Genomic DNA, 224,223 nt, shown 5'->3' with positions numbered 1-224,223 from the left:
CGTCGGGCGTGCTCGGGGTCAGGTTGGGGGAGTCCGGGCCGTCGACGACGACGGGGAGGATGCCCTTGCCGTCCTTGCCGGTGGACTCCGCCACCAGCTGCTCGGCCCAGTCCCCCAGGCCGGGGTACGCCGAGCCCGCGTCGGCCAGGACGAGCTTGTCGACGCCGGCGAGGTTGGCGGCTCCGAGCAGGGCGCCGAGCCGCAGCCCGGGGTTGTCCGCCGAGTCCGCCTCGAGCGCGGGGCGCAGTGCCTGCGCCGCGGCCAGCAGCCCGGCGATGTCGGCGCCGGCGAGGCCGCTCGGGACCAGGCCGAAGGCGGTGAGCGCGGAGTAGCGGCCGCCGACCTCGGGGTCGGCCAGGAAGACCCGGTAGCCGGCCTCCCGGCCCAGCTGCTCCAGCGGGGACCCGGGATCGGTGACGACGACGATCCGCTCCGCCGGGTTGATGCCGGCGTCGGTGAACGCCTTCTCGAAGGCGCGGCGCTGGCTGTCGGTCTCCACGGTGCCGCCGGACTTGGACGAGACCACGACCACTGTCTCCTCCAGCCGGTCCTCGAGCGCGCGGCGCACGAAGTCGGGGTCGGAGGAGTCCAGCACGTCGAGCCGAACGCCCGCGGCGGCGCAGATGACCTCCGGAGCCAGCGAGGAGCCGCCCATGCCGCACAGGACGACGCGGACCAGGCCGCGCGAGCGCATCTCGACCTCGAGGGCCGCGACGTCGCTGACCAGGTCACGCGACGCCGCGGGCAGATCGACCCAGGCCAGCCGCTTGGCCGCCTCGTCCGCCGCTTCCGGGCCCCACACCGTGGCGTCGCGGGCCGCGATCCGGCTGGCGACGCGATCGCCGACCAGGCGGTCCAGGATCGCGGCGTACGCCGACTCGTCAGGACAGCCGAAGGTGAGCGCGAAACCGCCCCCGGAGCCCGTGCCCCCGCCGGTGTCGGTCATGCGGTGGCTTGGTCCATCTGGCCCTGGACGGTCTCGACGAGCTCGACCCAGGACTTCTTGAACTTGTCCACGCCGTCGGTCTCGAGGACCAGCAACGCGTCGTCGAAGTCGACACCGACCTCGTTGATCCGGTCCAGGATCGCACGGCCCTCGGCCGCCCGGCCGGTCACGACGTCGCCGTGCACCTCACCGTGGTCGGCGAACGCCTCCAGCGTCTTCTCCGGCATCGTGTTGACGGTCCCGGGGACCACCAGCTCGGTGACGTACATCGTGTCGGAGTAGTCGGGGTTCTTGACGCCGGTCGAGGCCCACAGCGGCCGCTGCGGGTGGGCGCCGGCCTCGGCCAGCGAACGCCACCGGTCGGAGGCCGTGACCTCCTCGAAGGCGCCGTAGGCGAGCAGCGCGTTGGCGACCGCGGCCTTGCCGCGCAGCGCCAGCGCCTCGTCGGTGCCGACCTCCTCGAGACGCTTGTCGACCTCGGTGTCGACCCGCGAGACGAAGAACGACGCGACCGAGCGGATCGTGGACAGGTCACGGCCGGCCTCGCGGGCCTGCTCCAGACCGGTGAGGTAGGCATCCAGGACGGCCCGGTAGCGCTCCTCGCTGAAGATCAGCGTCACGTTGACGCTGATCCCCTCGGCGATCGCGGTCGTGATCGCCGGAAGGCCCTCGCTGGTCGCGGGGATCTTGATCAGCGCGTTCGGGCGCTCCACCGCCGCCCACAGGGCGCGGGCCGAGGCGATGGTGCCCTCGGTGTCGTTCGCGAGGTCCGGTTCCACCTCGATCGAGACGCGGCCGTCGTGGGCGGTGCGCTCCGCGACCGGGGCGAGCACGTCGCAGGCGTTGCGCACGTCCTCGGTGGTCAGCTCGAAGACGACCTTGGTGACGTCGGCTCCGGAGGCGACCAGCTTGCGGACCTGCTCGTCGTACCGCTCGCCGTTGGCGATGGCGCTGGCGAAGATCGTCGGGTTCGTCGTCACCCCGACCACCGACCGGTCGGTCACCAGCTCGGCGAGGTTGCCGGTCTCGATCCGCTCCCGTGAGAGGTCGTCGAGCCAGATCGAGACGCCGGCGTCGGCCAGTGCCTTCAAGCGGTCACTCATGGTTCCTCCTGGGTGTGGTGCTGGGTGTGGGGTACCCGTCGCGACCCGCGCGTAGTCCGCGCGCGTCAGTCGGTGGACACCCGGATGCTGTCGCGAGCGGCGTCGGCCACCGCCTGCGCGGTGATGCCGTACTCGGTGTAGATGCGGGCGTAGTCGGCCGACTGGCCGAACTGCTCGATGGAGATCATGCGGCCGTGGTCGCCGACGTACTCGCGCCAGCCCTGCTTGACGCCGGCCTCGACCGAGACCCGCGCCTTGACCGTCGGGGGGATGACCGTCTCGCGGTAGGCGATGGTCTGGGCCTCGAACCACTCGAGGCAGGGCATCGAGACCACGCGGGCGGAGATGCCGTCGGCAGCGAGGAGCTTGCGCGCCTCCACGGCCAGCTGCACCTCGGAGCCGGTGGCCATCAGGACCACGTCCGGGGTGCCGCCCTCGGCGTCGAGGAGGACGTAGCCGCCCTTGGCGACGTCGTCGGTGCCGGCCCACTCCTCTCCGGTCTCGGCGTCCTTCCCGCGCGGGAAGACCGGCACGTTCTGGCGGGTCAGCGCCAGGGCGGCCGGGCGATCGGTGTGGTTGAGGATGGCCAGCCAGGCGGCGGCGGTCTCGTTGGCGTCGGCGGGACGCACGACGTCGAGGCCGGGCATCGCCCGCAGCGCGGCCAGGTGCTCGATCGGCTGGTGGGTCGGGCCGTCCTCCCCGAGGCCGATCGAGTCGTGGGTCCACACGTAGGTGACCGGCAGCTTGCTCAGCGCCGCCACCCGGACCGCGCCGCGCATGTAGTCGGAGAACGTGAGGAAGGTGCCGCCGAAGACGCGGGTGATCGTGTCGGCCGCGATGCCGTTCATGATCGCGCCCATGCCGTGCTCGCGGATGCCGAAGTGCAGCACTCGGCCCTGGAACGGGTCGGCGGTCCACTGATCGGTGGTCCGGCTCGCGGGAGCGAACGACGGGACGTCCTTGATCGTGGTGTTGTTGGAGCCGGCCAGGTCGGCGGACCCGCCCCACAGCTCGGGCAGCAGGGGCGCGAGCGCGTTGATGACCTTGCCGGAGGCGGACCGGGTCGCGACGCCCTTGGCATCGGCGTCGAAGACCGGCAGCGCCTCGGCCAGCCCCTCGGGCATGGTCCGGGCCTTCAGCCGGTGTAGGAGCTCGGCCCGCTCCGGGTTCGCCTCCGACCAGGTGGCGTACTGCTTGTCCCAGGCGGCGCCCCACTCCGAGCCCCGGTCGCGCAGCGCCCGGGTGTGCTCCAGGACCTCGGGCGGCACCTCGAAGTTCCGGGCGGGGTCCCACCCGAGGATCTCCTTGGTCGCCGCGACCTCGTCGGCGCCCAGCGCGCTGCCGTGGGAGGCGCCGGTGCCCTGGGCGTTGGGGGCGGGCCAGGCGATGATCGTGTCGAGAACGATCAGCGACGGCTGGTCGGTGACCTCGCGGGCGGCCGTGATCGCGTCGTACAGCGCCGGGACGTCCTCGCGGTAGTCGGTGCCTCCGTTGGTCCAGTCGACGGTCTGCACGTGCCAGCCGTAGGCCTCGTAGCGCGCCGCGACGTCCTCGGTGAAGGCGATGTCGGTGTCGCCCTCGATCGAGATCCGGTTGCGGTCGTAGATGACGGTGAGGTTGCCCAGCTCCTGGGTCCCGGCGATGGAGGAGGCCTCGCCGCTCACGCCCTCCTGGAGGTCGCCGTCGGAGCACAGGACGTAGACGTGGTGGTCGAAGAGGCTCTCGCCGTCCTTCGCCTCCGGGTCGAGGATGCCGTGGATGCGGCGCCCGGACATGGCCATGCCCACGGCGTTGGCGACGCCCTGGCCGAGCGGGCCCGTGGTGACCTCCACCCCCGCGGTGTGGCCGAGCTCGGGGTGGCCGGGCGTCTTGGAGCCCCACGTGCGCAGCGCCTTGAGGTCCTCCAGCTCCAGCCCGAAACCGCCCAGGTAGAGCTGGGTGTACAGGGTGATGGACGAGTGCCCGCAGGACAGCACGAACCGGTCCCGCGCGATCCAGCTCGGGTCGGCCGGGTCGTGCCGCATCACCTTCTGGAACAGCAGGTACGCCGCCGGCGCCAGGCTCATCGCGGTGCCCGGATGGCCGTTGCCGACCTTCTGGACGGCATCCATCGCCAGCACGCGGGCCGTGTCCACCGCCTTGGCGTCGAGATCGGTCCAGTCCAGGGCGGGGGAAGTGCTCACGGGGTTCCTCTCAGCGGGGTGACGGCGATACCGAGCCTACTCACTCCACGGGATAGACTCACACCCGCTACGAGCTTCCGAAACTCCCCGAGGACACCTGTGACCCACGTCGGCCAGTCGGCCGCTGCCGCCGAGCGGCAGGACTCTGACGGAGCGACCTCGAGGGCGTCGTTCCGCGACGTCGTGGCTGCCTACGTCGGCCTGACCAAGCCGCGGGTGATCGAGCTGCTCCTGCTCACCACCGTGCCGGTGATGTTCTTCGCCGAGCGCGGGATCCCTCCCCTGGGGCTGGTTGCGGCAACTGTCGTCGGCGGGGCGTTCTCGGCGGGCTCGGCGTCGGTGTTCAACTGCGTCTACGACCGCGACATCGACGAGCAGATGCGCCGCACCCGGCGTCGCGCGCTGCCCCGCCACATCGTCTCGGCCCGCGCCGCGCTGGTCTTCGGGTTCGCGCTCGCGATCGCGTCCACCGCGATCCTGCTGGCCTGGGTGAACCCGCTCTCGGCGGCCCTGTCCCTCGGGGCCAACGCGTTCTACGTCTTCGGCTACACGATGCTGCTCAAGCGGCGCACCACCCAGAACATCGTCTGGGGTGGCCTCGCCGGCTGCTTCCCGGCCCTGATCGGCTGGACGGCGGTGACCGGCGAGCTCTCGTGGGTTCCGGTGGTGCTGTTCATGGTGGTGTTCTTCTGGACTCCGCCGCACACCTGGGCGCTGGCGCTGCGCTACCGCGAGGACTACGCGAACGTCGACGTCCCGATGCTGCCGGTCGTCGCGCCGGCGCGGGAGGTCGGGCGCCAGATCGTGCTCTACAGCTGGGTCATGGTCGCCACCTCGCTGCTGCTGTGGCCGGTGGCCGACACCAGCCTGGTCTATCCGGTGATCGCGGCGGTCCTCGGCGCGGTGTTCCTCGTCCAGGCCCACCGCATGTGGGGCCGGACCAAGGTCAGCGACGATCTCGCCGCGATCCGCCCGATGGAGCTCTTCCACTCCTCGAACCTCTACCTGACGCTGCTCTTCGTCGCCGTCGCGCTCGACCCGGTCCTGGGTCTCTGAGCCACTCTCGGGGTCCGCGCGGTCCTTCTGGGGCCGGCCCGGGGCAGCGATCGCGCGGGCGAGCAGGGGAGCAGACGAGCGGTGAGCCTGCCACCGTCTGCTTGGCTGAATCGACCGCAGCGGTGAGCCTGCCACGGTTCGCGAGGCCAGGACGGTGGGTCACTCACCGCCAGGCCTGATGGTTCGGCCGGCCCGGACCCAGCGGTGAGCCAGCCACCGTTTGCCGGCCCGAAACCGTGGCAGGCTCACCGCTCACCCGACGGCGCCCGTTCACCCGCAGGCGCACGGAGCTCCCGCAGGCGCACGGAGCTCCCGCAGGCGCCCGGAGCTCCCGCAGGCGCCCGGAGCCGATCAGTCGACGGCGACCGGGGCGACCGGGCGGTCGAGCTCGCGCGGGTGGCGGACGCTCAGCAGCGCCCAGGTGACGGCGGCGGCCGTGAGGGCGGCGCCGAGCATGTGGAAGGCGACCAGCACGACAGGCAGGTCGGTGAAGTACTGCACGAAGCCGATCGCGCCCTGACCGATCTGGATCGCGAGCAGGGTCACGACGGCCCGGCGCGCCGAGCGCCCGGGACCCCAGGCGTGCACGGCGAAGAGCAGCCCGATCGTCAGGCCGATGAACAAGAAGACCGCGTCGGCGTGCAGCTGGCTCATCTGGGCCGGGTCGAGGCCGTTGCGGGGGGAGTCGGCGTCGCCGGCGTGCGGGCCCGAGCCGGTGACGACTGTGCCGATGTAGAGCACCGCCCAGCCGGCCACGAACATCGTCCAGGCGAGCCCGACCACCGGCCCGGTGGCGGTGACGGGGAGGCCGCCCCGGTCCACCAGCTGTAGGAAGCGGACCGAGAGGCAGACGATGGCGAGCGAGCAGAGCAGGTGCAGCGAGACGATCCACGGGTTCAGGTCGGTGAGGACTGTGATGCCACCGATCACGGCCTGGGCGGGCACGCCGAGGCCCATCAGCAGCGCGAGGCGCCACAGCTCGCGCCGGGCGGTCTGCCAGGCGGCGATGAAGGTGAGGATCGCGACCGCGGCGAGCGCGAAGGTGAGCATCCGGTTGCCGAACTCGATCACGCCGTGGATGCCGTACTCGCCGTGCGGGGTGTACGACGCGTCGGTGCAGCGCGGCCAGGTCGGGCAGCCGAGCCCCGATCCGGTCAGCCGTACGACGGCGCCGGTGACCACCAGGACCATGTTCGCGATCAGCGAGGCCCAGCCCAGCGGCCGGACCCACCCGCTCAGGTCCGTCCACCGCAGCGTGCGCACGGCCCGATCCTCGACGCGCTCGTTCACCTGTCCACTCACTCCCACGAGAAGGTCTTCGCCGTCAGGACGGTCCCGATGACCGTCCAGCCGAGCAGCACCAGCAGCGAGACGCCGGCGACGGTGCCGTCCAGCAGGGCGTCCCGCATCGCGCCGCCCAGGGCTCCGGAGGGGAGCCACTGGACGACATCACCGAACCTGCCGTACGCCGAGGCGGGCAGCACGACGGCGCCCGCCGCCATCAGCAGCAGGTAGACGAGGTTGGCGGCGGCCAGGGTCGCCTCGGCCCGCAGGGCGCCGGCGAGCAGCAGCCCGAGCGAGGCGAACGCGGCAGTTCCGAGCACCACGGCCAGCACGACGCCGAGCACCGCGACCACACCGCCGGTCGGGGACCAGCCGAGCAGCAGCGCCACGGCGCAGATCACCACGAGCTGGAGGGCCTCGACCAGCAGCAGGGCCAGCACCTTGCCGGCCAGCAGGCCGGAGCGCGGCAGCGGCGAGGAGCCGAGGCGCTTGATCACGCCGTAGCGACGCTCGAACCCGGTCGCGATGGCGAGCGCCGTGAAGCCGGTCGACATCACCGCCAGCGCCAGCACGCCCGGGGTCAGCACGTCGACGGCCGGGTCATCGAACTCCAGCCCGATCCGGTCGGCACCGGTGACGGCGCCGACGAGGACCAGGACCGGGATCACCACGGCGAGCAGCAGCTGCTCGCCGTTGCGGAGCATCAGCCGGGCCTCCATCGAGGCCTGTGCCAGCACCATCCGCCCGAACGGCGCGGCTCCGGGGCGGGGGGTGAACACGCCAGCACCGCCGGTCGACGGGGTCACGGGGCCAGCTCCCGACCGGTGAGCTGGAGGAAGACGTCCTCGAGGTTGCGGACTCCCAGCGAGAGGGACTCGGGCAGCACGGCGTTCTCCTCGCACCAGCGCGAGACCCGCGCCAGGGTCGATGCGTCGGCGGGGCCGGTGACGACCAGGCTCAGCTCGTCGAGCTGGACCACCTCGATCTCCTCGCCGAGCGCGCGCCGCAGCGAGGCCGGGGCACCGGGCGGGAACGGGCGGGTGACGACGAGCCGGATGGTGGCCCGCGAGCCGCCGCGGGTCAACTCCAGCGGCGTGCCGGAGGCGATCAGCCGACCGTGGTCGATGATGTGGATCTGGTCGGCCAGCCGCTCGGCCTCGTCCATGTAGTGGGTGGTGAGCACGACCGTGACGCCGTCGTCGCGCAGCTCGCCGAGGAGGTCCCAGATCGTGCGCCGCATCTGCGGGTCCACGCCCGCGGTCGGCTCGTCGACGAAGACGACCTCGGGCCGCCCGACCAGGGCCATGGCCAGCCCGACGCGCTGCTGCTGGCCCCCGGAGAGGCGGCGGTACGGCGTGCGGCCGCACTCGTCGAGTCCGAGCCGGTCGGCGAGCAGGTTCGGGTCGAGGGGGTGGGCGTGCAGGCGTGCGATGTGGCGCAGCATCTCCATGGCGCGCACGCCGCTCCACGCGCCGCCGTCCTGCAGCATCACGCCGATGCGCGGCAGCAGCTCGCGGCGCTGGCGCACCGGGTCCAGGCCGAGCACCCGCACGGAGCCGGACCGCGGTCGCCGGTAGCCCTCGCAGGTCTCGAGGGTCGTGGTCTTGCCGGCCCCGTTCGGGCCGAGGACCGCGGTGATGGTGTGACGCGCGACGGTCAGGGACAAGTCGTCGACCGCGACCTTGTCGCCGTACCTCATCACCAGTCCGTCGACGGCCACAGCGGGATCGTCGTCGGGCACGTCGACAGTCTAGGGACCGGTGCGCACGTGGCTGCCGAGGGGCCACCCCGAGGCGGGGCCTAGGGTTGCGGCCGTGAACGGTTGGATCATGGCTGTGGTGCTGGCGCTGACCGCGGTGGCCGCCGGGTCCGTGATCGTGCTCCTGATCCGGGACCGGACCGCGGGGGACCCCACCTTCGCGGTGCTGGCGCTGGCCGAGCTCGCGCTGCTGGTGCAGATGGTGGTCGGCCTCGTGGCCCTGGGCGGCACCGAGCGCGAGGTCCCGGGCGTCACGTTCGTGAGCTACTTGATCTCGATCGTGCTGGTGCTGCCGATCGGGGCCTTCTGGTCGCTGGCCGAGCGCACCCGTGCCGGGACGGCTGTGCTGCTCGTGGCGCTGCTCACCGTGGTCGCGCTCGAGGTGCGGCTGCACTCACTGTGGAGCGGCGGTGCGTGAGCTCTCGTCCGGCTGGGGTCGCGTGCTCGTCGCCGTGTACGCCGTCTTCGCGGTCGCCTCGACGGGCCGCTCCCTGGTCCAGCTCGGCCTCGACGCCGGGCGCGCGCCGCTGGCGTACTCGCTCTCGCTGCTCGCGGCCGTCGTCTACCTGGTGGCCACCACGTGCCTGCTGCTCGGCGGGCGCCGGGCCTGGCTGGTGGCGGTGGCGGCCTGCACGGTGGAGGCGCTCGGGGTGCTCACCGTCGGCACGCTCAGCTATGTGGCGACCGACCTGTTCCCGGATCGCACCGTGTGGTCGCACTTCGGCCAGGGCTACGGGTTCCTGCCACTGGTGCTGCCGTTCGCGGGACTGGCCTGGCTGCGCCACACCTCACCGCGCCGGTCGGCGGGCCCCGACGCGTGAGAGCGGGTAAGGCTTGCCTTCCTTGAACGGTTCCAACCATTAACGGCACACTGGTGTTGTGGAATTCGAGAGGGCGCGTCCGAAGGCGGACGACCAGCCCACGCGCCAGCGCGTGGCGCGGTCCATCCTCGACCACGGTCCCTCGACCGCGGCGGCCCTCGCCGAGCGGCTCGAGCTCACCCCCGCCGCCGTCCGCCGTCACCTCGACCAGCTGGTCGAGGACGGCGCCGTCGAGGCCCGCGAGCCCACCGTCCGCGGTGCCCGCGGCCGCGGCCGGCCGGCCAAGGTCTTCGCGCTGACCGAGACCGGGAGGGACCGCTTCGACCAGGCCTACGACGACCTGGCCGTGCAGGCGCTGCGGTACCTGTCCGAGACGGGTGGCGAGGACGCCGTGCGGGAATTCTCCCGCCGCCGGGTGGCGTTCATCGAGGAGAGGTTCGACGACGTCCGCCGTGCGGAGCCGTCGCTGAGCCCCGCGCAGGTGCTGGCCCGCGTCTTCACCGCCGCCGGGTACGTCGCCGGCGTCCGTGAGCTGCTGCCCATCAACGGGCAGAGCGTGGGGGAGCAGCTGTGCCAGCAGCACTGCCCGGTCGCCCACGTGGCCCACGAGTTCCCCCAGCTGTGCGAGGCCGAGACCGAGGCGATCAGCCGCGTCCTCGGCACCCACGTCCAGCGACTGGCCACGATCGCCCACGGCGACGGGGTCTGCACCACCTGCATCCCGGGTCAGGGCGCGAGCCCTCGGCCCGTCGGCCAGCAGTCCACCAGCCATACGAACGAGAAGGAGCGGGTCACCTCATGACCTCCATCGAAGAACTCAACCCCGAGCTCAAGGGGATCGGGCGCTACGAGTTCGGCTGGGCCGACCCGGACACCGCCGGCGCCACCGCGAAGCGCGGCCTCAACGAGGACGTCGTCCGCGACATCTCCGCGAAGAAGTCCGAGCCGCAGTGGATGCTCGACCTGCGCCTGAAGGGCCTCAAGCTCTTCCACCGCAAGCCGATGCCGACCTGGGGCTCCGACCTCGGCGGGATCGACTTCGACAACATCAAGTACTTCGTGCGCTCCTCGGAGAAGCAGGCGGCCACCTGGGACGACCTGCCCGCCGACATCAAGAACACCTACGACAAGCTCGGCATCCCCGAGGCGGAGAAGCAGCGCCTGGTCTCCGGCGTCGCGGCCCAGTACGAGTCCGAGGTCGTCTACCACTCGATCCGCGAGGACCTCGAGGCCCAGGGCGTGCTGTTCCTCGACACCGACACCGCGCTCAAGGAGCACCCGGAGCTCTTCCAGGAGTACTTCGGCACGGTGATCCCGGTCGGCGACAACAAGTTCGCCGCGCTGAACACCTCGGTCTGGTCGGGCGGCTCCTTCATCTACGTGCCCAAGGGCGTCCACGTCGACATCCCGCTGCAGGCCTACTTCCGGATCAACACCGAGAACATGGGCCAGTTCGAGCGGACGCTGATCATCGCCGACGAGGACTCCTACGTGCACTACGTCGAGGGCTGCACGGCGCCGATCTACTCCAGCGACTCGCTGCACTCCGCGGTCGTCGAGATCATCGTGAAGAAGGGCGCCCGGGTGCGCTACACGACGATCCAGAACTGGTCGAACAACGTCTACAACCTCGTCACCAAGCGCGCGGTCTGCGAGGCCGGCGCGACCATGGAGTGGGTCGACGGCAACATCGGCTCCAAGGTGACGATGAAGTACCCGGCCGTCTACCTGATGGGCGAGCACGCCAAGGGCGAGACGCTCTCGATCGCGTTCGCCGGGGAGGGCCAGCACCAGGACGCCGGCGCCAAGATGGTGCACGCCGCGCCGCACACCTCCAGCTCGATCCTGAGCAAGTCCGTCGCCCGCGGCGGTGGCCGGACGTCGTACCGCGGCCTGATCCAGGTCAACGAGGGCGCCCACGGCTCGAAGTCCAACGTGCTGTGCGACGCGCTCCTGGTCGACCAGATCAGCCGCTCCGACACCTACCCGTACGTCGACATCCGCGAGGACGACGTGTCGATGGGCCACGAGGCGAGCGTCTCGAAGGTCTCCGACGACCAGCTCTTCTACCTGATGTCGCGGGGCATGGAGGAGGACGAGGCCATGGCGATGATCGTGCGCGGCTTCGTCGAGCCGATCGCCAAGGAGCTGCCGATGGAGTACGCCCTCGAGCTCAACCGCCTCATCGAGCTGCAGATGGAGGGCGCGGTCGGCTGACCCCGCCCGGGCGCGCCACCGGCGTCGCCCCGCTGTCCGTATCCACGCAGGAACAGAAAGAGACCCAGCAGTGACCGTGACCGATGCCGCCCGCGAGAGCGTGGCGTCCTCCCTCGAGCAGGACCAGGTGGTCTCCCACCTGAACCCGCCCGCCTCCTACGACCTCGCCGCGCACCCGGTGCCGACGGGGCGCGAGGAGGTGTGGCGGTTCACCCCGCTCAAGCGACTGCTGGGGATGCTCGACGGCGAGCCGTCGCAGGCGTCCCTGGCTGCGGAGACCACCCTGCCCGATGGCGTGGCCATCTCGACCATCAGCGCCGAGCAGGCGCGCGACCTCGGTGAGCTGGCGCCCAACGAGCGGCCGGCCGCGCTGGCCGCCGCCAACGCGGGACGGGTCACGCTGGTCGACGTCCCCGCGGACCTGGTGGCCGCCGAGCCCCTGGTGGTCCGGCTCTCCGGTGCCTCGGTCGACGACCTGGTCTGGGGCCGGCAGGTCTTCCGGATCGGCGCCCACGCCGACGTCACCATCGTGCTGCTGCACACCGGCTCGGCGCGCTACCAGCGCCATCCAGTCGTTCCTGGTCGGCGACGGCGCCAACGTCAACATCCTGTCGGTCCAGGACTGGGACGACGACGCGGTGCACCTGGGCCGCGACTCGATCCGGGTGGGCCGCGACGCCAGCGTCAAGCACACCGCGATCTCCTTCGGCGGCGACGTCGTGCGCATGCACGCCAACGTCGAGTACGCCGGCCCCGGCGGGTCGGCCGAGCTGCTGGGTCTGTACTTCGCCGATGCCGGCCAGCACCTCGAGCACCGGCTCTTCGTCGACCACAACGCGCCGAAGACCAAGAGCAACGTGCTCTACAAGGGCGCGCTGCAGGGCAACGGCGCCCACACCGTGTGGATCGGGAACGTGCTGATCCGCAAGGTCGCCGAGGGCATCGAGACCTACGAGGAGAACCGCAACCTGGTGCTCACCGAGGGCGGTCAGGCCGACTCGGTGCCGAACCTGGAGATCGAGACCGGCGAGATCGAGGGTGCCGGGCACGCCTCGGCCACCGCCCGGTTCGACGACGAGCAGCTGTTCTACCTGCGCTCGCGCGGGGTCTCGGAGAAGGAGGCCCGGCGCCTGGTGGTGCACGGGTTCTTCAACGACCTGATCCGTCGCGTCGGGGTGCCCTCGATCGAGGAGCACCTGCTCCAGACGGTCGAGGCCGAGCTCGCCAAGAACGTGCTGCGCGAGGACCCGCCCGTCGGGGAGCTCGCCTGATGTCCTTCGAGCGCGCCTGCGGGCTGGCCGAGGTGCCGGACGACGAGGGCTTCGCGGTCACCGTCGGCGGCATCGACGTGGCCATCGCGCGCGACGGTGACGAGGCGTTCGCGGTGCAGGACCTGTGCACCCACGCCGCGGTCCCGCTCAGCGAGGGCGAGGTCGCCGACTGCCAGATCGAGTGCTGGCTGCACGGCTCCCGCTTCGACCTGCGCACCGGCAAGCCGACGGGCCCGCCCGCGGTCGACCCGGTCGCCACCTTCCCGGTGGAGATCCGCGCCGAGGACGACGGCCCCGCCGTGTACGTCGACGTCACCACGACTCTGAACGGCGTGCAGCCGGACTGACGTCCGCCCACGCACCCATCCCACACACGTCGCACCACTTCGCAACGAGGAAGAGATTCATACGATGAGCACGCTGGAGATCAAGGACCTGCACGTCACGGTCGACACCGAGGACGGCCCCAAGGAGATCCTCAAGGGCGTCACGCTGACCATCGGCGGTGGCGAGACCCACGCGATCATGGGGCCCAACGGCTCGGGCAAGTCGACGCTCGCCTACTCGATCGCGGGCCACCCGAAGTACACCGTCACCGGCGGCTCGGTGACCCTCGACGGCGACGACGTGCTGGCCATGTCGGTCGACGAGCGGGCCCGCGCCGGGCTGTTCCTGGCGATGCAGTACCCCGTCGAGGTGCCGGGTGTCTCGGTGTCGAACTTCCTGCGGACCGCCAAGACCGCGATCGACGGCGAGGCCCCGAAGCTGCGCACCTGGGTCAAGGACGTCAACGGCGTCCTCGAGCGGCTCAACCTGGACCCGACGTTCGGCACCCGCTCGGTCAACGAGGGCTTCTCCGGCGGCGAGAAGAAGCGCCACGAGATCGCGCAGCTCGAGCTGCTCGACCCGAAGGTCGCGATCCTCGACGAGACCGACTCCGGCCTCGACATCGACGCGCTGAAGATCGTCTCCGAGGGCGTCAACCGCTTCCGGGAGCAGGAGGGCAAGGGCGTCCTGCTGATCACGCACTACACGCGGATCCTGCGCTACATCAAGCCCGACCGCGTGCACGTCTTCGTCAACGGCCGGGTCGCCGAGCAGGGCGGGCCCGAGCTCGCCGACCAGCTCGAGGCCGAGGGCTACGACAAGTACCTCAAGGCCGGGGTCTGATCATGGCCTCGACGGACTCGGCCGGCGGGGGGCTTCCCGGCCTCCTGCCCGAGCTGGAGGTGATCCGCAAGGACTTCCCGATCCTCGAGCGCGAGCTCGCGGGCGGGCAGCCGCTGGTCTACCTCGACAGCGCGAACACTTCGCAGAAGCCGCAGTGCGTGATCGACGCGATGGTCGACCACCTCGAGCGGCACAACGCGAATGTCGCCCGGGCGATGCACCAGCTCGGCGCCGAGTCCTCCGAGGCCTTCGAGCACGCCCGCGACGTGGTGGCGGGGTTCCTCAACGCACCGAGCCGCGACGAGGTGATCTTCACCAAGAACGCCACCGAGGCGCTGAACCTGGTCGCGAACACACTTGCCTGGGCGACCGGCGACCTCGCGGTCGGTGCCGGCGACGAGGTCGTCATCACCGAGATGGAGCACCACTCCAACATCGTGCCCTGGCAGCTGCTCACCGAGCGCAAGGGCGCGACGCTGCGCTGGTTCGGGCTCACCGACGACGGCCGGCTCGACACGTCGAACATCGACGAGCTGATCAACGAGCGCACCAAGGTCGTCTCGCTGACCTGGGTGTCGAACATGCTCGGCACGATCAACCCGGTGGCCGAGATCGCGCGTCGCGCCCACGAGGTGGGCGCGATCGTCGTGGTCGACGCCTCCCAGGCCGCGCCGCAGCTGCCGGTCGACGTCGTCGCCTCGGGTGCCGACCTGATCGCGTTCACCGGCCACAAGGTCGTCGGGCCGACCGGGATCGGCGTCCTGTGGGGCCGCCGCGCGGTCCTGGAGCAGCTGCCGCCGTTCCACGGCGGCGGCGAGATGATCGAGACCGTCCGCATGGAGCGCTCGACGTACGCCGGGATCCCGCACAAGTTCGAGGCTGGCACCCCGCCGATCGTCGAGGCTGTAGGCCTCGGTGCCGCGCTGGCGTACCTCTCCGACATCGGCATGGACGCCATCCACGCCCACGAGCAGGCGCTCACCGGCTACGCGCTGGAGGGGCTCGCGACCATCCCCGGCCTCACGGTCCTCGGGCCGCTCGACGCCAGCCAGCGCGGCGGAGCGATCTCCTTCGAGATCGAGGGCGTGCACCCGCACGACATCGCCCAGGTGCTGGACTCGCGCGGGATCGCGGTCCGCGCCGGCCACCACTGTGCCAAGCCCGCCCACGCCCGTTTCGGGGTGCAGAGCTCGACGCGCATGTCGTCGTACCTCTACACGACGCCGGCGGAGATCGACGCGCTGGTCGACGGCCTGGAATACACCCGCTCCTACTTCAAGTTGGCCTGAGCGATGACTGCGAACCCGGAGCTGGACTCCCCTCTACCAGGAGATCATCCTGGACCACTACAAGAACCCGCACCACAAGGGCCTGCGCGAGCCGTACGGCGCCGAGGTGCACCACGTGAACCCGACCTGCGGTGACGAGATCACGCTGCGGGTGCAGGTCGCCGAGGGGGCCGACGGCCCCGTCGTCGAGGACCTGTCCTACGACTCGGTCGGCTGCTCGATCTCCCAGGCGTCGGCCTCCGTGCTGGCCGACCTCGTGATCGGCAAGCCGGTCGCGCAGGCGCTCGAGATCCACCAGAGCTTCCTGACCCTGATGCAGGGCAAGGGCACCGTCGAGCCGGACGAGGACGTCCTGGAGGACGGCATCGCGTTCGCCGGCGTCGCGAAGTTCCCGGCGCGCGTGAAGTGCGCACTACTGTCATGGATGGCCTGGAAGGACGCCACGGCCCAAGTCACCGAGGAGAGCAATGTCTGAGACCACTCACACACACCGAGGTCGACCACGGTGACCTGCCGGAGGTCCCCGCGGCGTCCGCGTCGGCCAGCTCGTCGGCCTCGCCGTCGGTCAGCATCGAGGACGTCACCGAGGCGATGAAGGACGTCGTCGACCCCGAGCTCGGCATCAACGTCGTCGACCTCGGTCTCGTCTACGGCGTGCACGTCGACGAGTCCGCCAACGCGGTCATCGACATGACCCTGACCTCGGCCGCGTGCCCGCTGACCGACGTGATCCAGGACCAGACCAACGGTGCCCTGGAGGGCCTCGTCAACGACGTCGCCATCAACTGGGTCTGGATGCCGCCGTGGGGCCCGGACAAGATCACCCCGGACGGTCGCGAGCAGCTGCGGGCCCTCGGCTTCAACGTCTGAGCCTGCGATGATCGACGAGCCGACCGCCGTCTCGGCGGAGGTCGAGGCCTTCTGGGTGCTCGCCCGCAGGCAGGCGAGGCTGGAGCGGCTGCCGGCGTACTTCGGGCCCTCGGGCCTGGTCTCGCTGCCGCCGCCGGCGTGGTCCTTCGGGGCCACGCCGGAGCAGGCGGACGAGCTCGCCGACCTCGTGGCGGCCGGCACGAAGACCGCGACTGCGAGCGCCGCGGACGACTACGCCGCCGAGGGCGTGCCGCTGCCCGAGCCGGGCACGCTCGGCATCGTCCTGGACGGGGGCGGCCACCCGCGCGCGCTCGTCACCACGACCGAGGTCACGGTCGTCGCGTTCGACGAGGTGGACGAGGAGCACGCCTACGCCGAAGGCGAGGGCGACCGGACCCTCGCCACCTGGCGGGAGCGGCACGAGGCGTTCTTCCGCGACCACGACCCGCACGGCCGGGGTTTCCGGGCGGACCTGCCGGTCGTGCTGGAGCGGTTCCGCGTCCTGCACCCCAAGCCGCCACGACGGTGACCGCCGCCCCGCGCCCGGTCCTGGTGCCGGCCGAGCGCTGGTCGCGCTGGGTGTCGAACTTCCGGGACCGGCACGGCCCGACGGCGCTGGTCGTCGACTCCGGTGCCCTCCGCGGCGCCGCCGAGGACGGCTCGACCTTCACCGCCCGGCTGCCGTTCGCGGAGCAGTACGCCGGCCCGCCGGACGCCGCGTCGTTCGGCGCGGCGGTGGTCGCGCCGGCGGACTGGGGGCTGCTGCTGGTGCGCAAGGGCGGGTTCGCGGTCGCCCGGCTCGCCGGTCCAGCCTTTGTCGCGAGCAAGGTGGGACAGCGGCACGTCCAAGGCCGTACCAAGGCCGGCGGCCAGAGCCAGCAGCGCTTCGCCCGCCGGCGCGACAACCAGGCTCGCCAGGCCTACGAGGCGGCCGCCGAGCACGCCGCCCGCATCCTGTCCGGCCTCGCCGGCCCGGTGGTGACCGGCGGCGACCGGGGCGCGGTCGAGGAGGTGCTCGCCGACCCCCGGCTGCGCAGCCTCGAGGTCGCCGAGCCCTGGCTGCCCGTCCCGGACCCGCGCCGCGCCGTCCTGGAGGAGGCCGCCCACGCGGCGTGCGCCGTCCGGGTCGACGTGGTCAACGCCGAGGTCGGCGCATGAGCGGGGTCCGCCTGCTGGTCATGGCCGACACCCACGTGCCGAAGCGGGCCCGGGACCTCCCGGTCGACCTGTGGGCGGAGGTCGACCGTGCCGACGTGGTGCTGCATGCCGGGGACTGGGTCGACGTGTCGCTGCTCGACGCCCTGGAGGCGCGCAGCCGCCGACTCGTCGGGTGCTACGGGAACAACGACGGCCCGGCGTTGCGGGCCCGGCTGCCCGAGGTGGCGCGCGTCGAGATCGGCGGGGTGCGGCTGGCAGTGGTCCACGAGACCGGTGACGCCCGCGGCCGCGAGGCGCGCTGCGCCGCGGCGTACCCGGACGTGGACGTGCTGGTCTTCGGGCACAGCCACATCCCCTGGGACTCGACCACGGGGACCGGGCTGCGGCTGCTCAACCCCGGCTCGCCCACCGATCGGCGGCGGCAGCCGTACGGCACCTACCTGACGGCGACGGCGCGCGACGGCGAGCTGCTCGACGTCGTCCTCCACCCGTTGGAGCGGGTCTTCCGCTAGCGTCCGTCGCATGTGGCAGCCCGAGCCTGGCTGGCATCCGCTCCCCGGTGGCACCGGCACGTCCACCCTCGGGGTGTGGCGCACGGTCCTGGGGGACCAGCCGGTCGTCGTGAAGCGGCTCGTCGCGCCCGGCCCGCAGGACCCGGCGGTGCTCAGCGACCCGGCCCACTTCGCCTACTGGCGCCGCGGCGCCGACGTCCTCACCGCGGCCCTGGTGGAGCGCACGCCCGGCCTGCGCGCCCTTCCCGCGGCCGTCGAGGAGGACGGCGAGGGCATCACGATCACCCAGGAGTGGGTCGAGGACGCCGCCAACAGTGGGCTGTTCTGCGCGCACGGGCTCGGTCGGTTCGCGGCCGCGGACCTCGGCGGGGTCCGGTGGCTGGCCCGCGACCAGCTGCGGGACCGGATGCGGCGGGTGGAGCGCAACGGCGGCTGGCGGACCCTGGCCCGGACGCCGGTGGCGGACGTGGCGGCCCACCTGTGGGACCGGCGCGAGTCCCTGCTGGCGGACCTGGACGCGATCACCCAGGTCACGCAGCACGGCGACCCCGTGCCCGGCAACCTGCCCGGGCGGCTCGGGAACGACGTCCTGGCCGTGGACTGGGGGACGCTCGGCCGGGGGCCGGTCGGCGCGGACCTGGGCTACTTCATGCTCACCGCCCGCGAGGAGTTCGAGCCGCTGCTGGAGGCCTATCTGCTCGGCCTGCCCGACGGGGTCGGCACTGCGGCGGAGGCCGCGCTGGGCGCCCGGGTGACCGCCGTCCTCACCGTCCTGAACCGGGCCGAGTGGGCGCTGGCCCGGGTGGCCGGGGGAGAGGGCGCCCTGGCGGGGAAGTTCCGCCACCCCGCGGTGGCGCCGCACCTGCGGGCGCTGCAACGCCAGTTCCCGGCGATGGAGGAGCTGCTCGGCCACCAGTCGTGAATTCTCGTGACCCTCGCCGCCCTGGCTGGTGGCCGAGCCCCCCGCTCGCTCAGGCCGGGGAGTGCTGCCCGGAGCCCGCCAGCCGATCGTCCGGGTCCGCCTCAGCCGCAGCCTCCGCCGACGGTGCCTCCGCCGCCGGTGCGGCCGGCAGGTCGACCCAGAACGACGAGCCCTCGCCCGGCACCGACTCCACCCCCATCAGCCCGCCGTCGCGCTCGGCGAGCGTGCGCGAGAGCGGGAGCCCCAGGCCGGTCCCCTTGATCTCCGGATCCGCGAACCGGACGAACGGCTTGAACACCTCACGCTGCTGCTTGGTGGTGAGACCGGGGCCGTCGTCCTGGACCCGGATCCGGATCCGCGGATCCCCGAACTCGTCGATCGCGCGGGAGGCGCTGACGTGCACGCTTCCGCCCGGCCGGTGGTAGGCGATGGCGTTCCCCACGAGGTTGGTGAGGATCTGGCGGAGGGCTGACGGCGTAGTGCTGGCGTGTAGGCCATCGGGCACGTGGGATCCCAGGTTGACATCCGCGGTCCTGGCAGTGGTGCGGAGCCAATGCAGAACGTCACCGACTGCGCTCTCGATGGCCACCGGTCCGCGTTCGGTCCGTGCACCGAGTTCCTGCCCTGTGCTGAGCAACTCCTCCACGATGGCGAGTAGTTGCTCGCCGGCGCTGATCACGACGGAGGCGTCGGACTGGACGGTTCGGGCGAACGTGCTGGCATCGACGGAGCCCGCGCCTTCCGCGAACTCGTGCGCGTCTGCGGCCATGATCTCGGCGGATCCTAGGATCGCTGCGATCGGCGTGCGGAGCTCGTGCCCGACCGCGGCGAAGAAATGGGTTTGAGCGTCTCGGGCTTGGTCGCCACGCTCGATGGCATCGGCGAGTGAGGTTCGCGCCCGGACCTCAGCCAATCGCGAGGCAAGCGCCGAAGTGAGAAGCCTTAGGTCTGCGATGACCGTGCGATCCCACTCCCCGGGGGTCTCGCGGGCGATGGCCAGGCTCCCATAGAGAACCCCCTCCCTGGCGATCGTTCGGGTCGCCGACGCGCGCACTCCGCAGGCCAACAGTTCGACACGATCCTGTTCCGCCTCGGGTGGGAGCAGCTCCGTGTCGATCACGGTCACGACATCGACCCGTGCCAGTGGGGACAGCCAGGGCAAGGTGAGCGCTCGCGGGGACCCGTCGCCGCCGGCCGGGACTACCGAGCATCCAACACCCGGTCGGTTCCACTCCCGCAGCCAGACTCGGTCGCGGAGGTTGACCCATCCCGCGGTGGATTCTGGTGCGACGACCGTGAGGGAGGCTGTGACGGCGTCCACTCCCGGATGGCTTTGCATCAGGTGCGACGCCTGCTCCACGGCGTCGGCGATTCCGCCATCGCCGACCAAGATGGTCTGCGTCAACTGCGCCGCCGCAGCGGAAGGCCCGGAGCTAGGGTCCAACGGCTGCAGAGCGGCGAACCTGCGTACGAACTCCGACATATCGACGTGAAGCCTAGGCGTCTGGGGCTGCACGGACATGGAAAGTTGATGGACTGGGGGTCAAGCCCCTGGTCGAGTCGACGTCCACCGAGCCGGACGGTCGCAGGGGGACGGTGCTGGCCCATGCCACGGTGGTGGTCAGTTGCGCGATGCCGAGGTTCTTCCCGGGGCAGGCGTGGGGACCGGCGCCGAAGGGGAGCCAAGCCCCAGGCCGCTGGGTGGACGAGACCCAGCGGCCTGGGTCCAGCTTCGCGAGCTCGCTCTCGCCCTGCTCGGGTCCCGGCGCCGAAGCGGCAAGTTGGCCGAGGGCGACGGGACTCACGAGGACCGGTGTGTAACGGTCCACCGTCGAGCGCCCAAGCCTCACGCGCCGCGTCGAAACCCGCGGCAGCACCCAGGTAGGCGGGACGAGGCGCAGCACCTCCCAGACGAACGCCGTGGCCCATTGGGGGTCACCGACAGCAGCATGCAGATCTGGACGCGATCCCAGCAGGGCCAAGCACCAGGCTCCGGCTGCGATCGGTACCTGGGTGCCTGCCGCGAGAGCGGTCGCCACTGCAGCCGGGTCTTCGCAACGCGCGCCCCGGAGCTTGTTGATCAGTTGCCGATGCGCGTGTTGCTCGGTGCGGCGAATCCTTGACCATGGTCGAGGTGGACTTGGTGCGGAGATGACCGGGCCGAGGGCGTCAATCCAGGCGAGGACGAGGTCACCGACCGCTTTGTGGGTCCGGGCGTCTACCTGAGGCAGAAGCGCCGCAGCGGTCGAACGGGCGACGGGTCGACGCAGGAGCACGAGGGCGTCGATCTCCCCCGACAGGCCGGATGTTGTGGCCGCGAGTTCTGATTCGAACACGGTGTGCCCCCTGCGCACCGCAGGCGCGGTGAGCACGGCCGTGGGCCTCTGCGAACCTGGAGAAGATATGCCACCCCGCCGGACGCGCTTTCGGCTCACATCAAACGGAACCGCGAAGTCCGTGGGTGACGTCAGGACCTGGCGTGAGTCTTCGAGTGTGGTCACCAGGACTGCGCCGTTCCCGAGGCTGACCGGGGTCGGGGACCCGGCAGCTCGCAGGACGGCGCCGTGAGGATCATCGGCCCTCACGGCGCCGTGATGCTCGTTGATCGCGTTCAGACCCGCGGGCCCGGGACCCAGCCGTAGTACGAGCTAAGGGCGCGGCCCGCACGGGCGACGGCACGACGCTCCATGAACTTCTTCAGCATGGGGGTTCCTTCCCTAGATGTGCTCCCTGACCTGCGCAATCTAACTGTCAGGCGAGTCCGCCGGGGAAGGTTTAGCCGACAGGTCCAGTCCTCCCGTCAGGACGTGGCGCGGATCCCCTCGAGCACGTCCGCGATCTGCTGCAGGCGGAAGGGCTTGGGCAGCACATGGGTCACGCCGAGCTCGTTGAGCACCGGGCGCTCCTCGTGGGCGGAGGCGCTGATGACGACGATGGTCAGGCCCTCCCGGCGGTCGGGGTGGGCGTTGAGCCAGCGCACGACCTCCTGCCCGGTGAGCCGCGGCATGGAGAGGTCGAGGAAGAGCACGTCGTACTTCTTCGCGGCCAGGGCGTCGACGGCTTGCTGGCCGTCCTCCGCCTCGTCGGCGTCCTCATGGCCGAGCTTGGCCAGCATCCGCACGGCGAGGGTGCGGACCGGCTCGAAGTCGTCAGCGACGAGCACGCGCAGGCTCGTGGTCTCGGGAGCGTGGTCGCTGGTCACGAGCGGAACGCTATCGGGTCCGTCACCCGCGGTGTGTCGCGACTCGGCCGCGGTGGCCGTTGTCTCGCGTGCAGCCGCGAGACTTTACAAAGCAGCCGCCGCGAAGGTGTCGCAGGACTCCAGCGACCCCTGCTCGAAGCCGGTGCGGAACCACGCCATCCGCTGCTTCGCCGACCCGTGCGTCCAGGTCTCGGGGGTGACCTGACCCCGGGCCCGCTGCTGGATCCGGTCGTCGCCGATCGCCTCGGCCGCGGCCAGCGCCTCGCTCACGTCCTGCTCGGTGAGGTCGACGATGAGGACCTCGCCGTCGGCGTCCTCGGTCGAGGTCGCGGCGTACGCCCACATGCCCGCGTAGCAGTCCGCCTGCAGCTCCAGGCGTACGGCGTCGCTGCGCGGGCCCTGCTGGGTGCGGACCTTGCCCATCGTGCCGAGGAGGTTCTGCACGTGGTGGCCGTACTCGTGCGCGAGCACGTAGGGCTCGACGAACCCGCCGCTGGGGCCGCCGAGCTGCCGGGCCAGGACGGCGTCGAAGAACGAGGTGTCGAGGTGGACGCTCTCGTCGACCGGGCAGTAGAACGGCCCGACCTCGGAGCCGGCCCGCCCGCAGCCGGTGGACACCTGGCCGGTGAAGGTGACCAGGCGGCTGATCGGACGGAAGTCGGCGCCGAGCTCGTCGCTCCAGAAGTCGTGCAGGGAGTTCTCGGTGCCGACCCGCCGGCAGTCGGGGTCCTCGTTGGCGTCCGCGCCCGTGTCGCACCCGGCGTACCGCTCGGAGTCGGCCATCCGGGCCGTGTCCGGCGCGGCGCCGAAGCCTCCACCGGAGCCGCTGGTGCCACCGCCGGCGAACTGGACGAGGAGGAAGATCGCGACGACCAGGACCACCCCGCCGACGCCCCCGCCCACCGGCAGCCCGCCCGGGATCCGCAGGCCCGCGCCGCCGCCGAGACCGCCGGACCCGCCACCGCGCCCCGCGTCGCGGACCCGCCCCGGGTCGAGCCGAGCCTTGGGGTTGAAACGCATGGTTCTCCTCACCGATGGCGCCGATCGTGGTCAGTCCCGTACCCACACCTAGACTGAGGTCCCTATGATCACCGCCTCCCAGATCGAAGTCCGTGTGGGCGCGCGCCTGCTCATGGAGAACGTCAGCTTCCGGGTCGCCGCCGGCGACAAGGTCGGCCTCGTCGGCCGCAACGGCGCCGGCAAGACCACGCTCACCAAGGTGCTGGCCGGTGAGGTCCTCCCGGCCTCCGGCAGCGTCCAGCGGGTCGGCGAGCTCGGCTACCTCCCGCAGGACCCCCGGACCGGCGACCCCGAGGTCCTCGCGCGCGACCGGATCCTCTCGGCCCGCGGCCTCGACGACGTCGTACGCCGCCTGCGGGACGCCGAGGAGGGGATGGGCAGCGACGACCACGCCGTGCGCGACCGGGCCATGCGCCGCTACTCCCGGGCCGACGACGAGATGCACGCCGGCGGCGGGTACGCCGCGGAGTCGGAGGCCGCCACGATCGCGGCGAGCCTCGGCATCCAGGACCGCATCCTGGGTCAGCCGTTGAAGACCCTCTCCGGCGGCCAGCGCCGGCGCGTGGAGCTGGCCCGGATCCTGTTCTCCGACGCCGAGGTGCTGATCCTCGACGAGCCCACCAACCACCTCGACGCCGACTCGATCGTGTGGTTGCGTGACTTCCTGAAGTCCTACAAGGGCGGCTTCATCGTGATCAGCCACGACAACGCGCTGCTGGAGCAGACCGTCAACAAGGTCATGCACCTGGACGCGAACCGCGCCACGATCGACGTCTACAACATGGGGTGGCGCCACTACCTCACCCAGCGCGAGACCGACGAGAAGCGTCGCAAGCGCGAGCGGATGAACGCCGAGAACAAGGCGAAGACGCTGACCGACCAGGCCAACAAGATGCGGGCCAAGGCGACCAAGGCCCAGGCGGCTCAGTCGATGCTGAAGCGGGCCGAGAAGATGATGGCCGGCATCGAGGGAGAGCGCGCGGTCGACAAGGTCGCCCGGATCAAGTTCCCCTCGCCCGCCCCGTGCGGGAAGACCCCGATCACCGCCGAGGGCCTCTCGCGCACCTACGGCTCCCTGGAGGTCTTCACCGACGTCGACCTGGCGATCGACCGCGGCTCCCGCGTGGTCATCCTGGGCCTCAACGGTGCTGGCAAGACCACCCTGCTGCGGATCCTGGCCGGCGTCGACGAGCCGGACACCGGCCGGGTGGTGCCCGGCCACGGCCTCAAGGTGGGCTACTACGCCCAGGAGCACGAGACGCTCGACACCAGCCGCACGGTGCTGGAGAACATGCAGAGCGCGGCGCCGCAGCTCACCGACACCGAGGCCCGTTCGGTGCTGGGCTCGTTCCTGTTCTCCGGCGACGACGCCAACAAGCCCGCCCAGGTGCTCTCCGGCGGCGAGAAGACCCGGCTGGCGCTGGCCTCCCTGGTGGTCTCCAGCGCGAACGTGCTGCTCCTCGACGAGCCCACCAACAACCTCGACCCGGCCTCGCGCGAGGAGGTGCTCGCGGCGATCCGTGCCTACGAGGGCGCCATCGTGCTGGTCACCCACGACGAGGGAGCCGTGCTCGCGCTCGAACCGGACCGGGTGCTGCTGCTGCCCGACGGCGACGAGGACCTCTGGAACCCCGAGTACGCCGACCTGGTGTCGCTGGCCTGAGGGGCGGGCCGTCGGCGCCGCTTCCTAGACTGCGGCCATGACTCCCGAGAAGCTCGCCGACGCCGGCCTCCGGCTCGCCCAGGACGGCCCGGTCGTGACGATCACGCTGGACCGTCCCGAGGTGCGCAACGCCCAGACCCCCGCCATGTGGCGTGCGCTCGCGGAGGTCGGGGCCGGCCTCGGCGACGAGGTGCGCGTGGTGGTGCTGCGCGGCGCCGGGCAGAGCTTCTCAGCGGGCCTGGATCGCTCCATGCTGGACCCGTCCGGCGGGGCCGGCGGCGCCGAGACCGTCGCGAGCCTGCTGGCCCTCTCCGACGAGGAGATGTCGGAGACCATCGACGCCTACCAGCGCGGCTTCACGTTCCTGCGCGACCCGCGGTTCGTCTCGGTCGCGGCCGTGCAGGGCTACGCCATCGGCGCCGGACTCCAGCTGGCGCTCTCGTGCGACCTGCGGATCGCGACCACCGACGCCCAGCTGTGCATGAAGGAGGCCGCCCTGGGCCTGGTTCCGGACCTGACGGGAACAAAGCCGCTCGTCGAGGCGGTTGGGTACGCACGGGCACTCGAGATCTGCGCCACCGCGCGGATGGTCGGGGCCGACGAGGCCGTCGCCATCGGCCTGGTGCAGGCCGCGGTCCCGGCAGGGCGGTTGGACGAGGCCGTCGCCGAGCTCGTGACCGCCCTGACCGCCCCGATGCCCGGAGCGGTGCGAGAGACCAAGGCGCTCCTCCAGGGGGCCGCAGACCGCAACCTGGACGAGCAGCGCCGCCTGGAGCGGGAGGCGCAGACCCGCCGGTTCCGCGAGGTCGCGGCCCTGGCCCGGCAGTAGCACCCGCAGGACGCGGGTCGAAGGAGGCAGCGTGTCAGGGATGTACGGCGCCGGCTCGGCGTGGCGACACCTGCGCTCGGATCGCAGCGCGGTGGGCAACCGGATCGAGCGAGGCACTGTCAAGCGGGTGCTCGGCTTCGCGCGCCCGCACCTGAAGCTGATCTCGGTCTTCATGGTGTTCACGGTCGTGGACGCCGCGACCGTGGTGGTGACCCCGCTGCTGGTGCAGAAGACCGTCGACGACGGCATCCTCGCCGGCGACGGGCGGCTGGTGACGATCCTGGCGCTGTCGATGGCGGGCTTCGCGCTGTTCAGCGCCGTGCTGGCGGTGCTCAACGGCTGGTTCTCCGCGCGGATCGGTGAGGGGCTGATCTTCGACCTGCGGACCCGCGTCTTCGCGCACGTCCAGCGGCAGTCGCTGGCCTTCTTCACCCGCACCCAGACCGGGGCTCTGGTCTCGCGGCTCAACAACGACGTCATCGGCGCCCAGCGCGCGTTCACCTCGACGCTGTCCAGCACGGTCTCCAACAGCATCGCGGTCGTGGTCGTGGGCATCACCATGCTCGCGCTGAGCTGGCAGGTCACGCTGCTGTGCCTGGCGCTGTTCCCGGTGCTGTTCCTGATCTCCCGCCTCGTCGGCGCCCAGCTGGCCGGGCTGACCCGCGACCAGATGGACGGCAACGCCGACCTCGGCAACGTGATGACCGAGCGGTTCCACGTCGGCGGGGCGATGCTGCTCAAGCTGTTCGGGCGCCGGGCCGAGGAGGACGTCCTCTTCGCGTCCAAGGCGGCCCGGGTGCGCGACCTCGGCGTGCGGATCACGCTGATCACCCGGATCTTCGGCGCCGCGATGATGACGGTGCCCGCCCTGGCGGCCGCGCTCGTGTACGGCGTCGGCGGCCACCTGGCGATCGACGGCACCCTGACCGTCGGGACCCTGCTGGCCCTGGCCACGCTGCTGCTGCGGCTGCTCGGCCCCCTCCAGGGACTCTCCAACGTCCGGATCGACGTGATGACGGCCCTGGTCAGCTTCGAGCGGGTCTTCGAGGTCCTCGACCTGCCCTCGCTGGTCCGCGAGAAGCCGGACGCGGTGGTGCTCCCCTCGAGCGCATCGCGCCTGGAGTTCGACCACGTGTCGTTCCGCTACCCCCAGGCCGACGAGGTCTCGCTGGCCTCCCTGGAGACCGTCGCCCGCGCCGAGTCGCGCCCCCACGAGCAGGTCCTCCACGACGTCTCGTTCTCCGCCGACACCGGGCAGATGGTCGCGCTGGTCGGCCCCTCCGGTGCCGGGAAGACGACGATCACGCACCTGGTCGCCCGGCTCTACGACGTCACCGGGGGAGCGGTGCGGGTCGGCGGGGTGGACGTCCGCGACGTGACCCTGCAGTCGCTGGAGGACGTGGTCGGCTACGTCACCCAGGACGCCCACATGTTCCACGACACCATCCGCGGGAACCTGCTCTACGCCCGCCCCGGCGCGTCCGAGGACCAGATCTGGTCGGCACTGGAGGACGCCCAGGTGGCCGCCCTGGTCCGGGCCCTGCCCGACGGCCTGGACACCGTGGTCGGCGACCGGGGCTACCGGCTCTCCGGTGGCGAGCGCCAGCGCCTGGCGATCGCGCGGCTGCTGCTGAAGGCACCCTCGATCGTCGTGCTCGACGAGGCGACCGCCCACCTGGACAGCGAGTCGGAGGCGGCTGTGCAGCGCGCGCTCGACGTCGCCCTGTCCGGACGCACCTCGCTGGTCATCGCGCACCGGCTGTCCACGGTCCGCAACGCCGACCTGATCCTGGTCCTCGACGGTGGCCGCATCGTGCAGTCCGGCACCCACGCCGAGCTGCTGGCCCAGGGCGGGCTGTACGCCGACCTGTACCGCACCCAGTTCCTCGAGGAGGCGACCGCGGCCTCGGTGCCGAGGTCCGACGCGGTCGGCTAGACCCCGGCGTTGTCGTCGCGCCGGGGGGCCTTCTCGGAGCCCGCGGCCCGCTTCGCCGCGGCCCGTCGGGCCTTGCGGATCTCCGCCTTCGTCGGGGGCCGGTCGGCCTTGGCGGCCTGCCGGCGCTCCGGCAGGTGGCGCCACTCGTCATAGGCCAGGTAGAGGAAGCCGGCCAGGGCCAGCAGCCCGAAGAACCACCACTGCAGGCCGTAGAAGAAGTGCGGGCCGTTGTCGAGCCCGGGCAGCTCGGCGGCCACCAGGCCCTCCGCGGGCTCGCCGTTCTCCTCGCGCAGCTCGACCCACCCGCCGTAGGTGTCGCGGCCGATCGCCTCGCCGATCTCGCTGCTGTCCACGGCCCGGGTGGACCCGTCGACCACCCGGGTGCTGGAGCCGCTGCCGTCGCCGCGGACGTAGCCGGTGACGGTCACCTCGCCGGTGGGGGGCGGCGGGATCTCCCCGATGTCGCCGCCCACGTCCTCGCGCATCATCCAGCCCCGGTTGACCAGCAGCGCGGTGCCGTCCGCGGTCACGAGGGGGACGATGACGTCCACGCCGCTGCCGTCCTCGTTCGGGCTGGTGGCGTAGCGGACCACCACGGTGTCCTCGGGCGCGTAGACGCCGGTGGCGCCGATGACCCGCCACTCGTCGCCGGAGTCGACGTCGCCGGCGGTCGCGAGGACCTCGTCGACGGGGGTCGGGTGCAGCGCCTCGTTGGCGCGCACGACCTCGTTGCGCTCCTTGCGCTCCTCCAGCCGGTCGAACTGCCATTCGCCGAGCCACCAGGTCCCGACCCCGACCAGGAGGACGGCCAGGAGGAAGAGGATCCAGCGGCGGCTGAGAAGGAAGCTGATCGACCGCACGTCACGAGGTTAACCGCCGGGGACCAAGTGCCTACACTGCAGGGGTGACGCGACTTCTCGAGGACCGCTTCGGGCGGGTGGCCACCGACCTGCGGGTGTCCCTCACCGACCGGTGCAACCTGCGGTGCTCGTACTGCATGCCCGAGGAGGGGCCGGACTGGCTCGCCAACGAGCGGCTGCTCAGCGACGACGAGGTGGTCCGGCTGGTCCGGGTCGGCGTCGAGCAGCTCGGAATCCGCGAGGTCCGCTTCACCGGCGGTGAGCCGCTGGTACGCCGCGGCATCGTCGACATCGTCCGGCGGTCCCGGGAGATCGACCCGGCCCTGGAGCTCTCGCTGACCAGCAACGCCCTGGGCTTGGCCCGGATGGCCCCGGCGCTGGCCGAGGCCGGGCTGAACCGGGTCAACATCAGCCTCGACACGATCCGTGCGGAGACCTTCCACACCATCACCCGGCGGGACCGGCTCCACGACGTCGTGGCCGGGCTCGAGGCCGCGCACGCCGCCGGGCTGGGTCCGGTCAAGATCAACGCCGTGCTGCTGCGCGGCGTCAACGACGACCAGGCCGCCGAGCTGCTGGGCTGGGCGATCGAGCACGGCTACCACCTGCGCTTCATCGAGCAGATGCCGCTGGACGCCCAGCACGGGTGGACCCGCGAGCAGATGGTCACCGCCGACGAGATCCTGGCCTCCCTGGAGGCGGTCTTCGACCTGTCCCCGGCCGTCGAGCCGCGCGGCAGCGCCCCGGCCGAGCTGTTCCTCGTCAACGGTGGCGCGGCCACGGTCGGCGTGATCGCGTCGGTGACCCGGCCCTTCTGCGGGGACTGCGACCGGGTCCGGCTGACCGCCGACGGCCAGGTCCGCAACTGCCTGTTCGCCCGGGAGGAGTCAGATCTGCGGGCCGCGCTGCGGGCCGGGGCCAGCGACGAGGAGCTCGCGGACCGGTGGGTGATCGCGATGCGCGGCAAGCGTGCCGGTCACGGCATCGACGACCCGACGTTCCTCCAGCCCGACCGGCCGATGTCGGCGATCGGCGGCTGACCGGCGCTCCGGGCAGCGGGCTGGCGGGTCAGCCGGCGGGCTGGTGCGCGACGACGTCCTGGAGGAAGCCGCGGGCGCTGAGGAAGTCCGAGAGCGACGTGCGGTGGTCCGCACAGGCCAGCCAGATCTTGCGCCGCTCCGGAGTGTGCAGCCGGGGGTTGTTCCAGAGCAGCTGCCAGGTCGCCGGCGCCGCGCACCCCTTGGCCGAGCAGACGTCGGGCTCCATCAGCGGGGTTCCTCCGGGTCGGTTCCAGTGTTGGTGCCGCCACGCAGCTCGCGGGTGTAGCCGGTGTCGGGCAGGTCGTAGGCGTCGGTGCGGGTGTCGGCGGTGTTCGCCTCGACCACCGCGAGGTAGGGCAGGACCACGGCGGCCGCGATCAGGATCGGCCACAGCCAGGTGATGCCGGCGGCGCCGGAGATCGCGGCGCCGATGAAGCAGACGGTGCGGATCAGCATCGAGACCAGGTAGCGCCGCTGCCGGGCCGCGAGCTCCTCGCTGCGGTTGGCCGCCGCCGTCGTGATGCGGACGGGCTCGGGGCGCGTCCGGTCCTTGGCCATGGGGTCCATCGTACGCCGCGGTGGGTGGCCTAGCATCGGCCTCCCAGGCCCCGGCGAAAGGCTCCTCATGACCAACCGCACCTACCGTGTCAGCGAGATCGTCGGCACCTCGCCCGACGGCATCGACGCCGCGATCCGCAACGGCGTCGAGCGGGCCGGAAAGACCCTGCGCCACCTCGACTGGTTCGAGGTCACCCAGGTGCGCGGCCAGGTCAAGGACGGCCGGGTCGAGCACTTCCAGGTCGGCATGAAGGTCGGCTTCCGCCTCGAGGACGACTGACCCGGCGTCCGATGGGCCGGCCCCGACTTCGCGTACCCCCCGGTAATCACTAGCGTCGCTGCCCGTGAGCGACGCAACAGGTGAGACCACCCCACGTTCGGTCCTGGTGACCGGCGGCAACCGCGGCATCGGCCGCGCGATCGCCGAGGCCTTCCTCGCCCAGGGCGACAAGGTCGCGGTCACGACGCGCTCCGGCGGCGCCCCCATGGGCGCCCTCGACGTGCGCTGCGACGTCACCGACCCGGTCGCGGTCGAGGCGGCCTTCGCGCAGGTGGAGGCCGCCCACGGGCCGGTCGAGGTGCTGGTCGCGAACGCGGGCATCACCGCCGACACGCTGCTGCTGCGGATGTCCGAGGACGACTGGGACAGCGTGCTGGCCACGAACCTGACCGGCTCCTTCCGGCTCGCCAAGCGCGCGTCCAAGGGGATGCTGCGCCTGCGGCGGGGCCGGATCATCTTCATCTCCTCGGTGGTCGGCCTGCTCGGCTCCGCCGGGCAGGTCAACTACGCCGCCTCCAAGGCCGGCCTGGTGGGCATGGCGCGCTCGATCGCCCGTGAGCTCGGCTCGCGCTCGATCACGGCGAACGTGGTCGCCCCGGGGTTCGTGGAGACCGACATGACCGGCGTGCTCACCGACGAGCAGCGCGCGGCGATCAAGACGCAGGTGCCGCTGGGCCGGTACGCCGAGCCCGCGGAGGTGGCCGCCGCGGTCACCTGGTTGGCCGGCGACGGAGCGGCGTACGTGACCGGGGCCGTGATCCCGGTCGACGGTGGACTGGGAATGGGGCACTGAACGATGGGCATTCTGGACGGCAAGCGGATCCTGGTCGCCGGGGTCACGATGGACAGCTCGATCGGCTTCGCGACCGCGAAGGTCGCGCAGGAGCAGGGCGCGACCGTGCTGATCTCGAACTTCGGCCGGGCGCTCGGCATCACCCGCCGGATCGCCAAGCGGCTGCCGGTCGAGCCACCGGTGCTCGAGCTCGACGTCACCGACGAGGAGCACCTGGCGCGCCTGCCCGAGCTGGTCCGCGAGCACGTGGACGGGCTCGACGGGGTCGTGCACTCGATCGCGTTCGGCAACCCCGAGACGCTGCTCGGCGGGAAGTTCATGACCGGTCCGTGGCCGGACGTCGCCCAGGCGATGCAGGTCTCGGCGTACTCGCTGGCGTCGCTGGCGCGGGCCTGCAAGCCGCTGATGGGCTCCGGCGGGTCGATCGTGGGCCTCACCTTCGACGCGACAGTCGCCTGGCCGGCGTACGACTGGATGGGTGTCGCCAAGGCCGGGCTGGAGTCCTGCTCGCGCTACGTGGCCCGTGACCTCGGCCCCGACGGCATCCGCTGCAACCTGGTCTCGGCCGGCCCCCTGAAGACCCTGGCCGCGAAGGCGATCCCGGGCTTCGAGGAGCTGGAGTCGATGTGGTCGACCCGCGCCCCGCTGGGCTGGGACGAGAAGGACCAGACCCCCACGGCGCGCGCGGTCTGCGCGCTGCTCTCGGACTTCTTCCCGGCCACCACCGGTGAGATCATTCACGTCGACGGTGGGTTCCACGCGATGGGCGCGTGAGCTCTGGGAACATGCTGGGGTGAGTGTGCGGTCTCGGCTCCTGATCCTGATGCGGCACGCGACGGCGCAGCCGTCGGGTGCCAGCGACCTCGAGCGTCGGCTGACGCCGGCCGGCACTGCCGACGCGGTGGCGACCGGCTCCTGGCTGGCCGAGCGGACCCCGGCGCCGGAGCGTGCGCTGGTCTCCGCCGCGGTGCGGACCAGGCAGACGTGGGAGGCGCTCGCGGAGGGCGCCGGCTGGGACGCCGACCTCGCGACGTACGACGAAGGCCTCTACACCGCGGGCGCGGAGACCGTCCTGGACCTGCTCCGGGGTCTTCACCCGGCGACCGGGACCGTGCTGGTGCTCGGCCACAACCCCACGATCGCCGAGCTCGCGCAGCGGCTCGACGACGGCGACGGGGACGACGAGGCCGCCAACGCGATGGCGCTGGGCTATCCGCCCGCTGCCACCACGGTCTTCGCGGTCAGCGGGGAGTGGGCCGACCTCGGGGACACCGGCGGCCGGGTCGTCGCCCACCACGCACCGGCACGCTGAGCGGATCGTGGTCGCGACGAGGACAGTCGAGGTCCACAGCGTGGTGGCCGCTCCCGCGGCCGCGGTGTGGGAGCGGGTGGTCCATCCCGACGGCATCAACCACGAGATGCGGCCCTGGATGACGATGACCATGCCGCGCCGGGCGGCGGGACTGACCGTGGCCACCGTCCCGCTCGGCCAGCCGCTCGGTCGCGCCTGGCTCCGGCTGTTCGGTCTGGTCCCGTTCGACTTCGACCAGCTGACGGTGGCCGAGGTCGAGGCGGGCACCCGCTTCCTCGAACGATCCACCATGGTGAGCATGCGGCGCTGGGAGCACGAGCGGCGGTTGACGCCGGTCCCCGGCGGCACCCGGGTCCAGGACCGGGTCACGCTCCAGCCCCGGCTGCCAGTCCCTGGTCTCGCCGCGGTCCTGGCGCTGGTGGTCGGCGCCTTCTTCAGGCATCGGCACCGACGCCTGGGGCGGTACTTCGCCTCCCGGTGAGGCGCCACCGCATGCGGTCCTCCCCGGTCAGACCGGCGGCGCGGGAGTGATGATCCCCGCCTCGGCGTCCGCGGCCTCGATCTCCTCGCGGCTGATGCCGAGCAGGTACATGATCGCGTCGAGGTAGGGCACGTTCACCGAGGTGTCGGCCTGGTCGCGGACCACGGGCTTGGCGTTGTACGCCACCCCCAGGCCGGCGGCGGCCAGCATGTCGAGGTCGTTGGCGCCGTCGCCGATCGCGACCACCGAGGCCAGCGAGACGCCGACCTCCGCGGCGAACTCCCGCAGGGCGCGAGCCTTTCCGGCGCGGTCCACCACGTCGCCGACGATGCCGCCGGTGAGGCGACCGTCGACGATCTCCAGCTCGTTGGCCCGCGAGTAGTGGATGCCGAGGTCGGCGGCGAGGCGGTCGGTGATCTGGCTGAAGCCGCCGGAGACGATCGCGAACCGGTAGCCCAGGCGGCGCAGGGTGCGGACCATCGTGCGCGCCCCCGGGGCCAGCACGATCGCGTCGTACACCTCGTCGAGCGCGGTCGCCGGGACGCCGGCGAGCAGCCGCACCCGCTGGCGCAGCGACTCCTCGAAGTCCAGGTCCCCGCGCATGGCGGCCTCGGTGACCTCGGCGACCTCCGCCTCGCAGCCGGCGTGGGCGGCGAGCATCTCGATGACCTCGCCCTGCACGAGCGTGGAGTCGACGTCCATGACGATCAGCCGCATGCCGTGGCGCAGCAGGTTCGCCGGCTGCACGGCGACGTCGATGCCCTGGCTGGCGGCCTCGCTGGCCAGCAGCGTGCGCAGCGCCTCGGGCTCGGCGCCCGACACGTGCAGATCGATGGCGGTGACGGGATAGCGCGCCATCCGCTCGATCCGGTCGATGTTGGCGCCGCACTCCGCCATCCGACCGGCCAGCGCGGCCATCGCGCTCGCGGTCAGCGGGTTCCCGATCACCGTGACGTGCAGGCGACCCTGCGGACGGGGCCGGTTGTCCCCGGTGCCGTGCTCGACCTCCACGCTCATGCCGAGCCGGGCGGCGGTGTCCTCGACGGCCGCCTCCAGCGGGCGCAGGTCGCTCGGCGAGGTGACCAGCACGCCGAGCACCAGCCGGCCGCGGAGCACGATCTGCTCCACGTCGAGGACGTCCACGCCGCTGTGCGAGAGCGTGTCGAAGATCGCCGAGGTGACGCCGGGCCGGTCCTTCCCGGTGAGCGTGATCAGCAGGGTGTCGGGCCGCGGGGCCTGGTCGTGGTGGCTCATCTCGGGGCCGAGGCTATCGCTGCGCCGGGGACTGTCGGTGTGCTGGTCCAGGGTGGTGCCATGAATCCCACCGCGACCATCACCCGGTTCGCCGACGCGATCGCCGGGCGGGACTGGGAGGCGCTGGCGGCGCTGCTGGCGCCGGACTTCAGCGCCCGCCTCGTGCACACGGGGGAGCGGTTCGACCGCGACGGGTTCGTCGCGTTCAACCGCGGCTACCCGGGTCCCTGGACCTTCACCCGCGAGGAGATCGTGGCCGGTGACTCGACCGGCGTGCTCCGGGCCCGGGTCGACTCGGGCCGGGCGACCTACTACGTCGCGTCGTTCATGACCCTCGACGACACCGGCACGATCGCGGACCTGGTGGAGGTCTGGACCGACGCGGTCGGCACCGACGGCGAGCCGGGGCGCGACCACCACGGCGTCGACTACGTCGAGATCGGCGTGCCCGACCTGGTCGCGGCGAAGGCCTTCTACGGCGCGGCCCTCGGCTGGGAGTTCACCGACTACGGGCCCGGGTACGCCGGCATCCGTGCCCCGTCCGGTCGCGGCGAGATCGGCGGGCTCAACCCCGCCCGGCCGCCCGGTTCCGGCGGGCCGCTGGTGCTGCTGTGGTCCGGCGACCTCGACGCCACCGCCGAGGCGGTGCGGGCCGCCGGCGGGACCGTCACCGACGGGCCCTACGAGTTCCCGGGCGGTCGCCGGTTCCACTTCACCGACCCCGGCGGCACCGAGCTGGGCGTCTGGGGCTCCTGAAGCGCCGCGGCGGGCTCAGCCCGGAGGCCAGCCCTCCGGCGAGCAGGCCGCGACCAGCGCCCGTCGGCCCGCTCGCTCCAGGGGGAGCAGCGCCTGGCGCCGGGCCGCCATCTCGTACGCCGTCACCGCCGCCCCGTCGTCCTCGAGCGCGAGAGCGGCGATCTCGCTGGCCTGGAGCCCGCGGGCGGCGAGGTCCACGCAGCGCGGCGGGACGCCCGCGGGCGCGGTGAGCGACGGCCGGTGCCGCAGGTTCATCAGCCGGTCGGCGACCTCGGGCCGCCAGCGGGCCACCTCGAGCCCGGCGAGGGCCTCGGCCGTCTGGACCAGCGCGAGCCGCAGGCCCCGGTCGGCCTCGCCGACGTCCGGCAGCTGCCGGCGCCCGGCCCGGTGCGCCACCCAGCTCACCGCGGCCCCGACCCGGACCGGCACCAGCCCGATGTCAGTGCCGCCGACCACGACGGCCTCGCCCGCCTCGATCGCCGTCGCGTTGAACGTCCGCGGCCCGCCCAGGCCCACCGGGTCGCCCTCGGCCGGGAACGCCGCGCCGAACCAGGTGGCGCCCTCCACCCGCAGCCGGGCCAGGCCGCCGACCAGGGTCTCCGAGGTGCCGTCGCCACCCAGCCCGAGGTCCGCGAGACCCGCCACGGCATGGGTGGCGTCCTCGCCCAGCACGGCGTCGACGACCAGGTCGGCGACCACGTGCCCGCGTAGCCAGGCGGTGCCCCACCAGGCCAGTCGGGCGGAGACGGGCAGCTCGATCGACACGGCCCGAGACTGTACGCCGGGGGCGGCGAGGGGCTCGATAGGGTTGCCGCATGAGCACAGTCCTGGACCTCGTCGACGTGACCGTCCGACGGGGGCAGGCGGTCCTCCTCGACGAGGTGAACTGGCGCGTCGACGAGGACCAGCGGTGGGTGATCCTCGGCCCGAACGGTGCCGGCAAGACCACGCTGCTCCAGGTCGCCTCGGCCCAGATCCACCCGACCAGCGGCGTCGCCGGCATCCTGGACGAGGTCCTCGGCCTGGTCGACGTCTTCGAGCTGCGCCCGCGCATCGGGCTGACCAGCGCCGCCATCGCGGACCGGATCCCGCGTGGCGAGCTGGTCCGCGACGTCGTCGTCTCCGCCTCGTACGGCGTGGTGGGCCGCTGGCGCGAGGAGTACGACGGCCTCGACCACGACCGGGCCGCCGAGCTGCTGGTCGAGCTCGGCGCCGGCCACCTGGCGGAGCGCACCTTCGGCACCCTGAGCGAGGGGGAGCGCAAGCGGGTGCAGATCGCCCGCGCACTGATGGTCGACCCCGAGCTGCTCCTGCTCGACGAGCCGGCCGCGGGCCTGGACCTCGGCGGCCGCGAGGACCTCGTCGCCACCCTGGCCACCCTGGCGATGGACCCGGCCTCGCCGGCGACGGTGCTGGTCTCCCACCACGTCGAGGAGATCCCGCCCGGCTTCACCCATGCGCTGCTGCTGCGACAGGGCCGGGTCACGGCCGCGGGGCCGATCGAGGAGGTGCTGACCGAGCGGGTGCTGTCCGCGACCTTCGGGATGCCGCTGACGATCCGGCACGAGGACGGCCGCTGGACGGCCCGCCGCCAGCCGCGCCACCGCTAGGCCGTGGGACCGCTCGAGGCCGCCGCGATCGCCCTCGCGGGGATGGCGGCCGGGACGATCAACACAGTCGTGGGCTCCGGGACCCTGATCACGTTCCCGACCCTGCTGGCCTTCGGCGTCCCGCCGGTCACCGCGAACGCCTCCAACACGATCGGGCTGGTCCCGGGCTCGATCTCCGGTGCCGTCGGCTACCGGCGCGAGCTCGTCGGTCAGCGCGGCCGCGTGCTCCGGCTCGGCGCCGCGTCCCTGCTCGGCGGCATCGTCGGCGCGGTGCTGCTGCTGGTGCTCCCGCCGGACGCGTTCGAGACGATCGTCCCGGTCCTGATCGGGGTCGGGGTCGTCCTGGTGGCGGCCGGCCCGCGGATCTCCCGGTGGGTCGCGTCGCGGCCCCGTGACCCCGACGCGGTCCGCCGCGACGCGTGGTGGGTGACTCCCGCCAGCGGCCTGAGCGGTGTGTACGGCGGCTACTTCGGCGCCGCGCAGGGGGTGATCCTGATGGGCATCCTCGGCATCGGGGTCGAGGAGTCGATGCAGCGCCTCAACGCGGTCAAGAACGTGCTCGCCGGGCTCGTGAACGCGGTGGCCGGCCTGATCTTCGCCGTGGTGGCGGACATCGACTGGTGGGTGGTGCTGCTGATCGGGCTCGGCGCGATCGTCGGCGGCCAGATCGGCGCCACCGTCGGCCGGCGACTGCCCCCGACGGTGCTGCGCGTGGTGATCATCGTCGTCGGCCTGGTCGCGCTGGCGTCGTTCCTGCGCTGAGTGGGGCGGCCCCGACGGCGGCGCCGAGCCGGGCGGCGACCCGCGACACGGCCTCCCGCAGCTCCGGTCCGCCCTCCACCGTGAACGGGAACGGCACGGCCGCCAGCCACTCCTGCGCGTACATCGCCGGGTTGCCGGTGCTGCCGACCAGCACGCAGCCGGACCCGGTCGCGCTCAGGCGGCCCATCGGCGGCCGGACCCACGGCGCCACCTCGGCGAGCGGGGCGTCGAAGACCACCCGGGTGTCGAACTCCCAGCCGAGGCCGAGGTGCTCCTCCAGGGTCGCCACCGGATCGAGGTCCGCGGGCGGGTCGAACGCCTGCCGGGTCCGCTCGACCGCACGGATCCGGTCCAGGCGGTAGGTGCGGACGGCGTCGGCCCGGTGCGAGCGGCACAGCAGGTACCACCGGCCGTGGCGGACGACGACCGCCCACGGGTCCACCTCGGCCTCCCACTCGGCGCCCGACCCGCTGCGATAGGCCAGCAGCACCCGGCGGTGGTCGGCGGTCGCCGCCACGAGCTCGCTGGCCAGGGCGGGGTCCGGGCGGGCGGACTGCCGGTCCGGCGCCGCCGACGCGTGCTCGCGCAGCGCCGCCGCCTCGCGGCCGACCGCCTCCGGCAGCGCCCGGACCACCTTTCCCAGCGCTGCCCCGACGATGTCACCAGCCCCGTCACCCGTCCCGTCACCCGCCCCGGTCGCGGCGGGGTGCCCGTCCAGCACGGCCATCACCAGCGCCAGCGCCTCCGCCTGCGTGAACACGACCGGAGGCAGTCGGGTTCCCCGTCCGAGCCGGTAGCCGCCGTACCGGCCGCGGGCGGACTCCACCGGGACCCCCGCCTCGCGCAGGATCGCGACGTACCGGCGCGCGGCGCGCTCGGTGACCCCCAGCCGCTCGGCGAGCTCCTCGGCCGTGGTGACCGGGCGGGTCCGGAGGATCTCCAGGGCCCGCAGGGCCCGGGCGGTCGGGCTAGGGGCGTCGGCCATCCTCCGACCGTAGGCACTCGATTCGGGAACCGGAAGCGGATCGTCCGGATCGGGTCCTAGCGTTCCGATCGGGGCCGCCGGCCCCGTCCGGGCGCCGACCGGGCCCACCAGGAGAGGAACACCCATGGACATGCTGCTGATCGCGGGTCTCTGGCTCGACGGGTCCGCCTGGGACCCGGTCGTCCCGGCGCTGAGGGAGCTCGGCCACCAGCCGGTGCCGCTCACGCTGCCGGGGCAGGGCGACGGCCGAGCCGGGGCCACCCTCGACGACCAGGTCGCGGCGGTCTTGGCCGCGGTGGCCGCCGCCCCGGAACCGCCGCTGGTGGTCGGCCACTCGGCCGCAGGCACCCTGGCCTGGCTCGCGGCCGACGCCGGCCCGGACGCCGTGGCGGGCGTCGTGCTCATCGGTGGGTTCCCGTCCGCGGACGGCGAGCGGTACGCCGACTTCTTCCCGACCGAGGGCGGCGTGATGCCCTTTCCCGGCTGGGAGCCGTTCGAGGGCCCCGACACCGCCGACCTCGACGAGGAGGCCCGGCGTGCGATGGCGGCCGCCGCCATCCCGGTCCCCGAGGGCGTCACCCGCGGGGCCGTGCGGCTCTCCGACCCGCGCCGCCACGACGTCCCGGTCGTCCTGGTCTGCCCGGAGTTCACGCCGGCCCAGGCGCGGGAGTGGATCGACGGCGGCGACCTCCCCGAGCTGGCCGCGGCGCGGCGCCTGGAGCTGGTCGACCTCGACTCCGGCCACTGGCCGATGTTCACGCGGCCCGTCGAGCTGGCCCGGGTGCTGTCCGAGGCGGCGTCCCGATCGATGTAACGCGACGTTCGCATCACTAGGCGCCTGCTGCAGCAGGCGCCTAGTGATGCGAACGTCGCGTTACAAGGGCCGCGCGCGCCCGCTTCAGGCGGCGTACGCCGCAGTGCTGATCAGGCGGCGTACGCCGCGGTGCCGACTCAGGCGGCGTACGCCGCAGTGCTGATCAGGCGGCGTACGCCGCCAGCCAGCGGTCCAGCTCGGCGTACGCCCGGGCCCGCGGCTCGGGCAGCGACAGGACCACGTCGTGGCGCGCGCCGTCGACCGCGACGTAGGTGACGTGCGGTCCCACGGCGGTCGACCAGCGCCGGATCTGGCGCACGTCCAGGACGATGTCGTGGCCGTGCACCTCGGGCCCCATCTCCATGGGCAGCGCGGAGGCGCCCGAGGAGAGCACCAGGACCGGGCAGGGCACCGCCAGCCCGCGCTGCAGGGCGGCGTGCCCGGTGCGGACCGCCCGCAGCCAGCCGGCCTTGACCGCGAACGACTCGATCGGCTTCCAGGCGAGGTCGAAGGACCACTCCCCGTCGTGCTCCTGGTGCAGGCTGCGGGCGTAGAGCCCGGAGACGTTGCGCTTGATCTCGCGCAGCGGCTCGCGGCGGCCGATCTGCTTGACCACCGCGGTGGCCACCGTGCGGACCAGGAAGCCGCCGTGCATGTCCAGCCACGGCGAGTTCAGCACCATGCCGGCCAGCTCCGCGGGGCGCCGCTCGTCGGCCCACAACGGCGTGGTCAGCCCGCCGGTGGAGTGCGCGGAGACGACGACGCGGTCGTGGCCGTCGCGCTCGGTGATCCGGCGCCAGGCCTCGTCGATCTCCGCGAAGTACTCGTGCAGGTCGGTCACGTAGTTCGGCGTCTGGTGCGGTCGCAGGGAGCGGCCGTACTTGCGCAGGTCGAGCGCGTAGAAGTCGTAGCCGCGCTCGGTCCACCACTCGGCGTACTCGGTCTGGAAGAAGTAGTCGGCGAACCCGTGCACGTGCAGCACCGCGCGGGTGGTCGTGGCGCCGGCAGCGCGGCGCACCAGGGTGGCGACCACGGCGCCCTCGTCGTCGGGCGGCAGCTCGATGGTCTCGGCCACGTACGGCTCGCCCAGGACGTCGACGACCACCTCGGCCCCCACGGGCGTCTCCTGCGTCATGGCTGCATCCTCCCAGTTCGCTCCGCCCGGACGGCCAGGCCCATCTCGGGGTGGTTGGTGGTCACCAGCCAGGCGCGGCCCGGCTTCATCCAGTACCTCATGGACCCCGGGGTGTCGATCGTCCAGACCACCAGGGGCAGGCCCCGGCGGCGCGCGAACCGGGCGATCCCGAACCGGGCGAGCGTGTGGTTGGCGACCATCAGGTTCGCCAGCGAGGCACGGTAGCGGCGGCGGGGGAGCAACTCGGAGAGCCGGATCCGGGCCGCGGCGCGGATCGGCAGGCCGCGGACCCGGCGGCCGAGGGAGAGGCCGGTGAGCAGCGGCAGGCCGCGCGCGTCCGACCACTCCCGCACCGCCCGCACCGAGCGGTCGTGCTGGGTGGTGACGATGATGTTCTCGGCGCCGAGGACCTCGACCGCGCGGGCCACGGCGGCGACCTCGTGCTCGCCGCGCGGGGAGGCGAACTTCAGGTCGATGTGGGCCCGGGCCCGGCCTCGGAGCGCCTCGAGCACCTCCTCGTAGCGCAGGAAGTGCACGGCGCGCGCCTGGAACTGCTCGAAGGTGACCTCGCGCAGCCAGCGCCTCTCCCCGTCGACCGGGACCCAGTCGTCGTGGAAGAGCACCAGGGTGCCGTCGGCGCACCGGTGCACGTCGAACTCGACGTACTCGACCCCGAGCGTGAGCGCCCGGTCCAGCGCGGTGCGGGTGTTCTCCAGCGCGCGGTCCCCGCCGGCGCCGCACCGGTGCGCGCTCAGCTGGACCGCGGGCGGCCGGTGCCCTCTCACCGGCCCCCTCACCGGGCCGAGTACGCCGCCGCGGCGCGCACCAGGCCGGCGAGCAGGCCGACGTCGGCCGCCGTCTCGGGGTGCCACTGGACCCCGACGCAGAAGCGTGCGCCGGGACTGTCGGGTTGCTCCAGCTCCATGGCCTCCAGCGTGCCATCGTCGGCGACGGCCGCGGGCAGGTATCCCGGGTGGGAGCGCACGGACTGGTGGTGGTGGCAGCGCACCGCGAGCCGCCCGCCGACGAGGCCGGCCACCCGGGTGCCGGGGACCGTCGTCACGTCGATGCTGCCGAAGGCGTCGCCCCCGGGGCCGTGCCCGTCGTGGCCGACCCGGTCCGGGGTGTGCTGGTCCAGGGCGCCGCCCGCGTGCACGGCCATCACCTGCATGCCCCGGCACACCCCGAGGACCGGCAGGCCGCGGGCCTCGGCGGCGTCCAGGAGGGCCAGCTCCCAGGCGTCCCGGTCCGGGCGCCACGCCGACGTCCGGGGGTGGGCGGGCGCGCCGTAGCGGGCCGGGTCGACGTCCGCTCCACCGCTGAGCACCAGCCCGTCGATGCGGTCCGCGACCGCCTCCGCGGCGCCGACGACGTCGACCGGCGCCAGCAGCACGGGTACGCCGCCGGTGGCGGTCACCGCGGCGGCGTACTGCGTGGGTAGCAGGTCGGCGCGCTGGTGCCACACGCCCCAGGCGGCGTCCTCGCGGTAGGTGGTCAGGCCGATGACCGGAACTGGCATCCGCACCCTCCTCACACGGGGGTGACGTAGGCGCCGGAGATGCCGCCGTCGACGAGGAAGGTGGTGGCGGTCATGAACGAGGAGTCGTCCGAGGCCAGGAACAGCACAGCTCCGGCCATCTCCTCCGGCTCCCCGAACCGGCCCATCGGGACGTGCACGAGCCGCCGGGCGGCCCGCTCGGGGTCGCTGGCGAAGAGCTCGCGCAGCAGCGGGGTGTTGACCGGCCCCGGGCACAGCGCGTTGACCCTGACCCCCTGGCGGGCGAACTGGACGCCGAGCTCGCGGGTCATCGAGAGCACGCCGCCCTTGGACGCCGAGTAGGAGATCTGCGAGGTCGCCGCCCCCATCACCGCCACGAACGAGGCGGTGTTGATGATCGAGCCCCGGCCCTGCTCGAGCATGTACGGCAGCGCCGCCTGGCAGCATAGGTAGACGCTGGTCAGGTTGACCTCCTGGACCCGCCGCCAGGTGTCCAGGTCGGTGGTCAGGATCGAGTCGTCCTCCGGCGGGCTGATGCCGGCGTTGTTGAACGCGATGTCGACCGAGCCGTAGGCCTCCTTCGCGGTCCGGAAGAGCGCCTGGACCTGCTCGGCGTCGGCGACGTCGACATGGACGTAGGCGGCCGTGTCGGGGCCGCCGAGCTCCTCGGCGAGCCGGTGACCGCGCTCGTCGTCGACGTCCCCGACCACGACCCGGGCTCCCTCGGAGACGAACCGCCGGGCCGTGGCCAGCCCGATGCCAGAGCAGCCGCCGGTGATGACCGCGACCCGGTCCTGGATCCGTCCTGACATGGGGTGCTGCTCCGATCTCGCCGTGCCGGCGGGGTCAGTGGGCGGGGTCAGTGAGCAATGAAGACGTTCTTCTCCTCGGTGAACGCCATCGGGGCGTCGGGACCCAGCTCGCGGCCCAGGCCGGAGGACTTGTAGCCGCCGAACGGGGTCCAGTAGCGCACCGAGGCATGGCTGTTCACCGACAGGTTGCCGGCCTCGACCGCGCGGGCGACGCGCAGCCCGCGGCCGAGGTCGGTGGTGTAGATGGAGCCGGACAGGCCGTACTCGGTGTCGTTGGCCAGCTCCACCGCGTGCGCCTCGTCGTCGAAGGGCAGCACCGCGGCGACCGGGCCGAAGACCTCCTCGCGCCAGATCCGCTCGCCCGGGTCGGTGACCGTCACGACGGTGGGCGGCACCCAGAAGCCGTCCCCGCCCGGGGTGGTGCCGGCGAACGCGACGCTGGCGCCGTCGAGGTAGCTCTGCACCCGGGCCTGCTGGGTGGCGGAGATGAGCGGCCCCATCTCGGAGGACTCCTCGGCGGGGTCGAGCACCCGGAAGCCGGTGACCGCCGGCTCCAGCAGGCCCAGGAACTCCTCGTACGCCGCGCGCTCGACGAGGATCCGGGAGCGCGCGCAGCAGTCCTGGCCGGCGTTGTCGAAGACGGCGTACGGCGCCGCCGCGGCCGCCGCTGCCAGGTCGGCGTCCGCGAAGACGATGTTCGAGCTCTTCCCGCCCAGCTCCAGCGTCACCCGCTTGACCTGCTCGGCGCAGCCGGCCATCACCCGCTTGCCGACCGCGGTGGAGCCGGTGAAGCAGACCTTGCGGACCAGCGGGTGGGTGACGAACCGCTCGCCGACGACCGCGCCGCGCCCGGGCAGCACTGTCAGCACGCGCGGCGGCAGGCCAGCCTCGAGGGCGAGCTCGCCGAGCCGGATCGCGGTGAGCGGGGTGAGCTCCGCCGGCTTGAGCACCACGGTGTTGCCGGCGGCCAGCGCCGGGGCGAGGCCCCACGCCGCGATCGGCATCGGGAAGTTCCAGGGCACGATGATCCCGACCACGCCGAGCGGCTCGTGGAAGGTGACGTCGGTGCCGCCGGCGACCGGGATCTGGCGCCCGAAGAGCCGCTCCGGGGCGCCGGCGTAGTAGTTCAGGCAGTCGCGGACGTTGCCGGCCTCCCAGCGGGCGTTCGCCCGGGTGTGGCCGGCGTTGCGGACCTCGAGCTCGGCGAGCTCCTCGACGTGGGCGTCGACGACAGCCGCGAACCGGCGCAGCAGCGCGGCCCGGTCGCCGGGCGCCAGGGCGCGCCAGGCGCCGAAGGCGTCGTGGGCGGCCTCGACGGCGGCATCGGTCTCGGCCTCGGTGGCGAGGTGCACCTCGGCCACGGGTCGCCCGGTGGCGGGGTCGAGGACGGTGTGGGTCTGGCTCATGGTTCCTTCCCGAGAGCTGGTCGGCTACAGGCGCTCGAAGCCGCGCCGCAGCTCCCAGTCGGTGACGGCCGCGTCGAACGCCGCGAGCTCCACGTCGGCCATGTTCACGTAGTGGTCGACGACGTCCTCGCCCAGCGCGGCGCGCGCGATCTGCGAGGCCGCGAACGCCTCCCGGGCGGCCCGCAGCGTCCGCGGGACCTGGGGGAGCCCGGAGGTGTAGGCGTTGCCGGTCAGCTCCTCGGGGAGCGGCAGCTCCTGCTCGATGCCGTGCAGCCCGCCGGCGATCATCGCGGCGAGCGCGAGGTAGGGGTTCACGTCGGCGCCCGGGAGCCGGTTCTCCATCCGGGCGCCCGCGCCGTGCCCGACCAGGCGGACCGCGCAGGTGCGGTTGTCGGTGCCCCAGCCGATCGTGGTCGGGGCGAAGGAGTCGTCGGCGAAGCGCTTGTAGGAGTTCACGTTGGGCGCGTAGAGCAGTGTGAAGTCCGCCATCGTCGCCAGCACGCCCGCGACGAAGTGGTCGTAGAGCGCGCTGCGGCCGCCGGTGTCCTCGTCCCAGAACACCAGCCCGCCGTCGGTGCCGCGCAGGGACAGGTGCACGTGGCAGGAGCTGCCCTCGCGCTCGTCGTACTTGGCCAGGAACGTGATCGACTTCCCCTGCTGCGCCGCGATCTCCTTCGCGGCGGTCTTGTAGACCGCGTGGTTGTCGGCGGTGGTCAGCGCGTCGGCGTACAGGAAGCCGATCTCGTGCTGGCCCAGGTTGCACTCGCCCTTGGCGCCCTCCACGTCGAGGCCGGCGGCGTACATGTGGTTGCGGATCGCGCGCAGCAGCGGCTCGACCCGGGAGGTCCCGAGCACCGAGTAGTCGACGTTGTACTGGTTGGCCGGGGTCAGCCCGCGGTAGCCGGCGTCGTGGGCTGCCTCGTAGGTGGTGTCGAAGACGATGAACTCCAGCTCGGTGCCGGCCAGCGCGGCCCAGCCCTGCTCCGCGCAGCGGTCGAGCTGGCGGCGCAGGATGGTCCGGGGCGACTGCACGACCCGGGCCCGTCCGGCCGTGCCGTTCCCGCCGTCCTTCGCTGGCCAGACCAGGTCGCACTGCACCATCGCGGTGGCCGGCAGGTGGGTCAGCAGTCGGATGGTGCGCTCGTCCAGGACGAACTCCATGTCGCCGTACCCGGTCTCCCAGGAGGAGATGGCGTAGCCGTCCACGGTGTTCATGTCGACGTCGACGGCGAGCAGGTAGTTGCAGCCCTCGACGCCCTGGGGCACTGCCACGTCGGCGAAGTAGCGCCCGTGCAGCCGCTTGCCCTGCAGCCGGCCCTGCATGTCGGTGAAGGCGACGACGACCGTGTCGACCTCCCCGGCGTCGATGCGGGAGAGCAGGTCGCCCATGCTCAGGTGGCGCTCGTTGCGCAGCTCGCTCACGACTCGTCCGGCACGATCTCGTCGAGGGCCCGGGTGGTGTGCTCGTCCTTCATGCCGTGCAGGAAGTGGGTCCGGCCGCCGGCGAACCAGGCGCCGGTCGCCACGACCAGCACCGCGAGCACCGCCACCGGGGCGTAGTTGAAGGTGTCCACGGTGATCGGCCGGGCCGGGGGCAGCACGAAGAGCACACAGATCACGCAGACCCAGGCGATCGCGACCCAGCCGATCACCGGGCTCCACCGGCCCAGGTGCCAGGGACCGGGGGTGAAGTCGGTGTTCAGCCGGCGCAGCAGCACCGGCACGACGTAGGCGATGTAGAGGCCGATGACGGCGATCGAGGTGACCGCGAGGTACGCCGTGGCGTTGAACAGCGCGGGGCTCGCCAGCAGGATCGAGAGCACGACGCAGAACCAGATCGAGTTCGTGGGCGTGCCGGTGCGCTGGTTCACCTTGGCCCAGATCCGGGAGCCGGGCAGGGCGTTGTCGCGGGAGAACGCGAACGACATCCGGGAGTTCGCGGTCACCGACGCCATCCCGCAGAAGAACTGGGCGACGCAGACGATGAACAGCAGCAGCTTGGCGGTGAACGGGCTGTCCAGGGCGTCGAGGAAGACCTGGGCCGGCGGCAGCCCGGTGTCGGTGGCCGACAGGGCGCTCAGCCCCTCCTGCGACCCGTCCGGGATCGAGGCGGTGATCGAGTAGAGCAGCAGGAACCCGCCGACGACCGAGACGACCACGCTCATCACGATGCCGCGCGGGGCGGCGATCTGGGCCTGCTTGGTCTCCTCGGCCACGTGGGCCGAGGCGTCGTACCCGGTGTAGGTGTACTGGGCCATCAACAGGCCCATCAGCATCACGTACGGCGCGAAGCCCCAGCCCGTCTCGTTGTGGTACTCGGTCAGCGTCCAGGACACCGACTGGTGGCTGTCGGGGAGGATCCACAGGGCGCCGACGATCACCAGCGTGCCCACGACGTGCCACCACGCGGAGACCATCGAGAGCAGGCTGACCAGGTTGACGCCGAAGGTGTTGAGCAGCGCGTGCGCGACGATGATCGCGACGAAGAGCGCGAAGACCCGCTCGGGGGTGACCTCGACGCCCCAGACCAGGTTCGAGAACGCCATCCACGTCGTGGCGCAGCCGAAGTCGATCGCAGCGGTCACCGCGATCTCGCCGAGGAAGTTGAACCATCCGACGTACCACGCCCAGACCCGGCGGTTGCTCTTCGCCAGCTTGGCGGCCCAGAAGTAGAGCCCGCCGGCGGTGGGGTAGCGCGAGCACACCTCGGCCATGGCCAGCGCCACGCAGGTGACGAAGAGGCCGACGACGACCCAGCCCACCGTCAGCGCGGCCGGCCCGCCGCTGCGCAGCGCGATGTTGTAGCTGGTGATGCAGCCGGCCAGGATCGAGATGATCGAGAACGACACCGCGAAGTTGGAGAACCCGGACATGCCGCGGTGCAGCTCCTGGGTGTAGCCCATCTCGGCGAGGACCCGGGAGTCCTCGTCCATGATCTCGTCGAGCGACTTCTCGGAGGCGGATTCCTGGCTCATCGCGGGCCCTCTCCCCCCGGAGGCCGGCGCTCCGGTGTGACGCGGAGTGTGACGCAGGCGACGAAATCGCGTCAATGGTCGATTCCGGGTAGGCGCAGGCCTCGCCGGAACGGCCGACGGCCCCTGCCGGGGAGGCAGGGGCCGTCGGAACGGGAGGGGTGGACCTCAGTCGGCGTCCACACCCATGCCGGGGACCGCGGTCTGGTCGCGACCGGAGCGCACCGTCTCCTCGATCCGCTTGCCGACCTCGGCGTCGACGCTCCTCCAGTACTCGAACGCCCGGCCCAGGACACCGTCGTGCTGGACGCCGCTCAGGGCGCCGGAGACGGTCGAGACGAAGCTCGCGCGCTGCTCGTCGTTCCAGACCTCGCGCACCATCGTGCCGGGCTGGTTGAAGTCGCCGTCCTCGGCGTGCAGCGAGTACGCCGCGCGCACCAGCTCGGCGTCGACCGCCCAGGTCTCCTCGGGCGCTGCGGCGTCGTCGCTCCAGCCGCGACCGAACGAGTTCGGCGCGTAGACCGGCTTGGCGCCGCTGTGGTCGAACTGCATCTGGCCGTCGACCTGGTAGGTGTCGACCGGGACCTTCGGGCGGTTCACCGGCAGCTGCATGAAGTTCGTGCCGATCCGGTTGCGCTGCGCGTCGTTGTAGGCGAACGAGCGGCCCAGCAGCATCTTGTCGGGGGAGAGACCGACACCGGGGACCATGTTGCCCGGCGAGAACGCCGCCTGCTCGATCTGGGCGAAGTGGTTCTCGGGGTTGCGGTTGAGGATCAGCTCGCCGACCGTGATCAGCGGGTAGTCCGCGTGCGACCAGACCTTGGTCAGGTCGAAGGGGTTGAAGCGGTACGACGCGGCGTCCTCGTAGGGCATCACCTGGACGCTGAACGTCCAGCGCGGGGCGTCGCCCTTGGCGATCGAGTCGAACAGGTCGCGACGGTGGAAGTCGGCGTCCGCGCCGGCCATCGCCTCGGCCTCGGCGTCGGAGAAGAACTCCATGCCCTGCTGGGTGTGGAAGTGGTACTTGACCCAGAACTTCTCGCCGGCGGCGTTGACCCACATGTAGGTGTGCGAGCCGTAGCCGTTCATGTGCCGCCAGGTGCGGGGCAGGCCCCGCTCGCCCATCAGGTAGGTGACCTGGTGGGCCGACTCCGGGTTGAGGGTCCAGAAGTCCCACTGCATCGTGGCGTCGCGCAGCCCGGTGTCGGGCAGGCGGCGCTGGCTGCGGATGAAGTGCGGGAACTTCATCGGGTCGCGCAGGAAGAACACCGGGGTGTTGTTGCCGACGATGTCGAGGTTGCCCTCGGAGGTGTAGAACTTCAGCGCGAAGCCGCGCACGTCGCGCCAGGTGTCGGGGGAGCCGAGCTCGCCGGCGACCGTGGAGAAGCGCAGCAGCGACTCGGTGTGGGCGCCCTTCTGGAAGACGGCGGCCTTGGTGAACTGCGAGACGTCCTCGGTGATGGTCAGCTCGCCGAACGCACCGGAGCCCTTCGCGTGCGGCAGCCGCTCGGGCACGTTCTGCCGGTTGAAGTGGGCCATCTGCTCCAGGAAGTGCACGTCGTGCAGCAGCAGCGGGCCGTTGCTGCCGACGGTGAGCGAGTTGCGGTCGCTCGGCGCCGGGGCACCCCAGGCGGTGGTGGAGCCGCCGTGCGGACGGGTCTCGGTCATGCGTTGTCTCCAGTCAGGTTGGGCGAGTGGGGAGGGTTCTGGCAGGTCGAGCAGAGCCCCCAGTACGTCACCTCGGCCTCGTCGAGCAGGAACCCGGGCGCGTGCGCGTCCAGGTCCGGCGGGACCAGGCAGGGTGCCGCGCCGGTGGCGCAGTCGATGTCGGTGACGTGGCCGCACGAGCGGCACACGAGGTGGTGGTGGTTGTCGTGGGTCCGCAGCTCGTAGCGGGCCACGGATCCGGCGGGCTGGATCCGGCGTACGACGCCGGTGTCGGTCAGCGTGTGCAGCACGTCGTAGACCGCCTGGGTGGAGACCGGCAGGTGCTCACGCACCGCCGCCAGCACCGCGTCGGCACCGGCGTGCGGGTGGTGCTCGAGCGCGCCGAGCACCGCCAGCCGGGGCTGGGTCACCCGCAGACCCGCCCGGCGCAGGACCTCGCCGCGGGCGGCGAGGTCGCTGGACGGGGAGGGCTGCGCGGGCATGCTCCGAACAATAGGGGTTTTCTGGAACCAGTCAAAACAAGCGGCAGGCTGGCGTGTCGCGCCGGCCGGGGGCGCGTGCGGCGCCGGATCGCTACGCTCCCCTGCGTGACGGGACCCCGCGGGCGCCTCGTGCCACGCGTGGCACGCTTCGCCCACGAGCGCGTTCTCGGTTGGCGCACCGGCAGTCGGCAGAGCCAGGTGCTGGTCTCCGCGCTGCTCCTGCTCGGGGTCGTCTCCTCGTTCGCGGTCTCGCTGCGGGTCTATGACCTGATGCCGGTCACTGCGTACTTCCTGTGGCTGCTGCTGGCGATGATGGTGCTGCGGTTCCGACCGCTGGTCGTGGTGGTGCTGGTGACCCTCGCCTGCGGGCTCGCGGCCGTGCTCGCGCAGGGCGAGGTCGCGCTGGCCCGCGTCTCCGGGACTGTCGCCTTCGTCGCCGCGGGGGCGCTGATCCTCTACCAGTCCAGCCGCCAGCGCAGCGGCCTGCCGAGCGCGCTGGGGGAGGCGTTCCTGGCCGACCTGCGCGACCGGCTCCAGGCTCAGGGGGTGGTGCCGCCGCTGCCGGCCGGCTGGACCTGCCAGTCGGCCGAGGTCGCCGCCCACGGGGTCGGGTACGCCGGGGACTTCCTGGTCGCGGATCTCAGCGAGGACAAGCGCCACCTCGAGCTGATCCTGGTCGACGTCTGCGGCCACGGGGTCGCGGCCGGGGCGCAGGCGCTCCAGTTCGCCGGCGCCCTCGGTGGGCTGATCGGCGCGCTGCCGCCGAAGGCGCTGTTCGCCGCGGCCAACGACTTCCTGCTGCGTCAGCAGGCCGACGAGAGCTTCTCCACGGCCGTGCACGTGCTCATCGACCTCACTGACGGCAGCTACGGCATCGTCAGCGCCGGTCACCCGCCGGCGCTGCGCTGGGACGCCCGTGCGGGCGAGTGGTGCGTGGACACCGCGCGCGGCACCGCGCTCGGCCTGGTCCGGCGCCCCGAGCTGCACGCCACCGAGGGCCGCCTGGAGCCCGGGGACGCGCTGATGTTCTACACCGACGGCGTCGTCGAGACCCGGACCGCCGACCTCGACGCCGGCATCACCTGGCTCCAGCGCACCGCGCGGGAGGCGGTGTCCGGCGGGTTCGACGGCGCGGCGCAGCGGATCATCGAGCGCGTCGCGCGGGGCGACGACGACCGGGCTGTGCTGATCCTGCACCGGCTGCCCGCTGCGGAATACGGGAGGGTCGCGCCTGGTTCGGCAAGGTAGTCGATCTTTCAACCAATTCGGAGGCAGTCATGCAGAACGGCATGCAGCTCGGGATCTTCACAGTCGGTGACGTCACGACCGACCCCACGACCGGGCGGACACCGACCGAGCACGAGCGGATCCGGGCGACCGTCGAGATCGCGAAGAAGGCCGAGGAGATCGGCCTGGACGTCTTCGCGACCGGTGAGCACCACAACCCGCCGTTCATCGCCTCCGCGCCGACCACGACGCTGGCCTGGATCGGCGCCCAGACCGAGCGGATCATCCTCTCCACCGCGACCACGCTGATCACCACCACGGACCCGGTGCTGATCGCGGAGAACTACGCCAAACTCCAGCACCTCACCGGCGGGCGCGTCGACCTGGTGATGGGCCGCGGCAACACCGGCCCCGTGTATCCCTGGTTCGGCAAGGACATCCGCCAGGGCATCAACCTGGCGGTCGAGAACTACGCGCTGCTGCGCCGGCTGTGGACCGAGGACGTCGTGAACTGGGAGGGCCGGTTCCGTACCCCGCTGCAGGGCTTCACCTCCACGCCGCGCCCGCTGGACGGCGTACCGCCGTTCGTGTGGCACGGGTCGATCCGCAGCCCCGAGATCGCCGAGCAGGCGGCCTACTACGGCGACGGGTTCTTCCACAACCACATCTTCTGGCCCGCCGCGCACACCCGGCAGATGGTCGAGCTCTACCGCCGCCGCTTCGAGCACCACGGGCACGGTCCCGCGGACACCGCGATCGTCGGCCTGGGCGGGCAGTTCTTCATGCGCCGCAGCTCCCAGGACGCGGTCAACGAGTTCCGCCCCTACTTCGACAACGCGCCGGTCTACGGCCACGGCCCGTCCCTGGAGGACTTCACCGAGGCCACGCCGCTGACCGTCGGCTCGCCGCAGCAGGTGCTGGAGCGGACCCTGTCCTTCCGGGAGTACGTCGGGCACTACCAGCGCCAGCTGTTCCTCGTCGACCACGCCGGGCTCCCGCTGAAGACGGTCCTGGAGCAGCTGGACCTCCTCGGGGAGATCCTGCCCGCGCTGCGGGCGGGCTTCGCCGAGGGCCGTCCCGCGCACATCCCGGACGCACCCACGCACGCCTCGTTGGTGGCCGCGAACGGCGGACCGACGGACTCGACGGTGTACGCCGGGGCGGACGCCGCCACGGGGCACCGCGCCGAGGACGGCGCCGAGGACACCGAGGTGCTCCGGTGACCCGCCTGGTCGTGGTCTCCGCGGGGCTCTCGACCCCGTCGTCCACCCAGCTGCTCGCGGACCGGCTGGCGGCGGCGGTCGGCGAGGCGCTCGAGGAGGTCGAGGTCACCCGGGTGGAGCTGCGCGCCCTGGCGCACGAGCTCACCGACCAGCTGCTGACCGGGTTCCCGGGCGCGGCGCTGTCCGCCGCCCAGGACGCCGTACGCGCGGCGGACGGCGTGGTGGCCGTGACGCCGATCTACTCGGCGTCCTACTCGGGGCTGTTCAAGACCTTCTTCGACGTGCTCGAGCCCGGGGCCCTGGACGGCACGCCGGTGCTGATCGCGGCCACCGGCGGCACCGGCCGGCACTCGCTGGCCCTCGAGCACGCGCTGCGGCCGCTCTTCGCCCACCTGCGCGCCGTGGTGGTCCCCACCGGGGTCTACGCGGCGACCGACGACTTCGCCGGCACCGACCTGGACGCTCGGATCTCCCGCGCCGCCGGCGAGCTGGCCCTGCTGGCCGGGAAGGTCAGCCGCACCGACGCGGCCGCCCCGGCGGCCCGAGGGCGCCGGACCGCGGCCGAGGAGCTCGCGGACCCGACGCCCTTCGAGCAGTTGCTGCGCGAGGCGTCCGGCGGCTAGCGCTGGTAGGTGCCCTGCAGGATCGCCCGGCCCAGGGTCTTGAAGGCGAGGTTGAACGAGACCACGGCCGGCGAGGTGTCGGCGTCGACGCCGAGGGTCTCCTCCTGCACCGCGTGGACCACGAAGAAGTAGCGGTGCACGTGGTCGCCGGGCGGCGGCGCCGCGCCGGCGTACGCCTGGGTGCCACCGTCGTTGCGGCACATGAACGCGTTGCCCGGGAGGCTCGCGCCCTCGGCGCCGGCGCCGGCCGGCAGCGAGGTGACGTCGGCCGGCAGGTCGACCAGCACCCAGTGCCAGTAGCCGCTGGGGGTGGGCGCGTCGGGGTCGAAGCAGGTGACGGTGAAGCTCTTGGTGCCCTCCGGGGCACCCTCCCAGGAGAGTTGGGGGGAGCTGTCGCCGCCCTCCGCGAGCTGGGCCTCGCCCAACGGCTGGCCGTCGGCGACGTCGGTGCTGGTCACCGTGAACGACGGGACGGCGGGCAGCAGGTCGTAGGGGTTCGGGGCCACCGGGCGGTCAAGGCTCATGGACGCTCCTGTTCTGGACGGGACTGGGGTCGTGGTGCGGCGGGGCGGGCTTGTAACGCACGTCTCGGCACGGGGCCGAACCTAGTCCGGTCCCTGAACCCGCCCCACGGGCGGAGTACCCCGCAGGACCAGAATGGGCACGTGGACGACCAGCACGGCGACGTTGCGCCGTACCCCTCGGGCCTGATCCTCACCGGACGACGGGTGCTCGTCGTCGGCGGCGGGCACGTCGCGCAGCGCCGGGTGCCGGGCCTGATCGCGGCCCGCGCCGACGTGCACGTCGTGTCCCCGGAGGTGACTCCGGCGATCGAGGGGCTGGCCGGCGCCGGCGAGGTGACCTGGCACCGGCGGGTGTTCGCGGAGGCGGACCTCGACGGGGCCTGGTACGCGCTGGCCACCACCGACGACCCCGAGGTCAACGCAGCCGTCTGCGCGGCCGCGGAGCAGCGGCGGCTCTTCTGCGTGCGCGCCGACGACGCCCGCGGCGGCAGCGCCTGGACGCCAGCGACCGGACGGCACGCCGGCGTCACGGTCGCCGTCCTCGGCCAGCGCGAACCGCGGCGCTCGGCGCTGGTGCGCGACGAGATCCTCGAGGGACTGCGCGAGGGCACGATCGCCGCTCCGCACCAGCGCGACCGGACGCCGGGCGTGGTGCTGGTGGGCGGCGGTCCCGGCGACCCGGAGCTGATGTCGGTGGCCGGGCGCAAGGCGCTGATGGAGGCCGACGTCGTCGTGGCCGACCGGCTGGCGCCGCGTGAGCTGCTCGGCGAGCTGCCCGCCGACGTCGAGCTGATCGACGTGGCCAAGCTGCCGCGCGGTCGCTCGGCCCAGCAGGAGGAGATCAACCGGGTCCTCGTCGAGCGGGCGCTAGCCGGCAAGCGGGTGGTCCGGTTCAAGGGCGGTGACAACTTCGTCTTCGGCCGCGGGTTCGAGGAGGTCCTGGCCTGCCGCGCCGCCGGCGTGCCGGTGACGGTGATCCCCGGCCTGACCAGCCCGGTCGCCGTACCGGCGGTCGCCGGGATCCCGGTCACCCACCGCGGGGTCGCCCACGACTTCACGGTCGTCTCCGGTCACCTGCCCCCGGGGGACCCCGAGTCGCTGACCGACTGGACGGCGGTCGCGGGCCTGCGCGGCACGCTGGTGCTGATGATGGCCGTGCAGAACGCGCCAGCGATCGCCGCCGCCCTGCTGGCCGGCGGCCGGTCCGCCGACACCCCGGTCGGGATCGTCTGCGACGGCACGATGCCGGGGGAGCGGACCGTGCTCGGCACCCTCGGCACGCTCGCGGAGGTCCTGGAGACCGAGGCCGTCAAGCCGCCGGCGATCATCGTCGTGGGCGAGGTCGTCGCGGTGGCGCACCCCGAGCACTTCGGGGAGCGCACCGAGGTGGCCGCACCCTGATGGCGACAGTGGTCGAGATCACCGATCCCGCCGACCCCCGGCTGGGCGACTACCGGGACCTGCGCGATGTCGAGCTGCGCAAGCACCTGGAGGCCGAGCACGGACTGTTCCTCGCCGAGGGCGAGAAGGTCGTACGCCGCGCCGTCGAGGGCGGCTTCACCCCGCGCTCCTTCCTGATGGCGCCGCGCTGGCTGGACGGGCTGGCCGACGTGCTCGCGACCAGCGACGCCCCCTGCTACGTCCTCTCCGAGGCCCTGGCCGAGGAGGTGACCGGCTTCCACGTCCACCGCGGCGCCCTGGCGTCCCTGGAGCGGCGGCCGCTGCCGCCGCTCGCCGAGGTGCTGGACGGGGCGCGGTCGGTGCTGGTGCTGGAGGACATCGTGGACCACACGAACGTCGGCGCGATCTTCCGCAGCGGGGCGGCGCTGGGCTTTGACGCCGTACTGCTCGCCCCCCGGTGCGCGGACCCGCTCTACCGGCGAGCGATCAAGGTCGCGATGGGCGCGGTCTTCACGGTGCCCTGGACCCGGCTCCCGGACTGGTACGACGCGCTGCCGACGCTCTCCGCGGCCGGCTTCACGACCGTCGCGCTCACGCTCGCCGAGGACGCGACCGAGATCGAGGCCGCCGTCGCCGGCGTGGACAAGGTGGCGCTGGTGCTCGGCTCCGAGGGTCACGGGCTCTCCAGCCGCTGGGAGCAGTCGGCCGACCGGCGCGCGATCATCCCGATGCGCGAGGGCATCGACTCGCTGAACGTCGCAGCCGCTACCGCCGTCGCCTGCTACGTGACCGCCCGGCGCTGAGCCCGCCCCACTGGTTGAGTCGGGAGTTCTGCGCGTCGAGTCGTGACTTCTGGGGTCAGACCTCCCGATTCGACCGTCACAACCCCCGATTCGACCGGAGGCGTGGAACCTGGCGTCGCGGGCACTGGGGGCCATGCGGATCGCGATCACCGGAGCGACTGGCAACATCGGCACTGCGCTGGTGCGCCGGCTCGTGTCCGAGCACGACCTCGTCGGGCTCGTCCGACGCCCGCCGGACGGCAGTGCGGCCGGGGTGGAGTCGAACGTCGAGTGGCACCCGGTCGACCTGACCACCGAGCAGGCGGTGGGCCGGCTGCGCACGGCGTTCGAGGGCGTCGACGCGGTCGTGCACCTCGCCTGGGGCTTCCAGCCGACGCACGCCCAGAACTACCTTGCCGAGCTCGACCTCGGCGGGACCCGCCGGGTCCTGGAGGCGGTGCGGTCCACCGGGGTGCCGCACCTGGTGCACATGTCCTCGCTGGGGGCGTACTCGCCGAAGGAGGACGACACCCCGGTGACCGAGGACTGGCCCACCGACGGGGTGCGCAGCTCCACCTACAGCCGACACAAGGCCGACGCCGAGACGATGCTCGACGACTTCGAGGCCACCGGGACGACGACGACAGTGACCCGGGTCCGTCCGGGCATCGTCGGCCAGCGCTCGGCCGGCAGCGCCCTGCTGCGCTACGCCCTCCCCGCGCTGGTGCCCGCCCGGGTCCTCGGCCACGTGCCGGTGCTGCCCGTCGACCGGCACCTGGTGATCCCGATCGTCCACGCCGACGACGTCGCCGAGGCGATCGCGCGGATGCTGGAGCGGCGGGCCGGGGGCGCGTTCAACCTCGCCGCGGACCCGCCGATGACCGCCGCCCGGATCGCCGACGTGCTGGGCGCCCGGCTCGTCCACGTCCCGGCGAAGCTGCTGCGCGGCGTGGTGGCCGGCAGCTGGTACGCCCGGCTCCAGCCGATCGACGCCGGCTGGCTCGACATGGGGATGGCGGTGCCGCTGCTCGACACCACCCGGGCCCGGACAGTGCTCGACTGGGCCCCGACCCGGACCGCGGACGAGACCCTCGCCGAGGTCCTCGCCGGCATGCGCGACGCCGCCAGCGGGACCACGCCGATCCTGCGGCCGCGCAGCGTCCCCGGCGCGCTGGTCGACGCCGTACGACGAGGCGCGGTCTCCGTGCGCCAGCGCCCCTAGGCGTCGGCCATGGCCAGCCAGGTGCCGCCGGTCGCGCGGGGCACGAGCCCCCCGCTCGCGCTGGTCCGGGCAGCCCACCCGGGGCCGACCGTCGTCGTCGCGACGGTGGCCGCCCTGCTCGCGCTGGCCGCGCACCTGCCAGCTCCGCGGGCCGCCACCGTCACGGCCGCGGTCCTGGCCGGCCAGCTCACCATCGGCTGGGGCAACGACCTGCGCGACGCCGCCCGCGACCGGCACGTCGGCCGCAGCGACAAGCCGCTCGCCACCGGCGAGGTGTCCCCGGGGGTGGTCCTCGCGGCGCTGAGCGTCGCGGGAATCGCCGCGGTGGCGCTCTCGGTCCCGCTGGGCTGGCGCAGCGCGGCCGTGCACCTCGTCCTGCTCGTGGGCGCCGGCCACCTGTACAACCTGGTCCTCAAGGCCACCGTCTGGTCCTGGCTCCCGTACGCCGTGGCGTTCGGTGCGCTGCCGGCCGTGGTGCTGACCGCGGGGGAGCCGCCGGCCTGGGCGCCGGCGTGGATGGTCGGCGCGGGCGCGGCGCTCGGCGTCGGCGCCCACTTCCTCAACGCGATGCCGGACCTGGCCGACGACCTCGCGACCGGTGTCCGCGGGCTGCCCCACCGCGTCGGCGCGCGCGGCTGCCGGGCCCTCGCCGCACTGCTGCTGACCGCGGCGACCGTGCTGTCGGTGGCCGGTCCGCCGGGACCGGCGCCGGGGTGGGCGCTGCTCGCGCTGCTCCTCGTCGCGGTGCTGGCCGTCGGAACGCTCGCCGGGTCCGGCCGCACGCCGTTCCGGGCGGCGATGGCGATCGCGCTGATCGACGTGGTGCTGCTCGTGGCGGTCGCGCGATGAGCGGCCCGACGACCACCTGGGACCTGCTCGTGGTCGGGGCCGGTCCCGCGGGTACGGCGACCGCCCTCGGGGCCCTGGCCTGGGACCCCCGCCTGCGGGTCGGGCTCCTGGACCGGGCCGCGTTCCCCCGGGACAAGGCGTGCGGCGACGGGGTCGCCCCGCAGGTCCTCGACCTGCTCGCGGGCGTCGGGGTCCGCGGCCTCCTCGACGATCGGGTGCCGGTCCGCCGGCTGCGGTTGCAGCGCGGTGCGGCAGGGGTGGACCGCGACATGGCGCGACCCGGGTGGGTCGTGCCGCGCGCGGTGCTCGACGCCCGGCTGGTGGACGCCGCCCGGGCCCGCGGCGCGCAGCTGGTGCGGCACCGGGCCCGCCGGATCACGGCGGGCCGGGACGGCACGCTGGTCGACGGCCTGCACGCCGCCCGGGTGCTGGTCGGCGCCGACGGCGCCTCCTCGGTCGTGCGCCGCGCCTGCGGAGCCGCTCCCGGTCCCACCGCGCTGGCGCTGCGCGGCTACGCCCCGGTGCCGGCCGAGCGGCGCGGCGCCCAGGTGATCGTCTTCGGCACCACCCGGCAGCCCTCCTACGCCTGGTCCTTCGACTGCGGCGACGGCCGCGCCAACGTCGGGTACGGCGAGCTGCTCGGGCCCCACCAGCCGGCGCCCACGCGCGCCGAGCTGCTCGGCGGCGTGGAGGAGCTGCTGCCCGGCGCGGGCCGGGGAGCGACGGGCTGGCGCGGCCATCACCTCCCGCTGGCCGGCGGCCGGTGGCGCCCGCCGCGGGGCCCGGTGCTGCTGGCGGGCGACGCCGCGGGCCTGGTGAACCCGATGACCGGCGAGGGCATCTTCTACGCCGTGGCGACCGGGCTGGCCGCCGGTCGCGCGGCCGCGGAGGCGCTCGGCGCCGGGGACCCGGGAAGCGCCGGGCGCCGCTACGCCCGGCGTACCCGGCCGCTCCTGGCCGCGCACCTGCGCCACACCGCGCTCGCCGCCCGCCTGATCGACGCCGGGCCGGTCCTCGACGCCGGCCTCCGCGCGGCCGCGGGGGACCAGCGGGTCTTCGACGACCTGGTCGCGCTCGGCCTCGCCGACGGGCGGATCACGCCCCGCGTCGCCACGGCACTCCTGTCCGCCCTGCTTGCCAGCCCGCCCGCCGCCCACCAGCTCCAGGAGACATGAGCATGCACATCCTCAGCGTCCGCGGTGCCCTCCCCGAGCACCGCTACGACCAGGCAGTGATCACCGAGGCCTTCACCGAGACGATGGTCCGCGGCCAGGTCTCCCGCGCGGTGGTCGACCGGCTGCACCGCAACGCCTGCGTGCAGACGCGGCACACCGCCCTGCCGCTGGAGCGGTACGGCGAGCTCGCCGACTTCGGCGAGTCGAACGACGCGTTCATCGAGGCCGGTGTCCAGCTCGGGGCCCGGGCGGTCGTCGAGGCCCTCAAGGCCGTGGACCTCACCCCGCAGGACGTGGACCTGATCATCTCCGCGACCGTGACCGGCCTGGCCGTGCCCTCCCTCGATGCCCGGGTGGCCTCGGTGATCGGGCTGCGGCCCGACGTGGTCCGGGTGCCGCTGGTCGGCCTGGGCTGCGTCGCCGGCGCCGCCGGGGTCGCGCGGCTGCACGACTACCTGATCGGCCACCCCGACGCGGTGGCGGTGCTGATGTCGGTGGAGCTGTGCTCGCTGACCCTGCAGCGCGACGACGTGTCGGTGCCGAACCTGGTCGCCAGCGGTCTGTTCGGGGACGGCGCCGCCGCGGTGGTCGCGGTGGGGGCCGACCGGTACCGCGCACTGCCGGGAGACCGCTCCGGCCACCGCCCGCCCCAGCCGGAGGTGCTGGCCAGCCGCAGCCGCCTCTATCCGGACTCCGAGCGCACGATGGGCTGGGACGTCGGCTCCACCGGGCTGAAGATCGTGCTGGACAGCGCGGTGCCGGACATCGTGCGTGCCTACGTCGGTGAGGACGTGCGCGGGTTCCTCGAGGACCACGGCCTGCGGCGCGAGGACATCGAGTGGTACGTCGCGCACCCCGGCGGGCCGAAGGTGCTCGAGGCCCTCCAGGACACCCTCGGGGTCGAGCGCGCGGACCTGGAGGTCACCTGGGACTCGCTGCGCGACATCGGGAACCTGTCCTCGGCCTCGGTCCTGCACGTGCTGGCCGACACCCTCGAGCGCCGTCCACCCCGGCCCGGCTCCCACGGCCTGATGCTGGCGATGGGGCCGGGGTTCTGCGCCGAGCTGGTGCTGCTGCGGGCCCCGGAGGTCGCGGCATGAGCAGCGAGGTCCTGTTCACGATCCTGGTCGCCGCGGTCGGCCTGGAGCGGGTCGCCGAGCTCGTCGTCTCGAAGCGGAACGCCGCATGGAGCCTGGCCCGGGGAGGCGTGGAGACCGGGCAGGGGCACTACCCGGTCATGGTGGTCCTGCACACCGGCCTGCTGATCGGGGCGCTGGTGGAGGTGTGGGTCTGGCGCCCGGACGTCGCACCGGCGCTGGCGTGGACGATGCTGCTGCTGGTGCTGGCCTCCCAGGGGCTGCGCTGGTGGTGCATCGCCACGCTGGGGCGACGCTGGAACACCCGGGTCATCGTCGTGCCCGGACTCCCGCTGGTGACCGGAGGGCCCTACCGCCGGGTGCCGCACCCCAACTACGTCGCGGTGGTGGTGGAGGGGCTGGCCCTGCCGCTGGTGCACGCGGCCTGGCTGACCGCCCTGGTGTTCACGCTCTGCAACGCGGCGCTGCTGCGGGTCCGGATCCGGGTCGAGGACCGGGCCCTGCGGGCATGATCGACCTGCTGGTGGCCGGCGGCGGTCCGGCCGGCCTGGCCACCGCGCTGCTCGCCGCCCGGGCCGGGCTCGAGGTCGAGGTGTGGGAGCCCCGTCCCGGGGCTGTCGACAAGGCCTGCGGGGAGGGGCTGATGCCCGGCGCCCTGCGCGCGCTGCAGGACCTCGGGCTGGACCCGGCCGGGCAGGACCTGACCGGGATCCGGTACCTCGCGGGGTCGCGGCGGGCGCAGGCCGCGTTCCGCGCCGGACCCGGCCGCGGTGTGCGGCGTACCGTCCTGCACGCCGCGCTGCGCGAGGGCGCCGTGGCGGCAGGGGTCCGGGTCGTGCCCCGCGCGGCGGGGGTGGTGCGCCAGGACGATGCCGCGGTGCACCTCGACGGGGTGGCCGCGCGGTACCTGGTCGCCGCGGACGGGCTGCACTCGCCGGTGCGCCGCCAGCTCGGCCTCGACGCCGGAACCGGCCGGCTGCGCCGCTTCGGGCAGCGCCGGCACTTCGCGCTCGCGCCGTGGACCTCGTTCGTGGAGGTGCACTGGGCGCCGACGGCCGAGGCCTACGTGACGCCGGTCGCCGCGGACCGGGTCGGCGTCGCGGTGCTCAGCGGCCGGCGCGGGACCTACGAGGAGCAGCTGGCAGCGTTCCCGCAGCTGCGCGAGCGCCTGGCCGGCGGGGAGCCGGCCGGTCCGGTGCGCGGCGCCGGGCCGCTGCGTCGGCGGGTGCGGGCCCGGACCGCCGGGCGGGTGCTGCTGGTCGGCGACGCCGCCGGGTACGTCGACGCGCTGACCGGTGAGGGCGTCGCGCTGGCGCTCGCCCAGGCCTCGGCGGCGGTCACGGCCCTGCGCGACGGCGTCCCTCAGCGCTACGAGCAGGACTGGCGGCGGCTGACCCGCCGCTACCGCTGGTTGACCGCCGGGTTGGTGCAGGCCACCCGGGTGCCGGTCGTGCGCCGCGGGCTGGTGCCGACCGCTGAACGGGTGCCGGTCGCGTTCGCGAGTGCCGTGAACGCGCTCGCCGGTCCCGCTCAGGCCGGCCACTGCTCCGGGTAGTCCGGCGCCGCCTTGTCGTGGGCCTTCTGCAGCTTCTTGCGCGCCTTGTCCGGGAGCCGGTCGCCAAAGACCATCCCGCGGGTGTGGTCGGTCTCGTGCTGCAGGCACCGGGCGAGCAGCCCGTCGCCCGCGAACGTGACCGGCTGGCCGTCCAGGCCGGTGCCGGTGACCGTGGCGAAGTCCGGCCGGGCGCAGTCGACGAAGGCCCCCGGGAAGGACAGGCAGCCCTCTTCCTCGACGTCGAGCCGGCGATCGCGTCCCTCGGGGAGCGTGACCTCGGGGTTGCACACCACGCCCACGGTGCGCTCGCCGGAGGCGTCGGGGCAGTCGAAGACGAACACCGCGAGGTCGACGCCGATCTGGCAGGCCGCGAGCCCGACGCCGTCCGCGGCGTACATCGTCGCGACCATGTCGGCGACCAGCGCGCGCAGCTCCTCGTCGTACGCCGTGACCGGCTGCTGCGGGCGGTGCATGACCGGGGTGCCCCACCGGGTCATCGGGCGGACGGTGCCACCCTCGGGAAGCGGTCCGTACGGGGCGTGCTCGGGCGGTTCGGGGGCGTCGGACATGGTTCCGGATGCTATCGGCAGTCCTGGCAGCCCTGGCAGTGACGGGCAGTCGTGGCGCGACCCCGGGCGTGGCAGGGTGAGGTGCACCACAGTCGAGGAGGACCGATGGCGTACTACCGCTCCGCGGGCTCGGTGCCGCCCAAGCGGCACACCCAGCACCGCGACGAGGAGGGCAACCTCCGCTACGAGGAGCTGATGGGGGAGGAGGGTTTCACCTCGGACTCCTCACTGCTCTACCACCGGCACCTCCCCTCGGCGCTGGTCGACGTGCGGACCTGGGACCTGCCGGACCAGGCACTGGTCCCCAACCACCCGCTGCTGCCGCGCCACCTCGCCACCCACGCCCTGTTCGCCGACCCGCCCGAGCCGGCCGACGCGGTGACCGGGCGCCGGCTGCTGCTCGGCAACGCCGACGTGCGGCTCGGCTACGTCGTGGCCAGCGTGACGAGCCCGTACTACCGCAACGGGATCGGCGACGAGTGCCTCTACGTCGAGGACGGCCGGGGTCGGGTGGAGACCGTCTTCGGCGACCTCGACGCCGGGCCGGGGGACTATGTAGTGGTCCCGCGCGCGACGACGTACCGCGTGGTCCCCGAGGGGCCGATGCGGATCTACGCGATCGAGGCCAACTCCCACATCGGCCCGCCCCGGCGCTATCTGTCGCGCTACGGCCAGCTGCTCGAGCACGCGCCGTACTGCGAGCGCGACCTGCGCGGCCCGGAGGAGCCGCGGGTGCTGGAGGGCGGCGACGTCGAGGTCTACCTCAAGCACCGCGGGCCCGGCCCCGGCGGGATCGCCGGCACCGTGCACGTGCTGCCGCACCACCCCTTCGACGTGGTCGGCTGGGACGGCTGCCTGTACCCCTACGTCCTCAACGTCGCCGACTTCGAGCCGATCACCGGGCGGGTGCACCAGCCGCCGCCGGTGCACCAGGTCTTCGAGGGCCACAACTTCGTGGTCTGCAACTTCGTGCCGCGCAAGGTCGACTACCACCCGCTGGCGATCCCGGTTCCGTACTACCACTCCAACGTCGACTCCGACGAGGTGATGTTCTACTGCGGCGGCGACTACGAGGCGCGGCGCGGCTCCGGCATCGGCCAGGGCTCGATCAGCCTGCACCCGGGCGGGCACCCGCACGGCCCGCAGCCGGGCGCCTACGAGCGCTCGATCGGCCTGGAGGCCGTCGACGAGCTCGCGGTCATGGTCGACACCTTCCGCCCGCTGGACCTCGGCGAGGCCGGCCTGGCCTGCGACGACGGGCAGTACGCCTGGTCCTGGGCGGGTGGCCGGCGAGGGGAGTGACCGGGGACCGGTTCGGTGTTGCCGGGGTGGCGGGATCCCCGGGGATCTCGGCCTCTGCCATGACCGAGAGGCGCGTGAGGTGGCCGAGGAGTACGCCGTCCCGGCGGCGATGAGCGCGGTCCGGGCGCCCCGATCCGCTCGGAGGCGCGGCGAGTAGCGCCAGGTGTAACTCCGCGTTACATTTTCCGCATGTCCTTGATCCAGAGCCTCAGACCCGGTGGCAAGCACGGGCTGTCGTCCCAGGAGACGCGCGACCCCATCGGGTACGCCGTCGCCGCGCTCGGGCTGCTGGCCCGCAGTGACCTGCTGGACCGGCTCGGGGTGCGCAAGCAGACCGAGCGGGGGGTGTTCACCGCGACCCGGGGCGGCTTCCGGACCCTGACCGCCGCGAGCCGCACCTTCGCCCGGTCCGGGCAGCGCGGCAAGCCGGGGGTGCGGGTCCCGAGCGCCCGGACCAGCGGGCTGTTCGACCTGACACCGACCGAGGACGAGCAGATGCTCGTCGACGTGGTGACCGAGCTGGCCACCGACGTGCTGCGGCCCGCGGCCGCGGCGGCCGACGCCGCGTGCGCGGCGCCGGCCGAGGTGCTGGCCGCCACCGCCGAGGTGGGGCTGCCGACGCTCGGGATCCCGGAGGCCCTGGGCGGGATCAGCGAGGAGCGGTCAGCGATGGCCGGCACCCTGGTGGCCGAGGCGCTCGCACGGGGGGACATGGGGCTCTCCGTGGCTGCGCTGGCACCGGGGTCGGTCGCGACCGCGATCGGGCTGTGGGGCACCGACGAGCAGCAGCAGACCTACCTGCCGGCGTTCACGGGATCCGACGTGCCCGCCGCCGCGCTCGCCCTCAATGAGCCGCGGGTGCTCTTCGACGTCCTCGAGCCCGCCACCACCGCGGTCCGCGACGGCGCCGGGTTCGTGCTGGACGGCGTGAAGTCCGTCGTCGCTCGGGGCGCCGACGCCGAGCTGTTCGTGGTGGGCGCGGCGCTGGAGGGCCGCCCGGTCCTCTTCCTCGTCGAGTCCGGCACACCGGGGCTCGAGGTCGAGGGCGACCCGGCCATGGGGCTGCGCGCCGCGGGCCTGACCCGGCTCACGCTCACCGGCGTCCGGGTGCCGGTGGACGCCGTCCTCGGCGCCACCGACGGCACGACGTACGCCGAGTGCGTGCGGCTCTCCCGGCTGGCGTGGTGCGCCCTCGCGGTCGGCACCGGCCAGGCCGTGCTCGACTACGTCACGCCGTACGTCAAGGAGCGCGAGGCGTTCGGCGAGCCGGTCGCGCACCGCCAGTCGGTCGCGTTCATGGTCGCGAACATCGCGATCGAGCTACAGGCGATGCGGCTGCTCACCTGGAAGGCGGCCTCCCGTGCCGCCGCCGGCAAGGACTTCTCCCGCGAGGTCGCGCTGGCGCGCACGCTGTGCGCCGAGAAGGCCATGCAGATCGGGCTGGACGGCGTCCAGCTCCTCGGCGGCCACGGCTTCGTCAAGGAGCACCCGGTGGAGCGGTGGTACCGCGACCTGCGCGCGGTCGCCGTCATGGAAGGAACGGTGCTGGTCTGATGGCGATCAACCTCGAGGACCCCCGGAAGTTCCGCACCCTGGCGGGCCAGGCCCACCAGGTCGCGATGAACATGCTGCGGCCGATCTCGCGCAAGTACGACCGTGCGGAGCACGAGTACCCCACCGAGCTGGACATGCTGGCCGCGATGATCGACGGCCTCGCGGAGTCCGGCGCCAGCGAGGGCGCCGGCGCGGCCGGCGTACGCCGCGACGAGGACGCCGGCGGCACCGACGGGGGCGGGGTGCGCAACGGCACCAACCTGGCCTCGGTGATGTCGATCTCCGAGATGTGCTGGGGCGACGTCGGGCTGCTGCTCTCGATGCCGCGCCAGGGCCTGGGCAACTCCGCGATCGCCTCGGTGGCGAACGCCGAGCAGCAGGAGCGGTTCGCCGACGTCTGGGCCGCGATGGCGATCACCGAGCCCGGCACCGGGTCGGACTCGGCGAACATCCGGACGACCGCGGTGCTCGACGGGGACGAGTACGTCCTCAACGGCGAGAAGATCTTCGTGACCTCCGGAGAGCGGGCCGACCATGTAGTCGTCTGGGCGACCCTGGACCGGGAGCTGGGCCGGGCCGCGATCAAGTCCTTCGTCGTCGCCAAGGGCACGCCGGGGATGCGGGTGGAGCGGCTCGAGCACAAGCTCGGGATCCGGGCCTCGGACACCGCGACGATCATCCTCGAGGACTGCCGGGTTCCGCGGGAGAACCTCCTGGGCTCGCCGGACGTCGACGTCAGCCAGGGCTTCGCCGGCGCGATGGCGACGTTCGACAACACCCGTCCGCTGGTCGCGGCGATGGCGGTCGGCTGTGCCCGTGCGGCCCTGGACCTGACCCGCGACCTGCTCGCCGAGGCCGGCGTGAGCGTCGACTACGACCGGCCGGCGCCGACCCAGTCCGCGGCGGCGGCCCGGCTGCTCCAGATGGAGGCCGACTGGGAGGCGGCGCACCTGCTGATGCTCCAGGCGGCGTGGATGGCCGACAACCGGCGTCCGAACTCGCTGGAGGCGTCGATGGCCAAGGCCAAGGCGGGCCGGGTCGGCTCCGACATCACGCTCGGCTGCGTCGAGCTCGCCGGCTCGGTGGGCTACAGCGAGGGCGAGCTGTTGGAGAAGTGGGCTCGCGACTCCAAGATCCTCGACATCTTCGAGGGGACCCAGCAGATCCAGCAGCTGATCGTGGCCCGGCGGGTGCTGGGCCTGTCCAGCGCCGAGCTGAGGTAACGCCGGACCGACGAGCTCCGGGCGATCCGGGCTGGGGCAGCCAGCGCGGATCGCCCGGTCTCGGGTTCAGCCCTGGTCGGCCGAGCCGGTCGAGCCGGCCTGGTCGGTGCCGCCGGTCGAGCCGGAGCCGGCCTGCTGGTCGGCGCCGGTGTCGGGAGCCTTCCGGGGCGGGAGCTTGGCGCCGGGGGCCTGCGCGGTGCTCGCCGCGGTGGCCGGGCTCGGGGACTTCTTCGCGGTGCCGGTCTTCGTGGGGCCGGTCTTCGCCGGGCTGCCCTTCGTCGTGCCCTTGCGGGTCGGCGTCTTCGTCGCCGGCGCGGCCGCGACCGCCTTCTTGGCCACGTCGGCCGGGGTCACGTCGACCGACGAGGGATCGGCGGCGGCGTCGATCGAGGTGGCCGGAGCGCTCTTCTTGGCGGCGGTCTTGGCGGTCTTCGCGGGGGCCGCCTTCTTCGCCGGGGCGGCCTTCTTCGCCGCAGTCTTCTTGGCCGGGGCCGCCTTCGCCGGGGCCGCCTTGGTTGCCGGTGCTGCCTGACTGGTCGGTGCTGCCTTCTTCGCCGGCGTCGCCTTCTTGTCCGGGGTCGCCTTCTTGGCGGGCGTGACCTTCTTCGCTGGGCTCGGCGTCTTCCCGCGGGAGGTCAGCGGCCGGACCGGGTCGCCCTGCACCTTCTGCGGGCCGGCGACCGGCTCGGCCGGCGGGGTCGGCTCGGACGGCTGGACCTGCGGTGCGTCGGCCGGCGGCTTGAGGCGGTCGGCCACGAGCCCGGAGACCGTGGCGACCGTGCCGATGGCCTGTCCGAGTGCCTGTCCCACCACCTTCTGCCCGGTGCCGACCGGGTCCTTGGTCGCGTCCTTGATCGTGCCGAGGGCGGTGTCGACGAGCTTGGTGAGCGGGCTCTTGCGGGCCATGAATGGGCTCCCCTTCCGGGTGGTCGCGGTCGTGGGGTCCGTACCCCGAGTACGGTCGGCTCACGCCCCGAGCCCGGAACCGGTCAGGAGACCGGCTCGACCAGCCCGGCCCCGGCGGACGGGGTCGCCACCAGGTGTGAGGCGGGCCGGTAGCCGTTCAGCGCGAAGGCGGCGTCGATCGCCCGGGTCACCGCGGCGACCCGGTCGTCAGGGACGATGGCCACGCTCGAGCCGCCGAAGCCGCCGCCGGTCATCCGGGCCGCCAGCGCCCCGGCCTCGACGGCGACGCTCACGGCCGTGTCCAGCTCCGGGGTGGAGATCTCGAAGTCGTCGCGCATCGACACGTGCGAGGCGAGGAAGCAGCGCCCGACCGCCGGCCAGTCGCCGGCGTCCAGGGCGGCCAGGGTGGCCTCCACCCGTGCCACCTCGGTGACGACGTGCCGGGCCCGGGCGCGGACCACCTCGTCCTCGATCCGCTCGACGGCCTCCGGGTCGGCCTGCCGCAGCGACGGTACGCCGAGGAGGCGGGCCGCCTGCTCGCACTCCGCGCGCCGGCCGGCGTACCCGCCGTCGGTGAGCTCGTGGGTGACCCGGGTGTCGGTGACCAGCAGCGTGCGGCCGCCCAGCTCGAGCGGCACGGCGCGGTGGACGTCGGCGTCGAAGTCGATGAGCAGCGCGCAGCCCTCCTCGCCGTGCACGGCGATGGCCTGGTCCATGCCGCCGGTGGGCGCGCCGACGACCTCGGTCTCGGCCCGGACCCCGGCGTCCACCAGCGCCTCGCGCAGGCCGTCGTCGAGGTCCAGGCCGAGCAGCCCCGCGACGGCGACGGCGACCGAGCACTCCAGCGCGGCCGAGCTGGAGAGGCCGGCGCCGAGCGGCACTGTGCTGTCGATGTGCAGGTCGACGCCCGGGACCTCGTACCCGGCCTCCCGCAGTGCCCACAGCACGCCGGCGGCGTACCCCGCCCAGCCGGGCACCGAGCCGGGCGCGATGGCGTCCAGGCTGCCGTCCCAGGGCTCGGCCTGGGAGGCGCTCGCGATCCGGACCAGGCCGTCGGTGCGGGCGGCGGCCGCAGCGTAGGTCGCGTGCGGGAGCGCCACCGGCAGCACCAGCCCGCGGTTGTAGTCGGTGTGCTCGCCGATCAGGTTGACCCGCCCGGGCGCCCGGCCCACGACGGTGGGCGGCGCGGCGTACCGCTCGGCGAAGCCGGCGGCGGCGCGGCGGGCGAGCTCGGACGGGTCACCGGGTTCGAGGACAGCCATGGCCCCAGCCTAGGGACCGCCCTGACAGACTCTGACCATGAGCGACGGAACCAACGAGCCGGTGCCCCACCTCGATCAGGAGGTCATCGAGTTCGCGCACAAGATGTTCGACCTGGCCCGGGCGGGGGACGCCGAGCAGCTGCTCGCCTACGTCGACGCCGGGCTTCCGGTGAACCTCACCGACCCCCAGGGCAACACGCTGCTGATGCTGGCCGCCTACCACGGGCAGGCTGCGGTGGTCGCCGGCCTGGCCGAGCGCGGCGCCGACATCGAGCGCACCAACGACCGCGGGCAGACGCCGCTGGCCGGCGCCGTCTTCAAGGGCGACCAGGACGTCATCGACCTCCTGGTGCGGCTGGGTGCCGACCTCGACGCCGGTCACCCGACGGCGCGCGAGACCGCCGCCATGTTCGGGCGCACGATCCCCGGCGCCACCGGGCCCGTCATTCCGGGATCCGACGCCGAAGGGCCCGACAGGGAAGGTCCGGCCGAGTAGCGTCTGGGCTCGTGCGCTTCCTCCACGACGCGGTTCCGCCCTACGAGCTGACCTACGACGACGTCTTCATGCTCCCGCGCCACTCCGGCGTCGCCAGCCGGTACGACGTGGACCTGGCCACCCAGGACGGGAGCGGCGCGACGATCCCGGTCGTGGTCTCCAACATGACGGCGATCGCCGGCAAGCGGATGGCCGAGACCGTGGCCCGGCGCGGGGGCCTGGTCGTCATCCCCCAGGACATCCCGGTCCCGGTCGTGGCCGACGTCGTGTCCTGGGTCAAGCGACGGCACCTGGTCTTCGACACCGCGATCGAGCTCGCCCCCCACCAGACGGTCGCCGAGGCGCTCTCGCTGATCCCCAAGCGGTCCCACCGGGCCGCGGTCGTCGTCGAGGACCGGCGGCCGATCGGCGTGGTCACCGAGGCCGACTGCGCGGATGTGGACCGGTTCGCCCAGGTGCGCGATGTCATGGGTCCGGTGGAGGTCACCCTGGACGCCGGGATCGACCCGCGCTCCGCGTTCGACGCCCTCGACCGGGCCCGGGTCGCGGTGGCGGTCGGCGTCGACGGCGACGGTCGGCTGGTCGGCGTGCTGACCCGGGCGGCCGCGGTCCGCGCGACCCTCTACGAGCCCGCCGTCGACGCCCGCGCAGGACTGCGGGTGGCTGCGGCCGTCGGGGTCACCGGCGACGTGGCCGAGCGGGCGGCGCAGCTGCTCGCCACCGGCGTGGACTGCCTCGTGGTCGACACCGCCCACGGCGACCAGGACCGGATGGTCGAGGCGCTGCGCGCGGTGCGCGCCCTGGACCCGCAGGTCCCGGTCGCGGCCGGCAACGTCGTCTCGGCGGACGGCACCCGCACCCTGGTCGAGGCCGGGGCCGACATCGTCAAGGTCGGGGTGGGCCCGGGGGCGATGTGCACGACCCGGATGATGACCGGCGTCGGCCGCCCGCAGTTCTCCGCGGTCCTGGAGTGCGCCGCTGCCGCCCGCGACCTCGGTGCCCACGTGTGGGCCGACGGGGGAGTGCGCCACCCCCGCGACGTCGCGCTGGCCCTGGCCGCGGGCGCCTCCAGCGTGATGATCGGCTCCTGGTTCGCCGGGACCCACGAGTCGCCCGGCGACCTGCTCGACGACGTCGACGGCCGCGCGTACAAGGTCTCCTTCGGCATGGCCTCCGCCCGCGCGGTCGTGCACCGCACCTCCGGCGAGTCGGCGTACGACCGGGCCCGCAAGGCGCTCTACGAGGAGGGGATCTCCTCCTCGCGGATGTACCTGGACCCGACCCGGCCGGGCGTCGAGGACCTCATCGACGAGATCTGCGCCGGCGTCCGGTCGGCCTGCACCTACGCGGGCGCTCGCAACCTCGCCGAGCTGCACGCCCGCGCCGTGGTGGGCGTGCAGTCCGCGGCGGGCTTCAGCGAGGGACGACCTCTGGCGACGTCGTGGTAGCCGCCTGCGGGTCCCCGTCGGCCGGGTCCTCGGCGACGTGGGAGCCGGCTGGCGTCGGCTCGATCGAGAGCACGAAGTCGTCGCCGTGCTCGGTGACGCCGGCGATGACGGCCTGCTCGACCGCCTCACGGGCGTAGACCCGGCGCAGCACGACGGGGTCGGTGCGCAGATCCTTCACCAGCGCGACCGCGAGGCCGATCATGACCAGCACGAACGGCAGCGCTGCCACGATCGTGATCGACTGCAGACCGCTCAGCGCGTCGTTGCCGCCGACCAGCAGCATCACCGCCGCCACGGCGCCGGTCGCGACACCCCAGAAGATCACGGTGGCGCGCCGCGGAGCCGTGGTCCCGCGCTCGGACAGGGTGCCCATCACGATCGAGGCCGCGTCGGCTCCGGAGATGAAGAAGATCGCGATGAGGACCATGACGACGATGCTGGTGAAGGTCGCCACCGGGTAGGCCTCCAAGAGGCTGAAGAGCTGCCCCTCGGTGCTGCCCTCGCCAGCGATGTCGGCGGCGCCGGTCTGCTGCAGGCGCAGGGCCGAGCCGCCGAAGATGCAGAACCACACCAGGCTGACCATGCTCGGCACCAGCAGGACGCCGGAGACGAACTGGCGGATGGTGCGACCGCGCGAGATGCGGGCGATGAACATGCCGACGAACGGCGTCCAGGACAGCCACCAGGCCCAGTAGAAGATGGTCCAGGACTCCAGCCAGGCGCTGGTGTCGGCGCCCTGGGCCCCGGTGCGGCCGACCATGGTCGGCAGGTCGGCGAGGTAGGTGCCGATCGTGCTCGGGACCAGGTTGAGGATGAACACGGTGGGTCCGACCAGGAACACGAACACCGCCAGGCTGAGCGCCAGGACCATGTTGATGTTCGAGAGCCACTGGATGCCGCGGGCGATCCCCGAGACGGCCGAGGCGATGAACGCGATCGTCAGGACCGCGATCACGATGACCAGGGCGCCGTTGCCGATCTCGCCGATGCCGCCGACGATCTCGATGCCGCTGCCGATCTGGAGGGCACCGAGCCCCAGGGACGCGGCGGAGCCGAAGAGCGTCGCGAAGATCGCGAGCATGTCGATGACCTTGCCGGCCGGGCCGTGGGCGTGCCGTCCGAGGATCGGCTCGAACGCCGCGGAGATCAGCTGGACGCGGCCCTTGCGGTAGACGCCGTAGGCGACGGCGAGCCCGACCACTGCGTAGATGGCCCACGGGTGCAGCGTCCAGTGGAACAGCGTGGTCGACAGCGCCGTCTCCATCGCCTCGGCCTCACTGCCGCCCTCGGTGCCTGGGGGCGGGGTGATCAGGTGGCTGATCGGCTCGCTGACGCCGAAGAACATCAGGCCGATGCCCATCCCGGCGCTGAACATCATCGCGACCCAGGAGGCGGTCCGGAACTCGGGCTCCTCGTCGTCCCGGCCCAGGGTGATCCCCCCGAACCGGCTCAGGGCCAGCCACAGGACGAAGACGACGAAGCCGCTGGCGGTGAGCACGAACAGCCAGCCGGTGTTGGCGATGGTCCAGCTCAGGGACTCGTTGGCGACCTTCGACAACGACGCGGTGCTGACGAAGCCCCAGATCAGGAACGCCACCGCGAGCCCGGCGGTGACGCCGAACACGACGCGGTCGAGGCGGGGAGACTTGGCCCTGCTGGCCGTCGGGCTGGCCTCGCGGTCGAGCACGGGGTGAGGGACGCGGTCCTCGACCGGCTGGTTCGCCGCCTCACGCAGACGCTGGGTCGGGCTGGCCTTGGGGTCAGTTTGTCGGGATCTCACACTCCTTCTTACTACCTCGACCGGGGGCCGGACCCAAGCGGTACCGCCGCGACGTGAGGTCATTCACGCGAGCTGCGTGCGGTCCGCCCGCGGACGATGCCGATGAACGTCTGCACCCGCTCGTCCTCGTTGTCGACCAGCCACGCCAGGCCGATCGTCGTCGGCGGCAGGTCGCTGACCGGGCGCTGCACGACGTCCTTGCGGTGGTGCAGGCGGGCCACCGACATCGGGACGATCAGGATCCCGGTGCCGCCGGCGACGACCTCGACCGCGTCCCGCATCGACATCGGCGGCCAGTCCAGCTGGTCGGCCGACGGCGTCCACCCCGACGCGTGCGGGAGGACCAGCTGCTCGCCGTCCAGATCGTCCAGGGTCACCTCGTCGGCCACGCTGACCAGGTGGTCCTGGCCGGCCACGACGACCGGGACCTCGTCGTACAACGGGATGCAGTGCAGCCCGTCCCGGTCGACGGGCAGCCGCACCAGGCACATGTCCAGGCTGCCGTCGCGCAGCCCACGCTCCTGGTCGGCCTCCGTGACCGGGACGAGCTCCAGCGGGTCCTGGCTGCGCCGCCGCCAGATGCCGGCCCACTTGTCGGGGGTGGCGCCGGTGACGAAGCCGACGCGGAAAGGGGCGGATCGCTCAGGAGGCACGGGCGCAGCCTAGGGGAGCCCGGCTAGCCGAGCTTGCCGAGCAGCTCCCGGTTGAAGGCCGGGATGTCGTCGGGCTTGCGGCTGGTCACCAGGTTGCCGTCGACGACGACCTCGCGGTCCACCCAGCTGCCGCCGGCGTTGCGGACGTCGGTCTGCAGGCTCGGCCACGAGGTCAGCTCCCGGCCGCGCACGACGTCGGCCTCGATGAGCACCCAGATTGCGTGGCAGATCGCGGCGACCGGCTTGCCGGAGGCCGCGAAGTCGCGGACGAACGCGACGGCCGCCTCGTTCATCCGCAGGGCGTCCGGGTTCGGTACGCCGCCGGGCAGGACCAGCGCGGCGTAGTCCGCGACGTCGGCGTCGTCGACGACCACGTCGACCCCGAAGGTGTCGGCCGGGTCCAGGTGGTTGAAGGCCTGGACCTTGCCGGCCTCGGTGCTGATCAGGACCGGGGTGGCGCCCGCCTTCTCGGCGGCCTCCCACGGCCCGGTGAGCTCGACCTGCTCGATCCCCTCGGTCGCTACCAGGAACGCGATCTTCGTACCGGTCAGGTCCGTCACGATGGTCCTCCTTCTGTGAAGCGGTGGTGCTCTGTCGGGGAGCCGGTAGCCACGGGGTCCTGGGACAAACCGCCTACGCTCGCGCCCGTGACGGTTCCCACGCCCGGTCCCACGGCCGGCGTCTTCCGCGCGCCGATGCGCAGCCGCCGCGACGACGTCGACCCCGGGCTGGCCCTGGAGCGCGCCCTGGACCTGGGGCTCGTCGGCATCGGCGGGCGGCTGGCCCCGGCCCCCACGACCTGGGCCGACGCGCTGCGGCGCACCGCGGTGGAGCACGGCGAGCGCGTCGCGGCCCGGCTCGAGCGGTTCGCCGCGGTGCCGGACGGCGCGGTCGTGTGGACCCGGGACCGGGACGGGCGCTGCCGCAGCGGAACCATCACCGGCGGGTGGCGCTACGACCCAGCCCCCGCGGCGTACGACGCGGACCTGGTCCACGTCCGGCCGTGCCGGTGGGCCGCGGCGGTCGAGGAGCACCGGGCCCCCGCAGCCGTGGTCGCGACCTTCGCCCGCGGCGGGCGGAACTTCCAGCGGATCCGCGCGCTCGGCTGAGCGGCGTCCCCAATACCGAGGATCCGCACGCCGACGCGGCCCCGGCTCCGGCCGCCGTCCGTAGTCTCGCTCGCGCCGGTGCCACCGGCCCCGTGGGGTGGCGCCGGACCGGCCCGCCCCTCGCCCCCCATGCGAGGGGCGGGCCTGCTCGGGCAGGAACCGGGGCCAGCGGCGAGTCCGAACGGGCGGCGCCGTTCGCCCATCGGGGGTATTGCCAACGCGGGCCCGCGGTTGCAACGTTGGAAAACATGTGGAGCTCCCTCCGGCGCGCCGGCGCCCGTCCTGTCTGCACCCGGTCGCACCTGGGGCCCGCCGCGCTGGCGACGGCGGTCCTGGCAGCACTCCTCTCCGCGGCCCCCACCTCTGCGGCCCCCGCCCCGGCCGCCCCCGCAGCCCCCGCCCCCGCGGCCGCGGCGGCGCCAGCCGCGGAGCTGCCGGCGCCACCGGGCAGACGTGGGCGAGGGACCTACGAGAACCCGCTCGCCCCGGACCTGCCCGGGGCCGGCACCGTCGACAGCTGCGCCGATCCTGCCGTGCTGCGCGGCCAGCGCCCCGGCGAGCGCCAGTGGTGGTACCTCTACTGCACCACCGACCCGCTCAACGACGAGGACGTCGACGAGCAGGGCGAGCCGGTCTTCCACCCGATCCCGATGCTGCGCTCGCGCAACCTCGTCGACTGGCGCTACGTGGGGGACGCGCTGCCGAGCCCGCCGGACTGGGCCGCCGAGGGCGCCGGCATCTGGGCCCCGGACGTGGCCTACTCGCGGGCCACCCGTCGCTACTACCTGACCTTCGTCGTCACCGACACCGACGACGCGCTGCGCGGGCCCGACGCCTGCGCATCCACCGGCGACAGCGCCATCGGGGTGGCCGTGAGCGCCAGTCCCACCGGCCCGTGGCAGGTCTCCGACACGCCGGTCGTCCCGCCCCGGCCGGACCCGGCCGCCGAGTGCGGCTTCTTCTGGACCTTCGACCCCGACGTGCTCGGTGAGGGCGCCGACCCGGTCGGGCGCAGCAGCGTCCTCTACTACGGCAGCTACTACGGCGGCGTGCACGGGACCCCTGTGCGGTTCGAGCCCGACGGGATCTCGACGACGGGGGCGCCGACCCAGGTCGCCATCGGCAACCGGTACGAGGGTTCGCACGTCGTCCGGCGAGGCCGCTGGCACTACCTGTTCGGCTCGGCGACCAACTGCTGCAACGGCCCGCTGACGGCGTACGGCGTGTTCGCCGGCCGGTCCCGCAGCCCGCTGGGGCCGTTCGTGGACCGCGAGGGGCGCTCGCTGCTGGCCGGGCGGGTCGGTGGGACCCCCGTGCTCCTGCCCAACGGGAACCGGTGGGTCGGCACCGGTCACAACACCGTCTTCACCGACGCGGCCGGGCAGTGGTGGACGGTCTACCACGCCGTCGACGAGCGCGACCCGTACTTCCCGTTCGGGGTGCCGAGCCCGGCGGAGACCGACGAGCGGCAGTCCCTCCCGGCTCGCACCGACACGACCCGGCGCCGGACGGACCGGGCGACGCTGGCGGCGGAGGAGGCCCGGTTCACCAAGCGGCCGGCGCTGCTGGACCGCCTCACCTGGGACCGCGGGTGGCCCGAGGTGCGGGCGGGCCGCTGGGCCTCCGACGACCGGGAGCCCGCGCCGGTGGTGCGACCGCGGCAGGGCGCCGACCGGCCCCCGGCCCCGGTCCGCCCGCTCCGCCTCGGGCGCGAGCTTGGTGGCTACCGCGACGACTTCGGCGACGGGCTCGACTCCGCCTGGAGCTGGGTCCGGGAGCCGGACCCGACCACCTACCAGGTGAGCGGCGGGGCGCTGCGCTGGCAGACCCAGCCCGGGGACCTGGCCCGGGAGGTCAACACCGCCTCGGTGCTCACCCGCCCGGCGCCGCGCGGCGACTTCGCCGTGCAGACCCGGGTCCGCCTGGACCTGCCGCCCGAGGGCTGCTGCCAGAACTACGTCCAGGCGGGGCTGCTGGCCTACGCCGACGACGACCGGTTCCTCAAGCTGGCCCACGTCTCGATCTGGGAGACCCGCCAGACCGAGTGGGCGATCGAGGTGCCGCCCGGCCCACCCGGCTACCCGCGGTACGGCAACGGCGTGGTCGGACCGCCCGGCGAGACCACCACGCTGCGGATCGCCGTGCAGCGGCGTCCGGGCCGGGACCGGTTCACCGCGTTCACCCGCCAGGACGGCGGACGCTGGGTGCGCGGCGGGACCTGGCGCCACGAGCTCGGTGCGGCGGACCGGATCGGCCTGGTCTCGATGGGCGGGGCCGGCTACACCGCGGAGTTCCGCGGGGTACGGGCCTGGCGGCTGCGGGCCCGCTGACCGCGGGTCACGGGACGGTCGGGCTCGCGTGGCTGGACTCGCGCACGCGCAGCTCGAAGCCGGCGCGCACGTCGCGGGGCGGCAGCTCGGACCCGCCGGGCTCGAGCCGCTCGGCGAGCATCCGCACCGCACTGCGGGCGATGCCCTCCTTGTCCGGCGCGACGCTGGTCAGCCTCGGCACCGACCACCGGCCCTCGGCGACGTCGTCGATGCCGACGACAGCGACGTCGTGGGGCACCCGGATGCCGCGGTCGGCCAGCACCCGCAGGGCGCCGAGCGCCAGGGTGTCGTTGAAGCACAGCACGCCGTCGGGGCGCGTGCCCCGGTCCAGGAGCGCGGCCATGGCGCTCGCACCCTGTTCGCGGCCGAAGCTCGACACCTCGCCGAGGTGACGGTCGTCGACGGGCAGGCCCGCGTGCCGCAGCGCCTCCGCCCACCCGCGGCGCCGCAGGTGGGCGACGCCGGACCGGGCCCCGTCCTCGGGCTGGTGCCCCAGTGCGGCGATCCTGGTCCGGCCCTGGGCGATGAGGTGCTCGGTGGCGACGCGGGCCGCCGCGACGTTGTCGATGGCGACGTGGTCGGCCGACCCGGTGGTCAGCCGCTCGCCCAGCAGCACCAGGGGGATCGCTGCGGGTCCGCGCTCGTCGAGGTCGCGGGCGTCGAGGGCGAGCGGGCTGAGGATCAGGCCGTCGATCAGGTGGTGCGGAAAGCCGGAGGCCACCGCCTGCTCACGCTCGCGTTCGCCCTCGGTCTGGTCGACCAGGACCGTCCACCCGCGCTCCGCGGCGGCCTGGACCACGAAGCCGGCGAGCTCGGCGAAGTAGGGGTTGTCGAGCTCGGGGAGGGCCAGCGCGATCAGGCCGGTGCGTCCAACGCGCAGGTTCCGCGCCGACAGGTTGGGCCGGTAGCCGGTCTCGTCGAGGACCGCCTGGACCTTGGCACGGGTGGCGGGGGAGACGTGCTGGTAGCCGTTGACGACGTTGCTCACGGTCTTGACCGAGACCCCGGCCCGGGCGGCGACGTCCCGCAGGCGTACCCGCTCGGCCCTCGCCCCCATGCGACTCCTCCCTCAGGACGCGCCTCGCGGCGCCTCGGCCGGCAGCGCCGAGCGCTCCGTGGCGGCCGGTGGCTCGACGGGCCGAGGCTACTGGTCGCGCCACCTCAGATCCGGCACGGACACGGTTCTTTACAACGATGCAAATTCCGTTGTACAACGCTGGTGTGACTACCGCCACACTCACGATCGACCCGGGCTTCCGCGTGGGTCCCGTCGACCCCCGCCTGTTCGGGTCGTTCGTCGAGCACATGGGCCGCTGCGTCTACACCGGCATCCACGAGCTCGGTCACCCCGACGCCGACGAGCGGGGCTTCCGCGGGGACGTCCTGGAGCTGGTCCGGGAGCTGGGCCCGACGATCGTGCGCTACCCGGGCGGGAACTTCGTCTCGGGCTACCGCTGGGAGGACGGGATCGGGCCGGTCGAGGACCGGCCGCGCCGCCTGGACCTGGCCTGGCGGGCGCTGGAGTCCAACCGGGTCGGCGTCGACGAGTTCGTCGCGTGGTGCCGCAGCGCCGCGGTGGAGCCGATGCTGGCGGTGAACCTCGGGACCCGCGGGGTCCGGGAGGCCGTGGAGCTCCTCGAGTACTGCAACCACCCGGAGGGCACCTACTGGTCGGACCTGCGCCGCAGCCACGGCGCCAAGGAGCCCCACGACGTCCGCGTCTGGTGCCTGGGCAACGAGCTGGACGGCCCCTGGCAGATCGGGCAGAAGACAGCCACCGAGTACGGCCGGCTCGCGCTGGAGACCGCGCACGCGATGCGCCGGGTCGATCCGCGGGTGGAGCTGGTGGCCTGCGGCAGCTCCAACACCCGGATCCCCACCTTCGCCACCTGGGAGGCCGCGGTCCTGGCGGAGTGCTACGACGTCGTGGACCACGTGTCTCTGCACCACTACGCCGACCCGACCGGCCGCAGCCTGGCCGAGCGCCTGGCCGGCGGTGCCGAGCTGGACCGGGCCATCGAGGACATCGTCGCGACCGCCGACCACATCGGTGCCCGGCGCAAGTCCCGGCACCGGCTGGGGGTCGCCGTCGACGAGTGGAACGTCTGGTACCAGGCCGGGTTCGGCGGCGAGGCAGCGTTGGACTGGGCCGAGGAGCGGCGCCTGATCGAGGACACCTACGACGTCGCCGACGCGGTCGTGGTCGGCAGCCTGCTGGTGACCCTGCTGCGCCACGCCGACCGGGTCTCGATCGCCTGCCAGGCCCAGCTGGTCAACGTAATCGCGCCGATCCGCACCGAGCCGGGCGGGCCGGCCTGGCGCCAGACGATCTTCCACCCCTTCGCCCAGGCCGCCGCCCACGCGCGCGGGGAGGTGCTGCTCCTGGAGCCGCAGGTCCCCAGCTACGACGCCGGGGAGCACGGCGACGTACCGCTCCTGGACGCGACAGCGACCTACGACGAGGACAGCGGGGCGCTGACCCTGTTGGCCGTCAACCGCTCCACGACCGATGCGCTGGACCTGACCGCGCAGCTGCGCGGCTTCCCCGGCCACCGGCTGATCGAGGCCACCGCGCTCACGGCCGGCACCGCACCCGAGGCGGCCCGCACCACCAACACGGCCTCGGCGCCCGACGCCGTGGTCCCGGTCCGCAACGAGCGGGCCCGACTCGCGGACGGCCGGCTCGAGGTGAGCCTGCCGCCCGTGTCCTGGAACGTCGTCCGGCTCGGGCCGGACCCCCACCGCGCTCCGCCCGACGCCCGCTGATCCCCAGGAGGCCACCATGCACCGCTCGCCGCTCTTCGTCCCGACCCGGTCGGGCCTGACCCGTCGTGGGTTCCTCACCGTCACCGCCGGTGGCCTGTTGCTCGCCGGCTGCGGCGGTGGCGAGGGGGTCGGCGGGCAACGCGACCAGGAGGGCGTCGGGGGCTTCTCGGGCGAGGCCTACGACGGCCCGGCGCTGAGCCTCGCCTACTGGAACGGCTTCACCGGAGGCGACGGCCCGGCCATGCAGCAGCTGGTGGCCAGCTTCATGAGCGCCCACGACAACATCTCGCTGAAGAACAACACAGTGGAGTGGGCGGACTTCTACCAGCGCCTGCCCGCCGCCGCGAACGCCGGCAAGGGGCCCGACGTCGGCGCCATGCACCTGGACCAGCTGGCGACCAACGCGGCCCGCCAGGTGATCGCGCCGGTCGACGACCTCGCCGAGGCCCTCGGCCTGGCGGAGTCCGACTTCGCGCCCTCGGTGTGGGGGCCCGGCATCTACCAGGACGATCGCTACGGCGTCCCGCTGGACGTGCACACGATCGCGATGTACTACAACCAGGACCACTTCACGAAGGCCGGCATCACCGAGGCGCCCACCGACGCGGCGAGCCTCGACGAGGCGTGCCAGGCGCTGCAGCAGGCCGGCATCCAGAACCCGTTCTGGATGCCGAACCAGTGGCCGGCGCACCTGATGTTCCTCTCGCTGCTCTGGCAGTTCGGCGGGGAGCCGTACGCCGAGGACGGCTCGGAGGCGACCTACGACGACGAGGCCGGCGAGCAGGCCCTGGCCTGGATGCGCGACCAGGTCGACAAGGGCTACAGCCCCGACAACGTCGACATCGACACCCAGTACGTCGCGTTCAAGAACGGCCAGAACTCGATCACCTGGGACGGCATCTGGCAGATCAACGACCTGCAGGAGTCGGGGATCAACTACGGCATCGCCCAGATCCCGGTCATCGGCGACGAGGCGGCGGCCTGGGGGAACTCCCACAACTTCTTCATGAGCGAGCAGGCGGCCGGCGACGAGAACCGGGCGAACGCGGCCAAGACGTTCATCGGCTGGATGTCCGACCAGTCGGCGTCCTGGTCGCAGGCGGGGATGATCCCGGCCCGCAACTCGGTGCGCGAGCAGACGGAGTTCACCGACTCCGTCCAGTACGGCATCCGCGAGCAGATCGACACCCTGCACTTCCTGCCGCCGGTGCCCGGGCTCGGCGACGTCCAGATCCCGACCCTCGAGGTCGCGGTCAACGAGGCAGTGCTCGGCAAGACCTCGCCCGCCGACGCGCTGTCCACCCAGGCCGGCAACGCCAGCAAGATGATGCAGGAGAACCTCGAGAAGTTCGGGAGCTGAGATGACCGCCACGGTCACCAAGGCGGTCCCGGACCCGGCCCGGGACCGGGTCGGGAAGCCGCCGCCCGCCCGCCGGCGCGGGGACGGCCTGGTGGCGTGGGTCTTCCTGGCGCCCTACCTCGTGCTGTTCACCGTCTTCGTGCTGGCGCCGATCGTCCTGGGCCTGTGGATCAGCTTGCACAGCTGGGACTTCACGCTGCCCAACAAGCCATTCGTCGGCCTGGACAACTACACGGCGCTCTTCGACCCGGGCTCGGTGTCCTTCGACCCGTTCTGGAACTCGATGCAGGCCACCGGCATCTTCACGCTGTTCAGCGTCCCGCTGCTGATCGTGGTGCCGCTGGCGGTCGCCATGGTGATGAACCAGCGGTTCCGCGGCCGCAACGTGTTCCGGGCGATCTACTTCGCGCCGTACGTCCTGGGCGTGGCGGTGGTCGGCGTGATGTGGCGCTTCCTGCTGGACCGCAACATCGGCGCCGTCAACTCCTACCTCGGTGCGCTGGGCCTGCCCGACGACATCGCGTGGCTGAGCTCGGTGCCGCCGGCCTGGGTGGCCCTGGTGGGCGTCACGGTGTGGTGGACGCTGGGGTTCAACGCGGTGATCTACATCGCCGGGCTCCAGGACATCCCCCGCGAGCTCTACGAGGCGGCGACCATGGACGGCGCCGGGTGGTGGGCCCAGTTCCGCAACGTCACGCTGCCCTCGCTGCGACCGGTCACGATGTTCGTCACGCTGATCACGATCATCTCCTCGGCCAACATGTTCGGCCAGTCGTTCCTGATGACCAACGGCGCCCCGGCCCGGGAGACCCAGACCGCGATCTTCTACATCGCCGAGACCGGGCTGCAGAACTTCCAGATGGGCCAGGCGGCGGCGATGAGCTGGATCCTGACCCTGGCGCTGATGGTGCTCTCGGTCGTGGTGTTCGCGATCTTCCGGCTCCGCGGCAGCCTGGAGTCGTCGTGAGGTCCGCGGTGCGCGCCCTGCGCTACGGGCTGCTGGTCGTCCTGACCGCGCTGTTCGTGAGCCCGCTGCTCTTCATGCTGGTGACGTCGTTCAAGACCTCCCAGCAGGCAGTGGAGACCCCACCCACCTGGTGGCCGGACCCGTTCACGCTCCAGGCCTACGACCGCATCCTCCAGGCCGCGGACACCCCGGTCCTGCGGTGGTTCCTGAACTCGATGCTGGCCGCGGCGGCCAACGCGCTGCTCGTCGTTGCCACCTCCGCGCTGGCGGCGTACGCACTGGCGAGGCTGGAGTTCCGGGGCAAGCGGATCGTCTTCGCGCTGATCATCTCGACGCTGTTCGTGCCGCCGGTGATCCTGGTGATCCCCAACTACGAGATCGTCGGCCGGCTGTACTGGCTGGACACGCTGCTGGCGATCATCGTGCCGACCGCCGCCGGCGCCTTCGGGGTGTTCTTCCTGCGCCAGTTCTTCGCCCAGCTGCCACGCGAGCTGGAGGAGTCGGCCTACCTCGACGGGGCCAACCGGTGGCAGATCTTCTTCCGGATCGTGCTGCCGCTGTCCAAGCCGGCGCTCGCCACGCTCGCGCTGCTGTCGTTCCTGACCAACTGGAACGACTTCCTGTGGCCGGTCTACGTGCTGTTCAGCCCGGAGAACCAGACCCTGCAGGCCGGCCTGTCCACGCTGCAGTCGGCCAACAGCGTCCGCTACGACCTGCTGATGGCCGGCGCCGTGGTCGCCAGCGTGCCGGTGCTGCTGCTCTACCTGGTGGCGCAGCGGTTCGTCATCGAGGGTGTCTCCCGGTCCGGGCTGAAGGGATGATGACCCAGGTCCGGACCACGCGCCGGGTGCTGCTGGTGGGCGGCGCGGCGGTGGGGCTGGCCGCCTGCACCGACACCGGCACGACCGACTCGCCCCGGGCCGGCGGGTCCGGTGCCGGGACCTCCACAGCCGCCCAGGAGGCCGCCATCTTCGACCTCAGCTTCACCACGACCGAGCAGTTCCGGCCCTTCGAGCTGGTCGCTCCCGGGTTCGTGGCGACCGAGGCCGCGCGCCGCGACGCGGCTGCCCTGGAGCGCGCCGACGGGGGACCGGCGGCTCCGTGGGCGGCGGTCGAGCTGCGGGTCCGGGCGGGGGACGGCGGGAGCGCCGTCGCCGGGCTCGCCACGGCCGGCGGTGACCAGGTGCTGGTCAGGTGGTCGGCCGCCAGCGGCACGGTCTCGCTCCAGGTCCGCCTGGCAGGGCGCAGCCGGGTGCTGCGGCGCCGCCGGGTCGCGGCGGCCGCGACCGGGGAGCTGGGGCTGGCGTTCGCGCTGTGCGAGAACCAGGTGACCGCTCTCGTCGACACCGGGGACGGGTGGCAGCCGGTGCTGACCGAGCGCGACAAGGTCGCCGAGCTCGTCGACCTGCGCCGCGAGGACGTGCTCGGCGAGTACCGCTACGCCTGGGGCGGGCGGGACGCCGACCTGGACGTCCGCGCGGGACTCTTCGGCATGGCCGGGCTGCGGGACCCGCACCTGGTCCAGAACTCCGACGGCACGCCGTACCTGCGCGCGGGGCGGCTGCACCTGACCTGGACCTGCGCCGGGCTGGGGTTCTTCCAGCAGGCGCACTGGACGGTGTGGTCCCTGGACCCGGCGGACCCGACCGACCTGCGGCTGGAGGCGCAGCTGTTCAGCCGCCGCGACGGCCTGGTGCTCGGTGACCACGCCGGCCAGCTGGTGCGCGACGGCGAGCAGTGGCTGGTGGCGACCAGCTCGTGGGGCGACTTCGAGCCCGGGTCCATCCACGTGCGGCACACGACGACCGAGGCCGACCTGCTGCGCGGGGTGCACGTGCTCGACACCGAGCCGACGCCGCTGCCGACCGAGCACGGCAGCTGGGACCCTGGCCTGATCCGCGTGGACGACGCCTGGCACGTGGCGTTCGTCGAGAGTCCCTCCCAGGACCCGTTCGACTTCCATCCGGCCCTGGCCCGGACCACGTCTCGCGACTGGTCCGAGGGGCTGGAGCCGGTCGCCGCGGCCACCGACAGGCACCAGTGCGAGGGGCCGGTGCTGGCGACGGTGGGGGACCGGACCTGGCTGCTGGCCAGCGACGCAGATGAGCGGGCGTACCCCGTCTTCGACCTCGACGGCCGCCCCGCCGGGCGGCTCGACGCGCCGTACCCGACGAACATCCCGCACCCCCAGCTGGTGCCGGGCCCGGCCGGCGGCTGGTGGCTGGTGACCTTCGACGGCACCCAGTACGCCGAGGACGTCGTGGGGTACGGCGGCCACGGCGACGTGGTGGTCATGCACGCGGCAGGGACGAGCGTCCCCGCCGGCAACGGAGCAGGCGCCCCGGCGCCGGAGGAGGACTGAGATGGCGTCGGTGACCTACCGCAACGCGCAGCGGATCTACCCCGGGAGCACGGCTCCGGCCGTCGACCGGCTCGACCTGGAGATCGCCGACGGCGAGTGCATGGTGCTGGTCGGCCCCTCGGGCTGCGGCAAGTCGACCTCGCTGCGGATGCTGGCGGGCCTGGAGGAGGTGACCGAGGGGACGATCCTGATCGGGGACCGCGACGTCACCGACGTGCCCGCCAAGGACCGCGACATCGCGATGGTCTTCCAGAACTACGCGCTGTACCCGCACATGAGCGTGGCCGACAACATGGCGTTCTCGCTGAAGATGGCCAAGGTGCCGAAGGACGAGCGTCGCACCCGGGTGCTGGAGGCGGCCCGGCTGCTGGACCTGGAGCCGTACCTGGAGCGCAAGCCGAAGGCGCTCTCGGGCGGGCAGCGTCAGCGGGTCGCGATGGGCCGGGCGATCGTGCGCCAGCCGCAGGTCTTCTGCATGGACGAGCCGCTGTCGAACCTGGACGCGAAGCTGCGGGTCTCCACCCGCACCCAGATCGCGTCCCTGCAGCAGCGGCTGGGCATCACGACCGTCTACGTCACCCACGACCAGGTCGAGGCGATGACGATGGGGGACCGGGTCGCGGTGATGAAGGACGGCGTCCTGCAGCAGGTCGACGCCCCGCTGGGCCTCTACGACCGGCCGGTCAACCTGTTCGTCGCCGGGTTCATCGGCTCACCGGCCATGAACCTGATCCGGGCCACCGTCGGTCCCGACGGCGCCCGGATCGGGGAGTACGTCGTACCCATCACGCGGGACGCGGCCGCCCAGGCCGGCGGGAACATCACCGTCGGCGTCCGCCCGGAGGCCTGGCGGGTCGTCGGACCCGGCGTCGGTGGCCTGCCGGTCACCGTGACAGTGGTCGAGGAGCTGGGCGCGGACGCGTTCGTGTACGGCACCAGCGACGTGGAGGGCACCCCGAGCGCGCTGGTGCTGCGCATCGACGGCCGGCAGCCGCTGCGCAAGGGCGAGACCGTCCACGTGACCACCGACCCCGACCGGGTGCACATCTTCGACACCGAGACCGGCGCCCGCCTGGACGGGTGAGGGGAGCTGCGGGCCGCCTGACGGCCCGGCTCACCCCCGGCCCCGCCCGTTGCCCCGATCGCTGCCCCGATCGCTGCCCCGATCGCTGCAAATCACCGGTTCCTGCTTGGCCTGGGGGACCGGTGCTGGAAGGGTCGGAGGCGGAGGTACAGCGTGGACTTCGGGATCGTCGGACTTCAGACGGCGCCGACCCGCGCTCCCACGACCACGGCGGCGACCCTCGCCGCCCTCGACTCGCTAGCGGCCGCCCATGCCCCCGACAACCACCTGGTCGTGACGCCCGAGCTGGCCCTGACCGGCTACGGGCCCAGACCGCCGAGCGTCCTCCCCGACACCGCCGTGCTCGACAGCCTCTGCGCGACGGCGGCCCGCCACGACGTGGCGCTCGTGGTCGGCCATGCGCTCGTCGTCGACGGTGCGGTGCGCAACGCCGCGGTGGTGATCGACCGCCGCGGCCGGCTCCGGGCCGTCCACGTCAAGGCGCACCTGTTCGGGGACGAGCGCCGGTGGTTCGCTGCGGGTGACGGCCCGCCGGCCGTCGTCGACCTCGACGGGCTCCGGGTGGCCGTCGCGATCTGCTACGACGCGGAGTTCCCGGAGTATCTCCGGATGGTCGCCGACGACGTCGACCTCGTCGTCGTGCCCGCTGTGCTGTTCGGTCCCGCGGCGGCCGTCCGCCCGGTGCTCGAGCTGGTGGTCCCGGCACGGGCCTGGGAGTCGCGGTGCTACGTCCTCTACGTCAACGTGGCCGGCGACCCGGTCACGGAGGGCGCGGGGTCGAGCCTCCTCGCCGCACCCGACGGGACGGTCCAGGTCGCCTGCGGCCCGGCGCCCGGGGTGCTGCGGGGGACGGTGCGGACCGACGCGGTGGCGGCCGCGCGCGCCGAGCTGCCCTATCTGCGCGACCGGCGGCCCGCGCTCTACGCCGGCCACGCCGGCGGACCCCCTGACGGTGTCCCGGCCACGAGGGCCGGGACACGGATCAACGAGCGGCACCGGCACTCGGAGGAGACTCAGCCATGATCGACGCATTCGTCACGATCGGCATCGGACCGTGGGACATCGAGCTGGGACTGCTCGCCTGGGTGGTGGTCCCCCTGCTGGTCGTCGTCGTGGTCTACAACGTGCTGAAGAACTGAGCCCGCTCGGCGCCGGGCGAGAGCCGCGGACCGACCCAGGTCGGTGCGGTCGGCGGCGCGGGATGCCGCGAACTGTGCAACCGTCCCGCGGGTCGCCTCGACGGATCCCCGGACGTCGAGCCTGGGTGGGTGGCCACCCTCAGCACCCCTGACGGCAGCTGGACCTTCGCCGAGGTCGAGCGCCGGGCGCTGGCGCACGCCGAGCGGGCCGCGGCCCTCGGAGTGGGTCCGGGCAGCCGGGTCGCCCTCAAGGCGGCCAACTCGGCAGCCTGGCTCGCCTGGTTCCTGGGCCTGGCCCAGGCGGCGGCCTCGATCGTGCTCGTGGACGCCCGGACACCACACGCGCTCACCGCCCGCCGGCTGGCCGCCACCGGCGCCGACCTGCTCGTGACCGACGAGCCGGGCCCCTGGGCGGGTCGGATCCTGCGGGTGGACCCCCTCGGTGCGGGCGCGACTGGCGTGGCCTGCGACAGCCGGCCGCCCGACGCCCTGGACCTCCGCCGCTGGTGCTCGATGCCCGACGCCCTGGTGATGGCCTCGGGTGGCTCGACCGGCGACCCGAAGCCCGTCGCCAAGTCGGGGGCCGCGTTCCTGGCCAACCTCGACGCCAACATCGAGGCGATGGGGCACCGGCGCGACGATGTCTTCTGGCCGGCCCTGCCGCTGCCGCACCAGTACGGGCTGGGGATCGCGATGATCGCCTGGAGGCTGGACGCGGACCTGGTGGTGTGCCCCGCCGAACGGCTCGACGTCGGCCTCCGGCTCGCCGCGGCCGCGGGCGCGACGGTCCTCGACGCCACCCCGGCCACCTGGCGCACGCTGCTCGCGCTGGCCGACCGGCGTCCCGCCTTCGCGCAGGCCCTGGCGCGCGTGCGCCTTCCCTGCAGCGGCGCCGCCCCGCTCCCGCCCGCCCTGGCCGAGTGCGGCCGCCGGCGCTTCGGCGTACCGCTGCTCGACAGCTACGGCAGCACCGAGCTCGGCAACCTGACCTTCGCGGTGCCGGACCACCCGACCGGCTGCGGGCCGCCGGTCCGCGGGGTGCGGCTGCAGGTCCGGGCCGGCGACGGTCGGGTCCTGCCGGCGGGCGAGGTCGGGGAGATCCACGTCTGCTACGAGCACGTGATGTCCGGATACCTCGTCGGCGACGGCATCGACCCGCCCCCGGCCCCGGATGGCTGGTGCCCGACGGGCGACCTCGGCAGCATCGACGCCGACGGGGCGCTGCACCTGGTCGGCCGCGCCGAGGCGCTGCGTCGCGGCCGCACCCTGACCTATCCGGCCGCTGTCGAGCACCGGCTCCGGCAGGCCGGGGTGCCCGGGTCGGTCGTGGTGGTGGGCGACCACCGCCGCGGGCGGCTCGTGTGCTTCGCCGAGGCTCGCTCGCCGGAGCAGCGCGATCTCGTACGACGGCTCGTGGGGACCGTGTGCGTCGGCGACCACGAGATCGACGACCTGCGTCTCGTGGCGGCGATGCCCTGCAACCTCAACGGCAAGCCGGACCGGGCCGGGCTCCTGCGCCAGCTGGACCCCGACGAGGCGGGTCACGGGGACCCGAGCGTCGACCAGGACGCCTCGTGACGGCTCCCGACTTCCCGTTCGACCACGTCGGCTGGCTGGAGAGCCCGCACGGGATCGGCCGCGTCGGCGAGCAGCACCTCGGGCGCTCCGTCGCGGTCATCGGTGCCGGCATCGCCGGCACCGTCGCGGCGGACGCGCTGTGCGCCGTCGGCCTCCGGCCCGTGGTGTACGACGGGGTCGGCGTGGGTGGCCGGATGCGGTCGGTGCCGCTGCGCGCCGACGACCCCTATCCGGCCGAGCTGGGCGCGATGCGGTTCTCCCGGCGTGACGCGCTCGTCGGGCACTACCTGCGGGCGGTCGGGCTGCGGACCTACCCGTTCCCGAACCCGCTCTCCGCGGCGGCGCCGCGGGCCCTGGTCGACGTCGGCGGCGTACGCCGGGTCGTCACCCGCGGTGCACTGCCCGGCGACCTCGCGGCCGTCGACCGGGCCTGGCGCGCCACTGTCGAGGACGTCGCGGACATGCGCCTGGTGAGGGACGCCCTGGCCGAGCGCGACACCGGCACGGTGACCCGGATCTGGCCGAAGATCGTGCGTGCGCTGGACGAGGTGTCGCTGCGGTCGGTGCTGCTCGAGTCGCCGTACTTCGCCGACCGGGCGAGCCGGGAGCTGTTCGGCCACGTCGGCTTCGGCAGCGGCGGGTGGGACACGGACTTCGACAACAGCGTGCTCGAGGCGCTCCGGATCGTGGCGGCCGGACTCGACACCGACCACGTCGGCGTCGTCGGCGGATGCCAGCAGCTGCCCCGACGGCTGTGGCACCGGACCCGCGCCGCCACCGGGCAGGCGGAGCTGGGCGGCGAGGTCGCCTCGATCGTGCGCGACGGCGCGGGACTCCTCGTCACCGAGCGCTCGGGGCGCAGCACCCGGCACGCGGCGGTGGTGAGCACCGCGCCGGTGCGTCACCTCCTGCTGCGGCTGCGGGTCGCCGAGGAGCTCCTCACGCCGGACCTGGTCCGAGCCGCCGAGGGCATCCACTACATGGCGTCCTCGAAGGTCCTCGTCCCGGTCGACCGGGCGTACTGGCTGGACCCGGGCCCTCCCCGGCTGCTGACCACGCTGACCGACCGGCACCCGCGCGCGGTGTACCTGTTCGGGGAGACGGCCGACGGACCCGGCACGGTGTGCCTGTCCTACACGTGGAACGACGACGCGGACGTGTTCCGGGGCATCGATGCCGAGGACCGGGCCGAGGCCTGCCTGCGCTACCTCGACGGCGTCCTGCCCGGACACGGGGTCCGTGAGCACCGTCGCGGCCCCGCCGTCGCGGTCACCTGGGACGAGCAACGCGGCTGCGTCGACGCGTTCAGCCAGAACCTGCCGGGGCAGTACGCCCTGCAGCGCGGCCTCTACTGCGACTTCGTGCGCTCGCGGCCGCCCGGGTTCGGGTTCTACGTCGCGGGCGACGACGTCTCGTGGACCGGGGGCTTCGCCGGAGGCGCCATCAGCACCGCGCTCAACGCGGTGTGGGCGGTGACCCGGCACCTCCAGGGCTCCTGCCCGGTGGCGAACCCGGGGCCGGGGGACCGGTACGCCGAGCTGGCACCGGTCGAGCTGTGAGCGGGCTCAGGTGAGCGTTGCCACCGCGGCGACGTGCTGCCCGGCCGCGGTCCACCAGCCGGTCACCCGCCACGGCGTACCGCCCGCGGGGTCGCGGACGGCGGCCCCGAACGTGCCGTCCTCGCGCAGCGTGACCCGGATGTCGCGGTAGCCGAGCGGGCTTCGCAGCGTCGGGTGCACGGCCTTGTACGTCGCCTCCTTCACCGCGAACCCGGCCACCCCTCCGAACGCCCCGGCGACCGACTCGACGGTTCGCCGCTCCTCGTCGTCGAGCAGGATGACGACCTGCTCGCGACCCAGCGGCGAGCGGCGCGCGACGTCGACGCCCACGCCCCGCAGGTCGGTCGAGACCGCGGCCGCCGCGAGGTCCGGGACGTGGCTGATGCTCCCCACCAGGCCGGTCGGCCAGCGGGGCGCGCCCAGCTCGTCGGCACCGAGGCCGGCCACGGGCACACCGCAGGCTGCAAGGGCCTCGCGCGCCATCCGACGCCCGACCGCGAACTGCGCCCGGCGGGCGGGCGGCGCGCCCGCGACCAGGGGCGCCTCGGCGTCCGGAAGCGGGGCCAGGGCATCGACCGGCACGTCGACGGGCGCGGCCCGCAGAACGACACCGCCGAGGAGGACGTCAGCGGCCAGGAGCGCCAGCGAGCCGGCCGGCGGTCGGGCCGGGTCGCCCGAGCACGGTGACGGCTGCTGCATGAGGAGTCCTCGGCTGCGACTGTTGCGTGGATTGGCGGCACTCTCGTGCGATGCCGGCGCCCGGATCGCCGGTCGGAACACACTGCCATATGAAGTTCGAAGCGATCGTCAAGGATCTGGTCGAGGAGCTTCGCACCTCCTCGACCACCGCCACGTCGGGCAGCCAGTCGGCCGGCTCGTCCCCGAGCTCCTCGGGTGCCTCCACCGAGGCGCTGATCGCCGCCGGGACCGCGCTCGCCAAGGAGATCGTCACCCAGGTCGTCGAGTCGGTGGAGCGGATGCGCTCCGGCGCGCCGCGGACGCCCGGCGCCGCGGAAGCGGAGGAGAAGGCGTCGCCCGGACGTGGCAGCAGCGAGATCGAGGCGCTCGTGCGCCGCGTGATCGCCCAGGCGCGGGAGCTGGCCTCCCAGGACCGGGCCGACCTGGTGCGCCAGCTCGCCCGCCCGGACCTGCTGCTGACCGCTCGGGGGCGTGCCCCGAAGGACCGGGACGAGGTCCGCGGGCGCGTCGAGCTGTGAGCACCCAAGCGGCACCCGCGCCCCCTGCGGTCGTCCGGCACGAGGCCTTCGGGGTCGGGCCGGTCCCGCCGCGGACCTTCGTGCACGTCGGCGCGGACCCGGTGAGCGTCGAGTTCGTCGAGGGACTGACCGAGGTGCAGGTCGACGTCGCCCCGGGCGCCGTGTTCGAGGCGGGTGCGCCGTACGAACGCCTGCTGCGGCTGGTCCGTGGAGCCGCGATCGGCGGCGGCACGGAGTCGCCCGAGGGGCTGCGCGCCTACCTGCTCTCGACCACGGAGGTCACCTTCTCGTCCTTCGACAACCGGCTGGTCGTGCGCAGCCCGCAGCGTGGGGCCGTGCGATTCGGCACCGTCGCCCTCACGGTGCGGGCACCCGCCGGGGGCGAGCTCGTCGTCCGCGGTGACGTGGTGCGCTTGCAGGTCACCGGAACTGCCGGCGCGATCCGCGTCAAGGCGCGCCGCGGCGACGTCAGCGCCGCGTCGGCACACAGCGTCGACCTGCGCCTCGGCCAGGGCCGGGCGTCGCTCGGCACGGTCCACGGTGCCGTGGTCGCCGACCTGCACGGAGCGTCGCTCGACGTCGCCGACCTGGCCGGCGCCGCCGAGGTCGTCTCCTCGCGCGGCACCGTCGCCCTCACCCTGCGTTCGGGCGGTGCGGTCGAGCTGGCCCTCGCGACCGATGGCGCGGTCGACGTCTCGGACCTCCCGCCGGTCCTCCGGACGCCCAGCCCCGAGGACGGCACGCAGTCCCCAGACCGGCCCGCGGCGCGCCGGATCTGCGTGGTCTCCAGCACCGGTGACGTCCGGGTCTCCCGCAGGGGGACACCCGAGCCCGCGCCGGGGGAGCCAGATCTCCCGTGACCGCGACCGACGACCGAGACGGTGGGAGCACAGCACCGACGAAGCCCGCGAGGCCGTCCGGCGCGAACGGCTCGGGGCGGGCGCCCGGCGCGGCCCCCCGGAACGCCGGCCCGACCGGACCACGGGCCGACCGGTCGGACGCGGCGGCCGACGACCCCGGCCCAGGTCACGACCGGGCCGGGGTGCTCGGCGGTGTGGTCCGCTTCTCCCAGCACCACCGCCTGCTGGTGATCCTGACCTGGGTGGCGGCCCTCGCTGCCGCTGTGCTCCTCCTGCCCGGGCTCGGGTCGGTGACCGAGTCCGAGCAGGCGGCGTTCCTTCCCGACACGGCGGACTCGGTCGCGGCCTCGAAGGTCGAGGACGCGGCGTTCCCCGACGACACCACGAGCACTGCCGTGCTCGTGGTGTCACTCGAGGACGGCGGGCGGGTCGTCGACTCGCCCGAGGTGGTGAGCGGCCTGGTCTCGGCGCTGGAGGAGGCCGAGATCGAGCACGTGGAAGGGGTGGGCAGCGACGAGGCAGCGGTCTCCGATGACGGCACCGTGCAGTTCATCGACCTCGCCGTCGCCGAGGTCGACGCGGCGGAGGCCGATGCGACAGTGGACCGGGTGCGTGAGGTGGTGGCCGACGCCGCACCCGAGGGAGTGGTCGCGGAGCTCACCGGCAACGTGGCGCTCAACCACGACGGCCGGGAGGCGGCCGAGGAGGCGGAGCTGGTCATCTCGGTCGCGACGGTCGTGGTGATCCTCGCCCTGATGCTGCTCGCCTTCCGCGGGCTCCTGGCGGCGCTGGTGCCGGTCCTGGTCGTGCCGGTCGTCTACGAGCTGGCCGCACGGACCACCGCCGGCCTCGCCTCGGCCTGGAACTGGCCGGTCGACCAGAACCTGCCGCTGATCCTCACCGTCGTGCTCTTCGGAGTCGGCACCGACTACGTCCTGTTCATCCTCTTCCGGTTCCGGGAGGCCCTGCGGGAGGGCGTGGAGACCCGGGCGGCACTGGAACGCGCGACGGTGCGGACCGCGCCGGTGCTCGGCTCGGCCGCCCTCGCCGTCACGATCGCCTTCGCCGCGCTCGGTCTCGCGACGCTCGGCTTCTACCGGACGCTCGGCCCGGGGCTCATCGTCTCGGTCCTGATCATGTTCCTCGCGGCGATCACGCTGGTCCCTGCGGTGCTCTCCCTCCTGGGCCGCGCCGTCTTCTGGCCCTCGCGGCCCTGGCGGCGCCAGCCGCGCGGGCGGCTGCTGCGGGCCCTGGCGGCGGTGGTCGTCCAGCGGGCCGGCCTGGTCGCCGCCGCGGTGGTCGCGATCCTGCTCGGCGGAGGCGCCGCGGCCCTCGCCTTCCAGCCCGACTTCAGCACGACCTCCGCCCTCGACCCCTCGACCGAGTCCAGCCGCGCCCTCGAGACGTTGAGCACCTCGCTGCCCGCGGGGACCCTCAACCCCACCCGCATCGTGCTGACGTCCGACGGGGCCGACGGGGTCGACGAGGCCGACGTCGGTCGGTTCGCCGAGGCGCTCGCGGACCGCGACCTGCCCGGGGAGGCGGTGCCGGGCCCGGTCTCGGAGAACGGCGAGGCCGGCCAGGTGGTCTTCGCGTTCGAGGACGACCCGCTGCGCAACGCGTCGCTCGACGCGTTCGAGGACCAGCTGCGCCCGGCGACCGAGTCCGTGGCCGACGAGGTGGGCGTCGAGGTCGTCCTGGCCGGCGACACCGCGACGTCGGTCGACCTGCGGGATGCCAACAACCGCGACCTGCTCCTCGTCGGTCCTGTGGCCGCGGGCGCCATCATGGTCGGTCTGATGCTCGCGCTGCGCGGCGTGGTGGCGGGGGTCGTCCTCGTCGGCGCCATCGTGTTGGGGGTCCTCGCCGCGCTCGGGGCCAGCGTCGGGATCTTCCAGGACCTGCTCGGCGATCCCGGTGTCGCGTTCAACGTGCCGATCGTGCTCTACGTCTTCGTGCTGGCGATCGGCACCGACTACACGATCCTCGTGATGCTGCGCATCCGGGAGGAACGCGCGACGGGCCGGGACCGGGCCGACGCGGTCCGGGCGGCGATGGTCCACTCCGTACCTTCCGTCCTGGCTGCCGGGCTGATCCTGGCCGGCACGTTCGCCGCGCTGATCCTCTCCGGGGTGCCGTCGACGGTGCAGCTGGGAGCGGCCGTGGCCATCGGGATCGCCCTGGCGGCGGGTCCGGTCGCCTCGCTGCTGATGCCGGCCCTCGCCGTCCTCCTGGGCGACCGTCTCTGGTGGCCCTCCCGCGTCGGCAGGCCGAGGAACTAGGAGCCCCGACTGCTGTCGGTTCCTCCCGAGCGGCACGCCGAGCGGCAGGCGCCCACGCCGCGGTCCGCCTCGTGGGGCATGCGCGCGCCCCCGACACCCCGCGCCGCGCGGAGATCGGCGCCTCCCGGGTCGACGCCGACCCCGTGGGGGTGTTGCACCGATCGGGAGAGCCCCGGGGCAGTGCTGCCACACCTGGGGTCCGGTTGCGCGACGGGGCGACGACGGCCAGGGGCGCGATTAGCGTCCGAATCGTCCAGGTGATGTCTCACCAGGTGATGTCTCACAGCAGGGAGGGGGTGCGACACATGTTCAACGACGTGATGGTCGAGGAAGAGACGACCGAGGAGGTCTCCGCGATCGACTTCGGTTGCTGAGACGTGACGCAGGACGGCGCGAGCGTCGTCCTCCCGCGGTGTCCCGGTCGCAGGACCTGTGCCGGGACACCGCCTCGGCCCGGACGGCGTTCCGGGGCGCAGGACCTGCCCCCGGGGCGCCGTCTGGGCCCGGTCGGCCGTGGTGCCACCGGCCCCGGGCCCCGCGGAGCACGTGCAGAGGGAGATCAGATGGTCACGCAGATCGCACCGACGGTCCCGACGTCGGCTGCCCAGGAGGTGCGACCCTCACGGTTCACCTACGCCGTGCCGCACGACGACGGCGGCCTCGTCGTCTACAACTCGATGCGCGGCGCGATCACCTACGTGCCCGCGGCACACGCCGACGCGGCCCGTGGGCTGCTGGGCAACCGCTCCGCGGTGCACCGGGTCGACGACCTGCCCGCCGAGCTCCGGCCGATGCTCGACGGCCTCGTTGCCCGCGGCTTCCTCGTCCCCGGCTCCGAGGACGAGCTGGAGCAGGCCGCCACCCTGCGCGACGAGCGGGTGGCGCGCACCGACCGGCTCGAGCTCATCTTGATGCCGACGGAGTCGTGCAACTTCCGCTGCACCTACTGCTACGAGGACTTCGGCCTGGACCGGATGCTGACCGGCGTCCAGCGCGGCGTGACCGAGCTGGTCCGGCGTCGGCACGAGGAGACCGGGCTCTCCTCGCTCTCGGTCTCCTGGTTCGGTGGCGAGCCCCTCGTCGCCCTCGACGTCGTGGAGAACCTCAGCGAGTTCTTCCTCGACTACTGCGCCGAGAACGGCATCGCCTATGCCGCCGGCATGACGACCAACGGCTACCTGCTCACCCCTGAGACCGCGCGCCGGGTCACCGAGCTGGAGGTGCGCTCGTTCCAGGTGACCCTGGACGGGCCCCGCCACACCCACGACGACACGCGGTCGCTGATGGGTGGGCACGGCTCCTTCGACACGATCATGGACAACCTGCGCGGGCTGGCCGACGACCCCGAGCTCGACTTCGACGTCATGCTGCGCACCAACTTCACCCCCGAGAACGTCGGGAGCGTGCCGAGCCTCGTCCAGGAGATCGGCGAGATCGCCGCGCGCGACGACCGGTTCTCGGTCATCTTCCGCCCGGTGGGCCGCTGGGGCGGGCCGGACGACGACGCGATCTCGGCCTGCACGGGCAAGGACGCCGAGCTGCTGAAGCTCGACCTGAACCGGCACGCGTCCGACGCGGGCATGGGCGTGGGCGACACCCGGATGCTGCGTCCGGGCGGGACTGTCTGCTACGCCGCGAACCCCTGGTCGCTGGTGGTGCGGCCCAACGGCCTGCTCAACAAGTGCACGGTCGCCCTGCGGATGGCCGAGAACCTGGTCGGGCGGCTGGTGCCGGACGGCACCCTCGAGATCAACGACCAGCGGATGGCGCTGTGGACCGAGAACGACGAGACCCAGGACTCGGGCTGCCGGTCCTGCTCGTTCCGGCCGTCCTGCCAGGGAGCGCACTGCCCCCTGATCCGGGTCCAGGACGGCGTACGGCCGTGCCCGTCCGTCAAGACGTGGATCGGTGCCAACCTGCAGACGTTCGCGGACCTGCAGCGTCAGGGTGTCGCCGTGGTCGGAGGTGTGGCGTGACCGGCCCGATGACCGGCAGGGGGACCGGTGCGGGTCGTGCCGCGTCGCCCCGGGTCGCCACCGACATCGACGGCTGCGTGACGCTGTGGGCCGACCCCGGCGGCTGGTGGGTCGCCGAGCACGCCCGGGGCCGGGAGCGGGTGCGTGCCGCCGAGGGGCACCGGCTCCCCGAGGGCGTCGCGCCGGGCAGCACCGGCGGCACGTTCGTGACCTGGGCCGGTGGTGCGGGCGAGGGACTCGCACTCGACGGCGACGCGCTGCGCACCCGGGTACGGCGTCCGGTCCCGGCCGGCCTCCGGGCCGTCGCGACCGTCGCGGTCCGCACGGCCGGAGCCGTGCAGGAGGTCTGGTGCGGCGTGGACGACGTCGACGGAGTCCACCTCCTCGGGTGGGACGGCGAGCGTCCGGCGAGTGCCGAGATCCGGGTCCCCGGCGCCCGCGCGGTGTTCGCCAACCGGCGCCTGCGGCGCTTCGTCGTCCTGGGCGAGACCGTGAGCGTCGTCGCGCCGCACCCCTCCGACCCCGCGCCGTGGGTAGCCGGCGCCCTCCCCGGTGCGGCGACCGTCGCGGCCGTGACCTTCGACGAGGTCCTCGAGGTGGTCTGGCGGGCGGAGCCGGGCGTGCTGGTGGCGCAGGCGCTGCGAGCCGGCCGCCTGGTCGAGATGTACCGCATCCCGGTCGCCGCCGGGGTGACGGCGCTGGCCGTGAGCCGCGGCGGCGAGTGGCTGCTGCTGACCCGGGCCGGCGGGACCGACACCGTCCTCAACGTCGCTGCCCAGCGGGAGATGGCGCTGCCCGACGACATCGCCGCGGCCCCGGTGCGCGCCTTCGGGTACGACGCCCGGCTCTGCGCCCTCACCGACCAGGGCGTCATCGCCGTCGACCTGCCGGCCCGCGCGGAGCTGCGTGCCGTCACGGTCGGCAGCAGCACCGCCGCCTGGGACGGCCGGATGACCAAGACCAGCTCGGTGTCACTGCGGCGCGACCCGGCCCCGGCGTACGCACGGACCGACCGGGAGGTGAGGACGGATGCGTGACGGCACCCTGTTCGGGGAGGGACCCCGGCTGGTCCGGCAGGACGTGCGCGAGCTGGCCCGACGCTGCGCCCGCTCGATCGAGCAGCGGGGGCGCTGCCTGCCCGACGCGATGGACGACGTCGCCACCGCGTTCAACCGCGGCGCCCTGGTGATGACGCTGATCGGCGACGCGGAGCGGGCCGAGACGATGTGCCGCCAGCTGATCGGCATCCTCGACGGCCACGGGGGCCGTCGCCCGCGGACCCCCGCCTACGGCTACGCGCTGCAGCCACGCCTCAACCTGGGGCGCCTCCAGCTGCGTCGCCGCGCGCTCGAGGACGCCCTCGAGACCTACGAGACCGTGTACCGGATGTCGCTGCGGGCCCTGCCCGAGCCGGCGTCGGCGATCCGGCGGGCGTACGTCGTCGACACCACGCGGGCCCTGGTCCTGGCCGGCGACCTCGGCCGGTTGCGCGACCGGGTGGTCGGGTGGCGAGGCGACCCGGCGTTCGCGGGCATGTTCCAGGTGGTCGAGGCCGGCGTCCTCGCCGCTGCCCCGATGGACCAGCTGCGCGGTCCGTGGGGCTCCGGGGAGCCCACGTTCGAGCACGTGGTGCTGCGTCTGCACACGGCGCGCCGGCTCCTCGAACTCGGGGAATGCGACGCCGGGCTCCAGGCCGCGCTGGCGACGTACTTCGCGGCGCACACGGTGATCGCGGGCCTCGACGACGGCGAGCGCGGCAAGCTGCTCGCCTATCTGGCCCGGCTGCTGGAGCTGGGAGGCGATCCGCCGACGGCCGCGACGACCTGGGAGTCGGTGGCCGGCATCGCCGAGCACCTGGGCGACGAGGTGCTCCTGGCCGAGGCACTCGGCGGCACCACCCGCACCAGCCCGGACTGCCGGCGCCGCGAGGCGGCGGCGCGACGGCTGATCGAGCTGAGCGCCGAGTCCCTGTACGTAGCCGTCCGCGGCGAGCGGGGGCCGGTCCCGGCTCCCGAGATCCCTGAGCTGGCCCGGCTCGAGCACGCCGCAGCGCGAGTCGGCCGACAGTGCGATGTGGAGGAGGTAGCACGATGACGGTCCTCGAGGAGACCACGGCGCTCGACCTGCTGCTGGGTGGACGCGCCGAGCTCGACAGCTGCTGGGAGGAGGAGCCGTTCGTCGCCCGGGGACTGCCCCCGTTCGACGAGATCTGCTCCCTCGACGACGTCAACCGACTCGTGTACGACGAGGTGCACGACCGCAGCTTCTTCCGCCTCTTCGACGGCGGCCTCGAGCAGCCGGCCACGGTGGCCGCCCGCCGTCGCGAGCGGGGTCCGGGGGAGCACGCACCCCTGCTCGACCCCCAGGAGGTCCGCCGCCTCGTGGCGGCCGGCCACACGCTCGTTTTCGAGGAGCTGCGCACCCTGCTGCCCGCTGTCGACGCGTTCACCAGTGCCCTGGAGGGCGAGCTCGGTCACCACTGCTACTGCGCCGCGTTCCTGAGCCCCCCGGACGGCGTCGGTGCCGGCGCGCACTGGGACGTCGGCAGCGTCTTCCTCCGCCAGCTGCACGGCGAGAAGACCTGGACGCTCGGGCGCCCCGTCGAGCCCGCCATCCGGCGCCCGTGGAACCGCGCGCCCGTCACGTTCCAGGACCCGATCACCATCGAGCTCGGCGAGGGCGACTGCCTCTACATCCCCCGGGGCTGGATCCACGAGGGGCACACGCGGGCCAAGCACGCCCTGCACCTGTCCATCGCCGTCCAGGCGACCACGTGGGGTGACGTGCTGCGGGCGGCCGTCGACCGGTCGGAGCGCTCCTCGCCCGCGCTGCGGGAGGCGCTGCCGCCCGCCTGGCGGATGCCGGACGCGGACGACTCCGCGGCCGAGCTCGGCCGTCGCGTCGCCGCGCTCGACCTGCACGGGGCGGCCGGAGCCATCACGCCCCAGCGGCGCCGGCCCGACCCGGCGCCCGCCCCCGGCATCAGCGCGTGGGAGGCGGAGTCATGAGCGCGCCGGCCGCGGAGCGTCGCCAGCCGCCGCAGACTTCCGGCGCTGCCGGCCTCGATTCGCTCTGGCACGCCTGTGCGGCGGCGTCGGCGATGTTCGAGCGGCACGCCGTGGTGCCCGCGCCTCAGCTGCAGGAGCACCTCGACGACGCGACAGTGGTGGCGCTGCTGCGCCGGGCGCTGGAGGACCCGGCGGTGCGGCGGATGCTCAAGGTCACGGTCGACGGCGCGCAGAGCACCGCCGCCACGCAGACCGTCCTCACCTCACCGCCGCACGAGGGCGAGTCGACCCGGGCCTGGACCCGGCGCCTCTTCGGAACCGCCCGCGTCGGAGTCGGGCTCAACAGCGCCCAGCGCTGGAGCGAGCAGCTGAGCCGGGTGTTCGCCGAGATCATGACGCCGGTCTGGGAGCACTGCCCGCACGGGTGGGTGGAGCTGCGCCTCACCCTGTTCCTGGGCAACTACGGTTTCACCGACGGCGGCGCCCACCGCGACGTCGGCCATCCCGAGCGGGTGGTGCACCTCAACCTGGGGCCCGCACCCAAGGTCTTCCACACCTGGACGCCGGACGCCTTCGTCGCCGCCACGGGCGGGCTCGACGCCGTCCGGCTGCCGCCGTACCCGCTGGCGTCGGCTCGGACTGCCGTGTTCGGGCCCTACGAGCTCTACGTCCTCAACGTGAGCGACTTCCACGTGGCCGACAACGACGAGCACAGCGTGAGCGTCGCGGTGGAGATGATCCGGCGCACTCCCGCCGAGGTGCTCGCCGAGGTCGCCGGCCGACTCGCGCCCCCGTCGAGGCGGGCCGCCGCCGGGCCGTTCCTCGCCGCGGGGGACGAGGCCGGCGACGTACGACGGCTCCTGGCCGAGCCCGATCTGGCGTCGCGAATCGCGGCCTCGGTCGAGGACCTCGCCGCGCGCAGCAGGAGCAACGCGGGGTTCCAGGGCAGCCCCCGACGTCGAGCCGAGGGTGCGCCGGAGGGCGCGGTGCGACGCCACCCCACCTACCCGCTCGTGCGCGGCACCGGCGGTGCGCTCTACGCCCGCGGCGCGGCCCTGCGGCTGCCGGGGGAGGAGTCCGAGCTGCACGCCGTCGCCGACGTGCTGGCCTCCGCGCACTGGCACACCCCAGCCGAGATCGCCGCCGCCACGGGCGTCGCGCCGACGGTGGTCGACGGAGTGGTCGACGCACTGTGGCGGGTGGGCGCCCTCGAGGGCGCCCCGTCCGGACCGATCGGGGGTGCGGCATGACCGTGCGTGCCGATGCGCAGCAGCGCCGGGGGACCGACCACCCGCCGGCCGTCGTGGCCCAGAGCCGCAGCGGCACGTTCCGCGCCTTCGCCCGCCCGGTCGGGATTCTCGGGACCGGGGTGTTCGTGCCGCCGCGCCGGGTGACGAACGACGAGCTGGTGCGCACGCTCGATACCACCGACGAGTGGATCCGCCGCCGCACCGGCATCCGGGAGCGCCGATGGCTGGACCCGGCCCTCACCGCGACCGACATGATGGTCGCTGCCGGCGGCGACGCCCTGGCCGCCGCAGGCGTGGCGCCCGCAGACCTGGGAGCCGTCGTCGTGGCGACGTTCACGGGAGACCAGCCGCTGCCGTCGAACGCGGTCACGGTGGCCTCGCGGCTGGGGGCGACGGGCGCGTGCCCGCTGGACCTCAACCAGGCGGCCTGCGCGGGCGGGGTGCTCGGAATCTGGACGGCGGCCCACCTCGTCGCCGCCGCGCCGACGCGGCCGGTCCTGGTGATCGGCTCCGAGGTGCTCTCCCGGGTCACCGACCCCGAGGACCGGTCGACCCGGGTCTTCTTCGGCGACGCCGCCGGCGCGGTGGTCCTCGGGACGGTGCCCGAGGGCGCGGGCCTGGAGGCCTGGCACGTCGGCGCCGAGCTGAGCCACGACGTGGGGATCCGGGCCGGCGGGGCGTCCCGGCCCGTCGACCCCGGAGCGGTCGACCGGCGCGAGCACTACCTGCACATGGACGGGCGCACCGTGTGGGACATGGCCACCCGGAACCTGCCGGCGAGCGTGCGCGCGGCGTGCGCCGCCGGCGCGGTGGCGCTCGAGGACGTGGACCGGTTCGTCTTCCACCAGGCCAACCTCAACATCGTGCACGCGGCGATGGACGCCCTCGCCCGTCCCCGGGACCTCGCGGCGGTGAACGTGGACCGCCTCGGGAACACCGGGGCCGCGACAGTCTTCCTGGCCCTCCACGAGTCGGTCACCGAGAACGCCGTCCGCCCCGGCGACCGGGTGGTGATCAGCGCCATCGGCGCCGGCTTCATCTGGGGCTCCCTCGTGCTGCGCCACGTCGCGGCCCGCGGCCCAGCCAGCCCAGCCAGCGTCTCCCGATCCTCCGCACCCACGACGAAAGGCACCACCATGACGATGAGCGAGCACGAGGCAGCCGAGATGTTCGTCGGGCTCTACCAGCTCGACGTCGACCCCGCGACGATCGCCGGGACGGACCAGCTGTTCGGGCCCCGATCGGCCTTCGGTCGGGACTCGATGGACGTGCTGAAGCTGATCGCGGCCCTGCGCGAGCGCTACACCTTCGACATCGGGGACCTGAAGACGGAGAGCTTCCTGACGACCGCCTCGATCGTCGACTTCCTCGGCTCCCGGGCGCAGGCGAAGGCTGGGATCTGAGATGTGCCCGCGTCGCGAGCCGTTCATGGAGGGGGACCTGGTCGACCTGGTCTGGCCCTCGCGCGACGACTTCGAGGTGGTCGCCGGGATGCTCGCCGGCGGCCCGGCCGCTGCCCTGGCGACCGGCGGCGAGGTGGCGCCCGAGGCCGACGACCTGCGTGCCGACTGCCGCAGCGGTCGGACCACGATCGCCTGCGTCGTCACCAAGGACGGCCAGACGATCGGCTTCGTGCGCTGGGTGGCCCGCAAGTACGCCGGGAGCTACGAGATCGGGGGGCTCGTGGAGCAGCCGGCTCAGTGGGACCTCGGCATGGGCGCTGAGGGCACGGGGCTGGCCCTCGAGCACCTGTTCCACGCGTGCAACGCCCACCGCGTCCAGTTCCTCGTGGGTGCCTTCAACCTGCGGACGCTGCGGATGGTGCTGAGCCTCGGCCTGCCGGTGGAGGGGATCCTGCGGGACTACTTCTTCCTCGACGGCGAGTACCACGACGGCATCGTCACGTCGGTGCTGCGCGAGGAGTTCTACCGCTTCGACTCCCACGGGACCGTCCGGGACCGGATCAGCTCCGCCGACAAGCAGGAGGCCCGCGAGCTGCTCGTCATGGCGCGGGCCCGGCAGGCCGAGAGCGTGGGGCTGTGAGCGCCGACCCGGGCGGCGAGCTCGAGGGCCGCACCGCACTGGTCACCGGCGGGGCTCGAGGGATCGGCGCCGCCGTCGTCACCTGCCTCGCCCGGGCCGGTGCCCACGTCTCGTTCACCTACCGGACCTCGGTGGCCGACGCGGCGGCGCTCGCCGACAAGCTCGCCGCCGAGGACCTCTCCCACGACCTGGCCTCGGTGGACGTCACCGACGTCGGCGCCGTCGACGCGTGGGTCAACGATGTGGCCGGCCGTCGCGGCACCATCGACATCGTCGTCAACAACGCGGCCGCCGGCCGCGCGGCACCGATGCTGCACCTCACCGATCCGGCCGTCCTGCGGGAGTCCGTGGACGTGAACCTGGTGGGCACGCTCAACGTCGTGCGGGCCAGCTCGACCCACCTGCTCCTCGGCGGTCGCGGGGCGATCGTGTCGGTGGGCTCGATCGCCGGCCGGGTCGGGATCCTCGGCCTCACGTCGTACGGCGCGAGCAAGGCCGGCCTGGAGGGGATGACCCGGGCCCTCGCCGTCGAGTTCGGCCCCCGGGGCGTGCGGGTGAACGCCGTGGCTCCGGGGTACACCGGCCAGACCGCCATGGTCGACCAGGTCCCCCGCGAGACGCTGGACGGCCTGGTGGCCCGCACCCCCCTGGGCCGGACCGCGACCGTGGAGGAGATCGCCGAGGCGGTCCTGTTCCTCGTCTCCGAGCGGTCCGCGTTCGTCACCGGGCACACGCTCGTGGTCGACGGGGGGCTGACGTCATGAGTGGCGCCGGACGCCGGGCGGTCCTGTTCAACCCCCAGGTGCACGTCCGGCCGGGGGACTACGACGAGCTGCTGGCCACGACGCCGGCCGCCCGGCGCCGGGTCGAGGAGGCCGCGGAGATCGTCGGGCGCCCGCTGCTCGCCGACCTCGCCAGCGACGACCCCGACCGGGTCAACGCCGGTCCGTCGATCCGGCCCGCGTCGGTGGCGATGGCCATCGGGCTGGCCGAGAGCGGCGGGCAGCACCCCGAGGACGCCGCCTTCGCCGCCGGGATCAGCCTCGGTCAGCTCACCGCTGCCTGCTTCGCGGGGGCGATGAGCTTCCGGGACACGGTGCGGATGGCCTGCGCGATGCCGCAGCTCGAGGACCGGCACTTCCCGGACACCCCGCTGGGGACGGCCTTCGCCTACGGCGTGCCGGAGGACTTCGCCGGGTCGGCGGAGGCAGCCGCCCCGGCCGGCGCCGTGCTGACCTCCTGCGCGCTGACGGCCGACAACCAGGTGCTCTTCACCACCGACGCGGCCGGCTTCGACCGGCTCGTCGAGCTCGCGTTCGCGGCGGGCGGGCTCGCCGTCCGGGTGCCGTACTCGCCCCCCGCGCACTGCGCGCTCATGGGGGACGTCGAGCGGGCCTTCGGCGCCGAGTTCGTGCATGAGGACCCCCGGCGCGACCCGGTCGTCCCGCTGGTCTGCAACATCACCGGCCGCCCCTTGGAGACCGCCGACGCGGTCTGGGACGCGCTCGTGCGGCAGTACACCCATCGTGTCGACTGGGTCGGCGGCCTGCGGTGGATGGCCCGCGCGGGCGTGGGCTCCTTCGACGTCGTCGGGCCCGGACACTTCGTGCAGAAGTCCCTCAGCTTCACCAGCCTGCCCTCCGACGTGGCGGTCACCGCGGGTCGACGGTGAGGTGACCGTGATGGGGGAGCGCCGCGACGCCGAGCACCGCAGGCCCACGACCGCGGTCGTCCTCCCCGGCATGGCCCCGTCGACGTGGCACGCCGTGGGGGCCTACATGACGAGCTCGGCGGAGGTGGAGGAGGCCGCCCGCGTCGCCGACCGGGCGGTCGGCTACGACATCCGGGCGGCCTTCCGCGACCTGCCCACGAGCTCCTACGACGCGCCCGCCCAGCTCGCCTTCCTGCTCAACACGATCGCGCTCGGCCGCGTCGTGCTCGAGCAGCAGGAGGACCCCGATGACGTCGTCCTGGTGCCCAGCAGCTTCGGCGCCTGGGCCGCGTGCGTGCTGTCCGGCGTGGCCGACCTCGCGGACGTCGCCCGCACGGTGCAGCTGATGGCCACCCGGGAGCAGGAGCTGAGTGCCTCGACGCTGCACGGGCTGGCGACCGTGTTCTTCTGCCGGCTCGACGGCACCACCGTCGCCGAGCTCGTCGCCTGGATGAAGGGGCACGGCTGCCACGCCGAACCCGCCCTCGACCTCGACCACGACCTCGTCGGCTACACGGTCGACGACGTGGACCGGATGCGGGCGGGCGTCGAGGCGCGCGGCGGCATCTGGCTGCACGAGATGCGGCCCGCGGTGCACAGCGTGCGCTCCGCCGAGCTCGCCGACCTCGCCGATGACCTGATCGCGCGGTGGCACCTGCACCCGGCGCGTCTGGCAGTGCTCAGCGACCACGACGGGACGAGGACGATGGCTCCTCGGGTCGTGGCCGGCCACGCCGCGGCGCAGTACGTCCGAGCCGTCGACTGGCCCCGCACCGTCGCCGCGCTGGTGAGCACGGGCGTGGAGCGGGCAGTGGTCGCGGGCCCCGCGAGCCTGTTCAACAAGGCGTTGCGACGTCATCTCCCGACGGTCGCCGTCACGCCGGACGACGAGGGCCGCGTCGTGTCGCGGTCCCTGCGGAGAGGGGAGGCTCGATGAGCCCGCGCCAGACACCCGAGGAGGGCACCAGCCCCGACACCGGCACCCCCGCCGTCGCGGCGCCGACGCCGGGCTCCGTCGCCACCCCGGCCATCCCCGACGAGGTTCCGCCTGCGCCCGACGTGCCGTCGGTCGCGCCGATCCGCCGGTTGCTCGGCCGCACCTCGGGGGAGGGCGACCGACGGCGCCTGGTCATCGTGGCAGCTGTCGTGATGTCGCTGGTCCTCCCGGCGTTCGCGATCGTCCAGCCGCTGATCGTCGCCGACCTCCTCGACCGGCTCGAGGCACGCGAGCCGTACGGGAGGACGCTCACGATGCTGGGCGTCGTCGTCGCCGGGGAGCTCGCCCTCGCCGGGGTGTACTTCTGGACGCTGAAGCGGCTCGCGGAGGACGTCATCCTCGACACGCGGCGCGCGATCATCACCCGCGTCCTGCGGATGCCGGTCGACCGCCTGCACGCCTACCGCAGCGGCGATCTGATGACCCGGCTCGGCAGCGACACGACGATGATGCAGTCGGTCTTCACGGCCGGCATCTTCAGCATCATCAGCAGCGCGACCCTGCTCGTCGGGTCGATGGTCGTGCTCTGGTTCCTCGATCCGCTGCTGATGGCGATCCTGGTCGGAACGGTGCTGGCGGTCGGCGTGCTGCTGGTGTTCCTCCTCGCCGCGGTGCGTCGCGTCTCCCGAGCGGTGCAGTACGAGGTCGGCGGCATGGTCTCGGAGTTCGAGACCAGCCTGAAGGGGCTGCGGACGATCCGGATCTTCGGCGCGTCCCGGCGCGTGTCGAACCGGGTCGCGCGGCGGGCCCGCCGGGCACATCGGCAGGGGCGGCGCCTGGCGGGGGTCCAGGCGGTCGTCGAGCCGACCGTCAACACGGCCATGCAGGCCGCGGTCACGGTCGTGCTGCTCATGGGCGGTATCCGGGTCTCCAGTGGTGCCATCTCCGTCGGTGAGCTGGTCGCGTTCGTGCTGTACGCCCTCGGCGTCGTGGTGCCGATGAGCGACGCCGCGCGTGCGCTGACCGCCGTCCAGGTCGGCCTGGCCGCCGTCGACCGGACCGAGGAGATCACCACCGAGCCCATCGAGCTGGCCGATCTGGGGATCGAGGAAGGAGCGGCCCCGGACCCGCACAGTCCGGTGACCGACCTGACGACGGCGCCGGCCGTCGAGCTGCGCCACGTCGACTTCGCCTATCCCGACGGGGAGGCCGTGCTGCACGGCGTCGACCTCGTGGCCCCGACCGGCGACCGGGTCGCGATCGTCGGCCCCTCCGGCAGCGGCAAGTCGACACTGCTGTCACTGATCGGTGGCCTGTACCGCGCCGACGGTGGCCAGGTCATGGTCGGCGGCCGTGACATCCTCGACGGGCCGATCGAGGAGGTGCGGGACCGGCTCGCGATCGTCGAGCAGGACGCGCCGATGCTCGCCGGGACGATCCGGGAGAACCTGCTGCTCGCGGCCCCGGACGCTGACGACGCGACGCTGTGCCGCGTCCTGAACGACGTGGGCCTGGGTGCCTTCGCCTCGGTCGAGGGGCTCGACCGCGAGGTCGGCGAGGGCGGAGCGGAGCTGTCGGGCGGGCAGCGCCAGCGGCTGGCGTGGGCCCGCGCCCTCGCGCGCAACTGCGACATCCTGCTGCTCGACGAGCCGACCTCCGCGCTCGACGCCCAGACCGAGTGGCGTCTGCAGAACCTGCTGAACTCTCGGCGGTTCCGTGCGATGACGGTGCTCGTCGTGGCCCACCGGCTCTCGACAGTCGTCGGGAGCGACAGCATCGTCGTGCTGGACCAGGGACGTGTCGTGGCGACGGGCACGCACGACTCCCTCGTCGAGACCTGCCGGCTCTACCGGGAGTTCGCGGCCCGCCAGGGCCTGGCCGACTCACCGAAGGCCACCTCCGAGCGCTCGGAGGAGCCCGAGGCCGGGGGTGGGGACGGGGTGGGCACCCAACGCGACGTCACGGCAGGGACCTGACCGGCTGGCTCTCGTCCGCTGCTGCTTCACCGGGCTCGACGGACTCCTCGGACCCGCCGGGCCGCGGCACGGCGCAGGCCAGCAGCGAGACGCGGAAGGCTTCGGTCAGCACGCGTGCGGAGACCTCGGTCGCGCGCGGGTCGCCGTCGTGGCCGTCCATGGCCAGCGCGAGCAGTCCCGGGCCCCGCGCTGTCTGATCGAGGCTCTTCAGCACTCCGGGCATGGCCGTCACGAAGGCGTCGATCACCTCGGCGAGCACACAGACGCAGTCGGAGACCTCGAACCCGAGGTGCTTGAGCTCGAAGGCCGCCAGGACCGGTGACTCCTCGGCGATCTCGATGTTCCCGCTCTGCGTGATGACGACGACCCCGTGCTTGAGCAGGTTGGCGACGACCACCGGGTGCTCGGCGGCCGATCGCCGCAGCAGGCGGAGGGCCGCCTGGTTCTGCATCGTGACGCGCGAGGGGAGGAAGTGGGCAGCGATCGCAGCCAGGTTGTACCCCTCGCGCTGGAGCGTCTTGATCTTCTCCAGGCGGTCGAGGTGGCGGCGGCCGTAGACGACCCGACGACCCTGCCGTCTCGGCGGCGCGAGCAGCCCGCGCGTCTGGTAGGCACGGATGGTGCGCACCGAGAGATGGGTGGCCGCAGCCAGCTGGTGGATGGAGTACTGCGCGAACGGGTCCTCCGGCGCCGGCGGCGTCTCCGGGGCTGATCGTCTGCTGACGGCCGGGCGGTCCGGGCGGGTCCCGTTCGTCGGTTCGGCGGGCGGCCCCTCGGCCCCTGGCCCGTTCGCGCGTCGGTCGAGGGGCGCAGCGCCGGCCGCCCCCCAGGCGGAGCTGGGCGGAATGAAGTGGTCGGGCATGTTCCCTCCCGGGAATTCAGCACTACTTCCCCGACGACCCGCCCCGATTCGGAAGGCGGAGAAGCTCTTCGCGTCGAATGCTACGTCCTCTTCACATTTTCGGGTGTACCGCGGGCAGAATTTTTTGCGATTGAATTTTGGACTTCGTCGCGCCCCCGAGCACCTCGCTCCGGGGTGCCGGCGCCCCCCGGCTCGCGGCGGTCATCGTGCGGTGGATCGCGTGATGTAGGAGGGTTGCCGGGCGGCCGGCTACACCCGTTGAGGTGAGGATCGCGAATGCCGGCGGTGACTTCCAATTCAACGTGACATGGATTCGTGGAATTGCTTGTCTTTTCCGGAGGGGCCCATTTATCGTCCGCATTCGGCTGACCGCCGGTGAGGGAGGGCCAGTGACGGGTGGCGCACTGCTCGGAGCGCTCGGGGTGCTGGCGCTCGTCGACAGCACCAGCATCGGGACCCTGGTACTCCCGCTGCTCATGCTCCTGGTGCCGCGGGTCCACGTGGGCTCCTACGTCGTCTACCTCCTGACCATCGCCGCGGCGTACGCCGTGGTCGGGGTGCTGCTGGTCAGCGGGGCGTCCTGGGTGACCTCCTGGGGTGCCGAGCTGGGCTCGTGGCGGTGGGTCCGACAGATCGAGCTCGGCGTCGGCCTCACGCTGTTCGCCGTCGGAGTCTTCGGCGACCCCCGGCGGTGGTTCGGACGCGGCGGGTCGGGAGCGGGGGACGGGCGTGAACGCCTGGAACGGTGGCACGGTCGGCTGCAGGGCGCGGCCGACGAGCGGGCGGCGTCCGGGCGCTACCGGGTGGTGGTCGGCGTCGCCCTCCTGGCGGCCGGCATCGAGGTCGCCTCGATGGTGCCGTTCTTCGCGGCGGCGGCACTGATCACCGCCGCCGGGCTGACGCCCGTGGAGCAGGTGGTCGTGGTCGTCGGCTACTGCCTCGTCATGGTCGCGCCGGCCGGCGTGCTGCTCGGCCTGCGGCTGGCGTTCGCCGGGGTCCTCCAGCGCCCACTGGCCCGGCTCTCGACCTGGATGCTGGACCACAGCGGCGGCGCCGTCTACTGGGTGCTCACGATCGTGGGCATCATCCTGGCCGCCGACGCCGGGGACGCCCTGACCTGAGCCCCTGAGCGGGGCCGAAATGAAGAAAAGGCCCCGTGGAGCCGGGGCCTTTCCAGTGTCCGAGGGGGGACTTGAACCCCCACGCCCTAATACGGGCACTAGCACCTCAAGCTAGCGCGTCTGCCAATTCCGCCACCCGGACGAGTGCGGTGGAACAGTAGCAAGGCCGCGCCCGGATCGCCGCATCGGCCCCCCACCGACTGATGGCATGCTGGTCGCATGCCGGACCAGCCCCAGCCCCAGGACCCCCGCCCCACGCCGGCGTACGACCCGGCCGCCGAGGTCGTGGAGGTGTGCCGCGACCTGATCCGCTTCGACACCTCGAACTACGGCGACGCCGAGGGACCGGGGGAGCGCAAGGCGGCGGAGTACGTCGCCGGGCTGCTCGCCGAGGTCGGGATCGAGCCCCGCCTCTACGAGTCGGCGCCCGGGCGCACGTCGGTCGTCGCCCACTGGGGCGGCTCGGGCACCGGACCGCACGCCCGCCACGACGCCCTGCTGCTGCACGGGCACCTCGACGTGGTGCCGGCCGCCGCCGAGGACTGGCAGGTCGACCCGTTCTCCGGCGAGGTCCAGGACGGCTACGTGTGGGGGCGCGGGGCGGTCGACATGAAGGACTTCGACGCGATGCTCCTCTCGGTCGTCCGGGCCCGCCAGCGCGCGGGACAGGCTCCGGAGCGGCCGGTGGTTCTGTGCTTCACCGCCGACGAGGAGGCCGGTGGCCACCAGGGCGCCCAGGTCCTCGTCGAGGAGCACCCCGAGGAGTTCGAGGGCGTGACCGAGGCCGTCGGCGAGGTCGGCGGCTTCAGCACCACCGTGCGGGGGCGCCGGGTCTACCTCGTCGAGGCCGCCGAGAAGGGCATGGCGTGGATGCGGCTCACCGCCCGCGGCCGCGCCGGGCACGGCTCGATGATCAACGACGACAACGCCGTGACCCGCCTGGCCAGCGCGGTCGCCCGGATCGGTGCGCACCGCTGGCCGGTGCGGCTCACCCCCACGATGGAGGTCCTCCTCGCCACCGTCGGCGAGCTGGCCGGGGTGGAGGCCACCCCGGAGAACGCGCGCTCCCTGGTCGAGGAGTTCGGCGGCGCCACCCGGATGCTCGGCGCCGTGATCAGCAACAGCGCCAACCCGACGATGCTGTCCGGCGGCTACAAGGTCAACGTGATCCCGACCGAGGCCACCGCGCACATCGACGGGCGGTTCCTCCCCGGCTACGAGGAGGAGTTCTTCGACACGCTGCGCGAGCTCATGGGCGACGGGGTGGAGATGGAGTTCCTCAGCCACCAGCAGCCGTGGGAGACGCCGTACGACGGGGACCTGGTGGCGGCGATGACCCGCTCGATCCTGGCCGAGGACGACGAGGCATTGGTCGCGCCGTACACGATGAGCGGCGGCACCGACGCCAAGCACTTCCGCAAGCTCGGGATGCGCTCCTACGGCTTCGCGCCGCTGCGGCTGCCGAGCGACCTGGACTTCACAGCGCTCTTCCACGGGGTGGACGAGCGGGTCCCCGTCGACGCCCTGGAGTTCGGGGCCCGGGTCTTCGACCGGTTCCTCGGCGAGGTCTGAGGGCCGCGCGGGCCGGGTCGGGTTGCCGTTTGATGACCAACGGCAGCCAGACCGGCCGGATCTCTGCCGTTTGTCACCAAACGGCAGGGGTCAGGCGGTCCGGACGGCGCGGATGATCTTGCGCCGCAGGACGACCCGTCGCACCCCGTCGGAGCCGATCCGGACCCGGTCCAGCTCCCAGCCGCCGTGCTCGGCGCGCTCCACGAGCAGTCGGGTCACCACGTTGCGGCTGAAGTCACGGTCGAACGTGACCTTGTCGAACTCCCACTCCACCCCGGGACGCGGGGGGCGGCGATAGGCGCGGGACACGCTGTCTCCCTTCGGTGCTCAGTCGCTGACGTCGTCGAGTGCCGCCACGATCTCCGGCGGCAGCTCCAGCTGCTCGACCCCCAGCGCGGCGCGCAGCTGCGTGGCAGTCCGCGCGCCCACGATCGGAGCCGTGACGCCGGGCCGGTCGCGGACCCAGGTCAGGGCCACCTCGAGGGGGGACCAGCCGAGTCCGTCCGCGGCGCGCGCCACGGCCTCCACGATCCCACGGCCGTCCTCGTCGAGGTAGGAGTCCACCCGGGCCGTCCAGGCCGGGTCGGCCGCCCGGGAGTCCCCGGGCGTGCCGGTGCGGTACTTGCCGGTGAGCACGCCGCCCGCGAGCGGAGACCAGGGCAGCACGCCCAGCCCGAGGGCCTGCGCGGCCGGGACGACCTCGGTCTCGACCGCACGCTCGAGCAGGTTGTACTGCACCTGCGTGGACGCCAGGGGAGTGCGGCCCGGCACCGCGCGCTGCCAGGTGGCGGCCTGGGCGGTCTGCCAGCCGGCGTAGTTGGAGATTCCGACGTACGACGCGCGCCCGGAGCTGACGGCGAGGTCCAGGGCGCTCAGCGTCTCCTCCAGCGGCGTCCGGTCGGACCACACGTGGACCTGCCAGAGGTCGACGTGGTCGACGCCGAGCCGGCGCAGCGAGCGGTCCAGGGTCGGGATCAGGTGCCCCCGGGAGGTGTCCACGCGGCGGCCGTCGCCGCGGCGTACCAGGCCCGCCTTGGTGGCCAGCACGATCTCGTCGCGGGCCACCACGTCGCCGATCAGCGAGCCGATCAGCTCCTCGGAGGCGCCGTCGCCGTAGCTGGCCGCGGTGTCGACCAGCGTCCCGCCGGCCTCGGCGAACGCGATCAGCTGGTCGCGTGCCTCGTGCTCGTCGGTGGCGCGTCCCCACGTCATCGTGCCCAGGCCCAGGCGCGACACCTGGAGCCCCGTCCGCCCCAGGGCCCTCGTCTGCATGGCACGACGGTAGTGGGCGGCGTGTCGCGAGCCGCGAGCGGCTCGCCCAGCGGGCACGCATAGGATGCGGCCCCGTGTGGGAACTCCTTCAGGCAGTCATTCTCGGGACGATCCAGGGGCTGACCGAGTTCCTGCCGATCTCCAGCAGCGCCCACCTGCGGATCCTCCCCGAGATGTTCGGGTGGGGGGACCCCGGCGCGGCCTTCACCGCGGTGATCCAGATCGGCACCGAGCTGGCCGTGCTGATCTACTTCCGCCACGACATCTGGCGGATCGGCTCGACCTGGCTGCGCTCGCTGTTCCGGCCCGAGTACCGCGGCCACCTCGACGCCCGGATGGGCTGGTTCATCATCATCGGCTCGCTGCCGATCGTGCTGCTCGGGGTCGCGCTCAAGGACGTCATCGAGTCGGACTTCCGCAGCCTGTGGATCATCGGGACGACGCTGATCGTGCTCGGCATCGTGCTCGGCGTCGCCGACCGGATCAGCAGCAACAGCAAGCAGATCCGGCAGATCACGCTGCGCGACGCCGTCCTGATGGGGCTGGCCCAGGCCTGCGCCCTGATCCCGGGGGTCTCCCGCTCCGGGGCGACGATCTCGATGGGCCGGTTCCTCGGCTACGAGCGGGAGGCCGCGACCCGGTACGCGTTCCTGCTCGCGATCCCGGCAGTGGTCGGCGCGGGCCTCTTCGAGCTCAAGGAGATCCCCGGCGGCGACAACCCGTACGGCTGGACGCCCACGATCGTCGCGACCGTCGTCTCCTTCGTCGTCGGGTACGCCGCGATCGCGTGGCTGCTGCGCTACGTCTCCACCCGCTCCTACGCGCCGTTCGTGCTCTACCGCATCGGGCTCGGCACGCTCACGCTGGTCCTCGTCGGGACCGGCGTGCTCGCCGCCTGAGCCGGGTCACAGCCACTTGGAGCGCTTGAACAGCACCCACAGCGCCACCGAGGACGTGACCATCAGCGTCAGTGCGAACGGGTAGCCGAAGGTCCAGTGCAGCTCGGGCATGTGCTCGAAGTTCATGCCGTAGACGCCGGCGATCAGCGTCGGCACCACGACCAGCGCGGCGTACGCCGAGATCGTGCGCATGTCGTCGTTCTGCTGCACCGAGATCCGCGCGGTGTGGGCGTCGAAGGCCGAGGAGAGCAGGCCGTCGAGGTTGTCGATGGTCTCCGCGACCCGGCTCAGGTGGTCGGCGACGTCCCGGAAGAACGGCTGGCTCTCCGCGTGGATCCCCTCCACCCGGCCGGCCGCGAAGTTCTGGATCGGGAGCCGGAGCGGGAGCACCGCGCGGCGTACCTCGGCGATCTCGCGCTTGAGCGTGTAGATGCGCTCGGCGTCGCGGGTGCGCAGCGACGAGAAGACCGACTGCTCGACCTCGTCCACGTCCTCCTCCAGGGAGGCGGCCACCAGCTGGTACTCGTCGACGACCAGGTCGCAGACCGCGTAGACGACCGCCGAGGTCCCCTGGGAGAGCACGCCAGAGGCGCCCTCGAGGTAGGCGCGGGCGGACTGCAGGCCGTTGCCCTCCCCGTGGCGGACCGTGACGATGTAGCCCGGGCCGATGAACAGGTTGATCTCCCCGGTCTCGACGGCGTCCTCGAGGTCGACGTACCAGAGCGTCTTGAGGACCAGGAACAGCCCGTCGCCGTAGTGCTCGAGCTTCGGGCGCTGGTGGGCGTTGACCGCGTCCTCCACCGCCAGCGGATGGAGGTCGAACTGACGGGCCACGGCGCCCATCTCCTCGGGCGTGGGCTCGTGCAGCCCCACCCAGACGAAGGACCCCTCTCCGGTGGCGCGCTCCCGCGCCTCGGCCAGCTGCGTCACGTCGACCTGCCCGGGCACCCGGGCGCCCCCGCGATAGAGCGCGCTCTCCACGATCACGCGCCGACTGTACGCCGGATACGCTCCCCGCCATGGCAACGGTGATCCTCCTGCGACACGGGCGGACGACCGCCAACGCCTCCGGCACCCTGGCCGGGCGCACGCCCGGCGTGAAGCTCGACGCGATCGGCCGCGGCCAGGCGGCGCGGGCGGGGGAGCGGCTCGGCGGGGTACGGCTCGCGAGCGTGGTCAGCAGCCCCCTGGAGCGCTGCCGCCAGACGGCGCGACTGGTGCTCGCGGCCCAGTCGGAAGCCCCCGAGCTCCGCACCGAGCGCGGCATTACCGAGTGCGACTACGGCGAGTGGCAGGGCCGCTCGCTGGGGGAGCTGGCCAAGGAGAAGCTCTGGAAGGTGGTGCAGACCCAGCCCTCGGCGGCCGTGTTCCCCGGGGGCGAGTCGCTGCCGGCGATGCAGGCGCGCGCCGTGACCGCCGTACGCCGTCTGGACGCCGAGCTGGAGTCCGCCCACGGGCCGGGCGCCGTGTGGTGCGCGGTCAGCCACGGCGACATCATCAAGTCGGTGCTCGCCGACGCGCTGGGGATGCACCTGGACCTGTTCCAGCGCATCAACGTCGACCCCGCCTCGATCTCGATCATCCGCTACACCGAGTCCCGCCCCTACGTGCTGGCCACCAACACCCACGCCGGCGACCTGTCCTGGCTGTCGGCCCCGCCCGCGAAGGCCCGGCGCGGGTCGCGCTCCGCCGAGCCGTCCACCGCGGGGTCCGACGGCGTGGTCGGCGGCGGCGCGGGGCCGGCCGGGACATAGGCTGGACGGCATGCCCCTCGTGCACGGCTTCGACCCGCCGGAACGCTTCGTCACCGGGACCGTCGGTCCTCCCGGATCGCGCGCCTTCTTCCTCCAGGCCCGCAGCGGCGCCCGGCTGGTCAGCGTGGCTGTCGAGAAGCAGCAGGTGGCCGCCCTCGCGGAGCGGGTCGAGGAGCTCCTGGACCAGGTGATGGCGAGCGAGGAGCACGAGTCGGTGATCCCGGCGGTCGCGCCGCTGGCCCTCGACGACACCGCGCCCCTCGAGCAGCCGATCGACGAGGAGTTCCGCGCCGGCACCATGACCCTGTCGTGGGACCCGGCCGACGAGCGCGTCGTGATCGAGGTGTTCCCGTTCTCCGAGGCCGCCGTGGTCTCCCCGGACCAGCTCGACGAGGACATCGAGGACCTCGTCGAGCCCGAGCCCGAGGAGGTCATGCTGGTGCGCCTGCCGCCCGGCGCGGCCCGCGCCTTCGTCAAGCGCAGCGCGCAGGTCCTCGACGCCGGCCGGCCGAGCTGCCCGTTCTGCGGCAACCCGATCGACCCCGAGGGCCACCTGTGCGTGCGGGCCAACGGGTTCCGCCGCCGGGACCCGTGAGCGAGCGCGTGGAGGACGAGCCGTGCCCGGAGCCGGCGCAGCTCCAGGACGGCGAGATCGTCCTCCACGGCCGGATCATGCCGGCCTCCAACGCCACGTTCCTCGGCCAGATCGGCGACCGGCGGGTGGTCTACAAGCCGATCGCGGGGGAGCGGCCGCTGTGGGACTTTCCCGACGGGCACCTCGCCCACCGGGAGGTCGCGGCGTACGCCGTCTCCGAGGCGCTCGGCTGGAACGTCGTGCCCCGGACCTGGCTGCGCGCGGGCCCGCACGGGCCGGGCATGGTCCAGCTCTGGCAGGAGCCGGACCCCGAGCAGGAGGCGGTCACGCTGGTCCGTGAGGGCGAGGTGCCGCCGGGCTGGCGCCACGTCTTCGACGGCATCGACGGCCACGACCGGCCGGTGTCGCTGGTCCACGAGGACTCCGAGCCGCTGCGCCGGATGGCGATCTTCGACGTCGTGGTCAACAACGCCGACCGCAAGGGCGGGCACGTCCTCGCGATGAGCGACGGGCACCGCTTCGGCGTGGACCACGGCATCGCGCTGCACCACGAGCCGAAGCTGCGCACGGTCCTGTGGGGCTGGCTCGGGGAGCCGCTGAGCGACGCCGAGCTCGACGCCGTACGCCGTCTGGAGGCCGCGGTCCGCGGTGCGCTCGGCGACGTCCTCGCCCCGCTCCTCACCGACGTCGAGGTCGAGGCGCTGGCCCGGCGCTGCCGACGGCTGACCGACGCGGGCGTGCTGCCCGAGCCCCGCGGCGAGTGGCCGGCCATCCCGTGGCCGCCGTTCTGAACCTCCTCCTCTAGAGTTCGGGACATGCGTTCCTGGCCGTCCCCGGAGATCCCTGTCCTGCCCGTCCAGGGCCCACCGGTCGCTCTCCACGACACCGCCACCGGGACGCTGGTGACCACGCGCCCCGAGGGGGCGGCCCGGATGTACGTCTGCGGCATCACGCCCTACGACGCCACGCACCTGGGGCACGCCGCGACGTACCTCGGCTTCGACCTGCTCAACCGGGCCTGGCGCAACGCCGGCCACGAGGTCAGGTACGTGCAGAACGTGACCGACGTCGACGACCCGCTCCTGGAGCGCGCCACGAAGGTCAAGGTCGACTGGGTCGAGCTGGCCGAGCGCGAGACCGAGCTGTTCCGCCAGGACATGACCGCGCTGCGGGTGCTCGCCCCCGACCACTACATCGGCGCTGTGGAGTCGATCCCGCTCGTGGTCTCGCTGATCGAGCGGCTGCAGGAGGTCGGCGCGATCTACCGCGTCGAGGACGACCTCTACATGTCCGTGACCGCGGACCCGGCGTTCGGCGCCGAGTCGCGGCTGGACCGCGACACGATGCTGCGGCTCTTCCCCGAGCGCGGCGGCGACCCTGACCGGCCCGGCAAGAAGGACCCCCTCGACTGCGTCGTCTGGCGCGGCGAGCGCCCCGGCGAGCCGTCCTGGCCGAGCCCGTTCGGGCCGGGCCGCCCGGGATGGCACGTCGAGTGCACAGCGATCGCGCTGGAGTACCTCGGCGCGGCCTTCGACGTCCAGGGCGGCGGCAGCGACCTGATCTTCCCGCACCACGAGATGTGCGCCGGCCACGCCCAGGTCGCCGAGCCGGGCACGGCGTTCGCGAAGGTCTACGCCCACGCCGGCATGGTCGGCTACGACGGCGAGAAGATGTCGAAGTCGCGCGGCAACCTGGTGTTCGTCTCGGCGCTGCGCAACAGCGACGTCGACCCGATGGCGATCCGCCTCGCGCTGCTGCGCCACCACTACCGCGCCGACTGGGAGTGGACCGACGCCGAGCTGTGGGACGCCGTCGACACGATCGCCGACTGGCGTCGGGCCCTGGCGCTGGGCGCCGGCGCCCCGGCCGCGCCGGTGGTCACCGAGGTGCTCACCGCCCTCGCCAGCGACCTGGACGCCCCGCGCGCCATCGCCGCCGTCGACGCCTGGGTCCGCGCCACCCTCGGCACCGACGGGTTGGCCGAGAACAGCGACCCCGACGCCGCCGTCACCATGCTGGCGCTGCTGGACGCCGCGCTCGGTCTGTCGCTCTGAGGCGCTGGGCTCTGAGGCGCTGGGCCCGGCGTACCTGACCGGGCCGGGGGCCTGTCGTTTGATGACAAACGACGCTGCGGAGGCCGGTTCCTCTGCCGTTTGTCATCAAACGGCAGCCCGATCACCGCGAGCCGGCACCCTCAGCCGTCGTCTTGCCGCCGCTTGAGGTACCGCTCGAACTCCCGCGCGATGGCCTCGCCGGAGGCCTCCGGCAGGTCGGTGGTGTCGCGGGTCTCCTCCAGCGCCCGGACGTAGTCGGCGACGTCCTCGTCCTCCTCGGCGAGCTCGTCGACGCCGCGCTCCCAGGCGCGGGCGTCCTCGGGGAGGTCGCCGAGCGGGATGCTGACCTCGAGGAGGTCCTCGAGCTGGCCGATCAGCGCCAGCGTGGCCTTGGGGCACGGCGGCTGGGCGACGTAGTGCGGGACGGCGGCCCAGTACGACACCGACGGGATGTCCAGGAGCGTGCAGGCGTCCTGGAGCACGCCGAGCACACCGGTCGGGCCCTCGTACGTCGCCGGGTCGAGCTTGAGCCGGTCGACCAGCTCGGGCTCGGTGGCGGTGCCGGTGACGGGGATGGGCCGGGTGTGGGGGGTGTCGGCGAGCAGCGCGCCGAGCGTGATGACCAGCTCCCCGCCGAGGTCGTCGCAGGCGGCCAGGATCTCGGCGCAGAACTGCCGCCAGCGCATGTTCGGCTCGATGCCGCGCACCAGGATCACGTCCCGGTCCAGGTCCGGCGGAGAGGCGATCGCGATCCGGGTCGTCGGCCAGCTCAGCCGGCGGTGACCGTGCTCGTCGGTGCCGACGACCGGCCGGTTCACCTGGAAGTCGTAGAAGTCCTCGGGGTCGATCGCGCCGACCACCCGGGCGTTCCAGACGGTCATCAGGTGGTCGACGACCGCCGAGGCCGCGTCGGCGGCGTCGTTCCAGCCCTCGAAGGCGGCGATGACCACGGGCTCGACCAGGCCGGGGGCGTCCTCGATCTCGATCACCCGGTCAGCCTAGTTCGGGTGGTGCACCGCGGCCCCGGCAACCGTCGGTTCCGCGATTTCGCCGGCCCCCGGCGCCGGTGTCACGATGTGGAAGTCGTGTCCGTCACGCGGACGCGCTTCTACGCTGGACGGTGCCCGGGCCGCGGCGGCCCGAGAAGGAGCGAGTGTGAGCCCCACCAACGTCGAAGCGTCCTGGCGCCCGGATCCCACCGAGGCGCTGACCGCGACCCTGCGCGAGCGGATCATGGTCCTCGACGGCGCGATGGGCACCGCGATCCAGCGCGATCGCCCCGACGAGGCCGGCTACCGCGGCGAGCGGTTCCGCGACTGGCCCAGCGACGTGCAGGGCAACAACGACCTGCTCACGCTCACCCAGCCTGCGATCATCCGCGACATCCACGCCGAGTACCTCGAGTCCGGCGCGGACATCATCGAGACCAACACCTTCAACGCCAACGCCGTGTCCCTGGCCGACTACGGCATGGAGGAGCTCGCCTACGAGCTCAACCACGCCGCCGCGCGGCTGGCCCGCGAGGCCGCCGACGCCGCGTCGACGCCGCAGCGGCCCCGGTACGTCGCCGGCGCCCTGGGCCCGACCACCCGGACCGCCTCGATCTCCCCGGACGTCAACGACCCGGGGGCCCGCAACGTCTCCTACGACCAGCTCGCCGCGGCGTACCTCACCGCAGCCCGGGGGCTCGTCGACGGCGGCGCGGACCTGCTGGTGATCGAGACGATCTTCGACACCCTCAACGCCAAGGCCGCGATCTTCGCGGTCGAGACGCTCTTCGAGGAGACCGGGCGCCGCTGGCCGGTGATCATCTCCGGCACCATCACCGACGCCTCCGGCCGAACCCTGTCCGGGCAGACCACCGAGGCGTTCTGGAACTCGGTGCGCCACGCCCGCCCGCTCGCGGTGGGCCTGAACTGCGCGCTCGGCGCCCGGGAGATGCGCCCCTACATCGCCGAGCTCTCCCGGCTCGCGGACACGTTCGTGTCCTGCTATCCCAACGCCGGCCTGCCCAACGCGTTCGGGGAGTACGACGAGGCAGCCGAGGAGACCGCGGCCGTGGTGGCGGAGTTCGCCGACGCCGGGTTCGTCAACCTCGTCGGCGGCTGCTGCGGCACCACGCCCGAGCACATCGCGGCGATCGCCGCCGCCGTCGCGGACCGGCCCGGCCGCGAGCCGGTCACCGCCGAGCCCGCCCTGCGACTCTCGGGCCTGGAGCCGTTCACGGTCACCGAGGACAGCCTGTTCGTCAACGTCGGCGAGCGCACCAACATCACCGGCTCCGCGCGGTTCCGCAACCTGATCAAGGCCGGCGACTACGACGCAGCCCTCTCCGTGGCCGGCCAGCAGGTCGAGAACGGCGCGCAGGTCATCGACATCAACATGGACGAGGGGATGATCGACGGCGTCGCCGCCATGGACCGCTTCACGAAGCTGGTCGCGAGCGAGCCCGACATCAGCCGAGTCCCGGTGATGGTCGACTCCTCGAAGTGGGAGGTCATCGAGGCCGGCCTGAAGAACATCCAGGGCAAGGCCATCGTCAACTCGATCTCGATGAAGGAGGGCGAGGAGGCGTTCGTCGCCCACGCCCGCCTGTGCAAGCAGTACGGCGCGGCAGTGGTCGTGATGGCCTTCGACGAGGACGGCCAGGCCGACAACCTCGAGCGCCGCAAGGCGATCTGCGAGCGGGCCTACCGGATCCTGGTCGACCAGGTGGGCTTCCCGGCCGAGGACATCATCTTCGACCCGAACGTCTTCGCGATCGCCACCGGCATCGAGGAGCACGCGACGTACGGCCAGGACTTCATCGACGCGACCCGCTGGATCAAGCAGAACCTGCCCGGCGCGAAGATCTCCGGCGGCATCTCCAACGTGAGCTTCTCCTTCCGCGGCAACAACCCGGTCCGGGAGGCCATCCACGCGGTGTTCCTCTTCCACGCGATCGCCGCCGGGCTGGACATGGGCATCGTGAACGCCGGGGCGCTGGTGGTCTACGACCAAGTCGACCCGGAGCTGCGCGAGCGCATCGAGGACGTCGTGCTGAACCGGCGCCCGGACGCCGCGGAGCGGCTGCTGGAGATCGCCGAGACCCACAACCGCGCCGGTGAGCAGGTCGAGGCGGCCGCCGCCGAGTGGCGCTCGCTCCCGGTCGGCGAGCGGATCACGCACGCGCTGGTGAAGGGCATCGACGCGCACGTCGAGGCCGACACCGAGGAGCTGCGCGCCGAGATCGCCGCCCGCAGTGGACGGCCGATCGAGGTGATCGAGGGGCCGCTGATGGACGGCATGAACGTGGTCGGCGACCTGTTCGGCGCCGGCAAGATGTTCCTGCCCCAGGTCGTGAAGTCCGCACGGGTGATGAAGAAGGCAGTGGCCTACCTGATCCCGTTCATCGAGCAGGAGAAGCTCGACAACCCCCAGTACGCCACGGCCAAGGACACCAACGGCACGATCGTGATGGCGACGGTCAAGGGCGATGTCCACGACATCGGCAAGAACATCGTCGGCGTGGTGCTGCAGTGCAACAACTTCGAGGTCATCGATCTCGGCGTGATGGTGCCGGCGCAGAAGATCCTCGACACCGCCCAGGAGGTCGGCGCGGACGCCGTCGGACTGTCCGGGTTGATCACGCCGTCGCTGGACGAGATGGTCGGCGTCGCCGCGGAGATGCAGCGCCGCGGGTTCACGATCCCGCTGATGATCGGCGGCGCGACGACGTCGCGGGCGCACACCGCCGTCAAGGTGGACGGCAAGTACGACGCGCCGGTGGTCTGGGTCAAGGACGCCTCCCGCTCGGTCCCGACCCTGGCCGCGCTGCTCAGCGACGCCCAGCGGCCGAAGCTGCTCGCCGACCTCAAGGCCGACTACGACTCGCTGCGCGAGCGGCACGCCGCCAAGCACGACCGCCCGATGCTCACGCTCGAGGCGGCCCGCGCGAACCGCACACCGATCGACTGGACCGGCTACCAGCCGCCCGCGCCGCGGCAGCCCGGGATCCACGTCCTGGAGGGCTACGACCTCGCCGAGCTGCGCGAGTACATCGACTGGCAGCCGTTCTTCAACGCCTGGGAGATGAAGGGCCGGTTCCCCGACATCCTCAACAACCCGGCCGCGGGGGAGGCGGCGCGAGCCCTGTACGACGACGCCCAGGCGATGCTCGACCGGATCGTCGCGGAGGGCTGGCTGACCGCGAACGCCGTCTTCGGGTTCTTCCCCGCCAACGCCGTCGGCGACGACATCGTCCTCTACAGCGACGACTCCCGCGAGACCGAGCTCAGCACGCTGCACAACCTGCGCCAGCAGAGCCAGCACCGGCCCGGGATCCCGAACCGGTCGCTGGGCGACTACGTCGCGCCGGCCGAGACCGGCCTCGCCGACCACGTCGGCGCGTTCGCGGTCACGGCGGGCCTGGGCTCGCAGGACCGGATCGCGGCGTTCAAGGCCGCGCAGGACGACTACTCCGCGATCCTCCTGGAGTCCCTGGCCGACCGGCTCGCCGAGGCGTTCGCCGAGCGGCTGCACGAGCGGGTGCGTACCGAGTTCTGGGGCCACCAGCCGACCGAGTCGCTGTCCAACGAGGACCTGATCGCCGAGCGCTACACCGGCATCCGGCCCGCGCCGGGCTACCCGGCCTGCCCCGAGCACACCGAGAAGCGCACCCTGTGGTCGTTGCTGGACGTCGAGCAGCGCGCCGGCATCGAGCTGACCGAGTCGATGGCGATGTGGCCCGGTGCCGCGGTCTCCGGCTGGTACTTCTCCCACCCGGAGTCGCAGTACTTCGTGGTGGGCCGCCTCGGGCGCGACCAGGTCGCCGACTACGCCGAGCGCAAGGGCTGGACCCTCGCCGAGGCCGAGAAGTGGCTCTCCCCGAACCTGGGCTACGACCCCGACGACTGAGCCGGCCGCCGAGGCGTGCCGATTGGTGACAAACGGCAGTCGCCAGGCCGGAAATGCCGCCGAATGTGCACAATCGGCAGCCCCGGCGTCGGCCCTCCGGGACCTGGCCGGCAGACCAGGCAGACCAGGCTGGGGCGTGCGGGCCCTTGGAGATGCTCCGGCCCACACGTGGGCCGGAGCCAGCGGGGGAGGCGCGGCCGAGGACGGGGGGCAGCTGCTCTGCGGACCGACCGTCGAGCAGCACGGATCCGTCAGTCGCCCCAGCGCAGGTGGTAGGCCACCAGCGGCTGCATCGCCGCCAGCAGGTCGCGGCCGCGCGGGGTGAGCCGGTAGCGCACCGAGACCGGCGTCGTCGGGATGACCTCGCGCTCGACGATGTCGTGGGTCTCCAGCTCGCGCAGTCGGGCGGTGAGCAGGCGTGCGGAGAGTCCGTCGACGGCCGCCTCGATCTCCCCGAACCGCGACGCGCCGCGGCCGAGCGCGAGCATGATCGCGCCGGTCCAGCGCCGGCCGACGAACTCCAGGCCGGCCGTGGCCTCGCGGCAGGTGGCGTCGTCGATCAGGTGCTGGCGCTGGGGGAGCGGGCTGCGGGCGGTCACTTACTCAGAGTAACCCCCTTACCTAGGGTTGGCGCTACGCCGTCGTACGACGGATGCTGGTGGCATGCCCGACTACGGTCACCCCCTGCGCTTCGGATCCTTCGTCACCCCGGCGGCCACCAAGCCCCAACGGCCGGTGGAGCTCGCGCTCCTCAGCGAGGAGCTCGGCTACGACCTCGCGACGTTCCAGGACCACCCCTACCAGCCGTCCTTCCTCGACACCTGGACGCTGATGTCGTACGCCGCTGCCCGCACCGAGCGGATCCAGCTCGCCGGCAACGTGCTCAACCTGCCGCTGCGCCCGCCCGCCGTGCTGGCGAAGTCGGTGGCCAGCCTCGACCTGCTCTCCGGCGGCCGGGTCGCGCTGGGGCTGGGCGCCGGCGGGTTCTGGGACGCGATCGAGGCGTACGGCGGGACCCGCCTGACCCCCGGCGAGTCCGTGGACGCGCTCGCCGAGGCGATCACGATCATCCGCGGCGTCTGGGACACCGCCGATCGGTCGGTGCTCGCCGTCGACGGCGCCCACCACCGGGTCCGCGGCGCCAAGCGCGGCCCGGCCCCCGCGCACGACGTACCGATCTGGCTCGGGGCACTCAAGCCGCGGATGCAGCGCCTGATCGGCCGCGCTGCCGACGGCTGGCTGCCGTCGATGCCCTACCTCCAGCCCGGCGACCTCCAGCGCGGCATGCGGGTGATCGACGAGGCGGCCCGGGAGGCCGGCCGTGACCCCGCCGAGGTCGTGCGGCTGCTCAACATCAGCCCCGACACCGGCGCCGACGAGCTGGTGCGGCTCGCCCTCGAGGACGGCGTCAGCACCTTCATCGTGATGGGTGACGACGAGGGCGGACTGCGTCGCTTCGCCGCCCTGACCGGCGAGGTGCGCGAGCGGGTGGCCGAGGCCCGCGACAGCACCGGGGTGCGCGAGCGCGGCCGGGTCCGGCGCTCCTCCGCCCTGGCCAAGCGGCTCCCCGGCATCGGGTACGACGACCTGCCGCCCGAGCTGGCCGAGCGCGCGGTCGAGCCGGGCGACCCGGCGTACGCGCGCTACACGTCGAGCTACCTCCGCGGCGGCGCCCCCGGTCTCGTGCTCCGGCCGCGGACCGTCGCCGAGGTGCAGGCCGCGGTCGCCGTCGCCCGGGAGCACCGCGAGCTGCCGCTCGGCGTCCTCAGCGCCGGGCACGGCATCTCCGGTCGCTCGCTCAACCATGGCGGGCTCGTCATCGACGTCAGCGCGCTCGACACCGTCGAGGTGCTCGACCCCGACTCGGGCCGGGTCCGGCTCGGCCCCGGCGCCCGGTGGGCCGACGTGGCCCGCACGCTCGCGCCGTACGGGCTGGCGATCAGCAGCGGCGACTACGGCGGCGTGGGGGTCGGCGGGCTCGCGACCGCCGGCGGGATCGGCTGGTTCGCGCGCAGCCACGGCCTGACCATCGACCACCTGACAGCTGTCGAGCTGGTGCTGGCCGACGGCCGGGTCGTGCGCACCAGCGCCGACCGGGAGCCCGACCTGTTCTGGGGCGTGCGCGGCGCGGGTGCCAACTTCGGCGTCGCCACCTCCTTCGAGCTCACCGCCGCCCGGGTCGGCACGATCGCCTTCGCCCAGCTCGCCTTCGACGCCAGCGACACCGCCACCTTCCTGGAGCGGTGGGGCCGGGAGATCGAGGCCGCGGACCGCAGCGTCACCGGCCAGGTGATCCTCGGCGCGCGGCGGGGCGGGCGGCGGACCGCCCAGGCGATGCTGGTCGTCGACTCCGAGGACCCCGACACCGTCATCGAGCGCCTGCAGCCGATCGCCGAGATCGCGCCGCTGCTCCAGCAGCAGGCCGTGCTCACGACCTACGACCAGGTGCTGGGGCTGTTCAGCAGCGACGAGCCGCAGCAGGGCAGTGGCGAGCCGCACACCCACTCCGGCCTGACCGACCACCTCTCTCCCGAGCTCGCGGCCGAGGTAGCCGAGCTGCTCGACGCGGGCACGTCGTACTTCTTCTCGATCCGCGCCGTCGGCGGCGCGGTCGCCGACGTACCGAGCGGAGCCACTGCGTACGCCGGTCGCAGCGCGGCGTTCTCGCTCTCCGGCTTCGGCACCGGCCCGGCGTTCGACGAGGCCTGGGAGCGGCTGGTCCCGCACCTGTCCGGCAGCTATCTCAGCTTCGAGACCGGCACCGGGCCGCTGTGGCTCGAGCGCGCCTTCCCACCCGCCCACCTCGCCCGACTGCGCGACCTCAAGCGTCGCTACGACCCCACCGGCCTGTTCCGCGACAACTTCTTCATCGAGCCGGCGGCCGACGCGGTCGAGGGCCCGGCTGCCTGAGGCGTCTGGTCCCGGCCCGCGCGCGACGAAGCGGATCGCTGGGGACTCCACCCAGGCCGCGGTCGGCCGCGGCTCAGGGCAACTGCAGCTCCCTGAGCTGCCGGCGCGAGGTGATGTCCAACTTGCGGAAGATGTTGCGCAGGTGAGCCTCGATCGTGCGGGGGCTGAGGAAGAGATGCTCGGCTACCTCGCGGGAGGTCGCGCCGGTGGCCACCAGCCGGGCGATGTGCAGCTCCTGGGCGGTGAGGGCGTCCGTCGGCTGAGCGGTCGGCTTGCGGGGACGCTCGCCGGTGGCGCGCAGCTCCCGGGCGGCGCGCTCGGCGAACGCCTCGATCCCTATGTCCGACAGCTGCTGATGCGCGGTGCGCAGCTGTTCCCGGGCGTCCTGGCGACGGCCCTCCCGGCGTAGCCACTCGCCGTAGACGAGGTGTGCGCGGGCGGTCTCGCCGATCATCCGGGACTGGCTCAGCCGTTCGATCGCCTCACGATAGTGGTCCTCGGCGATGGGCCCCGCGCTCGTCAGCGCGCGGCATCGGGCCACGAGGCCGAGCGCCCAGGAGGTGTTGCAGGCCGTAGCGAGTGCGTCGAATCGCTCCAGGGCGCTCGCCGCGATGTCCGGGTGGCCGGCACGCATGCTCGCCTCGATGAGCTCCGGGGGGCCGATGTTGCTGAGCCCCAGCTCACCGGTCTCATCTGCCCGTCCCGCCGCCGCAAGCGCTTGAGCGTAGTTGCCCATGCCGTTGTGCAGCACGGACATCGCGTACTGGCCCACGGCGACCTCCGTGTCGCTGCTGTCGGGGTCGGCGACACACCGGAGCATCTCCTGGTTCAGGTGGACGGCGGTGGCCTGATCTCCGCGCCACGCGGCGAGCGCCACGAGTGTGTGCAGGAGAGGCACTCCGCCCGTGGCCTCCGTGATTGCCGCGGACTCGGCCGCCAGCTCCCCGGCGCGAGCGAGCTCCCCGCTCAGGATCAAGACGTTGGCCATCGAGCTCAGGGCAGCGGGCAGGGTGGCCAAGGCACCGGCCTCGCGAGCCAGGTTCACGTGACGGCTGGCCAGCACGTGGGCGAGCTCGTCGTCGAGGATGCCGACCGCGCAGCGACCGGCCAACCACAGCCAGCGGTCGCTCTGGCCACCGGGCGTCCGGGCGGTGTCCGACTCGTCGCGAAACGCCTGCAATGCGCGTCTGAGCGTCGGCGCCCCCGCCGCGTACCCAGCCGTGAATATCGTCACGAGACCGTCGAGCAGCTGGTCCGAGGGCCGTGGGGACGTCGCCGGTTCGGGAGCCTCCCGGGCAGCTGCCGCGACCCGGACCGTGTCGCGACCATCGGTGATGAGCGCAACGTCGATGGCGTCCAGGTAGGTGTCGCGGGACAGGGAGGCGTCCAGCGGCGCGAACGTCCGGGCGGCCTCCAGCATCAGGTCGGGCACCTCGTTCCCGCGCGTGAGGTGGAAGGCGATCGTGGCCCGGAGCAGCTGCAGCCGGGCGCGTGCCAGCTCGTCCAGCGGCTGAGCAGCCGCGACGGTCAGCAGCTCCAGGGCAGCCTCGAACGCTCCTGCCTCGTGCAAGGTCGTCGCCGCGTCCAGGGCCCGCCTCGCCCGCACGACCGGACTCGGCGTCAGCTCTGCCGCCCGCTGCAGGAACGCGGCCGAGGCTGCGATACCGCCGCGAGCGCGGGCCCGGTGGGCCGAGCCTTCGAGGTCGGCGGCCGCCTCCTCGTCGGTGCCCAGCACGGCCTGCCCTTGGTGCCAGGCACGCCGGTCGGGGTCGGCGTGGGCGTCGGTGGCCACCGCGAGCGCGGCGTGGGCCCGGCGGCGGTCCGGCGGTGTGGACCCCTGGTAGACCGCCGAGCGGACCAGCGGATGACGGAACCGCACGCGGGTGTCGATCTCCAGCAGACCGCTGGCCTCCGCAGGTGCTGCCGCCTCGGGGGCGATGCCGAGGTGGGAGGCCGCGCGCCACAGCACCGCCGCATCGCCGGTCGGCTCTGCTGCGGCGACCAGCATCAGCAGCTGGGTCTCGGCGGGGAGGCTCGCGGAGCGGCGTCGGAAGCTGTCCTCGACACGCCGAGGGACGCTCAGCGCGTCGGGCGGCTCGAACCCGCCGGCCAGGTGCACGGCTCGCGTGCTGCGGGGCAGCTCGAGCAGGGCCAGGGGGTTGCCGCGCGCCTCGGCGACGATCCGGTCCCGTACGGCGTCATCGAGCCGCGTGGGCACGGCGGCAGCCAGCAGCCCCTGCGCATCGGCCTCGCCGAGCCCTTCGAGGCGCAGCTCGGGCAACCCGGGGAACGGGGAGTTGTCGGCTTCGCCGGAGTCGCGCAGCGCGAACAGCAGCGCAACCCGCTCGGCCGACAACCGTCGCGCCACGAATGCCAGGACCTTGGCGGACGCTTCGTCCAGCCATTGCGCATCGTCGACGAGACACAACAGCGGCCGCTCCTCGGCGACCTCGGCCAGCAAGCTGAGGGTCGCCAACCCGACCAGGAAGCGATCGGGCGGGGGACCGGATCGCGACCCGAAGGCGACGCCCAGGGCGGCCTGCTGCGGATCGGGCAGCGCATCGAGGCGACTCAGAAGCGGACCGCACAGCTGGTGCAGGCCCGCGAACGCGAACAGCGTCTCAGCCGCCACCCCCACCGCGGACTCGACCCGGAAGCCCGACGAGGCCGCTGTGTCGAAGGCCTGCTCCACGAGGGCCGTCTTGCCGATGCCGGCTTCCCCCCGCACCACCAGAGCGCCGCTACGCCCGGCTCGTGCCTGCGTGAGCAGGTGGTCGATCGACTCGCGCTCCGCGCGGCGGCCTAGGAGGTGGCTCAGCGTTCGCTCTCCTCTGGGATGGCGGCGAGTTAGGTGGGTCTCACCGATGCGGAGCCCACCCTGCCAGATGTGGCCCGCCCTCGGGCCCGAACGACAGATGGGCGAGCGGGTCTTTCACCGACGCGAAGGCACCCCGCTCGGCCCGAGGCTGGTGGCACGGCACCAGCCCTGCGCCGACCGGACCGACCGGACCGGCGTCGTAGAGCACGAGAGGAACCACCATGTCCGCCCCTTCCGTCATCGAGGTCGAACGGCTGAGCATCACCTACGGCGCCTTCGCGGCCGTCCGTGACCTGTCCTTCCAGGTACGGCGCGGCGAGCTCTACGCGTTGCTGGGCACGAACGGCGCCGGCAAGACGTCCACGCTGGAGGTGGTCGAAGGTCACCGGCGGGCCACGTCCGGCACGGTGCGGATCTTCGGTGAGAGTCCCCAGGACCGTCGCGCCGTGGCGCCGCGGATGGGCGTCATGTTGCAGGAGAGCGGCTTCTCCCCGGACCTGACGGTGCAGGAGTCGGTGGGCCTGGTCGGCGCATTGAGCGGGAGGCAGGACGATGTCGACCGGGTGCTCGGCGTCTCCGGCCTCACTCGCAAGGCGAGCACCAGGGTCTCCCAGCTGTCCGGCGGCGAGAAGCGCCGCCTGGACTTCGCCACGGCCGTCTACGGCGGGCCAGAGCTGGTCATCCTCGACGAGCCGACCACCGGGCTGGACATCCAGTCCCGCGACGCGCTCTGGGCCGCGGTGGACCGGCTGCGCGACGAGGGTTCCACGATCGTGCTCACCACCCACTACCTGGAAGAGGCTCAGCAGCGGGCCGACCGCATCGGGCTCATGCACGAGGGGACGCTGCGGCAGGAGGGCACGGTCGCGGAGCTGACGCAGACCCTGCCGTCGGTGATCAGCTTCGCGCTGCCACCCGGCGCCCCCGAGCCGCCGATCGTCGGTGCGCTCAACGGCGCCTTCCACATCGAGACGTTCAGCCTGCAGCACGACCTCTACCGGTTGCTGGGTTGGGCGCACGACACCGGGGTGGAGCTGCTGGATCTGACTGCGGGTCCGACCCGCCTGGACGACGTCTTCCGGGCCCTCGACGCCGGATGAGACCCACAAGCCGAGCCACGCCCCGTACTCCAGGAAAGGGAGTCACCCCCATGTTCAAGATCGCTCGCAGTGAGCTGGTCCAGATGTTCCGGAACCGGCTGGTCCTGGTCACCGGCCTGATCATCCCGGTGGCCCTGGGCGGCTACTTCGTCTATCAGCACGAGACGTACTCCGACCTCGGCAGCCTCGGCTTCGTCGCTGCGGTCGTGATGTTCACCGTGATGGCCTTCGGCCTTTACACCACCGCGGTGACCACGTTGGCCGCACGCCGGCAGAACCTCTTCCTCAAGCGGTTGCGCTCCACCGCTGCGAGCGACCGCAGCATCCTCGCCGGGCTGGTACTCCCGGTCACCGTCGTAGCGCTCGTCCAAGTGGTGACGATCCTGGCCGTTCTCGGTGTGGTGGTCGACGGCCCAGCACAGATCCCACTGCTGGCGGTGGCGGTCCTGGCCACCGCGGCCATGATGGGGGCTCTGGCGTTGGCCACCGCGGGCATCACGAATTCACCCGAGCACGCCCAGGTGACCACGCTGCCGGTGAGCCTGGCGGTGGTCGCCGTGGCCGGCTGGGTGGGAATCACGGGCACCGAGGACCTCGCCTACCTCAAGCGGCTCCTCCCCGGCGGCTCGGCCACCGAGCTGGTCGTCAACGCGTGGGACGGCGGCGTCCCCCTGACCGACGCGCTGCCGCTCCTGGTCCCCACCGTGGCCTGGGTCGTCGTCGCCGTCGCTCTGGCCAGCCGGCTCTTCCGCTGGGAGCCGCGCCGATGAGCCCCTCCCTGGTGCTCGGCGGCCGCTACCGGGTCGCCGAGCTCCTGGGCCGCGGCGGGACGGCCGACGTCCATCGGGGGCTGGACCTCCGCTCGGGCCACTGGGTCGCCCTCAAGATCCTGCACCGGCACCTCGCGCAGGATCCGCTGGTGGTCGCCAGGTTCCGGCGCGAGGCGAGGGTCGCGGCGGGCCTGGGTCATCCCTCGATCGCTGCCTTCCTCGACACCGGCTACGACGAGGTCCCCGACGATTCGGGGAACGCCGTACGCGTCCCGTTCATCGTCATGGAGCATGTCGCCGGCTGGTCGCTGCGGGACCTCCTGAGAATGGGCGGACTCTCCCCCGGGAAGGCGATCCAGTACCAGGTCGGGGTCCTCGCGGCGCTCGAGTTCACCCACCGAGCAGGCGTCGTCCATCGCGACATCAAGCCGGCGAACGTGATGATCGCCGCCGAGGGCGCCGTCAAGCTCGTCGACTTCGGGATCGCCCGTGGCAGTGGTGATCCGGCCGCGACGATGACCCACGCCCGGGCGTTCCTGGGAACTCCCGTCTATCTCTCCCCGGAGCAGGCGCGCGGTGAGATCGCGGACGCCCGGAGCGACCTCTACTCGGCGGGCTGCCTGCTCTTCGAGCTGCTGACCGGGCGGCCGCCGTTCCTCGGCGACGACCCGGTGTCGATCGCCTATCAGCACGTCCACGAGGAGCCCCCGCGGGCCAGCGCCCACCACCGCGACCTCACGCCTGCGGTCGACGCCGTACTCGCCCGGGCACTCGCCAAAGCCCGGGAGGACCGGTTCCAGAGCGCGCGAGCGTTCACCGACGCTCTCCGGTCCGCGGCACGCAGCCTGGTCCACCACGACGCCGGCGCCCGCGCGGGCGCCCTCGACCACCACGTGCCCATGGCACTCGCCACGGGCACCCACGTCGGCCGGGCCGCCCTGTGCGGCTGACCGGCCCAACGCATCCACGAGGAAGGAACGAGATCATGGGACTCATCACCGTCGGGAACGAGAACAGCACCCCGATCGAGCTGTACTACCAGGACCAGGGCGCGGGCCAGCCCGTCGTCCTCATCCACGGCTATCCGCTGAGCGGTGACAGCTGGGAGCGCCAGACACGGGAGCTCCTCGACCTCGGCTACCGAGTCGTCACCTACGACCGTCGCGGCTTCGGCCGGTCCTCGAAGGTCGCCACCGGCTACGACTACGACACCTTCGCCGCCGACCTGAGCACGGTGCTCGAGACCCTCGACCTGCGCGACGTCATCCTGGTCGGCTTCTCGATGGGCACCGGGGAGCTCGCCCGCTACGTCACCAAGCACGGCGTAGAGCGCATCGCCAAGCTTGCGTTCCTCGCCTCCCTCGAGCCGTTCCTCGTGCAACGTGCGGACAATCCCGACGGCGTGCCGCAGCAGGTCTTCGACGACATCGAGGCCGCGGCCAGGACCGACCGCTACGCCTGGTTCACCCAGTTCTACCGGGACTTCTACAACCTCGACGAGACACTCGGATCGCGGATCAGCGAGGACGTCGTCCGGGCGAACTGGAACACCGCCTCCATCAGCGCCCCGGTCGCGGCGTATGCAGTCGTCCCGAGCTGGATCGAGGACTTCCGCGACGACGTCGAGGCGGTCCGCGCCGCCGACCTGCCGACGCTGATCCTCCATGGCACCGCCGACAACATCCTGCCGATCGACGCCACGGGGCGGCGCTTCCGGGACCTCGTTCCGCACGCCGAGTACGTCGAGCTCGAGGGCGCCCCGCACGGCCTGCTGTGGACCCACGCCGACGAGGTCAACGTCGCCCTCCGCACCTTCCTCGGCGAGGAGAAGACCGGTGCGGTCACCGATTCCTGACTATCTGTCCGACGCACTCGTGGATGTCGCCTCGGACACGTCCGGTGCGCCGGCGGGGTACATTCCCGAGCTCGCCACAGCGGATCCCGAGCGTCTCGCCGCGGTCTTCGCCACCGTCGACGGCGAGGTCTACGGCGCGGGCCATCTCGATGTCCGATTCACCATCCAATCGATCTCGAAGCCGTTCATCTATGCGCTGGCCCTCGCCGACCGTGGCTTCGGTGCGGTTCTGGACAAAGTCGGTGTCGAGCCATCCGGAGAGGCATTCAACGAGATCTCCCTCGAAGGTGGCTCCGGGCGCCCCCTCAATCCCATGATCAACGCCGGCGCGATCACCGCTCACTCACTGACCGGGCCCGAAGGGCTGGGCCCGGCGGAGCGCGTGGAGCGCGTGATCAGCGGACTGTCGGCGTTCGCCGGCCGCCGGCTGGAGGCCGATGAGTCGGTGTGGGCATCGGAGATGGAGCACGCGCACCGCAACCTCGCCATCGGGCACATGCTCCGCAGCCACGACATCCTCACCGAGGACCCGACGACCGTCGTCGACGGCTACACCCGCCAGTGCTCCCTGCTCGTCTCCACCCGCGATCTCGGCGTGATGGCCGCGACGCTGGCCAACGGCGGAGTCAACCCTCGCTCGGGCGAGCGAGTGGTGTCCGCGCCGGTGGTGCGTCAGGTCCTGAGCGTCATGTCCACCTGCGGGATGTATGACGCCGCCGGCGACTGGGCCACCCAGGTCGGCATTCCCGCGAAGAGCGGCGTGGCCGGCGGGCTCATCGGTGCCCTTCCCGGTCAGATCGGCATCGCGACGTTCTCGCCCCGACTGGACCCCCACGGGAACAGTGTCCGCGGGGTGTCGCTGTTCGAACGGTTCTCCTCCGACATGGGTCTGCATCTGATGGAGGTGCCACCCGCTGCGCGCGCGGTCGTGCGGTCCAATCACGTCGTGGGCGCCGGGCCGGATGCGGTCCGGGTCCTCCAGCTGCAGGGCGGGATCCGGTTCGCCGGGGCAGAGAGAGTCGTCCGAGAGGCCGTGGAGACAGTGCGCGCTGAGGCCAGGGTCGCCGTGGACCTCACCATGGTCTCGTCGATCGACGACGTGGCCCGGCGCATGCTGCTGGAAGTCGCGCGACGGCTCACGCTCGAGGGTCATCGTGTCTACCTCGTCGACCCGGATTCGATCCTTCCCGATCCCGACCCCGGAGACGGCGTCCGGGTCATCGTCGTCGGTGACCTCGACGAGACGACATCACCGTGACCAGGGAGCCGACCTGATCGACACGGACCCTGCGGCTGGGTGGACCGTCGGGTCTGTCGGGACGTGCGGGAGGCCACCCGAGGGGACGAAGAGCCCCGATGCGGGCGAGCGCCGTTATGCCAGTGGCTGCTGCGCCCCTGATAATCGGGACGGACATTCGCATGGAGCCTGGGGGAGAGCGTTCTGAACACCGTCGAATCGAGTGAACTGACAGGTCAGCGCCCCGATGGGGGAGTGCGGCCGCCGGCGGCCGTCCTGTGGGACATGGACGGCACCCTCGTCGACACCGAGCCCTACTGGATCGAGGTCGAGTACGAGCTCGCCGAACGGTACGGCGGCACCTGGAGCCAGGCCGACGCCCTGAAGCTGGTCGGCAACGAGCTGCTCGAGTCCGGGCGCTACATCCGCGAGCACATGGGGATCGACCGCACCCCCGAGGAGGTCGTGGAGGAGCTCCTCGACGGCGTGGTCGCGAAGGTCGCCGAGCGGGTGCCGTGGCGGCCGGGGGCCGTCGAGCTGCTGACCGAGCTGGGCCGCACGCGGGTGCCCTGCGCGCTGGTCACGATGTCCTACGAGCGCCTGGTCGCGCCCATCCTCGCGCAGCTGCCGGCCGAGACCTTCGGCGTCGTCGTCACCGGCGACCAGGTCGAGTTCGGCAAGCCGCATCCCGAGCCGTACCTCACCGCCGCGGCGGCCCTCGGCGTGGACCCGACGCAGTGCGTCGCGATCGAGGACTCCAACACCGGCGCACGGTCGGCCGAGGAGGCCGGGTGCACCGTGCTGGTCGTCGAGAACCACGTGCCGGTCCCGGCCGCGCCCCGGCGGGTGTTCCGCAGCACGCTGGTCGGCCTGGACCCGACCGACCTGGCCGGCATTCAGTCCGAGGCGGGCTGAGCGGCCGGCTCCAGGACCGGCTCGCCGGGCTCGGGCAGCGGCGGCGGCGTGCCGCCGTACGCCGGGCAGATCGCCTGGTGGGCGCACCACCCGCACAGCTTGCCGGGGCTCGGACGCCAGTCGCCGGTCTCCTCGGCCGCCTGGATCGCGCGCCACACCGCCTCGATCTTGCGCTCGGTGGCCCGCAGGTCCTGCTCGTCGGGGACGTAGCGCACGATCTCGCCGTTGCCGAGGTAGACCAGCTGCAGCATCGCGGGCACCACACCACGGGTCCGCCAGATCACCAGCGCGTAGAACTTCATCTGGAACAGTGCCTTGGCCTCGAACCCCGGGGCGGGGGAGCGGCCGGTCTTGTAGTCCACGACCCGGATGGCTCCGTCGGGGGCCACGTCGAGCCGGTCCACGAACCCGCGCAGCAGCAGCCGGGAGTCCAGCACGCTCTCGACGTACAGCTCCCGCTCCGCCGGCTCCAGGCGTCGGGGGTCCTCCAGGGTGAAGTACCGCTCCAGCACGGTGCGGCACGAGGCCAGCCAGGGCGCGATCTCGGGGCCCTCCGCGCCGAACATCTCCTCGAGGCCCGGCTCGGCGGCGCGGATCTCCTCCCAGGTGGGCTCCAGCATGTCCCGGGCCCGCTCGGGGGTCCGCTCGGCGGCGGGCAGGTCGAACAGGTCCTCGAGCACCTTGTGGACCACCGTGCCCCGCACCGCGTCCGGGGAGGGCGGCTCCGGGAGCCGGTCCACCGTGCGGAAGCGGTAGAGCAGCGGGCAGGTCAGGAAGTCGCCGGCGCGGCTGGGTGAGAGCGCGCCCAGCACGTCCACGCCGTCCACCGGGGTGGAGACCCGCTCGGCGGGGGATTCCTGCTGCACGCTCACGGGGCCGACCCTAGGCGACGCCACGGACAGTGCACCGAACCCGACCCGGCCCGGGCGGCCCGGAGCTGCGCTGAGAGCGCACCCGGCGTGGCGTGGTCGGCTAGCCTCGTCAGGTGTCCGAACCAGCGCAGCGCCCCCCGGGCACCCTCAAGATCGGCACGCTCGCCGGTAGCGACGTGCTGGTCTCCTCGTCCTGGTTCGTGATCGCCGGACTGATCGCTGTCGTGATGGCGCCCACCGTCGAGCAGGTCGAGCCCGGCCTCGGCGGCTGGCGGTACGTCGCCGGGTTCATGTTCGCGGTGGTGCTCTACGGGTCGGTGCTGCTGCACGAGGTCTCCCATGCGGTGATGGCCCGTCGCTACGGGTTCCGCGTCACCTCGATCACGCTGCACTTCCTCGGCGGGATGACCACTGTCGACGGCGAGGCCCGCACCCCGCGCCAGGAGTTCTGGATCGCCGTCGTCGGGCCGCTGACGTCGCTCGCCGTCGGCATCGGGGCTGCGGCCCTGTGGTTCGTGGTGCCGGACGGCCTGCTCGAGCTGGCGGTCTACACGCTCGCCGGCGCCAACCTGCTGGTCGGCGTGCTCAACCTCGTGCCGGCGCTGCCGCTGGACGGCGGTCGGGTGCTGAAGTCCGCGGTCTGGCAGGCGACCGGGAGCCCGCACCAGGGCACGGTGGTGGCGGGCTGGGGCGGCCGGGCCGCCGCCGTACTCGTCCTCGGCTGGCCGCTCGCGATCGAGGAGGTGACCGGACGGGCTCCCGACGTCATCGACTGGCTCCTGGCCGTCGTCGTCGCCGCGTTCCTGTGGGCCGGAGGGAGCAGCGCGATCGCGTCGGCGCGGCTGCGCAAGAGGCTGCCCGCCCTCGTCGCGCGCGAGCTGACCCGACGGGCCGTCAGCGTTCCGGCCGACCTGCCGCTGGCCGAGGCGGTACGCCGCGCCCAGGAGGCCCAGGCCGGCGGCATCGTGACCACGAACGCCGCGGGCGAGCCGGTGGGCCTCGTCCACGAGGCAGCGCTCCTGGCGACCCCGGAGGAGCGTCGCCCCTGGGTGCCCACCGCCGCCGTGGCCCGGACCTTGCAGCCGGGACTGTTCCTGCCCGTCGGGCTGGCCGGTGAGGACCTGGTGACGGCGATCGGGGGTGCCCCCGCTCCGGAGTACCTCGTGCTGGCCGAGGACGGCTCGGTGTACGGCGTCCTGGTGACCGCCGACGTCGATCGGGCGTTCCGGCAGGCCGCCCACTAAGGTCGTTGCCCGTGCCCGACGCAGATCACGACGCCCCCGACTCCGCCGCCGATGCCGTGCTCGACACCGCGCCAGACACCGTCCCGGAGACGGCGCCGGACGTGGACCCCGACGCCTGGTCCGGCGTGCACCGCGGCCCGCTGCGGGCCGGCGAGTGGGTGCGGCTGACCGACCAGAAGGGCCGGCGGCACAACTTCGAGCTGGTGCCGGGCAAGCGGTTCTTCTCCAACCGCGGCCACTTCGACCACGACGAGCTGATCGGGCGCGAGGAGGGCTTCACCGTCACCTCCTCGGCCGGTGGCGAGTACCTGGTCTTCCGTCCGCTGCTCTCGGAGTTCGTGGTCTCGATGCCGCGCGGCGCCGCCGTCGTCTACCCGAAGGACGCCGCCCAGATCGTCGCGATGGCCGACATCTTCCCCGGCGCGCACGTCGTCGAGGCCGGCGTCGGATCCGGTGCCCTGACCTGCTCGCTGCTGCGTGCCGTCGGCCCGCACGGCCGGGTCACGTCGTACGAGCGGCGCGAGGAGTTCGCCGACGTCGCCCGGCGCAACGTCACCCAGTTCTTCGGCGGCGACCACCCCGCCTGGGACCTCCGCCTGGGCGACCTCGCCGAGGCGCTGCCGGCCAGCGGCGAGCGGTGCGACCGGATCATCCTGGACATGCTCGCTCCGTGGGAGTGCCTCGACGCCGCCGCCGACGCCCTGCGCCCCGGCGGGATCGTGTGCGCGTACGTCGCGACCACCACCCAGCTGTCCCGGTTCGTCGAGACCGTTCGGGTGCACGGTGGCTTCACCGACCCTCAGCCGTGGGAGTCCATGGTCCGCGACTGGCACGTCGAGGGCCTGGCCGTCCGCCCGGGGCACAAGATGATCGGCCACACCGCCTTCCTGGTCACCGCCCGCCGGATGGCGCCCGGCGCCCGCCCGCCGCTCAAGCGCCGCCGGCCCGCCCCCGGTGCCTACGGCCCCGACTACACCGGCCCCCGGGTGCCCGGCACGGAGCCCGACGAGGGCGCCGAGCAGAGCTGAGCGGGGCCTCGGGCGCCTGCGGTTTGTGACCAAACGGCGGGTTTTCGGGCCCGATCCGTGCCGTTTGTCACCAAACGGCACGCTGGCGACTCCCGCCCGACACCCCCGAATCGGGCCTTCCGTTGTCCCGCGGCGCGGGTAGGGTCGCTGGCACAGGAGGTGGCGCTGATGTCTGACAACGAGTTCGGCATGGACCAGCCCAGCACGGGGGGCCCCGGCCCCGACGAGCTCGCCCGGCAGGTGCGCTTCCTGGAGGCCGAGGTGGCCGACCTTCGTCGGCGGCTCGTTGACGGCCCGGGCGGCTCCCGAGCGGTCGAGTTCAAGCTCGCGGACGCGGAGCGCTCGCTGGCCACGCTCAGTTCCCAGAACGAGCGGCTGGCTCAGACCCTGCGCGACGCCCGCGAGCAGATCCTCAAGCTCAAGGAGGAGGTCGACCGGCTGGCCCAGCCGCCGTCCGGGTTCGGCACCTTCCTCGCGCGCAACGACGACGACTCCGTCGACGTGTTCACCGGTGGCCGCAAGCTCCGGGTCAACGTGAGCCCCAACGTCGAGCTCGCCGACCTGCGGCGCGGCCAGGAGGTGATGCTCAACGAGGCCCTCAACGTCGTCGCGGCGTTCGACTACGAGCAGGTCGGCGAGGTCGTCATGTTCAAGGAGCTGCTCGCCGACGGGGACCGGGTCCTGGTGATCGCGAACGCCGACGAGGAGCGGGTCGTACGCCTGGCCGAGCCGCTGCGCGACGAGACCATCCGCGCCGGCGACAGCCTGCTGCTCGACGCACGCGCGGGCTACGTCTACGAGAAGGTCCCGAAGTCGGAGGTCGAGGAGCTCGTCCTCGAGGAGGTCCCCGACATCGCCTACGAGTCGATCGGCGGGCTCGGCGCCCAGATCGTGCAGATCCAGGACGCCGTCGAGCTGCCGTACCTGCACCCCGAGCTGTTCAAGGAGCACCAGCTCAAGCCGCCCAAGGGGGTGCTGCTCTACGGCCCGCCCGGGTGCGGCAAGACGCTGATCGCCAAGGCCGTCGCGAACTCGCTGGCCAAGAAGGTCGCCACACGGACGGGGGCGGAGGGGAAGTCGTACTTCCTCAACATCAAGGGCCCCGAGCTGCTGAACAAGTACGTCGGCGAGACCGAGCGGCACATCCGGCTGGTGTTCCAGCGGGCCCGGGAGAAGGCCAGCAGCGGTACGCCGGTGATCGTGTTCTTCGACGAGATGGACTCGCTGTTCCGCACCCGCGGCTCCGGCGTCTCCTCGGACGTCGAGAACACCATCGTCCCGCAGCTGCTCAGCGAGATCGACGGCGTCGAGCTCCTCGAGAACGTGCTGGTGATCGGCGCCTCGAACCGGGAGGACATGATCGATCCCGCGATCCTGCGCCCTGGCCGCCTGGACGTGAAGATCAAGATCGAGCGCCCCGACGCGGAGTCGGCGCGCGACATCTTCAGCAAGTACCTCACCCCCGACCTGCCCCTGCACGCCGACGACCTCGCCGAGTTCGGCGGGGACCGCCAGGCCTGCGTGGGCGCGATGATCCGCGCCACGGTGGAGCGGATGTACTCGGAGACCGAGGAGAACCGCTTCCTCGAGGTCACCTACGCCAACGGCGACAAGGAGATCCTGTACTTCAAGGACTTCAACTCCGGCGCGATGCTGCAGAACATCGTGGACCGAGCCAAGAAGATGGCGATCAAGGACTTCCTCGACCACGACCAGCACGGGCTGCGGATCTCGCACCTGCTGCAGGCGTGCGTCGACGAGTTCAAGGAGAACGAGGACCTCCCGAACACCACCAACCCCGACGACTGGGCGCGGATCTCGGGCAAGAAGGGCGAGCGGATCGTCTTCATCCGCACCCTGGTCACCGGCAAGCAGGGCACCGAGCCGGGGCGGTCGATCGACACGGTGGCCAACACCGGGCAGTACCTCTGAGGCTGCGGCCCCCGAGGTCTGTCGTTTGGTGACAAACCGCAGACGCCGGGGTGGTTTGGCTGTCGTTTGTCACCAAACGACAACAGCCGAGCACTCAGCTACCCCAGGACCGCCCGCCCCAGACTCAGATAGCTCCACGGCCGCCCGGCAGCCGGACCAGGCAGATACGACTGGTCCAGCTCGGCGAGGGTCAGACCGGCCGCGGTGAGGAGTGCCGGGGGATCCCGGGTGAGATGGCAGCCGCCGACGACCGTGCGCTGGGTGGGCTCGAGCCGGCGCTGCCAGGCCGCGACCCGCGGCTGGGGAGCGAGGCCGTGCTCGAGGAAGCAGCACGTCCCGCCGGGCCGCAGGACGCGGCGTACCTCGGCCGCCGCGGCGGCCGCGTCGGGGATCGTGCACAGCGTGAACGTGACCAGCACCGCGTCGTACGACGCGGCCCCGGCTGCGAGCCGCTGCCCGTCGGTGCCGGTGCGGCGGATCGGCACGGCGCTCGCGCCGCGGCGTACGGCCGAGCGGGACCATCCGACGTCGGAGGGCTCGACCGCGTCGACGGCCTCGACGGCCGGGGGGAGGCAACCCACGTTCAGGCCACTGCCGAACCCGATCTCGAGCACTCGGCCCCGCAGCCCGGCGCAGGTCCGGCGGCGCAGCTCGGTCACCGGGTCCTGGGCCAGCGTCGCGTCGACCAGGCGAGGCACCACGTGTCGCTCCCACCAACCCATGCGCCGAGGCTACGCGCGGCCTCGCCGTCCCGGCGGTGCTCGACCGACACCGTAGGCTCGAAACATGAGCGTGCGCCGGGTGATGGGGACCGAGGTCGAGTACGGCATCTCGGTCCAGGGGGACCCCCAGGCCAACCCGATCGTGGCCTCCTCCCAGGTGGTCAACGCCTACGCCTCCGCGACCGTGCGCGCCCGCCGGGCCCGGTGGGACTTCGAGGAGGAGTCGCCGCTGCGCGACGCGCGCGGGTTCGACATGTCGCGGCAGGTGGCCGACGCCGGGCAGCTGACCGACGAGGACCTCGGGCTCGCGAACGTGATCCTCACCAACGGCGCGCGGCTCTACGTCGACCACGCCCACCCGGAGTACTCCAGCCCGGAGACCACCAACCCGCTGGACGTCGTGCGGTGGGACAAGGCGGGGGAGCTGGTGATGCTCGACGCGCAGCGCCGGGCCGCCCAGCTGCCCGGCGGCAGCGCGATCGCCCTGTACAAGAACAACACCGACAACAAGGGCGCCTCCTACGGCGCCCACGAGAACTACCTGATGCGCCGCTCCACGCCGTTCGGCCAGATCGTCCGGCACCTCACGCCGTTCTTCGTCAGCCGCCAGGTCGTCGCCGGCTCCGGCCGGGTCGGCATCGGCCAGGACGGCCGGAAGGCGGGCTTCCAGATCAGCCAGCGCGCCGACTACTTCGAGGTGGAGGTCGGCCTCGAGACCACCCTGAAGCGGCCGATCATCAACACCCGCGACGAGCCGCACGCGGACGCCGAGAAGTACCGCCGCCTGCACGTGATCATCGGTGACGCCAACCTCGCCGAGATCTCGACGTACCTCAAGGTCGGCACCACCGCGCTGGTGCTGGCGATGATCGAGGACCGGTTCATCACCGTGGACCTCGGCCTGGAGGCACCGGTCGCCGCACTGCGGGCGATCTCCCACGACCCCACCCTCAAGCGGACCGTCGCGCTGCGCGACGGTCGCCGGCTCACCGCGGTCCAGCTCCAGCTGGAGTACCTGGACCTGGCGAAGAAGTACGTCGAGGACCGGTACGGCGCCGACGCCGACGCCCAGACCGTCGACGTGCTGGCCAGGTGGGAGTCGGTGCTCGACCGCCTCGAGCGCGACCCGATGTCGCTCTCCCGGGAGCTGGACTGGGTCGCCAAGCTGAACCTGCTCGAGCAGTACCGCCAGCGCGACGGCCTGGACTGGGACGCGGCCAAGCTGCAGCTGATCGACGTGCAGTACTCCGACATCCGCCCCGAGAAGGGCCTCTACCAGCGGCTGGTCGCCGGCGGCCGGATCGAGCGGCTGCTCGATGAGGGGTCGGTGGTGGCGGCCATGCACGACCCGCCGGAGGACACCCGGGCCTACTTCCGCGGTCGGTGCCTGGAGAAGTACGCCGAGCACGTCGCTGCGGCGTCCTGGGACTCCGTCATCTTCGACCTCCCGGGCCGGGAATCGCTGCAGCGGGTGCCCACGGCCGACCCGCTGCGTGGCAGTCGGGCGCACGTGGGTGCGCTGCTGGACCGGTGCGCGACCGCAGAGGAGCTCTTCGCCGCACTCACGCGCTGAGCCTGCTCCCGGTTCGCACACCGAGTGGATAGGGTCGATGCATGGCACAGGAGCAGAAGCAGCCGCGGAAGTCCTCTGAGGCCGACGAGGCCACCGAGACGGCGCCGGAGAGCGACGTCGCGGAGCGCAAGGAGGCCATCGACAGCGATGTCGACGGCCTGCTCGACGAGATCGACGACGTGCTGGAGTCCAACGCCGAGGACTTCGTGAAGTCCTTCATCCAGAAGGGCGGGGAGTGACCGCGTGAGCGACCCCCGCCTGCCCGCGGCGTACCTGCAGCCCGGCGTCTCCTCGTTCACCGACTTCCTCGCCGTCCAGGCTCCCGACCTGCTTCCGGGCCGCCGCTCGCTGCCCGCCGGGCAGGGCGACGGCCTGGCCCCGCACGGCACCACGATCGTGGCCGCGACGTTCCCCGGGGGCGTCGTGCTGGCCGGGGACCGGCGGGCGACGATGGGCAACATCATCGCCCAGCGCGACATCCAGAAGGTCTTCGCGACCGATGAGTTCACAGCGGTCGGCATCGCCGGCACCGCGGGGCTCGCGGTCGAGCTGGTCCGGCTCTTCCAGGTCGAGCTCGAGCACTACGAGAAGATCGAGGGAACGGTGCTGTCCCTGGACGGCAAGGCCAACCGGCTCTCGGCGCTGATCCGCGGCAACCTCGGCATGGCGATGCAGGGGCTGGCGGTCGTGCCGCTGCTGGCCGGCTACGACCTGGCCACGGCGCGCGGACGGATCTTCAGCTACGACGTGACCGGCGGACGCTACGAGGAGACCGGGTTCCACTCGGTCGGCTCGGGGTCGCTGTTCGCCCGGGGCTCGCTGAAGAAGCTCTACCGCGAGGACCTCACCGAGGCCGACGCGGTGATGGTGGTCGTCCAGGCGCTCTACGACGCCGCCGAGGACGACTCCGCGACCGGCGGGCCGGACGTGGCGCGTCGGATCTTCCCGGTGATCCAGGTGGTCACCGCCGAGGGCGGCCGCCGGCTCCCCGACGACGAGGTGGCCGCGGTGGCCGACCGGATGATCGCCGCCCGGATGAGCCTGCCCAACGGACCGGTCGCCGAGCTGCCCGGAGGTGACCAGCGATGAGCATGCCGTTCTACGTCTCGCCCGAGCAGCTGATGAAGGACCGCGCTGACTTCGCGCGCAAGGGCATCGCCCGCGGCCGCTCGGTGGTCGCCGTGCAGTACGCCGACGGCATCCTGTTCGCGTCCGAGAACCCGTCCCAGGCGCTGCACAAGGTCTCCGAGATCTACGACCGGATCGCGTTCGCCGCGGTCGGCCGCTACAACGAGTTCGAGAACCTCCGCATCGCCGGGGTCCGGCTCGCCGACATGCGCGGCTACGCCTATGACCGCCGCGACGTCAGTGGCCGCGCGCTGGCCAACGCCTATGCGCAGACGCTGGGCACCATCTTCTCCAGCGGCGGCGAGAAGCCCTACGAGGTGGAGCTCTTCGTCGCCGAGATCGCCGACGACGCCGCCGAGGACCAGCTCTACCGGCTCACCTACGACGGTCAGGTGGCCGACGAGCACGGGTACGCCGTGATGGGCGGCGCCGCGGAGTCCGTCGCGGGATACCTGCGCGAGCGCTACACGGCCGGGGCCCCCCTCGCCGAGGCCCTGCGCCTCGCCGTCGCCGCCCTGGGCCACAACGAGACCGAGGACCGGGTGATCCCGGTCGAGGACCTCGAGGTGGCGGTCCTCGACCGCACCCGTAGCCAGCCCCGCAAGTTCCTCCGGCTCGGTCCGGCGCGGCTCGCCCCGCTCCTCGCCGAGCGGGCCACCGGCCCCGGCTCGGGCTCGGGCGATGCCGAGGCCGGTGCCGGTCACGCCGCCGACCCCGTTGAGGCCCAGGATCCCGAGCCTCCCGTCGCCCCGCCGTTGAGCTGAGGTCTGGAGCGGTTGCTCACCGTTTGGTGACAATCGGCAGGCTCGCGGCCGGTTCGGCTGTCGTTTGTCACCAAACGGCATGTACCACTGCTGTCGACGGCTTCCTCCACAGCTGCGTTACGCACGGTTTCGCACCCCCGGGAGACGACGCAGGATCTCGGCATGCCGACCATCCGCCACGACGAGCCGATCCGAGGTCAGGTGCGCCTGGTCGGCTACCGCAGGGTGAGCCACGGGCTGTACCTGGCGGACCGCGGCTTGGCCGAGGAGGACGAGTTCCTCCGGGACTTGCGGGCCTGGCAGACGGTCCTGCCTGACGGAGCCGTCTTCAGCCACGTCACGGCTGCGCGGCTGCGTGGGTGGGCCACCCCGGCGCTGCCGGAGCAGGTGCCGGTCTTCGCCGCGGTCGAGGGCGACCGGTGCGTGCCGCGCCGGTTGGGCCTGGTGTGCTCCCGGCTGATCCGCGCGTCGGCGCCCGAGCAGCGTCGAGGGCTCCCCGTCGACTCCACTTGCGAGATCCTGCTGCGGGCGGCGCGCGACCTGGGGACGCTCGACCTGGTGATCATGATCGACAGCGCTCTGGCCTGCGGTGATCTGGATCCCCGCGCCATGTCGGAGATCCTCGCCAGTGGACGGCCCGGGGTTCGGATGCTCCGCGGCGCGTGGGAGCTCTCGTCCGCTCGCTGCGAATCAGCGGGGGAGTCGATGCTGCGGGTCTTCCACGAGGTCATGGGGATTGCCGTACAACCTCAGGTCACGCTGCACGACACCCACGGGCGGGTCATCGGACGCGCCGACCTGCTCGTCACCGGGACCCACGTCGTGCACGAGTACGACGGTGCCGGCCATCGTGATCAGGCCCAGCACCGCGCGGACCTCCGCCGTGAGCGAGCCTGGGTCGGTACGCCGTACCAGCGCCGCGGCTTCGTGCTCGACGACCTGCTGAACCATCCCGGCGTGGTTATGCACGAGCTGGACCGCTGGCTCGGCCGCCCCCACGACCTGCGCCGGCTGCAGCGGTGGCGCCGGCTCGTCGACAACTCGCTGTACCGGGAGCCGGGCCGCCAGCGGGTCCTGAACCGGTGGCGCCGGGCCATGGGGTTCGACGATTGGGGGAGAACTGCATCGCCAGCGGCCGGATCGCCGCGGTTTGTCACCAAACCGCAACCCCGACCACCCCGCGCCGACGAACGCCGGGGATTCCTCCCGCACGGGCCGTAGTGTTTGTTCATGGACCGTCGGATCTTCGGGATCGAGAACGAGTACGGCGTCACGTGCACGTTCAAGGGCCAGCGCCGCCTCAGCCCCGACGAGGTGGCGCGCTACCTGTTCCGCAAGGTGGTCAGCTGGGGACGCAGCAGCAACGTGTTCCTGCGCAACGGCGCCCGGCTCTACCTCGACGTGGGCAGCCATCCCGAGTACGCCACGCCCGAGTGCGACGACATCGTCGAGCTGGTCACCCACGACAAGGCGGGGGAGCGGGTCCTGGAGGGGCTGCTCCAGGACGCCGAGCAGCGGCTCCACGACGAGGGCATCGCCGGGGAGATCTACCTGTTCAAGAACAACACCGACTCGGCCGGCAACTCCTACGGCTGCCACGAGAACTACCTGGTCGGGCGGGCGGGGGAGTTCAGCCGGCTCGCCGACATCCTGATCCCGTTCCTGGTGACCCGCCAGATGGTGGTGGGGGCCGGGAAGATCACCCAGACCCCGCGGGGCGCGGCGTTCAGCGTGAGCCAGCGCGCCGAGCACATCTGGGAGGGCGTGAGCAGCGCGACCACGCGCAGCCGGCCGATCATCAACACCCGCGACGAGCCGCACGCGGACGCCGAGAAGTACCGCCGACTGCACGTGATCGTCGGCGACTCGAACATGAGCGAGACGACCACGCTGCTCAAGGTCGCCAGCTGCGACCTGGTGCTGCGGATGATCGAGGAGGGCGTGGTGATGCGCGACCTCACGATGGAGAACCCGATCCGGGCGATCCGGGAGATCAGCCACGACGTCAGCGGTCGCCGCCGGATCCGGCTGGCCAACGGCCGCGAGGCCAGCGCCCTGGAGATCCAGGCGGAGTACCTCGGCAAGGCCCGCGACTTCGTGGACCGGCGCGGCATCAGCACCCCGGTCATCGAGCAGGCGCTGGACCTGTGGGAGCGGGGCCTGAAGGCGATCGAGTCCGACGACCTGGGCCTGGTCGACCGCGAGATCGACTGGGTGATCAAGTGGAAGCTGATCGAGGCCTACCGCGCCAAGCACGGGCTGTCGCTGGGCCACCCGCGCGTCGCCCAGCTCGACCTCGCCTACCATGACATCCACCGCGGCCGGGGCCTCTACTACCTGCTGGAGAAGCGCGGCCTGGTGGCACGGGCGACCAGCGACCTGCGGATCTTCGAGGCCAAGTCGGTGCCACCCCAGACCACCCGGGCCCGGCTGCGCGGCGAGTTCATCCGCCGGGCCCAGGAGCGGCGCCGGGACTTCACGGTCGACTGGGTGCACCTCAAGCTCAACGACCAGGCCCAGCGCACGGTCTTGTGCAAGGACCCGTTCCGGGCCCACGACGAGCGGGTGCAGCGCCTGGTCGACGGCATGTGAGTCCTCCAAGAGTCCGGTGAGAGTCCCGAGAGTCCCGAGAGTCACTGAGGGACCTCTCAGGTCCGGCGGTTAGGGTTCTCGACGAATCGTTGTCGCCAAGACCTGCAAAGGCTGGATCCGTGCTTCGTCGTTCCCGTCGGCCCGTGGCCGTCCTGCTCCCTGCGCTCCTCCTCGGTCTGACTGCCTGCGGCGGCGATGACGGCGAGGACGACGAGGGCGTCTCGCGCCTGGACGCGGTGAGCATCAGCGGCGACCCCGGCACGGCTCCCGAGGTGTCCTGGAAGGACCGGATGAGCGCCGGCAAGGTCGAGGTCGAGGTGCTCGTCGAGGGTGACGGCCCGGAGGTCAAGACCGGCGAGGACGTCCAGGCCAACATCTGGGTCGGCAACGGCTACAGCCAGCAGGAGACCTGGAGCACGTACGCCGAGGGCGGCGCCCAGTCGCTGACCGTGGACGAGGAGCAGCTCGCGCCGGTCTTCGTGGAGGCGCTCGAGGGTCACCCCCGCGGCTCCCGGGTCGCCGTCACCGCCTCGGCCGAGGAGGCCTTCGGCGAGACCGGCAACCCGGGCCTCGGCATCGGCAACAAGGACGCCGTCCTGCTCGTGGTCGACATCGCCGACCAGGCCCTCGCCGCGCCGCAGGGCGCCAAGCAGAAGGCCCCGGCCTGGGCGCCGAAGATCACCACGAACCGCAAGGGCCTGGTCTCCGGCCTCGACTTCGCGGGGACCCCCGAGCCCAGCGACAAGCTACGCACGGCGTACCTCGTCAAGGGCGAGGGCGCCAAGGTCGCCAAGGGTCAGTCGGTCACCGTCGACTACCTCGGCCAGGTGTACGGCGCGAAGAAGCCCTTCGACCAGAGCTACGGCAAGAAGCCGATGACGACCCAGATCGGCGTCGGCGCCGTGGTCCCGGGCTGGGACCAGGGCCTGGTCGGCGTTCCGGTCGGCAGCCGGGTGCTGCTGGCGATCCCGCCGAAGCTCGGGTACGGCGAGAAGGGCCAGAAGGACGCCGGCATCAAGGGCACCGACACGCTGTACTTCGTCGTCGACGTGCTCGGCGCGATCTGATCCGTCCGCGACAATGGTCGCGGCCACCGGCGCCGACGAAGGAGCAAGATGAGCGTGCGCAAGAGTGAGCGGCTGCTCAACCTGCTCATCATGCTGCTGGTGCAGCGCACCTACGTCAGCAAGGCCCGGATCCGCTCGATCCTCTATCCCGGCGCCAACGACGAGGCGTTCGAGAAGATGTTCGAGCGCGACAAGGAGGAGCTGCGCAGCCTCGGCGTCCCGATCGAGGTCGGCAGCATCGACCCGCTGTTCGAGGACGAGCCCGGCTACCGGATCCCCGCCGACGAGTTCGCGCTGCCGGCGATCGACCTGCTCCCCGACGAGGCAGCGGTCGTCGGCCTCGCGACCCGGGTCTGGCAGCACGCCCGGCTGGCCGAGGCGACCACCGAGGCGGTCCGCAAGCTGACCGCGCTCGGCGTGGACGTCGACGTCTCCGCGCTCGACATCGTCGAGCCCCGGCTCTCCGCCGACGAGCCGTCCTTCGACGTCTTCTGGGAGGCCACCCAGGAGCGCACCCCCGTCGCCTTCGACTACGCCCGCCCCGGCCAGGACCAGGTCGCGACCCGGCACCTCCAGCCCTGGGGCGTGGTCCGGTACGCCGGGCGCTGGTACGTCGTGGGCCACGACACCGACCGCGGCGAGGAGCGGGTCTTCCGGCTCTCCCGGGTGCAGGGGCAGGCCCGCAAGACCGGCCGCCCCGGCTCCTACGAGGTCCCGGCCGGCACCGACATCCGCGAGGTCGCGCGGCGTCTCGCCCCGGCGCCGGTGACCGAGGAGGTCGTCCTCCTGGTCCGGGCCGGCGCCGGCCACCTGCTGCGGCGCGGGGCGACGGCAGTGCAGCCGGGCGTCCCCGGCCCCGACGACCGGACCGCCTGGGACCGGCTCACGCTGACCCGCGGCGCGCTCGGTCTCGCCGACGAGATCCTCGGGCACGGACCGGACGTGTACGTCGAGTCGCCGCCGGCGCTGCGCGAGGCCGTGGTCGCGCGGCTGGCAGCGGCCGTGGGGGAGTCCGCATGAGCGCGCGCCAGACGGCCTCGGCTGGGGCCAAGGAGCAGGTGGCCCGCCTGCTGACCCTGGTGCCGTACCTGCACGCCCGCGGCGGCGTCCGCCTCGAGGACGCCGGCCGCGACCTCGGCGTCGCCCCGCAGCAGCTGCTCAAGGACCTCAAGGTGCTGCTCATGTGCGGGCTGCCGGGCGGCTACCCCGACGACCTCATCGACGTCGACCTCGATGCGCTCGAGGACCCCGAGGGCGACGGCGTCATCAGGGTCTCGAACGCGGACTACCTCGCGCGGCCGCTGCGCCTCACACCCACCGAGGCGACCGCGGTGATCGTGGCGCTACGAGCCCTGCGCAACGGCGCCGGCGCGGACACCCGCGAGGTCGTCGACCGGGCGCTGGCCAAGCTCGAGGCCGCCGCCGCCGAGGGCGCCCCGCAGATCGACCCCGGCCAGGACGCCGTCGACGCCGACCTCGCCCTGCTCGCCACCCGGCTCCAGGACGCGGCGGACCGGCACCGGCAGGTCCGGCTGAGCTACTACGTGCCCTCGCGCGACGAGGAGTCCGACCGCGTGGTCGACCCGCGCGGCGTCGTCACCGCCCACGGGTTCGACTACCTCGACGCCTGGTGCCACGTCGCGGAGGCGCCCCGGCTCTTCCGGCTGGACCGGATCTCGGTCGCCGAGGTGCTCGACACGCCGATCGTCTCGGCCCCCGAGCCGCCCCGGGACCTCGCGGACGGGCTGTTCGCCCGGTCCTCCGACACCACCCGGGTCACGCTGCGGCTGGCCCCGGAGGCGCGCTGGGTCACCGAGTACTACCCGGTCGAGGAGGTCCGAGCGCAGAGCGACGGGAGCCTCGAGGTGGACCTGCTCGTCGCCGACGAGCAGTGGCTGACCCGGCTGCTGCTGCGGCTCGCTCCGCACGCCACCGTCGTCGACCCGCCGCAGTACGCCGAGTCCTACCGGGCGGCGGCGCGGGACGCCCTGCGCCTCTACCGCCACAGCGACGTAGGATGAGCCACGACATATCCCTGCCAGTGAGGACACCATGATCACCCCACTTGTCGCCGGACTGGGCCCGACCGAGCTGCTCATCATCCTGGCCGTCCTGGTGCTCCTCTTCGGCGCCACGAAACTTCCCGAGCTCGCCCGCGGCAGCGGCCGCGCGCTGCGCATCTTCAAGGCCGAGACCAAGGGCCTGATGGACGACGACAAGGACGAGACGGACCCCGACCGGTCGGCTCCCCGGGCGCGCCCCGTCGAGCCCCGTGAGCTGAGCGCCCGCCAGGCCGAGCTCGACGCCGAGGCCGAGCGCCAGCGGCGCGGCGACACGACTGCCTGACCAGGTTGGTCTCCCTGAAGGGGGTCCGGGATCTCTTCACCGGACGTCCGCACCACCCGGTCGGGCCCGATGGCCGCATGGCCCTCTCCGACCACCTGCGGGAGCTGCGGGCCCGGCTGGTCAAGGCGGCCCTCGTACTCGTGGTCGCCTTCGTCGTCGCCCTGTTCTTCTACGACTTCCTGCTCGACCTGATCCTGCGCCCGTACAACGACGCCAAGCAGGCGCTGCCGGAGTCGGTCGACACCAAGGCCTACATCGCCAGCGCCGGCGGTCCGCTGCTGCTGCAGCTGAAGCTGTGCGGGGTCGCGGCGATCGTCGCGTCCAGCCCGTTCTGGCTCTACCAGATCTGGGCCTTCCTGGTCCCCGGCCTGCACGCCCACGAGAAGCGCTGGACCCGGGTCTTCATCGCGGTCGCCGGGCCGCTGTTCTTCCTCGGGGTCGCGACGGCGTACTACGTCCTCCCCAAGGGCCTCGAGGTGCTGATCGGGTTCACCCCGGACGGGCTGGAGAACCTCGTCGAGTTCGGCGAGTACTTCAGCTTCTTCGTCCGGATGCTGCTGATCTTCGGCATCGCCTTCGAGATCCCGCTGTTCGTGATCCTGCTGAACCTCGCCGGGGTGGTCTCGGGCAAGGCGCTGGGGCGCTACCGCCCCTGGATCATCATCGGCACCTTCGTCTTCGCCGCCGTGGCGACGCCGTCCACGGACCCGTTCTCGATGCTGATGCTCGCGATCCCGATGCTGTTCCTCTTCGTGGTCGCCGAGGTCGTGGCCCGCTCGGTCGACCGCGCCCGCGGTCGGGGGCGCGGCACCGAGCAGTGGTCCGACGACGAGCTCTCGCCGATCTGATGGCCGAGCTGATGACCGAACCGACTCCCACGACGAGCACCGATCTGACCGAGCTCGATCCGTTCGACCTGCCGGAGTGGCTGGGGGTCGCCGAGGTGACCTGGACCGCGGAGTCCGGGGTCCGCACCGGTCACCACGTCCGCGGCGAGCTGGCGGCCGACGGCTTCGCGCCGCTGCCCTGCGACCTCCTCGCCGTCGACGAGGCCTGCCCGGTGCCGGTGGCCGACGACGGCGTCCGGGTCAGCGCCCACCACGCCTGGCAGCGCGGCGAGGTGCACGTGGTCGACAGTGCGGGCCGGCTCACGCTGGCGGTGCCCGGCACCCGGTTCAGCGCCGACCTGGCCCTGGACGCCCTGGGTCGACTGGCCCGGGCGGTGGGCGCCTCGCCGGATCGGTACGCCGCGCGGCTGCGGATCGGCACCGATCGGGGCCGGAGGCCCTAGTCTCCGGGGGTGGCCAGCACCTGTGACCCCCGCAAGCTGCGGGACATCGCCCTGATCACCAACCCCACTGCCGGGAAGGGCCGGGGCCAACGGGCCCGGGGCCTCGCGCTCACCCGGCTGCGGGACGCCGGGATCCGGGTCCGCGACCTCGTCGGGCGCGACGCGGACGAGTCCCTCGACCAGGCGCACGCCGCTGCGGCCGACGGGGTGGACGCGGTCGTCGTCGCCGGCGGCGACGGCATGGTGCACCTCGCGCTGCAGGCGCTGGCCGGGACCGGCGTACCGCTGGGCATCGTCCCGGCCGGCACCGGCAACGACACCGCCCGGCTGCTGGACCTGCCCCGCAAGGACCCGCTGGCGGCCCTGGAGCGGATCCTGGCCGGCCGGACCCGGAGCATCGACCTGGCGCGCAGCGGGGCGACGTACTACGCCACGGTGCTGTGCGCCGGCTTCGACGCCGCCTGCGCCGAGCGCGCGAACCGGATGACCTGGCCGAAGGGCCAGATGCGCTACAACCTGGCCACCGTGGCCGAGCTGCGCACCTTCCGGCCGCTGCCCTACGTGCTCGACCTCGACGGCAAGTCGCTGCGCACCGACGCGATGCTGGTCGCCGTCGGCAACGGCCCCTCGTTCGGCGGCGGGCTGCGGATCGCCGAGGGCGCCCAGATCGACGACGGGCTGCTCGACGTGGTCGTGATCAAGCCGATCAGCAAGCTGGAGCTGGTGCGCACCTATCCCAAGCTGTTCAAGGGCACCCACACCGAGCACCCCCAGTACGAGCGGCACCGGGTCCGCACCGTGACCATCGCCGCCCCCGGCGTCGTGACCTACGCCGACGGGGAGCGGTTCGGCCCGCTGCCGCTCACCGTCGAGTGCGCACCGGGGGCGCTGACGGTGCTCGGTTAGGGGCTCGCGTAGGCCGCTCGCGTAGGTTGGAGCCCATGAGCACCGACGAGCTGTCCCCGTCGGAGCGGTACGCCGAGTTCCGGCAGCACCGCGCCCACCCCGTCCTCCGCGACTTCCGGGCCATGCACGACTTCGGCCTCGACGACTTCCAGGTGCGGGCCTGCCAGGAGATCGAGGAGGGCCGCGGCGTGCTCGTCGCCGCCCCGACCGGCTCCGGCAAGACGATCGTGGGCGAGTTCGCGATCCACCTCGCCCTCCAGACCGGGCGCAAGGCGTTCTACACCACCCCGATCAAGGCGCTGTCGAACCAGAAGTACCACGACCTCGTCGAGCGCTACGGCCCCGAGAACGTCGGACTGCTGACCGGCGACAACACCGTCAACGGCGAGGCGCCCGTGGTCGTGATGACCACCGAGGTGCTGCGCAACATGCTCTACGCCGGCTCGCGCACGCTGCTCGGCCTCGGGTTCGTGATCATGGACGAGGTCCACTACCTCGCCGACCGCTCCCGCGGCGCGGTGTGGGAGGAGGTGATCATCCACCTGCCGGAGTCGGTCACGCTGGTCTCGCTCTCGGCCACGGTCTCCAACGCCGAGGAGTTCGGGGAGTGGCTGGCCACCGTGCGCGGCGAGACCGCCACGATCCTCGAGGAGCGCCGCCCGGTGCCGCTCTACCAGCACGTGATGGTCGGCCGCCGGATGCTCGACCTGTTCGCCAGCTCCGACGTCGACGCCGCCGCCGGCTTCGTCAAGGAGGGCGCCCCGGTCAACGAGGAGCTGATGAAGGTCGCCCGCGACGACTGGGCGGCCACCCGGGTCCGCGATCGGCGTACGCCGCGCGGCCGCTCGCAGCCGGGCCGGGGCGGGCCCAAGCAGATCGGCAACGGCCGCCGGGTCTGGGTCCCGAGCCGGGCCGACGTCGTGGACCGCCTCGAGCGCGACGGGATGCTGCCCGCGATCGTGTTCATCTTCAGCCGGGTCGGCTGCGACGCTGCGGTCACCCAGTGCCTCAACGCCGGCACCCGGCTGACCACGACCGCCGAGCGCGACGAGATCTTCGCCTACGTCGAGGCCAGCTGCCGGCACCTGCCGGCCGACGACCTGCACGTGCTCGGCTACCACGACTTCCTCGACGGCCTGACCCGCGGTGTCGCCGCCCACCACGCCGGCATGCTGCCGGCGTTCAAGCAGTGCGTCGAGGAGCTCTTCGCGCGCGGCCTGTGCAAGGTCGTCTTCGCCACCGAGACCCTCGCGCTGGGCATCAACATGCCGGCCCGCACCGTGGTCATCGAGAAGCTCGACAAGTGGAACGGCGAGACGCACGCCTCGATCACGCCGGGGGAGTACACCCAGCTGACCGGGCGGGCCGGGCGTCGCGGGCTCGACACCGAGGGCCACGGCGTGGTGCTGTGGCAGCAGGGCATGAACCCCCGCGAGCTGGCCGGTCTGGCCTCCACCCGCACCTATCCGCTGCGCTCGTCGTTCCGGCCGTCGTACAACATGGCTGTCAACCTCGTGCACCAGTTCGGGCGCGACACCTCCCGCGAGCTGCTGGAGCAGTCCTTCGCCCAGTTCCAGGCCGACAAGGCAGTCGTCGGGCTGGCCCGGCAGCTGCGCAAGGCCCAGGACGCCCTGGACGGCTACCGCGAGGCCGCGAGCTGCCACCTCGGTGACTTCATGGAGTACGCCGCGCTGCGCCGCCGGATCTCCGACGTCGAGAAGGGCGCCAGCCGGGCCCGGAAGGCCGACCGTCGCGACGAGGCGATCGAGTCCCTGCGGGCACTGCGTCCCGGCGACGTGATCTCGGTGCCGACCGGCAAGTTCGCGGGCTTCGCGGTCGTGATCGACCCCGGCTGGGCCGAGGACAACCCGCGGCCGTACGTCGTCACCGCCGACCGGCAGGCGCGGCGGCTGGGGATGATCGACTTCCCGTCGCCGGTCGAGGCCCTGACCCGGGTCAAGGTGCCGAAGAACTTCAACGGACGCAACCCGCAGATGCGCCGCGACCTGGCCTCGGCGCTGCGCACCAAGACCCACGACCTGAGCATGCCGACGACCGGGCGCGGCGGCCCGCAGCGCTCCGCCCTGGCCCGCTCCGCGGCCGACGAGGAGGTCGCCGAGCTGCGCGCGCAGCTCCAGGCGCACCCGTGCCACGTCTGCCCGGACCGCGAGGACCACGACCGGTGGGCCCAGCGGTGGTTCAAGCTGAGCCGCGACGCCGAGACGCTCAAGCGCCGGGTCGAGAACCGCACCAACACCGTCGCCCGTCAGTTCGACCGGGTCTGCGAGGTGCTCACCGCGCTGGACTACCTCGAGGGCGAGAAGGTCAGCCCGCGCGGACGGCACCTGATGCGGCTGTACTCCGAGATGGACCTGGTCGCCGCCGAGTGCATCCGGCGCGGGCTGTGGGAGGACCTCGACGCCTCCGGCCTCGCCGCCGCCCTGTCCGTGCTGGTCTTCGAGGCCCGGCGCCCCGACGACGCGTCGTCGCCGCGGCTGCCCGGCGGCGCCGTGCGGGACGTGATCGGCGAGACCGTGCGCCTGTGGGGCGAGCTGGACCGGCTCGAGAAGGAGCACCGGCTGGACTTCCTGCGCCAGCCCGACCCGGGCTTCGCGTGGATCGCCTACCGGTGGGCGGAGGGCGACGACCTCGACGACGTGCTCGGCGAGACCGACCTGGCCGCGGGCGACTTCGTGCGCTGGATGAAGCAGCTGCTCGACCTCGCCGGGCAGGTCGCCGACGCGGCCGGCGACTCACCCCTGCGCGGCACGGCCCGGGAGCTGGTGCGCCGGGTCCGCCGCGGTGTGGTCGCCTACAGCGGGCTCGCCGAGGACTGAGCGACGGCGTCGTGGACGGGGGTCTCCCCGTTCACGAGCTCCCACTGCCGGCCGATGCTGGACTCGACGTCCAGCACCGCAGCCAGCACGGCCGCGACGTCCGCGCGGGTCACCGCGCCGGGCTCGACCCTGTCGCCCAGGGTGACCTTGCCGGTCGCGGGGTCGTCGGTGAGCTGCCCGGGCCGGACGATGGTCCAGTCGAGGTCGCTCTCGCGCAGCGCGGCGTCGGCGTCCCGCTTGGCCTCGACGTACGCCCGCCACACCTCGGCGGTGTCCTCGGGCAGCGGCTCGTCCACCCCGATCGCCGAGACCTGGACGAAGCGCCGGATGCCCGCCTTGCGGGCCCCCGCGATCGACTTCAGCGACCCCTCGAGGTCCACGGTGCGCTTGCGCTCGATGTTGCCGTCCGGACCCCCGCCCGCGGCGAAGACCACGGCCTGGCAGCCCTCGAACGCCGCCGCGAACGCGTCGGCGTCCTGTCGCTCGATGTCGAGCAGGCGCACCTCCGCACCCTTGCCCTCGAGCTCGGCGCGGTACTCCTCCTTGCGCACGAGCGCCACCGGCGTGTGCTCGGCGCGGCGCAGGATGTGGATGAGGTGACGGGCCACCTGGCCGTGGCCCCCGACGATGGCGATGCGATCCATGCCACTCACGCTACGGGGGCGGCGGTGAGGTGGTGTGGGCGGCCGCTGGCGCCGAATGTGCACAATCGGCAGGGAAACGGCTGGTCTGTCTGTCGTTTGTCACCAAACGACAGCGGTCGCGGCCGCCCCGGAGCCGAGCTCAGCCGGCGAGCGCGTTGACCAGCCGCTCGGCCGGTCCGCTCAGGTTCCACTGCTGGGCGAGGGCGAGCACCCGGTCGGGGTCGGCGGGGGTCCGGGGCAGCGCGTAGCCGGTCCGGGGCAGGTCGAGGTCGCGGGCCACCGCGACCACCTGGGGGGCGACGGCCAGGTAGTCGGCCGCTGCCTTGATCTTGCCGCGCGGGCCGGGACCCATGTCGGAGGCCGGGTCCTGGGCGGCGGCGATGATGCCGGCCATGTCGCCGAACCGGCCGAGCAGGGTCGCGGCGGTCTTGTCGCCGACGCCCTTCACACCGGGAAGGCCGTCGGAGGCGTCGCCGCGCAGCGTGGCGTAGTCGGCGTACTGGCGCGCGTCGACGCCGTACTTGTCCCGGACCCAGTCGTTGGTCACCCGCTCGTGGCGGCTGATCCCGCGAGCGATGTAGAGGACCCGGACGTCGGCCGCGTCGTCGACGACCTGGAAGAGGTCCCGGTCCCCGGTGACCACGTCGACCGGCTGCCCGGCGCCGGTGGCCAGGGTGCCGATGACGTCGTCGGCCTCGTAGCCGTCGGCGCCGACCACCGGGATGCCGAAGGCCGCCAGCACCTCGAGGATCAGCGGCACCTGGACCTGGAGCGGGTCGGGCACCTGCTCGATGTCCGGGGCGGAGGCGACCTCCTCGACGACCCGGTGGGTCTTGTACGTCGGGAGCAGGTCGACGCGCCACTGCGGGCGCCAGTCGTTGTCCCAGCAGCACACCAGGTCGCTGGGCCGGTACTCGTCGACCAGGCGGCTGATGAAGTCCATCAGCCCGCGCACCGCGTTGACCGGCGTCTTGCCGTCGGGGGCGAGGATCTCCGGCACCCCGAAGAAGGCCCGGAAGTACATCGAGGCGGTGTCCAGGAGCATCAAGCGGTCGGGCGTCTGCGGCGTGGTCACGCCGCGATCCTGCCACGTCGCTGTGACAGGCTGAGGTCGTGACAGGGTCCGACGTGGAAGCCACCGACCGCAAGATCGTCCAGCTGCTGGCGGCCGACGGACGGATGTCCTTCACCGAGCTCGGCCGGGCCACCGGCCTGTCCACCTCGGCGGTGCACCAGCGGGTCAAGCGGCTCGAGCAGCGCGGGCTGCTGCTGGGGTACGGCGCCACCGTCAACCACGACCAGATCGGGCTGCCGCTGACCGCGTTCATCTCGATCCGTCCGATCGATCCCTCCCAGCCCGACGACTGCCCCGAGCGGCTGCGCGACGTGCCCGAGATCGAGTCCTGCTGGTCGGTCGCGGGCGAGGAGTCCTACCTCCTCAAGGTGCGCACCGCTACCCCGCACGACCTCGAGAACCTGCTGGCCCGGATCCGGGCCGCCGCGAACGTCTCGACCCGGACCACCATCGTGCTCTCGACGTACTACGAGAGCCGGCCCGTCACCGGCGGCTGACCGCCGGTCGGAGCGCTGCCGATTGATGACAAACGACAGGCGAAACGGCCGTTCTGTCGCCGAATGTGCACAATCGGCAGACCTGACCAGCCCTCAACGACCCCCGTACCGCCCCCACCACGCCCGACCGGCGTCGGGGAGGGTGTGGATCGGGTCGTAGTACTCGTAGCGCCGGGTGAGCGCCTCGGGGTCGTCGGCCTCCAGCGAGGTCCGGTAGTTCTTGGTCCAGTACGAGATGCCGCGCTCGGTGTCGTAGTCGGCGAGCTGGTGGACCCAGCGCTTGCCGACGAACGGCACGTCGCACACGATCCGCGGGGTGGCGAAGCCCGGCAGGTAGCCCATCAGCTGGTGCTGGAGCCGCTGCGCCTCGGCGACCGGGACCCGCCAGTGCTCGGCGTTGGGGATCATGTCGCACAGGTAGAAGTAGTAGGGCATCACCCGGGCGCCGTCGAGCAGCCGGAAGCTCAGGTCCAGCAGGTCGTGGCTGGTCGCGTTGACCCCGGCCAGCAGCACCCCCTGGTTGCGGACGTCGCGCAGCCCGGCGTCGAGCATCGCGCCGGCCGCCCGCGCGACCAGCGGCGTCACCGAGCTGGCGTGGTTGGCGTGGGTGTGCATGGCCAGCGCGACGCCGCGCGCGTTGGCGAGGGCGGCGACGCGGGTCATGCCCTCGACGACCTCGGGCTGGAGCCAGTGCTGGGGCAGCCCGATCAGGGCCTTGGTGGCCAGCCGCACGTCGCGGATGTTCTCGATCTCCAGCAGCCGGGTCAGGAACTCCTCCAGCCGGGCCCACGGCATGTTGGCCACGTCGCCGCCGGAGACCACGACGTCGCGCACCGACGGCGTACGCCGCAGGTAGTCCAGCATCTCCGCGTGCCGGTCCACGGGCTTGCCGACGAACCGGAGCTTGTCGACGCTGGGCGTGGAGTTGCCGACCAGGTCCATCCGGGTGCAGTGCCCGCAGTACTGCGGACAGGTGGGCAGCAGCTCGGCGAGCACCTTGGTGGGGTAGCGGTGGGTGAGCCCCTCGGCGACCCACATGTCCTGCTCGTGCAGGGAGTCGCGGGAGGCGTGTGGGTGCGAGGGCCAGTCGGTACGACGGTCGCTGAGCACCGGCACCATGTAGCGCCGCACCGGGTCGGCGTAGAAGGCCTCCGTCCACGACCCCGGTCCTCCGGGCGGGACGTCGGCCACCATCGTGTTGAGCATCTGCGGGGGAAGCAGCATCGACATCGTGGCCCGCTGGGCCTGGTCGCGCTCCAGGTCGTCGAAGAACGACTCGTCCACCAGGTCTCCGAGGACCGTCCGCAGCTGAGCGGCGTTCTTCACGCAGTGCGCCCGCTGCCACTGCGCCGACTCCCACTCCGTGGCGGTGACCCCGCGCCAGCCCGGGACGCGGGTCCAGTCCGGCTCCACCAGCTCGGTGCGCCGGTAGGCGTAGGGCTGGTCGGCGTCCCGGACGGGGGGCGCGTGACTGGTGGGCACGGTCATGAGGGCTCCGCTCGGACGACGTCGGGGACAGCGGTCGGCGCCAGCGGGTCGGTTGTGTGACCTGCGCGACATCTGCCACGATAGAAGCAGATCGTCCGGCCGGTCCACCCGTATGCCGGACGTTTTCCTGTCACCGACGCTGATGCGGAAGAGGTGGACGGCTCGTGACCCCAACCGACCGGACCGGGGACCCCGCCGGGCTGCACCGCGTCCTGGACCGGCCGCTGGTGCTGCCGCAGGCCGCCCGCCGCCTCGACACCCGCGAGACGCTGTGGCCCGACGAGGTCCGGGTGCGGGTGGAGCGGCTCAACCTCGACGCGGCGTCGTACCGCCAGCTCGCCGCCCGGCACACCCGCAACGGCGTGGTCGACGGCGCCGCGGTCCGCGCCGAGGTGCTGGCGATCATCGCGGAGCGCGGCAAGATGCAGAACCCCGTCACCGGCTCGGGCGGGATGCTGGTCGGCACCGTCGAGGAGGTCGGTCCCGCCTCGCCCCACGGGCTCGCGGTCGGCGACCGGGTCGCCACCCTGGTCTCGCTCACCCTCACCCCGCTGGTCGTCGAGGACGGCCTGTCCGCGTGGGACGGCCAGGATGAGCAGGTCCCGTGCACCGGGTACGCCGTGCTGTTCGGTCGCTCGATCGCCGCCCGGCTGCCCGACGACCTGCCCACCGACCTCGCGCTCGCGGTGATGGACGTCTGCGGCGCACCGGCGCTGACCGCCCGGGTGGCGCGCGCCCATCCGGGCGGTTGCGTCGTCGTCGTCGGCGGAGCCGGCAAGTCGGGCTCGCTCAGCCTGGCCGCCGCCCGCGACGCCGGGGCCGGCCGCACCATCGGCGTGGTCCCGACCGAGGTCGAGGCAGCCGCGCTGCGCGACGCCGGGCTCGCGGACGTCGTGGTCGTCGCCGACGCCCGCGACCCGGTGGCGCTGCGCGACGCCGTCCTGGCCGCCGGGGGACCGGCGCAGGTCACGATCGTCTGCGTCGACGTCCCGGGGTGCGAGGGCGGCGCCGTGCTGGCCACCGCCGACGGCGGCACGGTCGTGTTCTTCTCGATGGCCACGTCGTTCTCGGCCGCCGCGCTCGGCGCCGAGGGGCTGGCCGCCGACGTCACGATGCTGGTCGGCAACGGCTACCTCCCCGGGCACGCGGCGTACGCCGTCCAGCTGCTGCGCGACCACCCCGGGGTGCGTCGCCTCTTCGACCAGCGGCTCGGCCGCGAGGTCGCGAGCGGTGTGGGCGGGGTGGGCGGGTGAGCAAGCTCCAGCTCGACGAGCACACCGTCGCCAGCGCCCGGGCGCTGGCCGCGCGGGCCGGCGAGCCGATCGTCCGGCTCGCCCGCGAGCACACCACGGTCTCGGTCGAGCGCGCCACGCTCCGGCTGGCCGGGCTCCGGGGCGCCGATCCCGACGGGACGCCCTGGGTCAACCGGCTCGCCGACGTGGTGCGCGCCGACACCGGGCTCGAGCACGGCCTGGCCCTGCCGGTCTGGGACGCGCTGGTGCGGGGGGAGGCCGAGGACCTGCTCACGCTGGCCCAGAAGGCCTCCGCCGGATCGGTGGCGTTCCGGGTGCCCGAGGGCAGCGCCGCCGCCGCGGCCCGGTCCGCGAGCCGCACCCAGGTCGGACGGGGACTGACCCTCGTGGACCAGCGCCGGGCCGACCGGGAGCGGCAGGTGGCCCGCCACGGCGACCCGCCGCGGCGGCCCTGGATCTACCTGATCGTCGCCACCGGCGACGTCTACGAGGACATCCCGCAGGCCCAGCAGGCCGCCCGCGAGGGCGCGGACGTGATCGCGGTGATCCGCTCCACCGGCCAGAGCCTGCTCGACTACGTGCCCGAGGGCGCCACCCGGGAGGGCTTCGCCGGCACCTACGCGACCCAGGAGAACTTCCGGCTGATGCGGGCGGCGCTCGACGAGTCCAGCCGGGAGCTGGGCCGCTACGTCCGGCTCACCAACTACGCCAGCGGCCTGTGCATGCCGGAGATCGCCGTGCTCGCCGGCCTGGAACGGCTCGACATGATGCTCAACGACTCGATGTACGGGATCCTCTTCCGCGACATCAACCCGGTGCGGACCTTCGTCGACCAACGCTTCAGCCGGCAGGTGCACGCCCGGGCCGGCATCATCATCAACACCGGCGAGGACAACTACCTGACCACCGCCGACGCCGTGGAGGCCGCCCACACCGTCACCACCAGCCAGCTGCTCAATGAGTACTTCGCCCGCGAGGCCGGCCTCGAGACCTGGCAGCTCGGCCTGGGGCACGCCTTCGAGATCGACCCGGCGGTGCCGGAGTCGTTCCGGCTGGAGCTCGCCCACGCGCTGCTGGCGCGCGAGCTCTTCCCGGGCGCCCCGCTGAAGTGGATGCCGCCGACCCGGCACATGACCGGCGACGTGTTCCGGGGCCAGCTGCTCGACGGGTTCTTCAACCTGGCCGGCGCGCTGACCGGGCAGGGGATCCTCCTGGTCGGGATGATGACCGAGGCCGTCGTCACCCCGTGGCTCTCCGACCGCGACCTCGCCCTCCAGAACGTCCGCTACGTCCTCGACGCCGCCGGCGGGCTGCACGAGGACTTCCACCCGGCCCCGGACGGCTTCATCGGCAGCCGCGCCCGCCAGGTCCTCGGGGAGTCCATCGACCTGCTGGAGCGCATCCTCGCCCACGAGCACGGGCTGCTGGACGCGATCGCCGACGGCACCTTCGGCCTGATGCGGCGCCCCGCCGACGGCGGCCGCGGCCTGGACGGCGTGGCCCGCAAGGCGGAGGCGTACTACAACCCGGCTGCCGAGCTGCTGCAGGAGGAACGATGAGCGAGCCCACCCTGGTCCGCCCGTACGGCGACACCACCGGCGACGGGATGGTGCAGCTGAGCTTCACGCTGCCGCTCGCGCACACGAAGGTCGCCGAGGGCGCCGCGGCGCAGCTGGCCGCCAAGATGGGCCTGGACCCCGCCCTGGTCGTGCACGCGCGGCCGATGGGCCCGGGGTTCACGTTCTTCGTGGTCTACGGCCGGGTGCAGCACCTGGTCGACACCAGCACCGTCGAGGTCGTCGAGCGCGACTACCCGCTGCTGACCCCCGCCGAGGCCAACGCCGCCGTCAGGCGGGCGCTGCGGCGCCGCCTGTGCGTCGTGGGGGCCTGCATCGGCACCGACGCCCACACGGTCGGCATCGACGCGATCCTCAACATCAAGGGCTTCGCGGGGGAGAAGGGCCTGGAGTACTACCGGGAGCTGAAGGTGCTCAACCTCGGCGCCCAGGTCTCGGTGCCCACCCTCGTGGAGCGGGCCCGCGCCGAGGGCGCCGACGCCGTCCTGGTCTCCCAGGTGGTCACCCAGCGCGACGCCCACCTGCACAACACCCGCGAGCTCGCCGCGGCGTTCCGGGAGGCGTACGCCGAGGAGGAGCGGCCGCTGCTGGTCGTGGGCGGCCCCCGGTTCGACGAGCTGATGGCCGCAGACCTGGGGGTGGACCGAGTCTTCGGCCGGGGCACGACGCCCGGCGAGGTCGCCTCGTTCCTCGTCCACCGGCTCGCCGGCGGGGTGGCGGCGTGAGCGCCCGGCCGGCACCCGAGGTCGGCACCCGGGTCGTGCACCGCCGCTACGTGCCGTACTCCCACGCCCACTACGCCGGGAACCTCGTCGACGGCGCCTACAGCCTCGCCCTCTTCGGCGACGCCGCCACGGAGATGTGCATCCGCACCGACGGTGACGAGGGCCTGTTCGCCTCCTACTCCGAGGTCCAGTTCCGGGCACCGGTGCGGGCCGGGGACGTGGTCGAGGTGAGCTGCGAGCTGGTCCGGGTCGGCCGCCGCTCGCGGGTGCTGGACCTGCGCGTCCTGGTGGTCGCCCGCGGCGCCCCGACCGCCGAGCGGCCGGGCGCCGCCGAGGTCCTGGCCGAGCCGCTGGTGGCGACGACGGCCACCGGGACTGTCGTCGTCCCCGCGTCGTGATAGCCGACCGGGTGCCGCTCCTGCAGCGTGTTGCGCCAACACGCCGAAGTGGTCTGGAATCCCCGGAAATTCTCCTCGCCCCGCGGGGTGGCCCTGACCTGCGGTTACACGCGTCCTCCCAGGTCAGGGCCGTGTTGACAGGGTGCACCGGTGCGGACGAACCTGAACCGTCCGCTCGTGCAGATCGTGGCCGGTGGACCGACGTCCGAGTGGCCGTGTCGGAGGGTGGGGTGCCAAACACCTGTCCGACACGGTTCGCGGAGGTCGGTCCGCTCCACGGGAGCGGGCACGGGAGGAACCCGGACCCCCTAGACAACAGCGCCTCGACCGGCAGCCAGTCGGCCGCGGGCTGGACCGAAGGGTTCCGGGGTCCTCCCGGCCCTCTGCAGGCCCGCCGGTAGCGTGGACCTCGTGCTGAACCGGTCCCTGCTGGCCCTCGTCGCCGGAGTGGCTCTCGCCCTGGCGTTCGAGCCGGTCGCGCTGCCGGTGCTGATCCCGGTCGCGGTGGCCGGCTTCGCGCTGAGCACCCGCGGCCTGCGCGCCCGCAGCGGCTGGGTGCCCGGGCTGGTGTTCGGGGTCGCGTTCTACTACACCCACATCTGGTGGATGCGTGCCGTCGGCACCGACGCGTGGATCGCGCTGGCCGGCGTGGAGGCGCTGTTCTACGCCGTGCTCGGCTCGGTGGCCGCCGTGCTGCACCGACGCCGCTGGTGGCCGCTGTGGCTGGCTGCGGCCTGGGTCGCGATGGAGGTGGTGCGCAGCGGCTGGCCCTTCAGCGGGATGCCGTGGGGTCGGCTCGCCTTCGGCGTCGTCGACACGCCCGTCGCGGCCGCGCTGCCGTACGTCGGAGCGGTGGGCGTGAGCCTGCTGCTCGCGGCTGCCGGCATGCTGCTCGCCGCGCTCGTCGTGGCGGCCCGCGAGCGTCGGCTGCCGGACCTGCGCCGCTGGGGCGTGGCCCTGGCCGGCCTGGTCGTGCTGGGCGCCGTGGCCAACGTGGCGCCGTACGAACCGGATGCCGAGGGCAGCGCCACCGTCGCGGTGGTCCAGGGCAACGTGCCGGGACCGGGCAACAACATCCTCTTCGACCCCGACGGGGTGACCGAGAACCACGTCGACGCCACGGTCGACCTCGCCGCGGACGTGGCGGCCGGCCGGGCCCCGCGGCCCGACTTCGTGCTCTGGCCGGAGAACTCCACCGCCACCGACCCGTTCCGCGACCCGGTCGTCAACGCCGGCATCCTGCGCGCGGTGGCGGCCATCGACGTCCCGGTCGTGGTGGGCGCGATCGTCGACGCCGGACCCGACAACGTGCTCAACCAGGGCATCGTGTGGGACCCCGACACCGGGGCGGGGGAGCGCTACACCAAGTGGCACCCGGTGCCGTTCGGGGAGTACATCCCCTTCCGGGACCTGTTCACCCGGCAGTTCGGCCGGCTCGCCGAGGTGCCCCGCGACATGCTCAGCGGCACCCGCACCGAGCCGCTGAACGTCGCCGGCGTCCCGGTGGCGGACACGATCTGCTTCGACGTCGCCTACGACGACGGCATCCACGCGCAGGTCGCCGAGGGCGCCGAGCTGCTGGTGGTGCAGACCAGCAACGCCACGTTCATCGAGACCGACCAGATCGACCAGCAGTTCGCGATCAGCCGGGTCCGCGCCCTGGAGACCGGGAAGTGGACGCTGGTCGCGGCCACCAACGGCGTCGCCGGCGTGATCGCCCCCGACGGGTCCGTCGTGGCCGAGGCCGCCCCGCGCACCCAGGAGGTGCTGCTCGAGGAGGTCCCGCTCATCGCCGGCCAGACGCCGGGGGTCCGGGTGGCGGTCTGGATCGGGCGACTGTCCATCGCGGCGACGCTGGCCGGGCTGCTGCTCGGTGCGATCGCGTATCGTCGGCGTCGGGAGCCCACGCCCACCGCTGCCGGCGACCCCCGACCCACCGTCACCGCCGACAGCGACTGAGGAGTCCCACCGTGACCCGTTCGGACCTCGGCCGCGTGCTGATGGTCGTGCCCACGTACGACGAGGCCGACAACCTCGCCTGGATCATCGGCCGGCTCCGCGCCGCCGAGCCGGACGTGCACGTCCTCGTCGTCGACGACGCCTCCCCGGACGGCACCGGCGCGATCGCGGACCGGCTCGCCGCCGAGGACGACCACGTCCACGTCCTGCACCGAGAGGGCAAGGCCGGCCTGGGCGCGGCGTACGTGCACGGCTTCACCCACGCCCTGGCCGCCGGGTACGACGTGATCGGCGAGATGGACGCCGACGGATCCCACCAGCCCGAGGAGCTGCACCGGCTGCTCGACGCCCTGGACGGGGCGGACCTCGTGATCGGATCGCGCTACGTCCCGGGCGGATCGGTCGTGAACTGGCCGTGGCGGCGCGAGGCGCTCTCCCGCGGCGGCAACCTCTACGTGCGTCTGCTGCTCGGCGTCCCGGTGCGCGACGCCACCGCCGGCTTCCGGGTCTTCCGCCGGACCGCGCTGGAGAAGATCGACCTGGCCACGGTGCGCTCGACCGGCTACGTGTTCCAGACCGACCTGGTCGCCCGCACCCTGCGGGCCGGCCTGACCGTGCGCGAGGTGCCGATCGAGTTCATCGAGCGGGTCCGCGGCGACTCCAAGATGAGCGGCTCGGTGGCCGCCGAGTCGCTGCGCCGGATCACCGCCTGGGGGCTGCGCGAGCGCGCCCAGCAGGTACGCCGCGCGCTGCCCGGCGGGCGGAATGGCGGACGGGGTGGGTCCCGATGAGCCCCGTGCGACCGCGCCGGATCAGCACCCGGCTGGTGCTCTTCGTGCTGTTCGTGGTGCTGCCGCTGGCCGAGGTCTATGTGCTGGTGCAGGTCGGCCAGGTCATCGGCGCCTGGTGGACGATCGGCCTGCTCCTGCTGGCCGGCTTCCTCGGCACCTGGCTGATCCGCCGCGAGGGCGGCCGCGCCTGGGCGGCGCTGCGCACGGCGCTCGCCGAGGGCCGGATGCCGGCCCGTGAGCTCGCCGACGGTGCCCTCGTCCTGATCGGCGGCACCATGCTGCTCAGTCCCGGGTTCGTCACCGACGCCTTCGCGGTGCTCCTGCTGCTGCCGATCACCCGCCCGGTCTTCCGGCGTCTGCTGGCGCGGACCGTCGCCGCCCGGCTGGTGGTCGTGACGCACGAACGCCCCGGACCTGGATCGGCGGGATCCGTGGTCCGGGGCGAGGTCGTGGACGACGACTGAGCTCGCCGAGCGTCAGGCGCTGGCCTTGCGCTTCTTGGCGTTGACCCGGTGCAGGTGGGCCGGGCCGATCTCGCCGCCGCGCAACAGCTCCAGGCGCTCCTTGAGGATGTCCTCGAGCTCCTTCTCCGAGCGCCGCTCCAGCAGCATGTCCCAGTGGGTGCGGGCCGGCTTCTCGGCCTTCTCCTCGGGCTGGATGCCGGCGGTGCTCAGCGCCTCGGCGCCGCAGCGCGGGCACTCCCAGACGGCGGGCACATCGGCCTCGACCGACATCGTGATCTCGAACTCGTGGTTCTGCGGGCACCGGTAGCCCACCTGCTGACGAGCCGCGAACTCGATGCCGCGCTCGTCCTCGAAGCTCTGGCCTCCGAGTCGGGCTCCGCGCAATGTGCGCTCCGCCATGAGGCACCTCCAGGTTCTTGTCCCCGCTACGAGATCGCGGGGGAGTGGACAAGGGGCGCAGGTGGCGCCTCTCGAAGTGTTCAACGGTAGCGATCGGCCCGAGATTCCGACAATCGTGCCCGGAAGGTGTGGAACCGGACACCCGCCGGTAACCAGTGCCGGCTGCGGCACACGCCCCGGTGCTGCCGGGCCGCCCGTGCTCAGGGGGCGGAGGTGACCAGCGCGGAGTCGCTGCGGGTGCGGGAGCGGACCGGCAGGAGCAGCACCAGCCCGACCAGCAGGATCAGCACGATCCCGAGGATGCCCCAGTGCTCGGCGTCGTCGCCGGTGGCGCCGGTCAGCACGCCGCCGAGCCAGATCGAGACCGAGAACGCCGCAGGCGCCAGGAAGCTGACCGCCCGGCCGGTGGTGGCGTAGAGGCCGAAGACCTGCCCCTCCTCGCCCTCCGGGATCAGCCGGGCCAGGAAGGTCCGCGAGGCCGACTGGGCCGGCCCGACGAAGACGCACAGGGCCAGGCCGAAGATCCAGAACGTCAGCGTCCCCGCGTCGTGCAGGACGAAGACCGCCAGGCCCGCGAGGACCATGCAGCTCAGCGCCATCACGATCACCCGCTTCGGCCCGATCAGGTCGTCCAGGCGGCCGAAGGCGATGGTGGCGATCCCGGCGACGACGTTCGCGGCGATGCCGAAGACGATCACGCCGCTGTCGGAGAACCCGAACACCTTGGCCGCGATGACCGCGCCGAAGGTGAACACGCCCGCGAGCCCGTCGCGGAAGACCGCCGAGGCGCCGAGGAAGTAAACGGTGTTGCGGTCGGTGCGCCACAGGTGGGCGATGGTGCCGAACAGCAGCCGGTAGGACTCCAGCACCCCGGTGCGCGGGCCGCGCTCGCGGCGGTCGCGCCGCTCGTCGCGCAGCGTGAGGAACAGCGGCAGCGAGAACACCAGGGTCCACACCGCACAGATCAGCATCGTGACCCGGACGTCGAGACCGTCCTCGCCGGTCACCCCGAAGAGACCCTGCTCGGGGCTGATCAGGCCGAAGTAGACGATCAGCAGCAGCACGATGCCGCCGAGGTAGCCCAGGCCCCAGCCGAACCCAGAGACCCGGCCGACGTTCCGGGGCGTCGAGATCTCCGGCAGCATCGCGTTGTAGTTGACGCTGGCGAACTCGAAGAACACGTTGCCGGCGGCGAGCAGGAGCAGCCCGAGCCACAGGTACTCCGGGGCCGGGCGGACGAAGAACATCCCGAGCGTGGCGGCGACCACCAGGAGGGTGTTGCAGGCCAGCCAGAAGGTCCGGCGCCCGGAGCGGTCCGCCCGCTGCCCGGAGATCGGCGCGAACAGCGCCACCAGGACGCCGGCGCCGGCAAGCGCCCAGCCGAGCTTCGAGGACGCGCCCGGCCCGAAGTCGTCGGAGGTGATGTAGACGGTGAAGACGAACGTCGTGATCACCGCGTTGAAGGCGGCCGAGCCCCAGTCCCACAGTCCCCAGGCGTAGACCGGCCAGCCGAAGCGGTCGGTCCGGTTGCCCGGCACGGGCTCAGCGATGGTCATGGTTGCTCTCCCTCCACTGGCCGCGCTCGGTGAGCACGGCCCGGAGCAGGTCGGTCCGGTCGGTGAAGATCCCGTCGACCCCGAGGTCGAGCAGCTCGTGCATCTGGTCCGGGTCGTCCACCGTCCACACGTGGACGTGCTTGCCGGCGGCGTGCGCGCGGCGTACGAACCCGGGGGTGACCACCACGAGCGGGCCGCGGCGGTGGGGCACCTGGAGCGCCGCGACCCGGTGGCGGGTGAGCAGGTCCGCCAGCCGGCCGCTCGGCAGCAGCCGGAACGCGACCACCTCCAGCGGGTGCGCCGACGTCGGCACCCGACCGCCGACGAGCCGGCGGAAGCGCGAGAGCCGGCGGGGGGAGAACGACCCCACCAGCACCCGGTCCCACGCCTCGCGCGCCTCGATGAACGAGGCCAGGACCGGGACCGCGCCGTCGGACTTGATGTCGATGTTGAACCGCGCGTGCGGGAACGTCTCGAAGAGCCGCTCCAGGGTCGGCACCGACTCCCGGCCGCCGACCACCGCGCGCTTCACCTCCGCGTAGCTGAGGGCGGCCAGCTCACCGCGTTGGTCGGTGACGCGGTCCAGCGCCGCGTCGTGGAAGGCCAGCAGCACGCCGTCGCGGGTCACGTGCACGTCGGTCTCGAGGTAGTCGTAGCCCAGCGCCACGGCGTGCTCGAACGCCGCCACCGTGTTCTCCAGGCCCTCGATGTCCGGGTGGTAGGCGCCGCCGCGGTGGGCGAACGCCAGCACCTGCGGACCGTCCGCCACCGTGTCGAGGTAGGGATGTCCGGTCCGCGGGGCGTTCACGCGAGGAAGTATCCACCCGAGGCCGCCTCCACGCCCGCACCGGCCCGGCGCGTCTGTCGCGGGTGCCTCGCGGCCGTCGGGCCTGTCGTTTGGTGACAGACGACAGGCCGGAGGGCTGTTCGTCTGCCGTTTGTCACCAAACGACACAGGGTCAGATGTCGCGGAACGGCTCGATCTGGGCGCCGAGCAGGTTGAGCCGCTCGGCGAGGTCCTCGTAGCCGCGGTGGATCACGTAGGTGCCGCGCAGCACCGAGGTGCCCTTGGAGGCCAGCATGGCGAGCAGGATGACCACGGCCGGCCGCAGGGCCGGAGGGCAGACCAGCTCGGTGCCGGTGAACGACGTCGGGCCCTCGATCATCACCCGGTGCGGGTCGAGCAGCTTGACCTGGCCACCGAGCTTGTTGAGGTCGGTCAGGTAGATCGCCCGGTTCTCATAGACCCAGTCGTGCAGCAGGGTCTGGCCCTCCGCGACCGCGGCGATCACCGCGAAGAACGGCAGGTTGTCGATGTTGAGGCCCGGGAACGGCATCGGGTGGATCTTGTCCAGCGGGGCGTGCAGCTCCGAGGGCTGGGTGGTCAGGTCCACGAGCCGGGTGTGCCCGTTGGCGGCGACGTACTCCTCGGAGAGCAGGTAGCGGAAGCCCATCTCCTCCAGCAGCGCCAGCTCGATCTCGAGGAACTCGATCGGCACCCGGCGGATGGTGATCTCGGACTTCGTCACGATCGCGGCGGCCAGCAGCGACATCGCCTCGATCGGGTCCTCGCTGGGGGAGTAGTCGACGTCGACGTCGATCGTCTCGCAGCCGGTCACGGTCAGCGTCGTGGAGCCGATGCCCTCGATGCCCACGCCGAGCAGCTGCAGGTAGAAGCACAGGTCCTGGACCATGTAGTTCGACGAGGCGTTGCGGATCACGGTGGTGCCGGGGTGCAGGGCGGCGGCCATCAGCGCGTTCTCGGTCACGGTGTCGCCACGCTCGGTCAGCACGATCGGGCGGCCCGGCTCGATGGCCCGGTTGACCTGGGCGTGGTACATGCCGTCGGTGGCCTTGACCTCCAGGCCGAAGGGCCGCAGCGCGGCCATGTGCGGCTCGACGGTGCGGGTGCCGAGGTTGCAGCCGCCGGCGTACGGCAGCTCGAACGCGTCGGCACGGTGCAGCAGCGGACCGAGGAACATGATCACCGAGCGGGTACGCCGGGCCGCGGTCTCGTCGATCGCGCCGAGCTCCAGCTTCCGCGGCGGCACGATCTCCAGGTCGTTCTCGTCGTTGAGCCACCGGGTGGTCACCCCGAGGCTGCCGAGGACCTCCAGGAGTCGGTTGACCTCCTCGATCCGCGCGACCTTGCGCAGGACCGTGCGGCCCTGGTTGAGCAGCGAGGCGCACAGCAGCGCGACGCCGGCGTTCTTCGAGGTCTTCACGTCGATGCTGCCCGACAGCGTCGTCGGGCCGGTCACCCGGAGGTGGGTCGGGCCGGCGCCGACGGCCACGATCTCGGAGTCCAGCGCGGCACCGATCCGGGCCAGCATCTCCAGGGAGAGGTTCTGGTGGCCCTTCTCGATCCGGTTGATCGCGCTCTGGCTGGTGGCCAGCAGCTCGGCCAGCTGGGTCTGGGTCAGGCCCCGGTGCTTGCGCGCGTCACGGATCAGGTTGCCGATCCGGCCCTTGTAGTCAGCACTCATGCGACCACGGTAACTCACATATGAGATAGAGCAACACCGGCGACTCCGGCCCCGGTCGGGGCCGTTGGCGGTCGGTGCGAGGATGCCGCCATGCGCGCTACGACGATCCACGGTACCCGCGACATCCGGGTGAGCGAAGTCCCCGACCCGACCATCGAGGAGCCCACCGACGCGATCGTGAAGGTGGTCGCCGGCTGCGTCTGCGGCTCCGACCTGTGGCCCTACCGCGGCGAGAACCCGATCACGGAAGGGGCCACGATCGGGCACGAGTGCGTCGGCGTCGTGGAGGAGGTCGGCAGCGCGGTGACCTCGGTCCGCCCCGGCGACTTCGTGATCGTGCCGTTCTGCCACTGCGACAACACCTGCCCGCACTGCCTGGCCGGCGCCCAGTCGGCGTGCGCCAACCTCGGCATGACCGTCAGCGGCCAGGCGGAGTACGCCCGGGTCACCCAGGCCGACGGCAGCCTGGTGCGCACCGACGCCCGGCCCGACCCCGCCCTGCTGCCGTCGCTGCTGACGCTCTCCGACGTGATGCCGACCGGCTGGCACGCCGCGATGTCGGCCGGCGTACGGCCCGGGTCCACCGTGGTGGTGGTCGGCGACGGCGCGGTCGGCCTGTGCGGCGTGCTCGCCGCCGCGACCATGGGCGCCGAGCGGGTGATCGCGATGTCACGCCACGAGCCCCGCCAGGCGCTGGCCCGGGCCTTCGGCGCGACCGACATCGTCGCCGAGCGGGGCAAGGAGGGCGGCGCGGCCGTCAAGGAGCTCACCGCCGGGGTGGGCGCGGACGCCGTGCTCGAGTGCGTCGGCACCGACGCGGCCGTGCGTACGGCGTTCGGCGTGGCCCGCCCGGGCTCGACGGTCGGCTTCGTCGGCGTACCGCACGGGGTCGAGCTGCCGGTGCGCACGATGTTCGCCAAGAACGTCGGTCTCGCCGGCGGCATGGCGCCGGTGCGCCGCTACCTGCCCGAGCTGCTCGACCTCGTGCTGTCCGGGGCGATCGACCCGGGCCGGGTCTTCGACCTGACAGTGCCGCTGTCGGAGGTGGCCGAGGGGTACCGGGCCATGGACGAGCGCCGCGCGGTGAAGGTGATGGTCACGCCGTGACCCCCGGTCTCGGGGTGGGGCGGGTAGCGTCACCCCGGGACCTGGGAGAGGGGCACGTCATCAGCGAGCGACTGCGGCTCGGACCACTGCTGCGGCACGTGGACGACACCACCGCGACCATCTGGGTCGAGACCGAGGGCCCGGCCTTCGTCGAGGTCGAGGTGGGCCAGGAGTGCGGCCGCGCCAACACCTTCGCCGTCCACGGTCACCACTACGCACTGGTCGAGGTGACCGGGCTGCTGCCCGGCACCGCCACGCCGTACGAGGTCCGCGTCGACGGCCAGCCGGTCTGGCCCAGCCCCGAGCCCGAGCTCGCGCACTTCCCGCCGTCGGTGATCGCGACGCTGAGCCCCGGCCGGCCGCTGCGGATGGCCTTCGGCTCCTGCCGGGTCAGCGTCTCCCACGACGAGGCCGGACACGCCGCCCACGGCATCGACGCGCTGCGCGCGTATGCGCTGCACCTGGCCGGCGCGGGCGCGGGTGCCCCGGACGAGGGCACCGGCTCGGGCGCCGACGGGGCCGACGACGACCCGGACGGCCGGCCCGACCTCGTGCTCTTCCTCGGCGACCAGGTGTACGCCGACGAGACCACCGACGAGATGCGCGCCTTCATCGAGGAGCGCCGCGACCCGAGCGAGTCCCCGGGCTACGAGCTGAAGGACTACGAGGAGTACGCCCACCTCTACCGCCTGGCGTGGAGCGAGCCCGCGAACCGGTGGCTGCTCTCCACCGTGCCCAGCGCGATGATCTTCGACGACCACGACATCCGCGACGACTGGAACACCAGCCTCGACTGGCGCCAGCGGATCGAGGCCACCGACTGGTGGCATGGCCGCGTCGTCGGCGGGCTCGCGTCGTACTGGGTGCACCAGCACCTGGGCAACCTCAGCCCCGCCGAGCGCGCCGAGGACGCCCTGTGGCTGCGGATCCGCGACCACTCCGGCCCCGAGCACCTGGACCTGACCGACGAGGTCGACGCGCTGGCCGACCGCGCCGACCGACAGCCGGACTCCTACCGCTGGAGCTTCTCCCGCGACTTCGACACCCAGGCCCGGCTCGTGGTCGTCGACTCCCGCGCGGCCCGGGTGCTCCAGCCGGACCGGCGCAGCATCCTCGACGACAACGAGATGGCCTGGCTGGAGGAGCGGATGCAGGGCGGCTTCGACCACCTGCTCATCGGCACCTCGCTGCCCTACCTGCTCTCCCCGGCCCTGCACCACCTGGAGGCGCTCGACGAGGCCGCCGCCGAGGGGGCGTTCGGCCGGGTCGTGGCCTGGGTGGCGGAGAAGGCCCGTCAGGGGCTCGACCTCGAGCACTGGGCAGCGTTCCAGGACGGGTTCGTGAAGGTCGGCCGGATGACCCTGGACGTCGCGTCAGGCGCGCGGGGAAGCGCCCCGAGCACGATCACGTTCCTCTCCGGCGACGTCCACCACAGCTACGTCGCGCAGGCGTGGCCGGACCCGGCCGAGGAGCGGGTGGTGGCCAGCACGATCGTCCAGGCGGTCTGCTCGCCGATCCGCAACCCGCTGCCGATGGCGGTCCAGCGGGTGACCGCCCTGGCGGCTCGGGGCCAGGCCCGACCGACCGGACGGCTCGTGGGCGGCAAGGTGCCCCGCTCGCCGCTGCGCTGGGAGCTGGTGCGCGGCCCGTGGTACGACAACAACCTCGCCGTGCTCGAGGTCCTCAGCGATCGGCTGCGGATGCGCTGGTGGCGCGGCGAGGTGACCGGGGACGTGACCCGGCCCGAGCTGCGCGTGGTCGCCGACTGCACCGTCGGCTGAGCGGCGACCCCGCGGGAGCTCAGCGGCGCTCGAGATCCTTCACCGAGCTCGCCTGCAGGGCGACGCCGACCAGGATCACGGCACCCGAGATGATCTCGACGAGCTCGACGGCGGTGGGGTCCTCGCCCAGCAGGCCCCAGAGCAGGGTGGCCACGCCGGCCAGGCCGGTGAGCACCACGAACGGGAGCTTGGGCAGGTCCACCCGCAGCGCCAGCAGCGCCATGATCGCGACGGTGCCGAACATCGTGGCCCGGTAGGTGGCCCACATGCCCGGGGCGTCGAGCGGGTAGGCCCACCAGCTGCCGAGCAGCAGGATCACCGCGCCGGTGAGCGCGATGCACCAGCCCAGGGGAGCGGCGACGGGAGCGCGACCGATCGGGGCCTCGGTGTGCTGGGCGTCGTCGGTGTGGCGGACGGGCGTGGTCACAGGGTGCTCCTCGAGTCTGGTGGGTACGCCGGGATTCTATGACCGGAGCCACCCGGGTCCGACCGGCAGGTCCGTCGGCCCCACCGGGAGCCGGCCGGACCCGCGGGCGGGCCGCCGTACCGGGTCAGAGCGGCTGGTCGGCGTCCTCGACCTGGACGAAGGTCTTCGATGCCAGGACCGGTGCGATCAGCTGCTGGACCACCGCCACGTGCTCGGGGTGGCTGCCGTAGGCCTCCCAGGCGGCCCGGGTGTCGAAGTCCATGCAGAACAGCAGGTCGGAGTTGCCCTCGCGCAGGCCCGCGTCGAGCACCACCCGGGCACCGAGCAGGCCGTCGATGCGCCCGGGCAGCGCGCGCAGCCCGTCGGCGATCGCCGTCTTGTCGGCGGCGGTGGCGGAGTCGGTCAGGGTCAGGACGCCGATGTGCTGGAACATGTGAGGACTCCTCGGGTGGGTGGGTTTTCAGTGCAGCTCGAGCAGCGAGCCGTGCCCGGCGATCCGGTCCTCGATGCCGTTGGCACGCAGCGCGTGCCAGATCGTGGCCAGGTTGATCGCGATGACCGGCTTGCCGAGCTCCTTCTCCAGCTCTGCGGCGACCGCCATCGCCTCGAGGTTGGTGCCGCACTGGATCAGCGCGTCGACGTCGGGACCGTCGACGGACAGGAAGGCCTCCCGGATGGTCTCGGGGGTCTCATCGGCGATCGAGGTGGCCGAGGCGGAGCACAGGCCGGTGATCGCGGCGACCTCGAAGCCGAGCTCGGTGAAGTACGCGACGACCTGCTCGTCGCCGACCGGCTGGTACGGCGTGACGACGCCGATGCGCCGGGCGCCGAACGCCTTCAGCGCCTCGCCGGCGGCAGTGGCGCCGGTGCTGACCTCGAGGCCGGTGAGGTCGCGGACGTTCTGCTCGAAGGCTGCGTTGCCCTGCACCCCGCCCCAGAACGTCTCGGCGGACATGCCCATGACGATGTAGTCCGGCCGGCAGGTCATGGCGACCTCGAGCGCGTCGGGCAGGGCCTCGTTGAGGCACTCGCGGAACTTGCCGAACGCCTCGGCGGAGTCCAGGGCGGGCGCCTTGATCATGATCCGGCCGGTGTGCCAGGACAGGTCCTGCGGGCGGATGTGGTGGTACTCGCGCTCCACCGAGGTGTTCGTCGACGGCACCATCAACGCGAGCTTGGGACCCTTCGCTGCACTCATGACGCTGAAGATATCGGATATACGATCATTGTGTCCCAGGACCGCTCCGCGACCCGCGCGTCGGTGCCTGCCGGGGTCGGCGTACGCGAGCCCGCGCGGGTGGCGGCCGACCTGGTCGCCGAGCGGCTCGACGCCCAGGAGCGCGACGGACGTTCCGGCTCCCTGCTGGGGCTGGACGAGGTGGCCGTCGTCGCTGCCGGACGCCGCCCTAGGCTGGCGGCGTGAACTCAGCCGCGAGCCCGACGAGCACCAGCGCCAGGACCGGGATCCACAGCACCGAGGTCGGCGACAGCGGGCAGCGGATCGTCTTCCTGCACGGCCTGTTCGGGCAGGGCCGGAACTTCACCCAGATCGCGAAGGCGCTCCAGCCCGAGGCCCGCTCCCTGCTGGTCGACCTGCCGAACCACGGCCGCTCGGGCTGGACCGAGGAGCTCTCCTACCCGGCCCTGGCCGACGCCGTCGCCGAGCACCTGCGCGCCGGGTACGCCGCGGCGGGCCCGGTCCACGTCGTCGGCCACTCGATGGGCGGCAAGGTCGCCATGCTGCTCGCGCTGCGGCACCCCGACCTCGTCGACCGGCTCGTGGTCGTCGACATCGCGCCGGGGGAGAGCACCGGAGCCGGCGAGTTCGAGCACCTGCTGGACAGCCTGGCCGGACTCGACCTCGGAGCCCTCACCCGGCGCTCCGATGCCGACGAGCGCCTCGCTGAGGCGATCCCCGACCCGCGGGTCCGGGGCTTCCTGCTGCAGAACCTGCGCACCGGCGGGGGCGGCTTCCACTGGCAGGCCAACCTGGACCTGCTGCGCCGGGAGCTGCCGACGATCGGCGGGTTCCCCGACGCGGAGGGCAGCTTCGAGGGTCCGGTGCTCTGGGTCGCCGGCGAGCAGTCCGGCTACATCGAGCCGGAGGATCGCGCAGTGATGGACCGCCTGTTCCCGCGCACCCGGCTGGTCACGATCAAGGGAGCCGGCCACTGGGTGCACTCCGAGCAGCCGGACGCGTTCGTCTCCGCGTTGCGGGTGTTCCTGCTGGGATGACGCACCGGTCCCGGTGACCTCCGCTCAGCCCAGCACGACCAGCAGCACCCCGACGCCCAGCACGGTGTCGAGCACGCCGCACCACTCCGCGAACGACCGGCGCACGACCAGGTGCCGGCGCCAGTGCAGGGCGTCCCAGGCCGCGTGGCCGAGCAGTCCCAGCCCGACGACGCCGCCGGCCAGGGTCGGGCTCGCCCAGGCGCCCACGACGCCGCAGGCCAGGAAGACCAGGGTGAGGGCCGGGTACCAGGCACCGGGGCGGGGGCCCTTGCGACCGGCCCCGAGCACCATGGCGACCGCCAGGAGCCCAGCGCCGACGGCGAGGACCGGGGTCGGGTCGACGTCGAGGAGCTGCAGGCCCACGACGGCCGCGACCTCCAGGCCGACCACTGCCCAGATCGCGCCGGGCCGGGCCAGCGCCGCCGTGGCGAGGTAGCCCAGGGCGGCGATCAGCAGGACGACCGCGACCTCCGAGCCCTCCTCCAGGTCGGCGAGCATCACCGCCCCGAGGGCGATGCCGAGCAGCGTGGGCCACCGGCGGGTGATCCACCTGCCGCGGACTCCGGGCGGCGCGGTGGCACGGCCCTCGGGGGCTGCGTGATGGCCCTCCGAACGGAGGGTTCCGGTGGGCGAGGTGCGGACCTGGCTGCTCGTGGTCGTCGTCATGCCTGGACGCTAGGAGGCCGTGGAGCCGCCGAGGCGGCCGTGGCCGGGCCAGGTCCGAAAACCGGGCATCCCTGGCTGCACAGGCCGCCTAGACTGCGGTGGCATGGTCGAGCGCCTCATGGTCGTCGTCGGGTACGACGACGCCGAGCTGCTCGACATCGCCTGTCTCACCACGTCGTTCAGCACCGCGAACCTGCTCGGCGCGCCCGCGGTGCCGTACCGGATCCGGGTCGTCTCGCCGGGCGGCGGTCCCATCGGCTGCGGGCCGGGGCTCCTCCTCGCCGCCGAGGACGCCCTCGAGCGGGTGCCCGCGGTGCTCGACACCGTGATCGTCTCCGGCGGCTTCGGCCACGAGCGGGCCGCGGCGAGCAACCTGGTCCGCGACCACGTCCGCCGGCTCGCCGCCGGCGCGCGCCGGACCGCGTCGGTGTGCACCGGCGCCAGCGTGCTGGCGGCCGCCGGCCTGCTCGACGGTCGGCGCGCGACCACTCACTGGCAGTACGCCCGCCGGCTGGCCCGTCGCCACCCCGCGGTGCTGGTGGACCCCGACCCGATCTTCGTCCGGGACGGCGCGGTCACGACCGCCGCCGGCGTGACGAGCGCTCTCGACCTGGCCCTGGCCTTCATCGAGGAGGACCACGGCGCCGACCTCGCGCGCGAGGTGTCGCGCAACCTGGTGACCTATCTCCAGCGGCCCGGCAACCAGTCGCAGATGAGCATCCACACCACGGCGCCCGCCGCGAGCAGCGCGGTCGTCCGGCGCGTCGTCAGCTACCTGACGGCGGACCCGGGCGCCCCCGCCGACACGGCCACCCTGGCCGCGGTCGCGGGCGTCAGCGTGCGGCACCTGACCCGGGTCTTCGCGGCTGAGCTCGGCACCACGCCCGGGCGCCACGCGCGCGGCGTACGGCTGGAGGTCGCGGCGCGCCTGTTGGAGGCGACCTCGGAGCCGCTCAGCACCGTGGCTCGGCGGTGCGGGTTCCGGTCCGCCGAGGCGCTGCGCCAGGCGTTCGTCCGCCAGTACGGCACCACGCCCTCGGCGCACCGGCGTCACTCCACCCGCGCCTGAGAGCGCCACCGGGTGGAGCGCGGCCTCGTTGCGACTCCCGAGGGCCGGGCGGTCTAGGCTCGCCGGCCATGACCACCGCGCCGTCCTCGCCGCCGACCGCCGAGCCGCCGCTGATCCGGGTCAGCGCCGTCGTCCTGCGCGACGCGCGCGGCCGGGTGCTCACGGTGCGCAAGCGGGGGACCGCCCGGTTCATGCTGCCCGGCGGCAAGCACGAGCCGGGGGAGAGCCCGGAACAGACGGCGGTCCGGGAGTGCTCGGAGGAGGTCGGGGTCCACCTGGACCCGGTCCAGCTGCGCCGCCTCGGCCGGTTCCGGGCGGCGGCGGCGAACGAGGCCGGTCACGAGGTGGAGGCAGTCGTCTTCGAGCACCCGTCGGTCGCGGACCCGGTCGTCGCGGCGGAGATCGACGAGCTGCGGTGGCTGGACCCGTCCGCGACGCCGCTGCCCGACGACCTCGCGCCGCTGCTCGCCCAGCGGGTGCTCCCGGCGCTCTGAGCGACCGGGCGGCGGGCTCAGGGCGCCGCGGGAACCCGTCCGGAGTCGAGGTACGCCGTGACGAGCGCCGCCGCATCCGCGGCGGCGGTGTCCAGGAACCCGTGCGTCCAGCGCGGGACCTCGAGCACCTCGCCGGAGGCCAGGTGCGGCACGGCGAGCCGGGTGTGCTCGGTCAGGTCGTCGTCGGGGTTCAGCACCAGCAGCGGGGTGCGCAGCTCCTGGAGCACCGGGACGACGTCGTACCCGAACGCCGCGTGGTGGCCCCACCAGTGCCGCTCGCCGCCGGAGAGCCGGGCGAGGAAGATCCGGGCGGCGTGCTCGACGGTGTTGACCCGGCCGACCCGGAAGAACTCCACGAACCAGCGCCACTTCTCCAGCAGCCGCTCACCGTCCACTGTGAAGATCGGGTCCGTGCTGTAGAGGGCCCGGAAGCGGACCAGCTCGGCCTCGGAGAAGACCGGCATCGACACCGCGACGATGCGGCGCACCAGGTCGGGGCGGCGCCGGGCCACCTCGACCGCGGTCAGCGAGCCGGTGTGGTAGCCCATCAGGTCGACCGGGCCCGGGAGCTGCAGCGCCTCCACCAGCGCGATCACGACGTCGGCGTAGTCCCCGATCCCGGGGTAGGCCGGCAGCGGGTCCGAGGCGCCGAAGCCGGGCGTGTCGGGCGCGAGGACCGTTCGGGTGCGTCCGATCTGGGCCATCACGGTCTCGTAGACCAGGCCGGACGCGGGGCTCATGTGCAGGCAGACCAGCGGCGGCGCCGAGTCGGTCGGGTCGGTCGGGCCGGTCGGGCCGGCCGGTTGGACCCGGCGTAGGTGCACCTGGCCGTGGGGGAGGTCGGTGTAGGCGCGGCGTACGACCGGAGGCGGCTCGGGGCGGTGCACGGCGGCAGGCTATCGGTCCGCGCGGCCGGGTCGGGGGGCGCCGTTCGCATGGATTCGGGGGGTGCCCCAGACCGGTCAGGAATCGAGAAGCAGACCGGGCGGAACCGGCCTAGCGTGGACGCCCATGAAACTCACCATCCACCAGGCATTCCTCCCGCACCACGACGCGGAGGCCTCGCTCGCCTTCTACCGCGACCTGCTCGGCTTCGAGGTCCGCAACGACGTCGAGTACGGCGGCCAGCACTGGCTCACCCTGGGTCCCGCCGGCCAGCCGGACGTCTCGATCGTGCTGCAGCCACCGTTCGCCGACCCGGGCATCAGCCCGGAGGAGCGCGAGACGATCTCGGCGATGATGGCCAAGGGCACCTACGCCGGCATCAACCTCGCCACCCCCGACCTCGCCGGGACCTTCGACCGGCTGCAGGCGGGGGACACCGAGGTGGTCCAGGAGCCGACCGACCAGCCCTGGGGCGTGCGCGACTGCGCCGTCCGGGACCCCGCCGGCTCGATGATCCGTATCTTCGAGGTCACCTAGCCCCACCACGCACCGCCCAGGAGACCGAGCAGATGACGACGAAGGACGGCGCCGCCGCGTGAACCACATGGCCGACAGTCACGACCTGATCCGGGTGCTCGGCGCCCGGGTGAACAACCTCAAGGACGTCAGCGTCGAGCTCCCCAAGCGCCGGCTCACGGTCTTCACCGGCGTCTCGGGCTCGGGCAAGAGCTCCCTGGTGTTCGGCACGATCGCGGCGGAGTCCCAGCGGCTGATCAACGAGACCTACTCGGCGTTCGTGCAAGGCTTCATGCCCACGCTGGCCCGCCCCGAGGTGGACCTGCTGGACGGGCTGACGACCGCGATCCTCGTGGACCAGGAGCGGATGGGGGCCAACCCACGCTCCACGGTCGGCACCGTCACCGACGCCAACGCGATGCTGAGGATCCTGTTCAGCCGGCTCGGCACCCCGCACCTCGGCTCACCGCAGGCGTTCTCGTTCAACGTCGCCTCGATCAGCGGCGCCGGCGCGGTCACGCTGGAGAAGGGCGGGCGCACGACCAAGGAGAAGCGCTCGTTCTCGATCACCGGCGGCATGTGCCCGCGCTGCGAGGGCCGGGGCGCTGTCAACGACATCGACCTCTCGGCGCTCTACGACGACACGTTGTCGCTCAACGAGGGGGCGCTGCGGATCCCCGGCTACTCGATGGACGGCTGGTACGGCCGGATCTACCGCGGCTGCGGGTGGTTCGACCCCGACAAGCCGATCGGGAAGTACACCGAGCAGGAGCTCGACGCGCTCCTGCACAAGGAGGCCACGAAGATCAAGATCGACGGCATCAACCTGACCTATCTCGGGCTGATCCCGCAGATCCAGAAGTCGTTCCTGGCCAAGGACGTCGACGCCATGCAGCCGCACATCCGGGCGTTCGTGGAGCGGGCGGTGACATTCACGACCTGCCCCGACTGCGAGGGGACCCGCCTCACCGCGGCGGCGCGCTCGTCCACGATCCACGGCACCTCGATCGCCGACGCCTGCGCGATGCAGATCAGCGACCTCGCCGACTGGGTCGGCGGCCTGGACGAGCCGTCGGTGGCGCCGCTGCTGGGGGCCCTGGGGGCGACCCTCGACTCGTTCGTCGAGATCGGGCTCGGCTACCTCTCCCTGGACCGGCCTTCGGGCACCCTGTCCGGCGGCGAGGCGCAGCGCACCAAGATGATCCGCCACCTCGGCTCCTCGCTCACCGACGTCACCTACGTCTTCGACGAGCCGACGATCGGCCTGCATCCCCACGACATCGCCCGGATGAACCGGCTGCTGCTCCAGCTGCGCGACAAGGGCAACACGGTCCTCGTCGTCGAGCACAAGCCCGAGACCATCGCGATCGCCGACCACGTGGTCGACCTCGGCCCGCTGGCCGGGTCCGCCGGCGGCGAGGTCGTCTTCGAGGGCACAGTGGCCGGCCTGCGCGCCAGCGACACCCTCACCGGCCGCCACCTCGACGACCGGGCGGCGCTGAAGGACACGGTCCGAGCCCCAGCCGGGGCCCTGGAGGTGCGGGGCGCCGACACCCACAACCTCCAGTCCGTGGACGTCGACATCCCGCTCGGGGTGCTCTGCGTCGTCACCGGGGTGGCCGGGTCCGGCAAGAGCTCGCTGATCCACGGCTCGGTCGCCGGCCGGGACGGCGTCGTGGTCGTCGACCAGGGCGCCATCAAGGGCTCGCGGCGCAGCAACCCCGCGACGTACACGGGACTGCTCGACCCGATCCGCAAGGCGTTCGCCAAGGCGAACGGCGTCAAGCCGGCGCTGTTCAGCGCGAACTCCGAGGGTGCCTGCCCCAACTGCAAGGGTGCGGGCGTCGTCTACACCGACCTGGGGATGATGGCCGGGGTCGCGGCGCCGTGCGAGGTCTGCGAGGGCCGGCGCTTCCTGGCCGAGGTGCTCGACTACACGCTGGGCGGCAAGGACATCAGCGAGGTGCTGGCGATGCCGGTCACCGAGGCGGAGGGGTTCTTCGGCGCGGGGGAGGCGCGGATCCCGGCGGCGCACCGGATCCTGGCGACGCTGGTCGACGTCGGGCTGGGCTACCTCACCCTGGGGCAGCCGCTGACGACGCTGTCCGGCGGTGAGCGGCAGCGGCTGAAGCTGGCGACGCACCTGGGGGAGAAGGGCGGCGTCTACGTCCTCGACGAGCCGACGACCGGCCTGCACCTGGCCGACGTCGAGAACCTGCTGGGCCTGCTGGACCGGATCGTCGACGCGGGGAAGTCGGTGATCGTCATCGAGCACCACCAGGCGGTGATGGCCCATGCCGACTGGATCGTCGACCTCGGGCCGGGCGCCGGGCACGACGGCGGGCGGATCGTCTTCGAGGGCACCCCAGCCGACCTGGTCGCGGACCGCTCCACGCTCACCGGCGAGCACCTGGCGGCGTACGTCGGCGGGTGAGCGATCAGCACTCCCGGCGCAGCTGCAGGTGGGCCTCGGGGAAGCGGTGGTCCTCGTCCGGGCGGCTCACGGCGCGCCACTCCTCGCGGAAGCCGGCCGCCGCGAACGCCGCTGCGAGGGCAGTCGGATGCCAGCGCCAGGCGCGCGCGACCTGGTGCGACCACTCCACCCACGGCTCCGGGACCGCGGCGCTCGGGCTGTCGTCGAGGCACTGGAAGGCCACCAGGACGAGACCGCCGTCCGGGAGCAGGTCGGCCCAGCGCTCGAGCACGGCCGGGACCTGCGCGGGCGGGACGTGGATCAGGCTGAAACGGGCGATGATCGCGGCGACCCCCTCCAGACCGGAGGCACCGAGCCGCGCGTCATCGCGGACCCAGCGCACCGGTGTCGCCGCGTGGGTCGCGGTCGCGATCTCGAGCATCCGCGCCGAGGGCTCGACCGCGACCACCGCCAGGCCCTGCTCCGCGAGATCGGCTGCGACCCCGCCGGTCCCGCAGCCGATGTCGACGACCGGGCCCGGCAGCCCGGTCTCCCGGACGGCGGCGGCGAAGGCCCGGACCGCGTGCCGCTCCAGCGGCCTCAGGTACGGGTCGGGGAACCTGGCGGCGTACGCCTCGGCGAGCACGTCGTACCCGGGCTGCTCGGTCACGGGCGGAGTCTCGCAGGATGGTGGCGCTTCGCCGGTAGTTTCGGCGCGTGGCTGATCTCTTCGGGCAGGGCGACTTCGCCGTACGCATGGACTGGGGACCGACCGGCGCGCGAGCCACCCGCTCCGACCTCGCCGTGGTCGTCGACGTGCTGAGCTTCTCGACCTCGGTCTGCGTCGCGGTCGAGCGCGGGATGCGGATCTACCCCTATCCGTGGCGCGGCCCGCAGGCGCAGGCGTACGCCGAGGAACGCGGCGCGGTGCTCGCGGTGGGACGCCTGGAGGCGGTCCGCGACGGTCAGGTCCGCGCCCCGTCGCTCTCGCCGGCCGGTCTCCTCGAGTGCCCGCCGGTGGATCGTCTGGTGCTGCCCTCGCCGAACGGCTCCACCATCGCCGCAGCCCTGGACGAGGTCGGCGCTCGCGTCGCGGTCGGGTGCCTCCGCAACGCCCGCGCCGTCGCGGCCTGGCTGGCTCCGCAGCTCGAGGCCGGCCGCTCGGTGGCCGTGATCGCCGCGGGCGAGCGCTGGAGCGCCGACGACTCGCTGCGGCCGGCCGTCGAGGACCAGCTGGGGGCCGGCGCGGTCCTGTCCGGGCTCGTCGCCCTCGGGCACGGACACCGGATGAGCCCCGAGGCCCGGCTCGCCGCCGACCTGTTCGAGGCGGCCCGCGGGCGACTCCGCGATGTCCTGGCCAACTGCGTCGGCGGGCTGGAGCTGGCGGACAAGGGGTTCGGCGCCGATGTCGACGTCGCCGCCGCGCTCGAGTCCTCCGGCACCGTGCCGGTCCTGGTGGACGGGGCGTTCGGTCCTGGGGGTGCGCCGGGGGCTGCCGTTTGATGACAAACGACAGGTCAACCGCCCGATTTCCTGCCCTTTGGCATCAATCGGCAGCCTGGCGCACCTTCGCTGGTACGGCGGTCAGGTCGCCGCGCCACGGGGCGCCGTGCCCGGGGAGCACCCAGCTGGCATCGACGCCGGCGAGCCGGGCGAGGGATTCCAGTGCCTGCGACGGGTCGTCGGTGAACGGCGCGGGCTGGACGCCGGTGCGGCCGGTCAGGACGTGGCGGGTGGTGAGGGCGTCGCCGACGAAGACGGCGTCCGCGACCGGGACGTGCACGGCGATGCTGCCGGGGGAGTGCCCCGGCATCGCGATGACCCGGGGCGAGCCCGGCAGCGCCAGCACCTCGCCGTCCGCAACCGCGGTGACCTCGGTCAGGTACTCCGTGCGCCAGCCGCGCTTGCGCAGCGCGTAGGCGGCGAACGTGACCATCGGGCCGACGCGCTTGGGCCCCATCGGCGTCTTCGGCTTCTCGCCACCGCGGGCGCGATCGGCGTCGGCTGCATGGACGAAGACGGGCACACCGTGGTCTCGGCGCAACCGCTCGGCGAACCCGATGTGGTCGGTGTCGCCGTGAGTCAGCACGACCCCGCGTACGTCGTCCAGCGAGCGGCCCATGACGCCGAGCTCGTCGAGCAGGTCGCGCCAGTGCCCGGCGAGCCCGGCGTCGATGACGCTCACGCCCTCGTCGGTGTCGACCAGGTAGGCCGCCACGATGTCGTTGCCGATGCGGTGCAGGTGTGGGCCGAGCTTCATGGCGGTGCTCCGGGGATAGTGGTGGGGTAGACATGGCTAACGTAATTAGCCATGATGGCTACTGTCAATAGCCAATCGGAAGGGGTGCCGCCTGATGCCGACACCGGACCGCACGTCGCTCGCCGCGATCGTGACCGCCGGACGTGAGCTCCTGGAGGCCGGTGGACCGTCTCGCCTCACGATGCAGGCAGTCGCCGCGCAGGTGGGGGTGCGGCCGCCCTCGCTGTACAAGCGGGTCCGGGACCGCGACGCGCTGGTCGGCCTCGTCGCGGCAGCCACCGTCGACGAGCTGGCGCAGCGCCTCGAGGACGCCGACGGCACGCTGGCCGCTCTGGCGCGCACCTACCGCGAGTTCGGGCACGAGCGGCCGGAGGGCTTCCGCCTGATCCTGTCCGGGGATGCCCAGACCGACGCGGACGCCCGCGCCCGGGTGAGCGCCCCGATCCTGCGCGTCGCCTCGGAACTCGTCGGCGACGAGGAGGCGCTCGAGGCGGCGCGTCTGATCACCGCGTGGGCCACCGGCTTCGTCACCATGGAGCTCGCCGGCGCCTTCCGCCTGGGTGGCGACCTCGAGGACGCCTTCGAGTTCGGGCTCGTGCGGTTGTCCGCTGCTCTGTCGCTGCCGGGGTGAGTCGGGGGAGGCACGGCCTGGGGTCGCCGTTTGATGACAAACGACAGCCCCGGAGCCTGATTCGCTGCCGTTTGTCACCAATCGGCAGCTGTCGACGGCGGCCGCGAGCGGCCGTCGACCGATGAGTTCGGCGACCGGAGGAGGTCAGCGCCACCAGCACTGCTGGGAGAACGGTTCGGACCCGGGGGAGACGCGTGGGCAAGCTCATCTACTCGATGATCACCTCACTCGACGGCTACGCCGAGGCGGCGGAGGGCGACCTCGGCTTCGGTGCCGCCGACGACGAGGAGGTGCACACATTCATCGACGAGCACTTCCGAGACGTCGGCACCTATCTCTACGGCCGACGGATGTACGAGACCATGGTGTTCTGGGAGACCGCCCACACCGATCCGGACGTACCGCCGCACATCCTGCAGTACGCCCGCGGCTGGCAGGCCGCGGAGAAGATCGTGTACTCCGCGACGCTCAAGTCGGTGTCCAGCGCGAAGACCAGAATCGAGCGGACCTTCGACCCCGACGCGGTGCGCGAACTCAAGGCCGAGGCCGAGCACGACCTCACTGTCGACGGCCCGAATCTCGCGGCCCAGGCGATCGCGGCCGGCCTGGTCGACGAGTACCACCTGTTCACCACCACGACCGTGGTCGGCGGCGGCAAGCGGTTCTTCCCCGACGGCGTCCGCCTCGAGCTCGACCTGGTCGAGGAACGTGCCTTTCACAGCGGGCTGATCTACGCCCGGTACCGGACTCATTGAGCCGACGCCGGTTTGATGGCGCGCCGGGGGCTGCCAGGAACTACCGATTGATGACAAACGACAGCGAATCCGGGTCCGAGGCTGTCGCTTGTCATCAAACGGCGCCCACCTCTGCGAACTGCTCGCTCCACGGCGCCAGGGGAGCGGCGCCTAGACCGCCGGCGTCCAACGCGCGCCGCCCGACGGCAGATCGACCACGAGAACGCCCAGCGCGCGATCCGGTCCGTCGTCGCTGGCCGACCGGAGCCGCGACGAGATCCCGATCTCGCGGAGGCTGACGGAGATCTGGCGCGTCTCGGCGGGACACACGAACGGGCCGAACGCCCCGGCGGTCGTCGCCGTACCCGAACGGTCCTCGCGTTCCCCGCCAGGGGAGAAGCACGCCCGGACGGTTCGGCGAGTGTGTATCCAGGTCGAGCAGACCGATGATCACCAGGCGATCAGGCTCGCGGCAGAGCTCGCCGGGATCCGATGACACACGGCCTGACCGGTCAGGCCCTCGCAGTCCTCCGGGGTCACGTCAGCATCAGCCGCGAGCGAGTGCCGTCGGCATCCTCGACGATGATCTCGCCGCCGTTACGCACCGTGCGCTCCAGGTCGGCCAGGACTCGGATCGCGCGCACCAGCGTGGTCACCTTGTTGTAGCCGGTCAGGTCGGCGATCTCCTTGAGCAGCTCGGCGTCCGCCGCCGGAAGATCGGCCGTGACCCTGCGAGTCTCCCGGGCGGGCTAAGGCGAGGCGGTGGCCTGACCCGGCGGCGTCGTTGGCATGCGCTCACCGTATCCAGATGGCATGTGCGAACCGGCGGAAAGCTCCACTCACGTAATGCCGATAACTGACATTATGTCAACTATCGTGAAGAACCGCCCCGCCCGGCCCGAGTTCCGAAGACACTCAAACGCGCGGCGGCATGCCGAAGGCCTCAACTGCGGCCATGTCCTCGAGGAAGCCGGGCTGGGAGAGCCAGAACAAGGTCTCGGTCAGGGAATCCAGGTCGTCGACGGCCCGAATCACGAACGACGGGCGCCCGTCGCGGGTCACGGTGATCCGCTCGTGCTGCTTCTCCGCACGGTCGGCGTACTCCGAGAGGCGGGTCTCGAAGTCGGCCAGCGAGGTGGTGATCACGCCGCCAAGGCTAGACCCGGATGTCGGTCAACACCGAGGTCTCCTGCCGGTCGCGGCGCGCCACGACGCCGGGTCCTACCGGTCGCCGTTCGCTCACGACTGCGCGAGACGGTCAAGCGCCTCGGCATTCTCGGACAGGATCTCCGCGACGATCGCCGCCCGCCAGCGCTCATGGTCGCGGGCTGCGGCGAGCACGGCCTCGCGGGCGAACGCCTGCATCGACTTCCCGGCACGCCGGGCGGCCTCGCGCACCTCGGCGGTCTCGGCCTCATCCAGACTCAACGTGATGGCCATCGCGGAATGGTAGCGGTGATACCGCTTCTCCCCTGCTAGGTCTGAGTCGCCGGCAAGTCCTCCCTAGCCGATCGACCCGCACTCCCGCAGCGTGCAGGACCAACCGTCGGAGGTGCTGATCGTCAGCTCCGGCGGGAACTCGATGGCACCGGACGGGTGGTCCTCGTCCGGCACGATCGTGACCGAGCCGTCGTCGTTCTGCGACCACTCGGGCAGCGAGTCGACGTAGCCGGCCGGCAACGGCTGGGTGAGGTAGAACGCAGTGTAACCGTCGAGTCGCAGCACGCCGTCGACCTCGCCCGATTCGCCGTCCGGACTCGACCAGGTGATCTCGTCGGGGCTGCCGTCGACGTATCCCAACACGACATAATGGTCGCCGTCGCCGGGCTCGCGGTTGACCGGTCCCGCGTTCGACCAGAACCTGGGCGCGTCCGGGTCACCGGAGCGGGTGTCGAGCACCCAGGCGGTGCGGTACGTCGTCCCGCCGGCGCGGTAGCCGGCCATGAGGGTCTCGTCCCCCTTGCTGCGGGCGATGTAGACGATCTCCTCGGCGCCGCCCCGCAGGCCGCCGAGCGGCAGCACGCCGACCAGCGTCCCGGCCTCCGCCTCGACCTCGGAGCTTCCCGGATCCACGCACGACACGACGCCGCAGTCCGGGGCCGGTGCCGAGGCGGCAGGCACCTCGCGTCCGCGGTCAGCGCCGGGCGCCTCCCCCGAGCCACCGGTCAGGACCAGCAGCGGCGCGGCGACCGCCGCCACGACTCCGAGTGCGGCACCTCCCCCGATGGCCCTGCGGCGGGTCCTGACCCGCCGGCCCGCGCTGATCAGCGCCGGCAGGTCCGGCGTACCGGCATGGGCCGGCTCGTTGTCGACCATCCTGCGCAGCTCGAGCGTGTCCCTGTCGGTCATCGCACTTCTCCTTCGGTAGGGGTGGCGTGGCCGCTCGCGGCCGCACGGACCCGGGCCAGCGCTCGTGAGGCGGTGCTCTTCACCGTCCCCGTCGAGACCCCGAGCCGGTCAGCGACCTCGGCCTCGGGGGTGTCGAGGTAGTAGCGCCACACGATGATGGTTCGTTCACGAGGAGACAGCGGCGCGAGCAGCTCGGTGAGCTCGCTGCGCTCGTCGACCGTGGAGTCGGCCGGAACCGACCGGTCCGGGTCGCGCTCGACCGGCACCGGCCGCCGGCGCCGCTGGCTGTCCAGGTAGGCGTTGACCACCGCGCGCCGCACGTAGGCATAGGCATCGTCCTTGCGGACGGTGCGCCAGCGCGCGTACGTCGAGGCCAGCGCGGTCTGCACCAGGTCGTCGGCCTCGTCGGTGTCGTGAGAGAGCAGGTACGCCGCGCGCCGCAGCCGCGGCCACGCAGCGAGGACGAACTGCTCGAACTCCAGGTCTGTCTCCACGTCACGCCCTTCGGTGATCCGTCGTCTCACCTATCCCTACGCAGCGACGGGCCTCGTGGTTGAGTCTGCGGCGAAAGTCGTCACCTGTCGCCCGCGTTGTCGGGCCTACGCTCGGCACATGTCGCGCTTCGACCGGGCTACCTGGGGCAGCTGGTCCCCCGAGCCGGCCGCGTAGCGATGGGCACCTGGAGCGACGGCGCCGGGGTGGTCGAGCTCCCCGACGGCCGCCGCGTGCGCGGCGCCGGCGTACGACGTCCGCGCGGCGGCGACGCACCCGAGTTCGCCGTCTACCTGCTCGGGCGGGACCCGCGGATCGCCGACTGGCCCAACCTGTGGGTGCGCTGGCCCGACTTCCGGCTCCCCACGTCGACCGAGGACGCGGTGGCCGCGCTGCGGGCCGCCCACACGCGGGCCGCGACCGAGCGGGTCGAGATCGCCTGCGGCAGCGGCGTCGGGCGCACCGGGACCGCACTCGCGCTGCTGGCCGTTCTGAGCGGCGTCGACCCGTCGGGCGCGGTCGCCTGGGTGCGGGCGACCTACTCCCCCAGGGCCATCGAGACGCGCCGCCAACGACGGTGGGTCGAGGACGTCGCGGCCGCACTCCCCCGCTGACCTCGACCCGACCCGACCCGCCCGGCCCCGGTCCGTCTTGTTGCGGGCATGTGGCGGTCAGGGGTTTGGGGTCGGTGCGTCGGCGGGAAGGTCTCGGATGCGTCTGTTATCTCTGCGCCTGAGAAGCCCGAAGGCACGATGTCGCCGGCATCGTCACTGTGCGTGCCGGTCCTCGGGCCCCGACTCGGAGCCGGGCGGCTCCGAGTCCTCGCGCAACCGCCCGGCGCGCACCAGCGCGTCGTGCAGGACCTTCTCGATCTGGGCGTTGACCGAGCGCAGCTCGTCGTCGGCCCACCGGCGCACGGCGTCCGCGACGGGTCGGCTCAGCCGGAGCGGGATCTGCTTCCGCTCCGGTCCGGGCACTCCGCGGGCCACGTCGAGTCCTCGACCGACGCGATCAGGAGTACAGCGAGCCGACGTTGAGGACCGGCGTCGCCGACCCACCGCCGACCAGCACGGTCATCAGGTTGGAGGTCATCGCGGCGCGGCGCTCGGGGTCCAGCTCGATGTTGGAGCTCTGCTCCAGTGCCGCGAGCGCCTCGGTCACCAGGCCGACCGCTCCGGTCACCATCACCTGCCGGGCGTCGAGGACCGCCTGCGCCTGCTGGCGCTGGAGCATCGCGCCGGCGATCTCCGCGGCGTACGACAGGTTCGACAGCCGCACCTCGAGCACCTCGAGACCCGCGATGTGGATGCGCTCGTTGAGCTCCACGACGAGCTCGTCGGCGACCTCGGCGCCGTTCTCGCGCAGCGTGATGACCTGCGGCGAGCGCTCGACCTCCTCCTCGGTCTGGTCGGTCGCGGCCGCCTGCGCCTGGGCGTCGTAGGGGTGCGTCGCGACCACGTGGCGCAGGGCGGCCTCGGCCTGGGTGGTGATGAAGGCGTTGTAGTGGTCCACGGCGAAGGCCGCCTTCGCCGTGTCCGCGACCTGCCACACGACGATCGCGGAGACCTCGACCGGCGAGCCGGTCTTCTCGTTCACCTTGAGGGTGTGGGTCTCGAAGTTCTGCACCCGGACCGGGACCTGCCGGCGGCCAGTCAGCGGGACGGTCCAGGACAGGCCGGTCCGCCGGACGGTGCCGATGTAGGCACCGAAGAACGTCACCACCCGGGTCTCGCCGGGCTGGATCACGCTGAACCCGGTCAGCGCCACGAGGCAGCCCAGGCCGAGCAGGCTGCCCAGCCCGACGAGCAGCACCGCGGCCCCCGTGTCGCCGGAATCCCCCGCGCCGATCCCCAGCAGCAGCAGGAAACCGGCCACCAGGAACCCGAGCAGGATGAGGGCCAGGATCGGCCAGCCGCCGACGGCGAAGCCGCGCTTCTCGTCGATCTCCACGCGGACCGACGGCGCCGCCTGGGCCAACTGGCTTGACGGGGTCGGCGGGGCGAGGGGCGTCGTACTCGTCATGGCGGAACTCCTTCGGAACAGGCCGGACGGCCGCAAACTGATATCACGAACATATCACGGGGATCTCATCCCCGGGGTGCGGATCGGACCGCGACCAGCACGCCGATCTTGTCGATGCGGTGCTCGGGGTTGTCGAACTCGTCGCTCCAGTAGTTGCCGACCGCGTGGTCCTCCGGGGTGGCGCAGGTCGACAGCGTGATCATCGCTCGCGTCGGGACGGCGCCGGGTCGCCCCGGGACGGCGGCGCGCTGCTCGCGCAGCGACCGGGCCGAGCGGAACGACGTACGCCGGGTGGTGCGGACCTCGTAGGTGTAGCGGGCCCCGGCGGAGAGGACGTGCACCCGGTCGCCGCGCCGCAGCCGGGGCAGGAACTCGAAGGCCCGGGTGGAGGAGAGCCGGTGCGCGGTGACCTGGTAGTTCCCCACTCCCCCGGGCCCGGTGCCGCCGCGCGGCCCGTGCGGGCTGGCCGCCTGTCCCGCGTTCTGCAGGCGCGTCCCGACGGCGTCGTCGGTCATCCCGCGGTACGGGACGACCACCAGCCCGCTGATGCCCAGCCGCGGGACCACGAGCCGGGCCGGGGCCGGACGCCCGTCGCTGGGCGCCGGCCCTGGGGGCGGCGCGCTGGATGGTGCAGCGGTCGGGGCGCCGGTGGTCGGGGCGCCGGCGGTCGGGGCCCCGGCGGCGGTGGGGGGTGGGGCGGAAGCGGGCTCGGACGGTGCCCGGGTGGACCGGGACGGATCGGCCTCGGAGCAGGCGGTCAGCGCCACCAGCAGGCCGGCGACGAGCAGCGTTGCGGCGTGGCTAGAGCGCCTGGAGCCGGGGCAGCACATCGGTGCACACGGTCGTGGTCCAGGCGACCGGGTCGTCGCCCTCCGGGGAGGCGGTGACCAGGGAGATGCCGAGTCCGGCGTACGCCGCCATGTCGCGCAGGAACTCCTCGCGCTGGGTGAGCGGGTCGAGCGTCGCGATCACGGTCTTCTCGATCTCGTCGTAGTCGCGGCCCACGTCGTCGCAGTGCCGGCGCAGCACGTCGAGCTTGTGCGCGACCAGCTCGGGGCTCTCGCCGAAGAGGTTGCAGGCGTCGGCGTGCTCGGCGACCAGCCGCAGGGTCTTGCGCTCCCCGCTGCCGCCGATCAGCACCGGGACCCGCCCGCGCGGGGGCGCCGGCACGCAGACGGTCTCGGCCAGCTGGAAGTGCTTGCCCGCGAACGGGCCGTCGTCCGCACTCCACATCTGCCGACAGATCAGCAGGGTCTCCTCGAGCCGCTCGAACCGCTCGGACATCGACGGGAACGGCACCCCCAGCCCGAGATGCTCGCGCTCGTACCAGGCCGCCCCGATGCCGAGCAGCCCACGGCCGCCGCTGAGCACGTCCATCGTGGTCACGGTCTTCGCCAGCAGCCCCGGCCGGCGGTACGTCGCGCCGGTGACCAGCAGGCTGAGCCGGACCCGCTCGGTGACCGCGGCGAGGTAGCCGAGCGTGGTGTACCCCTCCAGCATCGGCTCCGCCGGACCGCCGAGGTTCTCCATCTGGAACCAGTGGTCCATCACCGTGAACAGGGACGCCCCGCCCTGGTCGGCCACCCGCGCCGTCTCGGCGAGCCGCTCGACGAGCCGAGCCTGCCAGTCGGGGTGGGTGAAGTTGGCGTAGTGGATGCCGATCTCCATGTCGCCGAGCGTAGCCGCGCGGCCAGGTGGGTACTCCGGGCCGCATGAGCGAAGAGAAGTTGGAAGCCATCCAGGCCGTCGTCGACCGGGTCAGCTCCTGGCAGGACGGGGCCCCCGAGAGCACTGTCGCCACCGAGCTGCGCAAGGGCTTCGTCGAGGTGGGGATCGACGTGACCGACGACGAGGTCAACAAGCTGGCCGACGCCATCCAGGACGCGCACGGCGAGGTCTCCGCCTCGGAAGTCCTGGGCTGAGGTGAGCGGCCCCGACCCGCGCCACCAGCGCCCGGCCGGGGTCGACGACGCGACGATCCGGGCCCTCGGCAAGCTGTCCGAGGGCCTGGAGTGCGTCGAGTACGCCCGCGGCCACCTCTACGGCTTCCACCGGCTCAGCGGCACCGCCGACCTGACCCTCGGGGAGTCCGTCGAGCTGCTGCGCGAGGCCGGCCACCACGACCTCGCCGACCGGGTCGAGACCGAGCTGGTCGGCCGCAACGTGATCGAGGGCCGCTGGACCTTCCAGCTCGTCGAGGACTACGACGACACCTACTACGCCGCCGTCCGCGAGGTCGAGCAGGCCGCCCGGGACCAGCTGGTCGAGGGCAGGCGACACCTCCACGAGGCGGAGATGAAGGAGGCGCGGCGTACGCCGGGGCAGCCCCACCACGCAGCCACGCCCGACGAGGGCTCCTGACTCGACCTGAGTCCTCGAAGTCGAGGGTGACCTGCAGACCGTGCATCCCTAGGTCAGCGGCTCGCCCAGGTCCGCGCGTGGGAGCAGGGCGAGGAACCGTTCCGCGTCGCCGGTGCGCGGCAGGTTGTTGAACATGACGTACGGACGCGGCCGCCCGTCGACCAGGTCCCGCAGCCGGCGCAGCTCTTCGTCGGTGTGGACGTGCCGCGAGCCCGTCGTGCCGTGCAGCCGGTAGTAGGTCTGCTCCGGCGTCACCGTCTCGGTCTGCATCGGGTCGACCACGTGCACGAGGTCCAGCTCGGCGCAGAGCTCGGCGAGCAGCTGCGCGGGCCACTCACCACGGGGCTCCCACAGCAGTCGCCCGGCCGGCCGCTCCACCTGGGAGATGAAGCTGCGCAGGCGTGCGACGTTGTCGACTGTCGGGCGGAAGCTCCGCGGGCACTGCAGCAGCACGGCGGTGGCCTGCAGGACCCGGGCGCACTCCAGGGTCCGGCGCCAGGCAGCCAGGACCGGCGGCGTCGTACGGAACGCCCCGACCTGTCCCCGGGCACTGTCCGGGAGCGGTTGCTTCATGCGGCGGTAGGTGGGGCTGTTGGACTCGTGGGTCACGACCTGCCAGGCCTTGATCGTGAACTCGAAGCCGGGCGGCACCTGCGCCCGCCAGCGCGCCAGCAGTACGTCGGAGGGCGGCTCGTAGAACGTGTGCTGCACCTCGAGGACCGGGAACCGCCGCACGTACGACGACTGCGAGACCGTCCACCCACACAGCCCCACGCGAACGTCCACGTGCTCATCGTCCCAGGTGCGGCGGAGCGCGTGTCCGCCTGCCCGCCGCTGCTGAGGAAGGCGGATGCCGAACGGCGATATCCGATTCGCTCGGCGGCGGTGACTCAGCGCCAGTGCGCGGGCGGGACCATTCCCACCGGCAGCCTGGTGGTGGCGCTCCCCCGGGCTGCGGCGACCTGCGGCGCCAGCAGGAAGAGCGCGCCGGAGAGATCGGCGCCGTCGAGCCGTGCGTCGCGCAGGTCGGCCCCGAGCAGGTCGGCGCCGGTGAGGTCACAGCCGTCCAGGCGAGCCGCCAGCGCCAGGGCGCCGCGCAGGTCGGCGTACCGCAGGTCGCGTCCGCGCAGGTCCGCGCCGACCAGGTCCGCGCCCGCGAGCGCCGCCCCGTCCCGCCCGGCCCGGTGCCGTGCCGACGCCCCGCGGAGCACGTCACCGACCTCACCGCGCAGCGACCCGACGTCCGCAGCCAGCACCTCCTCCGGCGAGCCCGCGACCAGGTCCAGCAGCCGCTCCCGGACGCCGTCGGGCGCAGCCCCCGCGCCCACCACCGCCGCCTGGGTGAGCAGGGCGAGCATCTCGTGGAGCTGGCGCATCACGTCGAGCACGGCGTACATCTGGGTCGCCGTGCCCGGTGCGTCGCGCCAGGACACCCCGCGGTAGGTGACCTGGGCGACCTGCTGGCCCGCGCCGAGGCAGTCGAAGACAGTGCATCCCGCCATCCCGTCGGCCCGCAGCGAGGCGTGGATGCCGCAGGTGTCGGCCACGGTCAGGTGCCGGCACTCCTCCCCCGCGGCCTTGTCGAAGGCGAACGCCGCCGAGCGGCCGAACGGCAGCGCGACGCAGCACAGTCCGAAGCACCGGGCGCAGTCCGCGCTCAGCTGCGGCAGCTCGCGGCGGGACGGGACGGCACGATCGGGCACATCACCATCATCCCTGGGGCGGGCAGCGCTAGCGTCGGCGCATGGCTTCCCCGACTCCCGGCCCCACTCCCACTCGCACCCTCAACGACGGCTCGACGCTGCCCGCAGTGGGTCTCGGCACCTACGGCCTCACCGGCGAGGAGGGCGTCGCCGCGATCACCAGCGCGCTCGAGGCCGGCTACCGGCTGCTCGACACGGCTGTCAACTACGAGAACGAGTCCGAGGTCGGCGAGGCGATCCGCCGATCCGGGCTGCCGCGCGAGCAGGTGCAGGTGACCAGCAAGCTGCCCGGGCGCGACCACGCGTACGACGACGCCGTCGCCAGCGTCCACGGGTCCCTGGAGCGTCTCGGCCTGGAGTACCTCGACCTGCACCTGATCCACTGGCCCAACCCCAGCAAGGACCGGTACGCCGAGGCGTGGCGCGCCCTGGTCGACCTGCAGAAGCAGGGGCTGGTCCGCTCGGTCGGCGTCTCGAACTTCACCGAGGCGCACCTGACCCGGATCATCGAGGAGTCCGGGGTGACGCCGGCTGTCAACCAGATCGAGCTGCACCCGTACTTCCCCCAGGAGCAGATGCGGGCGGTCAACGCCCGCCTCGGGATCCTCACCGAGGCCTGGAGCCCGCTCGGCAAGCGCCAGGCTCCGTTCACCGAGCCGCCCGTCGCCGACGCCGCGGCCGCGCACGGGGTCAGCCCCGGTCAGGTGATCCTGCGCTGGCAGCTCCAGCTGGGCACGCTGCCGATCCCGAAGTCCGCCACCCCCGCGCGCCAGCGCGAGAACCTCGACGTCTTCGGCTTCGAGCTGACCGACGCCGAGATGGCGGCGATCACCGCGCTCGGCCGCCCCGACGGACGGCTCTTCGGCGGCGATCCGGACGTCCACGAGGAGGCCTGAGGCCATGCCCCTCGGGCCCCTCGGCGCCGACCCGGTCACGCCGTACCTGCAGGTCGACGTGGACCGCCTCCAGCGCAACCTGGACCGGACGGCGGCCCGGTTCGCGGAGGCCGGCGTGGCGCTGCGCCCGCACGCGAAGACCCACAAGTGCCCCGAGGTGGCCCGCCGGCAGCTCGCCGCCGGGGCGGTGGGGCTCACGGTCGCGACGATCGGCGAGGCCGAAGCGATGGTGGCGGCCGGCTGCAACGACGTGTTCGTGGCCTATCCGCTGTGGCTCGACGAGCGCGGCTCGCGCCGGCTGGCCGACCTGGCCACCCAGGTCACCGTCGCGATCGGCGTGGACTCCGCGGAGGGCGCCGCCAACGCCGGGCGGCTGCTCGACGGCAGCCCGGTCGAGGTGCTGGTCGAGGTCGACAGCGGGCAGCACCGCAGCGGGGCGGCACCGGCCGACGCGGGCGCCGTCGCCGTGGCGGCCCGGCGCGCGGGTCTGGAGGTGCGCGGGGTCTTCACGTTCCCCGGCCACGGGTACGGCGCCGAGCGCTCCACCGCCGCCCGCGACGAGGCAGCCGCGCTGTGGACCGCCGGTGAGGCGATGGCGGCAGCGGGCGTCGAGCCCCGGGTGCTCAGCGGCGGCTCGACCCCGACCCTCGCCGACGCCGACCTCGACGTGCTGACCGAGGCCCGGCCGGGCGTCTACGCCTTCCACGACGCCCAGCAGTGGGAGCTGGGGGTCGTCGGCCCGGAGGACCTGGCGCTGGTGTGCGTGTCGACCGTGATCAGCCACGCCGGCGGGCGCGTGGTCCTGGACGCGGGGAGCAAGGCGCTCGGAGCCGACCGGGCGGCGTACGCCACCGGCTTCGGCCGGCTGCCCGACCACCCCGACGCGCGGGTGGTCCAGCTCTCCGAGCACCACGCGGTGGTCGACCTCGCCGGGGCGCCGCTGCCACCGCTCGGCAGCACCCTCGCGGTGGCTCCCAACCACGTCTGCGCCGCGATCAACCTCCACGACGAGCTCTGGGTGGACAGTCCCCGCAGCGGCCGCAGCGCCTGGCCGGTGACGGCGCGCGGGCGGAACTCCTGAGCCCGGGCTCGCTCAGCGCCCTCCCAGGTCGCTGACCTAGCATGCGGCGCATGCCTGCACCCAAGACCAAGCGCACCCTCGCCGCCCTGGCCGCCCTGGCCGCGGTCTCCACCCTGGCCGCCTGCGGCGACGACGACGGTGACTCGTCCGGCTCCGACGCCTCGAGCTCGCCCAGCGCCTCGGAGTCCACCAGCGCCAGCGCGACCGCCTCCTCGGAGGCCGCCGGCTCCTGCGAGTACGTCGAGGAGGGTGGCGCCGCCAAGGAGGTCGACCTGCCGCCGAGCGTGCCCACCGTCTCCGGGAAGGTCCCGGTCACGATCGAGACCACCGCCGGCACCATCGGCGCCACCCTCGACGCAGCCGCCACGCCGTGCACCGTCAACTCGTTTGTGTCCCTCGCCGAGCAGGGCTTCTACGACGAGACGCCGTGCCCGCGGATCGTCACCGAGGGCATCAAGGTCCTCCAGTGCGGCGACCCGACCGGCACCGGCAGCGGCGGCCCGGGCTACCGCTTCGCCGACGAGCTCACCGGCAGCGAGACCTACGCGGCCGGCTCGCTGGCGATGGCCAACGCGGGCCCGGACACCAACGGCTCCCAGTTCTTCGTCGTCTACGGCGAGAGCGATCTCGCCCCGAACTACACACTCTTCGGCCAGGTCGACCCGGCCGGGCTGAAGCTGATCGAGAAGGTCGCGGCCGACGGCCACGACAACTCCCACCCCGCCGGTGGCGGCACGCCGAACACCCCGGTCGACATCACCAAGGTCACCGTCGGCTGAGCCGGCCCCAGCGCCGCGACGGCTCCGGTCCCCGCAGCGGGACCGGGGCCGTCTCCGTCCGTGCCTCTGTCTGCACCTCCGTCCGCACCTCCGTCCGCGCGGCAGGCCGCCCCGCAGACTGCTCCGCCTCCAGGACCACCGGCTCGGCGGTGTAGGGCTCGAGGCCGTCGGCGATCCGGGCCCGCAGCGCCTCGCACGCCGCGCGCGGGTCGGCGAAGTCCAGCCCCGCCAGCTGGTTCGGCGAGAACCGCCACCACCGCAGGTCCAGGAGCTCGGCCACCAGGTCGTCGTCGAAGCGCTGGCGCAGCACCCGGGCCGGCACCCCGCCCACGATCGTGTACGGCGCGACGTCGCGGGTGACGACCGCGCCCGCCGCCACCACCGCACCGTCGCCGATCCGGACCCCGCGCAGCACGATCGCACCGGCGCCGACCCACACGTCGTTGCCGATGACGACGCCCGGCTTCACGAAGTCGATCGCCTCGGGCATCGCCGACGCCTGCGCCGCGTCCGGGTGCCAGCCGAACCGCGACCCGTCGTACTGGAACGGCGAGGTGCTCAGCCAGTCCACGGGATGGTCGGGCTCCCCGATCCGGACCTCGCGGGCGATCGAGCAGTAGCGGCCGATCTCCTCGCAGGTGTCGATCATGCCGCCGACCAGATAGGTGAACGCCCCGATCCGGGTGTGGGTGGCCGAGACGGTGCGGCCCATGACCCGCACCGGCGGCTCGACCTCCACCCGGGAGAACCGGATGTGCTTGAGGTTGGACCGCCCTGCGACCGGCTCTGGGCTGTCCGGCTCTGGGCTCACCCCTGCACCGCGTCGTCGCCAGCGTCATCGCCAGAATCGTCGACAGCGCCGGCGGTGTAGCGCACCGGCTCGCCGAGCTGCACGGTCCGGCCGACGGTGCAGAGCCGGTCCTGGATCTGCTGCACGGTGCGCGGGACGACCTCGCGGGCCCGGTCGCCCTCCTCGCCGTCGGGGAACCGGGCGTCCAGGGTGACCTGCAGGTCGACCAGGTGGTTGCCGAGGTCGTCGCGGACCTTGTGGCCCTCGGTGCGGGCCCGCAGCGAAACCAGCGGCGCGCGCTTGCCGGTGACGTGCTCCAGGTCCACGGCCCCGCAGGCCGCCAGGGCCACCAGGAGCAGCTCGACCGGCGTGAAGTCGGCGTCGTCGCCGGAGCCCACGGCGAGCTCCCCGCCGCGGGCGTTGGTCGCCCGGTAGTGGAACGGGGCGTCGGCAGCGAGCTCGACGCTGCGGTAGGTCGCGTCGGCAGGGGTCCGGGAGGAGTCGGTCATGTCCGAGATTGTGCCGGGCGGACGGGGCATCGACACGCCGCGTCCCACCTCGACTTGAATGCGGCCTCTGGGTCGGCAACCGTGGGGCGGGTCCTGCACGCACCATCGGAAGGCGAGTCATGCTCACCCTCACCGAGAACGCCAGCACGATCGTCCGCGACATCTCCACCCAGCCGGGTCTCCCCGAGACCGCCGGGCTGCGGATCAGCTCCGAGAGCCAGACCGAGCCCTCGTTCGCCGTCAGCGCCGCCGAGGCCCCCGCGCCCGGCGACCAGGTCGTGGAGCAGTCCGGCGCCACCGTCTACCTCGACGAGACCGCCGCGATGATGCTCGACGACAAGGTCCTCGACGCGGCCGTCGACCCCTCGGGCAAGGTCGAGTTCGCGCTCGGCAACCAGCCCTAGGGGCACTCCCCACCACGGGAACACCGCGGGCCCGGACCGTCTCGGTCCGGGCCCGCGGTGCGTCCGGACCGCCTGACCAGCGCCCTGCCAGACTCGGCCCCATGCCGACCACGACCCGAGAGATCCACCTGGCCTCCCGCCCGCAGGGCTGGCCGGTGCCCGAGAACTTCCGCACGGTCACCACCGAGCTGCCCGACCCCGGGCCCGGCGAGGTCCTGGTCCGCAACGCGGTGATGTCGGTCGACCCGTACATGCGCGGCCGGATGAACGACGTGAAGTCCTACGTGCCGCCGTACCGGCTCGACGCCCCGCTCGACGGCGGCGCCGTCGGCGAGGTCGTCGCCTCCGGTGACGAGTCGCTCCAGCCGGGCGACACGGTCCTGCACCAGCTCGGCTGGCGCGAGCACGCGCTCGCCCCCGCCGCCGCGTTCCGCAAGGTCGACGTCTCCCAGGTGCCGGCCTCCGCCTACCTCGGCGTCCTCGGGATGACCGGCCTCACGGCGTACGTCGGGCTCGTGCACGTCGCGGGCCTGCAGGAGGGCGACGCGGTCCTGATCTCGGGAGCCGCCGGCGCGGTGGGCTCGGTGGCCGGCCAGCTCGCCCGGCTGCTCGGCGCCGGCAAGGTGGTGGGGTCAGCCGGCTCGAAGGAGAAGCTGGCCTGGCTCACCGACGACCTGGGCTTCGACGCGGCCGTGGACTACCACGACGGGCCGGTGCGCAAGCAGCTCGCGCCCTACGGCCCCTTCGACGTGTACTTCGACAACGTCGGCGGCGACCACCTCGAGGCCGCGATCGAGCACCTCGCCGACCACGGCCGGGTCGCCGCCTGCGGCTCGATCGCCTCCTACAACGACGAGGCCCCGACGCCCGGGCCGCGCAACATGTTCCAGGTCGTCAGCAAGCGGCTGCGGATCCAGGGCTTCATCGTCACCGACCACCAGGACCTGGCCGGCGAGTTCTACCGCCGCGCGGGCGCCTGGGTGGCCTCCGGCGACCTGAAGCACCGCGAGACGGTCGTCGACGGCCTCGACCATGCAGTCGACGCGTTCCTCGGCCTGCACCGGGGCGAGAACATCGGCAAGATGCTCGTCCGGCTCTGACCGCGCCCACCGGCGCCCGGGCCGCGGGCGCCGGTGCGGCCGCTCAGCGCCGGATCCGCACCGGCACCCGCAGCTGGCCGGTCACGACCTGAGGCTGGGGCGCGCCGGTCCGGGTGCGCACGAACGGCTTCGGCCCGCGCGGGGCGCCACCGGGGCCCGGACGGTAGTCCTCCTCGTCGGAGTAGTCCTCGCCGCCGCCGCGCAGCTGGTCGGCGGTGCCGAGCTGGACCCGGACCACGTCGTTGCGCACGGTCTGCGCGAGCGAGCGCTGCATGGCCTTGATGCTCTCCAGGTCGGTCGAGCCGCCCAACTGGGTGCCGCCGGTGACCGCGACCTTCACCCGGCGCCCGTAGCGCGGGGACGGGGCCTTGAAGTCGGCGGGCACGTAGCGGGTGACGCCGCCGCCCTGGAGCACGACCCGCAGCCGGACGGTGCGGCCCTTGCGGGTCCGGACCGGGGCGGCCCGGGTGACGCGGACCCAGGCGCCGGCGCGGCGCTGCTCGAGGCGGGCGACCTGCAGCGGGCTGCGCTGGGTCGAGATGGTGCTCGTGGAGCTGATCGAGCCGATCGTGACCCCGTCGAGCTGGTCGAGCGCCCAGACCAGGTCGCTGATGCCGTAGGCCGCCTCGTCGACGCCGTCGATGCCGGCGTACCGGTTGGTCAGGCCGAGCCGGAACGGGCGACCGGCCGCGTCGGTGCCCGCCACCTGCCAGGTCAGCAGCGAGGACCCGACGACGTCGCCGTCCAGCACCGTGTCGTGGTTGCCGAGCAGCTGGAGGTACGCCGTCTCGGCGGCCGCCTCGGCCACGTAGACGTCGGTGCGGCCGGTGCGGGTACGGGCGCCGTGCACCACGGTGGAGGTGACCGGCAGCCCGGCCGGCGCGGCGCCGAACGTGCCCGCGATGCCGGTGCGGCGGTCGTCGGTGATGACCCCGACCGGCGCCCCGATGTTCGCGACCTTGAACGGCGAGCCGGCGGTGTCGGCCTGGACGTAGACGGCCTCGGCCGGCTGCAGCGCCATCGCGGTGGCGCCCAGCAGGAAGGCGGGGTGGCCGAAGCCGACGACCCGGCCCTCGCAGACGGAGGTGGCGGTGCCGACCCCGCCGAGGGTGACGTCGCCGTAGGCCGCCGAGGTGGCCAGGTTGCCGCCGGCGACGATCGACGCGGCCGACGCGGCCTGCGTGGCGCGGCCCGCGAGCCGGGTCGTGCCGCTGGCCCAGGGCCGCTTGGCCGCCTGCAGGCGGGCCAGCCGGTGGGCCGAGACCCCGGCGACGGAGAGCGCGGGGTCGAGCCGGGAGAGCTGCACGGGGCCCGGCGTGGCGGCGAGGGCCGGAGCCCCGCTGCGGGCAAGCCGGCGCGCCACCGGCTTCGGGACGGTCACGGTCGCCGGGGCGGGTACGGCCAGGTGCTCGTCCATCGCCTCGAACGGGGTCACGCCGGCGATCTGGGACGGCCCCCACGACATGCCGTAGGCGATGGCCCCCACCAGGCGACCGTCGGCGGCGTACACCGGGGAGCCGGACATGCCCTGCCAGATGCCGGTGGGCTGGTTCGCGGGACCGAGGCCCACGTCGGGCAGGTCGACGTCGACCATCACCATGTCCACGTCGGGGGCCACGCCGTCCTCGACGATGCCGATCGCCCGGGCGGTGAAGGACACCGGTGTCGTGTCGCGCACCACGGTGAGGCCGGTCAGGTCGACGGGGCCCGGACCGGCCAGGTCGGCTGCCAGGTCGGCCACCGGGTAGGCCCGCGCGCAGTCGCCGGCGGGGGCCGCGGCGGCCGGCGCGCCGGTGGCCGCGCCGGCGGCGACCAGCCCGGAGACAACCAGCGCGGTGGCGGCGCCGAGCGCGGCGAGGGGACGACGGTGGGAGACGCGGAGGCGCGTTGCGGACATGCGGTGGATCCCTTCCCGGAGGGGACGAGCGACGTCCCGGATGCAGGTCACGCGGGAGTGGACCGGCGCAGCCGATCCTAGGGCGGCGCGATTCCCGTCGCAGCCGATTTCGGCCGCGGCCGGACCCGGCGAGACCGGCGTGCCTAGGCTGACCGGGTGACCGCGCCCGCCACCGGCCCCGCCCGCAGCCTCCAGCGCACCGAGGCCCAGGCCCGGGCCGCCCAGCTCAGCGTCGACGGGTACGACGTACGCCTGGACCTGGCCGCCGACGAGGCGACGTTCCGCAGCGTGACCACGCTGCGCTTCCACAGCCGCGGCGGGCCGACCTTCGTCGACCTCAAGCCGCAGCGGGTTCACGAGCTGCGCCTCAACGGCCGGCGCGTGGAGCCCGACCTGCTCGACCGGGGTCGGCTCCCGATCGACACGATCGAGGGCCCCAACGAGCTGGTCGTCGACGCGGTGATGGCGTTCCGGACCGACGGCGAGGGCCTGCACCGCAGCGTCGACCCCGCCGACGGGCGGCACTACGTCTACGGGATGTCCTTCATGGACGCCGCGCCCAGCATCTTCGCCTGCTTCGACCAGCCCGACCTCAAGGCGCCCTACACCTTCCACGTCACCGCGCCGGCCGACTGGGAGGTCTTCGGCAACGCTCCGGCGACCCAGGTGGAGCCCGGGGTCTGGGAGCTCGGCCCGACGCTGCCGCTCTCGACGTACTTCGTCACGATCGTGGCCGGCCCCTACGCAGTCCTGCACGACTCCCACGACGGCATCGACCTGCGGCTCTCGGCCCGGGCCAGCCTGGCCGGCGCGCTCGAGGCCGACGCCCCGGACCTGCTCGCGGTCACCCGCGCGTCCTTCGACGAGCTGCACCGGCTCTTCGGGATCCGCTATCCGTTCGGGGACTACCACCAGGCCTTCGTCCCGGAGTTCAACGCCGGGGCGATGGAGAACCCGGGCTGCGTCACGTTCCGCGACCAGCTGCTCTCCACGACCCGGCTCAACCGGGCCACCCGGATCGTGCGGGCCACCACCGTCGCCCACGAGCTGGCGCACCAGTGGTTCGGCAACCTGGTCACGCCGGTGTGGTGGGACGACCTGTGGCTCAACGAGTCCTTCGCGGAGTACCTCGGCACCCGGGTGACCGCCGAGGTCACCGAGTACGCCGACGCGCTGGTCGACAACTCCTACCTGCGTCGCAGCTGGGGGCTGACCGCCGACCTCGGCCCGAACACCCACCCGGTCGCAGGCAACGGCGCCGTCGACGCGACCGCGGCGCTGCAGGACTTCGACGGGATCTCCTACGCCAAGGGCGCCAGCATCCTGCGCCAGCTCGACGCCGCCCTGGGCGACGAGGTCTTCCTCGGCGGCGTGGTGGACCTGATGGAGCGCCACCGGTTCGGCAACGCGACGATGGGCGACCTGCTCGGCAGCTGGGAGCGGGCGGGGGCCGGGGACCTGTCCGGCTTCACCCGCGAGTGGCTGCGCACCGCCGGGCCGGACCGGATCGAGCTGGACCGGGACGCCGGCGTGGTCCGCCGTACTCCCCCGGCCGGCGCCCCGGCCGACCGCACCCACGCGCTGACGGTCGCGGTGGCCCGCGAGGGCGGCTGGTCCCGCGAGCGGCTGGTGCTGACCGGGCCGCAGACCCCCTTCGACGCCGGCACCCACGCCGTCGTCCTCGATCCCGCCGAGGACACCTGGGCGGAGGTGCTCCCGGACCCGGTCACGCTGGCCGCGCTGCCCGGCCTGCTGCCGCACGAGAGCGACGCCCGGCTGCGCGCCGCGACCTGGAACCAGGTCCGCAGCGCCTTCCACGCCGGCCGGCTGGACCCGGCGCTCGCCGTCGACCTGGTGGTCGCCGCGCTGCCGGTCGAGGACCTGGAGGACGCCCCGATCCGGGCGCTGCCGCGACGCACCATGCCCTGGGTCTTCCAGGTGCTGCTGCCGCTCGCCCCTGCCGGCTCGCTGGACCGGGTCCATGAGGCGGCCCTGCGCCGGCTGGCCGCCGAGCCGCCGGGTTCGGAGCTGCAGCACGCCGCGCTGCGGGCCGCGATCGGGTCCGCGAGCGACCCCGGCGAGCTGCGCGGCTGGCTGGAGCGGCTGCCCGAGGGGGTCGCCCGCGACTCCGACCTGCGCTGGCGGGTGCTGAACCGGCTGGCCGTGCTCGGCGCCACCGACGCGGGCGAGCTCGACCAGGCGCTGGCCGCCGAGCCGACCGGGCAGACCCGGGTCGAGCACACCCGGGCCCGGTCGGGCCTGCCGACGCCCGAGGCCAAGGCCTTCGCCTGGGACCGGCTCACCGGCGCCGTCGCCGCCAGTAACTACGAGGTGGAGGCCGCGGGGCTGGGGATGTGGCAGCCCGGCCACGAGGAGCTGACCGAGGAGTACGCCGGGCGCTACTTCGCCGCGCTCCCGACCCTGCCCAGCATCCACAGCGGCTGGGTCCTCGGCGTCGCGACCGAGTCGTTCTTCCCCGCCACCTCGCTGCACCGGGAGACCCTGGACCGCGCCGCCGCCCTGCAGGGGCAGGCGGACCTGGACCCGACAGTGCGCCGCCGGCTGGCCGACGCCGCGGACCTGCTCGCCCGACGCCTCGCGGTGCGCGCGACGTACGGGGCATCGTGAGCGCGGCGTCCGGGCGCCCCCGCCGCCCCGGGCCGACGGTCCGGTCCCGGGTCGAGGAGCTCACCGCCGACGGGACCCGGCGCCACGAGGACCGGCTCGCGACCGAGGAGCCCCTGGAGATCCGGCTCGCCTGGCCGGGCACCGCGGCGCACCGGGTCTGGGTCACGATGCGCACCCCGGGGCACGACTTCGAGCTCGCGGCGGGCTGGCTCGTGCACGAGGGCGTGGCCACCCCCGACGCGATCGCCACCGTCGCCTACTGCACCGACGCCGACCTGGCCCCGGAGCAGGAGTTCAACGTCGTCACGGTGACGCTGGCCGCCACGCCTCTGCACGACCCGGGCCACCGCCACGGCGGCCTCTCCGCGGGCTCATCGGCCTGCGGGGTGTGCGGGAAGGACAGCATCGGCGAGGTGCTCGACGTACGCGCCCGGGCGCCGTGGGCCGGCCCGCTGCCCGAGCCGGAGGTCGTGCGCAGTCTCCCCGGCCTGCTGCGGCAGCGCCAGGTCGTCTTCGAGCGCACCGGCGGCGTGCACGCGGCCGGTCTGTTCACCGCCGCCGGCGAGGCTCTGGTGGTCCGCGAGGACGTCGGTCGCCACAACGCAGTGGACAAGGTCGGCGGCGCCCGCGCGCTGGCCGGGGACCCGCTGGCCGAGGCGTGCCTGGTGGTCAGCGGCCGGGCCGGCTTCGAGCTGGTGCAGAAGGCAGTGGCCGCCGGGATCGGCTCGCTGGTCTCGGTGGGCGCCCCGACCAGCCTGTCCGCCCGGCTGGCCCGCGAGGCCGGGCTGGTGCTCTACGGCTTCACGTCGGTCGACCGGTGCGTGCGCTACGTGTGACCGGTTCGCCCGCGTCGGGCGGGTGCTTCCCGGCGTGGGTCCGTCCGAGTGTCGGCGCCGCGTCCTAGCGTTCGGGACATGCGCATCCTGCACACCTCCGACTGGCACCTGGGCCGGTCGTTCCACCGCGAGGGGATGCTCAGCCACCAGGCGGCGTACGTCGACCACCTGCTCGAGGTCGTCGACTCCGAGCGCGTCGACCTCGTCGTGGTCGCCGGCGACATCTACGACCGGGCCCTCCCGCACGTCGATGCGGTCCGGCTGGCCGACGAGACCCTGGCCCGGCTGGCGGCCTCCCGGGCCACCGTCGTGCTCACCAGCGGCAACCACGACTCCGCCCAGCGGCTGGGCTTCAGCTCCCGGCTGATCGACGCCGCCGGCGTCCACATCCGCACCGATGCCGCCACCGTCGGCACCCCGGTCCTGCTGGCCGACGAGCACGGCCCGGTCGCCGTCCACGGCATCCCCTACCTCGACCCCGACGCGGTCCGGGAGCCGTGGGGGCTGCCGGTGCGCTCCCACGAGGCCGCCCTGGGGGCCGCGATGGAGCGGGTCCGCGCCGACCTCGCCGGCCGCCCCGGCACCCGCTCGGTGGTCCTGGCCCACGCGTTCGTGGCCGGGGCGGAGCCCAGCGACTCCGAGCGCGACATCAGCGTCGGCGGGGTGTCCCTCGTCCCGACCTCGGTCTTCGCCGGGGTCGACTACACCGCGCTGGGCCACCTCCACGGTCGGCACACCCTCGCCGAGACCGTGCGCTACAGCGGCTCGCCGCTGGCCTACTCCTTCTCCGAGGCCAACCACCACAAGGGCTCCTGGCTCGTCGACCTCGGCCGCGACGGAGTCGACGCCTGCGAGTTCGTCGACGCTCCGGTGCCCCGTCCCCTGGCTCGCTTGCGCGGGGACCTCGAGACCCTGCTGAGCGACCCGGCGCTGGCCCGGCACGAGCAGTCCTGGGTGCAGGCCACGCTCACCGACGCCGGCCGGCCCGTGCAGGCGATGGAGCGGCTGCGCCAGCGGTTCCCGCACACGCTCGTGCTCGCCTTCGAGTCCACCCTCGCGGGACTCGGTGCCCGACCCGCCAGCGCCGCCGACGGGCGCAGCGACCACGACATCGTCGCCGAGTTCGTCGCCGACCTGCGCGGCACCCCGGCGGACGCCGACGAGGCGGGGCTGCTGCGGCGGGCGGTCGACAGCTGCTGCGAGGACACCGACCTGGACGTCACGGTGCCCGTCTGATGCGTCTGCACTCCCTCGACGTCACGGCCTTCGGCCCGTTCGCCGACACCGTCAGCGTCGACTTCGACCAGCTCTCCGACGCCGGCCTCTTCCTGCTCTCCGGCCCGACCGGCGCCGGCAAGACCAGCGTCCTGGACGCCGTCTGCTTCGCCCTGTACGGCGACGTGCCCGGCGACCGCTCCGGCGCGCGACGGCTGCGCTCGGACCACGCAGCCCCGGGCGTCGCACCCCGCGTCGTGCTCGAGGCGACGCTCGCGGGCCGCCGGTTCCGGCTCACCCGCTCCCCCGCCTGGGAGCGGCCCAAGAAGCGCGGCTCCGGGACCACCACCGAGCAGGCCTCGGTGGTGCTGGCCGAGCGGATCGGTGGCGAGTGGCAGACGCTCTCGACCCGCCTGGACGAGACCGGACACCAGGTCGCGGCGCTGGTGGGCATGAACCTCACCCAGTTCACGCAGGTCGCGATGCTGCCCCAGGGCCGGTTCCAGTCGTTCCTGCGGGCCCGATCCGAGCAGCGCCACCAGCTGCTGCAGCAGCTCTTCCGCACCGGCCGCTTCGAGTCGGTGGAGCGCTGGCTGCGCGAGCACCGCACCAGCCTGCGCCGTTCCTCCGAGACCGCCCACCAGGCCGTCGCCGACCTGGTCAGCCGGGTCAGCGAGGCCACCGAGGTCCCGCTCCCGGAGACCTGGGACGTCCATGACCTGACGGTGCCGGCGACCGACGGCGCCCTGCTGTCCTGGGCCACCGGGCTGCGCGAGGACGCCGTCGCCGGCCGGGCCCGGACCCAGCGCGAGGCGGCCGCGGCCGCCGAGGCCGAGACCGGCGCCCGCCGGGCCGTGGAGCAGGCGCGCGCCCTGATCGAGCGCCGCGCCCGCCTGGACGCCGCCGCGGCCGAGGTCGCCGCCCTGGACGCGGCAGCGGCCGAGCACACCGAGCAGGTCGAGGCGCTCGCCTGCGCGCGTCGGGCGGCTCCGGTCGTGCCGTTGTGGCGGCTCCAGCAGCGGTCGGCGGCCCGATGCTCCGCCGCAGCGGCCGCGGCCGACCGCGCGGTCGCCGCCGCCGGCGCGGAGCTGGGCCTGCTGGTCCTGGCCACGGCCGACGACGTCGACCCCGCCGAGCTGGCCGCCGGCGAGCGGGAGGCCGTGGCCGACGCCGCGCGGGTGCGCGCCGCCGTGCCCGAGCAGACCCGGCTGGGCGAGCTGACCGCGCGCCTGGACTCCGTCGCGGACCGGCGGCGCTCGCTGGTCGAGGCGCGCGCCGAGCTGACCGCCCGGGCCGCCGCCCTGCCCGCGCGTCTCCAGGGGCTGCGCGTCGAGCTGGAGGCGGCGACCACGGCCCGCGCCGCGCTGCCGGCCCTGGACGCCGAGGTCGCCGCGCTCGACGGACGCCTGGAGGCCCAGCGGGACGCCGCCGCCCTGGAGCGCGACCTCGATGCGGCCCGCGCCGGCCTGGTGGCCGCCACCGCGGACGTCGCCGCGCTCCGCGAGCACTGGCTCGACGTGCGCGAGGCCCGCCTGGAGGGGATGGCGGCCGAGATCGCCGGGGCGCTCGCCGTCGGCTCGTGCTGCCCGGTCTGCGGGTCGGCCGACCATCCGCAGAAGGCCGTCCCCGGCCCCGACGCCCCCGACGCCGACGCCGAGCGCCGGGCCCAGCGGCGCCTCGACGACGCCAAGGCCACCGAGCTCGCCCACGCCGAGCACGTCCGGGAGCTGGAGACCCGCCTGGCACTGTCTCGGGACCGCTCCGGACCGCTGACCGCGCAGGAGACCGCCGCGCTGCGTGACGAGGCGGCGGTCCGGCTGGCGACCGCCCGCGAGACCGCCGCCCGGGCCACCTCGCTCCAGGAGGCCGCCGCCGCCGCCGAGTCCGAGCAGGCGCGGCTCGGGGACCGGCTCTCCGCCCTCGACGCCCAGGACGCCGCGCTCGCCGCCGAGCACGACGCCTGCGGCCGCGACGCCGACCGGGTCCGCGCCGGCGTCGATGCGCTGCTGGCCGGCACCGGCCACCGCGACCTCGACGCGCTCGCCGCCGCCCACGAGGAGCGCGCCGGGCTGCTGCGCGCCGCGCTCCAGGCCGTCACCGAGCTCGGCACCGCCCGGCAGGCCGCGGCCGATGCCGCCCGCGGACTGGCCGAGGGCGTGGCCGAGGCGGGCTTCGACACCGTCGAGGACGCCCTGGCCGTCGTGCTGGACGACAGCGGCTGCCGCGAGCTCGCCGACCGGGTCTCGGCCCACGACCGGCGCCGAGCCGCCGCGGAGGCGGTGCTCGCCGAGCCCGGTGCCCCCGAGGTGGCGGCCGCGAGCCTGCCCGACGTACCCGTCCTGACCGCGCAGCACGAGGCCGCCCTCGACGCGCTCGGCGCGGCCCGCAGCCGGGCCGGGGTCTGGGGTGCCCGCGAGCAGCGGCTCACCGCCCTGGTCGAACAGCTCGCCGCCGCCCTCGAGGAGTGGGGACCGCTGCGCGCCGACCTGGAGCTGGCCACCCGGGTCTGCTCGTTCGCCGAGGGCAAGTCCCCCGACAACCGGCTCCAGATGCGCCTGTCCGCCTACGTCCTGGCCTACCGGCTGGCGCAGGTCGTCGCCGCCGCCAACGAGCGGCTCTCCCGGATGAGCGACCAGCGCTACTCCCTGGAGCACACCGGCCGGCGCGGCGCCGGCGAGACCCGCGGCGGGCTGAGCCTGCTGGTGCGCGACGACTGGTCCGGGGAGTCCCGTGACCCGGCGACGCTCTCGGGCGGCGAGACGTTCGTGGTCTCGCTCGCCCTGGCCCTCGGGCTGGCCGACGTGATCACCCAGGAGGCCGGTGGCGCCGACCTGGACACGCTCTTCGTCGACGAGGGCTTCGGCTCGCTCGACGCCGACACCCTCGACGACGTCATGGACACCCTGGACTCGCTGCGCGACGGCGGCCGGGTCGTGGGCGTGGTCAGCCACGTGGCGGAGATGCGCGACCGGATCCCCACCCGGCTCGTGGTCACCAAGGGCCGCACCGGGTCCACGCTGGCGGTCAGCCGCTGAGCGGTCGGCTCACTGCTCGGAGGGACCGGCGATGTTCACCATCCAGGTGACCCCGAACCGGTCCTGGAGCATCCCGAAGCTGTCCCCCCACGGTGCCGACTGCAGCTCCTGCTCGATGGTCGCGCCCTGGGCCAGGCCGGTCCAGTAGCCGCGCAGCTCGGCCTCGTCCTCGCCGCTGAGGGAGATCACGATGCTGCTGCCCGTGTCGTGCTCGACGCTGGCCGGTACGTCGGATGCCATCAGCGTCAGTCCGCCCGGGGTCAGCAGCTGCGCATGCATCGTCTTGTCGGCCTCGGCCGGGTCCTGGCTCATGCCGAACTCGCCGTACGTCGAGCGGGTCAGCTCGCCACCGAGGACGGACTGGTAGAACTCCATCGCCTCGCGGGCGCTGTCGCGGAAGGTCAGGTAGGGGTTCAGGCGCACGGTCATGGCGATCCTCCGTCCTCGGGGTGGTTGTCGCCAACTTCGACCCCGTCGCGACGGCAAAGTCATCGGATAGGTTTCCGCCATGAGCGGCAGCGCCTCCCGGGAGATCGACCCCGCCTTCACCAACCTGCCCTACCGCAGCCTCGGCGAGGCGGCGCTGGGCCGGGCCGCGGAGCTCGGCGTCGACCATGCCGACTTCCGCTTCGAGCGGGTCCGCTACCAGGACCTCGCGGTGCGCGACGGCGTGCTGCAGAACGCCAGCGACCGCGAGGACCTCGGGTTCGCGGTCCGGGTCGTGCACCGCGGCTCGTGGGGCTTCGCCTCCGGCGTGGTGCTCACCCCGGAGGAGGCGGTGCGGGTCGCGGAGACCGCGGTCTCCGTCGCGCAGGTCGCGGCCCAGATGACCAGCGACCCGATCGAGCTCGCCCCGGAGCCGGTGCACCACGCCACCTGGATCTCGGCGTACGACGTCGACCCGTTCGCGGTCCCGGTCGCCGAGAAGGCGGCGGTGCTCGTGGACTGGACCGACCGGCTGCGCGGAGGCGCGGCCGTCGACCACGCCGCGGCGTTCCTCGAGCAGGTGCTGGAGAACAAGTACTACGCCGATCTGACCGGCACCCGGACCACCCAGCAGCGGGTCCGCCTGCACCCGGGCTTCCAGGCCATGGGGACCGCCGGCGACACGTTCGACTCGATGGCCAGCATCGCCCCGCCGGTCGGCCGCGGCTGGGAGTACGTCGCCGGCGGCAGCGATCCCGACGGGTCCTGGGACTGGGACGGGGAGGTCGCGCAGGTCCCGGAGCTGCTGGCCGAGAAGCTCGCGGCGCCCAGCGTGGAGGCCGGCAGCTACGACCTGGTCGTCCACCCCTCCAACCTGTGGCTGACCATCCACGAGTCGATCGGGCACGCCACCGAGCTGGACCGGGCGCTCGGTTACGAGGCCAACTACGCCGGCACCTCGTTCGCCACCTACGACCAGCTCGGCACCCTGCGCTACGGCACGCCGGTCATGCACGTCACCGGCGACCGGACCCATCCCCACGGACTGGCCACGATCGGGTACGACGACGAGGGCGTGCAGACCCAGTCCTGGGACATCGTGCGCGACGGCATCCTGGTCGGCTACCAGCTGGACCGGGCGATGGCGCGGATGAAGCCCGAGCTGAACCCGCTCGACGGCGAGGGCCGCTCCAACGGCTGTGCGTACGCCGACTCCCCCGGCCACGTGCCGATCCAGCGGATGGCCAACGTCTCCCTGCAGCCGGCGCCCGACGGACCGAGCACCGAGGAGCTGATCGGCCGGGTCGAGCGGGGCATCTACGTCGTCGGCGACAAGTCCTGGTCGATCGACATGCAGCGGTTCAACTTCCAGTTCACCGGCCAGCGGTTCTACCGGATCCAGGACGGCGAGCTGGCCGGGCAGGTCCGCGACGTCGCGTACCAGGCGACCACCACCGACTTCTGGGGCTCGATGGAGGCGGTCGGTGGACCGCAGACCTGGCAGCTCGGCGGCGCGTTCAACTGCGGCAAGGCCCAGCCGGGCCAGGTGGCCTCGGTCAGCCACGGCTGCCCGAGCGCGCTGTTCCGCGACGTCCGCATCCTCAACACCGTCTCGGAGGCCGGCCACTGATGAGCACCTCGCACTCCTCCCGGGCCGGGCGCGGCCCCACCCCGCAGGCCTTCGTCGAGCACGCCATCGCGGCCAGCGGCGCCGACGCGTGCCTGGTCGTGGTCCGCGACCGGTCCAGCGCCAACCTGCGCTGGGCGAACAACACGCTGACGACGAACGGCGTGATGCATGCGGTCTCGGTCACGGTGATCTCGCTGGTCCGGATCGCCGGCGGGATCGCCTCCGGCTCGGCCTCCGGCGCCGCCTCCAGCACGGCGCAGGTGACGGCGCTCGTGGCGGCCGCCGACGCCGCGGCCCGGGCGAGCAGCCCCGCGGAGGACGCCGCCGGCCTGGCCGGTGACGTCGTCTCCGCGGACTGGGACGACCCTCCGGTGCCGACCGACGTGCACGTCTACGACGCGTTCGCCCCGGCCCTCGGCGAGGCCTTCGGGCGCGCCCGGTCCGCCGACCGGGTGCTCTACGGGTTCGTCAACCACGAGGTGACCACCACCTACCTCGGCTCCTCCACCGGGCTGCGGCTGCGCTACGTCCAGCCCACCGGCCACTACGGGTGCACCGGCAAGACCGCCGACCTGGCGCAGAGCGCGTGGGTGGGCGGCGCCACCCGGGACTTCGCGGACGTCGACCCGCTGGCCCTGGACGCGGAGCTGGCGCAGCGCCTCGGCTGGGGCGCCCGCCGGGTGGAGCTGCCGGCCGGTCGCTACGACACGATCCTGCCGCCGACCGCTGTCGCGGACCTGATGATCGACGCCTACTGGTCCGCCGGGGCGCGGGTGGCCTGGGAGGGCGAGTCGGTCTACAGCCGCCGGCCCAGCGGCACCCGGATCGGCGAGCGGGTGGCCCGCCCGGGCACCCACCTGTGGTCCGACCCGGCGTACCCGGGCCTGGCCTGCACGCCGTTCGTGGTGGCGACGGCGTCGAGCAACACCAGCTCGGTCTTCGACAACGGGCTGCCGCTGCACCGCACCGACTGGATCCGCGACGGCGAGCTGAACGCGCTGGTGCAGACCCGGCACAGCGCGGCGATGACCGGTCAGCCGGTGACGCCGGCCATCGACAACCTGGTCCTCGGCGTCGACGGCGTGGAAGGGACGACGCTCGACGACCTGGTCGCCGGCACCGAGCGTGGGCTGCTGCTGACCTGCCTGTGGTACATCCGCGAGGTCGACCCACAGTCGCTGCTGCTGACCGGGCTGACCCGCGACGGCGTCTACCTGGTGGAGAACGGCGAGATCACCGGCGCCGTCAACAACTTCCGCTTCAACGAGAGCCCCGTGGACCTGCTGAGCCGCTGGACCCACGCCTCCGCCACGGTCCCGAGCTTCAGCCGGGAGTGGGGCGAGGACTACTTCTCACGCACCGCCACCCCGGCGCTGCGGGTGCCGGACTTCAACATGTCGAGCGTGTCCCAGGCGCTGTGAGCTAGCCGCCCGGGTCCGGGTCCTCGGCCAGGATCGCCGCCAGCGCCCGGCGGTGCCGGGAGTACGCCGTCCGCCCCGCGCGGGTGATCCGGTACGACGTGGTCGCACCCCGCCCACGGCCGGTCTTGGAGACCGCCACGTAGCCGGCCTTCTCCAGCGTCGCCATCTGCTTGGACAGGTCGGAGTCGCTCACCCCGAGGTGCTCGCGCAGGAACGGGAACGTCGCCGACGTCGCCGCCGACAGCACCGCCATCGCCGCCAGCCGCTTCGGCGCGTGGATGACCGGGTCGAGATCCTCGATCACGCCAGCCGCTCCCGGGTGCGGCGCGCGGCCGCGGCGTACGCCCGGTCGTAGAGCAGCAGGCCGACCGCGACCACGACGAAGGCAGTGGCCACCGCCGCCAGGTGGCCGAGCAGCCACCAGGCCAGCGCGACCAGGCCCACGACGACGAGCACGCCGAGCAGGTAGAACGCGTAGCCGCGCCGGAGCTCCCGGGGGATCCGCCGGAAGCTGGGCATCGCGCCGGCGCGCCGGCTGTACCACCCCAGCAGGGCGCCCACCAGCGCCGACAGCGCCAGCATGCCGAGGACCAGCCAGACCTGGTGGGTGCGCCACCAGCCGAGCAGCGCGACGTACGCCGCGGCCCAGGCACCGCCGACCGGGTAGTACCAGGCCGGCGTGGGCGGGTAGTCGATGTACGGCGCCGCCTCGGCGCGCTCGGCGGCCCGCTGGGCGGCGGCCAGGTCGATCCGTTCACTTTCCATAGCGGAAACCATAGCGATTGGTTTCCACACCGGCGAGCGATCCGCTCGGATTTATATGTCAGACGTATTTCTTCCCGGCGCGATGAGTGCGACGATCGACGCGGCACCCCGGGACCGCCGGATGCCCCGTCCCCGCAAGGAGCTCCCATGTCCCAGGTCCGCGTCGCCGCCGTGCACGCCGCTCCCGAGTACCTCGACGTCGCCGCCACCGTGGAGAAGGCCTGCGGCCTGATCGCCGAGGCCGGCGCCCAGGGCGCCCGCCTGGTGGTCTTCCCCGAGGTGTTCCTGCCCGGCTTCCCGTACTGGATCAACTGCTACCCGCCGCTGCTGCAGACCGCGCTGCACGCGCGCTACCTGGCGGCCTCGGTCACGGTCCCCGGACCCGAGATCCGCCGGATCCAGGAGGCGGCGCGCGCCGCAGGCACCGCCGTCGTCCTCGGCGTGAACGAGCGCGAGGGCAGCAGCCTGTACAACACCCAGGTCTTCGTCTCCGAGACCGGCGACCTGCTCGGGCGACACCGCAAGCTGCAGCCGACCTTCGCCGAGCGCACCATCTGGGCCGCCGGCGACGCCTCCACGCTCTCGGTCTTCGACACCGCCATCGGTCGGGTCGGTGGCCTGGTGTGCTGGGAGCACACGATGAACCTCGCGCGGCACGCGCTGGTCGGCGCCGGCGAGCAGATCCACGCCGGCTCCTGGCCCAGCCTGTCCACGACCGTGGGCTTCGCCGACGTCTACGACGACCAGGTCGAGGCGATGTCGCGCAACCACGCGATCACCGGCCAGTGCTTCGTGGTGGTCTCCCAGAACCCCGTGAACCAGCAGGTCCTCGACGTGCTCGAGGAGGCCGCCGGGCCCCAGGACCTGGTCACGCTCGGCGGTGGCTGGTCGGCGATCATCCACCCGATGACGCCGTACCTGGCCGGCCCGCACACCGGCCCCGAGGAGACGATCCTGGTCGCGGACATCGACCTCGCCGACGTCGACGGCACCAAGGTGTTCGTGGACAGCGTCGGGCACTTCTCCCGCAGCGAGGTGCTCAGCCTGCACGTCGACAACCGCCCGAAGAAGGCAGTGACGTTCGCGGTCGGCGACGGCGTACGCCGCGAGCCGCTGGAGCCCTTCGCCGACTCCGAGGGCTGAGGCCCCGGTCCTGGGCGGCGTCTGCGTCGCCCCGGGCCGGCTCACTCCGCGAAGGCCTCCAGCGGCGGGCAGGCGCAGACCAGGTTGCGGTCGCCGTAGGCCTGGTCGATGCGGGCCACCGGCGGCCAGTACTTGTCCGGGTCGGGGCCGGTCGGGAAGACGCCGAGCTCGCGGGGGTAGGCCCGGTCCCAGTCGCCGAGCAGCGCCCGCGAGGTGTGCGGGGCGTGCCGCAGCGGCGACTCCGCGGGGCTCCACTCCCCCGCGCCGACCCGGTCGATCTCGCCCTTGATCGCGATCATCGCCTCGCAGAAGCGGTCGATCTCGCCGAGGTCCTCGGACTCGGTGGGCTCGACCATCAGCGTGCCGGCCACCGGGAACGACATCGTCGGGGCGTGGAAGCCGTAGTCGACCAGCCGCTTCGCGACGTCCTCGACGCTGACGCCGGTGGCCTTGGTCAGCCCGCGCACGTCGAGGATGCACTCGTGGGCGACCAGGCCGCCGTGCCCGCGGTAGAGCACCGGGTAGTGCTCGCCCAGCCGCGCGGCGACGTAGTTGGCCGACAGCACGGCCACCGCCGTGGCGTGGGTCAGCCCCGCGGCGCCCATCAGCCGGATGTAGGCCCACGAGATAGGCAGGATCCCCGCCGAGCCGTACGGCGCGGCGCTGACCGGGCCGATCCCGGTGCGCTTGTCCGCCTCGGGGTGCATCCCGTGCGAGGGCAGGTACGGCGCCAGGTGGGCGCGCACCGCCACCGGCCCGACGCCGGGGCCACCGCCGCCGTGCGGGATGCAGAAGGTCTTGTGCAGGTTCAGGTGCGAGACGTCGCCGCCGAACTCGCCGGGCTTGGCGTGGCCGAGCAGCGCGTTGAGGTTGGCGCCGTCGACGTACACCTGGCCGCCGTGGGCGTGGACGACCTCGCACAGCTCGGTGATCGTGTCCTCGTAGGCGCCGTGGGTCGAGGGGTAGGTCACCATGATCGCGGCCAGGTCCTCGGCGTGCTTCGCGCACTGGGCGCGCAGGTCGTCCATGTCGACCCCGCCGTCCGCGGCCGCCTTCACCACGACGACGCGCATCCCGGCCATCACCGCGGAGGCGGCGTTGGTGCCGTGCGCGGAGGACGGGATCAGGCACACGTCGCGGCCGGTGTCGCCGTGGGCGCGGTGGTAGCCGCGGATCGCGAGCAGCCCGGCGAGCTCGCCCTGGGAGCCGGCGTTCGGCTGGATCGAGACCCGGTCGTAGCCGGTGACCTCGGCCAGCCAGCCCTCGAGGTCCGCGACCAGGCGCCGGTAGCCGGCGGCGTCCTCGGCCGGCGCGAACGGGTGCAGGTCGGCGAAGCCGGGCAGCGAGATCGGCTCCATCTCGGTGGTCGCGTTGAGCTTCATCGTGCACGAGCCGAGCGGGATCATGCCGCGGTCGAGCGCGTAGTCCCGGGCGGAGAGCCGGCGCAGGTAGCGCAGCATCTGGGTCTCGCTGCGATGCGCCGAGAAGACCTCGTGGGTGAGGTACGCCGTGTGGCGGCGCAGGTCCTGCGGCAGCGCGTCGGGCGTCGCCCGGTCCAGCGCGTCGAGGTCGACCCCGTCGAGCGGGACGTCGAAGGCAGCGAGCAGCCGCTCCAGCGTGGAGCGGGTGGTGGTCTCCGAGGTGGAGATGCCGACCGTGTCGTCGTCGATCAGCCACAGCTGCAGGTCGCGCTCCCGCGCTGCGGTGACGACGGCGGCGGCCCGGCCCGGGACCCGGAGGGTGAGGGTGTCGAAGAACTCGCCGTGCGCGATCTCGATCCCGGCCTCGCGCAGCGCGGCGGCCAGCACCGCGGCGTACCGGTGGGCGCGCGTCGCGATCGCCCGCAGCCCCTCGGGGCCGTGGTAGACCGCGTACATCGAGGCCGCGACCGCCAGCAGCACCTGGGCGGTGCAGATGTTCGAGGTGGCCTTGTCGCGGCGGATGTGCTGCTCGCGGGTCTGCAGCGCCAGCCGGTACGCCGGACGCCCATCGGCGTCCACCGAGACGCCCACCAGGCGCCCGGGCAGGTGCCGCTCCAGCCCGGCGGCGACCGCCATGAAGCCGGCGTGCGGACCGCCGTAGAACAGCGGCACGCCGAAGCGCTGGGAGGAGCCGACCACGACGTCGGCGCCGAGCTCGCCGGGCGCCTCGAGCACTGTCAGCGCGAGCAGGTCGGCGGCCACGACGGCGAGGCCGCCGCGCTCGTGGACCTGCTCGATGAGCGGGCGCGGGTCCAGGACCCGGCCGGAGGCGCCGGGGTACTGCACCAGCACCCCACAGGCCTCACCCTCGGGCAGCCCGGCGGAGAGGTCCGCTACGACCACCTCGATGCCCATCCCCTCGGCGCGGGTGCGGACCACCTCGATGGTCTGCGGGAGCGCGTCGGCGTCGACGACGAAGGGGCCGGACGCCTTGCGGTTGGCACGGCGTACCAGCGTCATCGCCTCGGCGGCGGCGGTGCCCTCGTCGAGCAGCGAGGCGTTGGCGGTCGGCAGCCCGGTGAGGTCGCCGACCATGGTCTGGAAGTTCAGCAGCGCCTCGAGCCGGCCCTGGGAGATCTCCGGCTGGTAGGGCGTGTAGGCGGTGTACCAGCTGGGGTCCTCGAGCACGTTGCGGCGGATCACCGGCGGCGTGAACGTGGGGTGGTAGCCGAGGCCGATCATGGCCTCGGCGGGGCGGTTCTCGGCGGCCAGCGCCCGCAGCTCGCGCGCGACAGCCTCCTCGCCGGCTGCGGGGGGCAGCTCCAGCGCGGCGTCGGCGCGGATGCCGCCCGGCACCGCGGCGGCCATCAGCTCCTCAAGGGAGTCGAACCCGAGGCGTTCGAGCATGACCCGGACCGCCTCCGGGCCGGGCCCGACATGGCGGTCGACGAACGGCAGCGCGCCGTCGAGCTCGGCGAGGGTGGGGACATCGGACACGGGGGCTCCTGGGAATCGGGGTCGATCCGGACGCCTCCCCCTCTGTCACGCCGCCCGCGGCGGCGCCGCGCTTCAGAGTCGCCTGGTCCGCACGGTCCTGGCGCCTGAGAGGTTCCGGGGAGGAATTGCCCCTTCGGCGCTCCGCAGCCGGCCGGTGTGGCCGTCCCGGAGACTCTCCCGTGCGGGTTGTCAGCGGTGCCGAATCTACCAGCCGAAATGCCGGACGGCCCGTCTCCGGTGAGGAGACGGACCGTCGTCAGGGCCTGGGGCCGGTCAGCCGATCTTGCGGGCGGCGCGGCGGGCGGCGAGCTCGTCGCCGGCCGACGGAGCGGCCGCGTCGCTGGTGCGCTCGCTGGGCAGCTCGGCGAGGGTGCCCTCGATCTCGCGCCAGACGCCGCCGATCGCGATGCCGAAGACGCCCTGGCCGCCCTGCAGGAGGTCGATGACCTCGTCGTTGCTGGTGCACTCGTAGACCGAGACGCCGTCGCTCATCAAGGTGACGCGGGTCAGGTCGTCGGTCCCCCGCTCGCGCAGGTGCTGGACCGCCGTACGGATCTGCTGCAGCGAGATGCCGGCGTCGAGCAGCCGCTTGATCACCTTCAGCAGCAGGATGTCGCGGAAGGAGTACAGGCGCTGCGAGCCGGAGCCGCTGGCGCTGCGCACGGTGGGCTCGACCAGGCCGGTGCGGGCCCAGTAGTCCAGCTGGCGGTAGGTGATGCCGGCCGCGTTGCACGCCGTCGGGCCGCGGTAGCCAGCGTCGCTGGGCAGCGGCGAGACGTCGTCGGTGAAGAGCAGCCCTTGCTCGTCGGCAACCTCGGCGGCCAACGCCGCCTCGGCGTTGCGCTCCTGCTCTTGCTCGTTCAACGGTCCTCCGTGGGTCTACTCCGTTGGGCGTAACTTCCGGGGAAGGGCCGCGTCGTGCGAGCAACGACAGCGGTGGAGTTACAACAGAGACAGTTCAAGGTAGGCCCCCGCGGGGGGCGGGTCAACGACAGCCGGGGCGCGTGTCGCAACCCTCACCTTCTACTTGAGGGTGAGACTTGCCGATCGCGTCACTGAGACTCGAAGTCCTCGGGGGTGACCTGGTCGAGGAACTCGCGGAACTTCTCGACCTCGTCCTCCTGCTCCGCCGGTACGGCGAGGCCGGCCTCGTCGAGGACCTCCTCGGCGCAGACGATCCGGGTGCCGGTCCGCAGCGCGAGCGCTATCGAGTCCGAGGGCCGGGCGCTGACCTCCGCGCCCGAGCCGAGCACGAGGGTCGCGTAGAACACCCCGTCGCGCACGTCGGTGATGCGGACCTCGGTGAGGTCGTTCCCGGTGGCCTCCAGCACGTCCTTGAGCAGGTCGTGGGTCAGCGGCCGCGGCGGCACGACGCCCTGCTGGGCGAACGCGATGGCTGTGGCCTCGACCGCCCCGATCCAGATGGGCAGGTAGCGCTCCCCCGACACCTCCCGGAGCAGCACGATCGGCTGGTTCGACGGCATCTCGACCCGGACACCCATGACATCGACTTCGCGCACGTGCTCACCCTACTCCGCGACGCACGCCGGGCCGGGTGGCCTGTCCGCCCTCAGGACGAGCGCAGGCCGGCCTTCACCAGGGTGGCGTGCAGGCGCACGGAGAGCGCGGCGATCTCGCTGACGGCCTCGTCGGCCCGGGCGTGGGCGGCGGCGTCGCGGCCGCGCTTGTGCGGGGCGACGACCTGCTCGACCAGCCCGACCTCGCGGTCGGCGGCGGTCTTGAAGGCGCGCAGGTGTCGAGGCTCGAAGCCGTAGTCGGCCAGCTCCCGGGCGGTAGTGGCGATCACCAGGCTGTCGGTGTCGAAGTGACCGGTGCCGGCGCGCGCGGTGACCAGGCCGTACTGCTCGAGCTGCTGGAGCAGCTCCTCGGAGATCTCGGCGATCTTGAGCAGCTCCTTGCGGGAGAGCCGCAGGTTGTCGTGCCGGGTGAACGACGCCGGGCTCGGCAGCCCGTCGGCGGCGAGCGCCACCTGCGGGACCGTCGGGACGACCGCGTCGATCGGCGGCGGCTCCAGGCCGCGGTCGATCGCGTCGAGGTGCTCGCCGATGACCTTCAGCGGCAGGTAGTGGTCGCGCTGCATCCGCAGCACGTAGCGCAGCCGCTCGACGTCCTCAGCGGAGAACTTGCGGTAGCCCGACGCCGTGCGCTCGGGCTTGATCAGCCCCTTGTCCTCGAGGAACCGGATCTTCGGGATCGTGACCCCGGGAAAGTCCGGCCGCAGGACGTCGAGCACCTGGCCGATGTTCATCCGTGCCCGTGGGGCGTTCGCGGCGCCCCCGGGGGCAGTCGCGGCCATCGCGTCAGACGCCCTCGTGACCGGAGAAGAAGACCAGGCGGTACTTGCCGATCTGCACCTCGTCACCGTCACTGAGCTGGACCCGGTCGATCCGGTCGCGGTTGACGTAGGTGCCGTTCAGGCTGCCGACGTCGCTGACGGTGAAGGTGTCGCCGCCGCGGTTGAACTCCGCGTGCCGGCGCGAGACCGTGACGTCGTCGAGGAAGATCTCGCTCTCGGGGTGCCGGCCGGCGGTCACCACGTCGGCGTCGAGCAGGAACCGGCTGCCGGAGCCGGGGCCACGCTGGACCACGAGCAGGGCGTGCCCGGTGGGCAGCGCGTCGACCGCGGCGGCGTCGGCCGGGTTCAGCTGGCGCTCGGAGTTCTCGCTCTTCTCCCCCATCCCGATCTGGATGGTCGCCGTGGACTCCCCCACGGGCTCGGGGGCAGGCGCGGCCGGGACGGTCGCGGCGTCCGACGCCAGGCGCGTTCCGCACTGGGCACAGAAGCGGGCGTCGTCGGGGTTCTGCCTGCCACATGCTGTGCAGAACGGCATCGGTGATCCTCCGGAGTCGGCGTACCCCAAACCCTCAAGTCAGGGCTGAGGTTGACGGTTGTCCGAACCTATCAGCCGCCCCGGCCCGCGCAAGCCGGCCGGTGGCGCTCGGACAGGCTCAGGACTCGAGCGATGCGATGTACGCCGGGGCGTCCATCAGGTCGCCGAGCTGGTCGCGGTCCGCGGGCACGACCTCGAAGAGCCACCCGCCGCCGTAGGGGTCGTTGTTCACCAGCTCGGGGGTGGCGTCCAGGGTGTCGTTGCGGGCGACCACCTCGCCGGAGACCGGCGCGTAGATGTCGCTGACCGACTTCGTCGACTCGAGCTCGCCGCAGGTCGTGCCGGCGTCGACGATCTCGCCCAGCTGGGGCAGCGAGACGTAGACGATGTCGCCCAGCGCGTCCTGGGCGTAGTCGGTGATGCCGATGCGCACGGCGCCCTCGTGCTCGCCCGGGGTCCGGACCCACTCGTGCTCGCCGGTGTACTGGAGGTCGTCGGGGTACAAGGGTTCTCCTCGGGTCGGGTGCACGCGGATGCTGCGGGCAGGCTACTGCTCGGGAACGGGCTGGGCGTACTCCGGCTCCTCGGGCTCACGCACCGCCTCGATGTCGATCGAGGAGCGTTCGTCGATCCGCATCCGGCCACCCTCACGCTCGATGTTCGAGCGCGGCCCGAGCAGGAAGGTCAGCGCGTTGGTCAGCGTGTGCGGCTCCCCGATCACGTCGACGACGTACGGCGGGGAGAGCAGCTCGCCGTCGACGACGATCCCGCCGGGGGCGTCCTCGAAGGCGCTCTGCGCGATCAGCCGCACCTGACCGTTGACCTGGATGGCCTCGGCGCCGGCCGTGCGCAGCTCCTGGACCATGTCGACGAGGTTCGCGGCGCTGACCGGGCCCTCGGGCTCGGTGATCGTGATCCGCAGCCCCGGGCCGGTGACCGGCACCAGGCCGGCCAGGATCGAGAGCGTCTCCGCCTCCTGCTGGGCCTCCTCGAGCGCCGTGCGCCGCCGACCGCTGTCGGTCAGCAGCTCCTGGCGGGTCTCCTCCAGCCGGGCGATCTCGTCCTCGGCGCGCTGCGTGGTGCCCGCCAGCCCGGTCAGGACGTCGATGAGGTCCTGCTCGCGGTAGCCGGCGAACGAGTCGTCGACCTCGTTGTGCCGGACCTCCACGACCGCGGCGAACGCCAGCAGCGCCAGCAGGATCGCGACCACGACCTGTCCGCGCGAGGGCCGCACCAGCGCCCGGCGCAGGCGCTGGCGTCCGGTCGGGGCACGGGTGGGCTCGTCGGGCTCAGGCATGGAACAGGTGCCGCCGGATCGCGGCCACGTTGGAGAAGATCCGGATGCCGAGCACCACGATCACGCCCGTGGACAGCTGGCCACCGACCCCGAGCTTGTCGCCCAGCCACACGATCGCCGCGGCGATCACGACGTTGCTCAGGAACGAGACGACGAACACCTTGTCGTCGAAGATGCCGTCGAGGTAGGCGCGCAGGCCGCCGAAGACGGCGTCGAGCGCGGCCACGACGGCGATCGGGAGGTAGGGCTCCAGGGCCAGCGGGATGTCCGGCTCGAAGATCAGGCCCAACACGATGCCGGCGAGCAACCCAAGTGCGGCGATCACGGGGCGGTCTCCTCCAAGGTCTGCTCGTTGGCCCGGTCACGGCGGCCGGGGACGTCCTCGACCGACACGAGCCGCTCCAGTCTGGCCGCCGGCAGCTCGAGGGATTCCTCGTCTTCCATGCTGAGCCTGAAACCATACTGGGAGCGCAGGCCGGAGAACCGCGCGAACGACGCGGTCTCGACGAAGTTGGCCTGCAGCCGGCCGGGGTTGCCGATGGCGAGCAGCGTGTACGGCGCGCGCACCGAGTCGGTCTCCACGTTGATCTGGCTCCCGGAGTTGTTGATCGAGGTCTGCACTGTCAGCCGGCGTCCGTTCAGCGTGATCGCCTCGGCGCCGGCCTGCCACAGCCCGTTGACGAGGAGGAACAGGTCCTCCTTGTAGATGCGGTCCAGGCCCTCCTTCGGGTCGTCGGCGGTGACCCGGATCCCGGGGCCGGCGACCGCGCCGAACCCGGTGCGCGACTGCAGCCGGCGCAGCTCGGACGTCGCCCGCTGCTGCGCTCCGCTCGTGGTGAGCACCGACTCCTCCAGCGAGGCCGTCTCCCGCTGCAGGGCGGCGATCCGCTCCTGGCGGGCGGCCAGCTCCGTGCGTCGGTCCTCGATCCGCGCCACCAGCGTGTTCCGGCTGGCGTCGTCGACGTCGGCGTTGCGGGCGGTCTGCACCCCGGCGGTCGCGACCAGAGCCCCGAACAGGACCAGCACGAGCGCCCCGGCACGCGAGGGGCGCCGGCTCTGCGCCGGGCCGCCTGCCAGCACCCGCCGCTCGGCCGCGAGCAGGTAGTCCTCGTCCATGGACTGCTGAGTGATGAGGTTCAGCAGCGGCGTCGTCACCCGGGGCGGCAACGGTGCGGCCGCTGGCGCGCCGCGGCGGGCGTGCTCAGGCATCCTGCACCGCCGTGGACCTGGCGGTGGTCCGCAGCAGCGTCCGGACCTGCCAGGCGTAGAGCAGACCCGCCCACCAGTAGAGCCCGATCCCCCAGATCGCGAAGGCCCAGCCGAACACCTCGGCCAGCGAGGCGACGACCCCGTCGCCATCGCCGAGGAGCAGCAGCGGGAAGGCGTAGAGCAGGTTGAAGGTCGCGGCCTTGCCCAGGAAGTGGACCGGCAGGGCGCTGTAGCCGCGGGTGCGCAGGAACGGCACCAGCCCCGCGAGGACCACGTCGCGCAGCGGCAGCAGCACCGCCAGCCACCACGGGATGATGTCGCGCATCGCGAGGCCGAAGACGACCGCGAGGATGTAGAGCCGGTCGGCGACCGGGTCCAGGATCTGGCCCAGGGTCGAGGTCTGGCCCAACCGGCGGGCGAGCCACCCGTCGGCGAAGTCGGTGACGCCGGAGACCATGAGCAGCACCAGCGCCCAGGCGTCCTCCTCGGGACCCAGCACCAGCCACAGGAACACCGGTACGCCGGCCAGCCGGATCGCGCTGAGCAGGTTGGGCAGCGTCCACACGCGGCTGCCGCGCGTCGCGTCGTCCGCCACGTAGTACCTGCGCTTCTGTGTCCGGGGGTGCCGGGTCCAGCCTATCGGGCGCTCCGGCTCAGCCGGCATCGCCACGGCTCAGACCTGCTCCTCGAGGTGCGCGGCGTCACGGATCTCGCCGATCAGCTCCTCGATGACGTCCTCCAGGGTCGCGACACCCAGGGTCCGCCCCTGCGGGTCGACCACCCGGGCCATGTGCGCCCCGCGGCGCTGGAGCTGCTCGAGCGCGTCGTGCAGCAGGTCGTCGGGCGTGACCGGCGCGAACGGCCGGATCCACTTGTCCTCCACCGGCTGCTCGCGGCGCTCCTCGTCGGGCTCCAGCACGTCCTTGATGTGCAGGTAGCCCACCAGGTCGCCGTCGGACTCGACGGGGAACCGGCTGAACCCGGTGGCGGCGCAGACCGCCTCCACGTCGGCACCCGACGCGCCGCGGCGTACGGTCGTGAGGCCCTCGATCGGCATCAGCACCGCGGCGACGGTCTTCTCGGTGAAGCCCAGGGCCCCGGCCAGCCGGTCGTACTCGTCGGCCTCCAGCAGCCCCTCGCCGCGCGACTCCTCCACGAGGGCGGCGACCTCCTCGCGGGTGAAGCTGGAGCTCACCTCGTCGCGAGGCTCGACCTTGAGCAGGCGCAGGGTGCCGTTGGCGACGGCGTTCAGCGCCACGATCACGGGCTTGAGCACCGTGACCACCCCAAGCATCGGCGGGCCGAGGACGAGGGCGGCCCGGTCCGGTCCAGCGATCGCGATGTTCTTGGGCACCATCTCGCCCAGCACCACGTGCAGGGAGACCACGATGATCAGCGCGACCAGGAAGGCGATCGGGTGCAGCAGGGCGTGCGGCACCCCGAGGGCCTCGATGCCGGGCTCCAGGAGGTGCGCGACGGCCGGCTCGCCGACCGCACCCAGGCCGACCGAGCAGATCGTGATGCCGAGCTGGGCGCCGGCCATCATCAGCGAGACGTTCTCCATCGCCCGCAGCGTGGTGCGCGCGATCCGGGAGCCGGCCTGCGCGCGGGGCTCGATCTGGCTGCGGCGCGCCGAGACCAGTGCGAACTCGGCGCCGACGAAGAACGCGTTGAAGGCGAGCAGCACGACCAGCAGGAGCAGGGAGCCGTAGTCGATCATGACCGCGCCTCCGGCCGGCTCGAGGCGTGGGCCCGCTCGGATCCGGCCCGGGTGCGGTCGGGGGCAGCGCGGCCGGCTTCGCCGGCGGGGCCGCTCGGGCGGGCGTCGATGCGACGGGTCCTCTCGTCTGCCGGGGGCTGGTCGTCCGGCTGGTCGGCGTCCGGCTGCAGGACCCGCAGGGAGAGCCGGTCGATGCGCAGGCCGTCCATGTGCTCGACGGTCAGCGCGACCAGGTGCTGGCGGGCCTGGTCGGTGTCGCCGTGGTCGGGAACGGCCACCTCGGCGACGTCGCCGCGCACCGGGACCCGGCCGAGCACCTTGAGCACCAGCCCGGCGACGGTGTCGTAGTCCTCGTGGTCGGGCAGCTCGACGCCGGTGAGGTCCTCGACCTCGTCGGGACGCAGCAGCCCGGACAGCACCCAGGTGCCGTCACGGCGGTGCCGGGCCCGGGAGCCGGTCCGGTCGTGCTCGTCGGAGATGTCCCCGACGATCTCCTCGATGACGTCCTCGAGCGTCACGATCCCCGCGTGCCCGCCGTACTCGTCGAGGACGACTGCCATCTGGAACCCGTCGGCGCGCAGCAGCGAGAGCAGCGGGTCCAGGCGCAGCGAGTCCGGCACGACTGTCGGCTTGACCATCAGGTGCTTGACCCGGGTGGTGGCGCGCTCGTGCAGCGGCAGCGCGACGGCGGCCTTGACGTGCACGGTGCCGACGACGACGTTGTCGGCGTCGAGGACCGGGAAGCGGGAGTGGCCGGTCTGGCGGGCCAGGTCGATGACGGCGCTGGCGCGCTCGGTCGCCTCGAGGCTGCGGGTGCGCACCCGCGGGGTCATGATCTCCCCCGCGGTGCGGGTGCCGAACTCCACCGAGCGCTCCATCAGCTCCGCGGTCTCCATGTCCAGCGTGCCCTCGTCGGCCGAGCGCTGGATCAGCGAGGTCAGCTCCTGGGAGCTGCGGGCCGAGCGGAGCTCCTCCTGCGGCTCGATGCCGAGGCGGCGCACCAGCGCGTTGGCGGCGCCGTTGAGGATCCGGATCGGGATCTTGTTCACGGCGGTGAACAGCCGCATGGTGCGCTGGGTCGCTCGGGCCGTCCGCAGCGGCAGCGCGATCGCGAGGTTCTTGGGCACCAGCTCACCGAAGAGCATCGTCAGCACCGTGCTGATCACCAGGCCCAGGGCCACCGCGATCGGACTGACGGCAGAGTCGGGAGTGCCGAGCGCGCTCAGCGGGTCTCGGATCAGGCCCGCGATCGCGGGCTCGGCCAGGAACCCGATGCCGAGGTTCGTCACCGTGATCCCGATCTGGGCGCCGGAGAGCTGGGTCGAGAGCTGGCGCAGCGCCACCCGGACGCCCTGGGCGCCGGGGTCGCCGGCCTCCGCGGCCTGCTCCACCTTGTTGCGGTCGACGGTCACCAACGCGAACTCGGCGGCCACGAAGACACCGCAGGCGAGGACCAGCAGGAGCGCGAGGGCGAGCAGGAGGAGTGACGTGATCATGCGGGCTCTCCCGGCGGGGAGAGCGGGCTACTTTGAGAGCCGTCCATGGGTGCTCGGAAGGATCCTGTTCAGGTGGGGGCCGACGGGCCCAGCCAGTGTAGCCGGACGGCACGATCCCCGTCCCGGTCGAGTCCGGGACGGGGATCGAGGGTTGCTCAGCTCGCGTCGAGGTCGATGTCGCACTCGTCCTTGGCGTGCTTGGAGATGTCCTCGCCGGCCTTCTCCAGGTCGTCGCCACCGAAGTCGTTCATGCTCTCGCCGAGCTTGGTCAGCGCCTCCTCGTCGAGGTCCTCGGGCATCTCGCCCTCGCTGATCTTCTCCAGGTCGGTGAAGGTCAGGCCGGCCTCGTCCAGGCTCTTCTCGAGGTCGTCGTAGGCGGAGTTGATCACGCCCCAGTCGTCCTTGACCTCGTCCGGCGCGTCGCCCTCGAGGTCCTCGGCGGCGTTCTTGAAGTCCTCGAGCGCCGAGGCGTCGGCGTCGTTGAGCGCCGAGAACTTGCCCTGGGCGTCGTCGAGGCTGTCGCAGTAGGCGTCGGTGCCGCCGCCGCAACCGGTCAGCAAGGTGGCGCCGAGTACAGCAGTCGCGGCCAACGTCCCGATTCTCTTCACGTGTGTTCCCTCTCGTAGCGACGCGTCCGCCTGCCCACCGGTCTGTGCGCACGCTCGCGTCACGGCCACCCTGCCCCCCGGGCGGCCCGCCCGAAACGTCGGGGG

At 73.0% G+C, this 224,223-nt stretch carries 221 protein-coding genes, 1 tRNA gene, 1 pseudogene and 1 riboswitch (1 of these 224 running past the window's edge); of the genes and pseudogenes, 135 read left to right on the top strand and 88 right to left on the bottom strand.

The window, feature by feature from the left end:
• The 3 genes from EBO35_RS10545 to tkt all read right to left on the bottom strand — a co-directional run.
• A protein-coding gene (locus EBO35_RS10545) for a glucose-6-phosphate isomerase (RefSeq protein WP_122817672.1) crosses the window boundary here: on the bottom strand, positions 1-946 show its 5' portion. The gene continues 704 nt to the left of window position 1, outside the view; 946 of the gene's 1,650 nt are visible here — the first part of the coding sequence; it begins with the start codon at positions 944-946; the stop codon falls past the left edge of the window.
• Positions 943-2,049 (bottom strand): transaldolase, encoded by a 1,107-nt coding sequence (gene tal / locus EBO35_RS10540; RefSeq protein WP_122817671.1) that lies wholly within the window; start codon positions 2,047-2,049, stop codon positions 943-945. Before tal ends, EBO35_RS10545 begins: the two co-directional genes overlap by 4 nt.
• 65 nt (positions 2,050-2,114) lie before the next feature.
• Complete coding sequence (gene tkt, locus EBO35_RS10535) at positions 2,115-4,232, bottom strand: transketolase (protein ID WP_122817670.1); 2,118 nt, start codon at positions 4,230-4,232, stop codon at positions 2,115-2,117.
• Between the two features lie 99 nt (positions 4,233-4,331).
• Here tkt and EBO35_RS10530 point away from each other — a divergent pair, with 99 nt between their 5' ends.
• Complete coding sequence (locus tag EBO35_RS10530) at positions 4,332-5,288, top strand: heme o synthase (protein ID WP_122817669.1); 957 nt, start codon at positions 4,332-4,334, stop codon at positions 5,286-5,288.
• Between the two features lie 351 nt (positions 5,289-5,639).
• On the opposite strand, the gene EBO35_RS10525 is transcribed toward EBO35_RS10530, so the two are convergent.
• Genes EBO35_RS10525 through EBO35_RS10515 form a run of 3 tightly spaced genes read right to left on the bottom strand, consistent with a single transcriptional unit; the run spans position 5,640 to position 8,313 of the window.
• Complete coding sequence (locus EBO35_RS10525; RefSeq protein ID WP_241153643.1) at positions 5,640-6,551, bottom strand: COX15/CtaA family protein; 912 nt, start codon at positions 6,549-6,551, stop codon at positions 5,640-5,642.
• A gap of 35 nt (positions 6,552-6,586) precedes the next feature.
• Positions 6,587-7,351, bottom strand: a complete 765-nt coding sequence (locus EBO35_RS10520) for an ABC transporter permease (protein WP_241153642.1) — start codon at positions 7,349-7,351, stop codon at positions 6,587-6,589.
• 23 nt (positions 7,352-7,374) lie between these two features.
• A complete protein-coding gene (locus tag EBO35_RS10515; protein ID WP_241153641.1) occupies positions 7,375-8,313 on the bottom strand; it encodes an ABC transporter ATP-binding protein in 939 nt (312 codons plus the stop codon).
• 73 nt (positions 8,314-8,386) lie between these two features.
• Here EBO35_RS10515 and EBO35_RS10510 point away from each other — a divergent pair, with 73 nt between their 5' ends.
• The 14 genes from EBO35_RS10510 to EBO35_RS10445 all read left to right on the top strand — a co-directional run bounded on the left by EBO35_RS10510 (position 8,387) and on the right by EBO35_RS10445 (position 18,561).
• Complete coding sequence (locus EBO35_RS10510; RefSeq protein WP_127480952.1) at positions 8,387-8,749, top strand: hypothetical protein; 363 nt, start codon at positions 8,387-8,389, stop codon at positions 8,747-8,749.
• Entirely contained in the window at positions 8,742-9,152 is a 411-nt protein-coding gene (locus EBO35_RS10505; protein WP_122817667.1) for a hypothetical protein, read from the top strand. The genes EBO35_RS10510 and EBO35_RS10505 overlap by 8 nt, the downstream gene beginning before the upstream one ends.
• Before the next feature lie 58 nt (positions 9,153-9,210).
• Complete coding sequence (locus EBO35_RS10500; RefSeq protein ID WP_122817666.1) at positions 9,211-9,954, top strand: helix-turn-helix transcriptional regulator; 744 nt, start codon at positions 9,211-9,213, stop codon at positions 9,952-9,954.
• Positions 9,951-11,369 (top strand): Fe-S cluster assembly protein SufB, encoded by a 1,419-nt coding sequence (gene sufB / locus EBO35_RS10495; protein ID WP_122817665.1) that lies wholly within the window; start codon positions 9,951-9,953, stop codon positions 11,367-11,369. The genes EBO35_RS10500 and sufB overlap by 4 nt, the downstream gene beginning before the upstream one ends.
• Positions 11,370-11,827: 458 nt before the next feature.
• Entirely contained in the window at positions 11,828-12,640 is an 813-nt protein-coding gene (locus EBO35_RS10490) for a SufB/SufD family protein (protein WP_317983478.1), read from the top strand.
• Positions 12,640-12,987, top strand: coding sequence for a non-heme iron oxygenase ferredoxin subunit (locus EBO35_RS10485; RefSeq protein ID WP_206422534.1), 348 nt, complete (start codon positions 12,640-12,642; stop codon positions 12,985-12,987). The genes EBO35_RS10490 and EBO35_RS10485 overlap by 1 nt, the downstream gene beginning before the upstream one ends.
• Positions 12,988-13,051: 64 nt before the next feature.
• Positions 13,052-13,810, top strand: a complete 759-nt coding sequence (gene sufC, locus EBO35_RS10480) for a Fe-S cluster assembly ATPase SufC (protein ID WP_122817664.1) — start codon at positions 13,052-13,054, stop codon at positions 13,808-13,810.
• A 2-nt stretch (positions 13,811-13,812) separates the two neighbouring features.
• On the top strand, positions 13,813-15,099 hold the full coding sequence (locus EBO35_RS10475; RefSeq protein WP_122817663.1) for a cysteine desulfurase: 1,287 nt from the start codon (positions 13,813-13,815) through the stop codon (positions 15,097-15,099).
• Between the two features lie 7 nt (positions 15,100-15,106).
• The gene (gene sufU, locus EBO35_RS10470) at positions 15,107-15,574 is read left to right on the top strand and encodes a Fe-S cluster assembly sulfur transfer protein SufU (RefSeq protein ID WP_122817662.1); all 468 of its coding nucleotides are present in this window, start codon (positions 15,107-15,109) and stop codon (positions 15,572-15,574) included.
• A 35-nt stretch (positions 15,575-15,609) separates the two neighbouring features.
• Positions 15,610-15,969, top strand: a complete 360-nt coding sequence (locus EBO35_RS20000) for a metal-sulfur cluster assembly factor (RefSeq protein WP_263457659.1) — start codon at positions 15,610-15,612, stop codon at positions 15,967-15,969.
• 7 nt (positions 15,970-15,976) lie between these two features.
• A complete protein-coding gene (locus EBO35_RS10460) occupies positions 15,977-16,498 on the top strand; it encodes an ASCH domain-containing protein (RefSeq protein ID WP_122817660.1) in 522 nt (173 codons plus the stop codon).
• Positions 16,495-17,127, top strand: coding sequence for an acVLRF1 family peptidyl-tRNA hydrolase (locus tag EBO35_RS10455; RefSeq protein WP_206422533.1), 633 nt, complete (start codon positions 16,495-16,497; stop codon positions 17,125-17,127). The genes EBO35_RS10460 and EBO35_RS10455 overlap by 4 nt, the downstream gene beginning before the upstream one ends.
• Positions 17,124-17,639 (top strand): metallophosphoesterase family protein, encoded by a 516-nt coding sequence (locus EBO35_RS10450; protein WP_122817659.1) that lies wholly within the window; start codon positions 17,124-17,126, stop codon positions 17,637-17,639. Before EBO35_RS10455 ends, EBO35_RS10450 begins: the two co-directional genes overlap by 4 nt.
• Before the next feature lie 10 nt (positions 17,640-17,649).
• On the top strand, positions 17,650-18,561 hold the full coding sequence (locus tag EBO35_RS10445; RefSeq protein WP_122817658.1) for a phosphotransferase: 912 nt from the start codon (positions 17,650-17,652) through the stop codon (positions 18,559-18,561).
• Between the two features lie 49 nt (positions 18,562-18,610).
• Here the strand turns inward: EBO35_RS10445 and EBO35_RS10440 are convergent, their stop codons facing one another.
• The 4 genes from EBO35_RS10440 to ypfJ all read right to left on the bottom strand — a co-directional run bounded on the left by EBO35_RS10440 (position 18,611) and on the right by ypfJ (position 22,783).
• Positions 18,611-19,966, bottom strand: a complete 1,356-nt coding sequence (locus EBO35_RS10440) for a sensor histidine kinase (RefSeq protein WP_164477914.1) — start codon at positions 19,964-19,966, stop codon at positions 18,611-18,613.
• Between the two features lie 91 nt (positions 19,967-20,057).
• Entirely contained in the window at positions 20,058-20,600 is a 543-nt protein-coding gene (locus EBO35_RS20365; protein WP_396954397.1) for a cytochrome P450, read from the bottom strand.
• 761 nt (positions 20,601-21,361) lie between these two features.
• A complete protein-coding gene (locus EBO35_RS10430) occupies positions 21,362-21,763 on the bottom strand; it encodes a response regulator (protein ID WP_122817655.1) in 402 nt (133 codons plus the stop codon).
• Between the two features lie 84 nt (positions 21,764-21,847).
• The gene (ypfJ, locus tag EBO35_RS10425) at positions 21,848-22,783 is read right to left on the bottom strand and encodes a KPN_02809 family neutral zinc metallopeptidase (protein WP_122817654.1); all 936 of its coding nucleotides are present in this window, start codon (positions 22,781-22,783) and stop codon (positions 21,848-21,850) included.
• Between the two features lie 64 nt (positions 22,784-22,847).
• Here ypfJ and EBO35_RS10420 point away from each other — a divergent pair, with 64 nt between their 5' ends.
• The 3 genes from EBO35_RS10420 to EBO35_RS10410 are packed head-to-tail and all read left to right on the top strand — an operon-like array spanning position 22,848 to position 27,211.
• Complete coding sequence (locus EBO35_RS10420; protein WP_122817653.1) at positions 22,848-24,446, top strand: ABC-F family ATP-binding cassette domain-containing protein; 1,599 nt, start codon at positions 22,848-22,850, stop codon at positions 24,444-24,446.
• A 37-nt stretch (positions 24,447-24,483) separates the two neighbouring features.
• Positions 24,484-25,275, top strand: coding sequence for an enoyl-CoA hydratase/isomerase family protein (locus tag EBO35_RS10415; RefSeq protein ID WP_122817652.1), 792 nt, complete (start codon positions 24,484-24,486; stop codon positions 25,273-25,275).
• Between the two features lie 40 nt (positions 25,276-25,315).
• A complete protein-coding gene (locus EBO35_RS10410) occupies positions 25,316-27,211 on the top strand; it encodes an ABC transporter ATP-binding protein (RefSeq protein WP_122817651.1) in 1,896 nt (631 codons plus the stop codon).
• Here the strand turns inward: EBO35_RS10410 and EBO35_RS10405 are convergent.
• Positions 27,208-28,071 carry an SURF1 family cytochrome oxidase biogenesis protein gene (locus EBO35_RS10405; RefSeq protein ID WP_206422532.1) on the bottom strand — a complete coding sequence of 288 codons (864 nt, stop codon included), beginning with the start codon at positions 28,069-28,071 and terminating at the stop codon, positions 27,208-27,210. The two genes, EBO35_RS10410 and EBO35_RS10405, sit on opposite strands and share 4 nt — an antisense overlap.
• A 44-nt stretch (positions 28,072-28,115) precedes the next feature.
• Here EBO35_RS10405 and moaA point away from each other — a divergent pair, with 44 nt between their 5' ends.
• A complete protein-coding gene (moaA, locus tag EBO35_RS10400; protein ID WP_122817650.1) occupies positions 28,116-29,111 on the top strand; it encodes a GTP 3',8-cyclase MoaA in 996 nt (331 codons plus the stop codon).
• 28 nt (positions 29,112-29,139) lie between these two features.
• On the opposite strand, the gene EBO35_RS10395 is transcribed toward moaA, so the two are convergent.
• Together EBO35_RS10395 and EBO35_RS10390 are read right to left on the bottom strand one after the other, a co-directional pair.
• On the bottom strand, positions 29,140-29,337 hold the full coding sequence (locus tag EBO35_RS10395) for an acetone carboxylase (protein ID WP_122817649.1): 198 nt from the start codon (positions 29,335-29,337) through the stop codon (positions 29,140-29,142).
• On the bottom strand, positions 29,337-29,669 hold the full coding sequence (locus EBO35_RS10390) for a DUF3099 domain-containing protein (RefSeq protein WP_122817648.1): 333 nt from the start codon (positions 29,667-29,669) through the stop codon (positions 29,337-29,339). Before EBO35_RS10390 ends, EBO35_RS10395 begins: the two co-directional genes overlap by 1 nt.
• A 67-nt stretch (positions 29,670-29,736) precedes the next feature.
• On the opposite strand from EBO35_RS10390, the gene EBO35_RS10385 reads away from it, so the two are divergent.
• Genes EBO35_RS10385 through EBO35_RS10365 form a run of 5 tightly spaced genes read left to right on the top strand, consistent with a single transcriptional unit; the run spans position 29,737 to position 32,535 of the window.
• Positions 29,737-29,949, top strand: coding sequence for a dodecin (locus EBO35_RS10385; RefSeq protein ID WP_122817647.1), 213 nt, complete (start codon positions 29,737-29,739; stop codon positions 29,947-29,949).
• 58 nt (positions 29,950-30,007) lie between these two features.
• On the top strand, positions 30,008-30,742 hold the full coding sequence (fabG, locus tag EBO35_RS10380) for a 3-oxoacyl-ACP reductase FabG (protein WP_455429452.1): 735 nt from the start codon (positions 30,008-30,010) through the stop codon (positions 30,740-30,742).
• Positions 30,743-30,745: 3 nt separating this feature from the next.
• Entirely contained in the window at positions 30,746-31,516 is a 771-nt protein-coding gene (fabI, locus tag EBO35_RS10375; protein ID WP_122817645.1) for an enoyl-ACP reductase FabI, read from the top strand.
• Positions 31,517-31,535: 19 nt separating this feature from the next.
• Positions 31,536-32,054 carry a SixA phosphatase family protein gene (locus EBO35_RS10370; RefSeq protein WP_241153639.1) on the top strand — a complete coding sequence of 173 codons (519 nt, stop codon included), beginning with the start codon at positions 31,536-31,538 and terminating at the stop codon, positions 32,052-32,054.
• Between the two features lie 7 nt (positions 32,055-32,061).
• Positions 32,062-32,535, top strand: a complete 474-nt coding sequence (locus EBO35_RS10365; RefSeq protein ID WP_122817644.1) for an SRPBCC family protein — start codon at positions 32,062-32,064, stop codon at positions 32,533-32,535.
• Between the two features lie 27 nt (positions 32,536-32,562).
• Here the strand turns inward: EBO35_RS10365 and serB are convergent, their stop codons facing one another.
• The gene (gene serB, locus EBO35_RS10360; protein ID WP_122817643.1) at positions 32,563-33,789 is read right to left on the bottom strand and encodes a phosphoserine phosphatase SerB; all 1,227 of its coding nucleotides are present in this window, start codon (positions 33,787-33,789) and stop codon (positions 32,563-32,565) included.
• A 60-nt stretch (positions 33,790-33,849) separates the two neighbouring features.
• Here serB and EBO35_RS19465 point away from each other — a divergent pair, with 60 nt between their 5' ends.
• On the top strand, positions 33,850-34,545 hold the full coding sequence (locus EBO35_RS19465) for a VOC family protein (protein ID WP_164477912.1): 696 nt from the start codon (positions 33,850-33,852) through the stop codon (positions 34,543-34,545).
• 15 nt (positions 34,546-34,560) lie between these two features.
• Here EBO35_RS19465 and EBO35_RS10350 read toward each other — a convergent pair whose 3' ends face one another.
• On the bottom strand, positions 34,561-35,310 hold the full coding sequence (locus EBO35_RS10350) for a hypothetical protein (protein WP_122817642.1): 750 nt from the start codon (positions 35,308-35,310) through the stop codon (positions 34,561-34,563).
• Between the two features lie 50 nt (positions 35,311-35,360).
• Here EBO35_RS10350 and EBO35_RS10345 point away from each other — a divergent pair, with 50 nt between their 5' ends.
• Together EBO35_RS10345 and EBO35_RS10340 are read left to right on the top strand one after the other, a co-directional pair.
• A complete protein-coding gene (locus EBO35_RS10345) occupies positions 35,361-36,155 on the top strand; it encodes an ABC transporter ATP-binding protein (protein WP_122817641.1) in 795 nt (264 codons plus the stop codon).
• Positions 36,156-36,158: 3 nt separating this feature from the next.
• A complete protein-coding gene (locus EBO35_RS10340; RefSeq protein ID WP_164477911.1) occupies positions 36,159-36,917 on the top strand; it encodes a sulfite exporter TauE/SafE family protein in 759 nt (252 codons plus the stop codon).
• On the opposite strand, the gene EBO35_RS10335 is transcribed toward EBO35_RS10340, so the two are convergent.
• Positions 36,874-37,902: a helix-turn-helix transcriptional regulator gene (locus tag EBO35_RS10335; RefSeq protein WP_122817640.1), complete on the bottom strand. Its 1,029-nt coding sequence runs from the start codon at positions 37,900-37,902 to the stop codon at positions 36,874-36,876. The two genes, EBO35_RS10340 and EBO35_RS10335, sit on opposite strands and share 44 nt — an antisense overlap.
• A gap of 124 nt (positions 37,903-38,026) precedes the next feature.
• Between EBO35_RS10335 and EBO35_RS10330 the strand changes: the two genes are divergently transcribed.
• Positions 38,027-38,716, top strand: coding sequence for an alpha/beta fold hydrolase (locus EBO35_RS10330; protein ID WP_122817639.1), 690 nt, complete (start codon positions 38,027-38,029; stop codon positions 38,714-38,716).
• A 163-nt stretch (positions 38,717-38,879) separates the two neighbouring features.
• Here EBO35_RS10330 and EBO35_RS10325 read toward each other — a convergent pair whose 3' ends face one another.
• The 9 genes from EBO35_RS10325 to EBO35_RS10285 form a co-directional block, all read right to left on the bottom strand.
• A complete protein-coding gene (locus tag EBO35_RS10325) occupies positions 38,880-39,851 on the bottom strand; it encodes an alpha/beta hydrolase (protein ID WP_241153638.1) in 972 nt (323 codons plus the stop codon).
• Complete coding sequence (locus tag EBO35_RS10320; protein WP_164477910.1) at positions 39,848-40,636, bottom strand: glycerophosphodiester phosphodiesterase; 789 nt, start codon at positions 40,634-40,636, stop codon at positions 39,848-39,850. The genes EBO35_RS10325 and EBO35_RS10320 overlap by 4 nt, the downstream gene beginning before the upstream one ends.
• A gap of 8 nt (positions 40,637-40,644) precedes the next feature.
• Positions 40,645-41,370: a gamma-glutamyl-gamma-aminobutyrate hydrolase family protein gene (locus EBO35_RS10315; protein WP_122817638.1), complete on the bottom strand. Its 726-nt coding sequence runs from the start codon at positions 41,368-41,370 to the stop codon at positions 40,645-40,647.
• A gap of 11 nt (positions 41,371-41,381) precedes the next feature.
• On the bottom strand, positions 41,382-42,161 hold the full coding sequence (locus EBO35_RS10310) for a 3-oxoacyl-ACP reductase (protein WP_122817637.1): 780 nt from the start codon (positions 42,159-42,161) through the stop codon (positions 41,382-41,384).
• A 47-nt stretch (positions 42,162-42,208) separates the two neighbouring features.
• Positions 42,209-43,567 (bottom strand): aldehyde dehydrogenase family protein, encoded by a 1,359-nt coding sequence (locus EBO35_RS10305; protein ID WP_122817636.1) that lies wholly within the window; start codon positions 43,565-43,567, stop codon positions 42,209-42,211.
• Positions 43,568-43,591: 24 nt separating this feature from the next.
• Positions 43,592-44,989, bottom strand: a complete 1,398-nt coding sequence (locus tag EBO35_RS10300) for a glutamine synthetase family protein (protein WP_317983477.1) — start codon at positions 44,987-44,989, stop codon at positions 43,592-43,594.
• Positions 44,986-46,542, bottom strand: a complete 1,557-nt coding sequence (locus tag EBO35_RS10295) for an amino acid permease (RefSeq protein WP_122817635.1) — start codon at positions 46,540-46,542, stop codon at positions 44,986-44,988. The genes EBO35_RS10300 and EBO35_RS10295 overlap by 4 nt, the downstream gene beginning before the upstream one ends.
• A 165-nt stretch (positions 46,543-46,707) precedes the next feature.
• The gene (locus EBO35_RS10290; protein WP_122817634.1) at positions 46,708-48,207 is read right to left on the bottom strand and encodes a catalase; all 1,500 of its coding nucleotides are present in this window, start codon (positions 48,205-48,207) and stop codon (positions 46,708-46,710) included.
• A complete protein-coding gene (locus EBO35_RS10285; RefSeq protein WP_122817633.1) occupies positions 48,204-48,689 on the bottom strand; it encodes a Fur family transcriptional regulator in 486 nt (161 codons plus the stop codon). The genes EBO35_RS10290 and EBO35_RS10285 overlap by 4 nt, the downstream gene beginning before the upstream one ends.
• Positions 48,690-48,794: 105 nt before the next feature.
• Here EBO35_RS10285 and EBO35_RS10280 point away from each other — a divergent pair, with 105 nt between their 5' ends.
• From EBO35_RS10280 to EBO35_RS10270, 3 genes are read left to right on the top strand one after another with little or no spacing between them, the layout of a single operon-like run.
• The gene (locus EBO35_RS10280; protein ID WP_164477909.1) at positions 48,795-49,937 is read left to right on the top strand and encodes a PP2C family protein-serine/threonine phosphatase; all 1,143 of its coding nucleotides are present in this window, start codon (positions 48,795-48,797) and stop codon (positions 49,935-49,937) included.
• 41 nt (positions 49,938-49,978) lie between these two features.
• A complete protein-coding gene (locus EBO35_RS10275; RefSeq protein WP_122819605.1) occupies positions 49,979-51,139 on the top strand; it encodes an LLM class flavin-dependent oxidoreductase in 1,161 nt (386 codons plus the stop codon).
• On the top strand, positions 51,136-51,762 hold the full coding sequence (locus EBO35_RS10270; protein ID WP_122817631.1) for a CE1759 family FMN reductase: 627 nt from the start codon (positions 51,136-51,138) through the stop codon (positions 51,760-51,762). Before EBO35_RS10275 ends, EBO35_RS10270 begins: the two co-directional genes overlap by 4 nt.
• Here EBO35_RS10270 and EBO35_RS10265 read toward each other — a convergent pair.
• Complete coding sequence (locus tag EBO35_RS10265; protein ID WP_122817630.1) at positions 51,759-52,286, bottom strand: YbhB/YbcL family Raf kinase inhibitor-like protein; 528 nt, start codon at positions 52,284-52,286, stop codon at positions 51,759-51,761. The genes EBO35_RS10270 and EBO35_RS10265 overlap by 4 nt on opposite strands.
• A gap of 141 nt (positions 52,287-52,427) precedes the next feature.
• On the opposite strand from EBO35_RS10265, the gene cobA reads away from it, so the two are divergent.
• The 8 genes from cobA to EBO35_RS10225 all read left to right on the top strand — a co-directional run bounded on the left by cobA (position 52,428) and on the right by EBO35_RS10225 (position 60,367).
• On the top strand, positions 52,428-53,687 hold the full coding sequence (gene cobA, locus EBO35_RS10260) for a uroporphyrinogen-III C-methyltransferase (RefSeq protein ID WP_122817629.1): 1,260 nt from the start codon (positions 52,428-52,430) through the stop codon (positions 53,685-53,687).
• Positions 53,687-54,490: a TrmH family RNA methyltransferase gene (locus tag EBO35_RS10255; RefSeq protein WP_122817628.1), complete on the top strand. Its 804-nt coding sequence runs from the start codon at positions 53,687-53,689 to the stop codon at positions 54,488-54,490. The genes cobA and EBO35_RS10255 overlap by 1 nt, the downstream gene beginning before the upstream one ends.
• 133 nt (positions 54,491-54,623) lie before the next feature.
• Entirely contained in the window at positions 54,624-55,691 is a 1,068-nt protein-coding gene (locus EBO35_RS10250; protein WP_122817627.1) for an NAD-dependent epimerase/dehydratase family protein, read from the top strand.
• Positions 55,692-55,700: 9 nt separating this feature from the next.
• Entirely contained in the window at positions 55,701-56,540 is an 840-nt protein-coding gene (locus EBO35_RS10245; protein WP_122817626.1) for a UbiA family prenyltransferase, read from the top strand.
• Positions 56,537-57,715, top strand: a complete 1,179-nt coding sequence (locus EBO35_RS10240) for an NAD(P)/FAD-dependent oxidoreductase (protein WP_122817625.1) — start codon at positions 56,537-56,539, stop codon at positions 57,713-57,715. Before EBO35_RS10245 ends, EBO35_RS10240 begins: the two co-directional genes overlap by 4 nt.
• Complete coding sequence (locus EBO35_RS10235) at positions 57,712-58,815, top strand: type III polyketide synthase (RefSeq protein ID WP_122817624.1); 1,104 nt, start codon at positions 57,712-57,714, stop codon at positions 58,813-58,815. Before EBO35_RS10240 ends, EBO35_RS10235 begins: the two co-directional genes overlap by 4 nt.
• Complete coding sequence (locus EBO35_RS10230; RefSeq protein ID WP_122817623.1) at positions 58,812-59,324, top strand: isoprenylcysteine carboxyl methyltransferase family protein; 513 nt, start codon at positions 58,812-58,814, stop codon at positions 59,322-59,324. Before EBO35_RS10235 ends, EBO35_RS10230 begins: the two co-directional genes overlap by 4 nt.
• Positions 59,321-60,367, top strand: a complete 1,047-nt coding sequence (locus tag EBO35_RS10225) for an NAD(P)/FAD-dependent oxidoreductase (RefSeq protein WP_122817622.1) — start codon at positions 59,321-59,323, stop codon at positions 60,365-60,367. Before EBO35_RS10230 ends, EBO35_RS10225 begins: the two co-directional genes overlap by 4 nt.
• On the opposite strand, the gene def is transcribed toward EBO35_RS10225, so the two are convergent.
• The gene (def, locus tag EBO35_RS10220) at positions 60,343-60,936 is read right to left on the bottom strand and encodes a peptide deformylase (protein ID WP_122817621.1); all 594 of its coding nucleotides are present in this window, start codon (positions 60,934-60,936) and stop codon (positions 60,343-60,345) included. The genes EBO35_RS10225 and def overlap by 25 nt on opposite strands.
• 105 nt (positions 60,937-61,041) lie before the next feature.
• Here def and EBO35_RS10215 point away from each other — a divergent pair, with 105 nt between their 5' ends.
• From EBO35_RS10215 to EBO35_RS10205, 3 genes are all read left to right on the top strand, one after another.
• The gene (locus tag EBO35_RS10215) at positions 61,042-62,238 is read left to right on the top strand and encodes a homogentisate 1,2-dioxygenase (protein WP_122817620.1); all 1,197 of its coding nucleotides are present in this window, start codon (positions 61,042-61,044) and stop codon (positions 62,236-62,238) included.
• Between the two features lie 189 nt (positions 62,239-62,427).
• Positions 62,428-63,792: an acyl-CoA dehydrogenase family protein gene (locus tag EBO35_RS10210; protein ID WP_122817619.1), complete on the top strand. Its 1,365-nt coding sequence runs from the start codon at positions 62,428-62,430 to the stop codon at positions 63,790-63,792.
• Positions 63,792-65,015, top strand: a complete 1,224-nt coding sequence (locus EBO35_RS10205) for an acyl-CoA dehydrogenase family protein (RefSeq protein ID WP_122817618.1) — start codon at positions 63,792-63,794, stop codon at positions 65,013-65,015. Before EBO35_RS10210 ends, EBO35_RS10205 begins: the two co-directional genes overlap by 1 nt.
• Positions 65,016-65,081: 66 nt before the next feature.
• Here the strand turns inward: EBO35_RS10205 and EBO35_RS20200 are convergent, their stop codons facing one another.
• On the bottom strand, positions 65,082-65,921 hold the full coding sequence (locus EBO35_RS20200) for a hypothetical protein (RefSeq protein ID WP_122817617.1): 840 nt from the start codon (positions 65,919-65,921) through the stop codon (positions 65,082-65,084).
• 83 nt (positions 65,922-66,004) lie between these two features.
• Positions 66,005-67,183: a galactokinase gene (gene galK, locus EBO35_RS10195; RefSeq protein WP_122817616.1), complete on the bottom strand. Its 1,179-nt coding sequence runs from the start codon at positions 67,181-67,183 to the stop codon at positions 66,005-66,007.
• 37 nt (positions 67,184-67,220) lie between these two features.
• On the opposite strand from galK, the gene EBO35_RS10190 reads away from it, so the two are divergent.
• Both EBO35_RS10190 and EBO35_RS10185 read left to right on the top strand, forming a co-directional pair.
• The gene (locus EBO35_RS10190; protein WP_122817615.1) at positions 67,221-67,679 is read left to right on the top strand and encodes an ankyrin repeat domain-containing protein; all 459 of its coding nucleotides are present in this window, start codon (positions 67,221-67,223) and stop codon (positions 67,677-67,679) included.
• Between the two features lie 11 nt (positions 67,680-67,690).
• Positions 67,691-69,127 carry a GuaB1 family IMP dehydrogenase-related protein gene (locus tag EBO35_RS10185; protein WP_122817614.1) on the top strand — a complete coding sequence of 479 codons (1,437 nt, stop codon included), beginning with the start codon at positions 67,691-67,693 and terminating at the stop codon, positions 69,125-69,127.
• Here EBO35_RS10185 and EBO35_RS10180 read toward each other — a convergent pair.
• The 3 genes from EBO35_RS10180 to EBO35_RS10170 form a co-directional block, all read right to left on the bottom strand.
• On the bottom strand, positions 69,093-70,814 hold the full coding sequence (locus EBO35_RS10180; protein ID WP_241153637.1) for a BCCT family transporter: 1,722 nt from the start codon (positions 70,812-70,814) through the stop codon (positions 69,093-69,095). The genes EBO35_RS10185 and EBO35_RS10180 overlap by 35 nt on opposite strands.
• A gap of 152 nt (positions 70,815-70,966) precedes the next feature.
• Positions 70,967-71,560: a LysR family substrate-binding domain-containing protein gene (locus tag EBO35_RS10175; protein WP_122817612.1), complete on the bottom strand. Its 594-nt coding sequence runs from the start codon at positions 71,558-71,560 to the stop codon at positions 70,967-70,969.
• Positions 71,561-71,583: 23 nt separating this feature from the next.
• Positions 71,584-72,120 carry a type 1 glutamine amidotransferase domain-containing protein gene (locus EBO35_RS10170; RefSeq protein ID WP_206422531.1) on the bottom strand — a complete coding sequence of 179 codons (537 nt, stop codon included), beginning with the start codon at positions 72,118-72,120 and terminating at the stop codon, positions 71,584-71,586.
• Positions 72,121-72,207: 87 nt separating this feature from the next.
• Here EBO35_RS10170 and EBO35_RS10165 point away from each other — a divergent pair, with 87 nt between their 5' ends.
• Both EBO35_RS10165 and EBO35_RS10160 read left to right on the top strand, forming a co-directional pair.
• Positions 72,208-72,669, top strand: a complete 462-nt coding sequence (locus EBO35_RS10165; protein ID WP_241153636.1) for a GAF domain-containing protein — start codon at positions 72,208-72,210, stop codon at positions 72,667-72,669.
• A gap of 248 nt (positions 72,670-72,917) precedes the next feature.
• Complete coding sequence (locus EBO35_RS10160) at positions 72,918-74,999, top strand: family 43 glycosylhydrolase (RefSeq protein ID WP_122817610.1); 2,082 nt, start codon at positions 72,918-72,920, stop codon at positions 74,997-74,999.
• A 7-nt stretch (positions 75,000-75,006) separates the two neighbouring features.
• Here the strand turns inward: EBO35_RS10160 and EBO35_RS10155 are convergent, their stop codons facing one another.
• Complete coding sequence (locus tag EBO35_RS10155; RefSeq protein ID WP_122817609.1) at positions 75,007-76,056, bottom strand: LacI family DNA-binding transcriptional regulator; 1,050 nt, start codon at positions 76,054-76,056, stop codon at positions 75,007-75,009.
• A 164-nt stretch (positions 76,057-76,220) separates the two neighbouring features.
• On the opposite strand from EBO35_RS10155, the gene arfA reads away from it, so the two are divergent.
• The 9 genes from arfA (at position 76,221) to EBO35_RS10110 (ending at position 87,814) form a co-directional block, all read left to right on the top strand.
• Entirely contained in the window at positions 76,221-77,765 is a 1,545-nt protein-coding gene (arfA, locus tag EBO35_RS10150) for an arabinosylfuranosidase ArfA (RefSeq protein ID WP_241153635.1), read from the top strand.
• A gap of 16 nt (positions 77,766-77,781) precedes the next feature.
• Positions 77,782-79,125, top strand: coding sequence for an ABC transporter substrate-binding protein (locus EBO35_RS10145; protein WP_122817607.1), 1,344 nt, complete (start codon positions 77,782-77,784; stop codon positions 79,123-79,125).
• A 1-nt stretch (position 79,126) separates the two neighbouring features.
• Complete coding sequence (locus EBO35_RS10140) at positions 79,127-80,092, top strand: carbohydrate ABC transporter permease (RefSeq protein WP_122817606.1); 966 nt, start codon at positions 79,127-79,129, stop codon at positions 80,090-80,092.
• A complete protein-coding gene (locus EBO35_RS10135; RefSeq protein ID WP_241153634.1) occupies positions 80,089-80,913 on the top strand; it encodes a carbohydrate ABC transporter permease in 825 nt (274 codons plus the stop codon). The genes EBO35_RS10140 and EBO35_RS10135 overlap by 4 nt, the downstream gene beginning before the upstream one ends.
• Complete coding sequence (locus EBO35_RS10130) at positions 80,910-82,454, top strand: hypothetical protein (protein WP_164477908.1); 1,545 nt, start codon at positions 80,910-80,912, stop codon at positions 82,452-82,454. Before EBO35_RS10135 ends, EBO35_RS10130 begins: the two co-directional genes overlap by 4 nt.
• 1 nt (position 82,455) lies before the next feature.
• Complete coding sequence (locus EBO35_RS10125; RefSeq protein ID WP_122817604.1) at positions 82,456-83,538, top strand: ABC transporter ATP-binding protein; 1,083 nt, start codon at positions 82,456-82,458, stop codon at positions 83,536-83,538.
• 153 nt (positions 83,539-83,691) lie between these two features.
• Complete coding sequence (locus tag EBO35_RS10120) at positions 83,692-84,561, top strand: nitrilase-related carbon-nitrogen hydrolase (protein ID WP_164477907.1); 870 nt, start codon at positions 83,692-83,694, stop codon at positions 84,559-84,561.
• A 245-nt stretch (positions 84,562-84,806) separates the two neighbouring features.
• Positions 84,807-86,255, top strand: a complete 1,449-nt coding sequence (locus tag EBO35_RS10115; protein ID WP_164477906.1) for a class I adenylate-forming enzyme family protein — start codon at positions 84,807-84,809, stop codon at positions 86,253-86,255.
• Positions 86,252-87,814, top strand: a complete 1,563-nt coding sequence (locus tag EBO35_RS10110; protein WP_164477905.1) for a flavin monoamine oxidase family protein — start codon at positions 86,252-86,254, stop codon at positions 87,812-87,814. The genes EBO35_RS10115 and EBO35_RS10110 overlap by 4 nt, the downstream gene beginning before the upstream one ends.
• A gap of 6 nt (positions 87,815-87,820) precedes the next feature.
• On the opposite strand, the gene EBO35_RS10105 is transcribed toward EBO35_RS10110, so the two are convergent.
• Positions 87,821-88,513, bottom strand: a complete 693-nt coding sequence (locus EBO35_RS10105; RefSeq protein WP_122817601.1) for a 4'-phosphopantetheinyl transferase family protein — start codon at positions 88,511-88,513, stop codon at positions 87,821-87,823.
• 89 nt (positions 88,514-88,602) lie between these two features.
• Between EBO35_RS10105 and EBO35_RS10100 the strand changes: the two genes are divergently transcribed.
• The 14 genes from EBO35_RS10100 (at position 88,603) to EBO35_RS10035 (ending at position 105,074) form a co-directional block, all read left to right on the top strand.
• Positions 88,603-89,031 carry a hypothetical protein gene (locus tag EBO35_RS10100; protein WP_122817600.1) on the top strand — a complete coding sequence of 143 codons (429 nt, stop codon included), beginning with the start codon at positions 88,603-88,605 and terminating at the stop codon, positions 89,029-89,031.
• Positions 89,028-89,891 (top strand): hypothetical protein, encoded by an 864-nt coding sequence (locus EBO35_RS10095; protein ID WP_122817599.1) that lies wholly within the window; start codon positions 89,028-89,030, stop codon positions 89,889-89,891. The genes EBO35_RS10100 and EBO35_RS10095 overlap by 4 nt, the downstream gene beginning before the upstream one ends.
• Positions 89,892-90,073: 182 nt before the next feature.
• Positions 90,074-92,173, top strand: a complete 2,100-nt coding sequence (locus EBO35_RS10090; RefSeq protein WP_164477904.1) for an MMPL family transporter — start codon at positions 90,074-90,076, stop codon at positions 92,171-92,173.
• A 563-nt stretch (positions 92,174-92,736) separates the two neighbouring features.
• Positions 92,737-94,149: a radical SAM/SPASM domain-containing protein gene (locus tag EBO35_RS10080; RefSeq protein WP_122817596.1), complete on the top strand. Its 1,413-nt coding sequence runs from the start codon at positions 92,737-92,739 to the stop codon at positions 94,147-94,149.
• Positions 94,146-95,186: a hypothetical protein gene (locus EBO35_RS10075; protein ID WP_122817595.1), complete on the top strand. Its 1,041-nt coding sequence runs from the start codon at positions 94,146-94,148 to the stop codon at positions 95,184-95,186. The genes EBO35_RS10080 and EBO35_RS10075 overlap by 4 nt, the downstream gene beginning before the upstream one ends.
• Complete coding sequence (locus tag EBO35_RS10070) at positions 95,179-96,243, top strand: hypothetical protein (protein WP_122817594.1); 1,065 nt, start codon at positions 95,179-95,181, stop codon at positions 96,241-96,243. Before EBO35_RS10075 ends, EBO35_RS10070 begins: the two co-directional genes overlap by 8 nt.
• Complete coding sequence (locus EBO35_RS10065) at positions 96,240-97,157, top strand: JmjC domain-containing protein (RefSeq protein ID WP_122817593.1); 918 nt, start codon at positions 96,240-96,242, stop codon at positions 97,155-97,157. Before EBO35_RS10070 ends, EBO35_RS10065 begins: the two co-directional genes overlap by 4 nt.
• Entirely contained in the window at positions 97,154-98,407 is a 1,254-nt protein-coding gene (locus EBO35_RS10060; RefSeq protein WP_164477903.1) for a hypothetical protein, read from the top strand. Before EBO35_RS10065 ends, EBO35_RS10060 begins: the two co-directional genes overlap by 4 nt.
• Positions 98,404-99,810, top strand: coding sequence for a beta-ketoacyl-ACP synthase 3 (locus tag EBO35_RS10055; protein WP_122817591.1), 1,407 nt, complete (start codon positions 98,404-98,406; stop codon positions 99,808-99,810). The genes EBO35_RS10060 and EBO35_RS10055 overlap by 4 nt, the downstream gene beginning before the upstream one ends.
• A gap of 1 nt (position 99,811) precedes the next feature.
• The gene (locus EBO35_RS19460) at positions 99,812-100,450 is read left to right on the top strand and encodes a GNAT family N-acetyltransferase (RefSeq protein ID WP_164477902.1); all 639 of its coding nucleotides are present in this window, start codon (positions 99,812-99,814) and stop codon (positions 100,448-100,450) included.
• Entirely contained in the window at positions 100,447-101,214 is a 768-nt protein-coding gene (locus EBO35_RS10050) for an SDR family NAD(P)-dependent oxidoreductase (protein WP_164477900.1), read from the top strand. Before EBO35_RS19460 ends, EBO35_RS10050 begins: the two co-directional genes overlap by 4 nt.
• On the top strand, positions 101,211-102,122 hold the full coding sequence (locus EBO35_RS10045; RefSeq protein WP_122817589.1) for an ACP S-malonyltransferase: 912 nt from the start codon (positions 101,211-101,213) through the stop codon (positions 102,120-102,122). The genes EBO35_RS10050 and EBO35_RS10045 overlap by 4 nt, the downstream gene beginning before the upstream one ends.
• A gap of 10 nt (positions 102,123-102,132) precedes the next feature.
• Positions 102,133-103,098 carry a hypothetical protein gene (locus EBO35_RS10040; RefSeq protein ID WP_127481010.1) on the top strand — a complete coding sequence of 322 codons (966 nt, stop codon included), beginning with the start codon at positions 102,133-102,135 and terminating at the stop codon, positions 103,096-103,098.
• The gene (locus EBO35_RS10035; RefSeq protein WP_122817587.1) at positions 103,095-105,074 is read left to right on the top strand and encodes an ABC transporter ATP-binding protein; all 1,980 of its coding nucleotides are present in this window, start codon (positions 103,095-103,097) and stop codon (positions 105,072-105,074) included. The genes EBO35_RS10040 and EBO35_RS10035 overlap by 4 nt, the downstream gene beginning before the upstream one ends.
• Here the strand turns inward: EBO35_RS10035 and EBO35_RS10030 are convergent.
• A complete protein-coding gene (locus EBO35_RS10030) occupies positions 105,058-105,936 on the bottom strand; it encodes a helix-turn-helix domain-containing protein (RefSeq protein WP_122817586.1) in 879 nt (292 codons plus the stop codon). The genes EBO35_RS10035 and EBO35_RS10030 overlap by 17 nt on opposite strands.
• A 389-nt stretch (positions 105,937-106,325) precedes the next feature.
• Here EBO35_RS10030 and EBO35_RS10025 point away from each other — a divergent pair, with 389 nt between their 5' ends.
• The gene (locus EBO35_RS10025; protein ID WP_164477897.1) at positions 106,326-107,057 is read left to right on the top strand and encodes a GAP family protein; all 732 of its coding nucleotides are present in this window, start codon (positions 106,326-106,328) and stop codon (positions 107,055-107,057) included.
• Positions 107,058-107,113: 56 nt separating this feature from the next.
• On the opposite strand, the gene EBO35_RS10020 is transcribed toward EBO35_RS10025, so the two are convergent.
• Positions 107,114-107,199: transfer RNA gene (locus EBO35_RS10020), tRNA-Leu, on the bottom strand.
• A gap of 77 nt (positions 107,200-107,276) precedes the next feature.
• On the opposite strand from EBO35_RS10020, the gene EBO35_RS10015 reads away from it, so the two are divergent.
• The gene (locus EBO35_RS10015) at positions 107,277-108,629 is read left to right on the top strand and encodes a M20/M25/M40 family metallo-hydrolase (protein ID WP_122817584.1); all 1,353 of its coding nucleotides are present in this window, start codon (positions 107,277-107,279) and stop codon (positions 108,627-108,629) included.
• A 90-nt stretch (positions 108,630-108,719) separates the two neighbouring features.
• Here the strand turns inward: EBO35_RS10015 and EBO35_RS10010 are convergent, their stop codons facing one another.
• Together EBO35_RS10010 and EBO35_RS10005 are read right to left on the bottom strand one after the other, a co-directional pair.
• A complete protein-coding gene (locus EBO35_RS10010) occupies positions 108,720-108,938 on the bottom strand; it encodes a DUF5703 family protein (protein ID WP_396954322.1) in 219 nt (72 codons plus the stop codon).
• An 18-nt stretch (positions 108,939-108,956) separates the two neighbouring features.
• Positions 108,957-109,901, bottom strand: a complete 945-nt coding sequence (locus EBO35_RS10005) for an aldo/keto reductase (protein ID WP_122817582.1) — start codon at positions 109,899-109,901, stop codon at positions 108,957-108,959.
• A 74-nt stretch (positions 109,902-109,975) separates the two neighbouring features.
• Here EBO35_RS10005 and EBO35_RS10000 point away from each other — a divergent pair, with 74 nt between their 5' ends.
• Entirely contained in the window at positions 109,976-110,800 is an 825-nt protein-coding gene (locus EBO35_RS10000; protein ID WP_122817581.1) for an undecaprenyl-diphosphate phosphatase, read from the top strand.
• 6 nt (positions 110,801-110,806) lie between these two features.
• On the opposite strand, the gene corA is transcribed toward EBO35_RS10000, so the two are convergent.
• Entirely contained in the window at positions 110,807-111,787 is a 981-nt protein-coding gene (corA, locus tag EBO35_RS09995) for a magnesium/cobalt transporter CorA (RefSeq protein WP_122817580.1), read from the bottom strand.
• 32 nt (positions 111,788-111,819) lie between these two features.
• Here corA and EBO35_RS09990 point away from each other — a divergent pair, with 32 nt between their 5' ends.
• Genes EBO35_RS09990 through mshC form a run of 4 tightly spaced genes read left to right on the top strand, consistent with a single transcriptional unit; the run spans position 111,820 to position 115,203 of the window.
• Positions 111,820-112,554 carry a histidine phosphatase family protein gene (locus EBO35_RS09990; protein ID WP_122817579.1) on the top strand — a complete coding sequence of 245 codons (735 nt, stop codon included), beginning with the start codon at positions 111,820-111,822 and terminating at the stop codon, positions 112,552-112,554.
• Between the two features lie 10 nt (positions 112,555-112,564).
• The gene (locus EBO35_RS09985) at positions 112,565-113,149 is read left to right on the top strand and encodes a DUF3090 domain-containing protein (protein ID WP_122817578.1); all 585 of its coding nucleotides are present in this window, start codon (positions 112,565-112,567) and stop codon (positions 113,147-113,149) included.
• Positions 113,146-113,940, top strand: coding sequence for an SCO1664 family protein (locus EBO35_RS09980; protein ID WP_263457628.1), 795 nt, complete (start codon positions 113,146-113,148; stop codon positions 113,938-113,940). Before EBO35_RS09985 ends, EBO35_RS09980 begins: the two co-directional genes overlap by 4 nt.
• A 24-nt stretch (positions 113,941-113,964) precedes the next feature.
• A complete protein-coding gene (mshC, locus tag EBO35_RS09975) occupies positions 113,965-115,203 on the top strand; it encodes a cysteine--1-D-myo-inosityl 2-amino-2-deoxy-alpha-D-glucopyranoside ligase (protein WP_122817577.1) in 1,239 nt (412 codons plus the stop codon).
• Positions 115,204-115,343: 140 nt separating this feature from the next.
• On the opposite strand, the gene EBO35_RS09970 is transcribed toward mshC, so the two are convergent.
• Positions 115,344-116,192, bottom strand: a complete 849-nt coding sequence (locus EBO35_RS09970) for a PAC2 family protein (protein WP_122817576.1) — start codon at positions 116,190-116,192, stop codon at positions 115,344-115,346.
• Positions 116,193-116,358: 166 nt separating this feature from the next.
• Between EBO35_RS09970 and metH the strand changes: the two genes are divergently transcribed.
• A complete protein-coding gene (gene metH, locus EBO35_RS09965) occupies positions 116,359-120,099 on the top strand; it encodes a methionine synthase (RefSeq protein ID WP_263457627.1) in 3,741 nt (1,246 codons plus the stop codon).
• A 251-nt stretch (positions 120,100-120,350) separates the two neighbouring features.
• On the opposite strand, the gene EBO35_RS09960 is transcribed toward metH, so the two are convergent.
• The gene (locus EBO35_RS09960) at positions 120,351-120,698 is read right to left on the bottom strand and encodes a winged helix-turn-helix transcriptional regulator (RefSeq protein WP_206422530.1); all 348 of its coding nucleotides are present in this window, start codon (positions 120,696-120,698) and stop codon (positions 120,351-120,353) included.
• A 64-nt stretch (positions 120,699-120,762) separates the two neighbouring features.
• On the opposite strand from EBO35_RS09960, the gene EBO35_RS09955 reads away from it, so the two are divergent.
• A complete protein-coding gene (locus tag EBO35_RS09955) occupies positions 120,763-123,009 on the top strand; it encodes an LLM class flavin-dependent oxidoreductase (protein WP_122817574.1) in 2,247 nt (748 codons plus the stop codon).
• A 73-nt stretch (positions 123,010-123,082) separates the two neighbouring features.
• Here EBO35_RS09955 and EBO35_RS09950 read toward each other — a convergent pair whose 3' ends face one another.
• Entirely contained in the window at positions 123,083-125,827 is a 2,745-nt protein-coding gene (locus EBO35_RS09950) for an ATP-binding protein (RefSeq protein WP_122817573.1), read from the bottom strand.
• A 221-nt stretch (positions 125,828-126,048) separates the two neighbouring features.
• On the opposite strand from EBO35_RS09950, the gene EBO35_RS09945 reads away from it, so the two are divergent.
• The 6 genes from EBO35_RS09945 to EBO35_RS09920 all read left to right on the top strand — a co-directional run bounded on the left by EBO35_RS09945 (position 126,049) and on the right by EBO35_RS09920 (position 131,704).
• Positions 126,049-126,927: an ABC transporter ATP-binding protein gene (locus EBO35_RS09945; RefSeq protein ID WP_122817572.1), complete on the top strand. Its 879-nt coding sequence runs from the start codon at positions 126,049-126,051 to the stop codon at positions 126,925-126,927.
• Between the two features lie 50 nt (positions 126,928-126,977).
• Positions 126,978-127,697: an ABC transporter permease gene (locus tag EBO35_RS09940; protein WP_122817571.1), complete on the top strand. Its 720-nt coding sequence runs from the start codon at positions 126,978-126,980 to the stop codon at positions 127,695-127,697.
• The gene (locus EBO35_RS09935; protein WP_122817570.1) at positions 127,694-128,647 is read left to right on the top strand and encodes a protein kinase domain-containing protein; all 954 of its coding nucleotides are present in this window, start codon (positions 127,694-127,696) and stop codon (positions 128,645-128,647) included. The genes EBO35_RS09940 and EBO35_RS09935 overlap by 4 nt, the downstream gene beginning before the upstream one ends.
• 35 nt (positions 128,648-128,682) lie before the next feature.
• A complete protein-coding gene (locus EBO35_RS09930; RefSeq protein WP_122817569.1) occupies positions 128,683-129,552 on the top strand; it encodes an alpha/beta fold hydrolase in 870 nt (289 codons plus the stop codon).
• The gene (locus tag EBO35_RS09925; protein ID WP_122817568.1) at positions 129,533-130,810 is read left to right on the top strand and encodes a glutaminase; all 1,278 of its coding nucleotides are present in this window, start codon (positions 129,533-129,535) and stop codon (positions 130,808-130,810) included. Before EBO35_RS09930 ends, EBO35_RS09925 begins: the two co-directional genes overlap by 20 nt.
• A 234-nt stretch (positions 130,811-131,044) precedes the next feature.
• Positions 131,045-131,704 carry an HAD family hydrolase gene (locus tag EBO35_RS09920; protein ID WP_263457626.1) on the top strand — a complete coding sequence of 220 codons (660 nt, stop codon included), beginning with the start codon at positions 131,045-131,047 and terminating at the stop codon, positions 131,702-131,704.
• Here the strand turns inward: EBO35_RS09920 and EBO35_RS09915 are convergent.
• Positions 131,686-132,576, bottom strand: a complete 891-nt coding sequence (locus EBO35_RS09915) for a RecB family exonuclease (RefSeq protein ID WP_122817567.1) — start codon at positions 132,574-132,576, stop codon at positions 131,686-131,688. The genes EBO35_RS09920 and EBO35_RS09915 overlap by 19 nt on opposite strands.
• A 113-nt stretch (positions 132,577-132,689) precedes the next feature.
• On the opposite strand from EBO35_RS09915, the gene EBO35_RS09910 reads away from it, so the two are divergent.
• The 3 genes from EBO35_RS09910 (at position 132,690) to arc (ending at position 136,780) form a co-directional block, all read left to right on the top strand.
• Positions 132,690-133,820 carry a site-2 protease family protein gene (locus tag EBO35_RS09910; protein WP_122817566.1) on the top strand — a complete coding sequence of 377 codons (1,131 nt, stop codon included), beginning with the start codon at positions 132,690-132,692 and terminating at the stop codon, positions 133,818-133,820.
• A 125-nt stretch (positions 133,821-133,945) separates the two neighbouring features.
• Positions 133,946-134,848, top strand: a complete 903-nt coding sequence (locus tag EBO35_RS09905) for a tRNA (adenine-N1)-methyltransferase (RefSeq protein ID WP_122819591.1) — start codon at positions 133,946-133,948, stop codon at positions 134,846-134,848.
• A 168-nt stretch (positions 134,849-135,016) separates the two neighbouring features.
• Positions 135,017-136,780 carry a proteasome ATPase gene (arc, locus tag EBO35_RS09900; protein ID WP_122819589.1) on the top strand — a complete coding sequence of 588 codons (1,764 nt, stop codon included), beginning with the start codon at positions 135,017-135,019 and terminating at the stop codon, positions 136,778-136,780.
• A 98-nt stretch (positions 136,781-136,878) separates the two neighbouring features.
• Here arc and EBO35_RS09895 read toward each other — a convergent pair whose 3' ends face one another.
• Positions 136,879-137,502, bottom strand: coding sequence for a class I SAM-dependent methyltransferase (locus EBO35_RS09895; protein WP_122817565.1), 624 nt, complete (start codon positions 137,500-137,502; stop codon positions 136,879-136,881).
• A 64-nt stretch (positions 137,503-137,566) separates the two neighbouring features.
• Here EBO35_RS09895 and dop point away from each other — a divergent pair, with 64 nt between their 5' ends.
• The 14 genes from dop (at position 137,567) to EBO35_RS09825 (ending at position 152,006) form a co-directional block, all read left to right on the top strand.
• Complete coding sequence (gene dop, locus EBO35_RS09890; RefSeq protein ID WP_122817564.1) at positions 137,567-139,075, top strand: depupylase/deamidase Dop; 1,509 nt, start codon at positions 137,567-137,569, stop codon at positions 139,073-139,075.
• 41 nt (positions 139,076-139,116) lie between these two features.
• On the top strand, positions 139,117-139,314 hold the full coding sequence (locus tag EBO35_RS09885) for a ubiquitin-like protein Pup (protein ID WP_122817563.1): 198 nt from the start codon (positions 139,117-139,119) through the stop codon (positions 139,312-139,314).
• Between the two features lie 4 nt (positions 139,315-139,318).
• Positions 139,319-140,164: a proteasome subunit beta gene (gene prcB / locus EBO35_RS09880; RefSeq protein ID WP_122817562.1), complete on the top strand. Its 846-nt coding sequence runs from the start codon at positions 139,319-139,321 to the stop codon at positions 140,162-140,164.
• Positions 140,161-140,967 carry a proteasome subunit alpha gene (prcA, locus tag EBO35_RS09875; RefSeq protein WP_122817561.1) on the top strand — a complete coding sequence of 269 codons (807 nt, stop codon included), beginning with the start codon at positions 140,161-140,163 and terminating at the stop codon, positions 140,965-140,967. Before prcB ends, prcA begins: the two co-directional genes overlap by 4 nt.
• 162 nt (positions 140,968-141,129) lie before the next feature.
• Positions 141,130-142,188 carry a hypothetical protein gene (locus EBO35_RS09870; RefSeq protein WP_122817560.1) on the top strand — a complete coding sequence of 353 codons (1,059 nt, stop codon included), beginning with the start codon at positions 141,130-141,132 and terminating at the stop codon, positions 142,186-142,188.
• Between the two features lie 9 nt (positions 142,189-142,197).
• Positions 142,198-143,559, top strand: coding sequence for a Pup--protein ligase (gene pafA / locus EBO35_RS09865; RefSeq protein WP_122817559.1), 1,362 nt, complete (start codon positions 142,198-142,200; stop codon positions 143,557-143,559).
• Positions 143,560-143,702: 143 nt separating this feature from the next.
• Complete coding sequence (locus EBO35_RS09860) at positions 143,703-144,626, top strand: FKBP-type peptidyl-prolyl cis-trans isomerase (protein WP_122817558.1); 924 nt, start codon at positions 143,703-143,705, stop codon at positions 144,624-144,626.
• Between the two features lie 48 nt (positions 144,627-144,674).
• The gene (locus EBO35_RS09855; RefSeq protein WP_122817557.1) at positions 144,675-145,646 is read left to right on the top strand and encodes a helix-turn-helix transcriptional regulator; all 972 of its coding nucleotides are present in this window, start codon (positions 144,675-144,677) and stop codon (positions 145,644-145,646) included.
• Positions 145,643-146,647 (top strand): helix-turn-helix transcriptional regulator, encoded by a 1,005-nt coding sequence (locus EBO35_RS09850; protein WP_122817556.1) that lies wholly within the window; start codon positions 145,643-145,645, stop codon positions 146,645-146,647. Before EBO35_RS09855 ends, EBO35_RS09850 begins: the two co-directional genes overlap by 4 nt.
• Before the next feature lie 31 nt (positions 146,648-146,678).
• On the top strand, positions 146,679-146,972 hold the full coding sequence (gene tatA / locus EBO35_RS09845) for a Sec-independent protein translocase subunit TatA (RefSeq protein WP_122817555.1): 294 nt from the start codon (positions 146,679-146,681) through the stop codon (positions 146,970-146,972).
• Between the two features lie 77 nt (positions 146,973-147,049).
• Positions 147,050-147,820 carry a twin-arginine translocase subunit TatC gene (tatC, locus tag EBO35_RS09840; RefSeq protein WP_122817554.1) on the top strand — a complete coding sequence of 257 codons (771 nt, stop codon included), beginning with the start codon at positions 147,050-147,052 and terminating at the stop codon, positions 147,818-147,820.
• Between the two features lie 11 nt (positions 147,821-147,831).
• Entirely contained in the window at positions 147,832-148,263 is a 432-nt protein-coding gene (locus EBO35_RS09835) for a hypothetical protein (protein ID WP_164477896.1), read from the top strand.
• A 9-nt stretch (positions 148,264-148,272) separates the two neighbouring features.
• Positions 148,273-149,169: a diacylglycerol kinase gene (locus EBO35_RS09830; RefSeq protein ID WP_241153633.1), complete on the top strand. Its 897-nt coding sequence runs from the start codon at positions 148,273-148,275 to the stop codon at positions 149,167-149,169.
• A gap of 35 nt (positions 149,170-149,204) precedes the next feature.
• On the top strand, positions 149,205-152,006 hold the full coding sequence (locus EBO35_RS09825) for a DEAD/DEAH box helicase (RefSeq protein ID WP_122817552.1): 2,802 nt from the start codon (positions 149,205-149,207) through the stop codon (positions 152,004-152,006).
• Here EBO35_RS09825 and EBO35_RS09820 read toward each other — a convergent pair.
• Positions 151,982-152,650 carry an SDR family oxidoreductase gene (locus tag EBO35_RS09820; RefSeq protein ID WP_122817551.1) on the bottom strand — a complete coding sequence of 223 codons (669 nt, stop codon included), beginning with the start codon at positions 152,648-152,650 and terminating at the stop codon, positions 151,982-151,984. The two genes, EBO35_RS09825 and EBO35_RS09820, sit on opposite strands and share 25 nt — an antisense overlap.
• A 139-nt stretch (positions 152,651-152,789) precedes the next feature.
• A complete protein-coding gene (locus EBO35_RS09815; protein ID WP_122819584.1) occupies positions 152,790-153,695 on the bottom strand; it encodes a 5'-3' exonuclease in 906 nt (301 codons plus the stop codon).
• Positions 153,696-153,778: 83 nt separating this feature from the next.
• Between EBO35_RS09815 and EBO35_RS09810 the strand changes: the two genes are divergently transcribed.
• Positions 153,779-154,222, top strand: a complete 444-nt coding sequence (locus tag EBO35_RS09810; RefSeq protein ID WP_122817550.1) for an Lrp/AsnC family transcriptional regulator — start codon at positions 153,779-153,781, stop codon at positions 154,220-154,222.
• A 93-nt stretch (positions 154,223-154,315) separates the two neighbouring features.
• On the opposite strand, the gene EBO35_RS09805 is transcribed toward EBO35_RS09810, so the two are convergent.
• Positions 154,316-155,710, bottom strand: a complete 1,395-nt coding sequence (locus EBO35_RS09805; RefSeq protein ID WP_122817549.1) for a KamA family radical SAM protein — start codon at positions 155,708-155,710, stop codon at positions 154,316-154,318.
• 164 nt (positions 155,711-155,874) lie between these two features.
• Between EBO35_RS09805 and kdd the strand changes: the two genes are divergently transcribed.
• From kdd to EBO35_RS09770, 7 genes are all read left to right on the top strand, one after another.
• Positions 155,875-156,963 carry an L-erythro-3,5-diaminohexanoate dehydrogenase gene (kdd, locus tag EBO35_RS09800; protein ID WP_122817548.1) on the top strand — a complete coding sequence of 363 codons (1,089 nt, stop codon included), beginning with the start codon at positions 155,875-155,877 and terminating at the stop codon, positions 156,961-156,963.
• The gene (gene kamD / locus EBO35_RS09795) at positions 156,960-158,522 is read left to right on the top strand and encodes a lysine 5,6-aminomutase subunit alpha (RefSeq protein ID WP_122817547.1); all 1,563 of its coding nucleotides are present in this window, start codon (positions 156,960-156,962) and stop codon (positions 158,520-158,522) included. Before kdd ends, kamD begins: the two co-directional genes overlap by 4 nt.
• Positions 158,519-159,265: a lysine 5,6-aminomutase subunit beta gene (gene kamE / locus EBO35_RS09790; RefSeq protein ID WP_122817546.1), complete on the top strand. Its 747-nt coding sequence runs from the start codon at positions 158,519-158,521 to the stop codon at positions 159,263-159,265. Before kamD ends, kamE begins: the two co-directional genes overlap by 4 nt.
• On the top strand, positions 159,262-159,663 hold the full coding sequence (kal, locus tag EBO35_RS09785) for a 3-aminobutyryl-CoA ammonia lyase (protein WP_241153632.1): 402 nt from the start codon (positions 159,262-159,264) through the stop codon (positions 159,661-159,663). The genes kamE and kal overlap by 4 nt, the downstream gene beginning before the upstream one ends.
• A 411-nt stretch (positions 159,664-160,074) precedes the next feature.
• Entirely contained in the window at positions 160,075-161,622 is a 1,548-nt protein-coding gene (gene lnt / locus EBO35_RS09780; RefSeq protein WP_241153631.1) for an apolipoprotein N-acyltransferase, read from the top strand.
• A gap of 11 nt (positions 161,623-161,633) precedes the next feature.
• On the top strand, positions 161,634-162,413 hold the full coding sequence (locus tag EBO35_RS09775; RefSeq protein ID WP_396954321.1) for a polyprenol monophosphomannose synthase: 780 nt from the start codon (positions 161,634-161,636) through the stop codon (positions 162,411-162,413).
• Complete coding sequence (locus EBO35_RS09770; protein ID WP_122817544.1) at positions 162,410-162,877, top strand: FxsA family protein; 468 nt, start codon at positions 162,410-162,412, stop codon at positions 162,875-162,877. The genes EBO35_RS09775 and EBO35_RS09770 overlap by 4 nt, the downstream gene beginning before the upstream one ends.
• A gap of 12 nt (positions 162,878-162,889) precedes the next feature.
• Here EBO35_RS09770 and EBO35_RS09765 read toward each other — a convergent pair whose 3' ends face one another.
• The 4 genes from EBO35_RS09765 to EBO35_RS09750 form a co-directional block, all read right to left on the bottom strand.
• Positions 162,890-163,276 (bottom strand): RNA polymerase-binding protein RbpA, encoded by a 387-nt coding sequence (locus tag EBO35_RS09765; protein WP_122817543.1) that lies wholly within the window; start codon positions 163,274-163,276, stop codon positions 162,890-162,892.
• A gap of 200 nt (positions 163,277-163,476) precedes the next feature.
• Positions 163,477-164,832: an MFS transporter gene (locus tag EBO35_RS09760; RefSeq protein WP_122817542.1), complete on the bottom strand. Its 1,356-nt coding sequence runs from the start codon at positions 164,830-164,832 to the stop codon at positions 163,477-163,479.
• Positions 164,819-165,640, bottom strand: coding sequence for a glycerophosphodiester phosphodiesterase (locus EBO35_RS09755; RefSeq protein ID WP_122817541.1), 822 nt, complete (start codon positions 165,638-165,640; stop codon positions 164,819-164,821). Before EBO35_RS09755 ends, EBO35_RS09760 begins: the two co-directional genes overlap by 14 nt.
• Before the next feature lie 151 nt (positions 165,641-165,791).
• The gene (locus tag EBO35_RS09750; protein WP_122817540.1) at positions 165,792-167,318 is read right to left on the bottom strand and encodes a helix-turn-helix domain-containing protein; all 1,527 of its coding nucleotides are present in this window, start codon (positions 167,316-167,318) and stop codon (positions 165,792-165,794) included.
• 90 nt (positions 167,319-167,408) lie between these two features.
• Between EBO35_RS09750 and EBO35_RS09745 the strand changes: the two genes are divergently transcribed.
• Complete coding sequence (locus EBO35_RS09745; protein WP_122817539.1) at positions 167,409-168,425, top strand: zinc-dependent alcohol dehydrogenase family protein; 1,017 nt, start codon at positions 167,409-167,411, stop codon at positions 168,423-168,425.
• Entirely contained in the window at positions 168,422-170,206 is a 1,785-nt protein-coding gene (locus tag EBO35_RS09740) for an alkaline phosphatase D family protein (protein ID WP_241153630.1), read from the top strand. The genes EBO35_RS09745 and EBO35_RS09740 overlap by 4 nt, the downstream gene beginning before the upstream one ends.
• A 19-nt stretch (positions 170,207-170,225) precedes the next feature.
• On the opposite strand, the gene EBO35_RS09735 is transcribed toward EBO35_RS09740, so the two are convergent.
• The 3 genes from EBO35_RS09735 to EBO35_RS09725 all read right to left on the bottom strand — a co-directional run bounded on the left by EBO35_RS09735 (position 170,226) and on the right by EBO35_RS09725 (position 171,831).
• Positions 170,226-170,633: a hypothetical protein gene (locus EBO35_RS09735; RefSeq protein WP_122817538.1), complete on the bottom strand. Its 408-nt coding sequence runs from the start codon at positions 170,631-170,633 to the stop codon at positions 170,226-170,228.
• A gap of 124 nt (positions 170,634-170,757) precedes the next feature.
• Positions 170,758-171,066, bottom strand: a complete 309-nt coding sequence (locus tag EBO35_RS09730; protein ID WP_122817537.1) for a Dabb family protein — start codon at positions 171,064-171,066, stop codon at positions 170,758-170,760.
• 27 nt (positions 171,067-171,093) lie between these two features.
• On the bottom strand, positions 171,094-171,831 hold the full coding sequence (locus tag EBO35_RS09725; protein WP_122817536.1) for a maleate cis-trans isomerase family protein: 738 nt from the start codon (positions 171,829-171,831) through the stop codon (positions 171,094-171,096).
• Between the two features lie 30 nt (positions 171,832-171,861).
• Here EBO35_RS09725 and EBO35_RS09720 point away from each other — a divergent pair, with 30 nt between their 5' ends.
• On the top strand, positions 171,862-172,056 hold the full coding sequence (locus EBO35_RS09720) for a hypothetical protein (protein ID WP_122817535.1): 195 nt from the start codon (positions 171,862-171,864) through the stop codon (positions 172,054-172,056).
• The gene (locus tag EBO35_RS09715; RefSeq protein WP_122817534.1) at positions 172,053-172,868 is read left to right on the top strand and encodes an alpha/beta fold hydrolase; all 816 of its coding nucleotides are present in this window, start codon (positions 172,053-172,055) and stop codon (positions 172,866-172,868) included. The genes EBO35_RS09720 and EBO35_RS09715 overlap by 4 nt, the downstream gene beginning before the upstream one ends.
• Positions 172,869-172,892: 24 nt before the next feature.
• Here the strand turns inward: EBO35_RS09715 and EBO35_RS09710 are convergent, their stop codons facing one another.
• Positions 172,893-173,534 (bottom strand): hypothetical protein, encoded by a 642-nt coding sequence (locus EBO35_RS09710; RefSeq protein WP_122817533.1) that lies wholly within the window; start codon positions 173,532-173,534, stop codon positions 172,893-172,895.
• A gap of 103 nt (positions 173,535-173,637) precedes the next feature.
• Here EBO35_RS09710 and EBO35_RS09705 point away from each other — a divergent pair, with 103 nt between their 5' ends.
• Positions 173,638-174,603, top strand: coding sequence for a GlxA family transcriptional regulator (locus tag EBO35_RS09705; protein ID WP_122817532.1), 966 nt, complete (start codon positions 173,638-173,640; stop codon positions 174,601-174,603).
• A gap of 68 nt (positions 174,604-174,671) precedes the next feature.
• A complete protein-coding gene (locus EBO35_RS09700; protein ID WP_122817531.1) occupies positions 174,672-175,097 on the top strand; it encodes an NUDIX hydrolase in 426 nt (141 codons plus the stop codon).
• Between the two features lie 17 nt (positions 175,098-175,114).
• Here EBO35_RS09700 and EBO35_RS09695 read toward each other — a convergent pair whose 3' ends face one another.
• Positions 175,115-175,984: an alpha/beta hydrolase gene (locus EBO35_RS09695; protein ID WP_122817530.1), complete on the bottom strand. Its 870-nt coding sequence runs from the start codon at positions 175,982-175,984 to the stop codon at positions 175,115-175,117.
• 124 nt (positions 175,985-176,108) lie between these two features.
• On the opposite strand from EBO35_RS09695, the gene EBO35_RS09690 reads away from it, so the two are divergent.
• On the top strand, positions 176,109-176,519 hold the full coding sequence (locus EBO35_RS09690; RefSeq protein WP_122817529.1) for a VOC family protein: 411 nt from the start codon (positions 176,109-176,111) through the stop codon (positions 176,517-176,519).
• 67 nt (positions 176,520-176,586) lie between these two features.
• Positions 176,587-178,932 carry an ATP-binding cassette domain-containing protein gene (locus EBO35_RS09685; protein WP_122817528.1) on the top strand — a complete coding sequence of 782 codons (2,346 nt, stop codon included), beginning with the start codon at positions 176,587-176,589 and terminating at the stop codon, positions 178,930-178,932.
• A gap of 4 nt (positions 178,933-178,936) precedes the next feature.
• Here EBO35_RS09685 and EBO35_RS09680 read toward each other — a convergent pair whose 3' ends face one another.
• Positions 178,937-179,581, bottom strand: coding sequence for a class I SAM-dependent methyltransferase (locus EBO35_RS09680; protein ID WP_122817527.1), 645 nt, complete (start codon positions 179,579-179,581; stop codon positions 178,937-178,939).
• Positions 179,582-179,628: 47 nt separating this feature from the next.
• On the opposite strand from EBO35_RS09680, the gene EBO35_RS09675 reads away from it, so the two are divergent.
• Positions 179,629-180,414 carry a 2-phosphosulfolactate phosphatase gene (locus EBO35_RS09675; protein WP_241153950.1) on the top strand — a complete coding sequence of 262 codons (786 nt, stop codon included), beginning with the start codon at positions 179,629-179,631 and terminating at the stop codon, positions 180,412-180,414.
• A 43-nt stretch (positions 180,415-180,457) separates the two neighbouring features.
• Here EBO35_RS09675 and EBO35_RS09670 read toward each other — a convergent pair whose 3' ends face one another.
• The gene (locus EBO35_RS09670; protein ID WP_122817526.1) at positions 180,458-181,171 is read right to left on the bottom strand and encodes an MBL fold metallo-hydrolase; all 714 of its coding nucleotides are present in this window, start codon (positions 181,169-181,171) and stop codon (positions 180,458-180,460) included.
• Between the two features lie 94 nt (positions 181,172-181,265).
• Between EBO35_RS09670 and EBO35_RS09665 the strand changes: the two genes are divergently transcribed.
• Both EBO35_RS09665 and EBO35_RS09660 read left to right on the top strand, forming a co-directional pair.
• The gene (locus tag EBO35_RS09665; protein WP_122817525.1) at positions 181,266-181,802 is read left to right on the top strand and encodes a TetR/AcrR family transcriptional regulator; all 537 of its coding nucleotides are present in this window, start codon (positions 181,266-181,268) and stop codon (positions 181,800-181,802) included.
• 194 nt (positions 181,803-181,996) lie between these two features.
• Positions 181,997-182,557, top strand: coding sequence for a dihydrofolate reductase family protein (locus EBO35_RS09660; RefSeq protein WP_122817524.1), 561 nt, complete (start codon positions 181,997-181,999; stop codon positions 182,555-182,557).
• Positions 182,558-183,451: 894 nt separating this feature from the next.
• On the opposite strand, the gene EBO35_RS09655 is transcribed toward EBO35_RS09660, so the two are convergent.
• From EBO35_RS09655 to EBO35_RS09640, 4 genes are all read right to left on the bottom strand, one after another.
• Positions 183,452-183,682 carry a type II toxin-antitoxin system Phd/YefM family antitoxin gene (locus tag EBO35_RS09655; protein WP_122817523.1) on the bottom strand — a complete coding sequence of 77 codons (231 nt, stop codon included), beginning with the start codon at positions 183,680-183,682 and terminating at the stop codon, positions 183,452-183,454.
• A 93-nt stretch (positions 183,683-183,775) separates the two neighbouring features.
• On the bottom strand, positions 183,776-183,976 hold the full coding sequence (locus tag EBO35_RS09650; RefSeq protein WP_122817522.1) for a ribbon-helix-helix protein, CopG family: 201 nt from the start codon (positions 183,974-183,976) through the stop codon (positions 183,776-183,778).
• A 63-nt stretch (positions 183,977-184,039) separates the two neighbouring features.
• Positions 184,040-184,885, bottom strand: coding sequence for a hypothetical protein (locus EBO35_RS09645; RefSeq protein WP_122817521.1), 846 nt, complete (start codon positions 184,883-184,885; stop codon positions 184,040-184,042).
• Entirely contained in the window at positions 184,882-185,379 is a 498-nt protein-coding gene (locus EBO35_RS09640; protein WP_122817520.1) for a SigE family RNA polymerase sigma factor, read from the bottom strand. Before EBO35_RS09640 ends, EBO35_RS09645 begins: the two co-directional genes overlap by 4 nt.
• A gap of 177 nt (positions 185,380-185,556) precedes the next feature.
• On the opposite strand from EBO35_RS09640, the gene EBO35_RS09635 reads away from it, so the two are divergent.
• Positions 185,557-185,991, top strand: a complete 435-nt coding sequence (locus EBO35_RS09635; RefSeq protein ID WP_122817519.1) for a protein-tyrosine phosphatase family protein — start codon at positions 185,557-185,559, stop codon at positions 185,989-185,991.
• 153 nt (positions 185,992-186,144) lie between these two features.
• Here the strand turns inward: EBO35_RS09635 and EBO35_RS09630 are convergent, their stop codons facing one another.
• The 4 genes from EBO35_RS09630 to EBO35_RS09615 all read right to left on the bottom strand — a co-directional run bounded on the left by EBO35_RS09630 (position 186,145) and on the right by EBO35_RS09615 (position 189,067).
• A complete protein-coding gene (locus EBO35_RS09630) occupies positions 186,145-186,366 on the bottom strand; it encodes an Arc family DNA-binding protein (protein ID WP_241153949.1) in 222 nt (73 codons plus the stop codon).
• Between the two features lie 22 nt (positions 186,367-186,388).
• Entirely contained in the window at positions 186,389-187,399 is a 1,011-nt protein-coding gene (locus EBO35_RS09625; protein ID WP_122817518.1) for an SPFH domain-containing protein, read from the bottom strand.
• A 65-nt stretch (positions 187,400-187,464) separates the two neighbouring features.
• A complete protein-coding gene (locus EBO35_RS09620; protein WP_241153948.1) occupies positions 187,465-187,965 on the bottom strand; it encodes a sortase domain-containing protein in 501 nt (166 codons plus the stop codon).
• A 235-nt stretch (positions 187,966-188,200) separates the two neighbouring features.
• Positions 188,201-189,067, bottom strand: coding sequence for an LLM class F420-dependent oxidoreductase (locus tag EBO35_RS09615; RefSeq protein ID WP_122817516.1), 867 nt, complete (start codon positions 189,065-189,067; stop codon positions 188,201-188,203).
• Positions 189,068-189,111: 44 nt separating this feature from the next.
• On the opposite strand from EBO35_RS09615, the gene EBO35_RS09610 reads away from it, so the two are divergent.
• Together EBO35_RS09610 and EBO35_RS09605 are read left to right on the top strand one after the other, a co-directional pair.
• Positions 189,112-189,321 (top strand): hypothetical protein, encoded by a 210-nt coding sequence (locus EBO35_RS09610; protein WP_122817515.1) that lies wholly within the window; start codon positions 189,112-189,114, stop codon positions 189,319-189,321.
• A gap of 1 nt (position 189,322) precedes the next feature.
• Entirely contained in the window at positions 189,323-189,760 is a 438-nt protein-coding gene (locus EBO35_RS09605) for a hypothetical protein (protein WP_122817514.1), read from the top strand.
• A gap of 48 nt (positions 189,761-189,808) precedes the next feature.
• Here the strand turns inward: EBO35_RS09605 and EBO35_RS09600 are convergent, their stop codons facing one another.
• Both EBO35_RS09600 and EBO35_RS09595 read right to left on the bottom strand, forming a co-directional pair.
• Entirely contained in the window at positions 189,809-190,546 is a 738-nt protein-coding gene (locus EBO35_RS09600; RefSeq protein WP_164477895.1) for a DUF72 domain-containing protein, read from the bottom strand.
• 104 nt (positions 190,547-190,650) lie between these two features.
• The gene (locus EBO35_RS09595; RefSeq protein WP_206422732.1) at positions 190,651-191,463 is read right to left on the bottom strand and encodes a pentapeptide repeat-containing protein; all 813 of its coding nucleotides are present in this window, start codon (positions 191,461-191,463) and stop codon (positions 190,651-190,653) included.
• Positions 191,464-191,504: 41 nt separating this feature from the next.
• Here EBO35_RS09595 and EBO35_RS09590 point away from each other — a divergent pair, with 41 nt between their 5' ends.
• Genes EBO35_RS09590 through EBO35_RS09580 form a run of 3 tightly spaced genes read left to right on the top strand, consistent with a single transcriptional unit; the run spans position 191,505 to position 194,219 of the window.
• Entirely contained in the window at positions 191,505-192,359 is an 855-nt protein-coding gene (locus EBO35_RS09590) for an aldo/keto reductase (RefSeq protein WP_122817513.1), read from the top strand.
• Positions 192,360-192,363: 4 nt separating this feature from the next.
• Positions 192,364-193,440 (top strand): alanine racemase, encoded by a 1,077-nt coding sequence (locus tag EBO35_RS09585; protein WP_122817512.1) that lies wholly within the window; start codon positions 192,364-192,366, stop codon positions 193,438-193,440.
• Between the two features lie 50 nt (positions 193,441-193,490).
• Positions 193,491-194,219, top strand: a complete 729-nt coding sequence (locus EBO35_RS09580; protein WP_122817511.1) for a peptidylprolyl isomerase — start codon at positions 193,491-193,493, stop codon at positions 194,217-194,219.
• On the opposite strand, the gene EBO35_RS20295 is transcribed toward EBO35_RS09580, so the two are convergent.
• Complete coding sequence (locus EBO35_RS20295; RefSeq protein ID WP_122817510.1) at positions 194,206-195,030, bottom strand: CatB-related O-acetyltransferase; 825 nt, start codon at positions 195,028-195,030, stop codon at positions 194,206-194,208. The two genes, EBO35_RS09580 and EBO35_RS20295, sit on opposite strands and share 14 nt — an antisense overlap.
• Complete coding sequence (locus tag EBO35_RS09570; RefSeq protein ID WP_122817509.1) at positions 195,027-195,518, bottom strand: OsmC family protein; 492 nt, start codon at positions 195,516-195,518, stop codon at positions 195,027-195,029. The genes EBO35_RS20295 and EBO35_RS09570 overlap by 4 nt, the downstream gene beginning before the upstream one ends.
• A 119-nt stretch (positions 195,519-195,637) precedes the next feature.
• Between EBO35_RS09570 and EBO35_RS09565 the strand changes: the two genes are divergently transcribed.
• Positions 195,638-195,922: a Fe-S cluster assembly protein HesB gene (locus EBO35_RS09565; protein WP_122817508.1), complete on the top strand. Its 285-nt coding sequence runs from the start codon at positions 195,638-195,640 to the stop codon at positions 195,920-195,922.
• A 101-nt stretch (positions 195,923-196,023) separates the two neighbouring features.
• Positions 196,024-197,022 carry an NADP-dependent oxidoreductase gene (locus tag EBO35_RS09560; protein ID WP_122817507.1) on the top strand — a complete coding sequence of 333 codons (999 nt, stop codon included), beginning with the start codon at positions 196,024-196,026 and terminating at the stop codon, positions 197,020-197,022.
• A 43-nt stretch (positions 197,023-197,065) separates the two neighbouring features.
• Here the strand turns inward: EBO35_RS09560 and EBO35_RS09555 are convergent, their stop codons facing one another.
• Entirely contained in the window at positions 197,066-198,919 is a 1,854-nt protein-coding gene (locus EBO35_RS09555; protein WP_122817506.1) for a hypothetical protein, read from the bottom strand.
• 156 nt (positions 198,920-199,075) lie between these two features.
• Here EBO35_RS09555 and pepN point away from each other — a divergent pair, with 156 nt between their 5' ends.
• The 4 genes from pepN (at position 199,076) to EBO35_RS09535 (ending at position 206,633) form a co-directional block, all read left to right on the top strand.
• Entirely contained in the window at positions 199,076-201,547 is a 2,472-nt protein-coding gene (gene pepN, locus EBO35_RS09550; protein ID WP_122817505.1) for an aminopeptidase N, read from the top strand.
• Positions 201,544-202,383 carry a formate dehydrogenase accessory sulfurtransferase FdhD gene (locus EBO35_RS09545; RefSeq protein ID WP_122817504.1) on the top strand — a complete coding sequence of 280 codons (840 nt, stop codon included), beginning with the start codon at positions 201,544-201,546 and terminating at the stop codon, positions 202,381-202,383. The genes pepN and EBO35_RS09545 overlap by 4 nt, the downstream gene beginning before the upstream one ends.
• A 78-nt stretch (positions 202,384-202,461) precedes the next feature.
• Positions 202,462-203,619, top strand: coding sequence for an exonuclease SbcCD subunit D (locus EBO35_RS09540; protein ID WP_122817503.1), 1,158 nt, complete (start codon positions 202,462-202,464; stop codon positions 203,617-203,619).
• Positions 203,619-206,633: an AAA family ATPase gene (locus EBO35_RS09535; protein ID WP_122817502.1), complete on the top strand. Its 3,015-nt coding sequence runs from the start codon at positions 203,619-203,621 to the stop codon at positions 206,631-206,633. The genes EBO35_RS09540 and EBO35_RS09535 overlap by 1 nt, the downstream gene beginning before the upstream one ends.
• A gap of 9 nt (positions 206,634-206,642) precedes the next feature.
• Here EBO35_RS09535 and EBO35_RS09530 read toward each other — a convergent pair whose 3' ends face one another.
• The gene (locus EBO35_RS09530; protein WP_122817501.1) at positions 206,643-207,062 is read right to left on the bottom strand and encodes a VOC family protein; all 420 of its coding nucleotides are present in this window, start codon (positions 207,060-207,062) and stop codon (positions 206,643-206,645) included.
• A gap of 79 nt (positions 207,063-207,141) precedes the next feature.
• On the opposite strand from EBO35_RS09530, the gene EBO35_RS09525 reads away from it, so the two are divergent.
• Both EBO35_RS09525 and EBO35_RS09520 read left to right on the top strand, forming a co-directional pair.
• Positions 207,142-208,689 (top strand): TldD/PmbA family protein, encoded by a 1,548-nt coding sequence (locus EBO35_RS09525; protein WP_122817500.1) that lies wholly within the window; start codon positions 207,142-207,144, stop codon positions 208,687-208,689.
• Positions 208,689-210,110 (top strand): metallopeptidase TldD-related protein, encoded by a 1,422-nt coding sequence (locus EBO35_RS09520; protein ID WP_122817499.1) that lies wholly within the window; start codon positions 208,689-208,691, stop codon positions 210,108-210,110. Before EBO35_RS09525 ends, EBO35_RS09520 begins: the two co-directional genes overlap by 1 nt.
• Before the next feature lies 1 nt (position 210,111).
• Here EBO35_RS09520 and EBO35_RS09515 read toward each other — a convergent pair whose 3' ends face one another.
• Together EBO35_RS09515 and EBO35_RS09510 are read right to left on the bottom strand one after the other, a co-directional pair.
• Positions 210,112-210,414 carry a winged helix-turn-helix domain-containing protein gene (locus tag EBO35_RS09515; protein ID WP_206422731.1) on the bottom strand — a complete coding sequence of 101 codons (303 nt, stop codon included), beginning with the start codon at positions 210,412-210,414 and terminating at the stop codon, positions 210,112-210,114.
• The gene (locus EBO35_RS09510; RefSeq protein WP_122817498.1) at positions 210,411-210,875 is read right to left on the bottom strand and encodes a hypothetical protein; all 465 of its coding nucleotides are present in this window, start codon (positions 210,873-210,875) and stop codon (positions 210,411-210,413) included. The genes EBO35_RS09515 and EBO35_RS09510 overlap by 4 nt, the downstream gene beginning before the upstream one ends.
• Before the next feature lie 147 nt (positions 210,876-211,022).
• Here EBO35_RS09510 and EBO35_RS09505 point away from each other — a divergent pair, with 147 nt between their 5' ends.
• Positions 211,023-212,018, top strand: coding sequence for a carbon-nitrogen hydrolase family protein (locus EBO35_RS09505; protein WP_122817497.1), 996 nt, complete (start codon positions 211,023-211,025; stop codon positions 212,016-212,018).
• 41 nt (positions 212,019-212,059) lie between these two features.
• On the opposite strand, the gene gcvP is transcribed toward EBO35_RS09505, so the two are convergent.
• The 14 genes and pseudogenes from gcvP to EBO35_RS09440 form a co-directional block, all read right to left on the bottom strand.
• A complete protein-coding gene (gcvP, locus tag EBO35_RS09500; protein WP_122817496.1) occupies positions 212,060-214,936 on the bottom strand; it encodes an aminomethyl-transferring glycine dehydrogenase in 2,877 nt (958 codons plus the stop codon).
• An 82-nt stretch (positions 214,937-215,018) separates the two neighbouring features.
• Positions 215,019-215,126, bottom strand: a riboswitch (glycine riboswitch).
• A gap of 83 nt (positions 215,127-215,209) precedes the next feature.
• Positions 215,210-215,800 carry a MerR family transcriptional regulator gene (locus EBO35_RS09495; protein ID WP_122817495.1) on the bottom strand — a complete coding sequence of 197 codons (591 nt, stop codon included), beginning with the start codon at positions 215,798-215,800 and terminating at the stop codon, positions 215,210-215,212.
• Between the two features lie 188 nt (positions 215,801-215,988).
• Positions 215,989-216,456 carry a bifunctional nuclease family protein gene (locus EBO35_RS09490; RefSeq protein WP_122817494.1) on the bottom strand — a complete coding sequence of 156 codons (468 nt, stop codon included), beginning with the start codon at positions 216,454-216,456 and terminating at the stop codon, positions 215,989-215,991.
• Positions 216,457-216,506: 50 nt separating this feature from the next.
• Entirely contained in the window at positions 216,507-217,205 is a 699-nt protein-coding gene (gene ftsR / locus EBO35_RS09485; protein ID WP_122817493.1) for a transcriptional regulator FtsR, read from the bottom strand.
• Positions 217,206-217,257: 52 nt separating this feature from the next.
• Positions 217,258-217,668: an FHA domain-containing protein gene (locus EBO35_RS09480; protein WP_455429451.1), complete on the bottom strand. Its 411-nt coding sequence runs from the start codon at positions 217,666-217,668 to the stop codon at positions 217,258-217,260.
• Positions 217,669-217,716: 48 nt separating this feature from the next.
• Positions 217,717-217,788: pseudogene (locus EBO35_RS20425) on the bottom strand (zinc-ribbon domain-containing protein); the annotation flags it as partial.
• Between the two features lie 118 nt (positions 217,789-217,906).
• Complete coding sequence (gene gcvH, locus EBO35_RS09475) at positions 217,907-218,293, bottom strand: glycine cleavage system protein GcvH (protein ID WP_122817491.1); 387 nt, start codon at positions 218,291-218,293, stop codon at positions 217,907-217,909.
• Positions 218,294-218,335: 42 nt separating this feature from the next.
• Positions 218,336-219,085, bottom strand: coding sequence for a DUF881 domain-containing protein (locus EBO35_RS09470; protein WP_122817490.1), 750 nt, complete (start codon positions 219,083-219,085; stop codon positions 218,336-218,338).
• Positions 219,078-219,410 (bottom strand): small basic family protein, encoded by a 333-nt coding sequence (locus tag EBO35_RS09465; protein WP_122817489.1) that lies wholly within the window; start codon positions 219,408-219,410, stop codon positions 219,078-219,080. The genes EBO35_RS09470 and EBO35_RS09465 overlap by 8 nt, the downstream gene beginning before the upstream one ends.
• Positions 219,407-220,294: a DUF881 domain-containing protein gene (locus EBO35_RS09460; protein WP_122817488.1), complete on the bottom strand. Its 888-nt coding sequence runs from the start codon at positions 220,292-220,294 to the stop codon at positions 219,407-219,409. Before EBO35_RS09460 ends, EBO35_RS09465 begins: the two co-directional genes overlap by 4 nt.
• Positions 220,287-220,889: a CDP-alcohol phosphatidyltransferase family protein gene (locus EBO35_RS09455; protein ID WP_241153947.1), complete on the bottom strand. Its 603-nt coding sequence runs from the start codon at positions 220,887-220,889 to the stop codon at positions 220,287-220,289. The genes EBO35_RS09460 and EBO35_RS09455 overlap by 8 nt, the downstream gene beginning before the upstream one ends.
• Before the next feature lie 78 nt (positions 220,890-220,967).
• Positions 220,968-222,014, bottom strand: coding sequence for a hemolysin family protein (locus EBO35_RS09450; RefSeq protein WP_122817487.1), 1,047 nt, complete (start codon positions 222,012-222,014; stop codon positions 220,968-220,970).
• Positions 222,011-223,510, bottom strand: coding sequence for a hemolysin family protein (locus EBO35_RS09445; RefSeq protein ID WP_122817486.1), 1,500 nt, complete (start codon positions 223,508-223,510; stop codon positions 222,011-222,013). The genes EBO35_RS09450 and EBO35_RS09445 overlap by 4 nt, the downstream gene beginning before the upstream one ends.
• Positions 223,511-223,665: 155 nt before the next feature.
• Entirely contained in the window at positions 223,666-224,100 is a 435-nt protein-coding gene (locus EBO35_RS09440; RefSeq protein ID WP_122817485.1) for a hypothetical protein, read from the bottom strand.
• Positions 224,101-224,223 lie beyond the last annotated feature (123 nt).

Source organism: Nocardioides pantholopis (genome assembly GCF_003710085.1).
Taxonomy (GTDB): domain Bacteria; phylum Actinomycetota; class Actinomycetes; order Propionibacteriales; family Nocardioidaceae; genus Nocardioides; species Nocardioides pantholopis.
Note: the sequence above shows the minus strand (reverse complement) of the source record. Positions and strands in the feature narration are given on the sequence as shown.

What these genes read in the sequence shown, in the direction of transcription:
- tal (WP_122817671.1), bottom strand. Translation starts at nt 2,049, where the DNA reads ATGAGTGACCGCTTGAAGGCACTGGCCGACGCCGGCGTCTCGATCTGG.
- sufB (WP_122817665.1), top strand. Translation starts at nt 9,951, where the DNA reads ATGACCTCCATCGAAGAACTCAACCCCGAGCTCAAGGGGATCGGGCGC.
- EBO35_RS10485 (WP_206422534.1), top strand. Translation starts at nt 12,640, where the DNA reads ATGTCCTTCGAGCGCGCCTGCGGGCTGGCCGAGGTGCCGGACGACGAG.
- sufC (WP_122817664.1), top strand. Translation starts at nt 13,052, where the DNA reads ATGAGCACGCTGGAGATCAAGGACCTGCACGTCACGGTCGACACCGAG.
- EBO35_RS10475 (WP_122817663.1), top strand. Translation starts at nt 13,813, where the DNA reads ATGGCCTCGACGGACTCGGCCGGCGGGGGGCTTCCCGGCCTCCTGCCC.
- EBO35_RS10460 (WP_122817660.1), top strand. Translation starts at nt 15,977, where the DNA reads ATGATCGACGAGCCGACCGCCGTCTCGGCGGAGGTCGAGGCCTTCTGG.
- EBO35_RS10450 (WP_122817659.1), top strand. Translation starts at nt 17,124, where the DNA reads ATGAGCGGGGTCCGCCTGCTGGTCATGGCCGACACCCACGTGCCGAAG.
- EBO35_RS10445 (WP_122817658.1), top strand. Translation starts at nt 17,650, where the DNA reads ATGTGGCAGCCCGAGCCTGGCTGGCATCCGCTCCCCGGTGGCACCGGC.
- ypfJ (WP_122817654.1), bottom strand. Translation starts at nt 22,783, where the DNA reads ATGCGTTTCAACCCCAAGGCTCGGCTCGACCCGGGGCGGGTCCGCGAC.
- EBO35_RS10420 (WP_122817653.1), top strand. Translation starts at nt 22,848, where the DNA reads ATGATCACCGCCTCCCAGATCGAAGTCCGTGTGGGCGCGCGCCTGCTC.
- EBO35_RS10415 (WP_122817652.1), top strand. Translation starts at nt 24,484, where the DNA reads ATGACTCCCGAGAAGCTCGCCGACGCCGGCCTCCGGCTCGCCCAGGAC.
- EBO35_RS10410 (WP_122817651.1), top strand. Translation starts at nt 25,316, where the DNA reads ATGTACGGCGCCGGCTCGGCGTGGCGACACCTGCGCTCGGATCGCAGC.
- EBO35_RS10395 (WP_122817649.1), bottom strand. Translation starts at nt 29,337, where the DNA reads ATGGAGCCCGACGTCTGCTCGGCCAAGGGGTGCGCGGCGCCGGCGACC.
- EBO35_RS10390 (WP_122817648.1), bottom strand. Translation starts at nt 29,669, where the DNA reads ATGGCCAAGGACCGGACGCGCCCCGAGCCCGTCCGCATCACGACGGCG.
- EBO35_RS10385 (WP_122817647.1), top strand. Translation starts at nt 29,737, where the DNA reads ATGACCAACCGCACCTACCGTGTCAGCGAGATCGTCGGCACCTCGCCC.
- fabI (WP_122817645.1), top strand. Translation starts at nt 30,746, where the DNA reads ATGGGCATTCTGGACGGCAAGCGGATCCTGGTCGCCGGGGTCACGATG.
- serB (WP_122817643.1), bottom strand. Translation starts at nt 33,789, where the DNA reads ATGAGCCACCACGACCAGGCCCCGCGGCCCGACACCCTGCTGATCACG.
- EBO35_RS19465 (WP_164477912.1), top strand. Translation starts at nt 33,850, where the DNA reads ATGAATCCCACCGCGACCATCACCCGGTTCGCCGACGCGATCGCCGGG.
- EBO35_RS10345 (WP_122817641.1), top strand. Translation starts at nt 35,361, where the DNA reads ATGAGCACAGTCCTGGACCTCGTCGACGTGACCGTCCGACGGGGGCAG.
- EBO35_RS10335 (WP_122817640.1), bottom strand. Translation starts at nt 37,902, where the DNA reads ATGGCCGACGCCCCTAGCCCGACCGCCCGGGCCCTGCGGGCCCTGGAG.
- EBO35_RS10330 (WP_122817639.1), top strand. Translation starts at nt 38,027, where the DNA reads ATGGACATGCTGCTGATCGCGGGTCTCTGGCTCGACGGGTCCGCCTGG.
- EBO35_RS10325 (WP_241153638.1), bottom strand. Translation starts at nt 39,851, where the DNA reads ATGACGCAGGAGACGCCCGTGGGGGCCGAGGTGGTCGTCGACGTCCTG.
- EBO35_RS10315 (WP_122817638.1), bottom strand. Translation starts at nt 41,370, where the DNA reads ATGCCAGTTCCGGTCATCGGCCTGACCACCTACCGCGAGGACGCCGCC.
- EBO35_RS10310 (WP_122817637.1), bottom strand. Translation starts at nt 42,161, where the DNA reads ATGTCAGGACGGATCCAGGACCGGGTCGCGGTCATCACCGGCGGCTGC.
- EBO35_RS10305 (WP_122817636.1), bottom strand. Translation starts at nt 43,567, where the DNA reads ATGAGCCAGACCCACACCGTCCTCGACCCCGCCACCGGGCGACCCGTG.
- EBO35_RS10295 (WP_122817635.1), bottom strand. Translation starts at nt 46,542, where the DNA reads ATGAGCCAGGAATCCGCCTCCGAGAAGTCGCTCGACGAGATCATGGAC.
- EBO35_RS10290 (WP_122817634.1), bottom strand. Translation starts at nt 48,207, where the DNA reads ATGACCGAGACCCGTCCGCACGGCGGCTCCACCACCGCCTGGGGTGCC.
- EBO35_RS10285 (WP_122817633.1), bottom strand. Translation starts at nt 48,689, where the DNA reads ATGCCCGCGCAGCCCTCCCCGTCCAGCGACCTCGCCGCCCGCGGCGAG.
- EBO35_RS10275 (WP_122819605.1), top strand. Translation starts at nt 49,979, where the DNA reads ATGCAGCTCGGGATCTTCACAGTCGGTGACGTCACGACCGACCCCACG.
- EBO35_RS10265 (WP_122817630.1), bottom strand. Translation starts at nt 52,286, where the DNA reads ATGAGCCTTGACCGCCCGGTGGCCCCGAACCCCTACGACCTGCTGCCC.
- EBO35_RS10255 (WP_122817628.1), top strand. Translation starts at nt 53,687, where the DNA reads ATGGCGACAGTGGTCGAGATCACCGATCCCGCCGACCCCCGGCTGGGC.
- EBO35_RS10250 (WP_122817627.1), top strand. Translation starts at nt 54,624, where the DNA reads ATGCGGATCGCGATCACCGGAGCGACTGGCAACATCGGCACTGCGCTG.
- EBO35_RS10245 (WP_122817626.1), top strand. Translation starts at nt 55,701, where the DNA reads ATGGCCAGCCAGGTGCCGCCGGTCGCGCGGGGCACGAGCCCCCCGCTC.
- EBO35_RS10240 (WP_122817625.1), top strand. Translation starts at nt 56,537, where the DNA reads ATGAGCGGCCCGACGACCACCTGGGACCTGCTCGTGGTCGGGGCCGGT.
- EBO35_RS10235 (WP_122817624.1), top strand. Translation starts at nt 57,712, where the DNA reads ATGAGCATGCACATCCTCAGCGTCCGCGGTGCCCTCCCCGAGCACCGC.
- EBO35_RS10230 (WP_122817623.1), top strand. Translation starts at nt 58,812, where the DNA reads ATGAGCAGCGAGGTCCTGTTCACGATCCTGGTCGCCGCGGTCGGCCTG.
- EBO35_RS10225 (WP_122817622.1), top strand. Translation starts at nt 59,321, where the DNA reads ATGATCGACCTGCTGGTGGCCGGCGGCGGTCCGGCCGGCCTGGCCACC.
- def (WP_122817621.1), bottom strand. Translation starts at nt 60,936, where the DNA reads ATGTCCGACGCCCCCGAACCGCCCGAGCACGCCCCGTACGGACCGCTT.
- EBO35_RS10215 (WP_122817620.1), top strand. Translation starts at nt 61,042, where the DNA reads ATGGCGTACTACCGCTCCGCGGGCTCGGTGCCGCCCAAGCGGCACACC.
- EBO35_RS10210 (WP_122817619.1), top strand. Translation starts at nt 62,428, where the DNA reads ATGTCCTTGATCCAGAGCCTCAGACCCGGTGGCAAGCACGGGCTGTCG.
- EBO35_RS10205 (WP_122817618.1), top strand. Translation starts at nt 63,792, where the DNA reads ATGGCGATCAACCTCGAGGACCCCCGGAAGTTCCGCACCCTGGCGGGC.
- EBO35_RS20200 (WP_122817617.1), bottom strand. Translation starts at nt 65,921, where the DNA reads ATGGCCCGCAAGAGCCCGCTCACCAAGCTCGTCGACACCGCCCTCGGC.
- galK (WP_122817616.1), bottom strand. Translation starts at nt 67,183, where the DNA reads ATGGCTGTCCTCGAACCCGGTGACCCGTCCGAGCTCGCCCGCCGCGCC.
- EBO35_RS10190 (WP_122817615.1), top strand. Translation starts at nt 67,221, where the DNA reads ATGAGCGACGGAACCAACGAGCCGGTGCCCCACCTCGATCAGGAGGTC.
- EBO35_RS10160 (WP_122817610.1), top strand. Translation starts at nt 72,918, where the DNA reads ATGTGGAGCTCCCTCCGGCGCGCCGGCGCCCGTCCTGTCTGCACCCGG.
- EBO35_RS10155 (WP_122817609.1), bottom strand. Translation starts at nt 76,056, where the DNA reads ATGGGGGCGAGGGCCGAGCGGGTACGCCTGCGGGACGTCGCCGCCCGG.
- EBO35_RS10145 (WP_122817607.1), top strand. Translation starts at nt 77,782, where the DNA reads ATGCACCGCTCGCCGCTCTTCGTCCCGACCCGGTCGGGCCTGACCCGT.
- EBO35_RS10140 (WP_122817606.1), top strand. Translation starts at nt 79,127, where the DNA reads ATGACCGCCACGGTCACCAAGGCGGTCCCGGACCCGGCCCGGGACCGG.
- EBO35_RS10130 (WP_164477908.1), top strand. Translation starts at nt 80,910, where the DNA reads ATGATGACCCAGGTCCGGACCACGCGCCGGGTGCTGCTGGTGGGCGGC.
- EBO35_RS10125 (WP_122817604.1), top strand. Translation starts at nt 82,456, where the DNA reads ATGGCGTCGGTGACCTACCGCAACGCGCAGCGGATCTACCCCGGGAGC.
- EBO35_RS10105 (WP_122817601.1), bottom strand. Translation starts at nt 88,513, where the DNA reads ATGCAGCAGCCGTCACCGTGCTCGGGCGACCCGGCCCGACCGCCGGCC.
- EBO35_RS10100 (WP_122817600.1), top strand. Translation starts at nt 88,603, where the DNA reads ATGAAGTTCGAAGCGATCGTCAAGGATCTGGTCGAGGAGCTTCGCACC.
- EBO35_RS10080 (WP_122817596.1), top strand. Translation starts at nt 92,737, where the DNA reads ATGGTCACGCAGATCGCACCGACGGTCCCGACGTCGGCTGCCCAGGAG.
- EBO35_RS10070 (WP_122817594.1), top strand. Translation starts at nt 95,179, where the DNA reads ATGCGTGACGGCACCCTGTTCGGGGAGGGACCCCGGCTGGTCCGGCAG.
- EBO35_RS10065 (WP_122817593.1), top strand. Translation starts at nt 96,240, where the DNA reads ATGACGGTCCTCGAGGAGACCACGGCGCTCGACCTGCTGCTGGGTGGA.
- EBO35_RS10060 (WP_164477903.1), top strand. Translation starts at nt 97,154, where the DNA reads ATGAGCGCGCCGGCCGCGGAGCGTCGCCAGCCGCCGCAGACTTCCGGC.
- EBO35_RS10055 (WP_122817591.1), top strand. Translation starts at nt 98,404, where the DNA reads ATGACCGTGCGTGCCGATGCGCAGCAGCGCCGGGGGACCGACCACCCG.
- EBO35_RS19460 (WP_164477902.1), top strand. Translation starts at nt 99,812, where the DNA reads ATGTGCCCGCGTCGCGAGCCGTTCATGGAGGGGGACCTGGTCGACCTG.
- EBO35_RS10045 (WP_122817589.1), top strand. Translation starts at nt 101,211, where the DNA reads ATGAGTGGCGCCGGACGCCGGGCGGTCCTGTTCAACCCCCAGGTGCAC.
- EBO35_RS10040 (WP_127481010.1), top strand. Translation starts at nt 102,133, where the DNA reads ATGGGGGAGCGCCGCGACGCCGAGCACCGCAGGCCCACGACCGCGGTC.
- EBO35_RS10035 (WP_122817587.1), top strand. Translation starts at nt 103,095, where the DNA reads ATGAGCCCGCGCCAGACACCCGAGGAGGGCACCAGCCCCGACACCGGC.
- EBO35_RS10030 (WP_122817586.1), bottom strand. Translation starts at nt 105,936, where the DNA reads ATGCCCGACCACTTCATTCCGCCCAGCTCCGCCTGGGGGGCGGCCGGC.
- EBO35_RS10015 (WP_122817584.1), top strand. Translation starts at nt 107,277, where the DNA reads ATGCCGGACCAGCCCCAGCCCCAGGACCCCCGCCCCACGCCGGCGTAC.
- EBO35_RS10005 (WP_122817582.1), bottom strand. Translation starts at nt 109,901, where the DNA reads ATGCAGACGAGGGCCCTGGGGCGGACGGGGCTCCAGGTGTCGCGCCTG.
- EBO35_RS09990 (WP_122817579.1), top strand. Translation starts at nt 111,820, where the DNA reads ATGGCAACGGTGATCCTCCTGCGACACGGGCGGACGACCGCCAACGCC.
- EBO35_RS09985 (WP_122817578.1), top strand. Translation starts at nt 112,565, where the DNA reads ATGCCCCTCGTGCACGGCTTCGACCCGCCGGAACGCTTCGTCACCGGG.
- mshC (WP_122817577.1), top strand. Translation starts at nt 113,965, where the DNA reads ATGCGTTCCTGGCCGTCCCCGGAGATCCCTGTCCTGCCCGTCCAGGGC.
- EBO35_RS09955 (WP_122817574.1), top strand. Translation starts at nt 120,763, where the DNA reads ATGCCCGACTACGGTCACCCCCTGCGCTTCGGATCCTTCGTCACCCCG.
- EBO35_RS09945 (WP_122817572.1), top strand. Translation starts at nt 126,049, where the DNA reads ATGTCCGCCCCTTCCGTCATCGAGGTCGAACGGCTGAGCATCACCTAC.
- EBO35_RS09940 (WP_122817571.1), top strand. Translation starts at nt 126,978, where the DNA reads ATGTTCAAGATCGCTCGCAGTGAGCTGGTCCAGATGTTCCGGAACCGG.
- EBO35_RS09935 (WP_122817570.1), top strand. Translation starts at nt 127,694, where the DNA reads ATGAGCCCCTCCCTGGTGCTCGGCGGCCGCTACCGGGTCGCCGAGCTC.
- EBO35_RS09930 (WP_122817569.1), top strand. Translation starts at nt 128,683, where the DNA reads ATGGGACTCATCACCGTCGGGAACGAGAACAGCACCCCGATCGAGCTG.
- arc (WP_122819589.1), top strand. Translation starts at nt 135,017, where the DNA reads ATGTCTGACAACGAGTTCGGCATGGACCAGCCCAGCACGGGGGGCCCC.
- EBO35_RS09895 (WP_122817565.1), bottom strand. Translation starts at nt 137,502, where the DNA reads ATGGGTTGGTGGGAGCGACACGTGGTGCCTCGCCTGGTCGACGCGACG.
- dop (WP_122817564.1), top strand. Translation starts at nt 137,567, where the DNA reads ATGAGCGTGCGCCGGGTGATGGGGACCGAGGTCGAGTACGGCATCTCG.
- EBO35_RS09885 (WP_122817563.1), top strand. Translation starts at nt 139,117, where the DNA reads ATGGCACAGGAGCAGAAGCAGCCGCGGAAGTCCTCTGAGGCCGACGAG.
- prcA (WP_122817561.1), top strand. Translation starts at nt 140,161, where the DNA reads ATGAGCATGCCGTTCTACGTCTCGCCCGAGCAGCTGATGAAGGACCGC.
- EBO35_RS09870 (WP_122817560.1), top strand. Translation starts at nt 141,130, where the DNA reads ATGCCGACCATCCGCCACGACGAGCCGATCCGAGGTCAGGTGCGCCTG.
- pafA (WP_122817559.1), top strand. Translation starts at nt 142,198, where the DNA reads ATGGACCGTCGGATCTTCGGGATCGAGAACGAGTACGGCGTCACGTGC.
- EBO35_RS09855 (WP_122817557.1), top strand. Translation starts at nt 144,675, where the DNA reads ATGAGCGTGCGCAAGAGTGAGCGGCTGCTCAACCTGCTCATCATGCTG.
- EBO35_RS09850 (WP_122817556.1), top strand. Translation starts at nt 145,643, where the DNA reads ATGAGCGCGCGCCAGACGGCCTCGGCTGGGGCCAAGGAGCAGGTGGCC.
- tatA (WP_122817555.1), top strand. Translation starts at nt 146,679, where the DNA reads ATGATCACCCCACTTGTCGCCGGACTGGGCCCGACCGAGCTGCTCATC.
- tatC (WP_122817554.1), top strand. Translation starts at nt 147,050, where the DNA reads ATGGCCCTCTCCGACCACCTGCGGGAGCTGCGGGCCCGGCTGGTCAAG.
- EBO35_RS09835 (WP_164477896.1), top strand. Translation starts at nt 147,832, where the DNA reads ATGACCGAACCGACTCCCACGACGAGCACCGATCTGACCGAGCTCGAT.
- EBO35_RS09825 (WP_122817552.1), top strand. Translation starts at nt 149,205, where the DNA reads ATGAGCACCGACGAGCTGTCCCCGTCGGAGCGGTACGCCGAGTTCCGG.
- EBO35_RS09820 (WP_122817551.1), bottom strand. Translation starts at nt 152,650, where the DNA reads ATGGATCGCATCGCCATCGTCGGGGGCCACGGCCAGGTGGCCCGTCAC.
- EBO35_RS09815 (WP_122819584.1), bottom strand. Translation starts at nt 153,695, where the DNA reads ATGCTCCTGGACACCGCCTCGATGTACTTCCGGGCCTTCTTCGGGGTG.
- EBO35_RS09805 (WP_122817549.1), bottom strand. Translation starts at nt 155,710, where the DNA reads ATGACCGTGCCCACCAGTCACGCGCCCCCCGTCCGGGACGCCGACCAG.
- kamE (WP_122817546.1), top strand. Translation starts at nt 158,519, where the DNA reads ATGAGCGAGCCCACCCTGGTCCGCCCGTACGGCGACACCACCGGCGAC.
- EBO35_RS09770 (WP_122817544.1), top strand. Translation starts at nt 162,410, where the DNA reads ATGAGCCCCGTGCGACCGCGCCGGATCAGCACCCGGCTGGTGCTCTTC.
- EBO35_RS09765 (WP_122817543.1), bottom strand. Translation starts at nt 163,276, where the DNA reads ATGGCGGAGCGCACATTGCGCGGAGCCCGACTCGGAGGCCAGAGCTTC.
- EBO35_RS09760 (WP_122817542.1), bottom strand. Translation starts at nt 164,832, where the DNA reads ATGACCATCGCTGAGCCCGTGCCGGGCAACCGGACCGACCGCTTCGGC.
- EBO35_RS09750 (WP_122817540.1), bottom strand. Translation starts at nt 167,318, where the DNA reads ATGAGTGCTGACTACAAGGGCCGGATCGGCAACCTGATCCGTGACGCG.
- EBO35_RS09745 (WP_122817539.1), top strand. Translation starts at nt 167,409, where the DNA reads ATGCGCGCTACGACGATCCACGGTACCCGCGACATCCGGGTGAGCGAA.
- EBO35_RS09730 (WP_122817537.1), bottom strand. Translation starts at nt 171,066, where the DNA reads ATGTTCCAGCACATCGGCGTCCTGACCCTGACCGACTCCGCCACCGCC.
- EBO35_RS09725 (WP_122817536.1), bottom strand. Translation starts at nt 171,831, where the DNA reads ATGAGTGCAGCGAAGGGTCCCAAGCTCGCGTTGATGGTGCCGTCGACG.
- EBO35_RS09710 (WP_122817533.1), bottom strand. Translation starts at nt 173,534, where the DNA reads ATGACGACGACCACGAGCAGCCAGGTCCGCACCTCGCCCACCGGAACC.
- EBO35_RS09705 (WP_122817532.1), top strand. Translation starts at nt 173,638, where the DNA reads ATGGTCGAGCGCCTCATGGTCGTCGTCGGGTACGACGACGCCGAGCTG.
- EBO35_RS09700 (WP_122817531.1), top strand. Translation starts at nt 174,672, where the DNA reads ATGACCACCGCGCCGTCCTCGCCGCCGACCGCCGAGCCGCCGCTGATC.
- EBO35_RS09690 (WP_122817529.1), top strand. Translation starts at nt 176,109, where the DNA reads ATGAAACTCACCATCCACCAGGCATTCCTCCCGCACCACGACGCGGAG.
- EBO35_RS09685 (WP_122817528.1), top strand. Translation starts at nt 176,587, where the DNA reads ATGGCCGACAGTCACGACCTGATCCGGGTGCTCGGCGCCCGGGTGAAC.
- EBO35_RS09670 (WP_122817526.1), bottom strand. Translation starts at nt 181,171, where the DNA reads ATGAAGCTCGGCCCACACCTGCACCGCATCGGCAACGACATCGTGGCG.
- EBO35_RS09665 (WP_122817525.1), top strand. Translation starts at nt 181,266, where the DNA reads ATGCCGACACCGGACCGCACGTCGCTCGCCGCGATCGTGACCGCCGGA.
- EBO35_RS09650 (WP_122817522.1), bottom strand. Translation starts at nt 183,976, where the DNA reads ATGGCCATCACGTTGAGTCTGGATGAGGCCGAGACCGCCGAGGTGCGC.
- EBO35_RS09645 (WP_122817521.1), bottom strand. Translation starts at nt 184,885, where the DNA reads ATGACCGACAGGGACACGCTCGAGCTGCGCAGGATGGTCGACAACGAG.
- EBO35_RS09635 (WP_122817519.1), top strand. Translation starts at nt 185,557, where the DNA reads ATGGGCACCTGGAGCGACGGCGCCGGGGTGGTCGAGCTCCCCGACGGC.
- EBO35_RS09625 (WP_122817518.1), bottom strand. Translation starts at nt 187,399, where the DNA reads ATGACGAGTACGACGCCCCTCGCCCCGCCGACCCCGTCAAGCCAGTTG.
- EBO35_RS09615 (WP_122817516.1), bottom strand. Translation starts at nt 189,067, where the DNA reads ATGGAGATCGGCATCCACTACGCCAACTTCACCCACCCCGACTGGCAG.
- EBO35_RS09610 (WP_122817515.1), top strand. Translation starts at nt 189,112, where the DNA reads ATGAGCGAAGAGAAGTTGGAAGCCATCCAGGCCGTCGTCGACCGGGTC.
- EBO35_RS09590 (WP_122817513.1), top strand. Translation starts at nt 191,505, where the DNA reads ATGGCTTCCCCGACTCCCGGCCCCACTCCCACTCGCACCCTCAACGAC.
- EBO35_RS09585 (WP_122817512.1), top strand. Translation starts at nt 192,364, where the DNA reads ATGCCCCTCGGGCCCCTCGGCGCCGACCCGGTCACGCCGTACCTGCAG.
- EBO35_RS09580 (WP_122817511.1), top strand. Translation starts at nt 193,491, where the DNA reads ATGCCTGCACCCAAGACCAAGCGCACCCTCGCCGCCCTGGCCGCCCTG.
- EBO35_RS09570 (WP_122817509.1), bottom strand. Translation starts at nt 195,518, where the DNA reads ATGACCGACTCCTCCCGGACCCCTGCCGACGCGACCTACCGCAGCGTC.
- EBO35_RS09565 (WP_122817508.1), top strand. Translation starts at nt 195,638, where the DNA reads ATGCTCACCCTCACCGAGAACGCCAGCACGATCGTCCGCGACATCTCC.
- EBO35_RS09560 (WP_122817507.1), top strand. Translation starts at nt 196,024, where the DNA reads ATGCCGACCACGACCCGAGAGATCCACCTGGCCTCCCGCCCGCAGGGC.
- EBO35_RS09555 (WP_122817506.1), bottom strand. Translation starts at nt 198,919, where the DNA reads ATGTCCGCAACGCGCCTCCGCGTCTCCCACCGTCGTCCCCTCGCCGCG.
- EBO35_RS09540 (WP_122817503.1), top strand. Translation starts at nt 202,462, where the DNA reads ATGCGCATCCTGCACACCTCCGACTGGCACCTGGGCCGGTCGTTCCAC.
- EBO35_RS09535 (WP_122817502.1), top strand. Translation starts at nt 203,619, where the DNA reads ATGCGTCTGCACTCCCTCGACGTCACGGCCTTCGGCCCGTTCGCCGAC.
- EBO35_RS09530 (WP_122817501.1), bottom strand. Translation starts at nt 207,062, where the DNA reads ATGACCGTGCGCCTGAACCCCTACCTGACCTTCCGCGACAGCGCCCGC.
- EBO35_RS09525 (WP_122817500.1), top strand. Translation starts at nt 207,142, where the DNA reads ATGAGCGGCAGCGCCTCCCGGGAGATCGACCCCGCCTTCACCAACCTG.
- EBO35_RS09520 (WP_122817499.1), top strand. Translation starts at nt 208,689, where the DNA reads ATGAGCACCTCGCACTCCTCCCGGGCCGGGCGCGGCCCCACCCCGCAG.
- EBO35_RS09510 (WP_122817498.1), bottom strand. Translation starts at nt 210,875, where the DNA reads ATGGAAAGTGAACGGATCGACCTGGCCGCCGCCCAGCGGGCCGCCGAG.
- EBO35_RS09505 (WP_122817497.1), top strand. Translation starts at nt 211,023, where the DNA reads ATGTCCCAGGTCCGCGTCGCCGCCGTGCACGCCGCTCCCGAGTACCTC.
- ftsR (WP_122817493.1), bottom strand. Translation starts at nt 217,205, where the DNA reads ATGAACATCGGCCAGGTGCTCGACGTCCTGCGGCCGGACTTTCCCGGG.
- EBO35_RS09470 (WP_122817490.1), bottom strand. Translation starts at nt 219,085, where the DNA reads ATGCCTGAGCCCGACGAGCCCACCCGTGCCCCGACCGGACGCCAGCGC.
- EBO35_RS09460 (WP_122817488.1), bottom strand. Translation starts at nt 220,294, where the DNA reads ATGCCTGAGCACGCCCGCCGCGGCGCGCCAGCGGCCGCACCGTTGCCG.
- EBO35_RS09450 (WP_122817487.1), bottom strand. Translation starts at nt 222,014, where the DNA reads ATGATCGACTACGGCTCCCTGCTCCTGCTGGTCGTGCTGCTCGCCTTC.
- EBO35_RS09445 (WP_122817486.1), bottom strand. Translation starts at nt 223,510, where the DNA reads ATGATCACGTCACTCCTCCTGCTCGCCCTCGCGCTCCTGCTGGTCCTC.